This window comes from Pseudomaricurvus sp. ABR4_320 (genome assembly GCF_056159445.1).
In genome coordinates this window covers 1-230,686 of the sequence record NZ_JBSWVF010000003.1, presented here as the reverse complement: position 1 = coordinate 230,686, position 230,686 = coordinate 1, and the positions used below count along the sequence as shown (strand labels likewise).

The window sequence follows — 230,686 nt, the reverse complement described above, 5'->3', positions numbered from 1 at the left end:
TCGGTCGGGTTTGCCTCGTTGGTGTTCAGCGGTATTCGTCCTGTAAGCGCATTCGGCTGGATGATGGTTATCGCTATGGGGGTATCGGTTGTTACCACGTTGGTGCTTTTCCCCGCACTGCTACTCTTTTTCTCCCGTCCACGGCAAGTTGCGTCAAACTCGTGGATTACCCGACCTATCGCGTGGCTGAGGCGGTTATGTCTCAGCCACAGCGGCAGTGTACTGTTGGTTGGCGTGCTGTTGTTGGTGGCCAGTGTTGTCGGTGGTTTGCGGCTGAATGTGGAAAATAGCTTTATCAATTATTTTGCCGATGATACAGATGTTCATCGTGAATTGACGTTTATCGACCGGGATTTCGGCGGTTCCACTCCGCTGGATATCATTTATACACCGCCGACCAATAACGACAGCGATCTGGTCCTGCGGGCGAAGGATGTGCAAAACACCCACCGTATTCAGGATGCTCTGGATTCAATCCCGGCCATTGGTACGACACTGTCGGTGGTCAATTTTACGGAGTTGGCCAAACAGATAAACGACAATAAACCTCTCACAGAATATGAGTTGTCAGCGGTTTACCTGACTTTGGATGAAGGTATTCGCAAGAATCTCTTGGGCAGTTTTTTTGTTGATCCACCTGCGCAGTTGCGCATTAGCACGCGTGTGAAAGACAGTCTGGAAGGGCTTGATCGAAGTGCGCTTTTGGACGATATCCACAAAAAGATCGAAGCCCTCGGAATTCCTTCGGATCAAATCGAGCTGACCAACCTGTTTGTGATCTATCAGGCGATGCTGCAACAGTTATTCGAGTCCCAGATTCTGACCCTCGGCATTGTGTTTGTTGCCTTGGGGCTGACGTTTTTGCTGGTTTTTCGGTCGCTGCCCGTTGCATTGGTGGCGATGGCACCCAATATTCTATCTTCATTGGCCGTACTCGGACTGATGGGGTGGCTGGGAATCTCACTGGATTTCATGACCATTACCATTGCGGCGATTGCGATGGGGATAGCAGTTGATGACACCATTCACTATACCCATCGTTACCTTCGAGAGCTGCAGGATCACGATGCGGATACCGCATTGAAACGCGCACATCACAGCGTTGGCTTTGCATTGGTGTACACCTCTGTCATTATCGCCATCGGTTTTGGGCTGTTGGCTTTTTCAGACTTCGTCCCGAGCGTGTATTTTGGCCTGCTGACCGGTTTTGCCATTCTTATGGCGTTGTTGACAGATCTGACCTTACTGCCGGTTCTGTTGCGTAAATTTGTGCCAGGCAAGCATCCTGCCCGTGAGCTCGAGGCGGATGCGAGCCGTAAAGTGTAGTGATATTCGTTTGGCAGATATCCCGGTGAGATCGGGTCCTGCTGATGGTTTAGGTAAATTCATAGGAGTCTCCCGATGTACGAAAGTCCATCGCAGGCTGTCAGTTCGGCCATCCGTTTTGCGTCAAAAACCCGCGATCCGGCGCTAGTACCTTTCGCCAATGGTGCTCCCTGGTGGCGCAATGGCGTTCTGTATCGCATTTTCCCCCGGCATTTTTTCGATGGCGATGGGGACGGCGTTGGGGATTTCTCCGGTATCGATGCCAAGTTGGATTATCTCGAGCAGTTGGGTGTCTCCGTGGTGCGCATCAGCGGTCTCTATCCTCTGCAGGTGTCCGGTTTAGGGTTCGATATTGAAGATCACCAGTCCAATGATCCGCAGTTGGGAGACCGCGAGTCCTTTCGGCTACTCGTGGACAGCGCTCATCGGCGCGGTATACGAGTTTTAGTCGATCAAACCTGGGGTTACGTTTCACGCCAGCATCCATGGTTTCAGGCTCTTAAAGAGCCAGGCAGTCGCACTAGGGACTGTTTTATCTGGAGTGACGGCGACATTGTTACTGCTAGGGGTGGACAACCGCTACTGAACTGGCGTCACCCAATGGTAAAGATGTCGTTGCTGGCAGCGTCTCGGCATTGGTTGCAGTTGGGCGCTGACGGGATTTGCCTGGATCGCAATGGTTTCGATGTTCTGTATCCCAGCGGTGAAGAAGCGTTGGCGGAGGTTTTCGATGGCCTCGTTACATTGTTACAAGAGTTTCCTGCGGCGCTAGCGCTGGTTGAAAGCCAGCGTCTGCCCGTTTTTTTGTCTCGATCTATGCTCAGCGAAGCCCTAGGTAGAGCCTGCGGACGACTGCAGTGGTTGGTGTGCGAAGCACTTGGGGTTGACGAGGGGAAAGGCTGGCAGGATCTGATACTGCACACACACGGCCAGTTTCCTCACACGTGCAGCTGGTCTGGACTCAGTCGTTTATTGGCGTCAGCGGTTGATCGAGATTCCGAATGCGCCAGCGAGAACAATACCCAGCTCGCCAACCTACTTGCTCTGTTGAAAATAGCACTGCCTGGTTTTGCCGTCATCGATCAGGGGGATGAGCTTGGATTGGACGTGTTGGCCGCTGATTCTGGTGTAGCCTTACACAGAGATACTGATACCGTGGCGAGAGTTCGACGCCTGCCTTGGAAGCACGATGTTAATTTGCTGGGGTTCAGTGCGACAGGGCAAAATCAGCTGGCAAGTCCGCAGCAACCTTCCTATTTGTCGGCGGATTTGCAGGCATTAAACGAATTCTCTGTGTTGCGCCGTTTTCAGCAGTTGTTGCGGTGGCGCAAAGGTGAGCCTGTGTTGGCGGAAGGTCATGGGTTTTCTCTTTTGCCCAGTGGCGCTGGTGTTTTGGCGTTCCGACGCGATCACGAGGGCTATAAGTCTCTCGTTTTCGTGTTTAACCTGACGCCCAATTCGATTGTGCAATCGTTGCCAGAAAAGCTGTCTCTACAAGAGGTCGATGATTTGCCGTGGCAGGGCGTCAGACAGTTGCAAAATGCTCTGGAGTTGAAACCCTATGGTACGCTCGTCGCCAGAGCCAATTGATGGCTAGTCGAGGCGTTGAAATAGGGTATATTCAACGTCGATAGTGACTGCCAGGTCTTGTAATTCGGCCAAAATAGCTTTGCCTTGTTGGGTAGCCCGAAAATAGTGAGGTGTCATCAGGAGCAGATCGGCAATGGCTTCTTTCCCCTGAATGAGGGTGTGATCGGTGAGGCGGGCTTGTTCGATGAGTGTGAAGCCGGCTGGGCATTGTCGTTCTGTTGGTTCCGATGACATCATCTTGTCATAGATGATGTTGCGCATTTCCTGCAAGTGCAGGGGGCCAGCGTCCACTTGCACATAGAGTCCCTTTGGTTTCATCGTCCGATGAAATTCGCCATAAACGGGAAAACCAAACAGACACAACACAATGTCCAGGTTCGACGATGGCAGAGGAAGATCTGCATTGCTCGCCACCAGCCAGCCGCAAGACGAATCGCGCTTGGCGGCTGCCTGAATAGCCCATTTTGATATGTCCGTTCCAACTGCGCTTATATCGTGATGGGTTAGGGCTTGCCCCAATTGCCTCAAATAGTAACCTTCACCACATCCTGCATCCAGGCAGTTTATTCTTTGGGAATCTGGCGTTAAGTGTGCCTGGATAAGCTCTGCCATTTTGACAGCAATGGCCTGGTAATAACCGGCTTCCAGAAAGCGGCGACGAGCCGCTACCATGGCCTTACTGTCACCGGGATCTTTAGATCGCTTTGATTGAACAGGCAATAGGTTTAGGTAACCCCCTTTACCTATATCAAAACTATGACCGTTTTCGCAGCGCCAGCTGTTGCCATGTTGCTCCAAGGCATGTCGATCCAGAGGGCAAAGCCATTGGGAAAAAGGTGTTACAGACATAATCAAGAGGGGGCAGTGAGTTGGCTCGCAGAATAACACGACTGATCCGCATTTGCTGGGCTCGGGAGAAACCTACCGGGTCGACCGTGCGTAAAAGCCATAGATTAGATCGTTCAGCGAGACGCTATGTTTAAAAATTTCGGCATTTCATTGGTGTTATTTCTGGTTCTGGACTGGATCTGGTTTCAGGCGTTTATGCAGAACTTTGCCAGAGAGCAACTCGGCGGATTGCTACGCTTCAGTGGCAACGAGCTCGATGTGCGTCTGTGGAGTGCGGCCCTGGCATATCTTTTTATGACGCTGATGGCGACGGTTTTTCTGGCGCCAAGATTAAGCGGGGTAAACCTGCCCTCAGCCATTGCACTGTCAGCCCTGATGGGATTACTTGTCTTCGGTGTTTTTGATTTTACCAGCTATGCATTATTTCAGGGATACCCAATAAAATTTGCATTGGTCGATACACTTTGGGGCGTATTTTTGTTTGGAGTTGTGGGCGCTTGTCTGGCACTCTTTGGAGAATAATTCTTAGATTGATCGGGCAGCGGAGGCTCAATGACATTTTTCGCCTTAAGGCGTTCACGCCAAGTTCTTAATAACGTTTACCGTTTTACCCTTTGGATGATCTTGCCCACACTTTCTCTACCGGTGTTGGCGACGGAGTATCAGGTGTATTACCTGGGTGGTCAGTCAAATATGGCGGGCTATGGCGAAAACTCGGAACTTCCCGAAAGCTACCTGTCTCCCTTGTCGGATGTGCGGATTTTTCAGGGCAATCCTCAGGGGGATTTTAAAGCCGGTGGCGGGCTGGGCACTTGGGATAGTTTGCAGCCTGGCATGGGCAGGAAATTCCACTCAGACGGCGAGAGCAATCAGCTGTCGACCCAATTTGGACCCGAATTAGGTTTTGGGCATCGCCTTCATCAGATCTTTCCTGATCGCCATATTGCCATCATCAAATATTCACTGAGTGGATCTGCCCTCGGCTACGGGGTTCGCGACAACTGGTTTCCAGACTACCGGCGCGGCAATGGTATTAATCAATACGATAATATGCTGTCGACCTTCTCTAACGCTTTTTCTGAAGTCGACATTGATGGTGATGGCGAGAGAGACACCTTAACGCCAGCCGGTATAATTTGGATGCAGGGTGAGTCTGATGCTTACGACAGTCAGGCAGTTGCGCAGCAATATTTGGGCAATCTACAGCGCCTGATGGGATTGATCAGAGCCTCGTTACGTCAGCCTGATCTTCCGATTGTTCTGGGACGGATCACCGATTCTGGAATGGACCCCGACGATGGTCGGCGCATGGATTTCGGCGAATGGGTACAGCAGGCGCAACTTGATTTTGTTGAGCAGGATGTCTGTGCCGATCTTGTAAAAATTACGGAGACTTTCCAGCATTTACCCGATGGTTGGCATTATCGGTCTCAAGATTATATCGAGCTGGGGATAGCATTTGCTGACAGTATTGCTCTGTTGCAAGAGCAGTGTCAGCCGTCTGCGTAATGCATATAGGCATTTCTGCAGTATTTTCGCGCTACCTGGGTAGAAAATACCTCACACCGTGACTCGAATTAGGGGTAAATTCTCAACCTCTAATATTGGCATACTAATTGTTAATACCCCAATGGCGCTTGCGAAGAGCCACTAAACTGACACAGCCCTAGGGCTTGGATCTTAGTGTGTTTTCGCGAGTAAAAGTTCGATACATATCCTTGGGGAATAAACACATGAATGCTCAGAACATGAGTGAAGGCGATCAAAAGGTCAGTTGTGTTAAAGACCCTGTTGAAATCGAAAATCCAGCCAAAGTGCGGCAAATCGCGATACGTAAATTGAATAAACACCGACGTATCAAAGAATATGTGCCGATGAGATTTCTGTCTGACGGCCAAGTCGACAGTGTCGAGCTGGAGTGTCAATCCTGGCGGGATTTATACATCCATGCCCGGCAACTGGATATTGACGGTCGTGGCGACATGACCAAAGAAGAACTGGTCTGGGCCATTCGCCAGCACCAGATCGGCCAACAGCAATAGTATTTTCATGAGAGGGGCCATGACGCCGTTTGGCCAATGTCTTGGATGTCATAGCTAGCTGAACGCTGCTCAGCCTCTCTAATTATCGCTAATGGTTTCTGCGATATTTTCGCCGGCACTTTCTGCCATATCGCGGATATCGTCTTTATTTTCCTCGGCGTAGCGGCCGATCGCGCTTGCTGCGTCCACAGCTTTCTCCGCTGCATCCCCCGCCAGTTCCCGACTTTTAGCAATGATGTCATCTTCATTTTCGACGACATAGTTGTGCAGGGCGGTGGCCGCTCGGTTCCAGCCCGTAGCGGCCAGGCGTAAGCCGTCGTTTTCAATCTTTTTTTCATCGAATTGCACGCCCGTTGCGGCGATGCCAGTAACAATAATGGCAACGATACCGGTCTTGAACATAAATTTAATCATTGGTGCTCTCCTTGCGTGGGCAACTCTCTGATTAGACGGACAGAACGCGGGAAAAAGTTCCCAGGTGTTAAATTGACGCAGATCTAAGCCAGAAAAAGCAAGGTATATTGATTCAGGAAAAAAGCCCTACGGTACAGCAGCAGGGCAGTCCTTCTGGAGGCAGGAAAAAGACAATGTTAGACATTGCTAATGTGCACAGTAAAGCTCTTTGACAGGTAGCTGTCAATAAAGTCAACGGCAATACGAAGTATTGCCGTTCGTTAGATTTAGCTGGCAGCGGACAGATCGGCCTCAGCTTCAGCCAACATATTGAATTCTTCCTCTGGTGTCTTCGCGACCAGTTTGTTTTTACTGTAGAGGAAGTAATATGCAGCACCGATGACAAACAGAATGATAGTGTAGTTAAACGCCCGCGGGTCAAAGGCATAGACGCCGGTGAGCGCAACGATCGACAGGACCAGGGCGATACCTGAGGTCACGATGCCGCCAGGCGTTTTGTAAGGACGAGGCATTTCTGGATGATTTAAGCGCAGCAAAATATGACTGAGAGCCATCAGCGCGTAAGAGACTGTAGCTCCAACTACCGCCATGCCCAGCATTAAATCTCCCTCTCCCGTGAGGGACGCCAAGAAACCCAAAATACCTGGAACAATCAGTGCGCGCGAAGGTACTTTGCGGCTGCTGGTAACCGAAAGGCTTTGTGGCAGGTATCCCGCTCGAGACAATGCGAAGACCAGGCGGCTGTAGCCGTAAATGATTGAAAAGAATGAGGCGATCAGTCCGGCGAGCGCGAGGACATTGACCAGCGTTGCCAAGGTAGGATTACCGGTAACTTTCAAGGCATCAACCAGTGGAACGGCGCTTTGGCCAATCGCATCTGCACCGGCTGCGCCTGCCAGCAAGAACACGACAACCGTGGCGGTAAACAGTAAAAAGATCATTGCACCAATGATACCCTTGGGGACGTCGCGGGCAGGGTCTTTGGCTTCTTCGGCAGCCAGTGGAACGCCTTCCACAGCCAGGAATAACCACATGGCGAATGGCAGTGCGGCCCACACACCGTACCAACCAAAGGGCATGAATTCAGTGGCGCCGGCGGCGTCCGTCGGTGCGATATCAAACAGCAGGCTGGTGTCGAAATCGCCGATGAGTGCGACACCGGTGGCGATAATGGCGATAACCGCCAGGGCGCTGATAACCATCATCACCTTTAGTGCTTCACCGACGCCTGCGAGATGAATGCCGATAAAGACCGCGTAAAAAATGGCGTAGACCAGAGGACCGTTGAACCCCAGTAATTCTTCGACCGCCGCGCCGATGAAAATGACGATGGCGGCAGGAGCCAGAGCATATTCGATCAATACCGCGAGCCCCGTCAAATAGCCACCCGTCGGGCCCATAGCCTGGCGCGCAAAGCTATAGCCACCACCGGCGGCGGGAATAGCGGCAGACATCTCCGCCAGCGATAACACCAGAGTCAGATACATCAGTCCCATAAGAATGGCCGCGACAAGAAAGCCGCCCCAGCCAGCTTCGGCAATACCGAAGTTCCAGCCTGCGAAATCTCCGGAAATCACATAGGAAACTCCCAGACCGGCAAGCAGAATCCAGCCGGCGGTCCCCCTTTTTAGCTGGCGTTTTGCCAGGTATTCCTGATCAATGTGTGTCGACATATGAGTTTTCCCCTTTACTCAAGATGCTATTTACCCGTTTACAATGGTTTGCTTGTGGGCGTTTATGAAGTTCCGATTACTGTGGCCTCAGGAACCGGATACCAAAAAGTTGCGATTGATGTTGTCTCCGTCCAGCTGCTCATCGCTGGATCGGTCTTTCAAGTTCACCCCGGACAAGCGCCGTTGACGAGCTTCATTCAGCAGGTAGCAGGTGCGGCGGCTGGCCTCCCGGTAGTCGAGGCCGGCCGCGCGGACGTTCGATATGCAGTTACGCTGGGCGTCATGGCATCCCTTGCGAGGATTCCAGGTTAAATACACACCGAGGCTGTCGGGTGAGCTCAAGCCTGGGCGTTCGCCGATCAAAACCAGAACACAACTGGCATTCAACCCTTCGCCGATAGGGTCGCCGATGGCAACCCGTCCCTGAGCTACAAAGCTGATGGGGGCTAGTCGCCAGGGATTTTGTCCCCCGCGCAGAGACGGCAGCAGATGTTGGAGAAACGGAATCAGATTCTCCTCAATTGCGAAGGCGGACAAGCCATCGACCACCGCGATGGCCAGGTCATAATCTGCGGTCATTTGGGTTTGTTGTTCGCGCAGCGTTTCTGTGGAGACATCGCTCAATTCACGACCCAGGTCTGGACGCTGCAGATACTGCGCTCGGTCTTCAGCGCGGCTCTGTAACGCAAGTGTTGGCAGATCCGCAGCCCAGTCATGTTTTTGCAGATTTGCGATCAGGCCGTCGATGTCCAGCGGTGAGTGCACCGCATCTTGAGCGCGTGCGTGGGCGAGCTGAAATTCTAAGAGGTGTTTGGTCGGTACACTGATACCGGCGCGGCCGAGTCCAATACGGGCATCGGTAAATGTGCGCAGTCGCTCCCAGGGATTGGCTGTAACGGCGGTTGCTGTTTGATTTTTGTTGTCGCTCACTGGCCACCTCCCAAACGTTGTAGGCTTTGCTGAAAGACTGATGGCAATTGATGATTGAGCCGGTAGCTGCTCTCTTCGTGGAAAATCTGAGTTTCTCGTAACCAGCGATCGAACTCCGGAGCGGGTTTCAGGTTGAGTACCTGGCGGACGTAGAGCGCATCGTGAAACGACGTGGTTTGGTAGTTGAGCATAATGTCGTCTGAGCCGGGTATGCCCATGACGTAGGTGCAACCTGCAACGGAGAGCAGCGTTAGCAGGTTGTCCATGTCGTTTTGATCCGCTTCGGCATGGTTGGTGTAGCAGACATCGCACCCCATGGGTAACCCCAAGAGCTTGCCGCAGAAGTGGTCTTCCAAGCCTGCGCGGGTAATTTCTTTCCCGTCGTAGAGGTATTCTGGGCCGATAAATCCAACCACGGTGTTCACCAGGAGTGGCTCGAACTTACGGGCAACGGCGTAGGCTCTGGCCTCACAGGTTTGTTGGTCGACGCCATGGTGGGCGTTGGCTGACAGGGAGCTGCCCTGGCCGGTCTCAAAATACATGACGTTGTTACCGACGCTGCCGCGATTGAGCGAGAGGGCGGCTTCGCGTGCCTCCTGCAGATTGGCGAGATTAAAGCCAAAGCTGTCGTTGGTGGCTTGCGTGCCGCCGATGGACTGAAAGACCAGATCAACAGGGGCGCCGGCATTGATCGCTTCGATGGTATTGGTAACATGGGTGAGAACGCAGGATTGAGTCGGAATCTGATAGTGCTCGATCACGTCGCTCATCATTTGAATCAGGCGGCATGCTTGGCTGACGTTGTCGGTCGCAGGGTTGATGCCGATAACGGCGTCGCCATTGGCGTAGAGCAGGCCATCGAGAATGCTGGCCGCAATGCCTGTGAGATCATCGGTAGGGTGGTTGGGTTGTAAGCGCGTGGACAAATGACCTGGAAGGCCAATGGTGTTGCGAAAGCGGGTCACCACCTCACATTTTTTGGCCACCAGAATCAGATCCTGGTTGCGCATAAGCTTGCTGACCGCCGCAGCCATCTCCGGGGTTATGCCTGCCCGAATGTTTTGCAAAAGCTGTGGGGTGGCCAGGTCACTCAACAGCCAGTCGCGAAAATCCCCGACAGTCAAATGAGCGATAGGGGCAAAGGCGGCTTTGTCGTGTTCGTCGATAATCAGGCGTGTGACTTCATCGCTCTCGTAAGGCACGACAACTTCTTCCAGAAATTCCTGCAGTGGGATTTCGGCGAGCGTAATTTGGGCGATGGCTCTTTCTTCCGCGCTGTCTGCTGCAACGCCGGCAAGTCGATCACCGGAGCGAGCCGGTGTTGCTTTGGCCATGAGTTCGGCGAGATCGCGAAAGTGAAACGTTCGGTCACCGGCGACATGTCGATAACGATAATCTGGCTTGGTCGATGTCATGGATTTCCCCGGGGTGAAGATCAGTACAATATTTGCACGTTTAAATTATTCGCTGGATAACCTTGAAAGGGTTATCGAATATTGGCAAAACTAAAAAAACTAATACAATCAATGATTTATTATTATTTTTTGCTTTTGAGAGGAAAGCTTAGGGCTCGGAGGGGTGCATCGTGATGGGGGAAAATCAGCGGTCTGCACCAACGAGTGGCATTACTTTGTGTAAAAACGAAGCACATGACGCACACTTGCAAGCGGATAATCTGACCAATTGGAGTCAGGACTACGCGCAAATCAGTGGGGGAGAATTCTACGGCTCCATCACCGAGCTGCCTTTTGACGATCTGCAAGTATTCCGTGAGCGAACCAGTCAGGCGTTACAGCAGCGCTGTGTTGTTTGGCCGGATTCCGTATGGTTGGGGATTCCTCTGGCCGCACAGGAAGATTGCCGTATCAACGGCTTGTCGGTGGGAGGGGCTACCATCATGAGTCGTCCCGGAGACTGTGAGTTTGGTTTGACGACCCCGGAAAATTTCGACCTCTACGGCCTTGTGGTAAAACGCGGCACACTCACAGAAATGGCCGAGCGCCAGGGTGTCGTGTTGGATTGGGAAGAGATTGGCAATCACGGTCGTCTGCATCTGTCCGAAGAGCTGCTGGGACAGGCCCGCTTTGTGCTCGGTCGTTTGCTCGATGAGTCTGCGGATCACATTCGAGCCAACCGTCTATCCCGAGATCTGGCGTTGACCGTGGCGATTGAGCTGCTACAAAAAAATCGCCCGGAACCGGTGCGTATGCCAAGTTATCATCAGCGTAAAAAGGTCGTGGACATTACCTGCCACTACATCCGTAATCATGCGGATCAGGCGCTGACCGTGGCAGATCTCTGTACTGTAGCCCATGTCAGTCGTCGCACCTTACAATACAGTTTTGCTGAAATTCTCAACATGTCTCCGGTTCAGTATCTGCGTGTGACACGACTCAATGGCGTGCATCGTGCGTTGCTTGCACGTCGGGCTGATCAAGGCGTGGGTGAAATTGCCGCGCGTTGGGGGTTTTGGCATCTGAGTCAGTTTGCCAGGGATTACCGTGAGCTGTTTGGGGAGCTGCCGTCGGAAACCTTGGAGAAAGCGGGGCGGGCCAAAAACGATGCGGTTCGTGTTTAGGACTGGCGATCCACCAGTCGCAGGTATTTTTCTTCAAGAGCCTGCAGCTCTTTGCGAAGCGACAGTATTTCCTCATCCTTGGCAATGAGCTGGGTGCTCTGGCCTTTTAGGCGAGCGACTTCGTTGCGCAATGACAGGTTTTCATTTTTCAATTCATCGACCGATGTTTGCAGCTTGCCTTTTTCCTGCATGAGAATTTTAGTTTGCTCTCGAATCTGCTGGGATTCATCCCGTCCAGAGGAGAGCTCGTTTTGTTTGGCCCGTAGAGATTCCTTGAGTTTTCCCGCCTGCTCCGTTTCGTCTCCACCGGCGATTTCCATGGCCTTGTCGGCGGCTTCGAAGAAAGTGCTTTCCAGTTCCGCCTTTTCCGCGAGGCTGTTGAGAAAGAGCTGCTCTTCTTCGGCGGAAACGTTGGTGCCGAGTTTGTTGATTCGTTTTTCCAGCTGTTCGATTTCTTTGTTCTTTTCCGCGAGTGCTTTTGCACTCTGATCGAGAATGGCCTGAAGCTGTTCTAAGTTAACCTGTTCCTCCCGAGAGGTGCGCTCCATTTCTTCGATTTTCTTTAGACTGCTGGCGGCGAGATCTTCATATTGCTGAGCGATGGTTTCACACTCAGTGCGCAGTTGGTTAATTTCTCTTTCTTTTTTACTGAGGTTGGTTTCCAGCTCTTGAATTTCTGCAATTTTGACGGTGCCATGGGGTGAGCTGCCGTGAATTTTATTGCGAATCTCGTCGAGCTCTTTGCGATAGATATTGGCTTCATTCTTGAGTGCGATTTCTGATTTCTCCATTTGATCAACGCGCTCTTTGTAGTGCTCCAATTCTTTTTCCAGAACGGCGGTTTTGGTCGCCTGTCGGTTGGCGGCTTCGAGTTCAAGCTTTAGGGATTCTGTCGTACCTTCAAGGAAATGGACAGAGGCTTCGAGTTGCGAGCGGACATCCTGTTCGAGCGAATATTTCTCAGTAATTTCAGAAATCGTGTCTTTGAGTGTTGTGATGGCTTCCGTTTGCTTGTCGAGCAGCTGTTGTAATTCGGCGAGGCGTTTTTCCTGTTCTTTCGCGTTATCCAGCTCTTGATTGAGACGGTCATCCAGTTCGAAATACAGCTTGCGGAAACGCTCTAGGTTTTTAATTCTTTGGTCGCTGACGTCTGCGCCTTCATCGACCACTTTGCCTGCTTCACTGGCATCGGCTTTGGTCTGCGCCAATTGTGCCTGTAATTGCTTGATGAGGCTTTCCTGCTCTTCGTTCGTTTCGGTTAGAACCTGAACTTGACGTCTTAGAACGCCAACCCAGGCGACGAACACCACCAGCCCGACGAACAGTATTTCGGCGGTGATCAACAGTGGTAGAGGCAGGTTGTCCAGCAGGCCGTTCATTAGACGCGGCCCCTGAATTGCGACCGACTCGCTGGGGGGGGATCCTGTTGTCTGCGGTGCTCCATAGACCTCTTCCGGCGATTCAACGCGTATTTATTGTGAAAATGAGTTGACTTGACGAAAGTATAGTCTAAATAGCGGCTTACGCCGGAAAGCTCAGGGGCTAAAAACCGTGGCAGTTGCGTTGGTTAAGCGCTCAGTGAGGAGGGGCAGGGTGGCGCCGCAGTCTTCTACGGCGCATGGGAGGGGGAAGCAATACTCGGTCGATTAGGGAACCGTTGCGGCCACATCTTCATCCGAAGTGGTTGTCACACCGGAAGGCTCCTGGGCGCCAGGGTCTGTGGCGCGAATATACTCCTCCATTTTGGCTTCGGCCTCGTCGCCAAACAGAATCTCGCAGGCTTCGCGCAGCCCCGCGGTATTTATGATGTCTTCACGTCTGACCACCAGAGAGATTTTGGAGCGACGACGCATAAAATCTTCAAGTTTGGTCACCATTTCACGGCTCGCGGCTTCCTCGATCTCACAGCGAAGGTATTCCGCATTCCCGAAGGCCAGAGTGCTGCGGACGGGGTCCTCGCGGATTTCCTCTAGCAGGTCGATTGCACGGGCACCGTAGCGACGCCACAATCGCTGTGTGAGGGGTTCTGAAGAGGTGGGTGCGGTCATATCATCCAGGTTCATCAGGCGTGCCTGGTGCAGGAATTCCTCCCTGACGCTGGCATCTGGCTCGCCGTACCAGACTTTATCGGCGTAGGGCAATTCGATGCCCAGCTTTTTAACTTCGCGCGCGATTTCATCGCCGACGTTAATACAGTCTGTCAGTTTGCCGCCAAAGATACTCAGATGCTTTGCTGTGGGATTGATATCTACGGCATGTTTGCGAGACAACTTCACCCAGTCTGCGTTGCCGCCTCTGCCTTTTTGTGCAAGAGGCCGCACGCCACAGCGCTCAGAAATAATATCCTTGGTTGTGAGTGGCGGGTCCATGTCGAGCAGGCGATTGACATTGTCGAGGACAAATTGTCGGTCCTCTTCGGTGACGCCCACCTCCGGTGAGGCAACTTGGTTATCGGTGGTGCCAATACAGGTTTTAGGGCCCATAGGAATCACAAAGAACAATCGGCCATCGCTGGCAAAAAACGCCAACACTTTGTTGCTTTTGGTCAGTCGGTCGACAATCAGGTGGATACCTTTTGAGAACAGGTGGTGATGTTCTGTCTCTTGCCCAGTCATCTCATTGTGCTGATCCACATAGGGGCCACAGGCATTGATGAGAACCCGGGATTTGATGGTAAAAGTCTCCCCGCTGATGTTGTCCCGCGCTGAAATCCACCAGAAACCATCTTTACGAACGGCCTGAGTGGATTCTACATAGTTGGCGGCAATGCACCCGTAGTTCATGCTGGCGCGAATAAAGTTAAATACGAAGCGGGCATCATTGTCGTGTAAGTAACAGTCTGAGTACTCGAAACCTCCAGCTGCGCCACTCGTGTTGATGACCGGCTCGATGGATTCAATCTTACTGGTTTTCAAGTAGACAGGCGGCTTGGTGAAAAAGCGTCCAAAGAGCCAATAGACAATGGTGCCGAGATAGACGAACAGGGGAGAGAAACGAAATCCTTTTTGAATCGTTGTCAAAAAACGGATTTCTTTTACCGTCGATGGGTATTTGCGCATGAGCTGATTTCGGCTCTTGCACAGCTTGTTGACCAACAGGTACTCGTGGCTCTCCAGGTATTTTATCCCTCCCCAAGCCAGGTTGGAGGAATTTGAGCTGGTCAGGCCGCCGAAGTCCCCTTTGTCGATCAGGGCGACGCGCGCGCCTTTGGCTGCGAGAGAGGCGGCTGAGACGGCCCCATTGATACCTCCCCCGAGAATTAACACGTCAAAAGGGGTTTCTCGAAGTTTTTTGAGATTGCTTTGTCTTAATTTCATCGGGCTAAGAAAAGTCCTGTCGCTGTATGAATGGCAGACGGTATTGGTTGCTCGAGGCAGATCGCGAAATGTGCCTGCTGCAAGCGAAAAAATGGGCCTATAAATCAGTCATATTACCGATGAGAAGGGCGGCATGGCTAAGCGATCCTTTACGATCAAAACGCTAGGCCACAGGTTTGCTTTTATGCACTTTATTCCCTTTAAAGGCTTAAATCTGATACGTCTTTGCTTGACAGCTTGTTCACCCTCATCCTCTCGAATTCGAACCATGGATGCAACTCGCGTCACGACAATCATTTTATAGATTGTTTCCCTTCTGTTAAAAATAAATGAACGGGACAAACGCGCTTTCTATGAGTACACTGCCGCAGCCCATGTCAACAGGAGGTATCGTGAGCAAGGTGTCAGATTCCATTTCTAATGAGCCCACAGGTTCATCTCTGTTCAATTTCAAAACGATTGTTTTGATTTGCGACATTGTTTTGTTTTTTCTTCTTTATAACTTGCTGCCATTCGACCCGGATGTTGTTGTCGGCTTGTCGATCCTCGTGTTTGTGGCGGTCTTGTGGCTGACCGAGGCTCTGCACGTCAGTATTACCGCGATTTTGGTGCCTGTACTGGCCGTAGCCTGTGGGGTATTTGAAACAAAGGCCGCGCTGACTAACTTTGCCCATCCGATCGTTTTTCTGTTTTTGGGCGGTTTTGCTCTGGCAGCGGCGCTGCATGCGCAGCAGTTGGATTTGGCGTTGGCCAGAAAAGTGATTGCGCTGGCGAAAGGGCGCCTGGATCTGGCGGCTTTGATGCTATTTGGTGTGTCTGCCGGCCTTTCCATGTGGATCAGTAACACGGCCACAACGGCGATGATGTTGCCTCTGATTCTCGGCTTATTAGAAGAAGTTAGAGGTGGTGATCGTCACCGAACTCGAGTGTTCTTCCTCTTAGGGACTGCCTATTGCGCAAGTATTGGCGGCATTGCGACTCTGGTGGGCAGTCCTCCGAATGCGATCGCAGCGGCGCAGACCCACGTCGACTTTTTGCAGTGGATGCGCATGGCATTACCCGTGACTGTCATCTTACTGCCTTTGGCTGTTGTCGTTCTGTATCTTATCTTGAGGCCTAACCTCAGTCAGCGATTTGAAGTCGAAAACGAACCCTTTGTTTGGACGACGCCCAGACTTCTGACGCTAGTGATTTTTGTCATCACGGCCCTGGCGTGGATTTCCAGCAGTTTCCTTAAGGGGCTGTTACCCAACATTTCCGATATGGATACCGTCATTGCGCTTTGCGCCATTCTGTTGCTGGGTGTTGCCCGAGTGGTTGATTGGAAAGCAATTGAGCGTGCAACAGACTGGGGTGCCCTGATTTTGTTCGGTGGCGGGCTTTGTCTGAGCGCCATTCTAAAGACGACGGGCACCACGGTATTCCTGGCCGACGTACTCAGTCATTGGCTGGGGCATGCAGGGCCACTTACCGTACTGTTGGTTATTGTCGCATTCGTTGTCTTTTTAACAGAGCTTGCCAGCAATACCGCGAGTGCGGCGCTCCTGGTACCGGTTTTTGCCGGGATCGCAGAAAGCTTTGGCCTGCCTCCCGTTGTATTGGCGACAGCAATTGCGGTAGCGGCATCTTGCGCCTTTATGCTACCTGTTGCGACACCGCCTAATGCTATCGTATTTGGCTCAGGTATGATTCGTCAGCGGGAAATGATGTGGGTCGGTTTCTGGTTAAACCTAGTCTGCATTACCGTTGTCACTGCGTTTGCCCGTTGGGTTTGGTAACCCGCGACATCAATCATAATATTTAACTTTGATTGTGATTGATTTAATATGCGTGTGTTTGCCCGTCGCTGTGACGGGCATCATTGCATGAGGCGAATCTGTGCTGGAAAAGCAAAGACATCAGTTGATTCTCGATTTACTCGACGAACACACCTACGTTAGCGTTGCTGAGATGTCCGAGCAATTAAAAGCGTCAGAAGCAACCATCCGGCGAGACATCATTAAGCTCGCCGAACAAAAACTCATCAAAAAAATTCGCGGCGGTGCCGAAGTGATGGGGACGAGGGACAACCGACCTCGTCGTCAGCACTTAAAAGGCTCGGCTTTTCTTGTTGATCGGGAAAAGCAAACCGATGTCAAAAAGCTGATTGCCATGAAGGCCGTCGAAATGTGCGAAGACGGTGAATCAATCATTATTAACGGTGGTAGCTCCACCTATATGATGGGTGAGTTTCTCTACGAACGGCAGCTGCGAATCCTCACCAATTCTTTTTATCTGGCGCAAGAGCTGGCGATAAACAGTGATAACCAGATAACCTTGCCTGGTGGTGAACTCTACCGTAAGCAGGGCATTATTCTCAGTTCTTTTGAAAAAGATACGATTCAGTATTACCACGCCACCAAGATGTTTATGGGCACGCCCGGAATTGGTATCTATGGCGTGATGGAGTCTGATCCGCTGTTGATTCGTGCAGAACAAAAGCTTCGGAAACAGTCTGATACGCTGGTTATTTTGGCGGACTCGTCAAAAATCGGTGCACGATCAAACTTCATCTTTAGCCCTCTACAAGACGTCAATGTGTTGATTACCGATAAAAACGCGGACGATAAAGCGGTCGCATTATTTGAAAGTGAAGGCATTGAAGTCGTTATTGCCGATGAGCATGTTGAGTAGATAACGGTAACTCAACGTCTTTTAGGTAATCAAAATAACCGCCTGAGCCCTTGCGGCTCAGGCGGTTGTCCCATCACATACTGTAGGTAAATCCCAGTGCAAATTCCCGCCCAGACCACTGAAGGTCAGATAGGCGGTGTGGGCCGGCAGTAACCAATTTTTCTTGCTCGGTTAGATTTCGGGCATCCATATAAACTTTCAGATTCGAGTTTGGCACTGTAAACGAAATTTTTGCATCAAGATAACCTGAGTCATCCACAAATACCGGGTTGCCGGAGCGATCGCTGGGCGAGACTAGGTATTCATCCCGGTAATTATAGGCGAGTCGAGCACTAAACAGATCTGCCTCGTAGTAGACGCTGAGGTTGTAACTGTTTTCTGATTGGGATGGAAATGGCAGTTCTTCGCCGTTGAGTTCGTTAAATAAGCCAACATTGTCTGCGGTCATATGTGTGTAGTTGACGCTGCCGCCGAAGCGGTCGAATGGCGCTGGTAGCATGCTGAAAAAAGTCGACGCCTGAAATTCGATGCCTGTGGTGGTGACGCCCTCGCCGTTGATGGGTTGGGTGACATCGTAAAGGTCGCCGTCGCCAAAATAGTCAATTTCAAACTGCTCAATGTCATCGAGGATGTAGCTATCGATTTTCTTTTCAAAATACGCAATAGAGAGCAGTGAGTCGGCGTTCGGATACCAACTTAGGGCGACATCAAACTGATCGGCGCGATAGGGATCAAGGTTCGGGTTGCCGCCTTTACAGGTATTTTCGGTCTCATCAATGATGGCTTGGGTATTTTGATAGATGGTACAGGTCGCTGCCAGGTTTAGGTCGGTTACTTTGGGTCTCGCCATCACTTTTGCGGCGCCGGCGTAAAGAATCAGTTGATCGGGAATTAAGCCTACACTGACGTTGACGCTGGGTAGAAAGTCACTGTAGTCAGTCGAGACAGTTCTGCGACCAACAAACGCCAGCGGGTTGTCGGGATCATCGACGCCGGAGCCGGGGATCACATCACCGTTTTCATCCAGTGCATCGACAATCACATTAACGACGGCATCGCCAGTGGTTTCCGTTTCTGTTCGCACGTAGCGGGCGCCAAAGTTCCCCCATACTGGAAAGCCGGCGATTTCGGTTTCGAAATCTGCCTGCAGATAAATTCCCTGGGTTTCCATACCTACGTTGTAAAATATAGGGTATGTAATATCGGTATCGCTTTCCGTCAGGTTATCACCAACCATCGCGAGAAAGTCATCGATAAAGCCTTGCGTACTGATAGCTTCGTATTGTCCTATGGTATCGACGCCGAGATCAAAACCGTCAAAAAGCTCGTCAGTCAGTGTGGTATTGCCTGTGATCAACGCGATCTGGTCTTCGAGGGTCCACTCGACGCCGTTGTATAAACTACCGACCTGACGTGTAATTCTCTGACGGCTGCGAAGTGCCTCTGCGGTTTGATCGGTCGCGCGTAGACCGGCGTGTAGTTTGGTGATCAGACCGTCATCAAAGGTGTAGGTGACATCCAGCTGTACCATGTCTTCATCGGCGGAGTCATTCGTAGGTTGATGCAGATAATCTGACAACTGCCAGTAGCTGGCGGGATCATTGACATCGAAGCTGGTGGGCACTGCGTCGTCTCTGGTCTCCCAGTCAAAGCCTTGGTTGAAATCCCAGCTGGGGGCGCCATCGCTATTGAGTGTGACGGGGACGCCACCCACTCGATCAGCGCGAACATTGGTATCCCGTGAATCGATAAATTGTTTTTGGCGCGAGATGCCGACCAGGCCGGTGACATCCCAGTTGCCGTTGGTGTAATCAAAGCCGGCGTCAAAAATACTTGTTTTCTGTTCCCAGTCGAAGTTGAGTGTACGGTTGTTCACGGTCGCTTCGGCGGTCGTAAAAGAGGTGACATTGTGGTCGGCGTCAACGGTCACGGAATCAGCTTGAACTCGAGCCTCTGAGGGGACTTCGAGATGCAGGTTTTGATCGTTGGCAACTTTATCTCTCTCGTTATAGGTATAGCTCACATGGCCTGATAGATTGTCAGTAAAGTTGTAATCAAACACTACGTTGGCACTGATTCTTTCTTCATCTCTTTCCCATATGCCGTAGCGTGGTACCCGCGGTGAAAAGTCATACCACTGGGATTCACAGTCTGTATCTGGACAGTCTGCTGCCGTCTCAATGCCAGCGTAATCGGGATCTGAAAAGGTTTTTTCTGGAGAGTTATCCCAGTCAGATAGAGCGACCCACTCGGTATTGCGCAGCGCGTGAATCATGGTCTTTTTTTCGGATGCCGTGACATTGAGTAGGGCGCCGAAATCTTCACTGAATTTGTAGACCCCAGTAAAGTTGGCTTTAGGATCGTTGTTGTCCGACAGGTCGTTGTACTGATTTTCGAGATTAAATTGCAGATAGTTGTTGTCGAAATCGTTCGGCTTACGCGTGATAACTCTTACGGTACCGCCGACGCCGCCTTCAGCGATACGCGCTTCCGATCCCTTGATAACATCCAGCGCTTTGACCAGTTCTGATGCCATGTCTCTAAAGTCGACGGCGCGTGTTCCTCCGTCGGGATCAGACATACCCAAGGCGCTTACGCCATTCACTTCTACACGAACCAAATCTGGCTCCACGCCACGGATACTGATTTTTGAACCCTCTCCGAAGTCGCGATCGATTTGCACGCCGGTGACTCGTTGCAGAGCTTCGCCGACGTTTTTATCTGGAAATTCACCGATGTCTTCAGCCACGATGGAATCCGCCATGGTTGCGGCCATCTTCTTGCGTTCAATGGCGCTGCGCTGGCTTGCACGGATGCCTTCGACGGTTAACTCTTCCATCAGGAATTCGTTACTGTCTTCCTGTTCTGCTTCCGGGGTTGTTGTTTCTTGGGCAAAGCTACCGGTGGCATAAATAAGGCTGGCTGAAACGCTTGAGTAGAGCAATGCCTTTATGCTGGCGGTGAGCGGTTGGGTTTTAAAGTGTCGTGACGCCGGTGGCGCCTTTGAGGTAGAGCTGTTAACTGGTGTCTTTATCATTATAAGTCTCCCACATTCAATTTACTGTTGTTTTCATGGGTAGCCAGACGGCGAGTCACTTCGCCTTTGTTACATCCTTGGCTGGCGAAAACTGTAATTCGGTATTTCAGTGATTGCAACCAATAAACATCATTAGTGATTAAAATAGATCAAATGTGGTCAGGTTAATCTCGCTTTGTTATGGAGACTGATCGTTTTTATTCTCTCTTTTCTGGCGGTAACAGGTTCTGCCGCACCTATGGCATCAAATTCTTCTTTAATATCTCATGGCGGCATTGCTACGGTCGTTTTATTTCCAGAAATTTCTTTCACCGCCCTATTTTCAGTTGATATACATGATGCTTACTTGATAAGACAGCATGCTGTCTTATTGCTGGCGCCGCATAAATGACAGCGCTGGACAGGATGGTGTAGGTGTCGATGCTGATGTTGTCGTGGCGGGGGAGCCGATAGTTTGCTCGTGGAGGTTTCCAGAAAATTCGTTTCATACAAAACAAATCAAATGGAATCATAAATTGTCATTTGTGATTGTCTGTGATAGCTTCTTCGCTACCTGAAATTACAAGCATAATGTTAACGGGTAGAGAACCGATCATGGATAGACGCGAATTCCTGCGGCGGGGTGCGATGACAGCAGCCCTGCCGATGTCCCTGCAGTCAACCGTAACCGCTGCAGCAGTGCCATCTGACAAAGGTGGCCACCTTCCTTCGACGAATGCGCCTTTACGATGGCTCGATGGGGTAGAACCCAGCATTAATTCTGGTCATGTCTGGGGTTATCCCTGGGCGCAAGGGGCCCTGACCTCCGTCGATGTACTCGACTTAATTTCGGAAAATGGTCAGTCGCTCCCAGTGCAAAGCTGGGTTACGGCCTGGTGGCCGGATGGCAGTATCAAGTGGACGGCGCATGCGTTGTCGGCCAAAGTTGCCACCGGTGGCGGATTTCGCTTTGAGCAAACACGGACAACGCCAACGTCGCTGAAGCAGCAGGTGTCTCTGCAGAGTGATGCCGACAGTATTTTGGTTGATACTGGCGTCGTTCAATGTCGAATCCCCACCTCCGGTCAATACCTGTTAACTGATATGTCGCGTGGCGGACGAGTCATCGCTCGCCACGCGCGTTTGATCGGCCAGGTGCAAAACGCGCCTGTCGCGCCCGCTGACATCGAGACGTTTGTTTCAGAATTGGGGTCTGTTGAGGTGGAGCAGAGTGGCCCCGTTCGCGCCGTCGTTCATCTCCAAGGAAAGCAGCGGCGAGAAGGCGGTCAGGACTGGCTACCTTTTAGTCTTCGATTGATTTTCACTGCGGGCAGCGACGCGATAAAGGTTTCCCACAGTTTCATTTTCGACGGTGACGATCAGCAAGATTTCATCTGTGGTATGGGGTTGCGTTTTGAGGTGCTGCAAGTGGATGCGCCCTATGACCGCCACATTCGATTTTCCGGTGAAGGCGATGGTCTCTGGGCAGAATCCCCTCAAGGTCTTACCGGTCTGCGGCGCGATCCGGGGCAGTCTGTTCGGCAAGCCCAAATTGACGGTAAAAAAACACCTCCGCTGTCGGAGTGGAGTCCCAAAGTCAGTGAGCGTTTGCATTGGGTTCCCGTTTGGAATGACTACACACTGTCGCAACTGTCGGCTAACGGTTTTCAGATTCGCAAGCGTACTGCTGAGGGCCAAAGTTGGATTGATGCTGCCCAGGGGCACAGATCCAGTGGAGTCGCTTATGTCGGCGGTGTTTCCGGCGGTGTATTAGTCGGTATGCGAGATTTCTGGCAACTGCATCCCACCCAGATTGATGTTCGTAACGCCGGTGCAGAAGAATCTGAAGTGACGCTATGGTTTTGGTCTCCGCAGGCGCCGGCAATGGATGTGCGTTTCTACCACGACGGCTTAGGGCAGGAAACCTATGAAGATCAGTTGGATGCACTGAACATTACCTATGAAGATTACGAAGAGGGATTCGCCACGGCCGTGGGGGTCGCTCGCACCTCCGACATCACACTGGTTATCAAGGCGGCGACGCCAAGCCGACAGGAAACCGCTGAGTGGGCGAGGGTGATTCAGCAGCCGGGCCAAATTGTCGCGGCGCCGGAAATCTATTTGCAAGCGGGGGTCTTCGGCGGTCTGTGGAGTTTACCGGATACCAAGAGTGAAGCATCGCGCCGAATTGAAAAGCGTCTCGCCTGGCAGGTCGATTTTTATCGTCGGCAGGTCGATCAGCATCATTGGTACGGGTTCTGGAATTATGGTGACGTCATGCATACCTATGATGTCGATCGTCATGAGTGGCGTTACGACGTCGGCGGTTACGCTTGGGATAATTCGGAATTATCTCCGGACTTGTGGCTGTGGTATTCCTTTTTACGCTCGGGTGATGCTGCAACCTTTCGGCTGGCGGAAGCCATGACCCGCCATAACCGCGATGTGGATATTTATCACTTGGGGCGTTTTAAAGGCTTGGGTTCCCGGCATAACGTTCAGCACTGGGGGTGTAGTGCAAAACAATTGCGGATTAGTACGGCAATTTACAAGCGCTTTCATTACTTTCTCACAGCGGATCCACGCACTGGTGACATTTTGCAGGAAGTTACTGAGGCTGATGTTGCCCTGGCAGCTGTGGATCCTACCCGTAAGCTGAGTGATCGTTTACCCATGCCCGGGCCTGAACGCATTCAGGTCGGAACAGACTGGGGATCCGTTGCTGCCAATTGGCTCGCGGCCTGGGAAAGAACCGGTGATCCCCAATACAGAGATTGGTTAGTTGCCGCAATGCAGGTCATTGGTCGACATCCTCAAGGTTTTTTTGCCGGTAACTTTGGCTACGACCCGGAGACCAAGCGGTTTATTGCTCCGCCGGATCAAGGGCCCCAGGTCTCCCATCTTAGCGCTGTGTTCGGACTTGTCGAAGTGAATGCAGAATTATTAAAGCTTATTGATGTGCCCGAATATCGCGACGCTTGGTTGAAGTATTGCCGTCTCTATAACGCCAGTAAAAAAGAACAGAAAGCGGTGCTTGGCGAGGCCTTTGGAAATAATCTTGCAATGCCGCATTCTCGCCTAACGGCCTTCGCCGCCGCACAAGATGGTGACAGTGAACTGGCTAAGCGCGCCTGGCAGGAATTTGGTTTGCCACAGGAATTTTCACTGCAATGGGATGGGCGTAAAGAAGCCGTATTACAGGTGGACGGTCCCGACGTTCTCAATCCGGTAACGGAAGCGCCATGGCTTTCAACCAATGATGCATCTCAATGGGGGTTGGCAGCAATTCAAAACCTCGCTTTGATTTCCGACAGTATTGATAACAGCTAATGATGATCGGCAATCGGTGCCGAGTGTAGAAAGGATAAATTTATGCCGAATTTAGTTTATGACATTCCCTTGGATACGGTTACGGGAAGTATTGATAGGCTGATTGATAACCTGGTTAACATTCAGGATGAAACGGGAGAGTTTCTGCTCAAGCTTGAAGACGGCCGCGTCATTGATACCAAAGGTTGGGCAGGCTGGGAATGGACTCACGGAATTGGTCTCTACGGTCTTTTGAAATACTGGGATATCTGCGGCAAAGAAAAACCTCGGGAGATTATTGAGCAATGGTTTGCTGATCGCTTTGCTGAAGGCACTCCCACTAAGAATGTCAATACCGTATCTCCATTTTTGACTCTGGCCTATCTGCAGGAGCGCACTGGTGAGCGCAGTTATCTCAGCTATCTGGATGTTTGGGCGGAATGGATTATGCGCGACATGCCGCGAACCCGAGAAATGGGACTGCAGCACATTGTGTACAACTCTGAAAACTATCAGCAGCTTTGGGATGACACCTTAATGATGAGCGTGTTGCCTCTCGCCAAGATCGGGTTACTGCTCAATCGGCCTCACTACGTTGAAGAAGCCAAGCGCCAATTTATGCTGCACGTTAAATATCTGGCAGATCGAAAAACCGGGCTCTGGTTTCACGGTTGGACCTTCGACGGTAATCACAATTTTGCTGATGCGCTTTGGGCGCGAGGCAATAGTTGGGTAACCATCTCAATTCCAGAGTTTATTGAGTTGTTGGATTTGCCAGAAACCGATGGTTTACGCATGTTCTTACAGGAAACTCTGGCGGCGCAAGTGGATGCACTACAAAAAACCCAACATGAAAATGGGCTGTGGCACACACTGTTAGATGATTCTGGATCCTACCTTGAAGCTTCGGCGGCAGCTGGATTCGCCTATGGAATTTTAAAGGGTGTGCGTAAAGGCTATCTGGATGAATCCTATCTTGAGACCGGATTAAAAGCCGTGAAGGCCGTCTTGGAAAACATCAGTTCTGACGGAGAGCTGCAGCAAGTGTCGTTTGGAACCCCGGTGTTTGACGATCTTCAGGGGTATCGAGATATCCCGTTGACGTCCATGCCTTACGGCCAGTCGATGGCCATTTTGCTGCTGGTTGAGTTTATGAATTTCTATATCTAGTTATCGACTGCCGGTACCTCTCTCAGAATTAACTCGCCGTTAAACGTAAATCTGGTGTGGTATGAGATCCGGCAGCGTTTGCTAAGCAATACCTTTTTGGGATTGTTGCATTAGTCTATCTGGTTCAGGGAAATATAATGAAAAAGCGCGAACTGAAACCTGTAAATTACGTTGCCTACGGCCTCAACGATGTGTTGGGTGCTGGCTCCATGGCTGTTATTAGTGGTTGGATTTTATTTTTCTATACCACCTTCTGTGGTCTAACCACTGTCCAGGCGGCGTCTATCTTCGCCATAGCACGGATCCTCGATGCGGTTGCCAGTCCGTTGATTGGCCATATCACGGACGGATTAGGTTCTACCCGTATCGGTAAACGTTTCGGACGTCGTCGTATATTCCTCATTTCTGCGATTCCTTTGTTGCCGAGCTTTGCATTGATGTGGGTGTCTGGTCAGGAATATTTGTATTACCTGATGACTTACGTCTTTTTCGAGCTTCTCTATGCCGCAGTGATTATTCCATACGAAACCCTGGCTGCAGAGATGACCGATGATTTTGCCCAGCGTGCAAAATTGGCGGGAGCTCGCATATTAACGGGCCAGATCTCGGCAATTTTTGCTGGCATTTTGCCCGCTTGGATTGTCAGTGTGGTCGGGGGTAAGGATTCCGCGACCACGTTTCTCATCATGGGTATCATCTTTTCGGTTGCCTTTATGTTGGTGGTTTTTGCGGTTTGGGCATTCACCTGGGAACGCTCTCCCGAAGATATTGCGGCATTGGAGCCAGATAAACCTGAGTCATCGTGGAGCCTAGTGGGGACGTTAAAAACCCTGTTTAACAATTTGGCATCGACCTTAAAGATTCGGGCATTCCGCCTGCATCTCGGTATGTATCTTGGCGGTTATATCAGTCAGGATATTTTCAATGCTGCATTCACCTACTTTGTGGTCTTTGCTATTGGCGGATCAGTTGCAGCCGCATCGCAGATGATGGGTTTTACCTACTGCGCGCAATTGGTGGCTGTCGCGGTGGCGATACCGCTTGTCGTGCGTATGGGACCTGCACTGGGTTATCGCATCGCTGTGGTTTTCTATATCCTCGGAATTGTGTCGCTGTTTGCACTGTATCTGTTTGAGGATTCTTATAGCAGTGTGCTGTTGGGTGGAGCTTTGTTATTGGCAGGGTTGGGACGCGGAGCGTTAAATTACATTCCCTGGAACACCTACAACTACATGGCGGACGTGGATCAAATCGTCACCGGTCAACGCAGAGAGGGTAGCTTTGCCGGTGTTATGACGTTTATTCGCAAAGCAACTCAGGCAGTCGCCGTTATGTCGGTGGGGATCGTGCTCGAAGCTGGGGGATTTATCTCGGGGGCCGAGGTGCAATCGAGCGGTGCGATATCCACCATTGTCGTGACACTGGTGGTCGGACCGGTTTTGGTTTTATTGCTGGGCTTCTGGATTTCCACGCGTTTCAGAATCAATCGCCATACACATCAGGTGCTAATGGCGGAGATTGAGCGATTTAAGCATGGAGAGCGCACGCCAAGTTCGCCGAGCGCTCAAGCCATCGTAGAAGATCTTTCCGGTTGGGACTATGAGTACCTATGGGGGAATAATGACCTAACACGGCGTCACGATGCATCGAACATGACACCAACTACGCGTGGAGAGTCCTATGGCATGGCCGACAAATAGCGAAGCACTATTTTCTCTGCGTAACAAAACTGCGTTGGTCACCGGGGCCAGCCGAGGTTTGGGGCAGGCGCTGGCGATTGGATTGGCGCAGCATGGCGCGCGAGTCGTTTGCTCCAGCTCGGCAGCTGGGGGCACAGAGGCTACTCGTAAAATAATTATCGACAACGGTGGTGACGCCGAAGAGATTGCGGCAAATCTCTCCGAGTCTGCTGATGTCCTGGCTCTTGCCGATGCAGCGCTTGAGTCGTACCAATCCATCGACATTCTCGTTAATGCCGGTGGCACCATCGCGCGAGCACCTGCGGTTGACTTTCCCCTGTCTGATTGGCAGACAGTGATTGACGTAAATTTGAACGCGACCTTTTTATTGTGTCAACGACTGGGCGCCGCAATGCTTGAGCAGGGCAAAGGCAAAATTATCAATATCGCTTCTATGTTGTCCTATACCGGAGGAATTACTGTGCCGGCGTACACAGCCAGCAAGCACGGAGTTGTGGGTATTACCAAAGCTCTGGCCAATGAATGGGCGAGTGGAGGTGTTCAAGTCAATGCGATTGCGCCCGGATATTTTCGAACGGATAACACGCAGGCTTTACAGCAGGATTCTGTGCGTAATGCAGAAATCGAAAAGCGAATTCCTGCTGGCTGCTGGGGTGAGCCTGAACAATTAATCGGCGCGGCCGTTTATCTCGCGTCGGCAGCGAGTGATTATGTCAATGGCCATGTGTTAGCCGTGGACGGTGGTTGGTTGTCGAGATGAGATGGTGAGATGGAAAAAATCGCATTTGTTTTGCAGTTAAAAGCAGGTTTTGAAGAGGAATACCAGCGGCGCCACGATGAGATCTGGCCGGAACTGGTGGACGCACTTCACGATGCGGGAGTTTCTGACTATTCCATATTTCTTCATGAGCAGACGGGGCAGCTTTTTGGTGTCTTACAGCGCAGTGAAGGTCATAACATGGATGCGCTGCCAGACCTGCCGGTCATGCAACGCTGGTGGGCTTATATGGCAGATATAATGGAAACCAACTCAGACCAGAGTCCGGTTTCCATTGATCTGCAGCGCGTTTTCCATATGGCTTAACGGTCACCTAATACAGGATTGCACGTCTCAGATGGATGATTCTCTGTCTGTAGTGATCCGGTGATTTGAAACTCGCTGTCTATGGGGAGCGAAGTTTCATTCCCCAGGAAAAAGCTGGTATGGGGTGGCTGGTTATACCCCGCGTTTTGCCAGGCGATGGCAGCCCGATATTGGGGATCCTGCATCAAGGTGGGAAGGCGAATATCTGTAGGGATGGTACTGGCATAAATCAACAGTTCGCTGCTATCTGAATTGCGCCAGATGACTTCTTCACGCCAATCACCGAACAGATCAGCGCTCAAAACCGGTGTCGCTTTTGTACCATTATTGGAAAGCGCACCATCGGAAGACGCATCAAGCAGCCATTCTGATGTGTTTTTATCCGGTTGCCATTTTGCAATATGAGTATCATCGAGCAGTTCCCTTAACAGGTCTCCATCCCAATAGATGGCGAAGTTCTTTTCTTTGGGGACGATATTACTGATGATTTTTCCTGAGGCGGAGACAAGCTCTCCAGAGCTCGCGAAATTTTCATTACCTGGATAGCGGGGATCGATATCGATACTCAGCCCTCGACCAATATCTTCGCCTTTACCGGGCAGGCTCCAGAGAATTTCACCGTCACTCGCCCCGTGCAATTCAATACCGTGGGGGCTGTATTGACTGGGGGATTCGTGGACCATAAAAATTTCCTGGCCCGGGTGTGACGGGTCAATATCACTCATATGCAGTGCATCCCCATGGCCCAGCCCGGTTGAATAGAGAGGTGTTCCATCATCGTCAACGGTCGCGGCACCATAGATAATTTCATCGCGACCATCCTCGTCAACATCGCCAATGGTAAGACTGTGAGCGCCTTGTCCAGCAATGGTTGCATCGGATGCGTCGCCCGACGCACTGTCGAATACCCAACGTTGTTGAAAGTGATTTTCCGTCCAGTCCCAGGCGGCGATGACCGCCCTGGTATAATAGCCGCGGGTCATAAGTAAGCTGGGGTGGTCTTCATCGAGCCAGGCTAATCCCGCAAGAAAACGATCTGAGCGGTTGCCCTCGTCGTCGCCCCATAAGATTAACTCACCTCGCTCGGGCAGGTAGGTGACGGTATCCAGAACTTTTCCTGTTTTGCCGTCGAACATGCTTAAGTATTCCGGGCCTTTTAAAACACGGCCGCGCTCATCGCGATAATCCGCGCCTGGATCGCCGATGACCTTGCCCTGTGAGTCGCTGCTGCCGTCGGCCGTACGAACCGCCAATTCCGCTTTACCATCGCCGTCAAAGTCATACACGATAAAAGGCGAGTAGTGCGCCCCAGCCCGAATATTTTTTCCAAGATTTATTCGCCAAAGACGTTCGCCGGTTAGTGTATAGGCGTCGATAAAGACAGGGCCTGTGACGCCGTCGTGTGAGTTATCTTTGGAGTTGTCCGGATCCCATTTTACGATAATCTCATAGTTGCCATCGCCATCCAGATCTGCGGCGCTTCCGTCGTTTGCCCGGTAGTTGTAAGACGTTGCTGTCTCGCCATCAGCGTCGGGCCGCTGTAATGGAATGCTCAAATAGCGATTTCGCCAGACGCTTGTTTGCTCTAAGGGGGCAGAGCAATTCTCCGCAGCGACAGCGTACTGGTCACTGATGCTGCCTTCTGTGTCCAGGTAAAAACTGGCACCCGTTAACGGCGTTGAATTTATGCGCTCGCCATTGCGATAAAGATTAAACGCTTGATTCTGTGGTTCTGTTGCGAGCAGACGCCAACTTACCGCGATACCTGTATCGGCGGGAACCGCAATTGTGCCTCTGGAAAGATCTTCCATGCGACGTTGAAAAGGGGCGTTCTGTGTTGGCGCCGTTAGAGATTTGTCTGAAGGTGGCGCGGTACATCCACAGGTGGCGATGACAGGCAGAAGACTGAGACAGAAATGTGTTCGATGTGCCATAAGTTCGCTTCCAATGCGCTTAGTTTAGATTTATTCTGATAATAAATGATTGTACATGAATAGAATTGAAAGCCCAGTCCGTTGGTGCTTTTGGGGGCGTAAGAAAATGCAAAGATCACTCGTGTTTGCAAACTCTATTATGGCGAAAGGCATTGCGCTTTTGGGGATTGCCGTTGCTCTGATGTCGTTCGGTCAGAGAGTCGTTGCAACAGCTTCTGACCTGCCCGTGGGGCGATTGCTCTACCACTCAGCGATGGACTCTGCGGCTTCTGTCGACGGTTGGCGAATGGAGGGACCTGGAGAGTTAGCGTTTCGTGATGGCTGGATGGAAGTTTTTTCACCTGAGCAGGCGATGCACCACGTGTTTTGGTGTCCTGAGGATTTTCCGGCATCGTTTATCGCTCAGTGGCAAGTTCAGAATCGTGATACCAAAGCGGGCCTGGTCATCGTTTTTTTTGCGGCTCAGGGAATACACGGTGAGGATATTTTCGACCTCAGTTTAGCCCCTAGGGACGGAACCTTCACTCATTACACGGAAGGGGATATTCGCAGCTACCATATTTCCTATTACGCGAATGCGGCTCACAATCCTGGCAGAGGTTATGCGAATTTGCGCAAGAACAATACGTTTACACTTTTGCAGCAGGGAAAAGAAGGCATTGCGACCAAGTCCGAAGCCATCCACGATATTGTTTTGATAAAAAAGGGTGCGCGGATTCAAATGAGAGTCGACAATCGTGTAGTGATTGATTATGTGGATAATCAACCGATTGTCGAAGGCGTCGACACTGGAGCGTCCTTATCGGGGGGAAAAATCGGCTTTCGCCAGATGCAGTGGACGCGATTTCGTTACCGTGATTTTCGCGTCAACGCCTTGCCGGATATTCCCGACGCCGAGTTATTTAGTGCTGGCGGCTAAGGAAAACCTTATTGTCGTTTTCTCTCTGCACGGTTATGGCAAAGTTTTCCTTCAATACAGCAAGGAGGCTGTCGACATCTCCCGCCTTAAAGAAACCCGCTACTCGAACTTTGCGCAGTGCATCATCGAGAATGATGAATTCGACTTCGGTATACCGACCAATTTCCTGGATAGCGTCTTCCAGTGGTTCTCCGCGAAAAATTAAGTTTCCATTTTGCCACGAGAGCTTAACGGCCAGATCCTCGGGCGTAATTTCAGTGATCCGTGTGGAGACCTCCTCGATTTTCGTAGTATTGTCTACGATTAACTGTTGACCCGCGCTAACCGCAGGTGCTGTTGTGAGTCGCGGAGGGGGAGCATTGTCGGAGTCGCTCTCTGTTATGGGCTGTACTGTGACACGGACTTTTCCTTCCGTAACCAGTAATTCGATCTGCTGTTGCTGAGTGATTTCGACATTAAACTCAGTGCCAACCGCTTGCACGACATTATTGTTCGCTTTAACACTCAGGGGGCGTGATGCGTCTTTGGCCACCTTGATGTGCATTTCACCTTTCAGCAGCGTAAGAAGGCGATAGTCCTTGGTGTATTTTAATCGTACCTGGGATTGAGTATTCAAGGTCAACAGACTGCCATCAGTAAGTGTTAAGGTTGATCGCTCACCGGGTGCAGTTTGGTAAACCTGCTCTTGAGCTCGGGCGAAGAAAGGCAGGTTTGCTATGGGATATTGCCAGAAAAGCCCTCCGGCCATCACAAGTATGAAGACTGTCGCGGCAATGCCGTAATTCAACGAGCGCCGAGGATTAGGTTTGGGTGGCGCTGTCATGGTGCGGGGGAAGAGGCTGCTTAATCGCTTGAGCGCTTCCATATTGTCCCACAGCTCAGCCATCTCAAGCAGGCGCTGCTCGTTTTTGTCATCCGCAGCCAGCCAGCGTTCAAGCTGGCGTTCCTCTGTTGATGACAGGGTGCGGTCAATGCGTGCCAGCCAGCGGCTGGCCTCGTCGCTGCGTCGCTGCTCGGAATCAAATGAGAGGATGTTACTCATCGCTCGGGAGTCTCCACCGAATTATACGATCGAACATGGGAGGGTTTACGGCTTGGTTTCGCGGTTGGCGGTGAGCGGCGGCCATAGTGTTCATCATGCTTTTGCATAAACTCGGCGCAGCGTTTTATCCCTGTCGCTATATGATTTTCCACCGTGTTCATACTGATGCCCATTTCCACTGCAATTTCCTGCTGTGAAAGCCCATATACTTTACGCAAGACAAACGCTCTGCGGCATTGGGGTGGGAGCAATCGAACAGCCTCGCAGAATCGCTCAAAGGATTTCCCTGATGCTACAGAATCAAATGTTTGATCATTTAGGTCGCGGCCACATAGGCTTTCCAGTTCTTCAACATCATCCATCGAATCCGTCAGGCGGACGGCAGCTCTCTTACGGTAGTCCAATGCTAAGTTTTTTACCGTTCTGTACAAGAACGCATGGGGGGACTCAATCGGCTCCGGCTTGTTGATTTGGCAGATGCGAACATAGGTTTCCTGAACAATATCTTCGACGTCTGCCGGGGCAACGAGAGAAGCAATGCTGCCCGCCAGTTTCCTGCGTAACGACAGATAGATCCCCAATAGCTGTTTTTGCTGCGCCATTCTTATTTTGCTCTTGATTATTCCGGCAATCCCGCCGTTTATCAGCTACAACGAATCAAAAGTCGTTTTCCACCAGTCTTAAAAGTTATAACTCGCTTTAATGCCTGCGTAGCGATTGAAGTCTCTGGGTACATAGCCTTGAATCGCAGTGCCACCATAGCGAGAAGATGCATCATTAAGTAGATATCGGTAGTGCTCATCAAACAGGTTGTTTACAAAGCCTGTGACGTTCCACTGACCATCAATGTCAGCTAGACCAAGCGATAGATTGACGATGGCATAGCCACTTTGCTCGGTTGTTGGGTTATGGTCCAGTTGATAATTGACCTCGCTCTGGTAACTTAGTGCTCCCCGGGCGAAGACTTCCAGCGGCAATGAGCCAAGGGGGTGTCGGTAATCAAAGTTAGTATTAAACTTCCAGCGCGGTGCTTGCTGAGGCCGGGTACCACTGAGATCCTGACGAGTTGGCGAGCCAACACAACCCTGGGCTTCTGTCTGACCATAGTAGCAAGGTGCGCCGTCGAAACGGGTAATCTCCGCATCCAGGTAGGTTAGGGATGTGGAGATAGAAAGGTTGTATGTTGGCCTTAGCAAGGTTTCCAACTCGACACCTCGGGATTCCAACTCCCCGACGTTAGTTAGGCGAAAGTTTTGAGTTCCATCATCTAAGGTTTCAATTCCCTGCGCCTGAAAATCTTCGAAGTTTGAGTCAAAGAGCGTTAGGTTAAAGGTAAGTTTGCGATCAAACAGCTCTGAGCGAAACCCCAACTGCAAATCATCAGACGTCTCTGGATCAATCGGGCCAGCATCCGCACGCGCCTGATCGAAGCCTGATGAAATATCATAGGCTTCACCTTTATGGCCCGTCGCATAGGTGGCGAAAATCATAACATTTTCATTGATTCGCTGTTGAATGCCTAGCTTGTAGGTACCAAATTGGTCGTCGCTGTCACCTGAAAAACGGTTATCTGTCTCACTCAGTAAATTGATATAGGAATAATCGATGGTTTCCCGGCTGTATCTGGCTCCGGCAATGAGCGTGGTATTCTCGAAAAGGTCGTATTCCAATTGACCAAATGCCGCGATTTGCTCACTGCCTGTAGATGCCGACCAGTTTGAATTGGCAAACACTGGCCCTCGATAAAAATCTCGATCAATATCGACATCGTTATAGTAGGCGCCAAGGGTGTAGCGAAATGCGTCGGAACCCGGAGATATCAGCCGCAGTTCCTGGCTGTACTGTTCTGTTGAAAAGTTACCATACTGGCGATTGTGAAAGTCTGCAATGGCTGAGTCGTCGCTGTCAAAGACATCGTGAGAGTTGTAGCGATCGTGCGCAGTAATTGATATCAGGCTGGGGCCGTCGTCAAAATCATAGGTGACTTTAATAGACTGAGCGAAATCGTCGTAGGTATTGCCGGTAACGAAATCGTAGGCAACCGAGGTGTTTTCATCGTCTGCTGTAATGCCTGGGGCAAAAACATCTGCAGTATACTCGGGGTTTCCTCGCAAAATTGTACCTTCGTCGAGTTCGATCAATGGTCTTGCAGAGGTGGTTTTTCCGTCTGCATAGTCGATACCGACATCAACTTGCCATTGGTCATTGGGATTCCATCGCAGCTTGTTTCGTGTTGAAAAGTAGCGTTTCCCATTGATTTTATCGTTCGTTGCGACGTTCCTCGCATTGCCATCAAATTCATCGTAATTGATGCTGGTGCGAAATCCGAGGGTGTCACTCATCGGGCCTGAAGCTGTCAGTCCAACTTGCTGCTCGTCATCGTTTGTCAGTGTTGTTCGAATGCCTGCTGTAAAGGTGTCGCTGGGGCCTTTGGTGACGATATTGATTAAGCCAGCGGATGCGGATTTTCCATACAGCGTGCTCTGTGGGCCTCGTAGGACTTCAATCCTTTCGATGTCGGCCAGGTCGGTGAACGCCCGTGACTGAAAGGCTAGGGCGACATCATCCAGGACGACGGCAACACTGGGCTCTACGCTGGGGCTGAACGCCAGCGTGCCCACGCCGCGTATCGAAATATTCGCGTTGGCGGGGGTTTCAGAAGGTCTGACCAAAAGCGATGGCGATACTCTGGACAAATCAGAGAAGTCCGTCACCGAGTTGGCTTCCAGTTGGTTTTCACCAATGACTTGCACTGAGACAGGAATGTCCTGAACATTCTGCTCACGCTTTTGAGCGGTGACAATAATCTCTTCGATTGGTGACGAGTTTTCGTTTTGGGCATGGGCCGTATGAGCTCCGCTGCCACCGATCAATGCGCCGACAAGTGTTGCCAAAAGTCCTTTATTATTTTGCATAGGATTCGTCTCAGTCATTTCAATTCTTAGGGTATTCTGACTGCTGAAAATCCCGGTTAGACCTGTGTCGAGCAAAAGCTGGTTAATAGCAGGTTGAGGCTTTAGAAAGCCTTTTACCGCATTTGCCTTACGTTTACTCACTGTTTCAAATGGAAATACCAACGTCAATCCGGCCTGTTCAGCAAACAGAATAAGCGCCTTGTCCGCACGTTGGGTTGGAATGTCGAAATGAATTCTCGAATTCTTATAAGATGCATTTTCCGCATGCGTGAGTTGTGACGCACTGCTGGTTAGCATCAACACCAGAATCAGAACGAGATTTATTGTGTTATTCCGCAACTGTTTGGGCAAGGTGTAAGATAGAAACGACTCTCTCATGAATTTCCACCAGTGCCGTGTAGGCTATTTTTAATTATTTTCATACCGACGCTTTTGCTTGTTGCGTTAGCTAACCAATCTGCAATATTTTTAAGAAGCTAGCGGGAGCGATCGAGTTTTTCTATAAGTCCACAAAGATCGACATCATAGATTGATATTGCTGTTTGATGAATGTGTTTCTCGCGTTATTGCTACACAGTGTATAGGTTACAACTGACGCAATATATACCCATAGCAGCGTTATAATCGTTAGCTGTTTGGCTTTGATGGCGTTCAAAACAGACTTAACTCGGTCGTTTATCGCGTATAAACGCTCTTATTCTGCCTGCTTTTGCCTTACAAAATCTCTCTCAAAAACGACACTCACCCGTCTATTAGTTAGGGTCAGGCGGGTGAGTTTGGATTGATTATCTCACGATTTACCGAGTAAACGAGTGAGAGATTTTCAGCTGAATTGTATGCACTGCCATTGATATGGCTCAAGTTTAATTTCTGAACCGGGCAAGCGTTTGCCGGTTAAACTGTCGCTACCGGTTTTATCAAGGTAAAGACTGCCCGTGGTATCACCCATATTAACGACCAGGTAAAGCTCTCTACCATCGGAGTAGGTCCTGGGGCACACGACAACGCCTTCCGTCGCCTTGGGTAGCGATTGAATATTGGCGTCGGTGGCGTAGTGTCGGATCAGTTGCTGTAGAAATGAGTTGGCTTGTGGGCCATGAGGAGATGAACTCAGCAAAACAACCTTACCTTTTCCGACGGATTTTTCTGTGATAAAGGCGTAGCCCTGAAGGCGACCCGAGTTGATAGTACCAACAGTCCTGGTGCCTTTCAGCGGGGTGAGCGCTGCGGTCCATCCGCTTAGTTCTACCTCCATGTCTAGTGCCTGCCCTTTGGCGCCTGTGTCTGTCAGGGGGGCGATAAAGTCAGTTTTTACGCCAGCGTAGTTTTCGAGTAGCCCGAGACCCGCATTCGTAGGCACGCTGTGTTCGGCACCGCGCATACCGGTCAGTGGACCGGCGATCCAAATGCCTCCCCCTTGCACAAAAGCATCGATACGTTTTAAAAAGTCTTCAGACACATATGGCAGGCAGGGTGTAAACAGCAGCTTTAAGTCATGAATGTCTGCGCCCTCAAAGCGGATATCCCGATGATAGCCAGCATTGAGAATTTGATGGTGCCAATGCTCGATAATTTGACGATAGCGGCTTGGAAAACCTTCTCGGGCGTCGGGCGGCTCGCTCTCCAGCATGGCGCGAGCCTGGTCGGAATAGGTCACGGCAATGGTCGCGTGAGAGGGCTGGCTTTGGGATAGTACTGGACGCAGGCTCTGTCGGTATAGATTGAGCGTCTCCAGTTCTTTCCAGCCGAGGGTGGGCTCATTCCAGGCGCTGATCACCGCGCTGTGAGAGATCTCTACGCCAGTTCGCTGTTGTCTCCACAGCCAGAAACAGAAAGCGTCTGCTCCCAAACCATAGGTCAGTACGGCTTCGGCAGGCACAAACCCCTCCGGATGAAGTGTGTGGTGTTTGCCGAGCCAGCCGTTATGGGCGACGCTGGTTTCCATCACCCAGTGTTGGGCATCGGGAATTGCCGCTCGGTATAAATCTGACCTGAACACCAGTGATGACCATTGTTCTGAGCTAGGGTAGGCATCGTAGGAAGCAAAATCCTGTGCTGTCATTGAACGTTCGTGGTGTAGGTTGAACGCAGGATTGTCATTGTGGGTGATGGGGGCTTGGGAGTGCCTTTTTAAAATGTCACTTTGGGCAATCAAGAAGTCGGCGGCGGCTTCCCGGCAGAATAAGCGATAGGCCGTTGTCAGTGCCGGACTGTGCATGAAAGGTGTTGCGACCGGGGCGGGAATTTGATCAAACGCCTGATAGGTTTGACTCCAGATACGTGTACCCCAGGCGTCATTGAGTTCTTCTATTGTGCTAAATTTGTCTGCGAGCCATTGGTGCCATGCTGATATCGCCGCAGGGCTAAAATCTTCCGCGACATGGGCTTTAAGTTCGTTGTCCAATTGCCAGCCGATAAGGGAGGGATGCTCACCCAGAGTAGCCGCCAGTTGCTCAATAACATCAAAACAGGCAGACCGAACTGCCGGATGGAAATAGCTCGCGTGCTGTCGAGAACCGTGAGACATAACCTCGCCAGCTTGGTTGTGATGGCAGCGTTCCGGGTGACCGTCGATCAGCCAGATTGGCGGTGTTGCTGTCGGAGTGCACATGACTACCTGGATGCCGGCTTGGTGCATTCGATCCATGACATTTTTCAGTAGACTGAAATCGTAGTGACCTGGCCGCGCTTCTACGACAGACCAGATAAATTCACCCATTCTGACAACATTGATGTCGAGTTGCTGCATCCGCTCTATATCGCCAGCGATATCGGTTTCCGGCCACAGCTCTGGATAGTAGCAAACCCCCATCAACAGTCGCTGCGCGGGTCGCGTTAGAGTCTTGGGCTGTGCAAATGTCCGCGTATGCCCGGTGGCACCATAGCCAGCAATCGCAAGCGTAGACCAGCGGATTACTTCTCGGCGTGATAGCGTTGGCGATGAGTCATCTTGTGTATCTTTGTCGTTCATTGTTCTTCCTGCGGTGCGTTATTATTTTGCGGATTGCACAATGGCTGGGTGAGGCTCAATGACGATCTGAGCCCACGACTGATTCAGTGCGGAGGCGATTAATTCCGCATTGAAAATAGCGCCGTCTTTATTTGTATGGGTGTGTTCGTCCGCAAACATCTGTTCCACGTTTGCGGGGCCAAGGCGGTCGTATTGACGCGCGATAATTTCGTGGAAATCGATAAAACTGATGTGTGCTGTCGTGGCGACGTCTTCGGCCCATTGCGGATAGCTATCTGTAGGGCGTTGAATACTTGTTTGCGCCTCGTTCCAGCGTTTTCTGGGAACTGGGCTGGCCAGTATTGGGGTCACACCTCTGGAAAGGGCGTCGCCCACCATTTCTCTAAGATACCAGCCGTAGGTGTGGACGGTTTCCGGTTTTCCCGTTAGCAGGTTGATTATGTCCTCTTGTCGATTGCCGGTACCTTTAAATGTGCCTCTCGCTCGTTCTTTATCATTGATTGGTGCCGCATCATTGTGCCCGAACTGCAGGAGGACTAAGTCGCCCGGATGCATTTGATTCAGAGTTTGTTGCCATTGTTGGCGGCTGACATAGGTTCTGCTGCTGAAGCCGCCTATGGCGCGATTGACGACCTGGACCTGTTCTGGAAGCGCTAGATAGTTGCCGAGAAAGCTACCCCAGCCCCACTGGCCATCGGCGCCAATGCCTGTGCCATTGCGGACAGTTGAGTCGCCAACTAAAAACAAGGCCCGTTCTGCTTGGTTGCTGCGAGAGGGTAGGCGCACAAAGCTCCAATCGTTGGCAGGGACGGCTTTGCCTTGTTGGCTGAGCGACTCGTTGACCAGCGCTGGTCGCATACCTTTCAAGCCGGCTACGACGGCTTCTGCATGTAATTTTGCTCCCGCGTCGTTGAAGTGAGTGTGATCTTTTGGGTATAGGCTGGCGGTACTTTCTTGACCTAGTCGTTCCAGTTCATCGGCGACCTGTTGGGTAACATCAATGAACTCCGTATTTTTTTCCAGAGCGATTTGATAAGCCCAGTAACCGTAATCTGAAGAACCTCGCTCAATTCTGCCCTGGTCCCAGATGTTTCTTACCGTTAACGACAAGACCACTGGGGTTGCTTTCAGTGCCCGAACGTCATCGATCATTTGGCGTAGGTAGTGGCCATAACTGAAGACTTCCTCTGTCTCGCCCGTCAGTTGGTTGTCGATCACTTGGCTGTTGGCGCCGATACCTTTTAAGCTTCCCCGGGCGCGACTGTCATCATTGATGGCACTGGCGTCATTGTGGCCGAACTGTATTAAGACAAGATCACCAGGTTGAACGTCGCTAATGAGTTTTTGCCAGTGTCCTTCCGTAATGAACGTACGACTGCTGCGGCCGCCGCGGGCACGATTGTCGACCCGCAATTGCGTGACGTCAAAATAATCCTGGAGGCGGGCTCCCCAACCTTGTTGTGGGGCATCTGTGTATTGTGCTGCGGTGGAGTCGCCGGCAATAAACAGCGTAGGGCCTGTTCCAGCAAAACTGAGAAAGGGCCATAGAAGGATTATCGCGACAGCGGCGTTGATCTTAGGGTGACGAAAATTTACCCGTGGCATGGTGGAATCATTCCCTCGAATCGTTATTGTCTTTGTGTGCTATTGATTCTATATAATCTTTATTGATCTTTTGTGATTAAAAATGATTGGTGTGAGTGTGTCAATGGCGTCGTGACTGAGAGCGGTGTTGGCGATGGGTCGCTGGGCTCTCGGTGAATTCAAAACAATAAATGAGGATCACAATGAGCGTTCGATGTTGGCTATTAGGGGTGTGGTTGTGCGCAAGCGGGGCTTTGGCGTATGCCGAGACGGAGCCATCAATAGACCTCTTACAGAATATCGAGGCCCGACAGTCTCAGAGCTTGGATGGGCAGTGGAGTGTGATTGTTGACGCTATCGATGTCGGAGATAAGCGCGAATTTAATCGCGATGTCACCCCAGAAGAGCCGTCTGACTTGGTTGAATACAACTTCGATAGCAGCCGAAAGTTGCACGTTCCTGGCGACTGGAATACTCAGGCAGAGGACCTTTTTTGGTATGAAGGCAGCGTTTGGTATCAAAGGGATTTTAACGTCGATAAAAAGCGCAAGAAGACCTATTTGCTTTATTTCGGTGCCGTAAATTATCTCGCGAAAGTTTATCTTAACGGTGAATTGATGGGTGAGCATGAAGGCGGTTTTACCCCCTTTCAGTTCGATGTGACAAGTCACCTTCGAAACGGAGAGAACTCGCTGGTTGTTAAAGTTAACAACCGTCGTGAGCCGGATTACATTCCGACGATGAGTACCGACTGGTGGAATTATGGCGGTATAACGCGCAGTGTGCACCTGGTGGCATTGGATCCGGTCTACGTATCCGATTACACACTGACATATCTACCGGGGGACGCGCCTAAAATTCGTGCGGAAATTTCAATGGCTGGAAACGTCGATGCGGGTGATCGCGTCGAGCTGTTAATTCCTGAGCTTGAGGTGACAGAACCCATAATTGTGTCTGCCGATGGAAAAGGCTCAGTGACGATTGACGCCGAGCCGACACTTTGGTCTCCCGATTCCCCAAAACTCTACGATGTCCAATTCGCGGTCAATAATGAAGTCATTCACGACCGTATCGGGTTTCGGTATGTCGAAGTCAAGGGCACGAAAATTCTTCTGAACGGGAAGCCAATTTTCTTGAGAGGTATCGCCATTCATGAAGAAAATCCGCGAGGTGCTGGTCGCGCTTGGAGCGAAACCGACGATCGCACTCTGTTGACTTGGGCCAAGGAGCTAAACAGTAACTATGTACGCTTAGCCCATTACCCACACAATGAAACCATGTTGCGGCTCGCTGACGAAATGGGGCTGCTTGTCTGGTCGGAAATTCCTGTGTACTGGGATATTCAATTTGATAATGAGGCCGTGTACAAGAAAGCAGAAGCTCAATACACCGAGATGCTCTCGCGGGATAAAAACCGGGCCTCAATTATTCTTTGGTCAATTGCAAATGAAACGCCTCTGGAAGAGGCCCGCACGCATTTTCTCAGCCGTCTTGTCGATCGCGTGCATGAGCTAGACCCGACACGTTTGGTGACTGCCGCGATTAATACTCAGAGTACAACAGAGTATGGGCGCTTGATCGATGATCCCTTTGCAGAAAAAGTCGATGTTATCGGTATTAACACTTACTGTGGCTGGTACGAAGATGCGCCGGAAGAGTGTGGTAAGTGGCGTTGGGAATCTCATCACGACAAGCCTTTAATCGTGAGTGAGTTTGGTGCTGGGGCATTGCAGGGCATGCATGGCGACAAGGAAAAAAGATTTACCGAAGAAAACCAGTTATTGGTCTATCAACACAACCTGATGATGCTGGAAAACATGGAGGCGCTGAGTGGTGTCTCACCATGGGTACTCAAAGACTTCCTTTCAGCTCGTCGGCCACTGGCAAATATTCAGGACTATTGGAACCGCAAAGGATTGCTCTCCGAGCGCGGCGTTAAAAAGAAAGTTTGGTATTTGATGCAGGACTGGTACGGCAAAATTGCCGATGAGGAAAGTGAGCAGGGCGGCAAACTTGACTAGGGTTTATTCAAAGGGTGTCTGCAAGCGAGGCTCCGGCCTCGTATTCTGGGTAAGGTTTGTCTCCGTACTTTTGTTATTGGTAATAGGGCAGTGTGCTGCTGCCAGCAATCCCGTTGATATCTATTTGCTGATGGGCCAATCAAACATGGCGGGGCGGGATCTTCGCGGCATCGATACGGCAATCGATGACCCCGAAATATTAGTTTTTACCGCTGATGACCAATGGCAGATCGCTCGCGATCCCTTGCATCCGCAAACGAATGCCATGTTGCCGGGTGTGGGGCCCGGCATGGCGTTTGCCCGAGTGATGAAAACGATAAAACCATCAACGACGGTTGGATTGGTGCCTCTTGCCGTGGGAGGCTCTCCGTTGCATCGGTGGCAGCCGGGGGGAGATCTTTACCAAAATGCTGTCAAGGTGGCACGACATGCCATGAGCCATGGCACTCTGAGAGGGATTCTTTGGCATCAAGGCGAGACAGATAGTCGCGATCTCGAAAACGCGAAGACCTACCCTCTCCGTCTTGCCGAGGTGATCCGCCAGTTACGAACAGACTTGGGGGCCGAGCAGCTTCCTGTCGTCCTCGGCGAGCTTGGTTTCTTTATCAGTACAGAGAAATATCCTTATGTGGATCAGGTTCGCAAAGGGCTGCATGACGTGGCTGAACAGGATTCAGAAATAGCAATTGCCAGTGCAGAAGGACTGGGGCATATGGGTGATGATCTGCACTTTTTCTCTGCGGCGGCGCATCAGTTGGGAGAGAGATACGCGAAAGCAATGATTCAGTTGCAGCATCCTCGTTGGCCAAGCATCGCTCGCTTTCCTGATAATCGTCGTGCGGCCATTTCACTAACGTTTGATGACGGTTTGCGACAGCAATTTTCTGTGGCTGCTCCAATGCTGGATTCCTTGGGATTCAAAGGAACCTTTTTTGTTATTCCAGGGCTGACGCCTGAGACTCAGTCCGCCGCTATCAAGAATGATCAAACCGGGGGCGGCTGGGCTGGGATCAGATCAGTTGGCCAGAGTTAGCGTCGCTACAATCACGAGGCCATGAGATTGCTAGCCATTCTGACCGGCACAGAAAATTGACTGAGTTGGCTCCTCACGATCTGGAAAATGATGTGATCGCGTCAAAGCGTATGCTTCAACATCATCTACAGGACAGTCCGGTTGCTTTCGCATTTCCCTACAATGCGATGGATACTCAAAGCCTGACCATTGCCGAAAAGCATTTTCAAAGTGTTCGCTATTATGAGACGGGCACTGGCCCTGAAACTGATGCCAAATGGCTGAAGGATTGGATTCGTGTTCAACAAACGATGGGGCAGTGGGGAATATTAATGGTTCATGGATTGGAAACCCATTTTGCACCTCTGCCTTCTGTAGAAACCTTTCGTCAATTTCTAACAGAGTTAGATCAATTCAAACACCACATTTGGATTGCACCCTTTGGAACCCTCGATCGTTATTTACAACAAAGAGACAAGGCCATTTTACAGAAAGTCGCCGACGAGGGGCAGCGTCAAAAATGGCGACTGATCCTTCAAGATGACCATGCCGTTAATCACCCGTCATCAGAATTAACGGTCATTGTGCCGCGTATTGAGGAAACGTGTTTGGGCGTTGTCCAGGGAGAAGACGTTCGAAACACCGAAATGGTGGGTGATGATTATCTCGTTGACTTAATGCCGGGTCCCGATGTTATTACTTTTACGTGGTCGTCTTGTCAGACGTCGAGAATGTCACGAATGGAACGGCGCAGCCAGACGTACAAAGGATCACCGTGAGTGCGGGGATGCCACACTTGATCAATGTGTATTGGGTCAAGTTCCAGCGGGGGGGATTGTCGATCCAGGTCAGGGCAGTAGGTCATTGCATAGTCGCTGATGGGGCTGAGGCAGGTCAACAACCAGGGGCTCTGCTGCATGAGATGAGGAAGCGCGATAAAACTGGAGGCTCCGGCGACCACCGTGCGTGTTTTGCCCAGCGCCTCCAGTCGGCGATCAACGATGCCAAAAAGATCGCCATCCAATGTGGTGACCAAATGAGGACATTTCAAATAGACATCCAAGGTCATCGGTTGCTGGCAGTATGGATTCCCTTTGCTGTAGAGAACAGTGAATTCCAAGGTTGTGGCGGTTGCTCTGTGTAGCCCGCCAGGAAGATCTCGGTAAAAACCAGCGATGGCGATATCACAGGTGCCGTTGGCCAGTTCTGTGGCGGGAAGTTTTCCGCTGGTATTGTGGGTAACAATCCTTATGGCGGGTGCTCGCTCATGTGCCAGGCGGAGCAGTTTGGGCAAGAGTAAATACTCCACCATGTCGGTGGTATAAATGTGGATGTGGTCCGTGCGCCCCTGAAAGTCTGTGTCATCAACTTCCGCATAAAAGCGTTCCAGTCCCGAGATTAGAAACTCAATTTGACTGGCGAGCTGATCGGCCTTTGGTGTTGGCATCAGCCCGCGCCCGGTGCGCACGAACAGCGGATCGCTAAAATCATGACGCAGCTTATTTAACTTGTGGCTGAGTGCGGGTTGGCTGAGATTCATCAAGTTTGCCGCACGACTCAAATTTCGTTCTCGGTAAAGTATGGCGAATAGATACAGGAGGTTGAGGTCGCGGTTTCTGATGCTCATTTGGCGGTCTGATGGTCGATGGAACTACCCTCATTGTATGCCATAGTCTGGGGGCTTTCAGCTTGGGCGCCTCAATCCTGGTTTCACGACCGAAAACCAACGATAAAATTCAGCGATTTCTGCGCGCTTGCGTCTCCCATGCGAGCGGTAACTGTAATAGGGATCGATTGGTGAATGGGGCCGGTGGTGCAAATACGAACTTTCTGAGCGTTAGATTCCCGCTCGTTTAAATTGATTGGATTTGTTCCGCGCAGGGTAAATGGCAAAGGTACCTGTCTATGTTTGGGATCTGCCTCGATGCTAAGGTGAACGGGACCGCTTGCTGCTTCAACGCTTTCCAGTTTGACTTGAACGTCATTACAGAAAGATTCATCGGGCAGTTGCACATAGAGCCTGCCGCGTTCCCGCTCCACTTCCAACAGCAACTGTGGGCGCTGGGTATAGCCATATGCCAGTGCGCTGGTGGTCAGTGTCACGGCGGTCAGATAGCCCAGTAGTCGGGGGCGCCATTTGGGCGAAGGTTGTTTCGACAGTTCGTTCTCTGACGCGAAGCGAATCAGTCCTCTGGGGCGCGCGAGTTGATCCATAACCTGATCACAGGCATCGATGCAGGCGCCGCAATCAATACAGGCATGTTGTAATCCGTCGCGGATATCGATGCCGACCGGACACACCTGAACACACAGGGTGCAGTCGACACAATCACCGGCGGTTTTCTCGTGGCGATGGCCTCGGGGCTCGCCTCTATGGAGATCATAGGACACGGTTCGGGTGTTCTCATCGAACATGGCACTCTGGAAGCGGGAATAGGGGCAGGCAAAGTTACAGATGTTGTCCCGAATCAGGCCCGCATTTAAATAGGTCAGAGAGGCCATAATCAGTACCCAGACCCAGGCGGCAGACAGATTCAGTGTCAGTACTTGCTGAAGCAGTTCGCGAATGGGCACAAAGTAACCGGTGAAAGTGATGGCTGTGATCAGGGCAACGAGGCCCCAAAGCAGATGTTTGCTGACGCGGCGCAGGCGTTGGTTCGATGTCATGCCCAGAGTATCCATGCGTTGCCGCTGGCGATCGTTACCTTCCAGCAGATGTTCAATCCGGATAAACAGCCAGGTCCAGATGCTCTGAGGACAGGCAAAACCACACCAGATTCTTCCCCAGACCACCGCCACAACGAACAGCAGGAGTGCGGCCAGAATCAATACCGCGGCCAACAGCGGCAGGTCCTGCCAGCTGAGTGTCAGCCCAAAGATAAAAATGCGATGTTCCGCCAGAGAAAACAACAGCGCTGGCCTGTCCCCCCAGGGCAGCCAGACGGCGACCATAAACAGCAGAATCAATGGCAGACTGACCCATCGTCGCAGGCGCTGAAAGCGTCCCTGAACCAGACGGGTATAGAGTTTTCCGTGGTCTTTCAGGGCGGCGGAATAATAAGTTGGGGTGACATCTGTCAGTGGAATGGTGTCGGCTCTCTCTGGGCTGCTCATGGGGCAATCTCACGGTAGGCAGGTTTTACCCGCCAGAATAGGGTATCGGCTCTATTCGGGGCAGGCATAAAAAAGGTAAAATCGATAGGTACAGATGCTGTCCTATGACGGCAGGGAGAGGCATGTCAGACGAAGATTTTCGCTATCGACAACTTGAGCAGCAGCTGCTGGATGGCATAGAGGCGGGGCGTTTTGCGGTCGGTCATAAGCTGCCCTCCATAAGAAGCCTCTGCACAGAGCACGGCTTGTCGAAAGCGACCGTGCAGCACGCATTGCAGCGTCTGGAAGCTCGAGGGCTTATCGAGGCGCGCCCGAAAAGTGGCTACTTTGTTCTGCGTTTGCTGCAGTCTCAGGCGCCACGACGAGTGAATTTTGCTATTGGTGAGCCGCAACCAGCGACAGTCAGTGACCTGCTGCTGGACATCATGCGCCGTGGCGCTGCGTTCGATATTCTGCCGTCGCCGGGCGGCTCTGAGCTGCCGGTGGGTATTCAGCAATTACATCGCAGTATCAGCCGTGCGCTGCGACGTCAGAAGGCCAATGAACACCTGTATTACGATGACCCAGCTGGGCTGCCCTTGTTGCGGGAGGTGCTGACTCAGCATCTGAATCAGCGGGGGTGTCAGTTAATGCCGGAGCGATTGCTGATCACTTCCGGTTGCCAGCATGCGCTCTTTCTGGCGCTGATGGCTTGTTGTAAAACCGGTGATACCGTCGCGGTGGAGTCTCCGGGGTTCTATGGCACTCTACAGCTGCTGGAACAGTTGGGGCTAAACGTGTTGGAAATTCCCGCATCCCCTCAGTCAGGTTTGGATCTGGATGCCATGGAAGCTGCCGTTGCAAAATGGTCCATACGGGCCTGCGTGCTGTCACCTTCCTTCAGCGCGCCCGCCGGAGCGCTATTGCCGGTCGACGCGGGCAGGCGGCTGTTGACGCTGGCGCAGCGCTATGACTTTGCCGTAATCGAAGATGATATCTACGCAGATACCGCTTTCCGACAAACGCCAGATCCGCTCCTGTCTGAGGATACTGATGGACGGGTCATTCTCTGTGGTTCCCTGTCAAAAAGCCTATCCCGGGACTTGCGTCTGGGCTGGATGAGTGGAGGTCGTTGGCACTCACAGATCGAGCGCCTAAAGCTGGTTACCCAGCTGGCATCCAGTCGGGCGACACAGCAGGGTGCTGCCGATTTTATTCAGGACGGTGGCTACGCAGCCCATCTTAAGCGACGGCGTTATCAGCTGCGTGAACAAAGGGATCAGTTGCTGGCCGCTCTGGGAAGCTGGTCGGGTGATCTGAGAGTGAGTCTGCCCGAAGGGGGACTGACGCTCTGGCTGGAGCTGGATGACAGTATTGATACCTTAGAGATTTACCCCAGAGCACTACAGCAGGGTGTCATCATTACGCCCGGGCCTTTATTTTCTGCCTCCGGTCGCTATCGAAATTGCCTGCGACTGAGCTTTGCTCACGACTGGAACAGGGAGCGGTTGGGTGCGTTGAAAACACTGGAGAGGTGTCTGCACAAGATGTTTTCCTCGGGGAGGTAACATCGTCGACCGCTTGGGAAGCCTCTGATTAACGCAGCGATGGCAACGCAGGCAGTGAATCAGAGGTCCCTTAGCTCCTTGCTTCTGATATTCACTATTTTTATATCGCAGATATAAAACATTCATTTTTAATGCCCTCGCTCCTGCCATAGAGTTCTTCTAACGATAACGGGAGGCATCGGCCTGCCTTTGCAAAACGGATGGGTTGAGATGGCCATTGCAGTTCGAATTCTGATGATCTGGAGCATGTTTATGAGTGCAACTGCCTTTGCAGGAGACAAAATTTTATTGGTGGCGACCAGCCACAGCATGATGGGGAATACACATGAGCGCACCGGTTTGTGGCTCAGTGAGCTGACCCATCCCTATGACGTTTTTAAAGACGCGGGCTTTGACGTGGACATTGTCAGTATCGAGGGTGGCCCTGTGCCGATTGACCCGCGCAGTCTGGCGGAAGACAACGAAGATCGGCGGGCGTTTTTAGCGGATTCTGCGCTAATGGCTGCGTTGTATACCACCCCGGCTCTTGCCGACGTCAATCCCGATGATTACCGCGCGGTTTTTTTCAGCGGCGGGCACGGCACCATGTGGGATTTTCCGGGTAACACCGATGTGAATCGGGTTGCTGGAAGTCTCTATGATCAGGGCGGTGTTGTTGCGGCAGTCTGTCATGGACCTGCGGCACTGACGGATATTCGCCTTGCCGATGGCAGCCTGCTGTTAGCTGGACGAAAGGTAACGGGCTTCACCAATGAGGAGGAATCTATTATGGAACTGACCGCCGTTGTTCCTTTCGCTCTGCAGACAAAACTGGAAGCGCAGGGTGCCGATTTTGCTGCTGCCACGCCCTGGTCTGATCATGTGGTCACAGATGAGCGGCTGGTTACCGGCCAGAATCCGCAATCTGCCGCCCACACAGCACAGACTGTGGTTGAGTTATTACGTCGCTGATGATTTGTTCGCACCCAGACTTAATGATGTTTAGCAGGAAACCCCGTAGATATGACTGATTTATTTTCTTCGTTTCACCTCAAAGAGGTGACGTTACGTAACCGTATCGCTGTGCCGCCCATGTGCCAGTACAGTGCCGTTGATGGGTATGTTAATGACTGGCACAAAGCACACTACGCCAATCTGGCGAGAGGTGGTGCGGGTCTTGTTATTGTGGAGGCAACGGGTGTTGCACCGGAAGGGAGAATCACACCCGGTTGTCTGGGGTTGTGGGAGGATGAACAGACACGCGGATTTGCCGAGGTGGCAAACCTGATTCGTCAGGCGGGAGCCGTGCCTGGTATTCAGATCGGCCACGCGGGCAGAAAAGCCAGTGCCAACCTACCTTGGGAAGGCGACGACCTTATCGCTGAAAGTGATCCTAATGCCTGGGAAACCATAGCACCTTCCGCTATTGCCTATGGGGAGAATCTCCCGCGTGTTCCCCGGGCAATGACACTCGAAGACATTCAGCGAGTCGGCCAGAACTTTGTAGATACCGCAAAGCGTGCCCTGGAGGCCGGGTTTGAGTGGCTTGAATTGCATTTCGCTCACGGCTATCTCGCTCAGAATTTTTATTCTCCGCACAGCAACCAACGTACTGACCAATACGGTGGCAGTCTGGAAAATCGCAGTCGGTTTATGGTGGAAACACTCGCTGCGGTGCGAGACGTCTGGCCGCAACATCTGCCGCTGACCATTCGTTTCGGCGTTATCGAGTTTGATGGCAATGATGAAGTGATGGTGCCCGAGTCTCTGGAGGTCTGCCAGACGTTTAAAGACCTTGGTGCAGATTTCGTGAATGTGAGTATGGGGTTTAATACGCCGACCGCGAAAATACCTTGGGGGCCGGCATTTTTAGCGCCTGTCTCGCGTCAGGTTGCCAATGCAACGGGGCTGCCTGTCGCAACCGCATGGGGTGTCGATATTCCCGAGCTCGCCAATGGCCTGATTGAGGAGGGCGCGCTGGATCTTGTTATGGTGGGAAGGGCGCATCTGGCCAACAGTAACTGGACCTATGACGCGGCGAAAGCACTGGGGCGTGAGCGTCCTGCCTGGGTTTTACCTGCTCCTTATGCTCACTGGTTAAATCGCTACGTACCTGCTGGCGCGCAATAATAGAAAGTTAAAAAGAGGGCGGCTTATAGCCGCCCATTGCATAATCATATGCAAGCGGGATTTATCGTTGCGATGTTACGTCTTGGCAGAGTTTGTCACTGTCGTCGGATTCGAAAGGCAGGCTTCCCTTAAGATCAGTAACACAAAATTTTAACGTATCTTTTTTTGAGATTTTCTTCTTGGCAGTCAAAACCGCTATGCCTTGATCATTCGTGCGAGCACGTACGGTTTCTTCTCGATGATTTTTCTTTCGTTCCCAAACGCCTTTAACGTCGACATCAGACTCAGGCTTGCCAGTATTGTCTTGGATGCTGACGGTTGCTTCTGCATAAATCTTTTTGCCGTGCTGCTTAATTGTTGTTGCAATACTGTGTACTCGCAAGTGCGTCGCAGCTTCTTCTGACTCAAAGGCTCCGAGGTCCGGGGCACTTCCTTCGAAGTCTTCGCCAAAGTCTGCACCAGAATCAACCAGGTCGCTGTCGGGTGATAGGTGCGCAAATGTAATATCAGGGAGATCTCCGTTGGGTTTTCTAGGCCTCATCAATTGAGATTCATCCAGTGAGAGAAAATCCGTCGAGTCTATTGTTACAGGAAGGTTGAAATAATTACTATAGAGGTCGTTTTCTGAATCCAAACCTAAATTTATAATTTCAGAATTGCTACCAAACCCCAAATTGTTGCGCATAACGTGGTTGTATCCGGGAACGTCGGTATCGTTGTCTTCTAACGTAGACAGCATGTTGAAGTTGGAGGAGCGGTTGTTCAGCGCCGAATTGTGAATCCACAGTTGACCTCCGACATGGTGGTTCGCATAGAAGCCGGCGGCTTTATTCCCAACGGCCAGTGATCGACGTACCTCGTGAACGGGGACAGGGATTGGATATTCGTCGCCATCACTACCATAACCTCCAGCTTTAAATCCGTTTCCGTCGGCAAGAGGCGTGAAGTCGGTGTCGTATCCGTTGTAAAACGCCCAGCTATTTTCGACGACGACAACAGCGCTCGCACTGATAAAGTCAAAACCGTCATCACTGTTAAACCAAGCTCGGCTGCCGCGAATGATATTTCCGGTTCCCGAGGTCAAATTTGGGTGGACGCCAAAGCCATCGATGTTGCCGTGGGAATTACTGTTCAAGCCTTTGTTGTTGTAGGCATCAACGTTGATCACCTGGTTGTTGCTACCTGATGCCAGGTACCAGCCAATGCCCATTCCGTCGTGAATCGCAAGACGTTCAAATCGGTTTCCATTGCCTTTGTCAACGCGAATGGCGGTTGATTGGGTGCGAGTGTCGGATATTGTGATTTGTATGCCGACAATATCAAATCCTTCGGACACCCAGTCGTCGGCTGATACCAAAAAACCGACCACTCGATAGTTTTCGGGACGTACCTGAGAGAAATCAAAAATGGGATGTTCTCCTGGCCAAGCGATATAGCTGATACCGTCTTTTGAGATATCGTTGACGATAGCTCTCACTGAGGTATAGCTGGAGATATTGTCATCGGTAAGTGGGTAGGTTCCGCCGCGAATATAGACGGTGTCGCCGGCTTCTGCTGCAGCCTGTGCTGCCATTAATGTGGCGAAAGGTTCTGCAATCGTCCCGGCATTGTCGTCCGACCCGTCGGTTGCAACAAAATAATCCAATCCGAATGCTGGCAACGAAAATACGGGTAGAGCTGCCGAAAGGCAGTTGGTGCTGAATATTCTCATTGGATGATCTCTTATAGTTAACGTTATTCGATGTAGTCCTGATTGTTTGTGAGCGTTTTTGAAGGTTTGATGATGCTAAGACCAATCTAATAATTGGTAAAGCCAATATTCAGGTTGATTGCTGTTAAGTTTAGATTTGGTCCAAAAAGAAGGGTGGTTACTTCTGGTTTTACAGCTTAGAGTGTTTTTTGAAGATTTAAGGCGCCAATTACAGGATGGACTGCTTGCCTTGTTTGTAATTGGCTAGACCAAACCGCGTATTATCGTGTGATCGGGTCCGAGGCGGAGTCGTTGAGGTTATGCGCCTTATGGCTCAGGTGTTGATCCAGTAGTCGTGAAAGTTGATGAAGTTTTTCTTTTTGCACCATGGTCATATGTGCGCCATCAACATCAAACGTGGCCAAATTCGTAATTAATTCACGCCATCCCATACTGGGAGCTGTATTTTCAAAAGCCTGGACTTCTTTTGCGCGAAATAGAACCGCTGGGCCTGAATAGTGGTGAGGGGTATAGCTACTGCAAGCGAGGCGGCGGGCGGCTTCACGGATATCCACCCGCTTTTCTTCAATTGGGGTAACAACGTTAGGACGGGCTCTACCAAAGATGGAAGAAACCCGCTTTACGAGATAGCTGGGACCGTGAAGTCGCAGTTGAGTCCAGTGCCGGCTAAGACGCTCGCGAGTGGTTAATTGAAAACGATAACCTGGCCGCCAGGTATCCAACATACCTACAAGGGTTACTGTTTCGCCTTTGTGTTCCAGTAAGCGTGCAGTCTCCAGGGCGAGAATGCCACCGAACGAATGCCCGCAAAGCGTGTAGGGCCCTTGGGGCTGTACGTTTTGAATTGCCTCGAGATAGCGCTGCGCCATTAACGGGATGCTGGAAAAGAGCTTGAACTCGTCCCCTTTCATGCCGTTTTTCAGTAGAGAGACTTCTTCTTCCAAATGGACCGCGTAAATAGAGCGGTCAACGAATAAGCTATCTACTAGCTCTTTGTAAAAGAGTGTTCCATAGAGAAAAAAGACGGGGGTGCCAGAACCCTTCCGCAGAAGAATGCATTCTGTCTCGGATTGACTGGCACCCTTGCGGATCAATTCGGCTAAGCCTGCAATGGTTGGGGCATTAAGCAATTGCGATATCGTCAGTTCTAAATCAAAGCGTTTTTGAATCTCGGTGAGCAATGCAACTGCGCTGAGGGAGTCGCCTCCAATTTCATAAAAGTTGTAATGAATGCCAATACTTTCAAGTTTAAAGAGAGATCGCCAAATCTCCGTAAGGATGTTCTCTATGTCGTCTCGCGGTGCTGTGTAATCGCAAGAGACCAGCATGTTGTCATCGGTTGGTTGCGGTAGGCTATGCCGATCCAGCTTGCCATTGAAGTTAGTTGGCAGTCGATTTAGGCGTACGAATAACGAGGGAATTGCATAATCTGGCAGTTGTTTTTGTAGGTGCGAAATAACACTGCTCAAGTCGATAGGCGCATGTTCAGAAGCAACCAGATAGCCGATCAGGGTTTTATCTTCGTGCCCGATTTTTCTGGCGGCAACAACTGCATCGGTGATGTTCGGGCATTGGCGTAGCTCATTTTCAATTTCCAGGGCTTCAATACGATTGCCGCGGATTTGGATTTGAAAATCTTTTCTGCCCAAGAGGCGAAGTTGGCCGCTGTCGTCGCGAACGCCCAGATCGCCAATCGCAAAATATCGAATACCGTTAAGCCCCACAAATTTCTGGGCATTGAGCTCTGGTTGGTTGAGGTAACCCAAGGCCAATCCTGGGCCGGAAAAATAAACTTCGCCGACACTTCCGTCTGTTACCGGATTGCCATCGTCGTCCACAATGATAAGGCCAACGTCTGGGAAGGGAGCGCCGACCGTGTATGTGTCACCTGACAGGGTGCTGTCTGGTTCGAAGTAAGTGCCCATACAGCTGATTTCGCTAGATCCATAAAGCACGAACACATCGGCATTGCGAAAGGTGGACTTCAGCTCCATCAGCAGGTGAGGGGCCACCATATCGCCGCCACTGGATGCGTGCCGTAGGTTTTCAAAGACTGACAGGTCGGGATAATTTTCATGCACATAGGGTAAGAGCTTTTTCAATAAGCTGGGGCCCATGTGTATAACGGTGGCATCGGTTAGCGCGTGACACAGTTTTCTTGGGTCCAGGATATCGGGTCTAGAAAGAATATGTACGGAGGCCCCACAAGTCAGCGGCAACAGCAGCTCAAACAGACTGATACTAAAGCCAATTCTGGCCACTGCCAGAAACCGGTCTTGAGGACCAAAACCAAATGTGGTTTTGGCTGAGTCTACATAGTGATGGAGATTGCGATGCGTGAAGACAATACCTTTAGGGGTGCCGGTGGTGCCGGAGGTAAAAAAAACATGCGAAATGTCATCGGCGCGAATTTGAGGCAGTTCTTTTCCCGACCAGACGGGTTTGGACAGTAATTTGCCAATGTCAAAACACTGATGTTGCCATTCACCCAGGGCGTCAGGGATGTCGCCGCTGGTCAGGATGAGCTGTGGTTTGGTTTCCGACAGTATACGTTTTATGCGTTCTGTGGGCAGTTCCGGGTCTACTGGCACATAGGTAGCGCCAGCCATATGAATGGCGAGTAAGGCGATGCAGATATCTGCTGATGGCGGCAAAAAAGCAACGACGGGTTGGCTTTTATGGACACCGTGTTCAGCAATTTGAAAGGCTAGGCGTGTGGCTTTGTCTTCCAGCTCCCCGTAGCTGATCTGCAGTGAGTCTTGATAGATCGCGGGGGCGAAAGGATTTTGCTTAACTTGGTCGCGAAAACTTTCCAGCGCTGTAAGCTCCAACTCCAGTGACAGGGGTAGTGTGGGCAATTGGCTCTCGTCACGGATGTCGTCAAGGTGATTAAGCGAAGTTGGCGTTGCCATAAAAGTCCAGTTTTACAAACCTAGTGGTATTTATACGGAGCGGATTGTGTGGTCGGCTGCTTTCCGGCCAATCACCGATCCGTTTGTGGTTGATCGATGCTCAGGTGTACAACCGAGTCAGTTGCAATAAACGCACGAAGTAACAAACACGCCTTAGTTATTTCCAGCTAGGCTCGAAACAGCACCCCAGCTGCATGCGGTGCGACATCGGGTATGCGTTTATTTCAACGGGTAAGTTGGTACTCAGAGATTCCCAAGTAAGTATAGATCACGGTGGTGATAACAAAGGTAGATCTCAGTGTTTTCGGGGATAAGAAGTGCGAAGATGTGACTTTCGGTAGTAAAAAAAATCAGGTTAGCTGGGTATTTTAGAATATAATTTACGCCATTTGTCGTTTAATGCAAGGTCCTGCCTAGAGTAAGGTTGCTCTATAGGGCGCGTTATTTGATGTCTGACAGGAGTAGGGCTGAATAAAACCAACCCTAATGTCGCTTTTTGTCATTTAAAAGGCTGTGAGAAAAGAGACTCCTACGACGCCGACGGCGAGTCCATTTTTCATCTGACGGCGAAAATCTATCCCCTCTTCATTGATTCCTTGTAACCGCAATAGACGAAATTTATGGTAACTGCGCAGTTGTTCGGACAGCGGAATCACTTGTTGACAGTCTGCGCCCAGTTGCTGTGAGTGATATTCAGGCAATTGATACCAAGGCATCATGGGGCGTATGTGGTGCGCATTGTGGTAGCAAAAGTTTAGAACCAGCAGGTTTAGCCACGGGAAACGACGAGAAATCAGATTGGAAAACGTATGTTGCAACTCATAGTCGGCATCACCACGATGAGGGGCCACATAGGTTTTATCTTGCAAGTTAAGAAGGCTGTCATAATTATGCTGAAACGCATCCATAAAACGCAGGACTTGCATCAATATCAGTTGTGCCAGGCCGTAGCCCACAACGGCCAGTGGGGCGATACAACCGGCAGCGAATAACAGACCACCACGTACGACGATTAGCCTCAGAGCACGCGTGCGCTGAGCTTCCATATCAGGGAATAGCCAGGGCCCCAGCATTAACATCACATGCATCAGGATCTCGACAGCGGGGATATGAAAATACTCCAGACAGGATATCAGACGGGTTAATTTAGGGTGTCTAGCAAGAAAAGCCTGTAAGTCGAAACTCAATAAGTCGGCATTATCGCCGTGATGCCTAACGTGCTTTATACGCAACGCAGAGAAAGTGCCATAGCAGCTACCCGTGATCCAGCCAAGGCATTTGCCCAGCCACTCGTTTTGGCTTGGTGTGCGTAAGAGTGAGCGATGGGCACATTCATGAATCAGATAGGCGGCGATGATCATGCTGTGGGCGACGAACATGGTTCCACTGAAAAACGCAAGAATGCCCGTTGCGGTCGCCAGGCTGCTGGTGAGTAGCAGTAGCCAGCCGCAACTGTAGGTTAACAGCACATAGGCGATCGCAGAGCTGTTCCAGCGAGCGTCGCGGCTGTTGCGAAAGAACTTCAAAGAGGGGGGTTGGTGTCTACTCGTCTTCATTCGCGATTCTCCACTGATTGAACGTATCACGTAGATACTTGGCCATCCAGAGGTTGATCATCTTGAGTTCCGCGACAGGGGCATTGGTAAAGGGCAAGGTGTGCAGGTAGCCGTCGGGACCGAATTCTGGTGTCATAGTGACAAACGCTTGCTGTCGCATCATCGCGTTTTCCCAAATTTGCTGCCACCACTGTGTATGGCTCGCCAAGGCCTGTGCGTGCTCTGGGGCGCCGGGGTGTGTTACTTGCGGTCCCTGGTCGTAGCCAACTCGGCCATGAATGTGGTGGGTACGTGGAAATATCTGCTCAAAGACGTCTTGTTCTTCCAACAGGCGTTCACAGACCACGCACCAATGACTCAAGTCGCAGGTAAATCTCAGTTCCGGCAGTTTGAGAGAGATATCTCTGGTTGCCCAAGGATTATAGAGCGAACGGCTGCGGTGGGTTTCAAAACTTGCGCTGACGCCCAATGAGTCCAACAATTGTTGTGCCTCAGAAAAGAACGCAAGCTGTTGCTCAAACGGCCAGGCATCACAGCCGGTGATGCAGTTGGCGTGTAGTGCTCCTAAGGATTTGCCGGTTGCAAAGGCTGAGGCGAGTTCATCCAGATGTTGTGACGGGGAAGCTGCGCGATTGGGCACATAGCCACCTCCGGTGGCGATTTCCTGGATCCATAACAGGCCCTCCGACTCAAGCGTTTGTTGCAGCTGGCTCTGCTCGCGGTCTGAGTGTGGGGCTGGGGCTTCAATTCCGTCAAACCCGGATGACTTCGCGAAAGTCGCCGCGTCGCTTAGTGAGGCGGATTCTCCCCAAAGGGAGTAAAACAATTTGAGTTCCAACGCGGGTCAACCTCGACGTTTCGGCGTTAATCGGCTTCCCATACCTGTTGTGCAGGAAGTATGTGTGTATAATATACATGTAAAATTGCATGTATCAAGGGGTGTTTGTTGCTGGCTTTGTCGTTGTGACACAATGAGCCTCCCATTTTTAAGGCATTCCAGACGTGTCCAGTGATGAAAAATCCCTGCGCCAGGAGCGATTTATTACCGCGTTGATGAGCGTTGATGAGTTGTGGTCCGAGGTGTTCAGCAGCAGCCTGTTTTATGATCTGAATTATTACGATCTTTTCACACGCATGTGGTTACAGAGGGATAGGGCGCTGCGCAAAACAGAGCTGTATGTGTTTATGCCTCATTCCAGTCATCGCACCGCTGTTAAATATGTGCAGCAGGCGATCGATCATGGTTTTCTGGTCGAAGAGGTTGATCCCTCCGATGCCCGTGCCAAGCTGATACGCATTGCCGATGAAACTCGCCGACGCATGGAGACGTTTATCGAGCGATCTATCGAATTGTTTGAGTCAGAAAATTCTGACTGAACCTACGTCGCTTTTTTCATTTAATAATTTCCTTGGAGCTGTCATGTTGGATCTAAATCGATATTTGCAGCGCATAGGCTTTTCCGGAGAGTTAAATGCTGACGTTGCCAGTTTAAAGGCATTGCATCAGGCTCACGTGACATCTATCCCTTTCGAGAATATCGACGTACTGCTGGGACGAGGCATCGATACCTCTCTGGACTCGATACAAAAGAAATTGGTCGATAATCGGCGTGGTGGTTATTGCTTTGAACAAAATACATTGTTCCGCGCTGTTTTGGTGAATCTGGGACTGCCGGTGGAATCTCTACTGGCGCGTGTTCTCTGGCAGCGTCCTGCCGATACACCTGTGCCGCCGGCAAACCACATGGTTCTACGTGTTGTTATCGCTGGGGAGCCATGGCTGGTCGATGTTGGTTTTGGAGGTCAGACGCTGAGGTGGCCGGTGCGATTTACCGAGAATATTGAGCAGGACCAATTTGGTGAATGTTACCGTTTGCTGTCCGCAGTTGATGATGTTTGGACGTTGCAAACTAAGCTGGATGGCGAGTGGGCATCGATGTACGAGGTCGACTTGCGGGCGCGACCTGAGATCGACTTCGAGGTAGCCAACTGGTACACCTCGACCCATCCGGATTCCAAATTTACATTGATGTTAACTGCAGCAAGGGCGACATTGGGCTGTCGCTATGGATTGCGAAATAGTCGCCTTTCGGTTCGTCAACCTGGGCGATCGGCAGAACAAAAGAATCTAACGATTGATGAGCTGTGCGAAGTTCTGGCTAGTTCTTTTGGGTTGCCGGTGGAGCTTGAGTGGCGTTCTGTACTCGAAAAATTTTTGGTTGCAGATAACTAGCAGGCATAAAAAAGGCGCCGTATGGCGCCTTTCCAATCATTCAGCGTTTGCCGATTAAATTTCTTTCAGCATACGCTCAACAGCGCCTTCGCCACTGGTGAAGGACTGATCACTCCAGATGTAGGCCCAGTCGCCGTAACGTCCACAGTATTCGATATTGTGGGCGCGCAGGAAGCTGTGGATGGCTTCGACCGCTTTGGGACGGTCATGATCAAAAATGACCTGGGCGTAAGGGGCTACCCAAGAGCGTTCAAAGCAGACATCTTCTTCTTTTTCCAGCAGACCAATTTTAATTAAGTCGCGGATGGTCTGTTTGGCACCTTCTTCCGGTGTAATATCCATCGGGCGGTACTTGTCTGAGAAATAGAGCTCCGCTTGAACGGCACAGCAGCCCTCTGGGACGGTTTTCGGTGAAAATTTGTGAGGGAAGCTCAGACGGGTAAAGCAGATATCCTGGTCGTAAATGTAGGTCCAGTAGGACTTTGTGATTTCGGGTTTTTTAATGCCTAGGTTCACAACAATACATTTTGTACAGGATAAGCCCGCAGCCGCTTTCACCAGATCCTCAGGTGCACCTTTAATGCGTGGCACTAGCATATCCAGCGGCATGGAACTGATCAGGTGGTTGTAGGGGATTTCTTCTTTCCCGTTGATGGTAAAGGTTTTCTTTAACACATCAATTTCTGTCACTTCGGAGTCGAAGCGGAGTGGAGCAACCGTGGTGGTTTCGCTGAGGAAGTTGGCAAATCCCTTTTTGTTCGGGTAGCGAGACGTTGGAATATAGTGGCGGTTTGGTGATTCCGACGATAGCATGCCGTAGATAACTTCTTCCAGCTCTGGCTGATAGAGGCGCGGCCCCAGCCAGTCGGTGGTCATGTCTTTCGCCTGACAGGTGTGGTATTTGATGGTGTATTCCATTGGGAATTCACGGGCGTAAGTTTCACCGTAGGCGCAGATCAACCATTCCTCATAGTTTTTGAAGGTGCGGCTATCGTCGCGCTTGTAAATAGCGTCGGTGATTTCCATCAAAATCTTAGTGTTTAAGTCGGCGGGCAGGCCGTGCATGCTTGTAATTGCAGGGTGCTGAATCCAGTGGCCGTGCCAGTAGTTATCAACGTAGGGGTAAAAGTCGTTGATGTCGTTGCCGGCATTCTCTCCAAAAATCTTTTTTACGCGCTCATCTTTGGTAAAAGAGATGTGCGGACCGTCATCGAAAATGAAGCCTTCCTCGAATTCAAAGGTGGCACAGTGACCACCAAAGTAGCTGTTTTTTTCGAGGATTGTCGTGTCGACGCCGTGTTCTTTTAGCTTGCGAGCGGCGCCGTATCCGGCGGGGCCCGACCCGATGACATAGACGTCTTTAAGATTTGACATGTTGTTTGCTCCATTCAATCGTTTGCTGCAGACCATCTTGTAAACTGAAAGAAGGCTGCCAATCAGTAACCTGTGCGACCTTGTCCATTTTGGCAAAGACGTAGCGATTGCCGGAAACTTCGGGGTAACGCACGGTCAGTAAATCTTCGCGGTCCAGGCTGGTCGCGATGGTGTGTCCTATTTCGCCAAGGCTTGAGAGTTGGCCGGAGCCAATGTTAAACACACCGGATTGACCTTTTGTGAAAAGGTCCAGCATCAAGCCGCCGACGTCTCTCGCATGGAGGAAATCCCGGTAAATACCACCGTTATTAACGACGGCTTCTTTGCCTTGAATCAAATTGTAAACAATCGACGCGACCAGACGCCTTTCATCTTCAAAGGGGCCGTACATAAAAAATGGTCTGGCCCAAAGGCACTGCATATCGTTGCTTTCGCAGAATGTGAGGGCAAATTCCTGCAGAATATTCTTGCAGCCGCCGTAGAGGTTGGAGCGAGTGGTCGGTGTTAGCTGCTCGTCGCAGCCGCCGGTTTCCCAGGCGTACTGCACGCATGAGCCTGCCACGCATATCGCGTTGCCGCCGTGATGATGGAAATCCCGAATCAACTGCATGCTGGCCGCCAGCCAGTCAAAGTTGGCGGGCAAGTTATAGTTGCTGGGTTCCATCCCCCACGCCAAGTGGAACAGCTTGTCAGCTTTGACTTTGGCGACAGCGGCGCGAGTGGCGTCTGGGTCGAGTAGGTTGCAGGTGATGACTTCGACCCCTTCCAGGGTGACATCATCGCGAGACGTCAGCAGGCTGACATCATAGTGCTGGCGCAGCAGCGGTAGCGTATTCCGCCCTATAAATCCGGTGCCTCCGGTCAGCAGTAATTTTTCCATGGCCGATTCTCTCTGGCGTACGTCGATGAGTTATTGGTTAAAGGTCGCTTCGTCAAAATCCGCGTGGGCGATGTCTTTGTCGGAAAATACATCGACACTGACCGGCCAGTCGATAGCAAACGCGGGATCGTTGAATCTTAAGCCGCGTTCGGCGTTCGGCGTGTAGAACTGAGTCACTGGGTAGTAGACCTCACAGTGGTCCTCTAGGGTGACAAAACCGTGGGCGAAATTTTCCGGCACATAAACCATTTTGTAATTGTCGGCGGTCAACTCTGTGCCAACCCATTCTTTAAAGGTCGGTGAGTCGGGTCGCAGGTCGATAATCACGTCAAAAATTCGTCCGCGAGTGCAGCGAATAAACTTGGTTTCTTGGTAGGGATCAACCTGATAATGCATGCCACGGATCGTTCCCTTTTTTTCTGTGAAAGAGGTGTTGATCTGGCAGATATTGGGGTTGAGGCCGTGTTCGCGAAATTCTTCGGCGCACCAGGAGCGTCCGAAAAAGCCACGATGATCGCCGATCTGTTTAATTTCTACGATGAAAGCGCCTTTCAAGCGGGTTTCGGTAAATTTCACGGTGCTGATGTCTCGTCTGTATCTGAGTGTCTGCCGGAAACGGTGGAAAAACTTATGTTGGGGGTGTGTCTGGCAGGCGGAAGTGAAAAAGGTTGGGTCGTGATGATATTTGAAGCAATCCGCTGATGGGGGCGCCCCATCAGCGTGAGCGTGTCGGTCTTACGACCAGACTTTCCAAGGCGCTTCATTGGATTCCCAAAGGCCTTCCAGCACTTGTTTGTCGCGCAGAGTATCCATGGGTTGCCAGAAACCACTGTGTTTGTAAGCAGAGAGTTTGCCGTCGCGGGCCAGCTGCTGAAGAGGCTCTGCTTCCCAGGTGGTCAGGTCGCCTTCGATATAGTCAATGGCTTTGGGGTCGACAACGAAGTAGCCGCCGTTGATCCAGGCGCCATCACCTGTCGGTTTTTCATGGAAACTGTTGATTTTGGTTTGACTACCAGCGAGGGAAATCGCGCCAAAGCGACCGGGAGGTTGCACAGCCGTCAACGTCACCAGACTGTCCTGTGATTTGTGGAAATTCAGGAGTTCTGTAACATTAATGTCGCTGACGCCATCACCGTAGGTGAAACAGAAGGGCTCATCTTTAACGAACTCCCGTACCCGCCGTAGGCGCCCGCCGGTCAGGGATTTTTCTCCCGTATCGACCAGGGTAACCTTCCAGGGTTCAGCTTTCTGGTTGTGGACTTCCATGCTGTTATTTTCCATGTCAAACGTAATGTCTGAGCGGCGCAGGAAGTAGTTGCTGAAAAATTCTTTAATGATAAAACCTTTGTAACCACAGCAGATCACAAATTCGTTGATCCCGTGGTGTGAGTAGGTTTTCATGATGTGCCAGAGTATTGGCATGCCGCCAATTTCAACCATTGGCTTGGGCTTGACGGTGGTTTCTTCGCTGAGGCGCGTTCCCAGCCCACCGGCCAGAATAACTGCTTTCATGGGGGTCCCTGTCTAGTCTATTGAAGGTCACATTCAATAAATTTGAGTGTAATACACTTCCGTCAAAATGACAGAAGCTCGGCCAGCCGTGGCCGGGGTAAAATGTCACATGGAGAGAGTTGGGTGAGGCAACGCAACACGAGAGCAGAATATCTGCAGTGTCCATCCATGGTGAGAGACGTGTATCCTACCTGCTTTGGAACCGGGAGTTAAGTTCAGCTAACCGAATTGGCCGAATTGATGGCTAAACCGAAGGTTTTTTGCGGTGCATGCTTCCCTCTGAACCCCCCAAACCGGAACCCCGTATTCTTCTGACAGTCTGGAGAGTCTTTACTGATGCGTATTCTTGCTCTTACCTTGGTTATTCTGCTCAGCGGTTGTGCCACCGCAATTGATGGTTCTCGTTATTGGGAGTCGGAGCCCGAGTTTTCCCTGTCGGACTTCTTCTCTGGACCGGTTAAAGGATGGGGGATTGTTCAGAATCGATCCGGAAACGTTATTCAGCGCTTCACCGTAGACATTGTGCCCCGAGGCGACAGCAAGGCGTTGATTCTCGACGAAACCTTTCACTATGAGTACGGCAGTGGTGTGCGTCAGCGTACTTGGCGCATCACGTCAGATGGCCAGTTCAGGCTGCAAGGTGTCGCCGGTGATGTTGTTGATGTGGCGTCTGGGACAATCCACGGCAGTGCCTTGCAGTGGGAATATCAAATGGAAGTTCCCACGGCCAACGGCAAAACCTACGTGATTTCCTTTAATGACTGGATGTGGCAGTTCGCCGATGGCAAAACTTTGGTCAATCGCTCCTACCTGAAAAAGTTTGGCTTCCCCGTTGGTGAAGTGACCCTCTTTATGCAGAGACAGAGTTCGGTAAAAAGTTCTCCCGCGGGTTGAGGGCCTTTGGGTAACCCTGGCCAACTCACCCCGGAAGTCACCATTGAATGTCAGAAAAACAGGGCATATATCAGTGCCGCGTAGAGGGCGTACTGCACGGTGTAATAGAGCGGGCGATTAAACGCTTTTAGTCGTTTACCCGCTTTGCGGATCTGGTAGATGCCGCCGAAGGCTTTGTTCAGCACGCCAACTCGGTCACCATCGGTATTCCGGGTTGCGGTTGCCGCCATCACCGTGCGGGAGAACAGGTTGTTAAACGCATCGACCAGGCTTAGCTTTACTGGGCGTTTTATGTCCAAAAATAGAATGATTCGATCTTTGTCTGTCTGGTTTTCTGCATAGTGAATGTAGGTCTCGTCAAACATCACGGCTTCGCCGTCCCGCCAACTGTATTTTTCTCCGTCCACATCGATAAAGCAGCGGTCATCTTGCGGCGTTGATAAGCCCAGGTAGTAACGCAAAGACCCGGCAAAAGGATCTCTGTGTTTCACCAGACGCGCTCCGGGAGGCAGCATGGCAAACATGGCGCCTTTGATCGAAGGAATGCTTTTGATCAACGCTAATGTTTGGGGGCAATGCTGGCGCGCAGAACCCAGGTCACTTCCATACCATTTTAAATAAAAGCGTTTCCAGCCGGTTTTAAAAAAAGAATTAAAGCCAAGGTCGTCCAGTTTTTCTGATGCCCGTATGGCAGACGCGCCATGTAGGGCCAGAGCTTCGTCACGAATTATCTGCCAGTTATCTTGTAGCGTCTGCAATTCAGGGAACTGTGTCAGGCTAAGATACGGGGTGTTCGGAACTTTTGATGTGCTGTAAAAAAGACAGTTGATTGGTGCCAGTACATTGGCGTGGTCCGTAATTCTGCGGGTCAGTTTTTTGTGTTTTAGACGTCCTCTTGATTGGGTGTAAACCGCGCAGGCCATATAAGCGGAGAGGATCCAGGCTCCCATAACTATTCACCATAAGAAAAAAGGGCGTATGGTCACTTAAAGCTTGTCGAAATAACAAACCCGTTAACAAAGACTGATAAATGCTTACAGAGATTTGTGTTCGCGTGGAATTTTTGCTCAATTTGCCCACTTACCCAGAGCGACTCGATCATTCTTCGGCACTAAAAGTGATTTCATCACAGAAGTGACCGGCATTTTTCAACTTTTCTTTCACGCAAATAAGATTACGATCTACACTGAAGGCAAGAAGCCAGGGTATTGCTTAGTGCCAATGTGATTGGTAACACATCCCTGAGTTTTCTGGCGTACAGGACGTTTTGGGTGAGTGCCTGTACGTATCCATCTCTAACGAGGGGGGTGATCATGCAACTGTGGCCTGATACAAAAGTCTTAGGTGTTGGCGGTTCGAATCTTGGAAGTTTGCGGCGGCTCTCTTGTGAAGATCCGCAATTGCTGGATTTTTTCAGTGGTGTTTCTTCTCAAGGTGCGACAGACCGCGAGAGGCTTTGGGTAGCAGATTCGCAAGAGTGTCGGCAATTTGCCGTGTTGCACTCGTCCTCAAATTACTTTTTGCATCGTATTCATTTTCCAACGTTTCCTCGTTCGGGTGACGGCACGATTCGTTTGCTGCCTGATTCCTCGGCGGCCATGGATTGTTGGCTTGATGGTGTGAATTTCTTAGCTGAGGATTGGGCTGTTATTTGGCAGCAGGCTCGCAGAGAATCTCTGGCCTCTGGTGATGGCTGGATGTTCGATCTCACACGGTTCGTCCAATACGCTGAACAAAAAAACCTCGATCCGTTTTTATTATTGGAAAATATTGACCCTGATATTATTCGGGGGGTTGCGCTATCGGCCTGCAGCAATCATCGTCGTCAGCACGGTGAACTGATTCCGGAAACCGTCTGGAGTTTGCTCGACTGTTTGGTCGCCAGGGCCGATGGCATTTTGGGAATGTGCTTCGAACTGCAAAGTGACGCTCAATATTCCGAAGAAGATATCTACTATCAGTTGCGACGCCTAAGAAAGGTTTGGCACCGTTATTGTTTTAACCTGATATCTCGGCGCAGGCGTCTGGCTGCTTGAGCGATCGGCGTATTGTCTGGCGGCTATAGCAAGACAGAAACGGGGCGGCAATGGAGTGAACTCTGTTGCCAACTGCGAAGAAAATCGGGCAATACGGTTGCCGTTACTTCAGGGTGATTTGCCGTTCTTGGGCTGTCGTGCATCAGGATGATGTCTCCTGGGGTGACTTTTTCAAGACGTCTTTTTACCAAATGCGCCTGTCCCCACCTTCCCCAATCAATGGCGCTGCGATTCCACAGTACCGTGCGCATGCCCAGCTGCCGAGCTTCTTTGATCATCACCGGGTTTATACGTCCAAAGGGTGGCCGGAAGAGGCGGGGGCAGGCGCCGGTTATATTCGCAATGGCAAAAAATCCGCGCCTTACTTCCTGCCTGGCTAGCTTCCCATCCAGATTCCAAGGGTGCTTATGGGAATAGGTGTGGCAACCAAGGTCATGACCTTCAGCAAGAATTCGACGCGCCAGTTCTGGGTGTTGTTCGCAGGCACTTCCCAGTACAAAAAAGGTTGCGTGCACACCTTCTGCTCCAAGCGCATCGAGAATTCGTGGCGTAAAATCCGCGCTCGGGCCATCGTCGAAAGTTAGAAAAATACTATCCAACGCACCGGTCGCGCGTCGGATAATTGGGCAGGGACGAATTTGCCACACGGGTTTTACTCCAAAAGGCCTGTGCACGAATGGTGGGTTTGTTAGAGGGAAGTCTCTCCCTCGCTCGCGATTTCCCGCAGGCGGTAGTTAACAACGGAGCTTTTTGCCGTCCGTCTGTCGGGCGCCTCTCTCGCCAGTTTAGCAACAAGAGAGGCAACATGGTTTGCGCTGTCTGGGTTGCCTAACGCGCAGGCGCGTTGTTGCAGTTCATGTAAGATTTCTGGGGAGCGGAAAAGCTTGTCGAGCGTCAAGGGTATCTCGTGAGGCTTTAACAGACGGCCAATTTCATTGGCTTCCAGGAAGTCGAGATTGTGCTTTTCTTGCCCGCCCAGGCAGCAGGTCGCAAAGAAGGGACGTCCACAGGCGAGCGCTTCGCTCACGCTTAAGCCTCCGGGTTTACCAACCACCAGGTCCGCTGCGGCGAGGAGATTCGACATGTTGGTCACCCATTTAAAGACCAGCAGACGATCACTGTGTTGCCGCTGTAAGTCCTCGAGCTCTGCACGGTTTTCACTGTCACCTGCGGTTACCATGACTTGGTAGCTGGCGTCCATCGTGAGCAAGCTGCGGACAGCGTCGACGATTCCTATGCCGTACTGACCGCCGGTGACCAAAAGTGTCGGACGATCAACGGCCAGACCAAGTTGCTTTCTGGCTTGTACTTGAGTGGGGGGATGTTGAAATTCAGGTTCCAGGGGGATTCCCGTTACATGAATTTGGTCACGTTCCACCCCTTGGGCTCGTAGGTGCTGCACCATTTGTTCGGTGGCGACACAATAAATATCGGTTGTTCCTCTCACCCAGACATTTTGCAATCCGAAATCTGTGACGATCGCCAATGTGGGAATTTCTCGAAAATTGTTGCGTTTCTTTAACGCTGACAAGAGGGCTGCCGGATACATTTGCGTTGCGACAATCACATCAGGTTTGATGGCATTGATTTTTTCGCGCATACGCTTCAGCAGTACCGTTCGAATTAATACCAGTAGGCTGACGAGTTGGATCTTCTGCGAAAAGCGATCCTCGGGTAGGCATAGTAGGCGAATTAAACTGTTGATCATGGCTTTATCGAGATCGCCAGATTTCCTCGGTAGCCAACTTTTTTCTTCCGGATACCAGCGGTTTTGATGTTCGCGCAGAAAGTTCTTGATGCCTTCTGCGAGAGGGCTGCGGCCGCTGAGTTGTTGATAGAAATCCGCGTCCATGTCGTAGAGTTTTTGATACCAGTCCGGGTGCTCCCGGGTCATGCGTAGGTAGCCATCACGAACGGCGTCAGCGACTTTCGTGTCCATCAGCGACCAGAGGTCGAGGTAGTGGCACTCTGCCTTTGGCATTTTTTGCTTTAATTCTTCCTCAACGGCTTTGGCCGCTTTGATATGCCCATATCCTAATTGGGATGTCAGGAACAGAATGCGTTCCGGTTTGGCAGTTGAATATTTATGCATGGTAACTTCCTGAATGCATGGGACTCACGGGCAAGCCCCAGTAGGTCTTGGTGGGAATCAACGAGGATTCCCATTTGTAGTTGGGTAATGGTTGGGTGCGACGGCGAGCGCTTTTTTTCTGCGCTGTCGCATCCACCAAAATGGCAGTAGGCTGGCAATAGCGGTGACAGCAATAAGTGCCGTGAAAGGGGTGGATTTCTCTCCAGAGGCGATCAGAAAACGCCCTGCAAATCCCAGGTAAACCAGTAATAAAGTCATGGGGGCACTACCGATCAACGTGCCGAGAACATAGCGCCAATAGCTAATGTGATGTCGGGCGCAGCCGTAGACGTAGTTGTGTAAGTTAAAGGGCACAAGCGGGTTAAGTCTGAGTAGTGCGATAGAGCTCACTCGGTTCTCACTGATTTGATGGAGAAAGCCGTGGCGTGCGTCAGTATGCTTTTGGTTGTTACTCGGCGTTGAGTGATTTCGCCAGGCCTGACAAGTCCTGGAGATTGCAAAGGCTGCCAGAGCGCCCAGGTTTAATCCAAGGAGTGCCAGCAGAGCTCCTTTCCAAAAGCCGAAAAATACTCCAGCCATAATGGCGAAAGGGGACAAGGGGGCCAGGCAAATTACTGCGACACTGTAAAGGAGTACCAGATTGATTTCGCCGTAACTGCCGGAGCTTGATATCGCAGCTTTAATCCACTGTTGCCATTGTTCTGCGGGCACGCCAATCGCCAGAAATAAAAAGACGACAACCCCCAAGGTTATGATCAACCATTTCAGGGATTGGCGATGTACTCGTGCTAAGCGCATGGCTTGTTCTCAAAACGTAAAAAATGTCGATTGTGATCGACGTAATATCGGTCTTCTTCTGCTGACACATGACGACGTAACGTCAAAGTAACGGCCAGAGAAGTCCATTCACATCTCTGACATCCTTCACCGGTTAGCGTCATTTATTGGCTACATTGGCAAGTTGTATTCCAGTCAGTCATCTGAGCGTCAATTTGCGAATGAGTGCTCTATAAAACATCGTTATGTCGAAATAACGAGCGGAAGTTTCTGTTTAGTGACAACAAATGCTTTCGCTAATTCGATTTCAGTTTTCCGATGAGTCCACACTCTCGCCGTTTAAGTCGTTCTTTTCGACGGACAGAAAGGGTGCCTCGTAAAAGCTACAAGGCTGCCTGTAATTGCTGCAAGTTAGCAGCGACTTAGACACATTTGGCCTCATATCGCGGCTATTTCGTGAAGCTTCTTCAGTGCGGCGGATTTAGACACTCAGGTGCGACAAAGTTCCAAGCGGTGATTCTGCGGGCGGTGACCTAAGCGGATCGCCGTCGACTTGAGTGGGGGGAAGGTCAACATCAGACATCAATCTCAGTCGGTGGTTCCCCGGGTTGCTGAGCAAGAGCCGCGGGTGTCGTCCGTTACCCGTTGTATAAAGTAGACGATCGGTCTAATATTGTTTCATGATTCGAGATGCCGATAACCAAAACCCCGCCCCAACTGAGCCTAAGTCCGTCAAAAAGCGGCGTGGGCGTCCCCCTAAAGTCAACGGGCGCAACGCAGATACCCGTGAGCAGTTGCTTCGCTCGGGTCTTGAGATGCTGACTGAAAAGGGCTATGCGGCGACGGGGATTGACGAAATCTTGCGCAGGGTTGGCGTTCCGAAAGGATCTTTTTACCATTATTTTAAGAGTAAAGAAGCCTACGGCCTGGAGCTGCTCGCAAGTTATGAGCGTTTCTTTAATCGCAAGCTGGATTCCTTTTTATTGAACGCCGATGTTGAGCCTCTGCAGCGTTTGGAGAATTTTGGCCACGATGCCTGTACCGGTATTCTTCGCTATGAATTTCGTCGGGGTTGTCTTGTGGGAAACCTTGGTCAAGAACTGGAAGCTTTACCCATTTCAATGAGAGAGCCTCTGCGACAGGTTTTTTCGGCGTGGGAAATACGTGTGCAGCGCTGCTTGGATGACGCTCAAAGACAGGGGCAGTTGAGTGCTAATCTCGATACCGCAGAGGCTGCGTATGTATTCTGGCTGGGCTGGGAAGGTGCGATCATCCGAGCTCGATTGGAGCGCAGTTTGGCGCCAATGCAAACCTTTATGGCGTTTTTTTTACGCAGTCTCAAACGTTAAAAAATTTATCGAAAAATAGACGATCGGTCTAAAAATGGAGGAGATATGTTCAAAGGTGTACTTATTGAAAAACCAGAGTCCGGCTATCAAGCCACATTGACAGATATTGATGAAGCGGGTTTGCCTGAGGGTGATGTTACCGTGGCGGTCGAGTATTCATCACTCAATTACAAAGACGCACTGGCGATTACCGGAAAATCACCGGTAGTTCGTAAATTTCCGATGGTGCCTGGTATTGATCTGGCAGGTACAGTGAGCGACTCCAGTCATCCTGATTTTCCCGTCGGTACGTCAGTGGTGTTGAATGGTTGGGGTGTTGGTGAAACTCATTGGGGTGGATTGGCGCAGAAAGCGAGACTGAAGGGAGAATGGTTGGTGCCTCTGCCTTCTTCGTTCACAAGTCGACAAGCTATGGCCATAGGTACGGCGGGTTATACCGCCATGTTGTGTGTGATGGCACTTGAGGATCACGGCATAAAACCCGGAGATGGCGAGATATTGGTGACGGGGGCTGCGGGCGGTGTCGGCAGCGTTGCATTATCTTTACTCGCTAAACTGGGTTATTCGCCGGTGGCGCTTTCTGGCAGGGCTCAGGAGTCTGACTATTTGAAAGAGCTGGGTGCGACGGACGTTATTGCCAGACAGGAGATGTCGGAGCCTGGCCGTCCTCTTGCCAAAGAGCGATGGGCTGGTGCTATTGATGTCGTTGGTTCTCACGTACTGGCCAACACCTTGGCGTCAACCCGCTACGGCGGAGCGGTAGCCGCGTGTGGATTAGCTGGCGGTATGGATTTGCCTGCGAGTGTTGCGCCTTTCATTTTGCGAGGTGTATCACTGCTCGGTGTAGACAGTGTAATGTGCCCTCAAGAACAGCGCCGACGCGCGTGGCAGCGACTCGAGCAGGATCTGGATATCAACCTTCTGGAGAAATTGACGGAAGAGTTGCCTCTGTCCACAGCCATAGAGCAGGCGGGTGCTTTTCTGGAAGGGCGGGTGCGCGGTCGTTTGGTGGTAGATGTTAATCGCTAAGCAGGAATGAAAGCAGGCTGTCTATTGATTGTTGGCGGCGTTTGACGTCGCTTTTATTGATACAGGTCAGGCGTCAAACACATAGGTACTTTGGGAGGATTGTGGCTTGTTGGTGCCGTTACTAACCTCGACTCAGTGATTAAACAGCCGTCATGTAGGCGGTTTTACTGTTGAGGAAACGAGATGAAACGCAAAACCATCCTTCCCGTGACTATGGGTGCTTTAAGTATGTTTTCAGCAGCGGTACTCGCCGCTGAAAATGAGTCGCAAGATGTAAAAATGATCAACCTGGCTCAACAAAGTGGCTGCGTGACCTGCCATTCAATTGCTGCGGGTGGTGAGGGACCGAATGGATTAAAGCCCATCGGACCTCCCTGGCAACGGGTGGCGGAAAAGTATAAAGGACAAGAGGGCGCATTAGAGTCGCTAACCACGACGGTATTAAATGGTTCCAGCCCTTATAACAGTCACTGGAAAGGTGAAGTGAGTGGATTTGCAATGCCACCCAATTCGGTTGTTCTGGATAAAGCCCAAGCAAAAGAACTGGTTGAGTGGATCCTGCAGCTCGCTGATTCTTGATTGTTCTTTAGATGGCCGCTGATAAACCTTTGGTTTGCGGCGGCATCCTTCTCACTGTTAGCATTCCATCCGCTTTAATTGTTTAGACGAGATGGGAATGACTGAGTCTGTTGCTATTGCCCCTATCACCAGTCAACAGGATGCCGCTATAGCCAATATTATTCGTTCCGTTGGTGCGGAGTTCGGAGCGATTGGAGAAGGGTTTGGCCCTGGTGATGAAGAAGTTGGTGAAATGAGCCAGTATTACCGGTTGGAAAATGGCAGCTGCTATTTTGTGGCACAGCAGGGGTCGGTAATACTGGGTGGCGGCGGTGTCGCCAATTTTGATACAACTGCAAATGTCTGTGAGCTTCGCAAGCTTTTTCTGCTTCCTCAATATCGCGGAAAAGGCGTTGGCTTGTCTTTGCTAAATGCCTGTCTCGACTTCGCCTGCGAATGGGGATATCACGCCTGCTACCTGGATACGTTATCAACGATGGTCGATGCTATTGTGCTCTATGAAAGAGCTGGATTTCGGCGATTGCCAGAGCCTTTTGTGGCGAGTGAACACAACGGATGTGATGTGTGGATGATACTGGATTTTCAGCGGGGAAAGCGATGACCGATCAAATGCTTCTTGCTGAGCCAGACGATCCACAATTGCTGGAATTATTTGCCGAACTTAGCGATCGCCTGCAACTGTTGACCGGAGATGACGGTCAAAGCTCCTTTGCCATTGATGAACTCAAGGATAGCGGCGCTATGGCGGTGTTGTGTCGAAACTCGGAAGGTCGAGCGATAGGTTGTTGTGTCTTGCGACCTTTTGCTGCTGGCGTTGGCGAAGTAAAACGCATGTATGTTAGGGCAGCGGGTTCAGGAGTCGCTACTGATCTGTTGCGTTTTGTCGAAGACCTGGGGGCGGCTCGTGACTATACGCAATTGGTGCTGTCCACGCGCAGAGTCAACAAGCGAGCCGTCGCTTTTTATTGCAAACATGGATATTGCCCCATCGAGCCCTGGGGTAAGTACATGAATAATCCTCTCTCGATTTGTCTCGGTAAATACGTGACAATGCCTGCCTCTTTTTAACGCCACAAAGGCCTCTTAAAAAGAAATCATCAGCCTTCTAGAGGCTTTTTCTTTTTTCAGGATTGGTTTATGGCCTGGGTGTATCTTGCAGTTGCAATTGTGGCAGAAGTGATAGCCACCTCGGCAATGAAATACAGTGACGGTTTCAGTCGCGTTCTTCCAACAATGGTTGTCTTTCTCGGTTATGGCATTGCTTTTTACTGTATGTCGATCACCATAAAAGAAGTGCCTTTGGCTGTGGTCTATGCGATCTGGTCCGGCACAGGAATCGCGTTAATTACGATCGTGGCTTGGGTATTGTTCGGGCAAAAGCTCAATGTAGCTGGCTTGATCGGAATCGCCTTAATCGCCAGCGGGGTTGTGTTGCTGAATCTCAGTGTGAAAGCCCATTAGCAAATGTCTTTAACCTCTCCTCAAACCTTTCGGTTTGAGGAGAGTGATTGATTCACTGTAATTGCTCCAGCTCGAACATTTTTTCTTCAAATCCAGAGAGATCATAGGCGTTTTGCAGTTCGCCGAGGTCTTTCAGATAGCTTTCAATCTGAAATTCATTCACGAGTTCTTCCACTTGTTTGTGAACTTCCGGAAACAGGAGTTGGCGTAGATCCTCAATGACCAGAGGGCAACTCAAACACACGGGTGGAAAGGGCCATTTAATTGGAATATCTGACGCATATTTTTTTGGCTTGGGGAGATTGGCGATAATCGGCAGGCAGGGGCCGCTGTTGGTGATTTCCCAGCCTCCACTCTCCAGTAAAGCGATTGCTGAGCGTTTTGCGGCTTCGCAAGCTTCCAGGCTGCCTGTTCGTATCACTTGGCTTTGTTGAGTTCCTGACATTTGCGCTGTTATCAGTGCGGAATAGCCAAAGAATTCCGCCCTGGCGAAAGGTGCTAATAACGTTAAAGCGATAACCAAGACTGTGCATTGTAGAAACGGTTTCATGATGTTCTCCCCGTTGTGTTTATTGATTTCAGGTACAGGTTGATCGTCAAAGAAAACAACGTTTGACAGAGAAACTCTGGTCTGTTTGAGGCGGGAGAGCAGTTAAAAACGCACAGGAAAATTGAGCAAATTTGCGCAATTAATTTGGCAATAGATCACAGGCGCGTCTGTCTGGAGAATGCTAATTTGAGTCGTTACAATGTCGAATTCTCTGGCGAGAGAGAGTCGGTTTCTGCGTCGATGTTTGTTACAAGTCTTCCCGAGCACGGCCGCGCTGAATGCGCAAAATATCAGCAACAATCGCGAGTCCGATTTCGGCGGGCGTTTTGCTGCCTAGGGCAAGCCCTATCGGCATATGAATTCGATCCAGTTCAGCATCCGTCAGTCCTCCGATTCGCTGCAGACGTTCACGGCGATTGGCGGATGTTTTTTGCGACCCCATGACGCCAATATAAAATGCAGGGGTTTGAATGGCTTCCATAACGGCGAGGTCGTCATTGCGCGGATCGTGGGTTAGCGCCACCACCGCAGTGTGATTGTGAACATTGGCAGATTGGGCGAGATATTCAGCGGGAAAAACCATTTCTGTCTGAATGCCCTGGAATGCCAGCTTCGCACAGGCTTCTGCGTCCGGGTCACAGGCAATCACCTGATAACCGATGAGTTTCGCAAACTGGGCGCAAAATTCTGCAACCGGTGAGATTCCCGCCAGAATCAGTCGGGCAACCGGGCCGACTCGTATGAGTATGTGTTCAGCATCGGCGTTTTCAACGACTTTGGGTCCCTGCTCGGGGGCTGATACAAACCGGCTCTCTCCGCTGGAAAGACAAATGCGGCGGCAGGCGTTGTCTGGGCCTTTCAGATATTCTTCAAACCGATTCAAGTGTTCCAAGATGTCGGGGGATGGCTCCAGGCGTTCCACCAGAATGCGCAGGGAGCCGTCGCAGGGCAGTTTAACTTTAGCGCTATCCTGAATGCCGCCATTCCCATAGTGGACCAGGGTGGTGGGCTGTTGATATTGACCTGATTGCACATTTTCCAGGAAATGTTCTTCGATACAGCCGCCTGACAGAGAACCGCAATGTTTGCCCTTGGCGTTTGCGGCCAGCATGGACCCGGGTTCTCTGGGCGCTGAACCGAAGGTTGAAAGTACTGTACAAAGCCATACACAGGAATCCTGCTCCAGCCACAGTTTGGCTTGTTGCAGTACTTGAATATCCAGAGGTTGCATGAGGATTCCTTCGGTTTGTGGAACTGGGGAGACAGGGACCTAATGATCTGCCAACACTCAATACTACCGAAACATGCTTGCTGGACTAAACAAATCGTTTCATCGCTGTCATGAGAATCATTCATCCATCGGCTGATATACGTCCCTTCGAGGGAATCTTTACATCTTTTAAGTAGGAGACTGCTGAGGAAAGGGCTATAGTTTGTGTATTCCCATTGTTGGTTTGATCTTCCCGGTGATCCATCTGGGGTCTGATTTTCGAATACCTTTCTTCTCGGCGGGATCCCCCGCAACATAATAATTCACTTATTTTTTTTTATGTTCTCTGTTACTGGCGTGATGCCGGTTGCGGGGGCGTCGTGATTTTTGCTGTTGGAGCGTTTATGTCTGTACCTGCATCTTCCTTGCAGTCGGTGAATGAGTCCCGGCCGGAACTCAGTGGCTGGCCGCTGTTTTTTGTCAAAGTTGCTCTTGCTATGGGCGGCTTTGGTATTGGTACTGGTGAATTTGCCATTATGGGGCTGATGCCGACGGTGGCATCGGATCTGAATATCAGTGAACCTCAGGTTGGGCATTTGATCAGTGCCTATGCCTTAGGCGTTGTGATAGGCGCTCCTTTGTTGGCGATTTTGGGAGCCCATTTGCAGCGGCGCTTTTTACTGTTGCTACTCATGGGATTCTTCGCGTTGGGTAATTTTGCCAGCGCTGTCGCGCCGAGCTATCACAGTTTGATGTGGTGGCGGTTTGTGGCGGGGTTGCCCCACGGCGCCTATTTTGGTGTGGCTGCTCTGGTAGCTGCGTCGCTGGTTCCTGAGCGGCAACGCGCACAGGCGGTTAGCCATGTGTTGGCGGGATTAACGCTTGCGATTTTGATCGGCAATCCGTTGGCGACCTGGCTTGGTCAATTGTTCGACTGGCGTATCGCGTTTGCGCTGGTGGGATCCATTGCCATTTTGACGGTCATTCTCACTCTGGCGTTTCTTCCCGATAATCGGCACGAAGTCCGCAGTGATCCAATGACCGAGCTGCGAGACTTCAATAATACCCATGTTTGGTTCAGTTTGTTGATCAGCGCCATTGGTTTTGCCGGGATGTTCTGTGTTTTCAGTTACGTTGCGCCAACCCTGAAAGAGGTCACGCAGGTGGGGGCAGGCTGGGTGCCGGTTGCCATGGCGGTTTTTGGTGCCGGGACCATCTTGGGCAATATCATCGGCGGATGGATGTTTGATCGGTTTAAATTTGCCGCTGTCGGCTGGCTGTTGCTGTGGAGTGCGGCAATCCTGTTTCTCTACCCGTTTGCGACTGGCTCGATCGTCTCTCTGTTACTCGCCTGTTTTGCCGTTGGTAGTATGGTGTCTTTGTCGCCCGCGCTGCAAACACACCTGATGGATGTTGCGCGTCGAGCGCAAACGTTGGCTGCGGCTTCCAACCATGCGGCATTCAATGTGGCCAACGCCATTGGTCCTTGGATCGGTGGTATGGCCATTTCCGCTGGGCTTGGTTGGCAATCCACAGGTTTTTTAGGTTCTTTGACAGCGTTGACAGGGCTGCTGGTCTTCCTCCTAGCGCAGCGCCGTATCTCTATGGAGCGCCGCTCAGAAGCAGCTGCGCTTGCGGTCAGTGCGGACTGACATTAGAGTGCTCCCCGAGTCTATTTTGAGCGAGGGGAGGTTGCTTGAACTGGTCAGATATTGCGTCCATTGCCGGGACCTTGTTTCTAATTATGGATCCCCTGGGGAACGCGCCAGTCTTTAATGCGGTTCTTTCCCGGGTGGATGCTCATCGCCGCATGCGCATATTGTTGCGGGAATTGCTGATTGCTCTGGGAATTCTGATCGGTGTGTTGCTGGTGGGCAATACCCTCATGGCGTTTCTTGGGCTGTCGCAGCCCTCTTTGAGTATTGCCGGTGGTATTCTGCTGTTTATCATTTCCCTGCGGATGATCTTTCCCAATCATGCCGATACCGGCGATACCCGAGGGGAGGAAGATCCTCTGATTGTGCCCATGGCTGTCCCGCTGATTGCTGGCCCTTCGACCATTGCGGTGCTGTTGTTGCTGTCGAGCAATTCTCCTGAGCGGCGCCTTGAGTGGGGTGTTTCCCTGCTAATCGCCTGGCTGGCGACCTCGGCCATTTTGCTGGCCGCACCAAAAGTACTCGAAAAAATTGGTCGCAGTGGAACCTTGGCATTGGAGCGATTGATGGGGATGATCCTGGTGATTCTGTCCACGCAGATGCTGCTTAATGGTATCCGAGATTTTGTGCACAGTTTGTAGTTCGGCTGGCCTTTAGGGCGCATCGGAATGAATGTCGTTGGGGAAGGGGGCCTCGGTAGTTTCGCCGCAGGTTCCTGTACTGCAATCGGTGCTGCGGGCGGTTTATGATCAGTGATGAGATCATCCCGGAAACCAGCAGCCGTGGTCACCAGGTCTTAGCGAGCTTCAGTCTGATGATTGGGTTTGCCGGAATGATGTATCTGGATGCGACGCTGGGGTAGATCTCAATCCGGTTATGCAACCGTCGAGTTTTTTTGAAAAAAGCTCTGAATCATCGTCCGTGCTGCAATCGCTAACCATGTTCAGAGCTTTCCCGCCTCAATTATCCCGATAGTTTAACGCCGGTTCACGGTCTCCTAATAAAGGTTGGTACTTAAACGCTTTGCCTTGAGCGTTTTCCAATTCACTGTGCGCGGTTTTTAACAGCGAAGGATCTTGATAGAGATCGATTGCTGTGAGAGCCATCACTCGTGTGGCATTAAGCATGGCTCGGCCAGCAGCATCTGTTCCACCTGCAGCAACGGCTTGCCATGAATGTGCTGGGGTTCCTGGCGGCCATGTCGCCGTGGACAGGAAGCCACTGGTGGGCACCGCCCAACTGACATCGCCGACATCTGTTGATGCACTGCTGACCCCAGAGTAAAGCGGAAATACCTTTTTAGTATCTTCGATGGGTTCTGGTGCGCCAGTGTGCAGGGATGCTTGTAATTTTTCTGCGAAGTTTACCTCTTGCTTATTCAAGGTAATGCCACCCACTTTTTCGAGATTTTTCTCATACAGGTGAGTAATGGTTGGATTGGCAAGAGTCGGGTAAACACCACCGGTAATCTCATAGGAAAATTCTGTTCCTGTGCCCAGGGCTGCACCTTCCGCTGCTTTAATGACCCGCTCAAAAATGGATCTGACAACCTCGGGTTCGGGATGCCTAACGTAGTAGTAACTCTCAGCGAATTGCGGGACGACATTGGGGGCGGTGCCGCCTTTGGTGATGATGTAATGGATGCGAGTTTCCTGGGGAACATGTTCGCGCATCATGTTGACCATGTAATCCATGGCTTCCACCGCATCCAGGGCTGAGCGACCTTTTTCGGGACTGCCGGCAGCGTGAGCCGCGACGCCGTTAAAGCGGAACTTGGCCGAGATATTGGCCAGTGATGTTGCCGCGCCAATTTGGTTTCGGTCTCCGGGGTGCCAGTGTAAAACGGCGTCGGCATCTTTGAAGAGGCCCGCGCGCACCATGTAGACTTTTCCGCTGCCGCCTTCCTCGGCGGGAGTACCATAGTAGCGAATCCGTCCTTTGGTACCCGTTTCTTCCAGCCAGTTTTTAATGGTAATTGCTGCGGCCAGGCTGCCGACGCCTAAAAGGTGATGTCCGCAGGCATGGCCGGGAGCATCTTCGTGCAGCGGGTGGCGTTCTGGCACGGCATCCTGAGAGAGACCGGGCAGCGCATCGTATTCTCCGAGTAGGCCGATCACTGGTCCGCTGTCGCCCCACTCGGCGGTAAAGGCGGTGGGAATTCCAGCAACGCCGGCACTGACGGTAAAGCCGTTTTCGCGCAGCAGATCCATCAGTTGCTGGCTGCTGTTAGTTTCTTTAAAACCCAGCTCAGGTTCACGCCAGAATTTCTTTTCCAAAGTGACGTAATTGTCCCCCTGCTCGGCGAGGGATTCATTGATAAAAGAAAGCGGGCTAGCTTCTGAGGGCGCCGCCTGAGACAGAGATGGCAGCAAGCTGATGATGGCACTGGTGAAGATGGTTAAGCCGTAACGCATGGTTACCTCATCGTAGTTTGGAGGGATACTGCGATTCATCATTGAATCGCAGCGGTTGCATAGCGATTATGAGTAGCGATTAAAAGTTACGTTTCAGATTCAGTCCAAAGGTGCGCGGCGCAATACTGAACGTCGATTGCGTTCCGTATTGGCTGCTCGTGCTGACTCGTGTCGCGGAGACTTCATCAAACAGATTATTGACGTACAAGTAAACACCCCACTCAGAATCCGGTGCTTCAATGCCTGCACGTAGATTGGTGTTGGTATAGGATGGTGTTTCCTCGTAATAGTACGCGTTGACATTGAAGTCTGAATAGCTGTTGCCTGTGTAACTGGTATCGAGGAATACCATACCATTCATGGCATCAGAAAGCGGCCAGCTATAACGTGCTGATAACGACGTACTGAACTGCGGAATATTGGGAATGCGGTCACCGTCTTGCCCTTCGGCAGAGACATTGTCGTTAACCTGGTCTTCCGTGAGGCGCGCATCAACATAGTTGCCCGTCCAGCGTAATTCCAAACCTTCCACTGGCGATGTCGCAATTTCGAATTCAATGCCCTCACTTTGCGCTTTACCGGCGTTGCTGATAAACCAGAACAAGCCGTCTGCGGTGCTGCCATTGACCTGCATATTGTCCCAGTCGATCCGATAGATTGCGACGTTGGCCAGGAGCAATCCATCGAGCCATGAGCCTTTCATGCCAATTTCATAGCTCCACAGACTGTCCGCTTCATAGGCCGTTAAAAAGTCGGGCAAGCCGATAATCTGATTCGCACCGCCGGGTCGGAAACCCTCCGCAGCTTGGGCATAGAGCAGAATGTCGTCGGTAAGATCGTAGGCCAGATGAAATTTGTAAATGAATCCATCTTCGCTGCTGGTGACAGAGTTGTAGGGTACCGGCGTGGTGCCGTTCAATACCGTGCCGATATCCACCTGGCCTGCAACCGTGCGTTCAAAGTCATAGTAACGTGCACCGACGGTCAGTGTGGTTTTATCGCTCAGATCATAAGAGACTTCACCGAACATAGCCTGTTGCTCCAACGCATCCCAGACGGTACGGGAATAGCGAATGTCCATGGGGGATGTCAGATAGCCGTTTGCCGTGGTGACAACACGCTGGCTATCGACCGTTGATTCGCGATCTTCACTGTAAATGCCCGTTGTCCAGGCGATGGGTCCGTCGGACAGTGACGTTAGGCGAACTTCGAAGGTATCGTTTTCGACGGTCATTGGTTGGTAGATGATCATGGGCGTCTGGCCCATAACAAAGTCGTTATAGGTGGAAAAATCCTCGCTGTCGCACGCGTTGCCGATATAGGCTTCACAGCGACTGGCACTGTCCAGTGTATTGAGCACGACTTGGGTGTTGTCCCAGGTGCGTAGGGTGTCGCGGCTGTAGTGGGAGCCGGTTGCGGTTAAGTTGGCAAAGCCCAGGTCCCAGTCCAGCGTCAGGTTATAGATGTTGGTATCGTCTTCAAACGGGGCGACCGTGTAGCGGTTGTTTTTATAGGTTCCCGCTTCGGGCAACCAGTAGGCAGAATCCGCGGTATCAGCGCGTTGCAAATGGGCTGAAGCCTGGATCGTCAAATTGTCTGTCGGATAATAGCCAAGCATAAAACGACCGCCCCAGGCAGAGTAGTCATTAATATCTTCCTGATTGGTACGAATGTTATCGATGTAACCTTCCTGGTCTTTCTTGTAGAGAACTGCCCGAGCTGCGAGGACATCTTCCACCAGAGGAACATTGACCATACCCGCTGTCTTGTAGCCGTTGCCACCTTGCTTGGTGCTGCTATAGGACATATCGATCGCACCCTCGTAGAGTGTCGGGTCGGGCTTGTTAAAGATAACTCTTACGGTTCCACCCATTGAGCCAGAGCCATAAAGCGTTCCCTGGGGGCCGCGCAACACCTCCAGTCGTTCAACGTCGAAAAGGTCTAAATCCGGCATGCTGGAGCCAGCATCACTGGTCGTACCCGGTGAGCCGGTGACCGGCGTTTCGTCATAGTAAAGGCCGACCTGAGCTTCACCGGTGCCCTGAATGCCGCGCAGTGCCAGTCTCTGTTGACCGGGGCCGTTATCGACCATTTGCAGGGCGGGCACTGAGTGGATGTAATCGGCGATGTTGGCTGCGCCCATATCTTTGAGCAAATCTTCACTCAAGGCAGAAATACTGATAGGCGTATCCAGCAGAGAGGTTTCCCGCTTCATGGCGGTAACCACAATTTCTTCCAGTCCTGCGCGGGTTGATTCTGAGCTTTCCTGTGCGTTGACGGTTGTACAGCAGGCGAGGGTTATCGCGGCCACAAGAGGACGCGGGTAGGTGAGGGCGCGCATGTCATCATTCTCCAATTCATTACAAGCCATATCGACATAGACGCAGCGCCTGGCAAAACCGGAAACATTTTTTTAAAAAACTTTGCGAGCGATTCTGGTGCTTTTTAGACTTTGCGTGTCTAAGACTGGTGCATCAATGAAGATGGTTGTGTTCATATTGCGAATAAGTGTGCGCAATGCGACTGGTGGTGTGAAATTTGCGTGTAGGCTGATGCATTGCGGCGGGCGCTCGTGCCCATAACCTTCATCTGCCAACCCAGAGTTTCGCCTTGGAGAGACATAAGCAGCCTCCCAACTATGTTGGGGGAACCACGACGATTGATCCAACTCGCTATCAACCCCTACTAAGGCGACTGACGCGTGAGCTACCCAACCGGGAGGATGCCCACGATCTGCACCAGGACGCCTATGCGCGACTTTTGCATTACCAGCGGGAGCATCGGGTAGAGTCCATACCTGCGTTTCTGACGCGAACCGTTGCCAATTTGATGACAGATCGTTATCGTCGGCGCCAAACTCGTGGTGAAGACCGGCATGAATCGATCGACAGTGAGCCACTGTTACCCAGTGACGGCCTAAATCCGGAGCAGATTCTGAATCGCCAACAGTATTTGCAGTTGCTGCACAGGCAGTTGCAGCAATTGGATGTGAATCATCGTAACGCGTTGATCTTGCATCGCTTCCACGAGCAGACTTACGAGCAGATTGCCGAGACGATGGGTGTCAGTGTCAGGACCATTCAAAATTATATCAGCCGCGCGATGGCGGAACTCGCGGCGACCATGAGACCCTATTTGTGACATCACATTCCAAGCCGGCAGACGCCGCGACCTCCGAGGCCGCTGAGTGGTTTGCCTTATTTCAGGCGGGTTCCGTTTCCCCGGCGGAGCGTGAACGCTTCGAGGCATGGTTGAACGACCCAGAGCACCGGCGGGCCTATCAGCGAATGCAGGTACTGTGGCAGGACATGGGGGATATCCCTCAGCCTGGAAAACAGGGCGCTACGCCTGCAAGAACTATCGGACGCAGGCGCTGGGCAAGTGCATTGGCCATCGCTGCCTGCCTAGTGGTTGCGCTGCTTGTGGTTGTCTATCCAAAAACGGCTCCGGAAACCTTCTCCCAGCGCTATTTTACAGGTGTTGGTGAGCGTCATGACTGGCGATTGGACGATGGTACTCGCCTGTCGATGAACCAACGCAGCGAAGTTTTGGCCCGTTTCGATGGTGAGAGCCGGTCGTTAAAGTTGTTGCGAGGGGAGATTTATCTCGATGTGGCTCATGACACCTCGAAGCCCTTTATCATCGATACCGGATTGGTCCAGGTAAGGGTCGTCGGAACCGCCTTTAATGTTCGTAAAGATCCGGATATGACGGTCGAGGTCGCGGTAGATCGCGGCGCAGTCGCTGTCAGTGGCAACGCCCCTGAAGCGCCTCCGGAAGTCAGTCTGCAGCCCGGTGAAAAAGCCAGTGTGGCCACGTCGGGGATTATTGAAGTCAGCGAGTTTCAGCCAGGGCATTCTTCGGATTGGCGTTCCGGTCGACTGTCCTTTGATGATGAACTTTTATCCGATGTTATCGAGGAGGCCAATCGCTATTTGGACATTCCTCTGGTTATAGAATCTCCCGAGTTGGCTGACCTCCGCTTCAGCGGTGATTTCCTGATTGAAGACTTGCCCATGCTGGCGGTAGCGATAGAACGGTCTCTGTCCATTGAAGCCAGACCATCACCCGATGGCCGCGAGATTGAGTTGATAAGCCGCGAGTAAACCGTGCGCAGACCCAGGTATCTATGCACGTGCGCGCTGGCGGGGTTAATGTTGAATATGGCTGCCGGCGCCGCAACGGTAACCGATCCTGATCGAATAGAATTCCTCATACCGTCATCCAGTCTGGCGGAGTCTCTACGGCGGTTTTCCCGTCAGGCTCATATGAGTCTCGTATACAGCAAGCAGGCCAGAGGGGCGATAAAGACTCAGTCATCCTCGGGTTTGAAGGGAATGTGGACGGTCGAAGACGGCCTGCGTCGCTTGTTGCGTAACAGTGGTTATCATTTTGAACGTCTCGGGCGGCGGGTGTTGCTGATTTCCGCTGATGAGACCGTACTGCCAGAAATACCAGAAACACCCCAGGACGCATCGCCTTATGCCGAGATCGTGGTTACGGCGTTAAAGCGTGAGACAACCTTGCTGTCGACGCCCATGGCGATCAGCGTCATCGACGATCGCACCTTGGCGTCAACAGCGGGAGATGCGGCGCAGGAAATCAGCCGTCGGGTGCCGGGCTTATCGGTTATTGATCTTGCTTTGGGGCAACGTCGCCTCGCTGTTCGAGGCATTCAAGCCAATGGAGAGAATCAGGTAGGTTTGTATTACGGCAGTGCACCTGTGCCCATGTTGCCGGGAACCGCGAATGACGCCAGTTCGTCGGTGCCTCCGCTGACGCTGGACGATGTTGATCGTGTCGAAGTTTTAAAAGGTCCACAAGGCAGTCTTTTTGGGGCGGGATCCATGGCGGGGACGGTAAGGGTTATACCTGCCGCGCCGCTGTTGGATCAGTGGCAGTTGAGCGTGGGGGGTGGCTACCAAAATACCGCCGGAGGAGACTCGGGGTATCGGGCAAATATCGGTTTGAACCTGCCTCTTCTTGAGGATCGTTTGAGTTTGAGGCTCGCCGCTTCTGATACGGAAACCGGCGGTTATATCGACAATGTGCGATTGGGTGAGCAAAACATCAATCGCTCTCGCTTTTATTCCAACCGCATTGGCTTGCGCTACGAGCCGGACCATCGTATGCGCATGGATGTGACTTATTGGCAACAATCCTACCGCCAGGATGATGCCAGTTATTGGTTGCAAGACCTGGGTGCTTATCACAGTGATCTTTACGTCGCGACGCCTCAGGAAGACGACTTGTGGCTCGCCAGTTTCGACATGGAGTTGGCGTTTGAACAAGCGCTGCTGACCATCGGTGCGGCTCGTTCGGGCCGGGATGTTTTGCGAACCTACGATAACACTGCTGCGGTACTGGAGGCGCTCAATGATGAAACACGTTGTGAGGCTTATTTTGCGACGAGTTGCAGCCCTGTGCAGATGGCAACCTACAATGATTTCGTCAATGGCCAGGTGCCCACGCTGCAGTACCAACCTATGTCGGTGGACAGTCACACTCTGGAAGTCAGATTGGCAGACAGCTGGGCGCGCCAGTGGCACTGGACGGTGGGCGTCTTTGCCGAGCGTCGCGACAGCCACATTCTCAGTCAGCGGCGCTTAGCCGATGCGTATGGCCAGTTGTTGGAACCAGAACAGGTCACCTTTTCTCGCTACGCGGATGATCGGCTCACTCAGAAGGCGCTCTTTGGCGAGCTGAATTGGCCCTTGTCTGAATCGCTGACATTCTCCTTTGGTGGCCGGTATTTTTCCTATCGAAAACGTATTTCCGGCGGCGTAGAAAAAGGTTCCGTGTTGAATGGCACCGAGGCAAACAGTTGGCTGGATGTATCCCACCATGAGTCCGGGTGGGTATTCCGTTATCAACTGGGCTGGGAGTGGCGTGAAGACAGCTTAATTTACGGACAAGTTGCCGAAGGCTTAAGGCCCGGTGGCGCGAATGCGATTGCCAAGCTTAACGCGGAGGACGTGACTTACGGTGCGGATTGGCTGAGAAGTTATGAGCTTGGGTTAAAGTTTCAACGCAACGGTGTGCTGTTCAATGGCGCGCTCTATCGTATTGACTGGCAAGATATGCAGAGCGTTGAACGTACCGCTGATGGCCTGTTCAGCTATACCGGTAATGCCGGAGATGCCGTGATCCACGGGGCTGAGATATCGTTGCAGGCTGCGCTGACGGAGTCGTTATCAGCGACGCTTCTTCTCAACGGTAATTCCGGTACCTTGGTCGAACATCAATACAATGGTGTCGGCCGCAAGGGCGATGACATCCCTTATATTCCTCACCTGACATCGATGGTCGCGTTGCGGTGGATTCAATCGGTAGCGCCAGGCCGTATCGAGTTGGAAGTCAGTGGCAACTACAGTGGCGATTTCTATTCTGACTTCAACGACTCGAGTGATTATTACGAGCACACGCCGTCGCAAATTCGCTGGGATCTACGTTCAACACTGGCAGCTCGCCCTTGGACACTGACGGCCGGTGTCACCAATCTTTTCAATCGTCCGCTACCTTCACAGATCAACAGCGCTCCACAGCTGGGGGAGCGGGCTGTCTTTTCCGGAATGCCGAGAACGCTCTATCTGCGCCTTTCCTACGATTTTCGCTAGCCCCTCACCAAGCATTTATCTGTCAGCTTAGTCTTCATGTTGAAGTCTTTTTTATGATGACAAATTAACTTTGTGCACGCGAGGCTGCTGAATTCTGTGAAATATTCACATTTTCTTTGCGCAAAATATCACAGTGGAAAAGTCGCCTATGATGGTCTAATGAACTTGCTTTCAGGGAAAACGACACGCCAATTTATGTCGAAAGCACGTTTCAAGCTCGCTGTCGCGGTGTGTTTTGGAGCATGAAACGCCAAAGGATGGTGTACCCAGACCTGGGGGAGGATCAGAATAGCCGCATGGTTGTTCAGAACTCCGACAGGGTGATGAAGGTGATGCGAGGGGCTGGAACCTGCATGGACGCCAATCAAATCCGATGGATCGGGACCTGGGTTTAATTCAACAGCGGGATTTGTGGTGGATGTGTTCACCACTGCACAAGGATGTGCAATTCAAAACCTCTTTCCGATCTTGGCCGGAAAGGGGTTTTTGTGTTTCTGGACCTTGTCAAACTTCTAGAAATTGGCAAATGGCTGAGACTGAGTCCGCCTCATTCAGTAGGGGCGCATGGCCTCGATTGGGGATTTCCCGATAATTCAGTGTCGGCATCATTTCCTTCATTCTCGAAACACAGCTCTCGGTAATAATGTCGGAAAATCCACCCCTGATCAGTAATGTGCGGATGTCTTGAATCATTGCAAACTGTGCCCACAAATCTGGAATGGGGGCGTCGCTGTTGGCGGGCGGCTTTCCTGCAATGGCGGGATCGTAATCCAATTGTGGCAGCCCATTGTCATCTTCACGATACAGGTTACGAGCCATGGCTAACCATTCTGAATCCGACATGCCGGGTAGCTCGCGTTCATTGATGGCTCGAGTCTGTAAAATGGCCGCATCCCAACAGTCCACTGGTTCGCATTTACCGACGTAGGACTGAATGCGCTTTAGTCCCTCCGGATGTATTTCGGGGCCTATGTCATTGAGAACAATTGCGGCGATGTGGGCAGGGTGCAAGGCGGCGTATATCATAGAGACCAGGCCGCCCAAAGAAGTCCCCACCAAAATGACCTGTGAGAGCTGCTGGTCGGCAATTAAGGTGGCCAGATCCATGACGTAGCAGCCGGGTTGATAGTTTTCCGGGTTGGGGTCATAGTCGGATCGGCCGCGGCCGCGTAAATCCATGCACAGCACTCGGTAGCGTGTTGCCAGTATTGGTGCCAATTCACTGTAGTCGGCGGAATTGCGGGTTAATCCAGGAATACAAATCACGGTAGTATCGCTGGCGTTTGGCGACTCCGGCCGGGGATAATCGCGCGCATAGAGATTCAAGCCATCGGTGCTGGCGTAATTAAGGTGCTGGTAATCGGTCGTATTAGCAGTCATTAAGTCACATCCGAAAACGTGGAATTATCGGCACGACAGGACTCTGCCGGTCTCTTTCGAAACCGGAAGAGGCGATGTCGGCGATTGGGGTGATTACATCCGCTCTATAGTTAGAACTGATACTTCACGTTTAGCATTGCCGTGCGTGGATTACCGTAATACCCAATGACGGAATTTTCCAATCCGAGGCCATAGAAATTATAGCCACCCACGCGATACTCCTCATCGGTGAGATTTTTGCCGTGCAGGCCCACCGTCCAATGTTCGTCGGCGGAATACCAGACGACACTGGCGTCGAACAAATTAAAGCTCTTCTCATCCACCAGAGATTCCACCTGTGGGAAGATGCGAACCGCGCCTCTGTGAGACGTCGAAAGGCTCCATGCCAGGCTGCCATAATCGCTGAGTGATTGCTCGTAATTGAAACTCAAAAAGGTGGTCCAGTCCGGCGTAAAGGTGAAGCCCCAGTCATCAGAGACATCTTGTGGGCCAGTGGGGGTATCAGTAATCACTTCGGTAAAATCGGCGTCGGTATAGCCGACCGTGCCGACCAGGCTGAAGTTGTCAGTGAGTTGCGCCATGGCTTCCAATTCGAATCCCTGCACTTCAGCTTCACCGGCATTCATCACCGCACTGACAAAGTTGTCTCCGCTTGAGCTGGCGGATTGTACGGTAACCTGTACATCATCGTAGGCCGTGTAATAGGCTGCCATATTCAATCGCAAGCGGTTATCAAACAGCTCCGATTTCACGCCGACTTCAAAGGTATCAACGGTTTCGGGATCGTAGCCTTCGGTCGTTTCCGGATTGACTGTGGCATCGCCTCGCATATCAAAACCGCCGCTCTTGAAGCCGTGACTGTACGAGGCGTAGCTCATAATGGCATCGGTAAACCGGTAGTCGACGCTGACTCTTGGCGAAAATTCGCTCCAACTGTCGTCGTTGGTGTAATCCGTATTGACCCCGACAACAAAGAGATCCGTTCCACCGAGAATGGACGATGTCCCATCGACAAACAGCGAAGACTTAAAGACGTCGGCTTCTTTGTCATCGACGGTGTAGCGGGCACCTAGAGTTGCCGATAACCGTTCGTTGAAGTCGTAGGTGGCGTGAGCATAAATGGCGTAACTGGTGGTATCTACGTTGCCTGCGGTGACCGCATCAAAATTGCCATAAACACCGGAACCGTCGCCGAGTAAATCGGGATTGTCGAAGGCGCCTAAAAGAACATCAAACGCGCCTTCAGCGGTGCCCTCATAATAGTAGAGTCCGCTGACCAGATGAAAGTCCGTGGCCTCGTAATTGAATTGAAATTCTTGCGTGAACTGGTCGTCTTTGTAGTAGGCGGGTACGTGTAACGAGGCGAATGAGGTGTTATCGAAATCGATATTGGTGTCGGTTTCACCTTCGCGGTACGCGGTGATCGACTTTAGCGTCACCTTATCGTTGACGTCCCAGCTGACGGTCAAAGAAGCCCCAGAGCTTTCGACACTGTTGTCGGTATCCATATCGGCCCAGGAATCAAAGACATCGCTGGGCGCGGCTTCGTCAGGTACCAGCAGGCTGGGGGTGAGTCGATGACCGCCTTTTGCGTTGGAATCGTCTTCGGTCATGTCGGCACTAAAACGGACCAGCAGTGTGTCTGTGGGGGTGAACTCGAGGCTGACTCGTGCCGCCATAATGTCTTTGTTGTAGTTTTCGTCCCCGTTCAGTAAAAATTCGCCATAGCCGTCTCGTTGCAGGTAGGCGACTGTTGCTCCTATGGCCAGGGTGTCCTCGATAATTGGCGCCTGACCGGCGACGATCAGATCGTGTTGATTGTAGGCGCCGACTGTCCCGTTAATGCTGAGTTCGTAATCGCCGGTGAGGCGCTTGGTGACATATTTAACGGCACCGCCAATGGTGTTTTTGCCATAGAGAGTGCCCTGTGGTCCGCGCAGCACCTCAATTCGTTCTACATCGTAAACGTCAAGTACGCCGGCCTGTGGTCGGGCGAAATAAACATCGTCAACGTAGAGTCCCACACCGGGTTCAAACCCCCATAAGGGGTCTTCCTGACCGACGCCGCGAATAAAGGCCGTTAACGTGGAGTTGGTGCCGCGGCTGACGGTCAGTGTGGTGTTGGGTGAAACTCTCTGTAATTCGGTGATATCGACCACACCATTCTTTTCGAGGGCGTCGGTATTGAAGGCAGTGACGGCGACAGGGATATCCTGCAGAGACTGTTCACGGCGCTGAGCGGTAACAACCACCTCCTCAAGAGTCGCGTCGGCGGCGTAGGTCGCTGAAACCGGAGGCAGAATCAAGGTGGTGGCCAGAGCTAAAGGGTGGATACGAAGCGGCGATTGCATAGCTAATCCTTCTTATAAGACTTATAGGGACGGACGGGCCGAAGAGCTACTACATCTAAGGTCTTTTTTATTCATGGCAGGCGTCGATTTCTTTCGCAGAGTGTTGGCTAAAAAGTTGAATTCAACGCCTGTTGAATCTTTCATCAGGTTATTCAACGGCTGTTGAATAGTCAAGCCTCTGTTTGGACATTTTGTCGTCCAAGATTGGTTTTCTCCCGGTGACGATGCCACCATAAGCTTCCCAATCCCAGTCCCAGAGAACTGAAGATGGCGTAGGTGGCAGAGACCGCTGGATTGGTGACACCCATGGCCAGGTTTAACCAAAGGTGTAATAACAAACCCAATAGGGCGGGACCGGCAACCACCCAGGCGGGCACTGAATCTTTTAGCAACACGCCGAAGAGAAGGGGGGTGGCTGAGGCAGCAGCCAGACCGTACACCCCTTTTTGAGCGAAGAGACCAATCAGCTCAGGTGGTTGCCAGGCGAGCATGCCACCGATCAATCCGATCGCCACTAATACAATACGCGACCAAAGGAGCCCATGCCGATCCTGGCCGCTGAGTGGGCGTACGATGTCGTTCACTACCATTGCCGACAAAGAAACGAGGATGCCATCCAGTGTGCTCATCCCTGCAGCTAAAAGCGTGATAAAGATAAACGTCAGCAGATACTGGCCGCCCGCGGATTGGCTGAATTCGTGGATAAGGTAATCTCTGACGACCAGATCTTGTTGGGGAATGTCCAGTCCGGCGAGTCGAGCATAAAATCCGACCGCCAGAATCAGTGAAAATCCGAAACCGACGATCACGGTCGTCGCGATAAAGCGGCCGATGTCTCGATCACTTTTCAGGTAGAGAATTTTCGTAAGTATGTGCGGTTGCAGCATCAGTGCAAAGGTCACCACAAAGCCGCTGACAAAGACAGAAAAAACACTGGAGTAAAGTTTACTGTCGGGGTTGATCGCTGCACTGTAGGCGTCTCCGATGCCGCGTAGAGAGCCACTGATATCGCCACCAAAATAATGAAATCCCTGCACAAACAACAGCACAGCGATGCACAGCATCATCAAGCCTTGTAGCGTGTTTGTGTAGGCGTGGGCGTAGGTGCCTCCCATCAGTACATAGGAAAATACAAATACCAATATCACGACTAGCGCCGCTTTTTCACTGATCGGAAAGAGGCCGCTCATCAGTAGAGCACAGCCCACAAGGATCAAGACGACGAAGGTGATCGACAGTAGATTGATAATGGCAAAGAAAAGGCTTAACGCGCGATTGTTGTAGCGGTGCCATATCCAGTCGGGAATGGTGAGGGCGCTGTGTTGATTGCCGAGTCGCAGAAAGCCTTTGCTGAGGGTTAAGAACGCCGTCAAAATTCCGAGTGATGCAGCGACACCGTAGTGGAAAAATGCGGCTACGCCGTGAACATAAACAAAGCCGGGGTTGATGACAAACGTCGCTGTCGACGCGATTGATGCCGCCAGGGTAATACCAATTAAAACCGGGCTCATGTCCTTATTGCCAATAGAAAACCCTTTGATATCGCGGGTTCGACGCATGCCGATCCAAGATAGCCAGTAGATCAGCACCACGTAAAACGCGCACAGCAAATATTTGAAGACTTCCGGTGAAAAGAAAGACATGGAGCGGCAGCCTGTTTTATCGTTGTTATGATGAGTTGTCGCAGCTTTGCCGTCGGGCAGTTGCACGACACCGAATAGATCTACTATATTCAACGCTTGTTGAAATGGCAATGCCGCCGTATACCCAAAAGAAAACCTACCCCATGGCTAGAAGAAAATCTAAGTCTACAAGCGCTGCTGTTTCAGAAGCGACTGGTGTGGAAATCAACAAAAAAGACCGTATTCTTGATGCGGCAGAGGAGTTATTTGCCCTGCATGGATACGATGCGGTCACGATGCGCCAAATAGCCACCAAAGCCCAGGTGGACGTTGCCCTGGCGAGCTACCACTTTGGTAAAAAACTGGACCTGTTTCACGCTGTATTCGATCGTCGAGCAGAAACGTTGAATGAAACCCGGCGCTCTGTACTTTTGAGTAACCAGGGTAAACAGCAAACGCTGGATCTGATCATTGAGGCGTTTTTGTTGCCTTTGAAGATGGCACAAAAAACCGGCGATCCCGGCTGGCGGAATTATCTAGCGTTGGTTGCCTACGTCATGGCATCGCCAGTTTGGAATCGCGAAATGATGGCGAAGGTCTATGACAAGCGGGTTGGTGAGTTCATCGATGCGTTAAAGCAGGTGCTGCCAAATGCCGATGAAACCCGTTTGCACTGGTGTTACCACTACACCTCCGGTGCGATGGCCTTGACCTTGGCGCAGACCGGGAGGATTGATCGCCTCTCCGGGGGCCTCTGCCATTCGACGGATTTCGATGCCGCCTATGAATTGATGGTGCCTTTTGTCGCGGCAGGTTTTCGAGAGGTTTGCGGTTAACGGTCAGGAGGACGGCAGCGCCAAGCTCGCTGGGGCTGTTTCCTCTGTCGTGGATTCGTCCCGATACTCAGATTGCAGCACCGCGCTGCGGTTATAAGGTAGCGGTGCAAGAAATTTATCAATCTCCATGGCGACCTCTGTGGTTCGGGTATGGTGAAAAGCGTGTCCTGCGCCAGGAAAGTTAACGCGTTGGCTGTGGGGTATCTGCCGTTCCAGACGATCAGCATGATTCCAATTAGGCACCAGGTGATCGGCGAGTCCGGTGAGCATTAATACCGGCGTTTTGATGTTCGAATAGGCGTGGCGCTGCTGTTCCAAAAAGGGGCTGAGCTCGCGCATGTCTTCGGCATTATTTAGAAAGCACTTCGGCCGCAAAGCCAAGGGCGCAGCGGTTCTCTCTGTGTAATTGTCAGGTACAGCTTCGGGGGCAAAAACCTCTCTTACAGCATCGGGTAACAGTCGCTTGCCAACAGGTCCAACCAATGCGGCGGCGAAGGCTTTGCCCAAAAAAGGAATGCCTGCTAGGGCGTTGTACCAGGATACACCTGTCGTCCACGGTTGACTGGCCGCGGCCAACAGAATGGCCGCTCGAGTGTGTTGTGGGTAAGCCAGGGCGAAGGCTAATACCACAGAGCCGGCCCAGGAGTGCCCGAGAATGGTTGCTTCAGAGATGTTCAGTGATTGCAGGAGCTGCAAGATAAGTGTTGCCTGACGATCCGGCCCGGCCCACGGGCCGGGTAGACGATCACTGTAGCCGTGGCCGTGGCGATCTATCGCTATCACTCGGTAGCGATCGCGAAGCGCCGGCATCAGGCTCTGCTGAAAATCCTGCAGGTTTCCGCTGGCGCCGTGAATCATCACCAGGGCAGGAGCATCGTGTGGACCTTCGTCCAGATAGTGGATGCGGCTGCCTTGCAGGGACATAAAATGGCCGACCGGAGGAAAACGATTTTCTAAATCGCGGGTGAGTCTAGGTCGGTATGCCATGGTTAAACCTGCACAAATGGGAGCCTAACGGCGTTGCGTGATCGCTTGCTGCAAATCCCCATCTATGGTTTTCGCCAAATCTTGTAGGGCCGTGCGCAATTGTTCAAGGTTTGCGCGTTGGGACGGCTGGCCGACGCCACTGAAAAGCTCTGGAGCTGTTTCAGCCAAGAGTAAGACTTGTTCAAATTGTTCGGAGATGTTGTCGGCAAGCTTTCGCTGTTTACGATCTTCTTTAAGATAGTCGACGACACCATATTTGCCGTGTCCTGTGTAAAGTCGCTGGGCAGCTTGCAACCTGGCTTTTAGCAGCGTGGTCGATGAGCGGCTGCGCCAGGCTTCAGCCAGGTAAGGGTTGGCCTGTGATTTCCCCAGCGGTGCCTCGAGTTGTTGGGTCAAACTTGTGTTGACAGCCCACTGCAGGCTCTCGTAGAGGGCTTGAACTCCGTCTGAGCGGTGTTTGAAGCCAGTGTGATCGGGATTGGCGTTGGCAAAGGCTACGGCATAATTGCCGCCACTGGCTGACCAGGCTCGAAATAAATTGCCCGCATTGAGGCGGATTTGTGCGGCAATGGTTTGCAGCAGTTGACACTGTCTGCCCGCGTTGTTGGCCTGCGCCTGATAGTTTTCTAGGCGACCGCCCTGAGGATCAAATAACAGATATTCCACTGCCGAAAGCCCCTGTACCGGTGGCCCCGCCTGTTTGAGTCGTGCTGGTGTTAACGCGACGGAACTGGTAAGCAAGGTGGCCAGCTGGCCAGCCAGCTGATCGTTAACATCTGGCCAGAACTGGAGCTTTTGTGCAGTTTCACCCTGGGTGACTGGACCAAATTGGACAATGGACACGGCTTCCCAGGCTTGCATGGTGGCCTGCCATTGTTTGCGGATCTGTCCCATGGATTCGCCATCAGCAGCACGGCAAAAGTTGTCGGCTTCCATCGACAATCCTTCTGCAGCCGTAGCGAACTGTTGCAAATCCGGAAGGATGATTTCGTTCGCCACGCTCGTGAGTAATTTGGTCTCGGGCGACGGGCCAGAGTGGCAGGCTGTTAGAAAAACGGATAACAACAGCCAGAAGCTGATGCGGTGTAGACGGGGAATGGTTTTCAACGACAACTACTCTCTACTTCAAAAACACAGGTTTTATGGTTACGGCGGTGGTACTAGAGCTTTTTGGGGAAGGTGGCGACGATCCCGACCATTCGCAGCAAAGCGATATCCTCTCAGGTGACTGAGAACAAGACAAGTTCCCAGCACATGAGCGTTATTGTCGAACCTTCGGCAGAGGTCACTCCAAGATGTCGATCAGCCGTGAAAGGCCGCCAGCCTGCCAGTAGCGAGATCCCTGGAAGGAAGTCTGTAGGCTGAGGCCGCTGTCCGTGAACTGATAGATACTAATGCCATCTCTGGCAGAGACTGCGCTGCTGCGTGCCTCGCCAAAATCGGATACCTTGGCGGCAATGTCTGCCTGTCCGGAGATATCCCAGGTGCCTTCGATAAAGCGACGGAACGCCTGATCATTGTGGAAGATGAGAATGGTGCGATAGTGCTTGAAGCCGAGGCCCAGTCCGACACCGGCGGCCAGCATGTTCATCTGGCGCTCTCGACCGTTGGAGATATTGTGAATGATTCCCTGGCCACCGTTGGCCGATAGAAAGGCCAAGTTGACGCCAACATTGGTAAAAACGCCATAGGCGACGGCGGTTTCGAGAGATTTACGGGCATAGGGAACTTCGAGGTATAGCTCTTCCAATGCCCCCCGGCGCATATCATCCAGCTCTTCAAACGACATATCTTCCGCAGCAGCTGGCGCCGCATTACTGCAGAGCAGCAGCGCAGCCATGACTATCAGTACTGCACTGCCTCTACTACTGAGAGCAGAAAGTGTTTTCTTCATGATCGGATTTTTGTCAGTTGTTCCCATGGCCTAAAACTAAAATCATTGCAGACAGTAAGCTGACGTACTCTGAAGTCCCGCATTCTCTGATGTTTGGAGACGTGAAATGGCTGTGAAAGTTCCCGACTTGCGTCAGTCCGCGTCGCCTGGATTGACATAAGTATAGCTCGCCTCTAGAGTGCAAAAATCACTCGTTTTACTGTATTGCCCTGACAGAGTGCGCAGGGTAATCGCCATGTCACCTCTGTCAGACACTTATAAAATTGGTCCAGCAGGAAAACTAAGACGTATACAGCTGGCTGTTAGGTCATTGCGTTGTTTTCCTGTCGAAACCACTTCACCAGACTCCAATTGTACCGCAAGGTTGTGCCTAGAAATGGAAGAAACTGATAAGAAAGCTCAAAAACACAAACGAGCAATGGAAAAGCAAAAATCCAAGGTGGACGCGAGAATTGCTGAAGCATCGACCGAGCGAGGCGTTGCGCTATTGCTGACGGGCAATGGCAAAGGTAAGTCAAGTTCAGCCTTTGGTATGGTCATGAGAGCCCTTGGGTATGGCCACAAGGTAGGCGTAGTGCAGTTTATTAAAGGCCAACAGCTATCCGGTGAAGAGATCTACTTGCGTGACCATTGCCCACAGGTGGAGTTTTACCAAATGGGTACGGGTTTTACCTGGAACACTCAAGACAGAAGCGGCGATATCGCAGCAGCGGAAAAAACTTGGCAGCATGCTGCCGCGATGCTGAAGAACAGTGACTTGAATCTGGTTGTATTAGATGAATTGACGTATATGTTGGCGTACAAATACCTCGATGAATCTATGGTGATTGAGGCGCTAGAGCAGCGGCCTGTCGAACAGAGTATTGTCGTCACCGGGCGCGGCGGTGGCTCGGCGCTGCAGGAGGTGATGGACACCGTATCTGAGGTTAAAGAGATAAAACACGCGTTTAAGTCGGGTATCAAAGCGCGTCAAGGTGTTGATTACTAAGCTTTGCATAGAAGATCGGTATTACTCAGTGGCAAATCTGAGATAACCGGTCATGCTGTCTTTAATAATTTCAATTTCGTTAACACTTTCTTCCTGTTCCAGGGATGGTATTTAGAGAGTCGGGCATGCAGTTACCACGTCAGCGTTCGGTGTGGGTCAGTCAGTTGTTTTGTATACCAATCGTCTTTGTGGCGATATTGGTTCTGTGGGGGTGGTTGGTTAAAAACCCTTACATCATTACGGTGTTTCCCGGCTCCGCGCCAATGCAGGATACGACCGCCGGCAATTTTCTTCTGCTGACAGCAGCGGTTTTTCTTATTGCGAATAATCGCAATAAACTGGCATTAATTCCCATTGTTGTGTCGCTGATGATTAGCGGCGCCACACTGCTCGAATACGCTGCCGATGTTGACCTCGGTGTGGATCGCCTGTTTTTTCAAGACTTTGTGTTGGCCTCGCTGCGTGAACATCCCGGTCGGATGGCTCCCAACACGTCGCTATCGTTTTTTGTCGGGGGCTTGTGTCTCCTTATCGCGGGCTCCCATCACACCCGCGCCAGTATCTGGATGCTTCTGTCTGCTTCATTTTTGACAGGTATCGCCGGGGTTGCGTTGCTCGGCTATCTGCTGGATTTAGGTACAGCCTATGGCTGGGGTAATTTTAACCGTATGGCTGTGCACACAGCGACGTGTTTTACGCTGCTGGGTTTATCTCTGCTGACGTTGACTTATCGGAAGATGCCCAAAGAAGGCAGCGCGCTTAGAAACTGGTACATCGCCAGTGTCCTGCTACCTTGGGTGGTGTTAACCCTGGCTTTTTGGGGGGCGATGACCGCTTGGCAAAATCGGTCCATTCATCAGGCTGTCTCACAACATTCTTCGGCGTTGAGTAGCGCCATCGTGCGTGCTGTAAACGAGCAACGAGATGTTCTGAAAAACAAGGCGGAGCGGTGGGCACAGCAACAGGGGCTCAATCGGCAGGTCTGGGAGTTTGACGCAAAAGGGCATATCGAGGCGGCTCCATACATTGCGGCAAAAGAACATTATTTGCCGATGACCCGTGAACGTTGGCAGGTGTTTAATCAGAGTATGGCCCGAGAACACTGGCGCCTGGCTCCGCTTTGGTGGCAAGTTGACGCATTGGGAAGTGACGGCACGAGAGATATTTTCTTTGAGGCAGATGGTGCGGAGCAGGATTTGCTGTTGGATATCCTCGCACCGGCCGTTGATGGCGATCATCTAAAAGGGGTGTTTGTCTCTCGAATTGATTTCAGAAGTCTGCTGGAACGCGTGACCAATCAATTTCAGGATGCAGAAAATTTTACGGTACAGATTGATATTCGTGGTCGCGACCTTGATGTCACTATGAAAAACAAGCCAACGGCACCGATGGCGATGAAATTTGGTGTGGCGGAGGAGCTGGAACTCTACGATTACCTCTGGCACATCGAAAGCTTCCCGACGGAAAAATTGCTGACTATGCGGCAAAGTAATATTCCGCGCGGCATATTAGTAGGGGGATTGGGGTTCGGAAGCGTCCTGGTCATCCTGGTGTTGCTGTATTGGCAAAATCGTGAAAGAAATCATCAGCTCAGAGAAGAAATTACCCATCGCAAAGAGGCTGAGGCTCAGTTGGCTCGAAGTAAACAGCGCCTAGAGTCGACGTTGCAGACGATGGCGGACGGTGTGGTTCTGGCCGATCAAGAGTTAATGATTTTGGGGTTTAACCGTGCTGCTGAATCAATGTTTGGCTATTGTGCGGATGAAGTCTTGGGCAAAAGCGTTGAAACATTGATGCCGCCATCAATGCGTCCAGATCATCACTCGTATTTGCAGCGTTATCTCGGCGGCGGGGATCCCGTCATTGTAGGGAGCTCGAGGGAGGTCGACGCCATGCGTAAAGATGGCATGGTATTCCCTATTGACCTCTCCATTGCCGACATGGAAATTGACGGGAAACACTATTTCTCTGCGTTGATCAAAGACATCAGCGAGCGGCGACAGTATGAGTTGCAGTTGCAACGCTACAATCGTGAGCTCGAGCGTAGTAATGAGGATCTAAACAGCTTCGCCTATGTGGCCTCTCATGATTTAAAAGCGCCCCTCCGGGGTATCGCGCAACTGGCCGGCTGGATCCGGGAGGACTTGGAAGAGCATTTGGACGAAGACAGCCGCAAGAATTTTGACTTGTTGGAAGGTCGAACCCATCGTCTCGAGGCGTTGTTGGACGATTTATTGGAATATTCACGTGCTGGCCGTAAGCATGGGGATTTTGAACGCCTGGAGCTCGAAAGCTGGATTCAGGGCTTGTTTGCCATTTTGTCGCCGCCACCATCCGCTCAGTTAACGATAAATTTAGCGGTTAAAGAGCTGCGGACACTCGGTGTGCCTCTGGAGATGATTCTCCGTAATTTGTTGAGCAATGCGATTAAGCATCGAGGTGATCACGATGATCTGGTTGTGAATGTCAGTGTCCAAACCATCGGATCGCGACTTCAGTTCGTGGTCTCGGACAATGGTCCGGGCATTCCGGAGCAATATCAACAACGAATTTTTGGACTGTTTCAAACCCTCAAACCGCGGGACGTGGTCGAGGGGAGCGGCATGGGCCTCGCAATCATTCGCAAGCTACTCGACTTTTATGGCTGCAGCATTGCTGTCGCCTCCGATGGCGAGCATGGCAGTCGTTTTACCTTTGATTGGCCGTTGGAGAACGAATTAGCGATGGCGATCGAGGGGCAGCAAGACTCGCCTCTCACCGAGAATTAAGCGCCCAGTTGTTGAGAATGATGCTCAAGGCGCCGTTTTAACGAAATTGCCGCCAGAATAATGAAAGGTTTTGTTGAGATGTGAAAGAAACGCAAAATTTTAAGGACAAATGCGGCGATTTCGCAGTAGCCATTTCGTATTCTGCTAGACTTTTCGAGAGTTGCAGTATTTCTATGTGATCTGGCCGGTCGGTTGTTCGATGACTCAAAATAAGCACTTTAATGACACTGATAGGGTGCGTGATGCCGAGCCAGAGGGCGACGGTGAATCGCCGTTATTTCCAGGATTGCCGCCGGATAGACGAAAGAACGCCCTGCTGAGAGAAGCGGTTGACCAGCTGCGGGCGAATCTTTTTGAGGTGCATCAGGCCGCAGAGATCTATCAGCGCGTTTTAGCGTGTTCTGCCGGTTTTACGGATTCCCAATTTGGTTTGGTGTTAGAGCGGGACGAAACCGTTGATCGATCTCGGTTTCTGATCAGCGCAGTTCATTATCCCGAAACGGGTGATAACGGCTGGGTTGATGAGCAGGGGCCGGTCTTTTTTGACGTGGTGGAAGAAGTCTTTCGGACTCGTATACCCAAATTGCCCTCGGTTGATGACCGAGTTGAAATCAATCGTGCGTTTCCTCGTCTGCCCTTAATCAAGCACCTTATTGCCATTCCATTGTTAGACGCCAACCGAGTGCATGCCGTTATTTTACTGGCAAATGCACCCAATCCTTTTTATATCGGACTCGCTCGACAACTTAATCCTTTGTTTTCAGTTGCCGTCTGTATGTTGCGCCTGATCAACGGCAACAAGCCTTTGACACGTGAGGGGATTGCCTCTGAGAGAGTTGAAAACGACTGGCAGGACGTATTGGCAGCCCTGGAAAAGGACTGCCCGATAGGTATTGTTCGTCTCGATGACAAACTCAATATTGTACGGATTAATTCGGAGGCGGAGAAAATTTTTGGCATTGAAGCTCGCCGTGCGCGAGGCCTTGGGGTCGGCGAGCTGGTGCCAGAGCGATTTACCAACGAGCATCGCACCCAACTTTTTGTTACGGCATTAATGCAGTCGGGTCCTACAAATAAATTGCAAACGCAAGGCCGCAATTTTGCCAGCGGTGCCGTGATTAACCTGAACATCTCAACAGTGTCTATCTCTATTCAGCAAGAGCGCTTTTATCTGCTGTTCGTGAATGACATTACTGAGGTGGGTCAAATTCGCGCTGAAATGGAAGAGTATGCGCAACGCTTTAAAGCCGTCTCCGATTTGGCGCCCATTGGCATTATGCATGCCAACGACGGTTGGGAAGCGGTATATTTTAATGGCAGTTGGTGCGATATCTGTGATTTGCCCGGTCAGGATATGCTGGGGTTGGGCTGGATGTCCATTCTCTTCGGGGAAAATGCTGAAGAGGTTATACGCGATATGCATGATACGTTGCAGAACGGCGAAACCTTTTCCCACCTGTGTCACTTTGCCAACTCCAAAGGTGATCTGGTATGGGCAGAGTTTTTAGCCCGGCCGATGTTCGAGCGCAACGGCGGCGCCTCTGGTTTTATCGCCACGCTTACCGATCGAACCTATTGGCATATGACCGAAACCCGCTTGCGGGAAATTGCAGAGAGCGATGCTTTAACCGGTTTGGCAAACCGTCTGCGACTGGCGGATCGCTTGGAACACGCACTCGAGCGGGTAGAGCGGCACAGCTCCCTGGCGCTGTTATGTCTTGATCTGGATGGTTTTAAGAACGTTAACGATACTCTCGGTCATGATATCGGTGACAAGCTCCTGATTGAGATTTCCCATCGCCTTCTCAATTGTGTTCGAAAAGAAGACACGGTTGCTCGGGTTGGCGGCGATGAATTTCTCATTTTGATTGAGGACCTTGGCGACGCATCTGTTGTGGCGGATATTGCCAACAAAATCCTCGAGACGCTAAGGCGCCCGACAATACTTCAAAGTCAGGAAGTTTTTATCAGTACCAGTATTGGTATTGCATTTGCCACCCGTGGCAGCAGAGTCGACGCCCAGAGCCTGATCAAACAAGCAGATATCGCCATGTATCGGGCTAAGAACAGTGGTCGCAACAATTACCAGTATTATTCCCCGGATTTAGAGGAGGAGTCTCGCGACCGATTGGAGTTGGGAAACAGCCTTCACAAGGCTTTGATTCATGGGGAGTTCCGCCTCCACTATCAAGCTCAGTCGGATGTTCAGTCGGGAGCAATTACCGGAATAGAAGCGTTGCTCCGCTGGCAACATCCCGAGCGGGGACTTCTGCAGCCGGATGTCTTTATTGAGTTGCTGGAAGAAACCGGAATCATTGTTTCCGTCACTCGCTGGGTAATGGGGCAGGCGCTCAGAGATTTGGCGGCGCTTCGGCAGCAGGGCAAAATCTCACCGGATTGTACTGTGTCATTAAATTTTTCGCCGCGCGTATTGCGAGATAATTTTATCGTTGAAAATTTGAAGAAGTGTCTTGCTGAGACAGGCACGTCCGGTGAAAGTTTAATCGTCGAAATTACCGAATCCTCTTTGTTAGAGGATTCTCCAGCCATCCACAAGGTCTTAGATGCCATTAAGGGCATGAACGTTCGGATTTCTCTGGATGATTTTGGCACTGGGTTTTCATCTCTAACGTATATCAAACGTTTTCCCATTGATGAGATTAAAATCGATCGCAGTTTTATTCGTGATTTGGCAACGGATTCAGAGGATCAGTCCATCGCTCAGGCAGTTCTGGCACTGGCGCGTTCACTCAAGCTATCATCCGTGGCAGAGGGGGTAGAATCACCTGAGTGTTTAACCCTACTAAAAGACTGGCAATGCACCAGTTTTCAGGGCTATTGTCTTAATCGGCCTCTGCCCCTGGCTGATCTTAAAAATTTTCTGGAAGGCTATCAGGGACTGCAACAAATTACGTTATGAGGTATCTTAGCGGCTGCTGCAAACTCGGCCTGGAAACGCTATGGACCAACCTGATAATACTCAAGACACGGATGACTCCCAAGAGAATCCTGACACTGCCAACAAACTGCCAAAATTCTATATTGCGGTAGGTGCTTCAGCGGGCGGGCTCGAATCCATACAAGAGTTTGTTTCACGAATTCCTCCTGACAGTGATGTCGCCATTATTGTTATTCAGCATCTGTCGCCAGATTTTAAGTCTGTGATGGCCGAGTTGATCAGCCGCCACACGGTTATGCCCGTGACGGCCGCAACACAAGATATGCTAATGTTGGCAAACAACATCTATGTGATACCGCCTAAGGTCAATATGACGGTGGTTGACGGTCACCTGCGTCTCGAGGAGCAGCGTAGAGAGCAGGGCTTCAGTTTTCCAATTGATATCTTCTTTATTTCGCTGGCTGAAGACCAGGGCGCGAAAGCCATCGGTGTGATTCTCTCGGGAACAGGAACGGATGGCTCTCGTGGTATCAAAGCGATCAAAGAGCATGAAGGCTTGGTGGTTGCGGAAAACCCGGATACTGCCAAATTTAATGGTATGCCATTAAGTGCGGTCAATACCGGACTGGTGGATTTCATCGAAGAACACTCGTATATCCCGGGGCGAATACTGCGCTACATTAATCATCCCATCGTCTCGGAAGTGGCAGGCTCTCTCACAGAGGTCACAGAGATCGACTACTCGTTGATGGAGATTTTTAAACTGCTGCGAGATGAGGTAGACATCGATTTCAGCAGTTATAAAAGTACCACGGTCGTTCGACGAATTCAGCGACGAATCGGTGTCCGTGGTTTAAACCGGGTGCAGGATTATCATTCGCTCTTGCAGCAAGATAGCGCTGAACTGACCATCCTCGCGAAAGACCTTCTGATCGGTGTGACTCGTTTTTTTCGGGACGAAGGCGCCTGGAAAATTCTGGAAAACAAAGTCGTTCCCGAGATCTTACGGCAAGCGCCTGAAAATGAACCCATTCGGGTTTGGGTTGCCGGTTGCTCCAGTGGTGAAGAAGCCTACTCTATCGCGATACTCATCGATGAGTGTATGCGGCGCATCGGTCAGAGTCGTGAGGTCAAAATTTTTGCCACCGATGTTGACGGTGATGCAATCGCTGAGGCAAGCGCAGGGCGATTTAACTTAAACAGTCGCGCCGACTTGTCTCCTGAAAGGTTGAACAACTATTTTCAGCAGACCGATAAAGACATAACGGTTACGCCGTATTTGCGTAAGATGGTGGTCTTTGCTACACATAATCTACTGATTGACCCCCCATTTTCCAACACGCATTTGACACTGTGTCGTAACGTTCTGATCTATTTTCAGAAGGCCGCTCAGCAGCGGATACTGTCCATGCTGCATTTTTCGTTACAGAAAAATGGCTTTTTGTTTATGGGGTCGTCGGAAGCGTTGGGAGACTTACAGTCTCATTTTGAAATTATCGATAAAACCCATCGAATCTACAAAAAATTTATCAGCACACGCCTATTGCATGAGCGCCCAGAGCTCACTGGTCTTGCTTACGATGTGCCCAACGTTGACGCTAATACAGGCGTGAAAGCTATGCCCACGAAAAGTCGGATATCCGCCGATCAATTGATTTCCAAATACCATCGATCCCAGCGTCCAGCTCAGGTAAATAAACTTTACGAGCGTTTGATTAATGATTATGCGCCTCCAGCAATCATTATTTCAGGCAGTCTCGAGGTGCAACATGTCTTTGGTGATGTTTCGGTTTACACCCAAAAGCTGAAAGCAGGGCGTTTTTCGCAGTCGATTTCAGATTATCTTGTACCGGAACTGAACCTGGCGGTTTCAACTGCGGTTAGCAGTGCCAACAAGAAAGAAGAAGACGTCGTCTACCAAAACGTACAATTTACGGGAGAAGACGGCAATCGTCACTCTGTCGATTTGCGTGTCTGTTACGCGGGCCCGAAAGGATCTATTTCTCCCGAGATGGTGATTATCTTTGATAGCGGGAAAGCGGTTGAGACGTCATCGGAAGATCGGCAGGCGGTGATCTACGATGCGGGTGATCAGGTCCACCAACGCATTCAAGATCTCGAGTCTGAATTACAGAAAAACCAGGAACACTTGCAGGTCACAATTGAAGAGCTGGAAACGACAAACGAGGAACTTCAGTCGTCCAACGAAGAGCTTTTGGCTGCAAATGAAGAACTGCAAAGTACCAACGAAGAGCTGCAATCGGTAAACGAAGAGCTGTACACGGTTAATAGCGAGTACCAATTAAAAATTGATGAATTGACCCGGCTCAACATGGATCTGGACAATATTCTCAAGTCCACGGAATCCGGCTTGGTGTTTGTCGACAGTACCATGTTGATTCGCAAGTTCTCACCAGCGGCGACCAAAACCATCAATTTCTTACCGACCGATATCGGCAGGCCTTTTCATCACATATCCCACAATTTGGTGTATGACAATTTGCTGAACGACCTGTCTCAGGTCATCAGCAATAATAAGACCATCGAAAAAGAGATCTCAACCACCAGCGATGAAATTGTGCTGGTCAGCATCAGTCCTTATTTTGACGAGCGTGATACCAGTGACGGTGCGGTGATGACGATCACCGATATCACGGAGATTCGACGCTTGGAAACCAAGCTGATGGATTCTTACAATCAGTTAAGAGAGACGGTCAATACGGCGTTTTGGAGTCGAGCCAAAAACATTAAATTACTTCTGGTTGATGATGACGAAGTCGATGTGCTGGCGATTACCCGAGCGTTAAAAACTCGCCCCATGTACGGAACGGTATACGACATCGTCACCGTTAAAGATGCTGACGAAGCCGCCTCTGTTCTTACGAAAGAGAGCTTTGACGTGTGTCTGATGGATTTTGCACTTGGTCCGAAAGACGGCTTTGAGGTAATTCGAGGGCTTGAAGGGGCCAGTCGTCTGCCCGCGTTTATATTGCTCTCTGGAGTGATTCGCGAAGATATGTTTGACGAGGCGATTGCCTTAGGTATCTACGATATCATTGATAAGCGCGATATGACGCCGCAACTGTTGCATCGCAGTATTCGGTATACCTTGCGCCACAAAGAAACCGAAGTCTATCTGGCCAATGCGCCAGTCACTTTGGATGGTTAAAGGTTGTTGCCGCTAGAGGGCCTGAGTAGGCTCTCTTTCCCCATACGAGACACAGCTTGAGACTTGGAAGTAGAGAAAATTTCGGAGATCAGAAGGTTTCGATAGAGGTGCTGATGTTTGATCTGAAGTTTTCATCCCAGCTTGGAATCAGACATTTCTAAGCTGGGATGAAGAGAGATGGTAGCTAGGGGCGGACTTGAACCGCCGACCCCAGCATTATGAGTGCTGTGCTCTAACCGGCTGAGCTACCTAGCCATCTTTTCGAGGGTCGCTATTCTGCTCACTTGCTCCGGTGCTGTCAAGGGCGATTTCGTGCTTAAACGTTAAAGCGGAAGTGAACGACGTCGCCATCTTTAACGATGTAGTCTTTACCTTCCAGGCGCCATTTGCCGGCTTCTTTAGCGCCCTGTTCGCCATTGCAGGCAACGAAATCATCAAAGCTGATGACTTCTGCACGAATAAAGCCTTTCTCAAAGTCAGTATGGATTTTCCCAGCCGCTTGCGGAGCTGTTGCCCCCACTGGAATAGTCCAGGCGCGAACTTCTTTGACTCCGGCGGTAAAGTAGGTGTGGAGGCCTAGGAGCTCGTAGCCGGCGCGAATGACGCGATTCAGTCCGGGTTCGTCCATGCCGAGTTCCTGTAAGAATTCGACTTTTTCTTCGTCTTCAAGCTCGGCAATTTCTGCTTCCAGTTTGTTGCAGATAACCACCAGGCTGGCATTTTCATCATCGGCGATGGCCTTAACCGCATCGAGTAGAGGATTATCGGTAAAGCCGTCCTCGTCAACATTGGCAATGTACATCGTTGGCTTGACTGTCAGCAATGTGAGTGGCGCTAACTGAGCCAGCTCGTCATCACTGAGGCCGAAGCTGCGCAAAGGGCGGGCTTCATTCAGGTGTGGAAGAATTTTCTCTAATAGAGTTTTCATCACCTGAGCGACTTTGTCTTGGCCTTTCGCCGCTTTGGTGTAACGCAAGAGAGCTTTTTCGCAGGTTTCCAGGTCTGCCAGCGCGAGCTCGGTATTGATGACTTCAATATCGGCGCGGGGGTCGACTTGGCCTTCAACGTGAATGATGTTGTCGTCGTTAAAGCACCTTACGACATGAGCAATGGCATCCGTCTCACGAATATTGGCGAGAAACTGGTTTCCCAAGCCCTCTCCCTTTGAGGCTCCTGCGACTAAGCCGGCGATGTCGACAAATTCGATCGTGGTGGGCACGACTCGCTCGGGCTTAACGATGGTGACAAGCTGATCCTGACGGGGGTCTGGAACGGGGACAATGCCAGAATTGGGCTCGATGGTACAAAATGGAAAGTTTTCCGCGCCAATTCCCGCTTTGGTTAGTGCATTGAAAAGGGTGGATTTGCCAACGTTGGGAAGCCCAACAATGCCGCAATTGAAGCCCATGACGATAACTGCTCTGATTCTGGTGACTGGAGGTCGACAAGGTCGACGAGAGCGGCATTGTACTACAGAATCGACGCTGTGCCTTTGTGAGACCCGCCGATGTTAGTACACCCACCTTTGCAGGTGGGTGGTTTGAGGTTAGGTGTGGCTTAAAGCCCTTTGCACCAGGCTTCCAGATCGTCTGCGCCGCCAATGCAGGCGCCGTCAACGAACACTTGCGGAGTTGTCCCTTTACCACTGATCGCAGCCAGGCTGCTGTAGGTGATACCTCGGGTGCCAAGCACAATTTCCTCGTAAGAGAGATGCTTATCTTTCAGGAGGTCTTTTGCGCGAGCGCAGTGGGGGCAACCGGGCTTCGTCAAAATTGAAATGCGTTTGGGCAGAACCGCCTGCGCATTCATGTAGTTAAGCATGGTGTCGGCGTCGGAAACTTTGAAAGGGTCGCCTGGCACGTCTGGCTCGATAAATTGCTTTTCGACGGTGCCGTTTACCACGAGCATCGAATAACGCCAGGAGCGTGGACCAAAACCAAGATCGGTTTTTTCCACCAGCATGCCCATTCCCCGAGTAAAGTCACCGTTGCCGTCGGGAAGAAAATGAATGTTTTTAGCGCCTTGATCTTCTTTCCAGGCATCCATTACAAATGCATCATTGACCGATAAGCAGATGATGTCATCGACGCCTTCTTTCTTGAATACCTCTGCCAGTTCGTTGTAACGCGGCAGGTGCGTAGAGGAGCAGGTAGGCGTGAAGGCGCCAGGAAGAGCAAAAACGATCACTTTTTTGTTGGCAAAGAGTTCGTCGCTTGTGACATCCACCCAGGCATTATTGACGCGGGTTTTGAACACGACGTTCGGGACTTTCTGGCCTTCGCGGCTCTCCAGCATGGTGGTTTCTCCTGTAACCTGTTTGATTGAACTGCAGGTTATCTCAGAAGCCGATGTAAATACACTGGATTGCTTTGATCGCGAGATTCGAAAAAATCAATCGACGGTGTGGAGACGTTTCATCGCGTCATTCCAGGCGCCTTTGGTCAGCTCGGGAAGAATATTAATCCCTCTCTGAATGGCGTCTTCGATATCTTCAAATTCGGCTTTGGGCGCTTTTTTCAGAACATATCCAGTAACTTGTTTGGCATCACCTGGATGACCGATGCCCAGTCGCAAACGGGCGAAGTTGCGATTGTTTCCAAGGCATTGAATGGTGTCGCGTAAGCCGTTGTGACCACCGTGACCACCGCCAAGTTTCAGTTTTGCAACTCCAGGTGGCAGATCCAGTTCGTCGTGAACGACCAAAATGGCTTCTGGTGGAATCTTATAAAATTGAGCGACGGCGGCAACCGCTTTACCGCTGCGATTCATAAAGGTTTGAGGGTTTAGCAGGTGAATTGATTTTGTGCCGATCAGGGCTTTGCCATAGAGTCCAAAGAATTTTTTGTCGAGGGCAAGATTCCCGTTGAATTGGTTAGCTACAGATTCAACAAAATCAAAGCCGGCATTGTGCCGAGTCTGCTCGTATTCTTGACCGGGGTTTCCCAGGCCGACAATCAATTGTATTGGCGTATCCATTCGTGTTAACAGACCTTATAGATTCTGGAGACCAAAAAAAACGGCCGTAGCATAAGCTGCGGCCGTTTCGACAGGGGATAAGTACGCGGGGTGATTACTCCGCGGAATCCTCTCCTGCCGCTTCTTCGCCGTCTTCGTCTTCTGCTGCGCCTTTCGGCTTGTGAACAGAAACAACGGCGCCATCGTGGTCGTCACCCAGAGCCAGCTCTGTTGAGGTTACGCCAGAAGGCAATTTTAGATCGGAAATATGAATGATCTGGTCGATTTCAACGTTAGCCAGATCTACCTCGATGTACTCGGGTAAGTCCTTGGCCATACAGCTGATTTCCAATTCCGTCATAATGTGGGAGACTTTTCCGCCACCCATTTTGACGCCAACGCAGCTCTCTTCGTTGATAAAGTGCAGTGGCACTTTAACGGTAACTTGCTGAGTCTTGGATACGCGGAAAAAATCAGCGTGCAACAGTATCGCCTTGGAAGGGTGACGTTGCAGATCTTTCAGCAGGACGCTTTCACTGTCACTACCGATGTTGATGGTAATAACGTGAGAGTAGAAGGCTTCGTTCTCGAGCTGCTTCACCAGGTCTTTTTGCTGCACCTGGATGTTCAGCGGCTCTTTGTCGCCTCCGTAAATGATACCCGGAACGGCACCTTGCAGGCGGCGCAGGCGGCGGCTCGCACCTTTCCCTGCATCGTTCCGGAGCTCGGCATTCAGTACAAAATCTTCTGCCATGTTGAGTTCCTCGTTGGTTAAAGGCTGTCATGTTCCGCGACCAGAAACGCGACAGGGTTAAAAAGCTGAAGCCTGCAGGCACGAGGCTTTGCAGGCTTCAGCGAAAAAATCACTTAATGAGAGGTCTGGCGGTGAAGTCTGTCTCGCCAGCCCTGATTATTTGCCGTTCCAGCGGAACATGGCGCTCAGGGATTCCTCGTTACTCAAGCGCCGTACAGCTTCTGCAAGCATGTTGGACAGCGTGAGCTGGCGGATTCTACCACAATTTTTGGCGCTGTCACTCAATGGGATGGAATCGGTGACAACAAGTTCGTCCAGCACGGAATTACTGACGTTTTCAATGGCTTTGCCTGACAGGACGGCATGGGTACAGTAGGCAATAACAGATTTCGCGCCAAATTCTTTCAGGGCTTTTGCTGCGCCACAGAGGGTGCCGGCGGTGTCGACCATATCGTCGACAAGAAGACAGGTGCGGTCTTTGACATCCCCAATGAGGTTCATGACTTCTGCAACATTCGCTTTCGGGCGGCGCTTGTCGATGATGGCCAGCTCAATGTCCAATTGCTTGGCGAGTGCTCTTGCCCGAACAACACCGCCGATGTCGGGGGATACAACAATCAAGTTTTCGTAATTCTGCTTTTGAATGTCGTCGAGAAGAACCGGGGAGCCATAGACGTTGTCGACAGGTACATCGAAGAACCCCTGGATTTGTTCGGCGTGCAAGTCAACCGTCAGTACTCGGTCGATACCCACGCTAACCATCATATCGGCGACGACTTTGCAGGTAATGGGTACCCGAGCAGAGCGAACGCGGCGATCTTGGCGGGCGTAGCCAAAGTAGGGGACCACCGCGGTAATGCGGCCGGCAGATGCGCGACGTAATGCATCTACCATTACAATGAGTTCCATAAGGTTGTCATTGGTTGGGGCGCAGGTTGATTGCACGACAAAGACATCTCTGCCGCGAACATTTTCGTTCAGTTCAATGAATATTTCGCCATCGGAGAACTTGCTGACTGTGGCATCGCCCATGGGTATTCCCAGTCGATCCGTAATCAAGTGGCCCAGGTCCGGGTTGGCATTGCCGGTAAAAACCATCAAATCAGCCATGCGAGTTTCCTATAGTGAAGACAAGTTAATCGTGTTGGCGAAGTTCTGCTTCGAGCTGCTGAGCGGAGCAAAACGTGTATATATCTTAGTGCATACCAGTCGGCTTTGAGCTGGTTTTGACTGCAGATTGGACGTGTCAGTCGGCTTTGTGACAAGGTCGACACCGTCGGCAAAATTCGCTGCTGCAGCTTTTACTAAAAGGAGGATGGGGGTGACGTTTAATCGATTATCGATTGAATCAATCAGAACGTGATAGGCGAGTTCGTGAACGCGGTTCATCATGTGCAGTTAAAGCGTGTGTTCCCAGATCGCTGAGGATTGAGAATTCTGACCGTTGTGTGTTCACTGGAAAATGGCTGGGGTGGAAGGATTCGAACCTTCGCATGACGGGATCAAAACCCGCTGCCTTACCGCTTGGCTACACCCCAGTGTCAGAGTCTCAAAAAAGCTGTTTGTGAGCGGGTGAAACGTTGACACCTCGAGCGACAAAACCGCTAACAGACTCGGGCATTTCTGCCAGAACTTCACGAGCTTTTTGCTGGGAATCAAAGGCGGCAAACACGGAAGCTCCGGTGCCGGTCATCTTTGCTTCGCCATGCTGATTTAACCAATTTAGCAGATCGGCGACCTGTGGATAAAGACTACAAACCAGCGGCTGACAGTCGTTTCGACCACCCTGCTCGAGAAAGGCCGCTACTGTAATGTTCGGAGTGTCTCTTGTCAAATCTTTATGACCAAAGATTTTGGCTGTGGAAACTTCACAGTCTGGTGTTAGGACAACGTAGTATTTTTCAGGCAATTCAATCGGTTGAAGCTGTTCGCCGATGCCTTCCGCCCAAGCACTTACGCCGTTCACAAAGACCGGCACATCTGCGCCAAGTTGGCGCCCAAGTTCAGCCAATTGGTGTATCGACTGCTGACAGTCCCAGAGAGAATTGAGTGCCAGCAGAGTCGTTGCTGCGTCGCTACTGCCGCCGCCGATGCCTCCGCCCATAGGAAGCTTCTTTAAAAGGTGGATATCGACACCCAGTGCCGAGCCGGTTTCGCTCTGCAGGAGACGTGCGGCTTTGTAGATCAGATTGTCTTCTAGCGCGACGCCGGAAATTTCCGGCGTTATCTTTATTTGCTTGTCGGCACGTCGTGTAAAGGTTAATTCATCACCGAAATCCAGGATTTGAAACAGCGTCTGGAGGTTGTGGTAGCCATCATCCCTACGACCGGTGATGTGTAAAAACAGGTTGAGTTTGGCCGGAGCTGGGAGGGTTAGTTGCTCAACGTTGGAAATTGCCATTGTTTGATAATCACTGTCAGTGTGGCGTCCTGGTTGGAAGCCTTGAGTTTTTCGGGGAGGTAGGTGAGATCTGTACTCTGGTAGCTGCTATAGGTAATGTCCCAGCTGTTCTGGCTTATGCTTTCCAATAGTCCTCGGTCGTCATATTGATAGTTTTCCTGGTCACTGTCAGGGGCAGCGATGCCGCGAATCCAGTAGCGCAATTGCGATACTGGGAGTGACCAGCCGAGAGTTTCGTACAAGAGATCTTCAGCACTTGCGGCCGTGTAGGGCTCTTGACCGGGAGTCGTCAAGGTTGCCTTAGAGTCATCGCCGCTGATGGAGAGGTTGCCTTGTCCAAATGGACCTTGCAGGCGAATGGTGTAGTTCTCGCCGGATTGGCGCCAGTTCAGATAAGCGCTACCGGAATCCGCTGGCGTACGGAAGCCGAGTTTGCCGTTAAATTCCCAGGTGTCGATAGCCGCAATCTGTTGGCGATGGATGTCTGGATCTATTTCGGTATTTTCCGGAGGTTGCTTTTGCCCCAGAGACGTACAGGCGCTCAGGAACAGTACGGATATAAGAAGCCAAAGTCGTCCAGCCCTTGGGAACCAAGTGCGGGCTGCTGAACTGGCCACGCCTTGCAATGAAATGGCTGCTTGCTGACTAATGGTGGATATCATGGAGTTCGGTATTTCGAGGAATCGTCGTTGCGTAAACTGAGAGCCCTAGGGCTTCTCAGTTGTCAGCTCCCAGCCGAGAGCGAGTTTCTTTGATGATGGCGCTATTGGGATTGAGCTCTAAACCTCTTTTCCATACGGATTCGGCTTCTTGCTGGTTTCCACTGACCCAAAGAACTTCGCCCAAGTGGGCGGCAATTTCATGGTCGGGAAAAGCCTTCATTGCTTCGCGCAGTCTCAATAACGACTCTTCGTAATTACCGAGACGGTATTGTACCCACCCCATGCTGTCGATAATCGCAGGATCGTCAGGTTTAATACTGAGCGCGCGGGAAATCAGATCGAGCGCTTCTTCATAACGAGTGGTGCGATCGGCCAAGGTGTAGCCAAGAGCGTTGAGCGCTGTCGCATTGTTGGGATCAAATTTGATGATTTGGCGCAGGTCGGCTTCCAGCTGAGCGTTGTTGCCGAGTTGCTCGCTGATCATAGCGCGGCTGTATAAGAGCTGTGTGCTCTCGGGGAACTTAGCAATGGCTTGTTCCAAGACAGAAACCGCATTTTCATAATGTTCGTGCGCGCTGAGTACTTCCGCCTCTAATAGGAAAAAGCGCTCTTCCTTAGCGGGGTAGGCGACTCGCGCTGCGTCCAGACGTTCGTGTGCGGTTTCCAGTTCGCCAGCTTTGACAAGAATTTGCGTCGTTTGCAGCAGGGCAGGTAGGTAATCCGGGCCGGGTTCAACTCGGACATAATTTTCCAGTGCGGTTTGCCAGTCCTCTTCTTGCTCTGCGAGGCGGCCGAGATAAAAATGCGCGGATGAGCGGTGCTGATCAAATTTCAGCAGTTCCGTAAAATATTGCTTCGCCTCATCGTGCTGTCCGCGTTCGTTGCTGATCAACGCCAGAGAAAACAGCAGATCGCCGTCGCCCGGAGATTCTTCCACCAGCTGTTCGAACTGCTGCTGGGCTTTTTCCAGATCGATACCTGCGAGCAGTCGCGCATACTGAAGCCGCAGAGATTGGTCGTCGGGGTGTTCACTCAGGAGAGAGGAGAGCTTTTGTATTGCTTCATCAGGCTTGCCCTGGTCATCCAGAAGTCGAGCCTCCATGACCGCTGCTGGGATTTCCTGAGGATCCTTTTCGAGGATGGTGCGAACCAGGCTGAGCGCTTTATCGTAATCTTCTTGTTGCTGGTACAGCATGGCGAGACCGACAATCAACTCTGCATCATCTGGGTGTGCGGGAACTTGTTTTTCAAATTCCGCGATCAGAGTTTCCCGCTGTGTATCCGTTGCTCTCAGTGCCCTGGCGGCAATACTGCGATAAATGGGGGAGCTGTTGAGCTCAAGCAGATGATTTGACTGCTGCGTCGCTTCGAGCAGCCGATCGTTATAGGTCAGTTCGGATGCGGCGATAAACCGCGCTTCGGGGTTTTCCGGCTCGATTTCAATCCACAGCATGGCGGTGGAAAGTGCGGCTTTACGAGCGTTCAGAAAACGTGCGATTCGGGTCGCGCGGGCGACAACACCAGGATCCCGTGTCTTGTAGGCTTGTTGGATATAGTTGCCAAGGGCGATGTCGTACTGCTCGCGACTGCCTGCGAATTCAGCGACCAGCAGGGCGTAGAGTGTTTCAGCCTTGAATGGGGTTGCTGGAGGTTCGGGAATTTCAGCCGGCGGTGCTTTGGCTTCCTCCGTGGTTTCGCTTGGTAGAGGTGCTGCAGCTTCCTCTTCGGTCGTTTTAGGGAGCGAGCTACAGCCATTCAATACCAGGGCTGCACAAAGCAGCGCGAGTGGTAGAGGGCGATTGTTCGTTTTTCCGTCATTAATCATGTATAGGTTCATTCGTATTCAGGCCTCGATACCAGGCTCTCAGACCCGAATTTTCTTAAAAGGTTGACGGGAGAATAGGGTTGGAGAGGAAAACTCAACGCGATTCCTTAGACCAAAGGACATTTAACACGTCCGGAAATAGTCAATTCCGTACACAATTTCAGGGTATAATGAGTCATTAAATGCTTCGCTTTATATAGCGAGTATAACAGCTCGAATAGTCTCAGGTAGGGTGGCAGTCGGTAATATTGCTCCTTTTGACAGTGGTTTCTGCGATAATGGGACGTTATCGTCGGGACTCTGCCCCTGGAAATCCGGGCGAACGACACACTGCAACTCCGGTATTTTCGCTTCATGCCTTTCGTTGTCTACGGCATAAATCACAAAACAGCACCCCTCGATGTTCGCGAGAGGGTCGCCTTTGCGCCGGAGCAAATACCCGATGCCTTATTGCAATTGAGCGGAATTCCCACGGTTAGTGAGTCTGTGCTCTTGTCGACTTGCAATCGCACCGAAGTCTACTTGGAGATCAGCGTCCCGGATTCCGGACAGGAAGCGCTGCAGCAGTGGATGGAAACCTACCACAACTTGCAGCATGGCGTTCTGGCTGACTGCAGCTATGTGCATGAGGGCAATGAAGCCGTTGCTCATATTATGACCGTTGCTAGTGGACTCGACTCATTGATTCTCGGTGAACCACAGATTTTCGGGCAAGTGAAATCCGCCTATGCGGTTGCCAATGAGGCAGGGACTGTTGGGCGTTGTTTACACGGAGCCTTTCACAAGGTCTTCGCTATTGCCAAGCGTGTTCGTACCGAGACAGCAATCGGCGAGAACCCGGTATCGGTTGCCTACGCGGCTGTCAGTCTGGCGCAACAGATTTTTTCCGATCTTAAGCAAGACACGGCGCTGTTGATTGGCGCTGGTGACACCATTGACCTGGTGGCTCAGCATTTAAGTCAGCAGGGGGTTGGTAAACTATTGGTGGCGAATCGCACCCTTGAGAGGGCCAGTGAACTGGCAGATCGATATGGCGCCGAGCCGCTACTGCTTGCCGATATTCCGGCTCATTTGCATCGGGCTGATATTGTAATTTCATCAACTGCCAGTCAATTGCCGTTGCTGGGCAAGGGGGCCGTTGAATCGGCTTTGAAAAAGCGCCGACATCGCCCTATGTTCATGGTAGATATCGCGGTTCCGAGAGATATCGAGCCAGAAGTAGGTTCCTTGGATGACGTCTATTTGTACAGTGTGGATGATTTGCGTGAAGTGATTGACGAAAACCGTCGCGCTCGCGAAGATGCTGCCGAAAAGGCGCGTGCGATCGTTGCAGCTGGCGTGAGCGAATTTGCCAGTGACCTGCGTGCCCTGGAGTCGGTGGCGACCATCAAAGCCTATCGCCGTAAGGCGGAAGACATTCGTGATCAAGAATTGGATAAAGCGCTTCGAGCCCTCCAAAGTGGGGCTGATCCTCAGTTGGTGGTTTCGCAATTAGCCCGTGGATTGACCAATAAACTGTTACATAGCCCGACTACCCAGCTGAAAAAGGCTGGCGCCAAGGGTGACAGTCAGCTCATCGATCTAACTCATCAGCTATTCGACTTGACCGGACACCGTAAGGATATATAGACAGGCGCTGGTTGCGTCAGCCTGTGTGTCCATGGTCAGCGTAACCTTCGAACGATAACCCTAAGTACCTATCAGATAGAGTTGATCGCGCTGGCGGTGGTGACTCTCGAGTAAATTATGAAAGACTCAATTCTTCAAAAACTGGATAACCTGCAGGACAGATATCAGGAAGTCTCTGCTTTGCTGAGTGATGCAGACATCATCAGTGATCAAAACCGTTTTCGGGAGCTTTCTAAAGAGTACGCTGAGCTTGAGCCAGTGGTAAATTGCTTCAATGATTTTCGGCAAGTGGGTGAAAATCTGGAAGAGGCGCGCCTGCTGCTGCAAGATGCTGACCCAGACATGCGTTCGATGGCGCAAGAGGAAATTCGCGACGGTGAAGAGCAGCTGGATAATCTGGAAACAGAGTTGCAAAAGTTGCTTCTGCCCAAAGACCCAAATGATGACAAAAACGTCTTTCTGGAAATCCGTGCAGGTACTGGCGGGGACGAAGCGGCTATTTTTTCCGGTGATCTCTTTCGAATGTATTCCCGTTATGCGGAGTCCCGCCGCTGGAAGATCGAAATTCTCAGCGAGAGCGAAGGTGAACACGGTGGCTATAAAGAAATAATCACGCGTGTCGTCGGTCAAGGTGTCTATTCAAGTTTGAAATTTGAGTCTGGAGCCCATCGCGTGCAGCGGGTACCAGAAACGGAATCCCAGGGCCGAATCCACACGTCGGCGTGTACTGTCGCTGTAATGCCAGAAGCGGATGAAGTGGAAGAGGTAGAGATCAACAAGGCCGACCTGCGGGTGGATACGTTCCGAGCGTCGGGAGCGGGTGGACAGCACGTCAATAAAACCGACTCTGCAATTCGAATCACACACCTGCCTACAGGCATTGTTGTTGAGTGTCAGGACGAGCGTTCACAGCACAAGAACCGAGCCCGAGCCATGTCATTGTTGGCGGCGCGCTTGAAAAATGTGCGCGAGGAGTCAGCGGCAAAAGAAGTGGCGGACGAGCGTCGCAACTTGGTGGGCAGTGGTGATCGTTCCGAACGCATTCGCACCTACAACTTTCCCCAGGGACGAGTTACCGATCATCGAATCAATCTTACCTTGTACAAACTCAATGAAATTATGGCGGGTAGCCTCGATGAAGTGATTCAACCCCTGATTAACGAACATCAAGCGGATCAGCTGGCAGCCTTGGCGGAATAACATGGCGGAGGCTTTGACCATCGCGGACGCTCTCAAGCTGGCGGCATCTCTGCCGGGCGATACACCTCGCCTGGACGCCGAAGTACTTCTGTCCGATGTGCTTCAAAGAGACCGCGCCTATCTCTATACCTGGCCGGATAAGTGTCTCAATCACGATGATGCGAGCCGCTATCTCGCCTTGATAGATCGTCGTAAACAGGGTGAGCCAGTTGCCTATCTGACGGGCAAGCGCGAGTTTTGGGGGCTGGAATTCATGGTCACCGACGCCGTATTAATTCCCAGAGCAGACACTGAGACACTCGTCGAGGCTGCTTTGACATTTTATCCGGCTGACGATCCCATAAGGGTGTTGGATTGGGGAACGGGTAGTGGTGCCATTGCTCTGGCGTTGGCAAGCGAGCGACCTGAGTGGAAAATCACCGGAATCGATCAGTCCCGTGCTGCTGTTGAAGTGGCGCGCTCCAACGGTCAGGAACTGGGGTTTCCGGGCGTGTCATTTGACGTGGGATCCTGGTTTGTGGGTGTTGGATCTGGGACGTTTGAATTGATTGTTGCCAACCCTCCTTATATTGATTGTGATGACCCTCATTTGACGTGTGGAGATCTGCCCTATGAGCCAATCACTGCCCTGGTCGCTGGAGAATCGGGATTCAGTGATTTAAACGCGATTGCGGAAGACGCATTAACACGTTTAACCCCTAATGGCTGGCTGATGATGGAACACGGTTACCAACAAGGGCCGAGAGTAAGGAATCTCCTTCAGGACTTGGGATTTGCCTCTGTCCAATCATTGAATGATTTGGCGGGACAGGAACGAGTGACCTGCGGGCAATTACCAATAAGTAAAAGAGACGCGTGATGAGCGGTGGTGAGTTTCCTAACCTGAACGATACTGAACTGCTGCGGTACAGTCGTCACATATTATTGAATGCGGTGGATGCGGACGGACAAGCTCGTATCATCGCCGGTCACGTGCTTCTCATCGGATTAGGCGGCTTAGGCAGTCCTGTTGCTATGTATTTGGCAGCTGCAGGAGTGGGGCGGTTGACGCTGGTTGATGATGATAAAGTGGAGTTGACCAATCTGCAGCGACAGATTGTGCATCGCGAGTCCAGGCTCGGCACTGATAAAGTCGCTTCGGCGGCGGGTTTATTGTCGGAGTTAAATTCCACGGTTCAGTTACAGCTCATTACCTATCGTTTGCAGGGAGACGCTTTGCGTCAGGCTGTTGAGGAAGCCGATGTGGTCGTAGATTGCACGGATAATTTTGCCACCCGCTGCGCGATCAATACGGCCTGCTTGGAAACCCAAACGCCTTTGGTATCAGCGGCGGCGATTCGGTTTGAGGGGCAGATGTCAGTGTTTGATTCCCGTCGTGAAGACAGCCCCTGTTATCAATGTCTGTATCCGGCGCTCGATGATCGAGCGCTCAGCTGTTCCGAAAGCGGTGTATTTTCTCCGTTGGTGGGGGTGATTGGCTCGATGCAGGCCATGGAAACGTTAAAACTGCTCAGTGGTGCCGGTGAGCCAGCCGTTGGCAAGTTGCTTTTGTTTGATGGCTTGACGACATCCTGGACGGAATTGAAATTACCCAAAAACCCCCATTGCCCTGCCTGTGGTGGCGCCTGAACTCTCTATCCGCCTTGGCTAGCTAGGTAAAACCATTCCTCATATCTCTCGTGGTGTAACGCGCGCCTTTTCCTTAACCCTAATTTACTGATAGCGATCGGTTATATACCGGTTTGCCCAACTCTGCGCCAAGCATTCTCTATTAGAGGTGCTATCTTTAAAGTCAGGCTTCTGATTTTGTGCCGTCTCAGTGGTTGATCTGCCGATGTAACTCCTGGGCAGTTTCAGGTTGCTGAGACCTTTGAAATAGACGGTAAATCAGGTGTGGCCAAGATTCTGGTGAACGAGGAGATACCGCCAGCGGTGCAGCCATCGACAGAAAAGTTGTGCCCCCGTAGCCAGGACAGCAGATACCGGGAATATGAAGTGAAGTCGTGACTTTATGAAATTCGAGCTCTTAGGTGCTGATTCGGAAAACGTCTCAGAGTCTGATTTAGACCAGAATATTCACCCAGTACATCGGGTGCTGGCTGACTTGTTTCTGAGCTGGGGTGGTATTGCCCGGGTGGTGTTATTAACTCGGCGGGACAGTGAATCAGATTGCCAAGTTGTTTTCGACGCATCTCGCCAGGGGTTTACTACCGTATCTCGCCCTCTGTTTGATTGTCCTCAGCTACCTGTGGATGTTATCGCGAGTTTGTTTCGCCAGCCAGAGGGGCTGGTATTGCCGATCGGCGCTAAATCATCGGAAGGTGAGATAAAGCACGCCCTGATTCAACCCATCGGGCTGCCGGTTGAGTTGATGTGGTATTGTGAAGTCGTTGCCGATACGGATCGATGCCAGGCTCTGGTCGACGAGCTTTTACCTCTCTGGACGTTATCCGGTATTTTGTTCTCTCGCTTCAATTCCAACTCCGGGCTTGCGGGGAATGCGGGATTGCTGACCAGCGCCTTGTACCTTGATACCATCCTCAAACACTCCTCAGCCTTGATTTCCTTTAAAGATCTGGAGGGAAATCTGGTGCTTGCCAGTCATGGTTATTGTCAGCAGTTGCTACACGAGTCGGGTGGAGAATATCTCGGAAAGTCGGTTTTCGACCTCTTTCCATTAAAGATTTCCAAGCATTTGTGGGATGCTGATCTCGCCGCGTTGGAAGCCGATGAGATTACTCATTGTGAGCTGGATATGCAGCACAGTGATGGTACGCCTCACAGTTATAGAATAGTTAAAATTCCTTTGCGCGATCACAGCGGTGATCTCTTCAGGGTTTGCTCTCTATGCTTCGACATTACAGAAAGCAAGCGCGTAGAAAGCGTCATCAAAGAGAAAGATTCCCGGCTGAATTATCTCGCCTTTCACGATTCGCTGACAGGGCTACCCAACCGGGCGCTGTTCTACGATCGAATTGAACACAGTTTGAGTCGCGCCAAGCGAAGTGGTAGCTGTGTTGGTTTAATGGTGTTGGATCTGGATCGATTTAAAAAAATAAATGATAGCCTCAGCCATGATGCTGGCGATTTGCTGCTCAAGGCGATCGCGCGACGATTGCAGGATGCTGTCCGTGAAACGGATACTGTTGCGCGACTGGGAGGGGATGAATTCGTCGTTGTGCTGGATGACCTCAACACCAGTGACGACATCAGTAAGGTCGCTTTAAAAATTCTCAGTAGTATCTCTCATCCCGTCACCATACAGAACCACGAAATATCAACGTCTGTAAGCATTGGCATTAGCCTCTGTCCCGACGACGGTGCGGTTGCCGATGAGCTGCTGAAAAATGCCGAAGTGGCAATGTATAAAGCGAAAGAGAGCGGCAAAAACAATTATAAATTCTATACCGATGGTATGAATTCCAGTGCCGCGCGTTTTCTTATGTTGGAAAACGATTTGCGGAAAGCCATAGAAACCGACCAGTTGACACTGCACTATCAGCCTCAATTTGATCTTATTCAGGGCGAAATGGTCGGCATGGAAGCCTTGGTACGCTGGAAACATCCTGAATCTGGCATTATCTCGCCCGCACATTTTGTACCACTGGCAGAAGAGTCCGGCTTAATCATCGCGCTGGGCGAATGGGTTTTGCGGCGCGCCTGCCGCGATGTAAAGCGCTGGTTGGATGCCGGGCTCTATTGCCGAAAAGTGGCGGTGAATTTGTCGCCACGACAATTTCGCAAAACAGATTTCACCAAAACACTCGCAGAAATTTTGCGAGAAACTGAGTTTCCCGCAGCCCATTTGGAGTTGGAAATTACAGAGTCTACTGCCATGGAAGATGCTGGCAGAGCCAGCAAAATGATGGGAGAAATTAGCGAGATGGGTGTTTCGCTGGCCATTGATGATTTTGGCACTGGCTACTCTTCATTGGCGTATTTAAAGCAGTTTCCGATTCATAAATTAAAAATTGATCGCGGTTTTATTAAAGATATCACCACTGATGATAACGATGCTGCCATCGCCAAATCGATTATCAGCCTGGCCCACAACATGTCTTTGCAGGTCATAGCTGAAGGTGTGGAGTTGGAAGAGCAAGCGCTTTGGTTGCGCGAGCGGGGTTGCGATATCGCCCAGGGATATTTGTATTCAATGCCGTTGCCGGAAGATCGCTTGTTAGAGCGATTGCAAGAGAATCCCAAGGCGAAAATGCCGATTACCAATGTCAGTCATTGAGGTCGGTTAATGTCAATTAGCCGTGGTTCATACGGTTGCTTACATGAGTCCCGCACCCGGCCAAAATAAGGTCGCTCAGTTCATCCCAGATATTGCCCGGAATCAGGCCTTTGGTCATGCGGTCGATATCAGCAAGTTGATGTAGCAGCTCTTGTAACTGAGACAGAGGAAGCCTTTTTAACGCTTTTTGCACCAGCATTTCACGGCTTTTCCAAAGCCGGTGTTCCTGTGCCAGCCGCCGCCAGGGGGCGCCCTGCTCTAGAGCCGATTGGAGAGTGGCCAATTGGCGCAACTCTCGGCTCAGAGCCCAGACAATTAACGTGGGTTCCAAGCCTTCCAGTCGCAGACCTTGAAGCGTTTTAATGGCAGACAGGGTGTCGCCGCTAAGCAGCCGGTCGGTCAGTAAAAAAACATTGTGTCTGGAGCTGTCGGCAACGCTTTCGAGAACGATATCCCGGGTAATCTCCTGGCCACGGTAAAAGAGCTGTAGTTTCTCGACTTCTTGGCTAGCCGCCAGCAGATTATTTTCAACGCGCTCGGTCAGCAGCATTAAAGCCTCACGGTCGATGGTCATTTCGTAGCCGAGCAAGCGTTGTTCAATCCAGGCTGGAATTTGCTGAGGGGTGAGCGCGCGATATTGTACAACGGTCGCGTGCTCCTCGAGGGTTTTGTACCATTTGCCTCGCTGGCTGTCTTTGCCCAGTTTGCCGGCTGTGATTAAGAGTAAGTTATCCGGTGACGGGGACTGGCAATATTCGACAATGGCTTTGCTTCCTGCATCGCCAGGCTTGCCTGAATCCATCCGTAATTCCAACAGCTTACGTTCAGTAAACAAAGACAAACTGGATGCGGCTTCATAGAGCTGTCCCCAGTCGAACCCAGCTTCAGCGTGAAACACTTCACGGCTATCAAAGCCTTTTTTGCGAGCCTCCGCACGGATGGCATCGGCAGCCTCCTGGAGTAGCAGAGGCTCGTCACCGTAAAGAAGATAGATGGTGTCGAGCTTCCGGTTAAGCGTGCTCAGCAGTCGCTCAGGGGGTAGCTTCGCCATTGTCTTCACTTATCGCTGCGTTTTCATCCGCAGACATGTTCGTGCTCAAGAAGCGCAATTGCCGGAGAATTTGATCCGCTGCTGCTTTGCGCATCTCACGCAAGATGAGCGTCTGCTCCTGCCCCTGAGACGCCAGAGCATTGCGATCATATTGATAGGTTCTCACGACCTCTGCACTGGTGGCAGGAATTAACAGCTTGCCTTCTCCGTCACTGATTTGATATTTCACTTCAAGGGTTAGCTCGTACTCGCTGGCTAAAGCGTCAGAGCTTACAGAGGCGACGCGCCGGGACTGATTTTCTGATAGGAGCATAACCTGATAGTCAGCGGCAGACGCTGTGTCCACCAAGTCGCTTTGGCTCTGTTCCAATACCTGGCGAAACTCCATGTAAAAATCACTGTAACGGTCATTGGAGAAGAGGTAGATGTTACCAACATCCAGGGGTGTGGTTCCCATGCCGCGCAAGTGCCATCCGCAAGCTCCTACCTGTAAGCACAGCAGGGCTACTAACAAAGTTCTCAACATCATGTCGCTACCTATTTAACGGCAAAGGTGACCAGTCGGCCGGGAATGACCTTGCACATTTTAATCTCTTTGCCATCCAAGAATTTTTGTACATTGGGGTCAGCTTTTGCTGTAGCAAGGATATCGTCCTGGCTCGCATCAGCAGGTACTTCAATCTGCGCACGAATCTTTCCATTGACCTGCACTGGGTACTGTAGCGAGGATTTTTCCAGAGCTGCGTCGTCGACACTTGGCCAACTCGCATCGACGACGTTGTCGCCGTGACCCAGAGCCTGCCAGAGAGATGTACAGATATGGGGGACCACCGGGCTGAGCAACAAGACGATCGTTTCTAGCGCTTCGCGCTCTACGGCCAGGTGTTCTGGTGTTGAACGATCCGCCAGCTTGCTGACATCGTTGAAGAGTTCCATGACGGCGGCGATTGCGGTGTTAAAGGTTTGGCGTCGACCATAATCATCGCTGACTTTAGCAATGGTTTCGTGTGTCTTGCGTCGTAGGTCCTTTTGCTCACTGGACAGTGAATCAGGGGCGAGCTGAGAAGGGGTTCCCGCCGCAAGATGTGCATTTGCAGCCTTCCAGAGTCTGCGTAGAAACCGGCTGGCACCTTCAACGCCGGATTCACTCCATTCGAGCGTTTGTTCCGGTGGTGCAGCGAACATGGTAAAGAGTCGCACGGTATCAGCGCCGTATTGATCGATAATGGTTTGCGGATCAATGCCGTTGTTTTTCGACTTCGACATTTTTGTGACGCCGCCGAATTCCAGTTCCCCGGCGTCGGGATGGGTTGCTCCGGTGATCTGTCCCTTGCTGTCTCGTGTCAGCTCGACATCTGCGGGACTGTACCAGGTCTTACTACCATCTTCGTTGGCGCGGAAGAAAGATTCTGCCAGTACCATGCCCTGGCAGAGCAAGCGCTTGAAGGGCTCGTCGCTGCTGACCAGTCCTTCATCACGCATGAGCTTATGAAAGAAGCGGGCGTACAACAGGTGCAGAATTGCGTGTTCAATTCCCCCCACATACTGATCGACGGGCAGCCAGTAGTTGGCTCGGTCCGCATCCAGCATCCCTTCAGCAAAATCAGGACAGGTGTAACGAGCGTAGTACCAAGACGACTCCATAAATGTGTCGAAGGTATCTGTTTCGTGCTCTGTGCCTGCGCCGTGCCACTCCGCGCGTCGCCATTCAGGATCCGTTTTCAAGGGCGAGCCGACGCCTTCCATCTGCTCAACTTCCGGCAGAAGAACAGGCAGCCTGTCGGCAGGTACTGGAATTTCTCCACCATCGGGCAGATTCAGCATAGGAATAGGCGTACCCCAGTAACGTTGACGTGAGACCCCCCAATCCCGGAGGCGGAAATTCGTACGCACTTCACCCTTGCCGATTTCAGACAGTTTTGCGGCGATCTGTGTAAATGCCTGATCAAAGCTCAACCCGGAATAATCTTCGGAGTCTATCAGCTCAATATCCGTTTTGCGGCCATACCAGTCCTGCCAAACTGTGGCATCGAAGTCCGCGTCACTGTCATCTGTACTGCGGATAACCTGGTGGATGGGCAGTTGATATTTATTGGCGAAGGCGAAGTCGCGTTCGTCATGTGCAGGAACTGCCATGACAGCCCCGGAACCGTAGTCCATCAAGACATAGTTCGCGACCCAGACAGGCACCGTGGCGCCGGTAAGTGGGTGAATGGCCGTCAGCCCGGTGTCCATGCCGAGCTTTTCCATCGTTGCCATATCGGCTTCAGCGACCGACTGGCGTTTGCATTCTGCAACAAAGTCGGCCAGTTTCGGATTGTTATCCGCCAGCGCCTGCGTAATGGGATGTTCAGGGGCTACGCTGATATAGGTGACACCGAATAGCGTATCGGGTCGTGTGGTGTAAACCTCTAATGAGGAAAGTCCGGCTTGCGGCGCAGCAAGATCAAACTGCAGATTGACTCCTTGAGAGCGGCCAATCCAGTTGCGCTGCATGGTTTTAACCTGCTCTGGCCAATCGGGCAGTTGATCCAGTGAGTCCAGCAGCTCTTCGGCGTAGTCCGTAATTTTGATAAACCACTGGGGAATTTCTTTGCGCTCAACTTTGGCGCCAGAGCGCCAGCCGCGCCCATCAATGACCTGCTCATTCGCCAGTACAGTCTGGTCGACCGGGTCCCAGTTGACGGTGGCCATCTTTTTGTACACGAGGCCTTTTTCGTAGAGTCGAGTAAAAAACCACTGCTCCCAGCGATAGTAATCCGGTTGGCAGGTGGCCAGTTCACGCTGCCAGTCAAAGCCAAAGCCCAGGCGCTTAAGCTGTGACTTCATGTAGTCGATATTTTCCAGAGTCCACTTGGCGGGTGCCGTCTTGTTTTGGATAGCGGCATTTTCTGCCGGCAACCCAAACGCATCCCAACCCATTGGATGCAGCACAGATTTTCCAAGCATACGTTGATGCCTGGCGATAACGTCGGTAATCGTGTAGTTGCGGACGTGTCCCATGTGCAATTTACCGCTCGGGTAGGGAAACATGGCCAGGCAGTAGAATTTTTCTTTATCGGCGGATTCTGTGGCGGCAAAAGCGTTTTGCTGATCCCACTCATCCTGGATCTGCGGTTCAATCTGGGACGGGTTGTATTGTGATTCCATTGGTTCTCTGGCTGGCTGTTTTCGAAACGGTTGGATGGGTGTGTGGCTGATTGTAAGCGGCGACATTATAGGCGGGGTGCCGACATAAATCGATGTGGCAGGGAGTCTAACCTTTGTTTTTCCTGACTTTTATTCTGCGATGACGGCTGAATATGGCTTTTGGTGATTCGGTGGGTCCAAAAAGCCTCCCATTGAATGCCTTATCTCGGAGCAGACTTGTGATTTTAAACAGTAGTTTTGCACTGCCGATTTGCGAGTAAATCTTATTTAGCGAATAGATTCCGTGTGGTTACGCGATAGGCTTTCCATAAATGTTATTTCGGAGTGCAGAATTTACATTGAATGCTGTGTGATGGTGCAGGAATATCTCCTTGCTATGCCGGATATTGCCTATGTTTTGGTGGAACGAACTTTGCTCAAGACCTGTGATCAGATCTAGTGAGTTCCTTCGTTAGAACGATTTTTGCTCTGTCGGCCAAGTGTACTGCTCGGGAAGCGCTCAGTCGTAGCCGTCGAGAATTGACGTGTTTGGAGCAAATTGTTGCGGCTTAGATAATGCCCATTCCTTCGTCCAGACTGTCACATTGAACTGTTAAGGGAGCGCCGTAAGGTGAGCCAGGGTATACCAAAGATTACTTTAAACGGGCTGGACATCCGCCCCCGCCCCGCAAACCAGCCAGACCGTATGAAAGAGTTATCCGCTGTTACAGAGACTTACCGTGAGCGCCACTCGATGGTCGTTATTGTGCGGCTATTGAATCGGTTGATTAGTGCGGTTCAGCGTCATCGTGGGGTCAGCCTTGCTCACTTAGCGGGAAGTGGACTGTTTATGGAAGACGTTAACTTGATCCAGTCCCAGGTTAATCGTCGTATTTGGGTGCTGAACCATTGCTGCGAAAATTTTGACCAGCTGGTGCCGCAGCACTTGCAGGACAACTTGCAACATAGCTGGAATACGGTTTGTCACGATTGGGAAGGCGATTCCGTTCTCGAAAATTTCGAGTATCACTCTTTTCTCATCGATCAGATGATACAGCTAAATGCCGACTTGGTTCAGCGCTTGTCGGAACCGTTTGCTGTCACTTGCGAGCTGCCGGAAACAGAGACGTCCTCTCCTCAGCCAGACCTCCTCTCAGAGTGGGTTATTCAGTTGGTCAGCAAAGAGCTGCCTCGTTTGGTTGAGCACCTGGCGAAGATTCGTGGTTTGTCGACTCACGCTGCGGTCATAGGCAAGTGTGATGAGGAGCACGACAAAAAACTGCGCTTCTGGATACAGTGTGTGGAGGATGCAAATCGCACATTATTACGTCAGATTGATGTTGTTGATCCGGCGGTGAAAAGTCAGTGGCGTTCACTGACAGAACTCAAGAATTACGAGCTGAAGTTGGCGTTTTTTTTGAATTCTATAACTCGAGACATCCTTCACGGTGATTGTGAGCAGGCGGATGCACGTAATTTGTTTACGTTGGGCAGCGAGATAATAGAGGCTTTTTTTGAAGCGGTTGACGGAGGAATCTACCTCCTTGAATCCGCTATGGAAACCGACATGGAATCTTGGCTGTCAAGTCGATGACAGAGGTCATTGGCGGTGTGGCGGCGAAATCCTGATTTCGTGTCTATACTTAGTTGGCTGTATTTGGTGCCAATCAGTTTTTAACCGCGCCAGATGAATTTTACACCCTGAAAAATATTGGAGAATCTGACAAAATCGGCGTTCGGCATTGAGCTGGAACAAGGCGCGACCTGACTCTGAGGCTATGCTTGCGAAGCATTTTCAAAGAGTAAAAAAATTTTCATTAAGGTCGTAGATAATAAATTCGTATAAACCTGGTCTGATATCACTGTTATGTCCATATCATTACATTTTCCCGCAGAAATTATTCGCCTGAAAAATCGGCTTGGGCGTCTTATCACCTTGCAGGTGGGTTGTTTATTTCACAACTGCCGGTATTCCGTCATCTTAATTGAAGCGCCGGATAGCCCGCCGCGTCAGCTCGGCAAAAATGCCGAGTCGATTGCGCACCAGGTCGTTGAGCGCCTCAATGTCGATCCCTCGACAATTGACTTTTTTCAGTTGAGTCCTGGGGGAAACCCAGACTGGCTGCGCTGGCGGTTTCGTTGGGTTGGCAAGTCTCCAATGCACATGCAAAGCTATAAGGTCAGTGAGTCCTCCCGCCGGACGTTACTTGAACCTGCATTGGAAATGGGGCGTCCGGTTTCTTTAATGACGCGACAGAGTAATAAGCCGGAATTCGGCGAGTCGCTACTCGCCTGACGCCATATTCTTCTTGTTTTTGCCGGTTCTTCCCAGAATCAGAATCAGCAACACAAGAATCGAGCTGATACCAAGTACGGGGGCGCTACCGACGACCATAAACGGGGTAGCGCCTTGCTTCGGCTCAAACTCACCTAAAAGAAAGGCTTCAACGAATTGGTCTGTGCGAGCGGTGATTTCGCCCTTGGGGGAAATAATTGCACTGACACCATTGTTGGTTGCCCGAATCACATAGCGTCCAGTCTCAAGAGCCCTCATTTGTGCCATCTGTAGGTGTTGTAAGGGACCCCAAGAATGGCCAAACCAGCCGTCGTTGCTGACCGTGAGCAGAACAGAGCTTTGCGATGCCAATCGAGCCACAAGGTCCGGATAGACGATTTCGTAACAGATTGCTGTGCCGAGTAGGTGCGAGCCAATCTGTATGCCATGCTGATCGGTCGAGCCGGGTGAAATGATCGACATCGGCAATTGGAAAAAATCGAAGAGGTTGGCGAAAACCGACGCTAGCGGAACATACTCGCCAAAAGGCACAAGTCGCGTTTTTCGATAGACTCCAGATGCCACTCCCAGCCCGATGACGCTGTTATAGTATTTTCCTTGGATTGGATCGTCGTAAAGAATGCCCGTCAGAAAAGCGGTATTACTTTCCAGGGCTTGTTGTCGCAGGCTTGCCAAGTAAGGCTCTGCCTCTCGATAGAGCAGTGGTATTGCGGCTTCCGGCCATACCATCCAGTCTGCTTTCCAGCCGGGTTCGCTCAGCCGGTTGAGCCTCTCCAGTGTGGGCATCAGAAAGTCCGGTTGCCATTTCTTTTCTTGGGGAATATTGGGCTGTACCAAGGCGACGGTCAGAGATTTACCTTCGTCTTGCGTCCAATTCTGCCCCTTCAGGTGATAACCGCTTCCCCAGATACTAACCAATAATAGGCTCCACAGCAGCTTTTTAGCCCACTGTACTGGTGTAAATAGAACCAGTAAACCGCCGGCGCTCAGTAAAACCCAAAAGCTGATGAGAAAGACACCGCCAATAGGAGCCCATCCTTGTAAGGGAGATATGATTTGGCTGTAGCCTACGTATAACCAGGGAAACCCTGTGAATAACCAGCTGCGCAGCCACTCTCCAAGCACCCAGAGGCTGGCAAACAACAGCACATAACCGGATGTCCCAAAGGGCTGACGGATGAAACGCAGCAACATGAAGGGGAGAGTAAATATGGCGGCAAGCAAGACGATGAACAAGGCAGTAAAGATAACGGCCATCGCCAGGGGGGTATTACTGTAATCGTGAATGCTGACGAAGACCCAGCTGGCCCCAACGCCGAAATAACCTAATCCATAACAAAAGGTGTAATTACGCTGTCGTCGATAGGTTTTGCCCGCGGTCAGCCAAATTAACAGTAGGGGGCTGAGAATGGCCAGCGGCCACCAGTCGAGTGGTGCAAGACTTAGTGGCAGCATTGCGCCCGCCAGGATGACCACCAGCCAGTTGCGGTAGTGGTGTTTGGGGTATGTCGTGAGGCTCAAGGGAAATCTTTCTGGCGGTTTTACAGGGAGTGTGGCGCCGGCGGGTTATTGCCCTGCCGGCGGCGTAAGTCTGACCAAATGAATTTGGCGATTGTCTGAATAGAGGACCTTGAATTGGTATCCGTCAATTTCGGTAGCTTCGTTGCGCTGGGGCAAATGGCCAAAACTTCGCATTAATATGCCGCCGATCGTAACCGATTCATCTTCACTGAAGTTGGCTTCAAAGAACTCATTAAATTCTTCAATTGGCGTCAAAGCTTTAACGATGTAGTCTGTATCGGACACTTTGCGGATAAACGCGTCTTGCTCTTCGTCGTCAGTTTCATCTTCGATTTCACCGACAATTTCTTCGAGGATGTCTTCGATGGTTACCAAGCCGGAGATGCCACCATATTCATCGATCACCATCGCCATGTGGTAGCGATTTTCTCGAAACTCCCGAAGTAAAACGTTCAGACGCTTGCTCTCAGGAATGACTTGGGCGGGGCGAATGATGTCTTTGAGTTCAAAGTTCTCGCAACCTTGTAAAATCAGTGGGAGTAAGTCTTTCGCCAATAATATGCCGCGAACATCCTCTGTCGATTCGCCGACGACGGGGAATCGCGAGTGTGCTGACTCAATGATTTTGGGCAAAAAGCTGTCCGGAGATTCGTCGATGCGGATCACCACCATCTGGGAGCGGGGAATCTGTATTTCCCGCACTTGCATGTCGGCCACATCCAGTGCGCCCTGAATAATCTCTAGCTCTTCGGTTTCAATAACGCCGCTGTCGGCGGCGTATTTGATGATGTCGAGCAGCTCGAGGCGCGATTTTGGCTCCGTAGAAAAGGTGTTAAGTAGTTTCTCCAGCCAGCTTTTATCCGAGTTTTTTTCACTCGTTCGGTTGGAGGCGGAGGGACTACTCGACGGGTCCTCTGACATGATGTGTTATAACTCCTGTAGTGGTGGTTATCGTTAATTCAGGCGATAAGTTCGTAAGGGGGAGGGTATCCCAGACTTGTGACAATCTGCGATTCCAGTGACTCCATGATTTCTGCGTCGCTATCCTCAATATGGTCGTAGCCCAACAGATGCAAGGTGCCGTGTACTAAAATGTGGGCCCAGTGCGCGTCGCGACTTTTATTCTGTTCAAGGGCTTCACGGTTGACCTGATCTGCACAGACAACCAGGTCTCCAAGAAAAGGAATGTTGAGTTCTTCTGGAATATCCGCACAAAAAGAAAGGACGTTGGTGGGCTTGTTTTTATCTCGGTAACGCTGATTTAAATCCTGGCTTTCTGCAGGAGCTACCAGGCGTAGTGATATCTCAGCATGATCGCGATGATCTACCAGTGCCTGTTCAATCCAGGCTGTCATGGCTTGTTCCGAGGGCACCCAGCAATCGTCCGCTGCATTCTGAATGTCCACAGTCAGCTTCACGGCAGCGGTGCTCGAAAAAATGTCGCTGACCGCAGTCGGCCCTGATGTTGACGCGACAGGGCAGCGGCGCTGTGATCGTTTCTTTTCGTGACGTTCATGGAGTCGTTTGCCAGCTTAGGAGGCGTCATCAGTATTCGTGGCGGCTTCCGCCTTTTCATACGCTTCGACGATTCGCTGTACAAGTGGGTGGCGAACCACATCTTTAGCGTCGAAATGGGTGAAGCTGATCCCGTTGATGTCTTTGAGCACGTCGATGATATGCCTCAGTCCCGAAGCCTGTCCCCGTGGCAGATCGATTTGAGATGGGTCGCCAGTAATGACTGCCGTTGAGCCAAATCCGATGCGGGTCAAAAACATTTTCATCTGTTCTCGTGTCGTATTCTGACTTTCGTCGAGAATGACAAAGGAGTTATTCAGTGTCCGTCCGCGCATATATGCGAGGGGGGCGACTTCGATAACGCTGCGCTCGATCAGTTTTCCGACTGTCTCAAAGCCAAGCATTTCATAAAGTGCATCATAAAGCGGGCGGAGATAGGGGTCGACCTTCTGGGCAAGATCTCCGGGCAAAAAGCCGAGCTTTTCACCGGCTTCAACCGCGGGACGCACCAGCAGAATGCGCTCCACTTCATCTTTTAGAAAGGCTTCTACCGCACAGGCGACAGCCAGGTAAGTCTTGCCTGTTCCCGCCGGACCAATGCCAAAATTAATGTCATTTGTTTGAATGGCGCGGACATAGTCTTTTTGATGCTGACCTCTGGGCTTAACCGTGCACTTTTTGGTGCGGATTAAAGTGATGCCGCCGTACTCGTCCTTGGCGTTCTTTTGGCCCGCTGATTGGTTAGAGGTTTGCAGCGACTCTCGGCTCGATTGCTGTAACGCTAAATGTACTTCGTCGGGGCTCAGTTCTGCACCATTGGCAGTGGTCTGGTAGAGGTCTTTCAAAAGATCTCCGGCAGTAGCGACAGTTGCAGAGTCACCAAGCAGCGCAAATTGATTTCCGCGATTGCGAATCTCAATATTCAGGCGCCGCTCGATCTGGCGCAGGTTTTCATCAAACTTACCGCAGAGTGACGCGAGTCTACGGGTGTCGTTTGGCTCTAGAGTGAGCTGTTGACTGAACAGTTTGTCGGGAGTGGTGGTCGTATCCAAATTGATCAAAAATCCGCCTATGGTAAAACAAGGTTAGACTACTCTATTACGGCCTGAGCTGAAAAGCCTGTTTTTCAGATAATCGATTCTTAAATTCTCTTTCTTTATATCTTTAAATTATGAACGTGCCGCGAAGGGAGTTCGGCAGCGCTTCTTCGATTTTGACCGTAGCAAATTGGCCGATCAGCGATGTGTCTTCGTGGCGGAAATTGACCACGCGATTGTTTTCCGTGCGTCCGCTGAGTTGACCCGGATCTTTCTTCGAAAAACCGCTGACCAGTATCCGCTGTTCGCTGCCAACCATCTGACGTGAAATTTGCTGCGCCTGCTGGTTAATGGTGTGTTGCAACTCTTTCAGGCGTTCTTTTTTGACATCCATCGGGGTGCTGTCTGGAAGGCTGGCAGCAGGTGTGCCAGGGCGCGGGCTGTAGATAAAGCTGAAGGAGGTATCGAATTCCATGTCCCTTATCAGTTTCATGGTCGCCTGGAAGTCCGCGTCAGATTCTCCGGGGAAGCCGATGATAAAATCTGAGGAAAAGCTGATGTCGGGCCGAATTTTCCGCAAGCGACGCAGTTTTGATTTGTATTCTAAGATCGTATGCCCACGCTTCATCGCTGCGAGAATGCGATCTGAACCACTTTGTACGGGGAGATGAAGGTGGCTGACCAGCTCAGGAACATCCTCATAGACGGCAATCAGATTGTCAGAAAACTCCACAGGATGGGAGGTGGTGAAACGGATGCGATCAATACCGTCAATTTCCGCGACGCAGGTAATGAGATCGGCGAGATCCATCAAGCTGCCGCTGCGGCTGGTGGCCCGATAGGCATTCACATTTTGCCCCAGTAGATTAATTTCCCGTACGCCTTGTTCGGCCAAGCTGACAATTTCTTCCAGTACGGCTTCTGGGGGGCGAGAGACTTCTTCGCCGCGGGTGTAGGGGACTACACAGAAGGTACAGTACTTGGAGCAGCCTTCCATGATAGAGACGAACGCACTGACGCCGTCGGCCTGGGGGGCAGGCAGGTGGTCAAATTTTTCAATTTCAGGAAAGCTGATGTCGACAACAACCGCACCATTGCCTTTTGGGGTTTCAATCATTTCCGGGAGGCGGTGTAGAGTCTGCGGGCCGAATATCAGGTCAACAAACGGCGCCCTGTCGGCGATGGCGTCACCTTCCTGGCTCGCCACACAACCCCCAACACCAATGATGAGATCCGGGTTCTTTTGTTTTAGCTTTTTCCAGCGACCCAATTGATGAAACAGCTTTTCTTGGGCTTTTTCACGAATTGAGCAGGTATTTACCAATAAAATGTCGGCATCTTCGGGATTATCCGTGGCCACAACTTGGTGGGATTCACCCAGCAAGTCGCGCATGCGATCGGAATCGTACTCGTTCATTTGACAGCCGTAGGTCTGTATAAACAGCTTTTTCAGTTGCCGATCAGTCATGGCGCAGCCTGGATAAAAATTAGTCGAAATTGGGGCGCTGAATTATAGCCCTGCGCAGATCCTTTTCAACACATACTCTGCAGATCGTCGATCAAATTGAAAAAGCCCTCGCGGGCGCCCAGCATGCCTAAAGATTCGGTCAAGTATCTTAGGAGTAAGTTTACGTACAGGTTAGCCACTACTTGTGCTAGTCTTCGACCCCCGTGATGCAAAGCTACCATTTCGCCGTAATCAGCGGATAACCGCTTATTTGAGAATTCCTTACGAACGATGTCTGAGAAGCCAATTTATAAAGTCATTTTCTACAATCAGAACCAGGTGTATGAGCTCTACGCTCGTGCGATCTACCAAAGTGATATGTACGGCTTTATTGAGGTCGAAGAGTTTCTGTTTGGTGAGCGTACTCAGGTCATCGTTGATCCGGGTGAAGAGCGATTGAAAAATGAGTTCAGCAAAGTCGCCAGGTCCTACATACCCATGCATGCAATTATCCGCATTGATGAGGTTGAAAAAGAAGGGGTGGTCAAGATCACTGAGGTGAAAGGCGGGGAGAAGGTGACACCGATTCCTTTTCCCGGTGGCGCCAAGCCTCCAACAGGGCCTGGTCGCGATTAAGGGGTGATCACTCGCCCCCGGTCAACTTGAAGTTGATCGGTACCGAAAAGACAAACTCCTGTCCTGATAGCGCTTGAGGGATGGGAGGATAGGGCTCAGAGTCTTTCAGCGCACGCATCGCAGCTTTGTTCAATACGTTGTATCTGGATGTTTCCACTTCGGAGACACTTACGATCTTACCTTCCCTGTCGAGCACTAAAGCGAACATGATGCTGCCTTCAATGCCTTTGCGAATGGCGCTCTTTGGGTAGTGAATGTTCTGATAGAGGTGGCGTAGTAGGTTGGTAAAATAACGCTGTCGGCTGACCAGGGATTCCACATTGGGAATTTCAATCTCTTCGATCAAATCCTCGTGCTCTTCCAATAATTCCTCTTCTGCTACCAATAACTCCAGAGCTTCTTCTGTATTTCCAGGCTCGGCTTCTGCAGGCGTTTTGGCTTCGCTCCGAACCAGTTCAGCCGAGCTGGTCAGATAGATGGTTTCCGAAGCGTCTGTCTGGCTTCTGCTGTCAGTTTGAGCGGTCTGGGGCTCTGTTTTAGGTTCTGTAGGCGCTGGGGCTGGTTGAGGCGGGCTTTGATTCGCCGTAGTTGTAGGTGCGGCGGCTTTGGCAATTTGTTTTACCGGTTCATCGGGTGGGGCTGGAACGGCCTTTGGAGCGGGCTTCGGTGCTGGTTTAGGCGCCGGAGCCAACCACTTGGCGATGGTTTGCTTGCGCTCTGCGGTCGGTTGCAAGCTGTCAAATCTTGCTTTTACCTCTGGCTCGATGCGGCCTTGCTGTAAAATTGCTTCACGGAATCCGGTTGAGAGAGGCACTTCCCCAATCCAGGTTCTCAGTAGCATAGGGAAAAGTTCAGGCGATTTTAATGTCCCCAAGGTCACACCATTTAATCGGACGATGGTGCTTTCAGCGACTTCTGCCAATACCAATTGGTCTCCGGCTTTCAGTGATCGTGTGATCATTTGGCTGAGTTTTCCAATAGCGTCAGCGCTCTCGGTTAAATGTTCTTCAGAGTTGTTAATCGCGAGCCCTTCAATCCACAAAGCATTCAGTTTACGAGCAGATAGGCGCTTTGCCGCAATATGCAGCGTCATTTTGCGTTCTTTCGCACTATTCAGCTGAGTGTTTGCATTTTGCGAGAGGGAATTACTGGAATAGGCCGCAAGGAAAAGGTCGTTGTTAAATTCCTGATGTACTGCAATGCCGTTGAGGAACGAATCTGCACGGGAAGTCGTCGAGCAGATAACCAACAACGGGAAAAGTAGAAAAGCAACAGCATGTTTCATAGCAGATGTCCGTTTTCGCTATCGTATGATTTGCAGACCATTACAGCCTAGTTGAATAAGTGGCGCGGGCCTGTGAGCCTATTCACAACTCTTAACATTTCAGCCCTTAGTACCCTGAGCCATAAAGGTTAGCTATGCTTGAAGAAGTGTCACGACGCACATCGGAGCCGGGACATCCAGGCGTCCTGGCGCGAGAAATTATTATTGCAAAGTAAACATCTGTAAAGGCATGATTTTCAAAAATGTTCAATTGCGCCATATTTTTGCGCCATTCATCCAGTGCTTGCTGATATCCCTTTCTTTAATGCCGGCGGTGGACGTGCACGGTGTTGAAGACTCAGCGCTTTGGTTGCCAGCTAAGTATCAGAGCTTTATTGGTGACTTGAAGCAGGCGGCAGAGAAGCTCGAATCGCAGGATGGTTGTGTGAAGGTGATGCGTGGCACGATGCAGAAAGCTATTTCTGAAGAACAGGCGATTTTTAAGTTTGTTTGCCGCAATACGGAAGGCTCCACTTACAGTATTTTATTTGATCAAACGACTCAGGCATTTACATACCCCGCTGTGCAGACTAACGCCAACAATGGCTTTGATGCCGCGCAAAGAGCGGTGGTTAGTGCGCGACTGATGAGTGAGTGTCAGTCACTATTTAAGACCGAGACAGCAATGTTGATCAACGCTATCCGTCCGGAGGATGACCGCGCCAGGCCAGTTCTTGAAGATTCTGGCGCACTGACATTGAAAATACCATTTTCGGCGGAAGACATGTTGGGGAATCCGCTTCAGTACCTGGGTGTGTGTAGCCTGGCGCCAGGGCAGAAGAAGCCAACCTTCGAAATCAAGGTCAACAGACCCTAGACCGTTAGCCTGAGTCTGGCATTTATAAGGCGCCGTTGGGGATGAAGCGGTTACTGGAGTTGGCTTTTATCCATAGAAGCAGCTCTTTATCTGGTGGGGATTTTCGTTTGCGAAGCGCCTTAACCAGACCTATCACGGGAGAGTCTGCCCCCGCTTGCCAATTGTCCAAAACCTCTTCGGCAATCGTAAAAAAGCGGACAAGGTCCAAGATCTCCTCATTTGAAAGCCCTTCAACGGCCTCAATCCACTTCTGCATAGGCAGTTTCATCAAGGGGTATTGTGTCTTCTGGTAATGTTCCGGAAGTTGTTTGCGAAGGTCTGCCAAGCCGCCATTTCGAACAACGCGAACAAATTGTGTGAGGACGTCGTGATCGATGTCGAAAGGTGTCTCAGAGAGATTTGCCGGTGGATGCCAATTTTCTATGCTCATGGTCTAGCCTGTTTGCTTATATTGCATAAATAGCTGTATTAATATACAGTTGTGTCGTTGGTGTAAAGAGCGCGTGGATAAAAAGATGGGGTCGATGCTCGAGGAATTCCAGTAGGCGGCGTTGAGCATTTTATCTGATTCCACCCATAGGCTGTTGTCCGGCTCTCTGCACATTCCTTCCGGCTACGGGCTGGTCGAAGTTCGCGACGCAAAATGGACTGGTTTATGAATCCAGTACGAAAAATTCTTCATGTCGATGCAGATTGTTTTTATGCGGCCGTGGAAACTCTGGACGACCCGTCGCTTCGGGGCATTCCGATTGCCGTGGGTGGGAGCAGTGATCGCAGAGGTGTGATTTCTACGGCTAATTACGAAGCTCGGCGGTTTGGCGTCAAATCTGCAATGGCTTCGGCATACGCGAGGCGCTTGTGCCCAGAACTCTTGATTCTTCCCGGCCGAATGGAGCGTTATCGAGAGGTCTCCCTGGGGATGCGGCAGATATTTTCTGACTACACCGATCTTATCGAGCCTTTATCACTTGATGAAGCTTATTTGGACGTCTCGATGTGTCGCCGCTGTAACGGCAGTGCGACGCGTATTGCTCAGGAGATTCGTCAGCGGGTGCTGGCGGAGCTCGGCATTACCGTATCCGTCGGCGTTGCCTCCAATAAATTCATTGCCAAGGTCGCCAGTGATTGGGATAAGCCAGATGGTTTGACGGTAGTATCGCCTGCAAATCTTGAGTCCTTTGTCGAAGCCTTGCCGGTCGCGAAGATTCATGGTGTTGGCAAAGTGACTGCCGAGCGGCTGCACAAGTCTGGCATTCGTACCTGTGGAGATTTACGACGCTTCAGTCAATCTGAATTGGTCGAGCGCCACGGCCGCTTTGGCTTGCGGTTGTTTCAAATGGCTCGTGGTATTGACGACCGCCCCGTAAAAACGGATCGCATTCGTAAATCTTTGAGCGTGGAGCGGACTTATCCGGAGGATTTGCACGGCGCGGCAGCGTGTGAGGCGCAATTGCCGGATCTCTTTGCGCGCTTTCAGATTCGTCTTGCCAGCAGTGGTGATGAGCATCGTATTGCTGCGGCGTTTGTTAAAGTGAAATTTTCCAATTTTGCGACTACGACGCTCGAGCGATCTTTTGCAGGCCCGAACGTGCAACAGTTTCGTGATCTGTTGGTTGAAGCCATCGAGCGCTACCAGCAGGGAATCCGCTTGCTCGGCATCGGTGTTCGATTTCGGGACAGTCAGTCCGATGGTGAGGGTGAGCAGTTGTCGCTGTTCTAGGGTTTGTAAAAGGGTTCTGGCAAATTAATACCCATTTATCCGGGTTTAAATTGTTCTCCAGCACGGGCTTCAGTACACTCCCGCACCTGATTTTCTGTGCATGGCCGCCCATATCCTATGTCTTCCGAGGCTTCTCCCGAAAACCCGCCCCCGCCGTCCGTGACCACAAGTGAAAAAGCCGAAGTGGGGTTGCTGCGATCCAGTGCCGTCGTGGGAGCGCTCACGATGTGCTCCCGTGTTCTGGGATTGGCCAGAGATATTGTATTTGCCCGTTTCATAGGTGCAGCGGCAGGCGCTGACGCTTTTTTTGTCGCCTTTAAAATTCCAAACTTTTTGCGACGCTTATTTGCCGAAGGGGCGTTTTCCCAGGCGTTTGTACCTGTGTTGTCGGAATACCGGGAGAAAGGTAGCCACGCCGCAGTACGGCAACTTATCGACCACGTTTCCGGGTGTCTCGGGCTGACATTGATGCTGTTGACGGGGTTGGCCATTCTCGGGGCGCCTCTGCTGACGTTTCTGTTTGCACCGGGCTTTCACGGTGACGATGTCCGTTTTGATCTCACCAGCGACATGATCAAAATCACCTTCCCGTATTTGCTATTGATTTCGATGACCGGGCTTGCAGGTGCAATTCTCAACAGCTACGACCGATTTGCCATTCCGGCGTTTACGCCCGTCTTGTTGAATGTCGTATTGATTGCGGCGGCTGTGGGGGCGGCTCCTTGGTTTGATCCTCCGGTGATGGCTCTGGCTTGGGGGGTGCTGGTGGCGGGTGTCGTCCAGTTTGTTTTTCAGTTGCCGTTTTTAGCTCGACTACAGTTATTGCCTCGGCCCAGACCAGCCTGGCGCGACCCGGGCGTCAAGCGCATTTTGGCTCTGATGGGGCCCGCCATCTTTGGCGTATCGGTTAGCCAGATTAACCTTCTCCTCGATACGATTCTGGCGTCATTTCTTCCCACGGGCAGTGTGTCCTGGCTCTATTATTCCGATCGGCTGTCCGAATTGCCATTAGGGGTTTTTGCGATTGCTATTGCGACAGTTATTTTGCCGCGCCTGTCTCGCCAGCACGCCGGTGCGTCGGCTGAGCAGTTTGCTGGCACATTAACCTGGGCGCTGCGAATGGTCTTGCTCATTGCTGTACCCGCAGCCGTGGCGCTGATACTGATGGCGTCGCCCATTCTTATGACGTTGTTTCAGTATGGGGAAACAACACTGGCAGACATTCGGATGTCGAGCCTCAGTTTACAGGCCTATGCGCTGGGACTGATCGCGTTTATGTTAATCAAAGTGTTAGCGCCGGCGTTCTATGCCCGTCAGGACATGCGCACGCCGGTCAAGGTTGGCATCATCGCTATGGCGAGCAACATGGTACTCAATGTCATTTGTGTGCTGCCTCTTCATCATTATTGGCAAGTGGGTCACGTCGGATTGGCGTTGGCAACATCTCTTTCTGCCATGTTGAATGCGGGTTTGCTGGCGCATGGTCTCGCCAAGGCAGATGTCTGGAGGGTAGCAAGCAAGCCCGAAGTCAGCTGGGCGAGCTTCCTGGGGCAGCTGGTGTGCGCCAACATGGTCTTAGTGGTCGTCCTGGTTGGTTTGATGATGATTTTCGATGGTTGGGGTGATTGGGCTTGGTATCAACGCTGCGCCTATTTGGCGCTCACCTGTTGTGCGGGCGGTGGTGCCTACGTGCTGGCTTTGTTGACCTTTGGTTTGCGTCCACGACATCTGAGAATCTGATCTCCTGTCCGGATTCGGCGAAGATTACGCCACCCTGCTGAGTGGGGTATACTTTGCGTTTTTACTGCTGGGATACTGCTCTTTTAAAATTGCGGCGTCCACAAGCACTTTATTTAAGTAAATTGTTGAGAGGTCCCGAACCCTATTCGGGCGGATATAATCACCAGTGCATAAGCATTTTATCGGGAAACAGGACGCGGTCGAGGCTTTGGCGGCGGGCAGTGTGGTGACCATCGGCGCCTATGATGGCGTACATTTGGGGCATCAGGCGATATTGCAGCAGGTGGTGGCTGACGCACACGGAAAGAACCTGACAGCTGTTGCTGTTGTGTTTGAGCCTCATCCTCGAGAGTATTTTTCCAGCGAGCAGGCGCCAGCTCGTCTGATGACGTTTCGTGAAAAGGTGCTTGCTTTACTCGCGACGGGTATCGATGTTATTTGCTGTCTGCAATTTGACGAGGCCCTGTGTCAGTTAACTCCTGCGGAATTTGTGCAAGACGTGCTGGTGGATACTCTGTCTGTACGAGAGCTCGTGATCGGCGACGACTTTCGATTTGGCCGCGATCGAGCAGGGGATTTTGACTTTTTGGTCGCGTCTGGCGCGTCTCACCAGTTTAGTGTCACCGATACAGCTACTCTCGTGGTTGAAGGTGAGAGGATTAGCAGTACGCGAATACGGGAAGCGTTGCAGGCAGCAGATTTTGCCTTGGCTGAGAGATTACTGGGTAAGCCCTACAGCATATCTGGTCGTATCATGCACGGTAAAAAGCTTGGGCGACAGTGGCAAATTCCCACCGCGAACGTTAATTTGCATCGTTTTCGCTCACCTCTGACGGGGGTCTATGCCGTGCGAGCGGACGTCGCGGGAGCAACTTCTCTGCATGGCGTGGCCAATGTAGGGGTGAGGCCGACCTTGGCGGAAAAAGTGCGCCCCATTTTGGAGGTCCATTTGCTGGATTATCCCTTTGCCGATGAGATCTACGGCGAACGTATGGAGGTGGAATTCGTTCACCGCATACGTGATGAACGCAAATTCGATTCCCTGGATAAGTTGCGCGAACAGATTGGCCGTGATGTTATCTCGGCTGCGGACTACTTTGCCGAAACTGGCGAGCGTTAAACCTTCTGATACGAGATCGGGCTCCTGGCCGACGGAGCCCGCATATTACCTTTGTCACTTTGCCGTGGACCTAAGGCGCGGCAGTGACCTGTCGGCACTGATGACAGCCACCTGAAAGCAGGATTATGACGGACTACAAACAGACTTTGAATCTTCCCAAGACCGGGTTTGCCATGAAGGCAAATTTGGCGCAGAGAGAGCCAGCCACGCTAAAGCGTTGGCAGAGTGAGGATCTCTATGCTGCCATTCGTGAAGCCAGGGCCGGTCGACCCCAGTGGATTCTCCACGATGGACCTCCTTACGCCAATGGCGACATACATATTGGTCATTCGGTCAACAAGATTCTCAAAGATATTATCGTCAAATCCAAGACGCTCAGTGGTTATGACTCTCCCTATGTTCCTGGATGGGACTGTCATGGACTGCCGATTGAGCACAATGTTGAGAAAAAAGTCGGCCGTGCAGGCGTAAAAGTGGATTATTCCACCTTCCGCAAAAAGTGCCGCGAGTATGCTCGCAAGCAGGTAGATGGCCAAAAGCGCGACTTCGTACGCCTTGGCGTCTTGGGGGACTGGGACAACCCCTATCTTACGATGAATTTTTCGACCGAGGCCGACATCATCCGGGCCCTCGGCAAGATCATTGAGCGCGGACATCTGCAGCGCGGTTTTAAACCCGTGTTATGGAGTGTGGTTGGCGGATCAGCCCTTGCTGAAGCGGAAGTTGAATATCAAGACAAAACATCCTATTCCATTGATGTTCGCTATCGGCTCGTTGATCAGAGCGAGGCCGCTCAGCGCTTTGATGGCCTTGACGGTACGGGCACAATTTCTGTCGTTATTTGGACCACGACACCTTGGACCTTACCGTCAAGTCAGGCGGTTAGTCTGAACCCAGAGCTGGACTATATTGTGGTTCAAAGTGGTGAGGAGCGCTTGATTATCACCGAAGCGCTTCAAGAGACCTTTTTCTCCCGAACTGGAATGGACTCAGGCGCCGTTGTCGGTAGGGCGAAAGGGCAACAATTGGAAGGTATGTTGTTACAGCATCCGTTCTATGAGCGAACCGTTCCTGTCATTCTCGGTGAACACGTGACCACCGATGCAGGTACCGGTTGTGTTCATACCGCACCAGATCATGGCGTTGACGACTTTAATGTCGGCAAGCGTTACGGGCTCGAAACGCTAAACTATATCGATGATTACGGCGTTTACCGGGATTCGGTGGAAGGCTTTGCCGGTGAGCATGTCTACAAAGTAGACGAAAAAATCATTGCCTGTCTGGAAGAACATGGTGCGCTGGTATGCAAAGCTCAGTTCTCTCACAGTTATCCACATTGCTGGAGAACCAAGACACCATTGATCTATCGGGCGACGCCTCAGTGGTTTATCAGTATGACCAAAGGTGGTTTGCTGGCAGACACCATGGAGGCGGTGGAGAATGTTAAGTGGATTCCCGATTGGGGCAGAGCCAGAATCGATAGTATGCTGCAGTCGAGCCCAGATTGGTGTATCTCGCGGCAGAGAACCTGGGGCGTTCCCATTGCACTGTTTATCCATAAGGAGACACAGGAGCTGCATCCACGCACGGCCGAGCTGATCGAAGCTGTTGCAAAAGAAGTGGAGAAGACTGGGATAGACGCCTGGTACGACCTCGATGCCGAGGCGTTGCTGGGTGATGACGCCAATGCTTACAGTAAAGTGACGGATACATTGGATGTCTGGTTTGATTCCGGGGTTACCCATTATTCGGTTCTTTCCCGTCGGGAAGATTTACGCTATCCCGCCAATCTCTATTTGGAAGGGTCTGATCAACATCGGGGGTGGTTTCAATCGTCTTTGAAAACCTCCATGGCGATGCACGGCCACCCTCCCTACGATGAGGTGTTGACTCACGGTTTTACCGTGGACGAGAAGGGACGCAAGATGTCCAAGTCCATTGGCAATGTGATTCCACCGCAAAAAGTGGTGAATGACCTCGGTGCTGATGTTCTGCGGCTGTGGGTTGCGGCGACGGATTTCAGTGGCGAAATGCGCGTATCCGATGAAATTCTCAAGCGTACCGCAGACTCCTATCGCCGCATACGCAATACCGTTCGCTTTCTTTTGTCGAATCTCAGTGGCTTCGACCCCGCCCGTGATGGGCTGCCCATGGCAGAGTTGATTGCACTGGATCAGTATGCGATTCAGAGAGCGGCGAGCCTGCAAAAGGAGATACAGTCAGCCTACGATAACTACCAGTTCCACACGATCTACCAGAAACTGCACAATTATTGTGTTGTTGATCTGGGTGGCTTTTACCTGGATATTATCAAGGATCGGCAATACACCACAGGTGAGGAGAGCCGCGCTCGCCGATCAGCGCAGACTGCGCTGTATCATATCGTGGAAGCACTGGTTCGCTGGATTGCGCCGATTTTGAGCTTTACCGCTGATGAGATCTGGGCGGCAATACCTGGTGAGCGTTCTGGCAGTATTTTCACTGCAGAGTGGTATGCACTGCCTGACTTACCGATCGCGGAACAGGTGATCGCTGATGACAGCTTCTGGCCTTTCATCGCTGAGGTAAAAACAGCGGTCAATCGTGTATTGGAAAGCCAGCGCAATGAGGGCGTGATCGGAGGCTCTCTGGAGGCGTCGGTAACTCTATGTGCGACACCAGACATGGCTGAGCGTCTAACATCCTTGGGCGATGAGTTGCGCTTTGTGCTGATTACCTCTGAGGTTCGCGTGACTACCGATAGTGTTGACGGCGCCGTCGCAACGGATATCGAGGGGTTAAAGGTCGCAATCGATAAAGCCGCTGGCACTAAATGTGTCCGCTGCTGGCACTACCGTGAGGATGTTGGCTCGGATCCTGAACATCCGGAGATCTGTCAGCGATGTGTCGATAATATTGTCGGTGAAGGTGAGAGTCGTCATTTTGCCTAATTCAATTGCCCGCAACTGGCCCTGGTTTGGCGTTACTTTCGTAGTAATTCTGCTGGATCTGGCGACGAAAAACTGGATGAGTACCCATTTAACCTATGGTGAGCCCTGGGTTATCACATCCTTTTTCAACTTCACACTGCTGCATAACACGGGTGCGGCCTTCAGCTTTCTGAGTGACGCTGGCGGCTGGCAGCGTTGGTTCTTCGGAATTGTCGCAGTGCTGGTCAGTGCCTTTATTGCGATTTGGATGTTGCGTTTAGGCCCTGGCCGACGCCTCGAGGCTCTGGCTCTGGCGCTTATTCTCGGTGGAGCACTGGGTAACCTTTATGATCGGGTTATACTGGGCTACGTGGTGGATTTTCTCGTTGTACACTACAAAGAATACTACTGGCCGGCTTTTAATTTGGCGGATAGCGCCATTTGTGTCGGTGCCGGACTTCTAATCTTTGAATCACTGCGTTCGTCGAAGCAGGCGCCGCAGCAAGCAGAATAAGGTCGTTGCTATGACTCAACTCTCCATTGGCGAGGGCACTCGGGTGACCTTGCATTTCGCCGTTAAGTTGGAAAATGGTGACGTGGTTGACTCCAATTTTGGTGGCGAACCCGCTGAGTTTACCGTGGGCGATGGCAATCTGCCGGACGGGTTCGAGCGTAAGCTTTACGGATTGGTGGCGGGGACCACAGAAACGTTTACCGTTCCGCCAGAAGAGGGGTTCGGGGCAAATAACCCCAATAATCTGCAAAAAATCCCTCGCCAGCAGTTCGCCGCGGATATCGAGTTGGAGCAGGGATTGGTACTGTCTTTTGCCGATGCTCAAAACACGGAGCTTCCCGGTGTTGTGGCGGAGTTTAATGACGATTTTGTCACGATCGATTTCAATCACCCTCTTGCTGGCCGCACTCTGTTATTCGACGTTCAAATTATTGACGTCGTGCCGGCAGCGACCCATTGATCCCGCCTGAATAGATTTTGAGGAACACCCATGTCGGAGCTTTCCATAAACCTCGCTAATCCCAGGGGTTTTTGTGCCGGTGTTGATCGAGCGATTGATATTGTCAATCGAGCCCTAGAAGTCTTTGGGGCACCCATATATGTGCGTCACGAAGTCGTTCACAACAAATTTGTCGTTGATGATCTCCGTGCGCGAGGGGCTGTATTTGTTGAAGAGCTACACGAGGTGCCTGACGACGTCATTGTCATTTTCAGTGCTCACGGGGTGTCTAGAGAAGTCCGTCTGGAAGCCGAGCGACGCAGCTTAAAGGTCTTTGATGCCACCTGTCCGTTGGTCACGAAGGTCCATATGGAAGTGACCCGGTATTCAACAACAGGTACTGAGTGCGTTTTGATTGGTCATGCGGGTCACCCCGAGGTTGAGGGGACTATGGGCCAATACGATGCATCGGCAGGAGGCGCAATTTATCTGGTTGAAAATGAGTCCGACGTTGCCACCTTGAACGTCAAAGACCCAACTCGACTGAGCTATGTTACCCAAACAACCCTTTCGATGGATGATACCGCTAGGGTCATTGATGCGCTGCGGGCTCGCTTTCCTCACATTGTCGGACCGCGACGTGATGATATCTGTTACGCCACTCAAAACCGTCAAGATGCAGTGCGCCAGTTGGCTCTGGAAACCGATTTAGTTCTCGTGGTTGGTTCACCCAACAGCTCCAACTCCAACCGTCTGAGGGAGCTGGCAGAGCGCTGTGGTGTTGGCGCTCATCTGATCGACGGACCAGAAGATATCTCCGCTGAGTGGCTTCAGGGCGTTACTCGTGTAGGTATCACCGCCGGGGCATCTGCGCCGGAGGTACTCGTCCAGGCCGTGATCGATAAGCTTGTCGACTGTGGCGCTCTGCACGTCACCGAATTGGGTGGTATCGAAGAAAATGTTCGCTTTTCTTTACCCAAAGAGCTACGCGAGTCTGTTGCTGGCAAGGTGTGATCCAGTTCACGCGTTAACCCCTACAATTCCCTTCCTTTCGTTATAAGAAAACCGTTTGTCCGGCGAGTGTGACACTCGTCGGACCCATTCCGCACTTCCCCTTTTCGTCTGCTATACCTATGACTGAGCGAATATTCTTTAGCGAAAGTCATGCAGCGGTTTTACGGATTTACCTTAATTGAATTGATGGTCGTAATCGCCATTGCCTCTATTCTGATGCTGGTTGCAGTACCGTCTTTTCAGTCAACAACAGAACGAAGTCGTGTTGAAGCAGTACAAAAAGATCTGATCAGAGATATTGCTCTTGCACGTCAAGAGGCTGCATCGCGCAATCGTGCGGTGAGTTTGTGCAAAAGTGATGACGGTGCGACCTGTAGTTCAGCGGGAGACTGGAATCAAGGATGGATCATGTTTCTCGACACGGCTGGCGGTACGAACGGCGTTGTTGAAAGCGGAGAAGAAATTCTTCGAGTTCACGATGCCATTGCCGCTATGGATGATTTGGAAGCGTCAAACGATTTTTTGAGGTTTTCCGGGCGCGGAGGCTTAGACACACCAGAGACCGGAACACCAGTATTTGCTATTTGTACGCCTGACAATAATGAAGTAAGGGGGGTTCTCGTCACTCGCTCAGGCCGAGCAATAGGCTCTCGACGTTCAGGATCGACGGACTATGTTCAGGTCGATTCCAGTAATAATCCCATAGCACTGTCGTGCTCTTGAGCTGGTGTTAGAGCAATGATGATGAAATTTCAACAGATGGGCGTTGGGCTGATCGAAGTCATGATCGGCCTTTTTGTCTTGGCTATCGGCTTATTGGGGATGGCTAGTCTACAAAACAATGCAATTCAACTTTCAAATACATCCTACTTATATTCTCAAGCAACCTATTTGGCGGAAGACATTTTCGAAAGAATGCGCAGCAATCGAGATGCATTGACATCTTACGCTGTGAATTTTACCGATACGCCCAGTGGTGCAAAAGACTGTACGAGCCAGAGCTGTACCAGTGCGCAATTGGCAAAATGGGATCTCGAAGCTTGGCGTGACGATGTCGCAAATTTCCTACCTTCTGGTAAAGGCGAAGTGACGATTGATTCACTAAGCGGAGAGGCCAGTGTAGCGGTGCGGTTTGAAGACGCTCGTGGAAATGCTGATGCAGCAGACAATGCTGAAAAAGCCGGATCAATGCAATATGTGCGTTTGGCAGGGAAAATTTGATGACGCCAAATGCTAACCCCAATTCTTCAGATCATTTTGATAGGCTGCCGATAAGTCGACAGTTGGGCGTCACCCTTGTCGAGCTTCTGGTATCCATGTTTATCGCATCGCTGGTTCTGGCCGGTGTTTTACAGATGATGGTCGATAACAAAAGCAAATTTCGATTGGCCGACGAGCTGAGTTTTATTCAAGAGAATGTGCGTTTTGCGATGGATGAGCTAGGTAACGACCTGCGAATGGTAGGGTACAGTGGTTGTGGAGCGGCCACAAATGTTGCGAATGTTGTTGATAGCACTGACGTATTTTTTAGTGGTTTTGGTTTAGAAGGGTGGGATGGAAGTGAAGCGATCTCACAATTCCCAACAGAATTTCGATCTGATATGTGGGATGCCGGAAGTTGGTCTTCGGGCGATGAAAAACAGCCAGATTCTTTTGTGGCTCGTTTTGCTCAAACTGACGAATCTATGGTGATTGATGAATCTTCTACGAACACCAATTCCTCTGCAGTTATTAAAATTCTCGGGACTCATAGCGTGTCGAAAGGAGAAATAATGATTGCTACGAGCAATGATTGTTCTCAAGTCAGTATTTTTCAAAATACGCAACAGAATAATAATGGTAACGCGGCGCAATTTGGTCACAACAAAGGGAATAGTGTCTCTCCTGGTAACTGTGTAAAAGATCTTTTTGGGGTAGGGAGTTGCAGCGCAACAACTGGCTTAACGTCAAAGAATTTTGGTAACGGCGGTGTTATTTATCGTATGACGGCGAATGCCTATTATTTAGGGCCGTCAAGTATTGATGCTTCCATACCTGCGCTATATAGAGAAAAACTTCAAGCTCAATCCAACAGCGCTGCAACTATCTCGGAAGAACTGCTGATTGGCGTGGAAAATATGCAAATTAGCTATGGTTTGGATACTGACACGACGTTTGATGCTCAGGCAAATCAGTATGTGACAGCGGATGAAATAAACGGAACGGGTGTGATGACCTGGGATAGAGTGGTATCCGCACGAGTCGAATTGTTGATGCGCTCGATTGATCCTGTATGGCCGGAAGATACTGCCTTTACCTTTAAAGGGACAACCTATTCAGATCGTTTCTTACGCCAGCGATTGGCTTCGACAGTTTTACTGAGAAATCAGGCGTTGGTGAAATGAATCAGTCTCTACGTCGTTTTGGGCCAAGTCAGAGTGTTGCATCGCCTCGCGGGGAGCAGGGCGTTGTGCTTATTATTTGTTTGGTTCTGCTTGCGGTGGTCACCATATTGGGGTTGTCCACGATGGGAGGAACCAGTCTTGAATTAAAAATGGCTTCTTCCTTTCGAGACAGAGGCGTAGCCTTCGAAGCCGCTGAAGAGAGTTTGAGAGTCGCGGAAACCTGGATCGAAGAAACGAATTTAAATCAAGATGATTTTGTTGACGGATGTACGGGCGCTAATTGCTTTAATGTGAATTGTGATAATGGACTGTGTGCATTTTATGATCCCGCCGATCCCTTTACCAGTAGTCTTAAGCCCTCGCAATGCGGCGAGAAGTTGAATGTTCAAGAGGTCTCTGCATGGCAGTGGAGTACGGAAACTGGATACGCCAATGTGTGGAACTCAAAAAAATCTGGCACCAAAAGCGTCGAGGTTTCTCTGAGTAATTCAGAAGCCACTGAAGGTCGCTATATTATCGAATTTCAGTGTTATGCCAATAAGAGTACTTTTGATATTTGTGCCACTTCAGAAGACTTCTGTATGCCGCAATTCAGAATAACCGCGTTGGGTCGTGGTGCGACGGCGGATGCTATCGTAATGTTGCAATCTACCTATAAAAAAACGAACTGATGATCGGAGGGTGTAAAGCAATGACTAAGATCATCGGCTCAACTGTTGCACTAATCGCCTCTTTGGTTTCTACATCTGCCGTGGGAGCGACCAATGAGGACTTTTTTTCTGAGCCTCCCATTTTGTCGGAATCGACAGAGCCGTTGATCCTGCTTGGTCTCTCAGTTGATCATGAGTTATTTAAAAAAGCCTACAACGACTACTCTAATTTGGAAGGGGGAATTTTAACAGAAGAAGATACAACTTATCGCAACGATTTTGATTACTACGGGTACTTTGACTCGAGTTATTGCTACACCTTTAACAGCGGCAGTAATCGCTTCGAACCTGGCATTCATTCGGGAGACTCCCACAAGTGTCCGGCGATGGGAACTGCAAATACCGCTAACGCGTGGAGTGGCAATTTTTTAAATTGGGCTACGATGACCCGAATGGATATTGTTCGCCGCGTATTGTACGGCGGTAAGCGATCCACAGATTCAGAAACAGAGACCGTACTCGAGCGCGCACACTTAAATCGCGATGTACATGCATTTGTCAAAGTATACAGTGGCAGTGATGTCGGCTCCTTTACACCTTATACGTATGACCTAAGTATTTGTAATGTCACCTCGGGTAATGGTACTTGGGCGGCTCCCATAATACGTATCGCTCGAGGGCAGTGGCCCCAGTGGTCGGCAGGGGAACGCGAGCAATGCCAATGGGACAATCAGTCCACGTCTCCCGCTCAGAGTGTTTATCAATTAGTTCAGGCAATGACCGTTAGGGTGCTGGCGTGTGTCAATGCAGACGAAGACAGTTGTGCAGCCTATCCGGGATCAGATATAGACGATGCTTCAGATGATATTTTGAAGCCTGTTGGGTTACTGCAGGAAAATGGTGAGGATGGTGAGCGCCGATTTGGATTAATTACAGGCAGCTATATAAAGAATCACCAGGGCGGCATACTTCGCAAACAGATCTCAAAAATTGCGAGTAACGATGATCCTTCCAAAGATGAAATCAATCTGAGCACAGGCGTTATAAATACCGGTGTGCAGGGTATTATTTATAACCTGGATCTTTTAAAGGTCGCTGGTAATAATTTTACCTCGGGTAATGTGTACGCAGATTGCAATTCTGCAGGTATTACCGTTAATACATTTTTAACCAGTACCGCTTCGAATCGTAAGTGCGCTGATTGGGGTAATCCGCTGGCGGAGATTTATCTTGAAGGTCTTCGCTATTTGGCGGGAAATAAAAATCCGACTGCGGCGTTTGATGGCAGTGATTCTGGTTATCTGCCTCTTTCCAGGATTAGCAGTTGGGAAGATCCTTACGATATCGACGAAGCCTGCTCGCAATGTGCGTTCATCATGCTTTCCAGCGGCATGAACTCTTTTGATGGTGACGATCTTAGCTCCGCTGCCGACTTGCCGGGGTTAAGTGGCGCCTCATCCATTGACATCTATACCAATTCGATTGGCTTGCAGGAGTTTGGGGGCAGTTTCGCTGGCAGTTATTTATCCGGAGGTACGGATGAAAATTGTGCGCCTCGCGTTCTAACGAATCTTTCTGACGCGACAGGCATTTGTCCAGAGCGACCTGCATTGCGTGGCACCTATGACATTGCTGGCTTAGCCTATTACGCCAAGACGGAGGATTTGCGTACACAGACTGGCTTTGATGACAGTCAGCAAGTCGACAATTACATGGTGGAACTGGCAGAGAGTTTACCCAGTTTCACGGTCAACGTTGCTGGGAGTCCCATTCGTTTTTTGCCTGCTTGCCAATCAAATTCCAATGGTAACGCGAATGCGTCGAGCAGTGGTTGGCAAGGCTGTAGTTTGGTGGATGTTCAGATCGAAAGCATGACGGAAGCGAATGGGGACGTCGTCGCCGCAAGTTATTTGGTGTATTGGGAGGATTCCCACTGGGGGCTCGACTACGACACAGATGTTGTACAACGGCTCCAGTTCTGCGTTGGCTCTGCTTGCGGTGGTGGCGTAAATAGTAATGAAATTAAATTTACGTCCACGCCAGTCTATGCTGCGGCGGGCTTTGCTTTGCGTCTTAGCTATACGATTACGGGGACCGCCAGTTCCGATGGAATTGTTTCACCCTGGGCGATGCGCCCGGGTAACAAGAACTTCGATAGCCTAAATGCAGGGCAGTCTCGGCCATCAGGCGTTACCAGTGAGAGCCATACGTTTACGCCGGGTACATCGGTCGCGTCGCTCTTGCCTCGCCCTCTTTATCTGGCTGCGAAATACGGTGGCTTTAATGACATTAATAATAACGGCGAGCCGGATAGTCGCCTGGAATGGGATATTAAAGACAGCCAAGGCAACGCAGTAAAAGGCGCCGATGGAAATTACATTGGTGACGGTGTTCCGGACAACTATTATCAGCTCTCCAATCCGGCCCTGTTAAAAACCGCACTAAATGCGATTTTAACCTCGATTAAAAGTTCCACGACCAGCAGTGCAGCTGCGGCCGTGGTATCCAATAGTGCATCTGGTGACGGCGCTATTTTTCAGGGCACCTATTATCCCGTATTTGAGGCGTCTTCAACCGGCCAGATTAAGTGGGCGGGTCAGCTTCATGGCATTTTCTACGACAGTAACAATTACTTTCGGGAAGATAACCCAAATGCAGGTACTCAGGGAAAACTGGATGGATATGACGTCGATTACAGAGCGGTCTTCGAGTACGACACAGCCAGTAAGCAAACGCGAGTCCATCGTTATTCTTCGTCGGACGATGGTGAAACCTGGTCAGAGGAACCGACAATTGATCACAATGAGTTCGGTTTTATCTGGAATGCCCGCAATGAACTGGGCAAGTTGACCAACGCTCAAGTCAAAGTGCAACGTGCATCTTATGGGAGCAACGCATCGACGGGACGCTACATTCTGTCCGGTGTTGATGTCGATAACGATGGTATGGTCGGCAACTCTGAGCAGTTAGATTTCGATGCAGACACTTTTGATCCATCCAAAAATGATCTATTTCGTTATTTTGGTCTTGATAGCACCAACAAAGAATCCGTTACAGACATCATAAATTTCATCCGTGGTGAGGAGGGAATCGCAACCTATAGAACCCGTGCCGTTGATTATGATGATGATGGTGCCGAAGAAGTCTGGCGGCTGGGAGATGTTGTAAATTCCGCTCCGACGTCGGTTAGTGTGCCTCGAGCGGGGTACGACTCTCTATATGGGGACGACAGTTACACGGCATTTCGACAGCATTACGAGAAAAGAAGGCAGGTCATCTACGTTGGCGGAAACGATGGTATGTTGCACGCCTTCAATGCGGGTTTTTACGATTCCTCGACCAAATCCTACCGCTTGCAATCGGAAGGGGGCTCCGAGGTTGCTCACCCTCTAGGGGCTGAGCTGTGGGCCTATGTTCCTATGTCTGTTCTTCCCCATTTACAGTGGCTCACCTCGCCGGATTACAAACATACCTATTACGTTGACGGGTCACCCAGAGTCTATGAGGTGAATATCTTTGACCACGACGAAGACCATATCAACGGTTGGGGAACGATTTTGGTGGTTGGTATGCGTTTTGGCGGCGGCGACTACAGCTTGGACCCAAACAGCGATGAAGGTGAGATTGATCTCGACGGCGACAACGTGACCATGCGTTCGTCCTATCTGATCCTTGATGTAACCAATCCAGAAAAGCCGCCGCAACTGCTCGCTGAAGTTCGTCGACCACCCGCTGAACTTGCCAACATCCTGATGAATAGCGGGGGCAGTGGCTATATATCACCGCCGCTCGTAACGGTATCTGGTGCAGGTTCAGGTCTCACCGCAGAAGCGGTATTGGCCGAACGGGGAGAATTGGTCGATCTTGTTATCAACAATGGCGGTAGCGGCTACTCCGTGGGGGATTCGCTTTCGGTGGAAGGCGATGGTTCCGGTGCGGTGGTGGTTGTTACATCTGTCGATGGTAACGGAGCCGTCACTGGAGCATCTGTTTCGGCCAATGGTACCGGTTACTCCACTATTTCTGTAACGGCGTCACGTGGATATACCGACGCTGTGTTGGAAACCAGTATAACCGATGGAAAACTGGTCTCCGTTGGGGTTACTTCTGGCGGCAGTGGCTACTCGGTCGGCGATGCAATTGCCTTTGTTGGCAACGGTACGGGTGCTGTCGCAACCGTAGGGAGTGTCGACGGAAGCGGCGCAATTACTTCGGTAAATGTTGCCGTGTCGGGAAGCGATTATACGGCCATCTCGGTCGATAGCGTTGTTCGCTCTGGTGCCGAGACGGCAGATATTACTGGGGTATTGGGGTTTGCGGTAGAGTCGATTGGTGTGGCCAGCCAGGGTGAAAACTACAACGGATCTGCAAGCGTCACGGTTGCGCCCCCCGGTGGCACAGGTGCAACGGCAACCGCCAGCGTTCACTTTGGCTTTCCGACATGGGGTTACACGACATCTCGAGCGGTAGTCGTGAAGCGGCGAGAAGACAGTGATTCGAGTTCATCGTCTTCGGGTGGGGGTAACAACACGGTTGATAAGAATGACTGGTACTTAATCTTTGGGTCTGGTCCAAGTGGTTCTGATGCTTTATCGAATGCCGAGAGTAATGACAGCGCAAAATTATTCTACTTTGATCTTAAGTCTAAATCCTTCGTCGGCTTTCAGGAGTTTGACAGCAATGCATTTGTCGGCAATTTGATTGCGGAAGACTGGGATGGTGACTACACAGATGACGCTGTGTATTTCGGTACGGTAGCGACCAGTTCCGGCGTTCAAGACGGAGAGTTGAAGCGTCTTAAATTAACCTTTGGTGCCATTGAGCAATCGGTTCTGGATACCTTGCTTGATACCAATAATCCAGTCTACGAAACGCCTCGGTTGAGAATAGATGGTTCGGGTAATCGCTGGATCTATTCCGGTAGCGGTAGATTCATTGTTGAAGAGGACAATTCGACAACAGAATTACAGCACTATTACGGCATTATTGAGCCGCAGCCATTCAGTACAGTCTCAACGAACGATATGGTAAATACGACGGACATACAGGTCTTTTCCGTAAACCCAAATACCTATTCAACGGACAACTATATCCGAGACTGTGAGTCGCCCTGTGCGGATGGCGGAGCAGATGTCTATGTTGATGGTAACAAGCTTGAAAGTTGGCAAGAATTACGGGATGCCATTTCGCAGAAGAGCGGTTGGTATCGTGAATTGACGTTGACGGGTAATACCAACAGTGGTTCAAGAACTTTGGGTTCTACAAACTTTCAAGGTTCGAGTGTGATTTTTTCTGAATATTCGCCATCCACTCAGCAGTGCGAAAAAATTGGACTCTCCCGTATTACTGGCGTGCATTATTTAACGGGCACGGCATCCCCTTACGCGGCGATAGGAACAAATACAGATTCAACCTACAACGATGGCGCACTGGTGGAGACAGACTTTGGAACGACAAATTCTCTCACTATGTTGCCCGTTGGTAAGGAAGATAATTCCGATGCGGTGGACGGTGCTGTGACGCCAAATGACGATAAAGGGGTTCCTTCAAACCTGCAGATCAATTCCGAACCCTCGCCCTTTGGCCGTCAGTCCTGGCGGGAAATTCGAATCGACTGGGATGCCGGACTTTAAGTTCTGTCGCCCTTATGTATCGATCTTTAAAGGTGATTTATGACACACAGAGATGAATCTGGTTTTACACTCGTGGAAATTATGATCGTCGTCGCGATTATTGCAATTTTAGCCGCTGTTGCTATCCCTTCCTATCAAGACAGCGCCACTAAATCGCGACGTTCCGATGCCAAAGCCGCGCTGAGTGCCGCCGCTGCCGCTCAGGAAAGATATTTTTTTCAGAACAATGGATACACAACGGATGTGGACAATATTGGCGGTGATTCCGGGACTCTGTTGTCGCCAGAAGAGTACTACACCATCACCATCGGGGATAATGATGGGGAGGGCAGCTGCACGACCTCGCCAAAGAACAATTGCTTCACCTTGACGGCGTTACCCGTGAGCGGCGGTCCCCAAGCCGGGGATGGTGACTGTGCCAGATTTACCCTCAATCATCGCGGCGTTAAAACAGCTGTTACATCTGGTGGCTCTGAGAATAAAGAGCAGTGTTGGTAATTGAAAAGAGATCTCTGTCGCGGCAAGAATGGTGTGACAGCTCTACGAACATTTCATCGACGACTTCTTTTCAACGGCGCTTTGGCTCTCCAGCAAATAGGGGCGGCCAACGCCATTCCAGGTGATTTTCCGGCTGGGTGTCGCTTCCGCGCCGAGAGATTTTTCACAGACAAGGATGCTGCCGGTAATCGGCGCGCGACCCAAATTATCAAATTGGGCCGTGGTCAGTCCAAACCCCAGTCGGGTTTGCAATCTCACTTTGTTGCTTGAAACGGATTGAGTAAATATTTTCTCTTCGGGTTCGATCAGATCATTGCCGTTCGCGTCATCAAAGACAATCAGCTCGCTTTCCCAATCGCGACTGCAGGTCATTCCGTCGTTGGATCCACACAGTGAATAGGTTTGATTATGGTGTTGCGCTTTACTGCGAGCATACTGCAGTGTTTTATAAACATCGGCTGCGATAGCGTCCGCTTCATTGCGTGTCGTGAGCGAGCTAAATCCAGGCGCTGCCGTCAGCAGCAAAATGGAAATGATGGTGATGCAGATGAGGAGTTCTAGTAGGGTAAATCCGTGGCTTTTCATGGTTCTCTACCTTCCGTGGTAAATGAGAAAGCCAGTTTACGTCAGTTGCCGTGAAATTCGATCCGTCAAAAGAACCAAGTTTTATTTTTCACGCTAGGACGCTGCGTCGCTGTCCAATCCCAGCTTTTTTAAACGATAGCGAAACGAGCGAAAGCTGACTCCCAAGGCTTTGGCTGCAGCGGTTCGGTTCCAGCGGTGTTTTTCCAATGCATTGATGATGACTTCTCGCTCGATCTCCTCCAGGTAGTCGTCCAGGGAACCCGCTTCTTCAAGATTGCCGGGATTGTAAGAAGCGCCTTTGGTGTCTTGAGTGGATGGTGTTGGCGAGGCCAGCTGTAAGTCATCGCCGTCAATCTGATCGTCTTCACAGAGGGTAAAGGCACGCTCGAGAATGTTTTCCAATTCTCGTACATTGCCTGGAAACGGATATTCTCTAAGTGTGGCCAGAGCGGCTTCTGTCAGCGTGGGCGGAGCCATGCATATTTCGTGGGCAAATTTGTCGAGGAAAAAGTTCGCCAGGGATTCTATATCTTCTTTGCGCTCTCTGAGCGGTGGAATTTCAATGCGAATCACATTGATACGATAAAATAAGTCGCTGCGAAATTTCTCGCGCTCGACTTCTTTGGCAAGGTCTTTGTGGGTGGCGCTGAGGATCCGCACATCGATGGGAATCTCTTTATCAGAGCCAATGGGACGCACGGCTTTTTCCTGTAGGGCGCGGAGCAGTTTAACCTGCATTTCCAAGGGTAAGTCGGCAACTTCATCCAGAAACAGAGTGCCTCCATTTGCGGCTTGGAACAGCCCTTGTTTATCGCCACTGGCGCCAGTAAAGCTGCCTTTTTTATGGCCGAAGAATTCACTTTCCATCAGTTCTTTGGGGATGGCGCCACAGTTTACGGGCACGAAGGGGCCGTCGGCTCTCACCCCCTGGAAGTGAATTGCGCGGGCGACCAGTTCTTTTCCGGTGCCTGATTCTCCGCTGATATAGACCGGGGCCTGACTGCGGCAAACTTTCGCAATTTGCCTTTGTAGACGTTGCATCCCCGCAGACTCACCCAACAATTCGCTTGTTTTGCGCTGTGCAACGTTGTCGCCAAGCCTCAGTGCGGTTTGTATAAGCGCTCGTAAGTGGTTGAGTCCGACAGGCTTCGAAATAAAGTCGAAGGCGCCGGCTTTCATCGCGGTGATTGCGCTGTCCATATTGCCATGGGCGGTAAAAACGGCGACGGGAAGTTGCGGCATGCGGCTTTGAATCCAGCTGACCAGCTCGATACCGTCGCCGTCTGGCAGGCGCAGATCGGTCAGACATACGTCGTAGCTGTTGCGCCCCAGTTGGGCCTTGGCATCGGCGATGGTCGCCGCAGCGTCATGTGCGATACCCATGCGCTGTAGAGTGATTCCCAGAAGCTCTCGAATATCCGGTTCGTCGTCGATGATCAGTGCCTTGGTTTCCGCCATGGTGTCCTCGTTTAAAACACGCGTTCCGGATGAGCGAAGTCAATACGAAAACAGCTCTTTCCGTCCGTGCGTTGATAGCTGATGACCGCGTTGTTGGATTCGCAGAGTTCTTTGCAAAGATAGAGGCCCAGACCTGAACCGCTGACTTCTGTTGTGAAGAAGGGTTCGAAGATCAGAGCAATATTGTCCTCACTGATGCCTTCGCCCTGGTCAATAACCTGTAACCAAGCGAGGTCAGTCTGCGTGTTTGTTCCTGCGGCCAGTGTGGCTTTGGCTTCTCCTATTGATTTTAGACTGTGCCTGAGTCCGTTATCGAGTAAGTTGGTCAATATCTGCTGCAAGTGGCTGATGTCGATCCGGGTTCGTATCGGGCTGTCGTCCAGTTCAACATTGATCTCGGGTCGGTTACCGTCGAGTTCACGGTATTCTCGGACGAACTCAGGCAGCCAAGCTGCGAGGTCAGTAATTTCTGGTTTGGCGGCTTGGCGTCGCGATAACTGCAGAACATTTTCGATGATCTGATTGACCCGCTCACAGTTGTTTTCCACGATGTCAGCCAGGCGGCGGTCCCCGTCGATGAGCTGGTCGGATTCTGCCAGCAACTGGGCCGCATGACTGATCGCGCCGAGAGGGTTGCGGATTTCGTGGGCGATACTGGCGGTCAGGCGGCCGAGAGATGCCAGTTTCAGGTTTTGGGCTTCGCGGGTTAGGGCTCGTGCGTCTTCGACGTAAATCAAAATGTTGGACGAGGTGGAAGGAGGAGAGGCTTCCTGTAGTAAATTCGAAAATCGAATGCGTGCTTCGGCGCCGGTCGCGGGCACTTTCAGATTTGGTGTACGAGATTCGGGATAGTTTTGCCAGAGAGACAGGTATTCTTCCAGTTCCGGTAGATGGCTGAGTCGCCTCTGGGATTTGGGGGCCTCCCAGCCCAGTAGATCGACGGCAGATTGGTTGATCAGCTGGACATCTCCCTTCGGATTACAAACCACGACGCCAGTCTGCATCCGTTCGATAATCAACTGGGCGAGATCCTGTAAGTGTCTGATGTTTGCCTGTTGTTCGGCGACACTGATCGAGGTAGCCCGCAGTCGGCTGCTGAGATAGCTGAAAGCGACTGCTAGTGTAAACAGCATAAATCCTAATATGCCGGTGGAAAAAAGCGCGCGGGAATCGGCTTGTGCGCTGGCTTCGCCGGCAAGTGTCTCGATCAGCAGCAGTATGGTTGCTGTCGCTGCAAGAGCGGAACTGGCGCGAAGATTGAGCAAGATGCCACTGATCGCTGTCGTCGCCATGAGCAGGGGATTGATGCCGCTGCCAACACCTCCAGAGGCGTGGCTAACCAGCACCAAGACCACGATATCAATCAGCAGGAGAAAGAAGAGTTGCTCAGATGACGAATGGAATTTTTGCTTCCAGAGTATGGCCAGTACGGCCAAATTCAGGCAGGTGTAGGCGCCTGTCGTAAAAAGGAAAAGATCCGGTTGTAAGGTGCCCAGGATTTTGGGGGCAACACCCAACAGATACATGCTTGCCAGCAGGGCGCCCAGCGCTATGCGGTAGAACGCATAGATTTTCAGCAGGGCAACATTTCTCTGATTGGCATCTTTGGGCATGAAACTTTGCTTAATAGGCGGGTTTATTCGAAAATAGCCCACCTCTGGCAGTCTGGCCACCGTAGAGGCGGGGATTCGCTCTGATGGTTGGCCGTCGAAGGATGATGTCTGATCTAGGCCAGCCCCTTTTCGTCAGGGGGCATGAAACCTCTCTGGGCAACATTAAACGGACTGCGGAATATTGTGGTCAGGAGAGCGTTCATGCTTACTCTCAGGGTCGTTATGGCCCAGATTAACCCCATGGTTGGGGACATACATAGAAATGCCGAGCTCGTGATCGATACCGCTCGGCATGCGGAATCTGAATTTGGTGCCGATATCGTCGTCTTTCCGGAACTGACGCTAACGGGTTACCCACCGGAGGATCTTCTGCTGAGAAAAAGCCTTGCCGATCGCATCGAGGAAGGCCTTGCTGCTATCTGCAATGCATCCCTGCAAGCGACAGTGATTTTGGGTTTTCCCAGAATCGAAGATGGCAGCTTGTACAATCGCGCGGGAGTCATCGAATCCAGCGACATTCAGGTTGAATACTCCAAACAGCACTTGCCTAATTACCGAGTATTTGATGAGAAGCGCTACTTTACGCCGGGCGACAGCGATTGCATTGTGCGGGTCAAGGGCATTCGCACTGCGATTACCATCTGTGAGGACATCTGGCAGGAGGCGCCAATCCTCCAGGCGCGGGAGGCCGGTGCCCAGCTTCTGATCAATATTAATGCTTCGCCATACCATGCAGGCAAGCTGGAAGAACGGCGCACGCTTTTGCGAGAACGCGCTCGGCAGGGCGGTATGCCCATTATCTACGTCAATCAGATTGGCGGTCAGGATGACCTTATTTTTGATGGGGCATCTCTGGCGCTGGATGAAAAAGGCGATGTGCAGGTGCAGGCGCCAGCGTTTCGGGAAGCCCTGACGCCAGTCGACATTTCTGTCGGTGGTAGTAGCTGCACCGTGATGGGCGGCTCGATTGCCACCATTCCCGATCGTCTTGCCAGCATTTATCAGGCTCTGGTGTTAGGGGTTCGGGATTACGTCAATAAAAACGGCTTTAAGGGCGTGATCCTCGGGCTGTCCGGAGGTATCGATTCTGCTCTGACGTTGGCCATTGCCGTGGATGCTTTGGGCAAAGATCGTGTCGACGCTGTCATGCTGCCTTTCCGCTTTACCTCCGAAATGAGCAAAGATGATGCCGCTGATGAAGCTCAGCGTCTCGGTGTGCATTTCGCCTCGATTCCGATTGATTCTGTGTTTGATACCTTTATGACGTCGCTCAGCGAGGAGTATGTCGGTAAAGGGATGGATCGTACGGAAGAGAACCTGCAGGCGCGTTGCCGCGGCGTCATCCTGATGTTCCTGTCCAATAAAAAAGGATATTTGGTCCTGACCACGGGCAATAAAAGCGAGCTTGCGGTGGGATATGCCACCTTGTACGGCGATATGGCCGGTGGCTTTGACGTACTCAAGGATGTGCCTAAAACACTGGTCTACGAATTAGCACGCTATCGTAATCGGTTGGAAGAGGTCATTCCCGCGAGGGTTTTAGAGCGTCCGCCATCGGCAGAGTTGGCGCCAGCCCAATTGGACGAACACGACATTCCCAAGTACGAGGTTCTGGATCAGATTCTGGAATTGTACGTGGGCGAAGATCTCAGTGCAGATGATATCGTTGCTATGGGCTATGAGGAGGAAATGGTGTATCGCGTGTTGCGCCAAGTGGATCGTAACGAATATAAGCGTCGCCAGAGCCCGGTCGGGCCAAGAATTTCCCAGCGGGGTTTCGGCAGGGATCGCCGATACCCCATTACCAACGGCTGGCGCTTAGGGCACTGACGGAGCCGAGGAACCATTTTCCCGGTACTCCGGGTTGTAGATTTCGCGACTGTCGAAGCCCAGCGGGTCTTTTTTATCGAAAAGGCCCAGCGTTAGCGTGGAAAGCCAGGTTTTATCGCCAGAGCGGCGGCTGTGCTGGAAGTTAAAATCACCGTTGTCCGCTAGAGCTGGGTGATCCGGATAGTTAATTTTCAGCGTTTCCAGCGCGTCAGCGCCGAGATCATCCATCCCTAAAAAATGGTAACTCTGAATCATCACCGCCAGCGCATCCGGCACTGCGGGCGTCTGCTGAAAGTTCTCAACGACATAGCGGCCACGATTTGCTGCAGCGATATAGGCGCCGCGCTTCATATAATAATTGGCGACGTGAATTTCGTAGCGAGCTAATAGATTTCTTAGATAAATCATGCGCTTACGGGCATCAGGCGCATATTCACTATTGGGAAACAAGGCCAATAGCTGGGAAAAATAGGCGAAGGATTCACGTGCAGCACCCGGGTCGCGACTGGTCAGGTCTGTCTCGACAAAACGCTCGAACATGCCTCGACCTTCTGTGAAGGAAGCCAGGCCCTTCATGTAGTAGGCATAGTCTACGTGCCTATGTTGGGGGTGCAGGCGAATAAAACGATCGGCGGCTGCAGTGGCGGCGTCGTGCTCGTAATTGCGATAATAGGCGTAGATCAGCTCGAGTTGTGCCTGCTCGGCGTAGGTGCCGAACGGGAAGTTCGCCTCCAGCGCCTGGAGGTTTTCGATGGCCAGATCCCAGCGGTTGGCGTCGAGCTGGCGCTCAGCTGCTTCGTAAAATTCTTTTTCGGTAGCCATCTTAGGCTCACGTTTTTCATCGTTGGATGAGCAGGCAAATAGGAAAAGCAGGCTGCAGCCAATTATAATCGTGCGAATGTACATGTCTGACAGAAATCTAGTTATGAATCGTTTCAAGCCCTCCGCAGAGGAAGGCCATTTGCAGTGCGTACCGCCAATGGGTTTCAGCACGCGTCGCAGCGCGCTATTAAAGCACAGTGGGGGTTTTGGCCCAAACGTTTCCCGCGTTGATCGCAGAATAACCACCCGAGATGAATTGCATCTACGGGGGTATTGGACCTCATTATGGCATACGGGTTCGCAAAGGACGTCTTTTGCCGAGAACGCGAGAGGGGTCAATCATGTCTGATGAGGTGGTATTAGCGGCAGAGGTCCCCCTTGCTATGGGAGGAATGCGTCTGGATCAGGTGGCTGCGGAATTATTTCCCGACTTTTCCCGCTCGCGCCTACAGGCCTGGATTCGTGCCGGGGCATTGCTGGCTGACGGACAGGCACGTAAGCCGAAAGACAAGTTGGTCGGTGGTGAGCAGCTGGAATTGGCGGCAGAGCTGGAAGAGCAGGGCGATTGGATCGCCGAGGATGTGGCGTTTGAGTTAGTTTATGAAGACAATGAGATTCTCGTCGTCAACAAGCCAGCGGGCTTGGTGGTGCATCCTGCGGCCGGGAATCCCAACGGTACTTTATTGAATGGCCTGCTGTTTCGCTGGCCAGCTCTCAGTCAAATTCCCCGCGCGGGGATTGTTCATCGTCTCGATAAAGACACCACCGGCTTGATGGTGGTTGCTAAAACTCTAAAAGCTCAGCTATCGCTGGTTGATCAGTTGCAACGTCGTGACGTCAGCCGTCACTACCAGGCGGTAGTGCAGGGCGATGCTTTGAGCTCTGGCCGGGTGGAGGGGAATATCGGTCGTCACCCACGCCAGCGTCAAAAAATGGCGGTGTTAGAGTTTGGTGGCAAGGAGGCGATTACCCATTATCAGGCCATACGACGTTTCTCCGGATTCATCCATATGGCAGTCAAGCTGGAAACCGGCCGTACTCATCAGATCCGTGTTCATATGGCTCATAAAGGTTTGCCCTTGGTGGGAGACCCCCTCTATGGTCGCAAAGCGCGCTTTCCTTCGGTTGCCAGTACGGATCTCAAGCGAGCGATAAATGACTTTCCCCGGCAGGCGTTACACGCTGGGCGTCTGGCGTTGGTACACCCTGAGTCGGGAGAAACAATGGAGTGGCAGGCGCCTTTGCCGGATGACATGGCGGAATTGTTAGCTGTGTTGAAAAGTGACTCTGAACACTGGGATGAATGAGCATGGTTGAATCCTGCTTGAAGCCAGACTGGCCTGCGCCTGCAGCGGTGAAAGCGGTAATTTCAACGCGCCAATGTCCCGCGGGTCAAATGGGTAGCAGCCATCCCTATGAAGGTCAGAATCTTGCGCTGCACGTCGGGGATGAGTCCGAGCAGGTGACAGAAAATCGCAACGTCTGGCTCGAGCAAGTTGGTGCCCCAAGCCGGATTCAATGGTTGCAGCAAGTGCACAGCACTCGGGTGGTTGAGGCGGGTGTGGAGCCAGCTCCAGAAGCGGATGGCGTATTGGCCCGCGAGGCTGGGCATGGGTGTGTGGTGATGACCGCCGATTGTCTTCCGATATTGCTTTGCGATCAGGATGCCACATGTGTTGCTGCGGTACATGCAGGCTGGCGTGGTTTGGCTGACGGTATACTTGCTGAAGCATTCAAGCAAATGTCCTTGCCTCCAGAGCGCTTGATGGCCTATTTGGGGCCCGCGATTGGTCCGGAGTATTTTGAAGTGGGTGGTGACGTACTTGATGCATTTGAGCAAGCGGCAGGTCGTCTTTACCCCGTCAGTGAAGCGCCGTCGAAGGCGTTTAATGCAAAGCGTGACAAGGTCGGTAAGTTCACCGCCGATCTCTACCGTTTGGCTCGTGCGCAGCTGCAGGGGTTGGGTGTGTCTCAACTCTACGGCGGCCAGTTATGTACCTACGCGGACTCCACCCGTTTTTATTCCTATCGACGTGACGGGGTGACCGGTCGCATGGCTGCGTTGATCTGGCTGGATGGGAATTTGCTCTAGATCAACTCGTTAGAAATTTTCAAGTCTGTGATTTTTCAGAAGCTTGATTTTGTTATCACTGCCCCCATTTTTCTATCATTAAGAGAGAATTTGCTCGGGGACGACAATGCGAATAGACCGTTTTACCAATCAACTGCAAATGGCCCTGGCCGACGCACAGTCGTTGGCCGTCGGGCGTGACCATTCACAACTGGAACCTGTACATCTGTTACTCGCCATGCTGGATCAGCAGGGCGGTGCCGTCCGCCCTTTGCTGGCTCAGGCGGGCTTCGATGTGACGGGGCTGCGCAACGGGGTCGCTAAGACCCTGGATGAACTGCCGAAAGTCAATAATCCCAACGGCGAAATCAGAATGTCGCCGGATATGGGACGTTTGCTAAATTTGGCTGACAAAAAAGCCCAGCAAAATGGTGATGCTTACATTTCCTGTGAGTGTTTTCTTCAGGCTGCTGTCAGTGACAGTGGCGCTCTAGGAAAGCTATTAAAGCAATATGGTGATGCCAAACGTTTGGATCAAGCCATCGAGAAGGTTCGTGGTGGTGAATCCGTTCAGGATCCTGATGCTGAGGGCAATCGCCAGGCCTTAGACAAATACACCATCGATCTAACAGCTCGTGCGGAGGCCGGTAAGTTAGATCCTGTGATCGGACGTGACGATGAGATTCGTCGCACAATTCAGGTGCTTCAGCGTCGTACCAAAAATAATCCGGTGCTCATTGGTGAGCCAGGTGTCGGTAAAACGGCAATTGTCGAAGGGCTGGCACAGCGAATCATCAATGGCGAAGTGCCTGAAGGTTTAAAAGATAAACGTCTGCTGTCGTTGGATCTTGGCTCTCTTTTGGCAGGTGCAAAATTTCGTGGTGAATTTGAAGAGCGACTTAAATCCGTGCTCAATGAATTGGCCAAGCAAGAAGGGCGAATCATCCTTTTCGTTGATGAGCTGCACACCATGGTTGGCGCGGGAAAAGCCGAGGGCGCAATGGATGCGGGCAATATGTTGAAGCCGGCGTTGGCTCGCGGTGAGCTCCACTGTGTGGGGGCGACTACGCTGGATGAGTATCGCCAGTTTATTGAAAAAGATGCGGCGTTAGAGCGACGTTTTCAAAAAGTTATCGTTGATGAGCCTTCAGAAGAAGACACCATTGCCATCTTGCGAGGCCTTAAAGAGCGGTATGAAGTTCACCATGGAGTGGATATCACCGACTCCGCTATCATTGCTTCGGCCAAGTTGTCGCAGCGCTATATCACCGATCGGCAGCTGCCCGATAAGGCGATTGACTTGATCGACGAGGCGGCGAGCCGGATTCGGATGGAAATTGATTCCAAGCCTGAAGAAATGGATCGCCTGGAGCGTCGCTTGATTCAATTGAAAATTGAGCGTGAGGCTGTCAAAAAGGACGATTCGGAAGGCGCTCGCAAGCAATTGGATCTACTCGATAGCGAGATCCAGAAACGCGAGCGTGAGTTTGCGAACCTGGAAGAAGTTTGGCGGGCAGAAAAAGCCGCGTTACACGGTTCTGCGGAAATTAAAGCGAGTCTCGAACAGGCGCGTCTCGATTTGGAAGCCGCTCGTCGCGCCGGGGATTTGGGGCGCATGTCAGAGCTGCAATACGGCATTATCCCTGAGTTGGAAAAGCAACTGGATATGGCCGGGCAGGCGGAAATGACCGAGATGACGCTGCTGCGCAATAACGTCACCGAGGAAGAAATTGCCGAAGTGGTTTCCAAGTGGACAGGGATCCCCGTGAGTAAAATGCTGGAAGGCGAGCGGGAAAAACTGTTGCGGATGGAGGAGGCGCTGCACAATCGCGTTATCGGCCAGGACGAGGCGGTCGTTGCGGTTGCGAACGCGGTGCGGCGTTCACGGGCGGGATTATCTGACCCCAATCGACCCAATGGCAGCTTCCTGTTCCTTGGTCCGACCGGGGTCGGTAAAACCGAGCTGTGTAAGTCGCTGGCAGAGTTTCTGTTCGACAGTCAGGATGCAATGGTACGCATCGATATGTCTGAGTTCATGGAAAAGCACTCCGTGGCGCGTTTAATCGGTGCGCCTCCCGGTTATGTCGGTTACGAAGAGGGGGGTTACCTTACTGAAGCGGTAAGACGTAAACCATATTCCGTACTTTTATTGGATGAGGTGGAGAAAGCGCATCCGGACGTGTTCAATATCCTACTGCAGGTATTGGAAGACGGTCGTTTGACGGACGGACAAGGCCGTACGGTGGATTTTCGAAATACCGTCGTGGTGATGACCTCAAATTTAGGTTCGGAAGCCATTCAGGATATCGCCCGTAACAAGGCGTTCGATACTATCGATTTCGGCCAGACGGATCAGGATTCCAGTGGCTCTGGTATCAGTGAGAGTCGTTATGAAGCGATGAAAGCGGCGGTGATGGAAGTGGTTGGCGGTCATTTTCGCCCAGAATTCATCAACCGTATCGACGAAGTGGTGGTCTTCCATCCTTTGGCTCAGGAGCAGATTCGTGGTATTGCCAACATACAACTGGATTTGTTGCGCAAGCGACTGGCTGATCGAGAGATGTCGCTGGAGGTGGAAGACAGTGCATTGGATAAACTGTCTGCGGTAGGCTTTGATCCTGTCTATGGCGCCCGCCCACTGAAAAGGGCGATTCAACAGTTGATTGAAAATCCGTTGGCGCAGGATGTGTTGTCCGGTAAGTTTACCGCTGGTGATACCATTCACGCTCGAGATGACGGCGACAAGATACTGTTGGTTAAAGATTGATGGTTTAAAAAAATCATCAACACAGTCCTATTGTTGTGATTCAGGCCGGGGTTCTCTCCGGCCTTTTACTTTCCAAATCCTGCCCACTTGTGGCACATTGGCGGTCCTTTCGCTCCGTTTCGGGAAGGCTTTGTCTTGAACAGCCAGCTGCTACTGTTTCTCGTTTGTCTCTATGCCGTGCTTTTATTTGCGGTTGCCTGGTGGTCTGAGCGCCAGGGTGGACGTATCCGCCAGCGTTGGTGGCGACCACTGGTTTACGCACTCTCTATCGGTGTTTATTGCAGTTCCTGGACGTTTCTCGGTGCCGTTGGACAGGCGGTAGATAACGGTTGGGTATTTCTGCCGATTTATTTGGGACCGATTTTATTGCTCCTGCTGGGGTGGCGTTTTGTGCGGCGTCTGCTGATGGTGAGTCAACGGAATAAAGTGACCTCCATTGCTGATTTTATTGGTTCTCGGTACGGCAAGAGTCAACGACTCGCTGCGGTGGTGACGCTGGTATTGGTGATCGGCACCTTGCCATACATTGCTCTGCAATTGCGCGCGGTCGGGATTGCCTGGCACACAATCAATTGGTCCGATACCGTCAGCGGCGGCTACGATGCGTTTTCCAGTTTAATTGCGGCCATGGCCATGGCGTGGTTCGCGATTTTGTTTGGCACTCGTATTATCGATGGTCCCGATCGCTATCGCGGCATGATCACTGCTGTCGCCGTCGAGTCCGTGGTCAAATTGGTAGCCTTTGTGGTAGTGGCTTGGTTGGCCATTCAATTAATTGGTGAATTTGCTACAGAAAAAAACTGGCTGGGTCCCATGTTTCACACCAGTCAGATCTTCAGCCCGTTGTTTTTTACAGAATTGTTGTTGGGCGCTGCGGCAATCGTCTGCTTGCCACGTCAGTTTCACGTCATGGTGGTGGAATATCAAAAACCATCGGACCTGCGTTATACCCGGTTTTTAGTGCCGCTTTATCTCGCCACGTTTTCCGTGCTGGTGTTACCACTGGCGACGGCTGGGACGACGGCGTTTGCCGGGTTGGATCTTGATACCGACAGCTATGTGTTAATCCTCCCTCGTTGGGTGGGTGATGAGTTTGTGCTGGCGTTGACCTTCCTCGGCACTTTGTCGGCGGCGACGGGCATGGTTGTTGTCGCGACCATCGCGCTATCGATCATGATCTCTAACGAGCTGATCGTCCCAGTTTGGCTGCGTTCCAGTAAAGAGAGAGCCAAGCAGGGCTCCAATTTGGGGGGGCAACTGCGCTTCATCCGTCGCTCCTCAATTTTGTTGATTCTGCTTATGGCCTGGGGCCTAGAGCGGGTGATGAGCGCTTCTGAGGGGCTGGCGGCAATGGGATTCATCTCCTTTGCGGCGGCGGCTCAGTTGTTGCCCGCAGTCGTGGCGGGGCTCTACTGGAAATCCGGCCATTCCAAGGGGGTGCTGAATGGTTTGCTGACCGGAATGCTGCTGTGGTTTTACTGCTTGTTGTTACCGGCATTGTTACCGGAGGATGCCGCGATATTGCAACATGGTCCGCTCGGACTTGAATGGTTTAATCCTCGCAGTCTGTTTGGCATGGGTTGGCTTGACCCCCTCAGCCACGGTGTCGCCTGGAGTTTGCTGGGGAACTGTTTGGTCTTTTACCTCCAGTCAAGGCGAGCGAATTTCAGTGTGTTGGATCAGCGTCAGGCTGACAGCTTCCTACAGCCTGCTGCCGATTTTGAAGATCAGCGCTTGGATTTGGAGCCTTCCGGTATCGAGGTTCAACAGTTGCAAGCCTTGATGGAGCCATTGATGGGCAGTGTTCGCACGCGTCGTATCTGGTCCGATTTTGAGCAGCGTGTGGGGCACAGGCTGTTACCGCATGATCAGTCCCCAAGTTTTGTGGTGGAGGCGATTGAGCGGGATTTGGCAGCGATTGTAGGTGCGGTGTCAGCTCATCGAGCGATGGAATTATTAGTGCGGCAGCAGCCGCTCCAATTGCGGGATTTCGCCTCCCTAGTGGGGGGCAGCACACGACAGCTCGAGTTCAGTCAGTCGTTGCTGCAAACCACGCTCGAAACCATTCCTCAGGGAATCAGCGTGGTCAATCGCGATTTGCGTCTCGTTGCCTGGAATGTGCAGTATCAAAAACTGTTCGACTTTCCAAGTCGCCTGCTCTACATCGGCTGCGATATCGGCAAGATTTACCGCTACAACGCGCAGCGCGGATACATGGGTCATCTGGAAGACATTGATGCGGTCATCGAGCGACGTTTACAACAGTTACGTTCGGGCAGTAGTCATCGGCTGGAACGAAAGTTACCTAATGGTCGCGTGATTCAAATTCGGGGAGCTCCTCTAGAAAGTGGTGGTTATGTCACTACTTATACGGATGTGTCGGACTACTATCAGATGTTGGAGCAGCTGGAGAACTCGCGGGATACGCTCGAAAGCCGTGTAGAACGGCGCACGGCAGAATTGCAGGATGCTAACCGGTCATTGCAGCGGGAAAATCAACTTCGGGGGCGAATCGAGCAGGAGCTGCAAGAGGTTCATGGGAGTAAAAGTCGGTTTTTGGCTGCAGCCAGTCACGACCTGCTGCAACCGATCAACGCGGCTCGACTGTTTGTCTCTGCACTTCAATCAAAGTTTGAAAAGTCTGAAACGGAATCCGTCGATCGTGACTTGGAGTACCTGAGTGATTCGCTCGGTCAGGCGGAACAGTTGATCAGCTCAATGCGTGAATTATCTCGGCTGGATTCGGGTAAAGAGCGTCCGAAAAAGCAGCACTTTGCCCTGGAATCGATACTGCAACCTCTGGCAATGGAAGCTCAGACCTTGGCCCGTCGTGCGGGATTGGAGTTTCGATGGCGGTCTAGCCGGCAGTGGGTTTATAGCGATCCACACTTATTGAGGCGGGTCGTGCAGAATTTCATCAGTAATGCATTGAAATATACGGGCAGTGGCAGAGTGCTGCTGGGCTGTCGGCGTCATTCGGCCAAGGTCATCATCGAGGTTTGGGATACTGGGCCAGGGATCGCCCCGGATGATCGCGCGCGTATTTTTCAGGAGTTTCAACGGTTGCCCGCAACCGCAAGAGGGAGTCAGGGGTTGGGGTTGGGCCTATCGATAGTCGATCGAATTGGTAAGTTGTTGGGGCACAAAATCAGCCTTCATTCCGAGCAGGGCAAAGGATCTGTGTTTCGCATTGATGTTCCCCTTGGCGTAGAACAGCCAGCTCAGCGAGTCAGAGCCATGCCAGACCCCAGGCTGCAGGGGGTTCGTATTTTATGTATCGACAACGAGCCGGCGATTCTCGCAGGAATGGAATCTCTGCTAACTCAGTGGGGGTGCTTGGTCGTTACGGCGGCAGATCTAGGGCAGGTGCTGCAGCGCTGGCAGTTTGAGACGGGGCCTGACATTGTGCTGGCGGACTTTCATTTGGACCAGGAAACCGGTTTGGATCTCCTGGAGGCGCTTGGTTATCACTGGGAAACCAAGATGAAGGCCGTCGTCATTAGTGCTGACAACAGTGATGATGTAACTCGCGCCGTTGCGGATGCAGGCTATCGATTTCTTGCCAAACCTGCGCAGCCTAACGCCTTACGGTTAACCCTGAGGCAGGCTCTGGCATCGGCAAACTAAGAAACTTCTCGCAGCGAGAAGTGGTTTAGCTGTTCGACACACTGCCTTCGAAATCGCTGAGGGTATTACCGGGTGAAACGGCCAGTTGACCCAATGCAACCGCAGCCTGGGTACGTGAATGTACGCCCAGCTTGCGAAAAATTTCCGTCATATGGGCCTTTACGGTCGCCTCGGTAACGTTAAGCTCAAAGGCGATCTGCTTGTTCAATAGGCCCTGGCTGAGCATGCTGGCGACGCGAAACTGTTGAGGGGTAAGGCTACCGAGAGCTTCAGCGATGGTGCGTTCCGGTTCGCTGGTACCGCATTGGGTATCCATGCCTTCTGGTGCCCATATATTACCTTCCAGTACCGTGCTCAAAGCTTCTGTGATGGCTTCTGTCGGGGCGCTTTTGGGTAGAAAGCCACTGGCTCCGTGCTCCAGGGCGCGGGCAATGATCTGCGGGTGATCCATTGCGCTAACAACCATAACCGGCGTTTGCGGCTGCTGGGAAATCAGATAAACCAGAGCGCCGAATCCCTCTGCACCTGGCATATTCAAGTCGAGTAGGATCAGGCTGACATCCGGGTGCTCTTTTACGCGGTCTTGCAAGGTGGCGAGATCTTCGGCCTCCAATAGCTGGGCGTCGGGGTAGTTTTGCAAGACTGTGGCAGCCAGTGCTTTGCGAAACAGTGGGTGATCATCTGCGATCAGAATCTGTGTCTGCATTGTTTTACGTCACCGTTTGTTATTATGGGCGAATCTTTATCGCGCCTGAGTTTCCGGCATTCCGGATTGCGTGCCCAAGTATTGATTTAAACATGCAGGCGAATTTGGCATTTAATACTTCATCATAGACCTAATTTCATTATTTTACTCCTCCTGCCAGCAATCATAAAGCCAAGGTTGTCATCCCGATTTATGAGGGTTTTTTAGACTTTAGTCGTATATCGACCAATGGTTAATAGGCACTTTTGACGGCTTGATCCGATACTCGTTATCTCCCAAAGACCTATCTGATATAAGAAAAAATGGAGAAGGCAACATGAAAATAATGAAGAAGTATCCTTCGCTGGGCTATGTGGCAGCCAGCTGTCTGGCGTCGGCAATGGCCAGCAGTGCCTTTGCTCAGGACAGTCTGCAGGACCGTGTTCGCTCGCTGGAAGAAGAACTACAAAAACTCAATAAAGAGATTGAAGACAGCAAGCCAGCCGCAGATGCCAAAGGTGTGACCATCGCGCCAGGTACCAACTTCCAGTACGGTGGCTTTATCAAAGTTGACGCTATGTGGAGCGACTACTCTGATGGACAGCGTGCTTCCTCGTCTGTTGGTGACGACTTTCTGGTTCCGTCTACGATTCCTGTGGATGGCGAAGGAGGTGACCCGGTGTTCGATATGCACGCCAAACACAGCCGCTTCTGGCTGAAAACCACCACAAATACTGACGCTGGCGACGTGATTGCTTACCTGGAGATGGATTTTAACTCCGGTGGCACGGATGAGCGTTTGACACACCAAGCCCCTAATGGGCTCCGCCACGCCTTCCTTCAGTGGAATTACGCACCGGGTGCGTCTCTTTTGGCTGGCCAGACCTGGAGTACTTTCTTCAACGTTGCCGCTCTACCTGAAACTCTCGACTTTGTGGGTCCCACCTCCGGTACTCTCTTCATTCGCCAAACCCAAGTTCGCTGGACTCTACCGATGGGAGAAGGCGGCAGTTTAAGTATGGCGTTGGAAAATCCATCGACCAGTCTCTATGACGGTGGTGCTGGATTTGAAGAAAACGACTATGACAACAATTCCATTCCTGATATTGCCTTCCGCTTCGATAATAAATCCGGCGCAATTAGCTACAGTGCTGCAGCCGTTTTGCGGGAGATCACTTATGACACAGGCGCCAGTGATTCGGAAGAATTTGGCTATGGTATCAGCCTGAGCGGTAAGTATGACTTCAGCAATGGTGATGATTTAAAAGTCATGTTCAGTGCCGGCAACCTCGGACGTTATATCGCTCTGAATGCATTCCGTGACGGCGTCATTGAAGCCGATGGTGATATTGATCTTAATGATGTCATGGGCGGGTATGTTGCCTATCGCCATATGTGGAGTGACAAGCTGCGCAGTACGTTCAGTTATGCGATGTCGACGGCGGATAATTCCGATTCCGCCGTTGCTGATCTGACAGAAACCGTGAGCAATGCCAACGTCAACCTAATCTATTCGCCGACGCCGAAACTGTCATTCGGCGCAGAGTATATTTTTGCTGATCGAGAAACTGAAAGTGGCGCGAGTGGTGATCTAGATCGCTTGCAGTTCACTGGTAAGTGGGTTTTCTAAAAGCTGAGGTACTGTGCGCCGTGAGGCGCCAGAGTTCAGACAACAATAAATGATGGGAGGAAAACAAATGGCATTTCGTTCACAAGAAGATGCTGAGGCTTATTGGAAAGAAAACCTGAGCTTGATGGTCAAGTTAATGGTCATCTGGTTTGTGGTGTCCTTTGGGTGTGGAATTTTGCTGGTTGATGTCTTAAATCAGATTCAGATTGGTGGTTATAAGTTGGGCTTCTGGTTCGCACAACAAGGCTCTATCTACGTCTTCGTAGCGCTGATCTTCTACTACACAAAAAAAATGGGTCAGCTCGACCGTAAATACGGCGTCGATGACGTATAACAATAATAGGGGATAGGATCATGGATCTAAAAGTAATGACCTATATTGTGGTCGGACTCACGTTCGCCCTCTATATGGGGATCGCAATCTGGGCTCGTGCCGGGTCGACGAAAGAGTTTTATGTGGCAGGTGGGGGTGTTCACCCCGTTGCGAACGGAATGGCAACCGCTGCTGACTGGATGTCCGCTGCATCGTTTATCTCGATGGCGGGTCTGATCGCCTTTATGGGATACGGTGGTTCGGTGTTCCTGATGGGGTGGACCGGCGGTTATGTCATTCTCGCCATGTTGCTGGCGCCTTACCTGCGCAAGTACGGTAAGTTTACAGTGCCGGAGTTTATCGGTGATCGCTTTTATTCGAAGGGCGCGCGGATTGTTGCCGTTGTTTGTCTGATTGTTTGTTCAGTAACTTATGTTATTGGCCAGATGAAAGGCGTCGGTGTGGCTTTCTCTCGCTTTCTCGAAGTTAAGTATGAAGTCGGTCTGTTGATTGGTATGGTGATCGTATTCTTCTATGCCGTGCTCGGTGGTATGAAAGGGATTACCTATACCCAGATCGCCCAGTACTGTGTGTTGATTTTTGCCTATACCATTCCCGCGATTTTCATCTCCTTGAATTTGACGGGGAATCCGATTCCTCAGTTGGGTTTGGGGAGCACCTTAAGCGGTACGGATACCTATCTGCTCGATCGACTTGATCAAGTGGTGACGGAGTTAGGTTTTGCCGAATATACGACTCAGAGTCGTGGTAGTACATTGAATATGTTTATGTACACCTTGTCTCTTATGGTCGGCACCGCCGGTCTTCCGCACGTGATCATTCGTTTCTTTACCGTGCCAAAAGTAAAAGATGCGCGTTCATCTGCCGGTTGGGCTCTGGTGTTTATCGCAATTCTTTATACCACTGCTCCAGCGGTTGCAGGTATGGCTCGCTTGAACCTTATGGATACATTTTCTCCACAAGGCGAAGATCTTGTTTATGAAGATCGTCCTCAATGGTTCAAAAATTGGGAGAAAACGGGTCTTCTCGCTTTTGAAGATAAAAATGGCGATGGCCGTGTGCAGTACACTTCCAGTGAAGAAACCAGCGAAATGGTTACCGTTGACCGCGATATCATTGTGCTGGCGAATCCGGAAATTGCGAAGTTGCCTAACTGGGTGATTGCGCTGGTTGCAGCAGGCGGCTTGGCCGCAGCGTTATCGACCGCAGCGGGGCTTCTGTTGGCCATTTCTTCTGCGATATCTCACGATTTGTTAAAAGGTGTCATCACACCAGATATTAGTGAGAAAGGGGAGTTGATGGCCTCCAGGGTGTCTATGGCTGTTGCGATTGTGGGGGCAGGGTATCTTGGATATAACCCACCTGACTTTGCAGCAGGTACGGTGGCTCTCGCCTTTGGTCTTGCTGCATCATCGATCTTCCCGGCTCTGATGATGGGGATCTTTTCGAAATCAATTTCGAAAGAGGGTGCTATCGCAGGCATGGTCGCAGGCATTGTTGTTACGCTGCTGTATATCTTCCAGCATCAAGGCATCATGTTTGTAGCGAGTACTGCATTCCTTGGCGATATGTCTCCTAACTGGTTCTTCGGAATCGAGCCCAATGCCTTTGGTGCGGTTGGAGCCATTATCAACTTTGCGGTAGCGATTGCCGTCTCCAAAGTGACACAGGCGCCACCACAGGACGTACAGGATTTGGTGGAATCCATTCGCGTACCAACAGGTGTCGCAGAAGCACAAGACCATTAATGGTCTAGGTTGAAGGGAAATTCGGGCCGTTAGGCCCGAGCACAAGGATGTGCTCATGTACCCATTAAGATACGCCCATTTTCAGGTCGTACGATAAAACAATAATTACAGTAAAATTGTTCTAGTAACGTCAGAATTTTTCATAAAACAAGATTTTAAAGTGGCTGTCCCTTTCGACGGATGGCCAAGGCTCAAGGTGGGATAATTATGAGTGTGTTGAAAAATAAGCACGTAGTCGTTGCGTTGATAGTGGCTCCCATCCTCGCCATTATCAGTTACTTTGCGGTAGACCACATGGTTTCTGAGACTCCTAAGCCCGCTGAACCTGGCGCCAGTTATCCAATGGTTGAGAAATCTAATTGCCGCTATAACAGTGGTGTGTGCGCTTTAGAAAACGGTGAATTTGAAATTCGCTTAAGCACAACGCCTGTCGACGATGATCATATTCGATTGATATTAAATTCTCGCTTTCCACTTGAAGGCGCGCTGGTCTCATTGCGGACCGAAGAGCAGGAAGGAGCGCCGTTGCCTCTTGCGGCGGATGATGAAACTGGCCAGCGGTGGGTAATGGAACTGCCTCGGCCCGAAGTTGGTGAAGATCGGATTTTGATCGCGGTTTCCGCTAACGAGAGTGTTTATTACGGTGATGTAGCGACGGACTTTACCTTATATAAAACCAGTTTTGGGGAGGACTTTCGTAAGCCTCTTTGAGTGCCTTGAAATGAGTCGAAAGTCATGACGGTCATTACTGGAATTCAATAGCGATGCCCAATTCAGATCTCAGTCCGGAACTTGCCAACATACTGCAATTTGTTCGTGAGGTGGTGCCTTTTGATCAATTGTCGGAAGAGGAATTGGTCGATATCCTGCCGACGCTAAAGATCAGTTACCATCGCAAAGGCGAAATCTTTAAAGCCGATGACGCGTCTGCGGGCTTGCGTATCATTCGCAGTGGTGCGGCGGAATTGCGAACTTCTGATGGCCAGCTGTTGGATCGTTTTGGCGAGGGCGTCAGCTTTAATATCGCTGGATTGGACTCTGAACAGAAGGGCATCCGCGCTATTCTAATCGAAGATGCTCTTATCTATCGCTTGCCTGAGGTTGACTATCAGGCAGTGCGCAGTCGCTATCGCGAATTCGATCGTTTTTTTCATGGTCAACGTCGGCGCCGATTGAGGCGCGCAGGGTTGCAGGAAACGGCGACGACAGAAATGCTGCGTCAGGTCGCCGATATCATGAGTACCGAACTGCTTACGACAACCGCCGCAACGCGAATTCAACAAGCGGCTATCGCCATGAGCGAGCGGCGGGTTTCCTCGATACTGATTGTCGATGGAGATCAGTTGGTTGGTATTGTCACTGATCGGGATATTCGCAGTCGTGCCGTTGCGAAAGGGGTTGATTTAAATGAAAGTTTGACCGCGATTATGTCTTCCGACATTCAAACCCTCAGTCGTGATTCCACTCTGTTCGATGCCACTCTGTTAATGACTCAAACCGGCTATCACCATTTTCCTGTGGTTCAGAACGGTCGCCTGTTGGGGATGGTCACCGCGTCAGATTTGATGCTGGCGCGACGTCAGGACCCTGTGTATTTGGTACAGCACATTGGCCGTCAGAAGACTGTCGAGGGTATTCGTGGACTGCTGCAGCAGTTGCCCGACCTGCTGATTCAATGGGTCAATAGTGGGGTTGGCGCGGCGCGGGTTAGTCGCTTGTTGACGGCAGTCAGCGATGCGGTGACGCAGAAATTGATTCGGCTCTACTGTCAGGATCACGGCGAGTCTCCTGTGCCATTTTGTTGGTTGGGGTTTGGCTCTCAGGGGCGCGGGGAACAACTGTTGGGTGGTGATCAGGACAACGCGCTGCTTATTGATAATCAGTGTAAACCTGAGCACGAAGCCTGGTTTTCTGGGCTTGCGACGTGGGTTTGTGATGGGCTCAATGCGTGCGGTTATGTTTACTGTCCCGGTGGCATCATGGCCACAACGGACAGTTGGCGGACAACCTTGGCTCAATGGCAGGCGACGGTCAGCGGCTGGACTGCGACGCCAACACCCGATGCCGTTATGCGAGTGAGTATTTTTTTTGATGTTCGAGCGGTTTATGGGGAGCCCTCTCTGGTGGAGCAGTTGCAGCGACATATGCTGCGCTCGGCGAGCCAAAACACCATTTTCCTGGCTGCGCTGGCAGAAAATCTGCTTGCAACAACGCCCCCACTGGGTATCTTTCGCAAGTTCGTCGTGGAACGGGATGGTGAGCACCGCCATGAGCTTGACCTTAAAAAGCGCGGTGTGATTCCCATTGTTGATCTGGTACGAATTCACGCTCTCGCCCACGAAATAACTGCGGTCAATACCGTTGATCGACTGAAGCAACTGGCGTCAGCAAAGTATATGACGATCGGCGATAGCCGTAACTTGCAGGACGCGTTGCAGGTGATCCTACAGATTCGGGTGGAAAGTCAGGTGCGGCACTTGGCTAATGGCTCACAACCTGATAATTATGTTAATCCGGATGACCTTTCCAAATTATCTCGGAGGTTATTGCGCGACGCCTTTAGCGCGGTAGCCGACGCCCAACAGACAATAAAATTACGTTATAGACCGGGGTTGTGAGCATGGGAAGTTTAGGACTTAAATGGCAGCGAATGCGCTCGACCAGGGGGCGCGACGACGAGGCGATGGCGTTATTAAAAGCCTGTTGGCAAGACGCCGATAATGCCGTCCAGCTGGCAGCGAGCGATGCGTCTTATCTCGTCGTTGATTGTGAAATGTCTTCTCTCGATCCCGCAGATGGTGAGCTGCTGAGTATCGGCTGGGTTGAAGTCAATCAGAATTCGGTCTCTTTGGCGTCGGCTCAACACCTACTGTTTCGTCCGGAAAATTCGGTTGGACAAAGTGCAACCATTCATCAGCTGCGCGACTGTGAACTGAGTGACGGACTGGTATCCACGGATGTTCTTGAACAGTTTTTATCTGCCGCACGTGGAAGGGTGCTAGTTTTTCATTTCGCGCCCTTGGATATGGCGTTCTTGGATAAGCTGTGTCAGCAGTCGCTGGGGTCCCGGCTTCTGTTGCCCCTAATAGATACCATGGTGCTCGAAAAGAGAGTTTTGGATCGGTCTGAGACGCCGCTGACCAAAGACAGTTTGCGATTGTCTACTTGCCGCAAGCGCCACGGTTTGCCGGATTATCCGGCGCACAATGCTCTAATGGATGCTTTGGCCACAGCGGAGCTCTTTTTGGCGCAATTGGCTGCTCGAGGTAATGGCAAGGTTCGGGAGCTGCTGAGCTAGCCTGTCTCAGCAATTTTCTGCGGCGGTTTTTCTGGCTGACCGAAGACGTTTCTGCAAGGTATCGCTGTCCATGTAGCGATACTCTCCGTTGACCATTTCCTTAAGGCGGCCGCCAGCCTGGATTTTCTTAATGTTTTCTTGCGCTTGGCGGCAAGCTTGTGGATCTTTAATGGGCTTTGGCGTCTCTTCTGCAGAGGCGATCGGCGTTTTTTCTTTAGGTTTAACCGAATTGCTGTCGACAGCGGTGGTCGTGGCGCTGCTCTCTTTGGATGGGGCTTGGCGGCGCTGCTTTACTCGGTCGGAGTCTTGGTCTTCCGGTGGGTGTTCGGAAAAGTGGGTGACGCCGTCGGCGTCTGTCCAGCGATAGTAATCAGCCATACTGTGTGGCGCTGCCATCCCGACTGCGAGACCGAAAATGACAAGCAGTTGCAGACGGGGTTTGGTTGCATGAAACATGATTGCTGACTCCTTGCGAGGTATTACATGACGACCGGCAGGAGATAGTCACCGAGGCTTGGTGTTTCCTGCGCTTATAGTTGACATTGTAGTTTAAGCTGCGAAAATTGCGGGTTCGCTAGATGGCGCGCAGATAACACCGCAATCCGGTCCATCTCCCGTGAAGTGTCAATTCCGGGGATCTTTCTAGGTAAGCCACCCGCTTCACCTTGCATCCCTCTGGCGAAGGCTTGTCCACCGACGAGGCCTGACTGGTACGCAGGTTAAAAAGGTCACAGTACCGGTATAGCTCAGCCTATCTGAAACTTTGAACTCAGGTGTCATCCGTTATGCATTGGACGCGTGCGGGAGTACGGTTTTCGTGACTCCAGCGTCGCTATGGCTGTATATGTGTGGACTCTTCGGAGTCTGGCGGGTGATCGCTCATCAAATATTAAGAGGTTTACTACGTGGAAATGCTCTCCGGAGGCGATATGTTAATTCGCTCCCTGCAAGAGGAAGGTGTCGATCTGATGTTCGGCTATCCCGGTGGGGCTGCGTTACACATTTACGACGCGATCTTTAAGCAAGACAAAATCAAACACGTTCTGGTTCGCCACGAACAGGCCGCTACTCATGCGGCTGACGGTTATACGCGTGCGACAGGAAAGATTGGCACCGTGCTGGTGACATCTGGCCCAGGTGCAACCAATGCGATTACCGGGATTGCTACGGCCTATATGGACTCGATTCCAATGGTGGTTATTTCCGGGCAGGTACCCAGCGATAAAATTGGAGAGGACGCCTTTCAAGAAACCGATATGATCGGCGTGTCCAGACCAATTGTTAAGCACAGTTTTTTGGTTAAGCATGCTTCTGAGATTCCCGAAATCGTCAAAAAAGCGTATTACATTGCTGGTTCTGGACGCCCTGGACCTGTGGTCATTGATATTCCTAAGAATACGGTCGACCCGAGCCAGACGTTCCCTTTCGAGTATCCGCGCAAGCTGAAAATCCGCTCGTACAATCCCACCACTAAAGGTCACAGCGGCCAGATTAAGAAAGCCGTCGCGATGTTGATGAAAGCCAAGCGGCCGGTAATTTATTCCGGTGGTGGTGCCATTCAGGGGGACGGTGCCCAGCTACTGACCAGTTTGGCGCGTACCTTGGACTTTCCGGTAACGAACACGTTGATGGGGCTTGGCGCCTTTCCGGGCAATGACCGTCAGTTTTTGGGTATGCTGGGCATGCACGGCACTTTCGAAGCCAATACCGCAATGCATCACAGCGATCTCATTCTTGCTGTCGGCGCGCGTTTTGATGATCGAGTAACCAATACGCCAAATAAGTTCTGCCCTAACGCCAAAATCATACACATTGATATTGATCCCGCCTCGATCTCCAAAACCATCGGTGCAGACGTTCCAATTGTTGGTTCCGTTGAAAGTGTGCTGCAGGAAATGATCGAGTTGATTCAATCATCGGGTGACGAGCCGGATCGGAAGGCTCTGGCAGACTGGTGGACTCAGATTAATGATTGGCGTGAGCGTCATGGGCTCTACACCAAACCCAGATACAAAACCGACGGCGACATGATCATGCCGCAAGACGTGATCAAGACACTGTATGAAGTGACGGACGGCGATGCCGTGGTTGCGTCTGATGTTGGCCAACACCAGATGTTTGCGGCTCAATATTATCCTTTTCAGCGCCCTCGCCAGTGGTTGAATTCCGGCGGTTTGGGCACGATGGGCTTCGGCCTGCCGGCGGCCATGGGGGCGGCGTTTGCTGTTCGCGATAAAGATATCGTCTGTGTAACAGGCGAGGGTTCGATCCAGATGTGTATTCAGGAGATGTCGACCCTCAAACAATTTGGTCTGCCTGTAAAAATCATCTGTCTGAATAACCAAGCGTTGGGCATGGTGAAGCAGTGGCAGGACATGGTTTACGACAGTCGTTATTCCGAGATTCACTATGAAGATTCTCTACCGGACTTCATCAAGCTTGCTGACGCCTTTGGGCACGTCGGTATGCGGGTTACTGAGAAGTCGGAATTGCGGGCGAAACTGGAAGAGTGTTTTGCGATGAAGGATCGCACGGTATTTATGGATATTTATGTCGATCCGACAGAGCATGTTTATCCAATGCTGGTCGCTCCGGAAGGATCTATGCGGGATATGTGGTTAAGTAAATCGGAGCGGACCTGATCATGAGAAGAATTATTTCTGTATTGATGGAAAACGCTCCGGGTGCACTTTCCCGAGTTGTAGGTCTCTTTTCCCAGCGCGGTTATAACATCGAGAGTTTGACGGTAGCTCCGACAGAAGACCAGACTCTGTCACGATTGACCCTGACAACCATGGGTGATGACCATAAAATCGAGCAAATTACCAAGCACCTCAATAAGTTGATCGACGTGGTGAAATTGGTCGATTTAACCGAGGGGACTCACATCGAGCGAGAGTTGATGCTGGTTAAGTTGCGAGCGACTGGAAGCCAACGCTCTGAAATCAAACGTTGTGTTGATATCTTCCGCGGTCAGATTATTGATGTAACCAGTACGGTATACACCGTCCAGATTACCGGTACGAGTGAAAAGCTGGACGCATTTGTACAGGCGGTTGGTGATACTGCGGTTCTGGAAGTGGTCCGTAGTGGTGTTTCTGGTATCGCGCGTGGTGAAAAGGTGCTGAGTCTTTAGTATCCTTCGCGACGGTTTCTGCGTGCCCCTTCCGGCGCGCAGAAATCTCCCGGAAAACAGCCAATCTGGTTTGCCCCTTGAAGTCGACAATCCCCACATTTGAAGTTCGTGCCATCGCCGGCCTTTCTAGCCTTTACGCCTTTAGAATGCTCGGCTTATTTATGGTGCTGCCGGTGCTGGTACTTTACGGTGAGGATTACACCGCCAGCACGCCATTGCTACTCGGCATAGCCATGGGGGCCTACGGTCTATCCCAGGCGATTTTCCAGGTTCCATTTGGGTTATTATCCGATCGCTTGGGGCGCAGGCCTGTTATCGCGGTTGGATTTCTTATCTTCGTTATCGGCTCTGTGGTCGCGGCTGTGTCAGACTCAGTTTACGGGCTGATTCTCGGCCGGTTTCTACAGGGATGTGGCGCAATTGCCAGCGCGATTATGGCAATGGTGGCTGATCTCACCAGCGACGAAAACCGCAGTAAGGCGATGGCGGCGATAGGTGGCACCATCGGCTTGTCATTTTCTGTGGCTTTGGTTGCGGGCCCCTGGCTGGCGGGCGTTGCTGGGTTAGCTGGTGTCTTTTGGTTTACTGCGATACTGGCTCTGATAGGGTTGGCGGTTCTCTTTACATTGATTCCTGCGCCGAGTGAGCAGATCGCTCGACGTCGCGACGCCAGTCCCGTGCCTCAGTTGCTCGGTGAGACTCTGCGCAATGCCGATCTGGCCCGTTTGAACTTTGGTATTTTTGTTCTGCACTTTGTCTTGATGTCTTCGTTTCTTGTTTTACCACAAGTCATAGAGACGCAGATGGGCATTGATCGCCAGCATCATTGGTACATCTATCTGCCCGTACTTTTGTGTGCTTTTGTGGCCATGGTTCCCTTTATGGTGATTGCTGAAAAGCGGCGCCAGATCAAGCCGGTTTTTCTGTTTGCTATAAGCTTATTGGGCGTAACCCTGGCGTTGATGATATTGGCCGCCCCTTATCGAACGTTTTTTATTCTCTGCCTGTTTCTTTTTTTTGTGGCTTTCAATCTTTTGGAAGCTACACTACCTTCTTTGATGAGTAAGTTTGCACCGGCAGGTGCGAAGGGAACGGCGTCGGGAATCTATTCAACGTGTCAGTTCCTCGGAGCCAGTGCTGGAGGTGCATCAGGCGGTGTTCTATATTCCGCCTTTGGACCTCAAGGGGTTTTTGTTCTCAGTATGTCCATGGTAGCTCTGTGGGTTTTGGTGGCCTGTTTTATGCGTCCGCCGAGATTCTTATCTGGCGTGCAGGTCTCTGTCGATGGTGCGAATGAGTTGGAGGTATACGAGAAGCTCATTAAACTACCTGGAGTCGTAGAGGTCGTTCTGGTTAAAGAAGAGGCGACAGCCTACCTCAAGGTAGACCCTCAATTGTTTAGTCGAGACAGTTTGCCGCAGCAGCTTTGATAGAGTCCCTGTGGTTATGGAATATGTCATATTTATGGTGGTTGCGGGCGGGCAACCTACAAGTATCGTTTAGGAGAATTGTGTATGGCGCGCGGTATCAATAAAGTCATTCTGGTGGGCAATTGCGGCCAGGATCCTGAGACCCGTTATATGCCAAGTGGTGGGGCTGTAACCAACGTCAGTCTTGCTACCAGTGAAACCTGGAAAGATAAACAAACCGGACAGCCGCAAGAGCGTACCGAATGGCATCGGGTTGTTTTCTTTAATCGTCTCGCCGAAATTGCCGGTGAATACCTTCGCAAGGGATCACAGGTCTATGTGGAAGGGGCATTACGTACCCGTAAATGGCAGGATCAAAGCGGTCAGGATAAATACACGACAGAAATCGTCGCGAGCGAAATGCAAATGTTGGGCGGGCGAGGTGACAGCGCTGGAGGCCCGCCGTCTGGCGGTTACAGCGATAATTATGGGGCTCCGCGCAACAATGCTTCTCAGTCGCGCCAAGACTCGAAATCCTCGAATGCTTCTAATCCTCCACAGTCTACTGATTTCGACAATTTTGACGACGATATTCCGTTCTAATCCTGGCCCTCCAAAGGGGCTTGGGCTTTACCAAGTGGAATACGGTATTCGTTTTGAAGGGCTGGCAGCACTTTGGCTGCCTTATTCCTTTTCGAAAATATAACTAATTAAAGAGTTAATAGTTTTTTGTGGCCTCGAAAGTACTGATATTAGACGCAGCATCCCCCTTGGGGCAGGCCATCTACCATTCTTTTGAGACCAGTGCTTATGCTGTGTTAGCGCCCTCGCAGTCTCTTCTCGATTGGACCAATGCTGGTGAGATTGAGGCATTTATTGCCAAAAATGATATCAGTATTGTTATCAATGTGGCCGGCTGGGGAGACCCTCCATCTTCCGATGATATGCAAACTCTAGTGGCGACAGCCACGGCGTTAGCCTCAGCCGCGGCTAACACCAATGCCGTTGTCATTCATTTATCCAGTTATCGGGTTTTTGGTGAATGCCGGCGTGATGCCTATCGAGAAGAAGACGAAACTGGTCCAGTGTCTCCCGCTGGTGAGGCATTTTTGGCTGCTGAACAGGTCATCGCGTCTCGGTTAGAGCACTATCTTGTGGTTCGTGTTGGTTGGTTGATGGACATTATCGGTAATTCCATCTTTCGACGTTTGCTGGAAGATTTGTCCCGAGAAGATTCGCCCCTGGAAATTTTGCCGGAGTATTGTGGCTCACCCGTAAGTCCCTATGAGCTAGGTAGATTAATTGTTGGAATCGTTAATCAAGTTTTCTGTGGCGCAGAAAACTGGGGGATTTTTCATCTCGGATCCTCTGATCGATGTACCACAGAGGAGTTTGTAGAGTTTGTTGCCGAGCTTCTTGATAAGAAGGGCGCTTTGCATCGACGTTGGGCTTTGATGCCAACAAAGGGAGTTGTCGTTGAAAGTGATGTAGATGGTGATAGTGACGCTCCAGCCGATGTAAACACACCGTTTGATCGGCGGAGTAGCGTGTTGATCGTAAGGCGTTGTCGAGACAACTTTGGATATCAGGTCAAAAGCTGGCGCCAAGGCCTTCCAAATTTAGTCAATCTTTGGCTAGATCAGCGCAGCAAGCAGTGGACTTAAAAGCTCTCGGTGAGAAATGATCCGACAGCAAGCCTTCTCTGGCTTGCCGCAGTCTCCAAGGTGCTCATTATTGAATCAAGTCGAGGTTGTCACGAATCCAGGTGCTGGCTTCAAGTCGGGATTTCACGCCAACTTTCTTGTACAGGTTGTACAAGTGAGTTTTGATTGTGTGAACACTGAGGTGGAGTTTTTCCGCCATTTCTTTGTTGCTTTGGCCCCCGTCGAGAGCTCGTAGGATTTGCTTTTCTCGGCGGGTTAGAACGACTTCCCCAGATCGGAACGCGTCAACCTTGGGCGCACGACGGCGACGCATGATGAAGTCCTGATAGAGGTTTATCGGAAAATCAAGAGCGCCATTGCGAACCTGCTCAAGACATTCCAAGATTCGATTTTCTCCCGCTCCTGTATAGGTCAATCCGCGTACTAATGGCCAGTCGATGAATTTCTCATAAGAGGATTCTCGGTCGACATTGATCAGGACGCACATCTTCCCTGGTTGCTTTTCCTGATATTGGCAGAATAGTCGTGTGAGAGCTGATTCAGAAATCTCTTTGCAATCAAATATGATGATTTCGGATTCTGGAGACTTCTCCGGCTGGGTGCAGAAGTCGCAATCCAGATTTGGAGCTCGTTTTATACTGCCTACGAGAAAAATATTTTCAATACTGCGGGAAGGCGAGTAGATAAAACAGTGGGTTGCGGCCGCCGTAGACGCCTGAGTGTTTCTGTAAATCTGCATAATACTTCCTTTGTAAAGTTACATCCGTTGTATGGCTGGTTAATTTACAGACGGGATAATAGCGGATTGGCGCGAAATTCAACAATAAGATATTGATAATTTTTTGTACTAAAAACTTTTCATTATTCAAAGTGTTCGAAATATGAGCACCAATCTAGTTCAGATTGTTCTAAAAAGGGGCATAAAAGTCAGTTGAAAACCTACAGCTCCGTGCTACGCGTCTTCAGCCCCTAATTGTGATAAAAATTCTTGTCTAAGTCTCCAAATTTCTTGGGCGCTGAGGCTTTGTTCAACCTCTTTTGGGGTCAGGCTGATATCGTTATCGATGAGGTATTGCAAAAACTGATTGATGATCAGCCTGATTTCGTCTTGTCTCATGGGTGTTCCTGTCAAGGCAAGGTTTCTAATCTATATCGGCTGGACGGCTGCGATGCTTGAACGTTGCCGTGTCTTTTCGGTTAATTCACAAGCCTTAGGCTAGGTTCACTCTTAAGCCTCTGTGTTCGTATTATGCACACTTGTACGACAAAAAGGGAGGATATGCGAATAAGATGAGTTATCAGTTGTTGAGATTCTCTCAACCGAACTAGAAGGGGGGAATGACTCAGACTTAAACCTACAAAATCGCAACCGATGTGAGGCAAGTTTTGAGCCAGCTCTATTGGAGAGCAAGGCCTGCCTCAGATACGGGCAGGCCCAGGTAAAAACAGCTAGAAGAGTTTATGCGTCGAATTTTTGGAAAACGAGGCTCGCGTTCGTACCGCCAAAGCCGAAGCTATTGCTCATCGCGAGATTAATATCGTAATCATCTATGCGTTCTTGAACGATATTCATGCCAAAGGCATTCTCATCAAGACTACCGATGTTTGCCGAGGCGGCGATAAACTTTTCCTGCATCATGATGAGGCAATAGATTGCTTCCTGAACACCTGTTGCACCCAGAGAGTGGCCGGTTAAGCTCTTTGTAGAACTGATTGCCGGGCAGTCTTCACCGAAAACTTCTTTGATGGCTTTCAGTTCTGCTATGTCTCCGACGGGAGTGCTGGTTCCGTGTGCATTGATATAGTCTGGACGTTTTTCTATTCCTGAGAGGGCTTGGCGCATACAGCGGGCTGCACCTTCTCCTGAAGGAGCAACCATATCGTAGCCGTCCGATGTGGCGCCATAGCCAACCACCTCGGCGTAGATTTTTGCACCTCGGGCTTTTGCATGCTCCAACTCTTCCAGAACGACACAGCCTCCTCCGCCGGCGATTACAAAACCGTCACGATCGGCATCATAAGCCCTGGAGGCGCTTTCGGGAGTGTCATTATATTTGGTTGATAGAGCCCCCATCGCGTCAAATAAGCTGGTTAGCGTCCAGTGTTCTTCCTCTCCGCCTCCCGCGAAAACGACGTCCTGTTTGCCAAGTTGTATCAATTCCATTGCATTGCCAATGCAATGTGCGCTGGTGGCACAGGCTGACGAGATGGTGTAGTTAACGCCTTTAATTTTGAATGGCGTTGCCAGACACGCGGAGGTGGTACTACTCATGGTTTGCGTAACGCGATAAGGTCCAACACGTTTAATGCCTTTCTCGCGCAAGATATCGGCGGCCTCAACCAGATTTTTCGAGGACGCGCCACCTGATCCCATAATAATGCCCGTGCGCTCATTGGAAACTTGGCTTTCATCCAGATTGGCGTCGGCGATAGCTTGTTGCATTGAAATAAACGCATAGGCGGCTGCGTCCCCCATAAAGCGCAACGCTTTACGATCGAGATGGTCTTTAGGATCGAGCTTTACGGTTCCGGCGATATGGCTGCGGAAGCCTAATTCTTTATAATCTTCCTTGAATTGAATTCCGGAGCGGGAATGCTTAAGAGATTCGCAAACGGCAGCTACGTCGTTACCGATACAGGAGGTGATACCGATCCCGGTTACAACCACACGTTTCATAGGAAATCCTCTGCTTTAATAAGCGTTTGTCAGAGTGGTTAAACAGTAATAACTTATTGGAAGTTATCGGTGCTTTGAAATAGCCCGACCCTCAGGTCGGAGGCGTGATAAATGTCAGATCCATCGACACTTACTATGCCGTCGGCTATCCCCATGATCAGCCTTCTTTCTATAACTCGTTTTAAATTAATGGTATACGTCACTTTTTTAGACGTGGGCAAAATCTGGCCCGTGAATTTTACTTCACCGCAGCCAAGCGCCCGACCGCGCCCTTTGTTACCTTTCCATGCCAAAAAGAAGCCGACCAGTTGCCACATGGCATCCAATCCCAGGCAGCCTGGCATCACGGGATCTCCAGGAAAATGGCATTCAAAAAACCATAAATCCGGGGAAATATCCAATTCTGCGATAATTTGACCTTTGCCGTTAGCACCGCCATCTGCGGTAATGTTGGCGATACGGTCAATCATTAGCATGTTGGGAGTTGGCAACTGAGCGTTGCCGGGGCCGAACATTCGGCCAAAACCGCATTCTAGTAAATCATCGCGATCGTAGGTATTTTTTCTGTCTGCTGGAATCATCGAATTGGAAACTCTGGCAATCCTGATTGTTGAATGGACCGGGATATGGGCTGCTTTATCTGATCATCATTGTTGTAGTTTGAACGAAGTCGCAGACGTCCTGGTGAGGGGATGTAATTCTACCTGTTGCAGGTTTTGTGTCCAGTTGCTGGTATTTTTTGGATAATGTAAAGGATATTTCACCCCAATTCGTGGACTAACGATACGTCATCGAGGCAATAGGATTTGTCATCCGAGGCACCTGGAAAGCTTTTTGCAAAGTTTTTGTAGTATTCTTCGGCCAGACTAATAAACTTCTGGATAGAATGCACCAAATTGTAACAAGGAAATTAACTGTATGATTAAAAAATGTCTGTTCCCCGTAGCAGGATATGGAACCCGCTTTTTGCCGGCAACTAAGTCTATGCCCAAAGAGATGTTGCCGGTTGTAAATAAGCCGCTGGTGCAATACGGGGTTGAGGAGGCAATTGAAGCTGGCCTCAATGTCATCGGGATGGTGACGGGACGCGGCAAGCGCGCAATTGCCGATCACTTTGATGTCAACTACGAGCTTGAGCACCAGATTTCCGGTAGCAGCAAAGAAGAGTATCTGGTTTCCATCCGTAATGTGATGGAAAAGGCTGCATTTTCATTCACCCGTCAGGTCGCGATGAAAGGCCTGGGAGACGCGATTCTGAACGGACGCCGTCTGATCGGTGATGAAGCCTTTGGTGTTGTACTTTCCGACGATCTCTGTCTGGCTGAAGAAGAAGGTGTTCTGGCGCAGATGGTCCGTCTTTACAACCAGTTCCGCTGCAGCATCGTCGCTATTCAAGAAGTTCCTGACGACTTGATTCACAAGTTTGGTGTGATTAAAGGCGAGCAGATTAAAGACGGTCTGTTCCAGGTTAGCGACATGGTTGAGAAGCCAAAACTTGAAGATGCACCCAGTAATCTGGCGATCATCGGTCGTTATATTCTGACTCCAGACATTTTTGACATCATCGAAGACACGCCTCCTGGCAAAAACGGTGAAGTTCAATTGACCGATGCTCTGCTGACCCAAGCCCGTAACGGCTGTGTTTTGGCGTACAAATTTAAAGGTCGTCGTTTCGACTGTGGTAGCGTCGAAGGTTTTGTTGAAGCAACCAATTACGTCTACGAAAACATCTACAACGCTAAGTGAGCAAACTGCTTTCATGGATGATCTGACTTGCTTTAAGGCCTATGACATTCGAGGCCGTCTACCAGACGAACTCAATGAAGATGTCGCTTACCGCATTGGTCGTGCCTATGCAGAGTCTATTAAGCCGAAGCGGGTGGTTGTCGGGCACGACATCCGCCTGACTAGTGCTGAGCTTACCCAAGCGCTAGCCCGCGGCCTGAACGACTCTGGCGTCGATGTTATTCACATTGGACAGGTAGGCACCGAAGAGGTTTATTTCGCGACGTTTCATCTCGGCGTTGATGGAGGAATTTGCGTCACGGCGAGCCATAACCCGAAGGATTACAACGGAATGAAGTTGGTCCGGGCGGGGTCTAGACCGATCAGTGGTGATACTGGGTTAAACGACATCAAGAAATTGGCTGAACTTAACCAATTTGGCGATCCCGTTGATCAGCCGGGAACGATAGAAAAGCGCTGTACAAGGGAAGAATATGTTCAGCACTTGCTTGGATACATCAATCTTGACTCGTTGAAACCCTTACAAATCGTCTGTAATCCTGGCAATGGTGGTGCTGGATTAGCCGTCGATGCTCTTGAGCCACATTTACCCTTTAGCTTTGTAAAAGTGCACTACGAACCGGATGGTAATTTTCCTCATGGTGTGCCAAATCCATTACTAGTGGAAAACCGAGCGGCGACGGCCGAAGCTGTTGTTACCTCGGGAGCTGATATGGGAATTGCTTGGGATGGTGATTTTGATCGCTGTTTCTTTTTTGACCAAAATGGCCGGTTTATTGAAGGTTATTATCTGGTTGGGCTATTGGCTGAAGCGTTTCTGGCTAAGAATCCTGGGTCAAAGATTGTTCATGACCCTAGATTAAGTTGGAACACAATTCAAATCGTCAAAGATAGCGGTGGCATACCAGTATTAAGTAAAACCGGGCACGCTTTTATTAAAGAGCGTATGCGGGCTGAAGATGCCGTGTATGGTGGTGAGATGAGTGCCCATCACTACTTTCGAGATTTTGCCTACTGTGACAGTGGTATGATTCCGTGGCTTCTGGTTGCTGAACTTGTGTCTCTATCCGGAAAAACTCTGGCGCAATTGGTTGATGATTGTATCGAAGCATTTCCCTGCAGTGGCGAAATCAACAGTCGTATTGATGATCCGGCTGCTGCTTTAAAGCGAGTTGAAGACCATTATCTGGCAAATGCGGGTATCGTTGATCGCACTGATGGCTTGAGTATGGAGTTCGATGATTGGCGCTTTAATCTGCGGATGTCTAACACTGAGCCGGTGATTCGGCTTAACGTCGAGACTCGCAGGAATACGGCGTTAATGGAAGCCAAGCGAGATGAGTTGCTGTCGATGATTCGGCTCTAAGGGTAGTTTCCTTCGCCAGAAGAAATTCGCTGATAGCGTTTTGTGTGGGGAGATTACTGAAAAGTAGTCTCCCCATTTTTATTTCCACTCAGAGGTCATCGCACCATTGTTATATGGCGGTGGTCTATACCGTCGTTTTATCCGATTGATAAAATTATCCGGCATCCCTGGCAGTATCGTCTCGCCGCGACCAAGCGGTTGCACAAGTGTTTGCTGTTGGATACTGCTCTTATTGTTTCATTACGCTTTTAAGGGGATCGAGGACGAGTCGCTGGGATTCCGGTGTCACCAAAATATAAACAGGTGGCTGACCTGGCGTGGGGCGTACTTTTAGTTCGGTGCCTTCTCCTGGAGCTTGCAAGGGCTCCCCGGTCCAAAGATCAATCCAATGACCCTTGGGTAAATAGATTGAGCGATACATTTTTTTATTTTTGGGCTGCAAAATTGGTGCGACCATTATGTAGGGGCCTAACATAAACTGCAGTTGATCCTCAGGCAGGTCGAAGAATCGTTCATCATTGGGGAAGCTCAACGTCGGAGATCGCAGCATCGGCCAGCCGTTGTTACGCATTTCTTCGACGAGACTAAGTCTGTAGTCTCTTAACCGCTGGTATATGTAGCTTGATTTTTTGAGTTGCAGAAACAGATTTTCATCTGCCGGCTTTTCTGAGTTGCCCTCATCAAGAAGAATCATTTGTGTCATCAGATCGTTTGTCCGATAAATTGGAAAAAACGAGCTGAGCGCTAGCCACTGTTGGACCAGGCTGTGATGAGGGAGTGAGCCAGTTGTAGCATTGTCGTTCTCCAAAAGGTTATGCTGTTCTGAGGTGCTGGCAAAGTCTGAATAAAAGCGAGGCAAGACGCCGGGTTGTAAACTTGCAAGTCCGCTGGCGCCGCCATTGATTGTGGCGATAAGAGCTTTTTGTAGGCTGCGATAACTCAGTCCATGATTCGGGTGGGTGATTTTGCGAGTTTTCCTAGGGTAAAAATCCTGATACTCGATGAGGGCTACGGGCGCTGGTGTGTTCGGCAGCTTTTCGGTTAGCTTGCGATGTAGGTGGATCCAATCGGCAAAAAAACCGGTAAATCCGGTTTCGGCGTTAGTCTTGTCGTGCAGTTGAGCTCCGGTAGGTAGTGGCGGTTGAATACTCGCAGTCCAACCATTAATCGGGCTTTGTGATAGCTGCTCTAAAAGGTGAGATTCCGCCCAAGCTCGGGCGGAGGGATTGCTAAAATCGATAATGGCGCTGGTGGTTTTAGGTGTTTTCGAGTTTTCTTGAGTAGGTTTGTTGTTTTCGACCAAAAAACCCTGTCGCTGAGCGTCGCTGAAAAAGTCTTGAGTTGCATAGGGCTTTTGTGACGTATCTTCCAATGCACCAGTAATATTGCCTATGACGTGCAGTTTTTCTTTGGACAGCTGTTCAACCAAGCTGTTCCAGTCATTATAGAGTACAGGGTCTGCTTCCCAATTTTGCCAATATGAATCTTGGCGAGGGCTGGGAAGTGCGTGTTGGCCACTCCAATCTTGAATCCAAACGGAACTCAACGGTAGTTTTGCTTCCTGTACTTGTTCTATGGCGCGAAGAACCTTTTCTGATCCGCCGCTGATGCCAAGTGTGATGCCAGAATGAATCCAATCAGGTATGTCTGGATTAAAGTCATAGGATTGGCGCCGGTAGCTAATGCAGCTCAGTGTAGGTCGGCAGCTGACCAAATCCAGCTGTAGCGACGAATCGAAGCTATGGATGAATGAACGTCCAGGTTCTCGAAAGTCGAAAATTGATTTTCCGTGGTTTGATAAGGTTATCGTGTGATTCAGATTGCTGACATAGCCAGGGAAGAATTCTTCTTTTGGCGGTGTTGGGGGAGTGTTGACGCTATGGGTGATTACTGCTGTCGTCGAAAACTCTTCGCTACTGTTTTCTGCAAGCTGACCAAAGGGTTCGACTTGTCGATCTGCAAAATCCTGTTTTGTGCCGTTAGCTCCAAAGCCAAAAATATGTTCGTTGACTGGTCGTAGATATCCAAGGCGGAGCTGATTGTAGGTCTCATCCGACGTGGCGGCGGCGATACGTACTGATTCGTTGCCGGCGAAAAGTCGCAAGTAGAAGCTGAGGTTGCAGTCATCGGTTGTGAAGTGACCGGTGATCAGCATGTAATTGCTGTAAGGCTCTGCGCGGTCTATAACAGCATCCCGACAACTTCCTGCAGTTTGATACCAATTTAATGAGTGGGGCGATTTGCTGGTATTACCCCGTCTTGAACTCAGCAGAAACTCTGCGTCGCTGCCAAAAACAGTTTGCTGGTATTCACGATCAAAAATTTCCAGGGACTGTCCGCTAACAGAAATGCGATAGCGCTCAGTATCGTAGACGGCCTCCAGTCCCGCTGGGGACTGTTCGTCTCGGCTTGCGTAATAAATACCCACAATAATTCCAATGCTTAAAAAATACCGCAGTGTTTTTACTCGTCGCATTGGATTCCTGAGGGTGTGCGTTCAGAAGCTTCACGTTATGATAGCACCAGATATGATGACAGTTTTAACGACAGAAAGGTTTCCGAATGATTAAACGCAGTAGATGGTTAGTATTTTTAGTCTGTTGTTGGAACGCGTGCCCCGGCGTTGCTGACCAAGCGGCGCAAGCGCCCATTGTCCGGCATGAGAGCATTTTTCATCCTGTCTACAATACGTCCGGTATGGTTGTTAGTCAGCACAAGCTGGCCACCAAAGTAGGGGCACAGATTCTAGAAGATGGGGGCAATGCTGTCGATGCTGCAGTTGCAGTCGGGTTTGCTCTTGCTGTTGTTTTGCCTCGTGCGGGTAACCTAGGTGGTGGCGGGTTTATGCTCGTTCATATGAAAAAAGACGATGAAACTATAGCTCTGGACTATCGCGAGACGGCGCCAAAGTCCGCCACAGAAACCATGTATTTGGATGGTTCAGGAGAAGTGGATCGCAGTAAGGCGTTATTCAGCTATCAATCGTCGGGCGTTCCTGGAACGGTTGCGGGATTGATAAAAGCTCAGGATAAGTACGGGGTTTTACCGTTGAAAGATGTCATTGCGCCAGCCTATAAGCTAGCGACGGCGGGCTTTCCTGTTACCTATGATTTGTCCGTTGTGCTTTCTCAAGCAAGCCACTTGCAGAAAGATCCCGAATCGAGAAAAGTCTTTTTCCATGAGGATGGCCGCCCTTTGCAGCCGGGGGAAATTCTACGGCAGCCGGATCTTGCTTGGTCACTGCAGCAGATCATGCGTAAAGGCGCTGATGCATTTTACGAAGGTAAGATTGCAGAGAAAATCGTGGATGCGATGGCACAGAACGAAGGTTTGATTGGTGCGGAAGATCTGCAAAATTACCAGGCGATCGAGCGGCAGCCTGTACAAGGAACCTATCGTGGCTATGAGATTGTCAGCATGCCTCCACCGAGTTCTGGTGGTGTGCACATTGTCCAGATGCTCAATATTTTGGAGTATTTCCCCCTCGACAAAATGGGGTTCGGCAGCGCTGACGCGATTCATATTATGACGGAGGCGATGCGCCGAGCCTACGCTGACCGCAGCGTTTATCTCGGTGATCCGGACTTTGTAGATGTGCCCGTCGCTCGACTTACCGATAAAGCGTATGCAAAAGCGCTTGCTGAAGGTATTGATGATTCTAAAGCCACGCCATCGAGTGCTGTGAAGCCTGGATCAGAGCTTCCGGGCGAAGGGCCAAATACCACGCACTTTTCGGTCGCGGATAGTGACGGTAATGTGGTGAGCAATACCTACACGCTCAATTTTTCTTTTGGGTCTGGCATCATGATTCCTGGAACTGGAATATTGATGAATAACGAAATGGACGATTTTTCTGCGAAACCAGGGGCGCCAAATGCCTACGGGCTTATTGGCGGGGATGCGAATAAAATTGAACCTGGTAAGCGCCCGTTAAGTTCGATGACACCGACATTGGTTTTTCGTGACGACGAGCCTTATCTCGTGACAGGCAGTCCGGGCGGTAGTCGCATTATTACGACGGTTTTGCAGAGCATCGTGAATAATTTGGACTTCGGAATGAACATTGATGCTGCTGTCAGTATGCCGAGGTTCCACCATCAGTGGCAACCAGATGTTCTTTTTATGGAAAAAGGGTTTTCTCCAGATACGAAAGAGCGTTTGAAATCTATGGGGCACCAGGTCGAAACAGTTTCATCAATGGGGAGTGCAAACAGTATTGCGATTGATCAGGGCGTCTTTCAAGGGGCTGCAGACCCTCGCAAGCCTGATGCGCGAGCCGCTGGTCCTGCTCAGTACTAATGGTGGCAGAGGTGCTCACTGCACCTCTTTCAATTGATTTTCAGAGGTAGTATTCAGTGGGAAAGCAAAAATTCCATGAGTGCTTTTTGGGCGTGCAGTCGATTTTCCGCTTCGTCCCAAACGACCGATATGCTGTCATCCTCAAGTAACTCTGCGCTCACTTCCTCGCCCCTGTGGGCGGGTAGACAATGCATAAAAACCGCCCCAGGATTGCAGAGGCTCATCAGTTCATGGTTCACCTGAAAACCGGTAAACTTTTCCTCGCGAAGTTTTTGTTCGGCTTCCTGCCCCATGGATGCCCAAACGTCGGTGACGACCCAGTCTGCATTTGCGACGGCTTCCCTCGGGTTGCGGTAGACGGTCACTCTGTCCTCGTGCTCTGAGATTAGCTCGGGTTTTGGGTCAAAACCTTCAGGGCACGCGATTGCTAATTCAAAGTCACACAGTTCTGCAGCATTTATGTAGGAGTGGCACATGTTGTTGCCGTCGCCGATCCATACAACTTTTTTACCTGCCGGGCTGCCACGTAATTCGACGTATGTTTGAATGTCTGCCAGCAATTGACAGGGATGGTAATCGTCGGTCAGCGCATTGATAACAGGAACCGAAGAGTATTCTGCAAAACGCTCAACTTTGTCGTGACCAAAGGTGCGAATCATGATGATATCAAGCATGCGCGAGAGGACTCGAGCGGAATCTTCGATGGGTTCGCCTCGTCCCAGTTGCGTGTCTCGAGGGGATAAAAAAAGTGCAGAGCCGCCCAGTTGTGCCATGCCAGCTTCAAAAGAGACGCGCGTACGTGTTGACGATTTTTCGAAAATCATGCCAAGCACTTTGTTCTTGAAGGGCTCGCTGATCTTTCCCGTTTTCATCTCTGCCTTCATCGCAATGGCCCGGTCAATAATGGCTTTGAGTTCTGCAGCAGAGAGATCTTTTAATGTCAGAAAATGTCTTGTCATAGTGGCTTTATCCTTTTCTCGCCCCTGAAGAGTGAAACTCCTCAACCAGGTTTGTCACGGTGGCGACGATTTCATCGGTATGTTGCCGCTCAATAATAAGAGGGGGCAGCAGCCGAATCACATTGCCTGCGGTGACGTTGAGAATAAGTCCCGCGGCTAGAGCTTTGCTTACTAGTTGCGGGCAGTCGGTGGTAAGTTCGATGCCAATCATCAAGCCTTCGCCACGAATGTCCGCAACAGCTGGGTGATCTTGCAGGTTTTTCTTTAGCGCCTCGATCAGGTAGGCACCTTGCTCGGCTGCGTTGGCAATGAGTTTGTCTTTGAGTAGGGTTGAAATTACTGTGTGGCCGACAGTGCAAGCCAGCAGATTGCCTCCGAAAGTGGAGCCGTGGCTTCCCGGCTGAAAGATCTCTGCGGCATCTCCTCTGGCAAGGCAGGCGCCTATCGGCAGGCCATTGCCTAGGCCTTTTGCTGTGGTCACCACGTCGGGGGTTACATTGAGGCCTTGAAACGCAAAGAGGTTTCCTGTCCGGCCATTTCCGGTCTGAATTTCATCCAGCATAAGCAACCATTGGTTTTGGTCGCATAGCTCTCTCAGGTTTCGTAGGTAATCCCGTTGGGGTACCCGTATACCGCCTTCTCCCTGAATGGGCTCGACAAGAATTGCAACGATATTGGGGTTGTCGCTCAGTGCGTGGACCGCTGCGACATCATCGTATGGAACTTGTAGGAAGCCCTGCGGTAATGGCGCAAATCCTTGAGTAACCTTGGGGCTTCCCGTCGCCGTTAATGTCGCTAGGGTTCTGCCATGAAAGCTACCCTGCATGGTAATAATGGTGGGCTCTTGAATGCCTTTTTGGGCGCCGTATTTGCGGGCGATTTTAATGGCGGCTTCGTTGGCTTCAGCTCCGGAATTGGAAAAGAATATGTTCTCCATTCCCGATTCATCGCACAGAAGACGTGCCAAATTTTGTTGAGGCTGGCTGTTGAATAAGTTTGAGACATGCAACAGCGTTTCAGATTGTTTCTGAATCGCTTCTGTAACCGCGGGATGGCAGTGACCAAGGCCGCATACGGCGATGCCTGAAAGCGCGTCCAGGTAGCGTCGTCCGCTGGCGTCCCACAGGTAAACCCCTTTGCCTTTTTCGAGGAGCAGGTTATTCCGATCGCCGTAGGTGTTCATTATGGGACTGTTGCTGGACATGACGTTTTTCCTTTGGATCCAACAGAAATGAAAACAGGCAGCCAATGGCTGCCTGCGGGAAAACCGGAAAGCATAAGTTTAATTTCCGAACATGGCAATGGAATTAGACGACATATATGCCCTGTGGCGTGAGGCTGGCCTTGGAAATCGTGTTTAGAAGCCCCATATTTCCACTATTATGTCGATATTTGTCGCCAAACCTTATGTTTTCTCGTCGAGAGGCATGAAATCAATTAGATGTTGGTAGGGTTGTCAGGTAGTATTCTGGTTTTGAGTTCGCTCTGTGCAGCTGGCTGCTTGCGCCGATTGTCGTCGTCGACGCTAGTCGGCTGCAAATATGCCTTTGAATTGTCAGCTCTCGAGCGGTTGGCTTGCCAGAAGCAGCGAAAGTTATACATTGATAGCGAGGTGCGCTGAACCATGGAAATCATGGATACGATCAAACAGCAGATTACTGAAAATCCGATCATTCTGTATATGAAGGGGTCGCCTAACGCGCCTCAATGTGGATTTTCTATGCGTACATCTCAGGCCGTGATGGCATGTGGACATCGTTTTGCTTACGTCGATGTGCTGTCTAACCCAGAGATTCGAGCGAATCTACCCGGCTTTGCCAATTGGCCGACATTTCCTCAGCTTTGGGTAAGCGGTGAGCTGGTTGGAGGGTGTGATATCGTTACCGAAATGCACGAGTCGGGAGAGTTGCAGAAACTTTTGGATTCCGTGGCCGCTGAAAGCCAAGATGAGAGCTAAGTCGCTTTCGTGATTGTGTTTGTCCGCTATGCTCTGATGGCGAGGATAGCGGGTTGTGCATGTTCATAGAAGTTGCGGGGGATGCCCCGTTCAACGTTGTTGGTCTGGCGTGATAGGGGCTTTTTCTTGGTGGGCTCGCTAGCTGGGCTAACAGTATTTAGGAATTTACAGTACTGATTGATATTTTCACGCAATTTGCTGTCCGTCTATTCCGACAAGTGTGGTTAGAGGTGTTACCCGTCGGCCTTTTGCCTTCCTAGTTTAAATTCGTTTTGTTGTTTGATTCATGGTAGATATTCCAGGCTACATTATCCTGCGCCCGCTTAAGGATGGCGCCGTTATCGAAACCTACCTGGCTCAGTGGGAAGATGCTGACGACCCTGTCGTTCTCAATGTATTGAAAGAGGAGCTGGCTGTCGATGCCGATTTTCGAGATCGTTTTCTCGATGATGCCAGAACTCTAAGAGAGCTGTCTCACCCCAGCATTCCTGCCATCATTGAGGTGAATGCAGCGGCTGGCCGCTATTTTTACACAACGCAATTTCTGGACGGTGAGCCTCTAGAAACAGCCCGTCGGGGTTTATCTCTAGGGCGCCGACTGGCAATTGTCAAAGATGCTGCCAGAGCTCTTGCCCATGCTGCGAGTCAGGGGTTTATCCATGGCTCTGTAAGTACTGAAACTCTGATCGTCAGTGATAAAGGCGTTGGCGTCTTGATCGATTTTGGCCTGCCGAGGCCATTGAACTTAGATGTTCCTGAAGGTAAAACCAACCTCTATCACTTTATAAGTCCTGAGCAGGCGTCGGCTCATGGCGCAGAGCCTGCCTCTGATATTTACAGTCTGGGTGTGGTTCTATTTTACATGCTCACGGCGCATCTTCCTTTTGAAGATGTTTCTAATGCCGGGGTAGTCCGCAAACATTTGCACGCAGATATCCCGCAACTCCCGAATTACCTTCACGTTTTTCAGCCGATCATTGACAAGGTTTTGCAGAAGCATCCTCGAAATCGTTATGCGGACGCTCAAAGCTTGTTGCATGCTCTCGAAGAAATCACGCCCTCAACAGTATCTGCTCTGGAACATATCGCGACTGTGCAGGAGCGGTTTAGTTTTGGCAGTGCTTTAGGGGGGCTTGGCGGAGGCAAGAGCAGTAGTGGTGCGAGCGAGGAGCCTTTCGTACCTCCAAAATTTGATCGACCAAAGCCTGTCCCTAAAGAAGCGAGAAAGCCAAAAAAGCCTCTCAAGCCAAAGGTGGAAGAGCCGTCTCCGCCGCCAGAGCCTGAACCGCCTGCGGAACTGCCTCAGGATGAGTTGCAGGGCGAGGCATTGGTGGAGGAGTCCAAGGGGCCACGCAATGTAACGGAAGTCTTCAGCTTTATGAATGCCGGGGTGGAGCGTCCCAAGGCGACACCAAAGGCTGCTGAAGAAACGCCGATTCCATCGGAGCCCGTCGTTACTCAGCAAGACGCTCCTGCAGATGAGCGTCAACAAAACACGCAAGCACCTGAGTCTGCGCCTAAGGTGGCTGAAAAGGCTGCTCAAGTTCCAGAACCGAAAAAAGAGCCAGAACCGAAAAAAGAGCCAGAGCCAGAATCAGACCAACCGGCAGATGCGCGCAGCTTTCTCCGTAACCTGGCCGGCACGGATGACAGCGACGATAATTCCAGTGGCTTTGTGCTGCCGAGTCTGGATCGGCGTCCCAAACGAGGAGCAGAAGTAAAACCTGACAAAAAACGCGCTACTTCAAGCTCGACGAGGACATCTGAGGCGCGTCAACAGCCTCGTAACCCTGAGCCTCCAGCGCAAGAGCCCGAGGTTTCTCAAAACTGGGTGGATGACTCGCGTTACGATGAACTCGAGTATGAAAACTATCGGGATGATTCGGGTAGTGCTGGCAATCGCTCGAGTATGATTGGATGGATTGGCGCTGCGGGTGTCGTGCTCGGCCTGGTATTTTTCTTTGTGCAGCAATTGGGTTTGCCAGAAGATGAGCGTGCAGGCTGGGTGGCTGGTTTAGCGGGGGTGTTTGCTGGCCAAAGGGCGGAAGATTCGTCGGCTGATCCATCGTTATCGGAAGAGTCTCCGGTGACTTCCGTAGAGACCACGACGCCCGAGACTGCTGATACCGAGTCATTGGAGGAGGTCGATCTTCCGACTCAGCAGCCGCAACCTATGCCGGCAACATCGATTTCCGACGCGACAACAGCGACAGATGCTGTTGGTGGGGACGATTCTGAGCGCAATGAATTTCTGGCCGTCGCTGACTTTTTGCGTGAGAAAGCCGGAGAAGATCCGGAATTGGCCCTGCAAAGTGCTGAAATCTATCGCAAGCTCTTGGAAAAAAACGCTTCTGACGAGCAGGCAAAAAGCGGTCTGGCTGACATTGAATTGCGTCTGCGAAATTCAGTGAAAGACAGTATGGATTCCGGCGATATTGACCACGCGCGCGAGTCGCTCGCCGCGTTAAAAACACTGGGATCTGCTGATTTAGCTGAGTTAGATGTCCTGGTGTCTGGGTTTGAGAGTACCGATGAGCTGGTTGCAGAGGGGCAGAAATTTCTGGATCAGGGAGCGTTGATGTTGCCTGCTGGCGCAAATGCCATGGAGAAGTTTCAAGAGGCGTTGACTCAAGATCCGGACAATGGCGCTGCGAAGCAAGGCGTCGCGGAAATTTTTAATCGCTATTTGGTGTTGTCCCGTCGCCACATTCAGGAAGGCAACCTCGGTGAGGCCGAAAAAACAGTTAATCGAGCGTTGGGAATATCTGCTGGCGACTCCGATTTTCAAGAACAGAAAACTGAATTGGTTAAAGATCTGAAGCTGGCCCATCTCGAAGCTCGAGCCAATTACCAGTTGGAGCGCGGTCAGGTTTTTGCCCCTCCCGGTGATAATACCCTAGAAACTCTGCGTCAGATGTTGGCTTTGAATCCTGAGCACCCCCAAGCACTGAATCAGTTGCGAGTGATAGAGGGCGGTATGATCAGCCAGATTGAGCAGTTGATCAAAGACGAGCAATGGGACAAGGCTAGAGAAGAGATTGCTCTTGGTTTGGCGTATTTTCCTGAAAGTCAAAGTCTTCAGGATCTGAAGCAAATCAATGAGCAGGGTGTTACGGGTGGTGGTATCCCGACCGTTGCTGATCTGGTGGTCTCAGATGAAACCATTTCCGGTTTGCCCTTGGGGCAAAAAACATCTTTGGATCAGTCGTCAAGGTTGTTCGGAGCGTTTCGCTTTGAAAACTTCGGAGGTGGAGAAACCTCGTTGGGCCTGCGACTGTATCAAGGCAGCAGTCCCAGAGAGATTTTGCGCCTTTCTATGGTGGTTTCTGGTGCAAACGGTGAAAAATTCTTTGAACTGACTCGTCCCGGCCGCTTTTTTGCCCGTGGTAGCTACCGGTTGGATCTCTACTACGGTACGCAGCGACTCCAGTCGATCAATTTTGAAATCGGTTCCGAAGGCGCGGAATAAAGACCGCGCTGGGGATTGTCGCTCGAAACCCGCAATTCTCAGGTATACTATGCTCTTTTCAATGGTCCACTGAGAGAAGAGTAATGGGTGCGCCCGACGACATTCGCGAGTATATGTCCCGGTTAGGACAAGCCGCGCGCAGTGCGGCTGATGCCATGGCTATCGCCACCACTGAAGTGAAAAACAATGCCTTGGAAGCAATCGCTGTTTCGTTAGAAAAGCAGCGTAAAGAGATCCTGGCTGCCAATAGCGAAGACCTCAATGCAGGGCGTTCTGCTGGGTTGGATGCCGCTCTATTAGATCGGTTGGAGCTGACCGGCAGTCGTTTTGCCGCCATGATCGATGGTTTACGCCAGATTGCGTCTCTGCCGGACCCCTGCGGTCAGGTCAACGACATGAGCTATCGTCCGAGTGGTATTCAGGTCGGAAAAATGCGAGTGCCGCTGGGCGTTGTAGGCATCATTTACGAGTCGCGGCCCAATGTCACTGTTGAAGCGGCGAGTTTGTGCCTGAAATCTGGCAATGCTGTTATTCTGCGCGGCGGCAGTGAAGCCATTCGATCCAACCAGGCGATTGCCAGTTGTATCAAACAGGCTTTAACGGAAATCGGTCTGCCTAAAGAAAGTGTTCAGGTGGTTGAAACGACTGACCGTGCAGCGGTCGGTGAATTGATTACGATGCCGGCCTATGTTGATGTGATTGTGCCGCGAGGGGGACGGGGACTGATCGAGCGTATCAGCAACGAGGCGCGAGTCCCTGTGATCAAGCACCTCGATGGAATTTGTCACGTGTTTGTCGATGATCGAGCGGATCTTGATAAAGCCCGCGCGATTGCCCTCAATGCGAAGACGCATCGCTATGGTGTCTGCAATGCGATGGAGACACTCTTGGTGCACCGCGCAGTTGCAGGGAAAATTCTTCCGTTGTTGGCTGCAGACTATCAAGCAAAAGGTGTTGAGCTGCGCGGCTGTGACATTACTCGTAGCATTATTGCCGCAAATCCGGCTTCGGACGCGGATTGGAGTACCGAATATCTCGCCCCTGTACTCTCCATTCGAGTTGTCGAAGACATGGAGGCGGCGATTCAACATATCGCGGATTTCAGTTCTCATCATACCGATGCTATCGTGACGGAAGATTATTCCCGGGCACGGGAATTTCTGCGCCGCGTGGATTCCAGTTCTGTCATCGTCAATGCGTCAACGCGCTTTGCGGATGGCTACGAGTATGGGCTCGGCGCTGAGATAGGCATTTCTACTGATAAGATTCATGCCCGTGGCCCTGTAGGGTTGGAAGGGCTGACGTCTGAAAAATATATTGTTCTGGGAGAGGGACAAATTCGTGTTTAACGTATTGAGAAATCCGGTACTGCATGGCTGAAGAACTGACTAACGTCATCATTAATGCCCTTGAAGACCTCAAGGGAAGAAATATTGTGTCTTTGGACGTCACTGAACTGTCTGACGTAATGGATACCCTCATTATCGCCAGCGGTACCTCCAATCGACATGTTAAATCCTTAGCTAATAATGCAGTGCAGGAGGCCAAGCAGCTCGGCTTTACGACCATTGGCATCGAAGGGATGGCCGGCGGCGAGTGGGTGCTGGCCGATTTCGGCGATACCGTACTTCACGTTATGATGCCAGCGACCCGTGATTTCTACGATCTGGAGAAGCTCTGGAGCTTGCAGCCATTGTCTCGAAATGGTGAAAGCGACCAGCAATGAAGTTGACGCTCATCGCTGTCGGCAATCGGATGCCAGATTGGGTGATCAAAGGATACAACGAGTACCAGAAACGCCTGCCTCCAGAGTTCGCTTGGTCATTGATTGAAATTCCTCTTGCAAGTCGCTCTAAATCCAGCAACGCGAACATTGCCACCTCCAAAGAGGGAGACAAGATGCTGTCGGCGATTCCGAAAGGGGATCGCGTTGTCGCGCTGGATGTTCTCGGTAAACCTTGGGATACGCATGCGCTCGCGGGCAATTTAGAAAAGTGGTCCCTCGAAGGTGGCAACACCTCTCTGCTGGTTGGGGGGCCGGACGGCTTGGCTGCCCCATGTCTGGAGCGGGCGGATATGAAATGGTCGCTATCGCCGTTGACTCTGCCTCATCCTTTGGTTCGTGTGCTGTTGGTTGAGCAAATCTATCGAGCTTGGAGCATTAACGCGGGACATCCTTATCATCGCTAGTCTTGTATCAACGGGTGCCAAAAGGATTGTCATTCGTTGACGCAGACAGCATCATGCCGGCTTTTCAGGAAAAACTGACGATCAAGTCAATGTCGATGTTCCCGCAATAGCGTCCTAAACTTTCCGTATGCCTGCACAGCCTCAGCTAAAAGATCACCACAACGAAGCAAGAGTATTCTATCGGCGTTTGCTGGTATTTGCTGTGTTGATGATTGTGTTGATCGCTATTGTGATCGCACAACTTTACAACCTTCAAGTCGTTAAGCATGACGACTATGTCACTCTTTCAGACAACAATCGTGTACAGGTGCAGGCTCTGCCTCCCACAAGGGGCTTGGTTTTTGATCGAGATGGTCGGCTAATTGCGGACAATCGTCCGAGTTTTACGTTAACGATTACGGCTGAGCAGGTTGACGACTTAGAATCGACATTGGAGCAGCTGAAGCCGCTGGTCGAATTCGATGAAGAGGATATCGAAGATTTTCGCAAACGCCTGCGCCAGAGAAGACGCCCATTTGAGCCTGTGCCTCTGGTTTACCGTTTGACCGAAGATGAAATCGCTCGATTGGCGGTACAAGAATATCGACTGCCAGGTGTCAACGTTGCGGCTGAATTGGTCAGAGATTATCCCTTCTCAGAGCTCTTCGCGCACACCTTGGGGTATGTTGGCCGAATTAATAACCGTGAATTGGCCGGTTTCAGCGAAGAACAGTATCCTCGCTATAGCGGTACTCACACGATTGGAAAGATTGGTATCGAGCGCCAGTACGAAGACATTTTGCTTGGTCAGGTGGGTTCTCAATATGTCGAGGCGAATGCACAGGGACGGGTATTAAGGGTGCTTGAACAGGTGCCTCCGGAACCGGGAAAAAACCTGCAGTTGTTTCTCGATGCCGATGTTCAGCGCGCCGCCTATGAAGGGATGGGGTCGCAGCGAGGTGCTGTCGTCGCTCTCGACGTGCGCACGGGCGGCGTTCTGGCGATGGTGAGTACACCCAGTTACAACCCCAATCTATTCGTCACAGGAATCAGTTTTGCGGACTATCGGCGCCTCAACGAATCTTTAGATCTCCCGCTGTTTAACCGTACCATTCAAGGACAATATCCGCCTGGCTCTACTGTCAAGCCAATGCTGGGGCTTGCGGGCTTGAGCCTAAAGGCAGTAACGCCACAAACGACAGTCTACGATCCCGGCTTCTTCCGATTGCCGGGTGAGAAGCGCCTCTATCGCGATTGGAAACGAATTGGGCATGGTAAACGTGTCGATATCATTCAAGCCATCGTCGAATCCTGCGACACTTATTTTTACGATATGGCGTATAAGCTTGGCATTGACGCCATGCACGATTTCGGCCTGCAGTTTTCGCTGGGGGAGCGTACCGGAATTGATATACCCAGTGAGCGGCCCGGTATCTGGCCATCACGGGCTTGGAAGCGGGGGATGCAGGGGCTTGCTTGGTATCCAGGTGATACCGTTAACGTTGGAATCGGTCAGGGATTTGTCCTGTCCACGCCGTTACAGCTTGCTGTCATGACCGCGACTCTGGCGAATCGTGGCGATCATATTCAACCAAGGTTGGTTGAACGTATCGGAGATGTCGAAACGCCGATGCACGAGCATCAAATAGAAGATATCTCTGACGAAGACTGGGATTTGGTCTTTTTGGCGATGGAAAAGGTGGTTCACAGCGTTAAAGGCACGGCCAGCAGTCTGCGGAAATCATTGAGCTACCACATGGCGGGAAAAACGGGCACGGCGCAGGTGGTTGGCATCGCTCAAGGGGAAAAATATGATTCTGAATCTCTGCGTGAGCGACAGCGCGACCATGCACTGTTTGTCGCCTTCGCGCCAGTTGAGGAGCCACGAATTGCCGTGGCAGTGATTGTCGAAAATGGCGAGAAGAGTTCTAGGGCGGCAAAAGTGGCAAAAAAAGTGATCGATGAATACCTCATTGGTGAAAAAATTATTGCTGCGCCGGCTACAGAGGATGTCAGTCAGTCATGAGAGCCGGAGGGGATTTCCAACGCCGAATGCCGGAGGCCAGCAGCGATCTGCGCCGTCCCATCGGATTCTTTCGGCGCTGGCATATCGATTTGCCACTACTGTTCGGGTTGATGGCGATAACGGCGTTTGGCTTGTTTGTTCTATACAGCGCGAGCGGTCAGGACGTGCATTATATCAAGCGGCAGGGCGTCTTTTTTGTTCTCGCCTATTGCGTCATGCTGACTGTCGCCCAGGTGCGTGTTTATGCTCTGGAGTATTGGGCGCCGTGGATGTATGGCGGCGGCGTTGTGCTGCTGGTTTTGGTACTGGTTTTGGGTGTCGGGGCAAAAGGTGCACAGCGCTGGTTGAGTTTGGGCGGCTTTCGCTTTCAGCCGTCGGAAATTTTAAAGCTGGCAGTGCCGTTGATGGTGGCAGCTTATCTCTCAAGGCAAGTGATCCCACCTAAATTCACACAAATCCTTGTCGCGTTGGGTATCATCATTCTGCCAGCGTTTCTGATTATGCGGCAGCCTGATTTGGGCACGGCGATTCTCATCGCGGCATCGGGATTGCTGGTGTTATTTTTCGCTGGCCTACCCTGGTTGTATATTGGCTCGGCACTGGCGGCGGTTTGCGCCAGTGCATGGCCTATGTGGGCATTTGTCTTACACGATTATCAGAAGCGTCGTATTCTGACTTTGCTGAATCCAGAAGAAGATAAGTTGGGTGCGGGCTGGAACATTATCCAGTCGAAGACAGCTATCGGGTCAGGTGGGCTTTCCGGCAAAGGTTGGATGAACGGCACTCAGTCACATCTTAATTTTCTGCCGGAAAGTCATACGGACTTTATCATCGCGGTGCTTGCGGAAGAGTTTGGCTTGATAGGGGTTTTATTTTTATTGCTGCTCTATCTATGGGTATTGATGAGGGGAATGATGCTCGCTGCTTCGGCGCAAAGCTCTTTTGGCCGACTTTTGGCCGGCAGTATCATCTGTACATTCTTTGTTTATATCTTCGTCAACATCGGTATGGTGTCTGGATTGTTGCCGGTGGTGGGAGTTCCCTTACCGTTGGTGAGTCATGGTGGAACTTCTGTGGTCACACTAATGCTTGGATTTGGGTTGTTGATGGCCATCGGAACAGAAAGCAAACGCTTGAGCGTCAACTGACCTCGTGAAAAAGCACTCACATTTTCCATTGATGAAGAATTGTGACTGCAAAAAAACGAAAAATTAAGTCAAAACTTGCCAATCTGCTGCTATCTTTGAAATAAACTTGCGTGCTCTTCCGGTCAGGATTGTGTTATCGCATCAAGGATCGCCAAGTCATGAGGATGTAGTTTGTTACACAAGATTTCCACGTTGTCTGTCGCTGCAGTGTTGTTCTCCGCCGCGACGGCATATGGCTATGAGGCTTCTGAGCAGACAGAGGCTTTTGTTGAGCAACTGGTCACCCAGGACGGCTTTCAGCGTGCCGACGTCGAGGCGTGGCTGCAAGCCGCGCAGAAACAGCCGCGGATACTCGAAGCGATCGCACGGCCCGCAGAAAAAGTCCTTACTTGGAAAGACTATCAAGATATTTTTCTGACGAAAAAGCGCGTCGACGAAGGGCGGGAGTTCTGGGAGAGAAACCACCAGGCCCTGGCCGATAGCGAACGTAAATTCGGAGTGCCTGCAGAAATTATCACCGCCATCATCGGTGTTGAAACCAGCTACGGTGCGATCAAAGGCAAATATCGGGTGATTGATGCGCTATCGACTCTGGCTTTTGATTACCCTCCGAGAAGCCCATTTTTTACCCGTGAACTGCGCGAATTTTTCTTGCTTGCCCGCGAACAAAAGGTCGATCCGACAAGCCTAACGGGATCTTACGCCGGAGCGATGGGTTATGGTCAATTTATGCCCTCCAGTTATCGCCAATACGCTGCTGATTACGACGGAGATGGTCATATTGATATTTGGAATGATGCCGGCGATGCCATTGCCAGTGTGGCCAGTTATTTAAATATGCACGGTTGGCAAGCTGGAAAGCCAATCGTCATTCCAGTAGACAACGTTAATGCGCTTGATCGTTCTCTGTTGCTGAAAGACCTTAAGCCACAACAACACATCGGAGAATTACGCTCTCAAGGTGTGACTCTTGACTTGCCTGACGTCGATCTTTCCCCTGATGCGCCTGTGTCCTTGTTCGAGCTGCAAGGTAAGCAGGGGGCTGAGTTGTGGCTGGGACTGACAAATTTTTATGCGATTACTCGTTACAACCATAGCCGACTCTATGCAATGGCCGTGTTTCAGCTTGGTCAACAGATCAAACAATCTCCGGGGCGGGAAAATCATGAGGGTTAGGGTTTTTAGCCTTTTGTTTCGCTGTTTTCCTATCTGGGGCCTGGCCATATTGAGCGCCTGTTCGTCCTATTCCCCCCAAACGACAACAGACGTCAGCGATGGCGCTCCGCTTGATCCAGTAGATGTCTCCGGTGTCCCGGACGCGATACCTCGCCATGAAATCCGAACCATTGCCGGGAACAAAAGCCCGTATACGGTACTCGGTAAGACCTACCAGGTTCTGCCGGACAGTCTGGATTACCATGAGGACGGTATCGCGTCCTGGTACGGCACGAAGTTTCATGGTCGGGCAACGTCTAACGGTGAAACCTACGATATGTATGGCATGACTGCAGCCCATAAAACGCTGCCCATTCCGAGCTATGTACGGGTAACGAATCTAGAGAATGGACGTCAGGTGGTGGTTAGAATCAACGACCGAGGTCCGTTTCATGACGATCGTCTCATTGATCTCAGCTATGCTGCGGCAGGGCGATTGGGGTATTTGGATCAGGGCACGGCGCGGGTGAGTATTGAAGCTCTGGATACGGCAAGCCTGCAGGTTGCCAAAGCTACCCAATCATCGGAGTTGCCCAAAGTTAATAACGCACCCACGTTTTTACAGGTAGGCGCTTTTTCGGACATGAATGCTGCGGAAGCGTTACAAGTCCAGTTGAGAGAGTTGACGCCGCTTCCGGTTAATGTCGTCAGCCCTGAAATGGATAGACTTTACCGGGTGAGAATTGGGCCAATCAGTGATGACAGGTTGCTGACGGATACTCGCTTGTTGTTACAGCAACACCGTTTCCCTTCGGCATTTGTCATTTATGATTGAGTTATCAGCGTGGCTGCTGCCTGTTTTCTTTGCGGGTTGCCGTCGATGGCTGGACAGCAACTGGGTGGCTGATACACTTAGCGGCCTTTCGACGCTACCCCTCGCGCCCAAAACCCGATGTATTTCTATTCGTAGAATTCATAACGCTTATCCGGCGCCATACTTTTTTAAGCTATCAGGTAAAGACCTTTAACGATTATGCCGATCTTCGAACACCGCAGAAAAATTCTAGTTCATCTCTTCGCCGTGCTGTTGGCTATGTTCTGCAGCTCTGTCACTTTTGCCAAGCCGGCGATCATTCCCAATCCTCCAGAACTGGCGGCAAAAGCGTATTTGTTAATGGACGCGGATACGCAGACGATTCTTGTCGAGAAAAATGTCGACGAGCAGTTGCCGCCGGCAAGTCTCACCAAAATGATGACCAGCTATATTGTTTCTGCCGAAATCGAAAACGGCGAGGTGGGTGGCGATGAAATGGTCAATATCTCGGTAAACGCCTGGAAAATGGGCGGCTCTAAAATGTTTATCCGCGAAGGCACTAAAGTGCCTGTAGAGGATCTGCTGCGCGGCGTCATCATTCAATCGGGTAACGATGCCAGCGTTGCTCTCGCTGAACATGTCGCGGGCAGCGAAGGGGCGTTTGTCGATGTCATGAATCAGCAGGCGCAATTGCTGGGAATGAATTCGACCCATTATGAAAATGCGACCGGCTGGCCGGCAGATGGCCATCTAACCACCGCTCGGGATCTGGCCACCTTGGCGCGGGCAGTGATTCATGATCATCCCGATCATTACAAAATCTATTCGGAAAAATACTTTAAATACAACGGTATCAATCAGCCCAATCGCAATCGTTTGTTGTTTCGTGATCCCTCTGTTGATGGACTCAAAACCGGCCATACCGAAGAGGCGGGATTCTGTCTGGTGTCTTCGGCTAAAAAAGACGATATGCGCTTGATCGCCGTCGTGATGGGGGCTAATTCTGATGAGGCTAGAGCGACAGAATCGCAAAAGCTATTAACCTATGGTTTCCGCTATTTTGAAACCCACAAACTCTACAGTGGCAATCAGGAATTAACAGAATCTCGGGTTTGGGAAGGTGCAGATAAGCAGGTCAGACTGGGTGTCGAGGACGATCTGTTTCTCACTATTCCACGGGGTGCAGCAGAATCTCTGCAGGCCGAAATGCACATCAATGAAACCATCAAAGCACCCATTGAGAAAGGTGCGGAGCTGGGTAATCTCACGGTAAAACTCGAGGATGACACCTTGGTCGACGTGCCGCTTGTGGCGATGGAGCCGGTTGAGCAAGCGGGCTTGTTTTCTCGTTTGTGGGACAAGATCAAACTGTTTTTTATTAACCTCGTTAAGTAATACATCGATTGGGGAGGGCGTTAATCAGGGCTTTCCTCGCGTCACCTTGGTGAGATCTGCTCCGGCAAGGTATACTAGACCTCTGGATTTGCAGATCGAGCGATTGGTGATTTCCGCGCGCAAAACAGGCTTACCCTCATAAGGCTCGACACCTTTCGGGTAATTGCCTGTCAGACCTAGCGTCAGAGCTCGTTCTGTAGAGATTACGTTGTGTCTCCTGCAGGTGTACTCATGGCTTCTGACAATGCCGGCCAACAGCCGCCCAAGATTGAATTTCCCTGCCCGGATTATCCCGTCAAAGTAATGGGGGATGCCGGTGATCGCTTTCATCAATTTGCGCATGACGTCATGGAGCGCCATGCCCCGGGGTTTGATCCGGCGCAGGTGACGATCAAGAACAGCCGCAACGGCCGCTTTCAATCGATAACTTTTGTTATCACAGCGACCGGGGTAAGTCAGTTAGAAGCCCTACACAAAGAGCTGGTCGCCAGTGCCATGACCAAAATGGTACTTTGAGCGCGGTTATGGATAACTCGCAAATCATTGTAAGGCCTTTAGGTCTGTCCGATTACGAGCCTGTTTGGCTGGCGATGAAGCGCTTTACCGATGAGCGCAAGCCGGAAACCCTAGATGAGCTGTGGATCGTACAACATCCACCGGTGTTTACTCAGGGACAGGCGGGCAAGGCGGAGCATTTGCTGAATACTGGCGACATCCCAGTAATTCAAGTGGATCGTGGTGGTCAGGTCACCTATCACGGGCCTGGCCAATTGGTTGCTTATCCGTTGATCGATTTACGTCGTCGCGGTATCGGTGTCCGTGAGCTGGTCTCCAAGACGGAAGAGGCCATTATTAATACGCTGTCCGATATTGGTATAGAAGCCTTCGCCAAGCCTGACGCGCCAGGTGTCTACGTAGGGCAGGGTAAAATAGCATCCCTGGGGTTTCGTATTCGTCGTGGGTGCAGTTATCACGGTTTAAGTCTGAATGTTTCCATGGATACTGGTGCGTTTTTCCGCATTAATCCATGTGGGTTCGCGGGTATGGAAATGCTTAGAACCCAGGATCTGAGCACGGATCCCAGTGCGGGGGATGTCAATGCCATGGCGGGCATTTTAGTTGCAGCCTTCACGAGAGCGCTCGGCTATCAAACTTATACATACAAAGAAGCAGACGTGACGCCTGCGGATGGTGGGGTATCAGCTCCCGTTCTGGCGTCTACGGATATGCAAGCAGGTTAATATTATGACATTGGAAACCAGCTCTCCCGATATGGAGCCCATAAAGCGGACTCGACGCATTAAGCAGGGCGAAAAGCTGCGGGATGCTGACAAGGTCGAGCGTATCCCGGTCAAGGTCATTGCCACTGACCAATTCCAGCCGAAGCCGGATTGGATACGTGTACGGGTGGGTAATTTTCCGGAAGTGGACCGAATTAAATCGATTTTGCGATCCAATTCCCTGTCTACCGTGTGTGAAGAAGCCAGTTGCCCAAATCTTGGCGAGTGCTTTAGTGGCGGAACTGCCACATTCATGATCATGGGCGATATTTGTACCCGCCGCTGTCCATTTTGTGACGTTGGCCACGGTAAACCCAATCCGCTGGACGCCAATGAGCCCGAGCATCTGGCGCGAGCGATTGCTGAGATGCGGCTGCGATATGTGGTTGTGACATCCGTCGATCGAGATGATCTTCGGGATGGAGGCGCTCAGCATTTTGCCGATTGTATTCGTGAGGCGAGACACTATTCTCCAAACCTGGAAATTGAAATCCTCACTCCAGACTTCCGCGGTCGAATGGACACCGCACTGGACATACTGGCAGCAGAGCCTCCTAATGTGTTCAACCACAATCTGGAAACGGTTCCTCGTCTCTATCGGCAGGCCCGCCCTGGAGCTAATTACAAATGGTCGTTGGACTTATTAAAGCAGTACAAGGCGAGGCGCCCAGATGTACTGACCAAGTCTGGCCTTATGGTTGGCTTGGGGGAAACCAAGGAAGAAATTATTGATGTTTTGCGCGACATGCGCGAACACGATATCGACATGCTGACCATCGGTCAGTACTTGCAACCTTCGCGTGAACATCTGCCGGTGGATCGTTACGTTCACCCAGAAGAATTTGACGAGTATGCCGCTGTCGCAGAGGAGATGGGTTTTACCCACGCAGCTTGCGGGCCGCTGGTGCGCTCTTCTTACCATGCAGACAAGCAGGCGCACGGCGAGAAAGTTCGCTAAACATCGCAATTATTGCCGATTTTCTGCCTATTAAGAGGGCGCCCCTCGCCAGCGCATCATGGCTTCGGGGCGATCCGTAAAAACGCCGGCGACGCCAAGTTGTCCTACCCAGTTCCAATCGTCGGCGTTGTTCGCGGTGTAGACCCGTACGGGGATTCCTGCAGACCTGCATTCGGTGACGGTCGTCTCGCGCAGAAAGCCTAAACCCAGATGCAGCGCTTGGGCTTTCATCCGTTCCACAAGCGCTCTAGGCTCGAGAGGTACGCCTTCCACCAGTACTGCGGTTTCGACGCCAGGTAAGTAGCGCTTAAACGCCAGCAGCTGAGGGTGATCGAAACTGGACACGATGATGTGGTCATGGTTTCTCAGAGACGTCTGCAGTTGTTTGGCGACCCGTTGGGCTGTGGCGATGCCCTTGATCTCAATGTTCAATCGTGCGTGATTGCCGACCAAATCCAGCACTTCTTCCAACGTCGGAACTTTGTCGCCGCAGGGAAGTTGATGACGGCGGAGCTCGGCAAGGGATAGATCGGTGATTAGCTCCGTTCCAGGCAGCAAACGACCACAGCGTCGATCATGGTAGACGACCAGAGCATCCTGAGCTGCCCATACATCAATCTCTATGCCTTCGGCACCTATAGCTAGCGCTTCAGCAATGGCTCCCAAGCTGTTTTCGGAGTGTTTTCCTGTCGCCCCTCGATGAGCAAAACATTGCAGAGCTGGTGGTTTAGCGGGAGCGGTTGGTGAGCTGTTGGAGCAGGGATTCACTTTGATATCGGTAACCTCCACCAAACAGGTTGGCGTGATTGAGTAGGTGATACAGTTGGTAGATGGGTCTTCGTGTCGTGTAACCGTTCGAAATGGTGTTGACACTGGCGTAGCCTAGGTAAAAATCTTCGGGAAAGCGTCCAAACAGCTCCGTCATCGCTAAATCTGTTTCAGCATCGCCATAGTAGGCCGCTGGGTCGAAAATCACCGGGTCGCCATCGGCAAAGCCGATGTTGCCGGACCAGAGATCTCCGTGCACGAGAGCGGGTTGAGGGTGGTGATCTTTCAGATGCTGAGCCAATCGGTCGATTATTTCACACAGTTGTGGGTCATCAGCGTCACACCGGTAAAACGTTTGTAATTGTGGAAGCAGCCGTTGTCGAGTAAAGAAAGTCGCCCAATGTGCGTTGCGTCGATTATTCTGAGAGCGGGTGCCACAATAGGTTGTTTCATCGAATCCGAAGGAATCACCTTGGGCGGCTAGGTGCAACTGCGCCAAATTTCGACCTGCCTGGACCCAGTCTCCCTGAGACTGTATCTCAAGCCAAGACATTAACAACCAACTGTACTCCTCGAATACGCCGGTGCCGATCACTTCTCCAGTGCGAATGGTCTGAGTCGCGGCAATGGCCTGTAACCCCGCTGCTTCAGCCTCAAACATAGCCAGCTGGCTGCAATGGTTAAGTTTGAGAAAATAGCGATCTTCGCCCTGTCGTATGCCGTAGGCAATATTGATGTCGCCGCCGCCCACTGGCGACAAGACGGCTTGGTTCAGCCCCAGAGCGAGAGCTGGTTCAATGCCAGAATGAACCAGGTGACTCAGAGTTTCGGGCGATGGTAAGGGAATTTGCATTGGCTGGTTTCTTCAGAAAATACATGCCTATAATACGTGTGTATGTCGATGCAGTCCCCCAAGCTGCATCATAAAGTCAGAGGTGACCTCTTGCCTACGGTATAATCGGCAAGCCTCAGGCTAGTAAGCTGATGAATTGCTCGCCCCAATCGATGAATTCTTTCGTCTCCGGTTACAAACCAGAGTGCAGAGAGCCGTTGTCGCCATATATTAGACGGTAACGGTAGTCCTGAATTGCTGCTAAGGATGGCGGACCGCCTCTTCGTTGCCCCTAACAGGCACAGTAATTATGTATCTAACTTATTTTTGAGGAGTCGCGATGAACAAACCGGAAGACCTGATCGACAACAATCGTCACTGGGCTGAGGGAATCAAAAGCCAAGATGAGACGTATTTTGCGCGTCTGGCGACCCAGCAGAGCCCGGAATATTTATGGATCGGCTGTTCTGACAGCCGCATAGCTGCCAACCAGATTGTCGATATGGAACCGGGCAGTATTTTTGTTCATCGCAACATCGCCAATGTGGTTGTGCACACGGATTTGAACTGTTTATCGGTGATTCAGTATGCCGTAGAAGTTCTAAAGGTGAAGCATATTCTGGTTGTTGGTCACTATGGTTGTGGAGGAATCAAGGCAGCCCTAGAAAAAGAAGCTCACGGTTTGATTGATAATTGGCTGGAGCATATCCGCGATATTTATCGTGAGCACAAAACGGCGGTGGATTCCGCCAGTTCTGAGAAGGAGCGGACCAACCGTTTGTGTGAACTCAACGTGATCGCTCAAGTCGGTCATGTCGCACAGACGACGATCGTACGCAATGCTTGGCGTGCGGGGCAGGATTTAACATTGCATGGTTGGGTATACAGTCTTGAAGATGGACTGGTGAGGGATCTAAAAGTCACTCGTACGGCAGCAGACATGAATTTTTCGTAGGTTTTTCAAGAATGAAGGCGCAGCAGGGGCGGGCGTCAGCGATAGCTCTCTTCCGCAGCAGGTATTCTCTGCGCCACTCATGTTATACTGCCGAGGTAATAAACTTCTGAAAGAGATAAAGTTTGATTGGTGAGTTCATCCGGAAGCTGACCGGACAGGAAAAAAGCAAGCCGACAACGGAGAAACCCGCGGCACCTGAAACCAAGCGTTCGTCGGGTAAGGCGCAGTCGTCCCGAAGGCCTTCGCAAGACGCAAAATCGAGTGAGGCAAAGTCCGCGGGCGGGAATCAAGGTTCCGGCAATCGCCGCAAGCGCAATTCTCGACGTTCATCAGCCCGAAAAAAATCACCGGCATCTACACAGCCTCCCTGGACCATTGATCAGTTTCCCGTTGCGCCTCAGGAAGGTAAAACCCGATTTCACGATTTGCAATTACCAGACGAGCTGATGCATGGCATTGCCGATCTGGGATTTGAATATTGCTCGCCGATTCAAGCTCAGTCGCTACCGTTTACTCTGGACGGCCAGGATCTTGTGGGTAAGGCCCAGACAGGAACCGGTAAAACCGCAGCTTTTCTCGTCTCTATCATAGATGATTTGATCAAGCATCCGCTCTCTCAGGAACGTTATGCCGGGGAGGCGAGGGCTCTGATCATCGCTCCCACCCGTGAATTGGTGATTCAGATCGCCGACGATGCCGTCAATCTTTGCAAGTATTCCAATCTTAAGGTTCATACACTTGTTGGCGGTATGGATTACGAGAAGCAGCGTCGCCGCCTCCAGCAGTCTTTTGTCGATATCCTGGTGGCAACCCCGGGTCGACTGCTGGATTTTTGTGGTAATAGCGATATCCATCTGGATCAAACGGAAATTTTGGTCATTGATGAAGCGGATCGTATGCTGGACATGGGGTTTATTCCTCAAGTTAAACGAATTATTCGCATGACGCCGCGAAAAACTCACCGCCAAACATTGTTGTTTTCGGCGACGTTTACCGAAGATGTGCTCAATTTGGCGGAGCAGTGGACCGATAACCCTAAGCGCGTCGAGATTGAGCCTGAAAGTGTTGCAACCGATACGGTTGAGCAGCATGTCTATTTGGCTGCGACTGAAGAGAAATTTACTCTGCTCTATAATATTCTTCAGCAGCCCGACGTCGAGAGCCTGATTGTCTTCGCCAATCGTCGTGATGAATGTCGCCGGTTGGCTGAACGCCTGGAGCAGCAGGGCTTGAATGTCGGGCTGCTGTCCGGTGAGATCGCCCAAAATAAACGTATTCGAACGCTCGATGGCTTTAAAAAAGGCGATCTGAAAGTACTGGTTGCGACCGATGTCGCCGGTCGGGGCATTCACATCGACGGTATCAGCCATGTTGTGAATTTCACCTTGCCGGAAGAGCCTGAAGACTATGTCCATCGAATTGGTCGTACGGGGCGTGCGGGTAAGTCGGGCACGTCGATCAGCTTTGCATGTGAGGATGATGCTTTCCGATTGATGCCTCTCGAGGAGCTGCTGGGAAAAGCCATACAGTGCGAGCAGCCACCAGAGGCGCTTTTGGCCCCAGTTCCCAAGGCGACGCGTAAAGCATCTTCCCAGTTCAGTGAGTCGTCTTCCAAACGACGAGATAGTTCTGGGGGCAACAACAGAAGGCCTCCACGGCGCCGCAGTTCACGGTCCTAAATCTCTCCCCTCTATGCGCTTGATGGTGCCCGAGTGGCACTCAAGCAGGCGCTACTGCTTATCCTTATAAGCCTAATGCCGGGAAAATCGCAGCACTCTTGTCTACACTGAAGCAAAAGATTGAGTGAAGCGCCGGTGGTCATGGCAGAGCCTGATGTTAAAAAAATACTTGTAGTCGAAGACAGTAGCCTGGTCGTTAAGATCATTCGGCACATGTTGAAGACAGAGAAGTATCTCGTCGCGGAATTTGCGGCCAGTTTTGAAGAGGCTCGACAGCTTTTAGATTCTCAAAGCGACTGGTTTGCTGCACTTGTCGATCTCAATTTGCCGGATGCACCTTCCGGTGAAGTGGTGGACTATACCCTGCAGAGGGGGCTGCCAACCATCGTATTAACCGGCAGTTTTGATGAGTCTGTGCGCGAGCACTGGTTTGGTCGAGGCATTGTCGACTACATCACCAAAGAGGGCCGTTACTCCTACGCATACGCGCTCAACCTAATTCATCGATTGGAAAAAAACCGCTTTCTAAAGGTCTTGGTTGTTGATGACTCAGAGATGAGTCGCAAGTTTATCGGGCGCTTGTTGGAGAACCACCGTTATCAGGTGTTGACTGCTTCTGATGGTATCGAAGCGATTAAAATGATATTGCAGCATCCGGATGTAAAAATTCTTATAACCGATTACCAAATGCCTCAGATGGACGGCTTCGAGCTGGTTAGGAATCTGCGTGGGAAATATGAAAAATCCGATCTCACCATTATTGGCTTATCCGCAGAAGGAGAGCGTAGTCTCAGTGCTAGATTTATTAAAATTGGCGCTAATGACTTCCTACAGAAGCCGTTCAATCACGAAGAGTTCTACTGTCGACTGATGCACAATGTGGATACTCTGGAGTTGATTGAAACCATTCGGGACAATGGCAATCGTGATCCACTGACCCGGTGTTATAATCGCCATTACTTCATGCAGGAGGCCCAGGAGCTCCGACTGAGTGCTCTGTCGGGTCAGGCGCCCTATGCGCTGGCTTGTCTGGAGGTTGATGGTGTCGCTGAAATCAACGATGAGTGGGGCTACGATGCAGGGGATAGCGCGATTCAAACGGTTGCGGCGCTCCTCTCTGACAAGTTGAGCCGGTTTCTTGTTGCCCGAGTCGATGGCGGCCAGTTTTTGGTGTTGCTGAACGGCCTAGATAATGCGAAAGCGTTTGCTGTGCTCAACGCGGTCCGAGCTCTCGTTGAGAGCCAGCCCTTGGCGCTCGAAGAACAGACTCTGCCGCTAAGCTTTAGCGGTGGCGTTACCAACATGGCCGGCGAATCTTTGGATGAGCAAATTGGGATGGCGCTTAGTTATTTGGCTAGGGCTCGCGATGCAGGGTCCAATCTCATCATCACTGACGATTGATCCTAACCTCCCTAGTTTCATTGTCGGATCATTTTGGCGTCTCTAGCCTTTTAAGGCGCACCTCGTTAGGTGATATAATAACCATCAACAAATAACTTCACTCTTTGCGTAATTCCTGTTGTTCCCGCTTCGAACTCAGGGTTTTCATCGCATTTCGCATACGCTGACAGTGAATAAAGCTGTGCCTGCTTCCTTCATTGGGTCACGTACATTGACTCTAATCCGTTACTGCTGCAAGTCGCGTACTGAATCGGGTAGCTGGCAGATCTCTCCCGTGGATTTTGTTTCCACGCCATTCATATTTACCGTGCGACGGGGCGTGGGCCTGGTCGGCGGATCTCAAAGTGACACAGGATTCTCATGTTGAATTTAACTTCAGAGGGCCAGAACTTGGTCCAACAACTCTCTCAGCGCTATAACCTCTCCCGCGAGGCTGTTGAGCACATGTTAGTTGCCGTCAACAATGGCGGCGGCACGATGGCCCAATTTAATTGTCCCGAGCTTGGCGGGTCAGGGCAGTGGATGCGCGGTGGTATGACGATGGTTGGCGATATGTTCAATCATGGCCTGAAAATGACCGTGGACAATTTATGTGAAGAGTTATCCGGTGGGCTGGGTTCCACACAGATTTTTCGCCAGCCGGCACCAGGCAGTGCTGCAGGGTATAGTAATCAGTGGTGGCCACAGGATTTAGGCGCACCGTTTAGCAGCGGCGCTCAAAACAATATTCGGTATGCGATTTTCCCGGGGCGACTGGCGGTTGAACTCAATGGCCAGATAACGATATACGATACTTTGGATCACAACATTGGTGGTATCAGTCAACAGCAGGGTGGTTCCACCTCACTGACATTTTCCAGTCAGTACGGGAATGTTTCGGTCGACAGTTTACCGATCGTTTCCGGTGGTGGCAGTGGCATGGCGCCGGTAAACAACAATTTTGCTGAGCCTGCAGCTCCGCCTGAGCCGATAGCGGCCTATAACGAGCCTGCTTACAGTCAATCACCCCCTATTGGCAATGACGTTACGCCCTCTGCCAATGTCAGTGGTTCCAGTGCACTGGATTTGATTGAAAAGCTGGCTCGATTGAGAGATGCAGGCGCTATTTCTGATGCAGAGTTCAGTGCTAAGAAATCAGAGTTGCTTTTGCGCGTCTAAGCCACTCTCGCGAGCAGGTGGTTTCTCTGGCAGATTGTCGCCGTACGTGATGATCTTCGCCATGGATTCCGCCACACGCTGCTTGGAGATGTCTGCGGTTTTCATAACCTCTTGCCAGCAACGGGCGTGGTCAGAGTCTTTTTCCAGGGTATAGTATTGAAGTTTATTGGCGGCGCTGACCACAGCATCAGCGTCATGTGCTTCCGCTGCGCCACTGAAACGATTAAGTAGTCCCATGAGTTGTTGTTCTATGGTGGCGTCACGGTAGGGATAGAAGCAGCTCGAGTTGGTTTCCAGTTGAATTCGTGGCTCTCCATCCAGGTGTGCTTTCTGAAATTCCTGATCCAATTCGCCGCTGATCGTTATAATCAGATCTGCAAAATTTTGTTCGATCGACTCGGACAGGGCCTCTCGACCATTATTATTGGAATCGTGCATCAAGGTATTGTCTTCGGGGCCTTTCAACAGAAATACAATTAGAAAGATCAGCAGGCAACTGCCGAGACCGGTTAAAAATATAAAGCGTAAGAGCCGAGTTGTGCGGGGGGTGAACATGGGGCGATTCTCAGTGGTTAGCTTTCGTGAGCCAATGGATACCGTTGCATTGCCCATTCCCTCGGAGCTGATATTTTTAGACCGATGATTATGTGTTTTACGCCCCGGTGGTTGTCAATCCCGGAAATCTTTAGCGGGTTGGGAATGATGAGTGATTGAGCTCTTTTTCCCAATAGAGTGTTCCGGCAATAACCGCGATTGGCAAGACGAAAATATTAGCCAACGGCAGCATGGTTCCGGCCATAATCAGCCCACCAAGTCCGTAGGATGTGTTTTTATTTTTCCTTAAACGGTAGCGTAACTCTTTAAAACCACAGCAATTGTTGTCTGCCGCGTAGTCAGTGTATTGGACCGACATACACCAGGCCCCCCAGATAAGGCCTATGATCGGCACCAGTAGATTAATGGGAGGAAAAAAACTGAGGGCGAAAGACAGCAGCAGAATCAGTAGTCCTCTTGATAGGAAATACCAGAGTTTGCCGAGTTCCCGAGCCAGAGTGCGTGGAATCATTTGGGCGAAAGATTCCTGTGAGCCTTCACCATAACCAGCCAGTCGACTTACTCGGGATGCGAGAAAGCCGTAGAACGGAGCCGCTATGATGTTGGTGAGCAGACTGAAACTGTAGCCATACACCAATAAAAACAAGCAGACGATCAGCGCTAGTATCAGCCAGTAAATAAAGGCTAACCAATCTGGAATATAGCCATGCAGCCATTGGATCAGGCTATCAAATTGTGAAAACAGCGCAGTGGTGATGACCGCGAACAGGCACAGATTGATCAGCACCGGTACCAGAATAAAGACTCTGAGTTCCCGGTGCAGCGCCCATCGCAACGCCTGTGCGGCATAGCTCGGGCCATTGGTTATGCGGTTGTGCTTGATGGTGCTGTCTCTCAGTGAGCGCCAGCTTTTTCCAGAATGTCCGCGTATTCGTCTCCCAGACGATGGGTGCGAACCAGCTGCAGAAGGGTCTTGCCGTCGCTGTTCGTCGCGTTTATGTCATGGCCAGCTTCACAGAAAAACTGCACAAAGGTGGCGAAATTGTCCGCTTTCATTCCCCGGTAGGCTTTTTCGAGGCGATGGAAATCCGCGTTCATGGCGCCATAGGGCTCGACATCAAGAAAGGTCCGGATGCGCTCGTCGGAAAAGGTTTCGCCGAGCACTTTTTGTTTGTCTTTTTTCATTGCGATGACTCTGTTTGTCTCTCTGTAGGCAAATTCGGTAGAAATATTATGGCAGCTTGGCTTCTAGTTTGGCTTTTAACAGCTGATTGGCCATTCCTGGGTTAGCTTGTCCTCCGGTTGCTTTCATGATTGGCCCCATGAAGCCACCCATTTTTTTCTTGCGTTTCTTTTCATCCGAGGAGAGCCAGTCTTCGACCATGGCGGGATTGTCCGCCAGTACCTGATCGATGATTTTTTCGAGTTCGCCGCTGTCGGAAACCTGCTTGAGGCCGCGAGCTTCGATGACTTCGTCTGCACTGCCTTCACCTTGCCACATGGCGTCGAACACCTGTTTGGCAATTTTGCTGGAAAGAGTGTTGTCGACCAGTCGGACGATTAATCCCCCCAGCTGCTCCGGGTTTACTGGCGCTGCGGACAGAGATAGGCCTTCACTGTTAAGGCGTGCTGCCAGCTCGCCGTTAATCCAGTTGCCAGCTAATTTAGGTTCTTTGCAAGCGGCGACTGTGGCTTCAAAGTAGGCGGAAGTCTCTGTGTCTGAGCTCAGCAGTTCTGCGTCGTAAGCGCCGAGTCCATAGGACTCCATAAAACGCTGCTGTCTCGCATCAGGCATTTCTGGAAGTTGATCCCGCAGTGTGGCAATAAACGCATCATCAAGCTCTACTGGCAATAGATCAGGGCAGGGAAAGTAACGATAGTCGTTGGCTTCTTCCTTGGTTCGCATCGTACGCGCCGTGCGGGTTTCACCGTTGTATAAACGCGTTTCCTGGACGACCTTACCGCCGTCTTCAATAAGCTCAATCTGGCGTTCAACTTCCAGCTTAATGGCGTCTTCCATAAATTTGAACGAGTTGAGGTTCTTGGTTTCAGTGCGGGTGCCCAGTAGGTCGCTACCTGCGGGACGTACAGAGACATTCACGTCAAAACGCATAGATCCCTGGGACATATCGCCATCACAGATGCCGAGGGAGGTGACGATAGTGTGCAGTTTACGGGCAAACGCCACGGCTTCTGCGGATGAGCGCATGTCCGGTTCCGAGACAATTTCAATCAGTGGGGTACCGGCGCGATTTAAATCAATACCAGACATACCGTGAAAATCTTCGTGCAGAGATTTTCCTGCATCCTCTTCAAGGTGGGCGTGGTGAATGCGAATGGGTTTGATGCTGCCGTCGCTGAGTGTGATGTTAACCACGCCGGGGCCAACTATCGGCTGATCAAGCTGGGTGGTCTGATAACCTTTCGGCAAATCCGGATAAAAGTAGTTTTTGCGTTCGAAGATAGAGCGCTGATTGATCTCGGCGTTAATTGCAAGGCCGAACATCGCTGCAAAGCGAAACGCCTCTTTATTCGGCACCGGTAAAGTTCCGGGCAGCGCCAGGTCAACCGCACAGGCGTTGGTGTTCGGGGCCGCACCGAAAGCGGTACTGGCGCCAGAGAAAAGTTTACTTTGTGTGGCTAGCTGCACGTGGACTTCAAGCCCAATGACAGTTTCCCATTCCATGCTGCGATCTCGCTTTTAATCTATCGCCGGAGGCGTTTGCTGATGGAAGTCTGAATGCTTTTGGTATTGATGGGCAACATTCAGCAGAGTCTCCTCAGCGAAAAAATTGCCAATCAACTGCAATCCTACGGGTTTAGCGTCAACCAATCCGCAGGGGATTGATAGACCTGGCAGACCCGCCAAATTGGTCGCGATGGTGTAAATATCCTCGAGATACATGGCGACTGGATCACTGGATTTGGCGCCAAATTGAAAGGCGGGGGATGTCGCCGTCGGTCCAACAATGACATCGACGTCGGCGAAGGCATCGAGAAAATCCTGCTTGATCAGGTGGCGAACCTGCTGTGCCTTGCGATAATAGGCGTCGTAATAGCCTGCAGAAAGCGCGTAGGTGCCGACCAATATGCGGCGTTGAACCTCATCACCAAAGCCTTCGCTGCGTGAGCGTTTGTAGAGATCCTGTAAGTCTTTGGGGGCTTCACAGCGGTGTCCAAATCTCACGCCATCAAAGCGGGAGAGATTGGCAGAGCACTCGGCTGGGGCGATAACATAGTAGGCCGGTACGGCTAGGTGCGTGTGTGGCAGGGTGATCTTCTTGATGCTGGCTCCCAAGCCTTCCAACAGCTTGATGGCATCTTCAACGCGAGCCGCAACTTCCGGATGCAGGCCCTCACTGAAATATTCTTCAGGGACACCGATGGTCAGGCCAGAGATGGACTGGCCAAGTCCGGCGGCATAGTCGGGCACGGGGCGATCGACACTGGTGGAATCTTTGGGATCAAAGCCGGATATGGCCTTGAGCATTATCGCGGCATCTTCCGCAGTGCGGGTCATTGGGCCAGCCTGATCGAGGCTGGATGCGAAGGCGATCATGCCCCATCGGGATACGCGCCCGTAGGTGGGTTTTAGGCCGGTCAGGCCGCAGTGGCTGGCCGGCTGGCGAATGGAGCCTCCGGTGTCTGTTGCAGTTGCGCCGGGGGCAAGGTGTGCGGCAACCGCAGCGGCGGAGCCGCCGGAAGAGCCGCCCGGAACACAGTCAGTTGCCCAGGGGTTCTTTACCGGACCGTAGAAACTGGTTTCGTTTGAAGACCCCATGGCAAACTCGTCCATGTTGACCTTGCCCAGCATCACTGCACCCGCGTTGCGTAAGTGGGTGACGACGGTAGCGTCGTACGGGGAGATAAAATTATCGAGCATCTTCGAACCGCAGCTGGTGCGAACACCCTCGGTACAAAAGATATCCTTATGGGCAATTGGAACACCGCACAGTAGGTTCTGATCACCCTGTGCCAAGCGAGCATCGGCCGCTTGCGCTTCGGCCAGGGCCTGCTGTTCGGTCACCGTGATAAAAGCGTTAAAGTTGCTGTCGAGGCGCTGGATTCGCTCTAAATAATAGCGGGTAAGTTCAACGCTCGATATCGCCTTGCTCTGCAGCTGTTGGCTGAGTTCGGCAATGGTCAGTTGATGCATGTTGTCTGATCCTGGGTGTGTCTATGCCGGAGTGGACCTTGGGCTCGCGCCGGGTCGGGATACTATTCAATAACCTTGGGTACCAGGTAGAGGCCGTCTTCTGCCTCTGGTGCGATGGCCTGGTAGCTTTCCCGGTCGACGGCCTCAGTCACTGTGTCGTCGCGCAGACGCTGCACGGCGTCGAGAGGGTGGGCCATGGCATCAATGTGAGAGGTGTCCACAGCCTGCAATTGATCGACCAGGGCGAGGACATCATTGATCCGCTCCACAACGTTATCCGCGCTATCTTCGGTGATTTCGATGCGCGCAAGATCCGCCAGTTTTTGGATGTCCGAACGATCCACGACAATGGTCTCCAATGTGAGTTGACGGGCCGAAACAGCCTGTCGTGAGGATAAAAATAGCAATTTTACACCGGATTGACGGTGTTGTTACTGCGGAAACGGGTAAAGGCGCTAAACTTACCATATTTGTTCCTTGCTCTGAATCCCTGCCGTTGGTAGAGTTCGCTCAATCGAAGGGTGCGTGGCGCATTTCTCCTCTAACTGATTGAGCGGCGGCGATTTTCCAGCATTTTGCTGTGAAAATTGGTTCTGAGCAGTCGGTTTTATTGTATGACGGTGTCTTCGTTCTTGAATAACAATTGTGTCTGCCAGTCCCCGATCCACATCCAGCCAAATATTTCAGGTCTAGCGAATTAAATGTTTAAACGCCTGCGCGGAGTTTTCTCCAACGATCTTTCTATTGACCTTGGAACCGCAAATACTCTGATTTATGTGCGTGACCGGGGTATTGTCCTGGACGAGCCGTCCGTGGTTGCTATCCGTCATCACAACGGGCAGAAAATCGTCGAAGCGGTCGGTGTCGAAGCCAAACGTATGTTGGGGCGCACACCGGGAAACATTACCGCGATTCGTCCGCTAAAAGACGGTGTTATTGCCGACTTCCAGGTAACCGAAAAAATGCTGCAGCACTTCATCAAGAAAGTGCATGAACACAGTTGGTTTCAGCCGAGTCCGCGGGTCTTGGTCTGCGTTCCCTGTCTGTCGACGGAAGTCGAAAAACGTGCGATTCGTGAATCGGCTCTGGGGGCTGGTGCTCGTGAAGTCAGACTGATCGAAGAGCCAATGGCTGCGGCAATTGGTGCCGGATTGAAAACCGAAGAAGCCAATGGCAGCATGGTGGTGGATATCGGTGGCGGTACCACCGAAATCGCGATTATTTCCTTGAACGGTGTGGTGTATTCGGATTCCGTCCGTGTCGGTGGCGATCGGTTTGACGAGGCTATCGTCAACTATGTGCGTCGTAACTACGGCAGTGTGATTGGGGATGCAACTGCGGAGCGGATCAAACAGGAAATTGGCTGCGCCTATGCGGGCAGTGAAATGCGAGAAATTGACGTGCGTGGACGCAACCTGGCTGAGGGGGTGCCGCGCAGCTTTACGCTAAACAGCGATGAAATTCTCGAGGCTCTGCAGGAGCCGCTGGCCGTTATTGTTCAGGCGGTAAAAGGTGCTCTGGAACAGTCTCCGCCGGAATTGGCGTCAGATATTGCTGAAAGCGGTATTGTTCTCACCGGTGGCGGGGCTCTGTTGCGAGATATTGATCGCCTGATCTCTGATGAAACTGGCCTGCCGGTGATTGTTGCGGAGGGGCCACTAACGTGTGTTGCTCGGGGCGGTGGTCGCGCCATGGAAATGATGGACAATCGCAGCGTGCATCTTTTCTTCAGCTAATCTTTCTTTAATTTTCACCAGCCGGAGGCCCAGCTATCAAGCCGCTGTTCACTCGGGGATCTTCCATCACCGCAAGGATAGTGGGGCTGGGCGTCATCGCGCTGGTGCTAATCCTGCTCAACAGTTTTACCTCTCTACTCGACCCGGTTCGGGCTAAAATTGGCACATTAGTAGCACCACTCTACTGGTTGGTGGATCTGCCAGCGCGAACACTTAACTGGGGTGAGGATACCATTACCAGTCGCGAGCAATTGCAGCAGGAAAATGAAAATCTGCGCGCTGAATTGCTGATTCACAAGCGCAAGCTCCATCAAATGGCTGTGTTGGCGGCAGAAAACGTCCGTTTGCGACAGCTGTTGAATTCAGCTCGGATGGTTAATGACAGGGTCCTGGTGACAGAAATGATCGGGGTGTCCCCGGATCCTCTGACTCACAGAGTCATTATCAATAAAGGTTCCAGTGACGGTGTCCATGTTGGGCAATCTGTGCTCGATGCCTACGGCTTGATGGGGCAGGTGGTTGAGGTCAGCGGTTTCTCGTCACAGGTCTTGCTCATTACTGACCCCACACATGCACTGCCGGTACAGGTCAATCGCAACGGTGTTAGGGCTGTGGCTGAGGGGGTTGGCGACCTCTACACGCTTAATATCCGACATCTGTCGAACACCGTTGACATCCGCGTGGGTGATCTACTGGTGAGTTCCGGGCTCGGTCAGCGCTTTCCCGTTGGGTATCCTGTCGCTGAAGTGACTGAAGTTGTACATGACCCTGGCCAGCCTTTTGCCAAAGTTATTGCGCGACCGATGGCGCAGATGAATCGCAGTCGTCATCTATTGGTCGTTTTTCGGGGCGAGCGCCCCAATCCAGAACTCATGGCGATAGAGCCGTCTTCGGAGGGGTAGCCGGCGCTATGTTGCCTCTGACGTCGACAAAAATCCTGCCGATGCTCTTTCTATACAGTTTTGCATTTGTCTTAACCGTCTTCCCCCTCGATCGGCAATTAGGTTGGTGGCGGCCTGAATTCATCACACTTCTGGTCATTTTTTGGAGTTTAACCCTGCCCACTCGTATCAGTATTCTAGCTGTGTGGGTTGTCGGCTGTCTGCAGGATGTTGTCGAAGGTTCAATGTTAGGGCAGCATGCTTTGTCTCTGATGGTCGTGGTGTACGTCTGCGTTCTCTCTTATCAGAGAGTGCGAAACTACACGCTCTGGCACCAAGCGATACTCGTGTTTGTCATCGTCGGTATGAGCCAGTTGGTGAATAATTGGGTGCATTTCCTTCATGGCAGTGGTACCAGTTCGCTGATATTTTTATTGCCAGCGCTCACCAGTGCCCTTATTTGGCCGCCGTTTTTTATCGCTCTGGAACGCCTGCGTTTTTACTATCGGATAAACTGAAGGATCGCCTGTAAGTCTCAGCCGGTTATAATAAATTGATACCAACCATATTTTTTGGAATCTGGCTATGACTCCTCTGTATCTCGCATCCCGTTCGCCTCGTCGCCGACAACTGTTGGAACAGATTGGTGTACGCTTCCAACCCCTGACCATTGATGTCCTTGAGCAGCCGCACGCGGAAGAAGATGCCGTTGGATATGTGCAGCGTCTTGCCAGGGAGAAAAGCCTCGCGGGACAGGCAGCCGCCGCTGCTTTGAGTCTACCTGACGGGGTCGTCTTAGGCGCAGATACATTGGGCGAGTGTGACGGGCAAATACTGGAAAAGCCCGCTGACAGAGATGAGGCAGTTGCCATGCTGATGGGCCTCGCCGATCGATCTCATCGGGTATTGTCTGCGGTCGCCGTTTGCAAGGGGGATGTGTTACATCAGCGCCTGTCCATATCTACGGTGAGCATGGGGCCAATCTCTGAGGAGACGGCGATCCGTTACTGGAAGACCGGTGAGCCGGCCGATAAGGCCGGGAGTTACGGTATCCAGGGATATGGCGCGGTCTTTGTGACATCGATAACTGGCAGCTACAGCGGCATCGTGGGGTTACCTCTAAAAGAAACGGCAGAGCTGCTGGAGTTGGTGCACGTGGAGACCTGGGGAGAGAAAAATTCGTGAGTGAGGAATTACTGGTCAATGCTTCGCCAACGGAGACGCGAACCGCATTGATCGAAAACGGACTTTTGCAAGAGGTGACCATTGAGCGTACCCAACGCAAAGGCCACGTTGGCAATATTTTTAAAGGGAAAGTCTTGAGAGTTCTGCCGGGGATGCAGGCGGCGTTTGTCGATATTGGTCTGGAGCGAGCAGGGTTTATTCACGCGAATGATATTGCCGCACTGGACGCCGATGGCATGGAGGATCGCCACGCCGAGGTGGGCGACATACGTACGCTGGTGCGCGAAGGGCAGTCTCTGATTGTGCAGGTGCTAAAAGATCCGATCAGTACCAAGGGCGCGCGCTTAACGACACACCTGTCAGTGTCCGGTCGCTATCTTGTCTACATGCCCCATACTCGCCATATTGGCGTATCAACTCGCATTGAAGATGAGAACGAGCGCAGCCGGTTAAAGTCGCTGGTCGAAGAAAAGGCTGAACTCTTTAACGAAGAATTAAGTCCCGAATCGGTTGCCGGTGGTTTTATTATTCGCACGGTGGCTGAGGGCGTGCAGGGTGACGAGTTGTATGCGGATATTCGATTTCTCTATCGACTTTGGTTAGAACTCGAAGAAAAAGCGACCAAACTGAATCCCGGCACTGTGGTCTATGAGGATCTGCCGCTGTACATGCGTACTCTGCGGGACAGCGTGAAACCCGTAACCGAAAAGGTGCGGATCGATTCCCGCGAGGTGTTCGGCAAAATGGTCACGTTTGCGCAAAAATATGCGCCGGAAATCAGTCATCGAATTGAGCACTATCCTGGGGAGCGCCCAATTTTCGAGCTCTATAATGTCGAGGACGAAATCCAGAAAGCGCTGGAGCGAAAGGTCGAACTCAAATCCGGTGGTTATTTGATTATTGAACAGACTGAAGCTATGACCACCATCGACGTAAATACCGGCGCTTTTGTCGGCCGCCGCAATCTTGAGGAGACGATCTTCAAAACCAATTTGGAGGCGGCCACCGCGATTGCTCGGCAGCTGCGATTACGCAATTTGGGTGGCATTATCATTGTCGATTTTATCGATATGAGCGACGAGGATCACCAGCGCCAGGTCTTACGCACGCTTGAAAAAATGATGGAGCGAGATCACGCGAAAAGTTCGATCACCGGGGTTTCTGAGCTGGGATTGGTCGAGATGACTCGCAAGCGTACCCGTGAATCTCTCGAGCAAGTTATGTGTGAGCCCTGCTCGGTTTGCAAGGGGCGAGGTACGCTTAAATCTGCAGAAACCATTTGCTATGAGATTTTTCGAGAAATTCTGCGGGAGGCGAGAGCGTACAACAATCGCGAATTTCTGGTGTTGGCGTCGCCGATTGTGATTGATCGCCTGCTGGATGAGGAGTCAACCAACGTTGCCGATCTGGAAGAATTTATCGGCTGCACGATCCAGTTTCAGGTTGAAAGTGTGTACAGCCAAGAGCAGTACGACATCATTTTGGTATAACCTGTGCTGAGTCAGCTGTTGTTTGGGGTATTGCGTTTAGCCTTTGGAACTGTGGCCCTAGTGGTCATTGGGCTTGCATTACTCATACAGCTGGGCCGCTTGGTTTTGCCGCAAATGTCGGGGCTCGAAGATCGCCTCGCGTTTTATCTCAGTGAAGAATTACAGTTGGATGCCAGCGTTGAACAGTTGGAGATTGCCTGGCGTGGATTACAGCCTACTGTCATGATTCACGGGTTACGTCTTTCCACCGAGGGCAGCACAGTCCTGGAAATGGGCGATGCTCTGGTGCGGATCAATCTTCTGACATCGGCAACCCGCTGGCGTCCACAGTTTAAAGACATCGAGCTGAGCCATCTGCACGCCGTTATGCAACAGGATGCCGATGGGCGCTGGAGCTTGCAGGGTATGCAGCCCCTGAAAGATTCGACGGCGTTTGATCTGGCGCCATTACAGCCAGTTTTGCAGACCAATCAGGTGTCCGTTGGCGATGTCTCCCTGGCGTTTCATCTTAATAATGGGCACGAGTCGCAATTATCTCTAACCTCGATGACGGTTCAGAATCGCGGCGACTTTCATCGTCTTAAGGCCAGTCTCGACTTACCCCAGCAGGTGCAGGCATTGCGCTTGGTTTACGAGCGTCGCTCAGGGGAAGCAGGCCAACCTTATCGCGGACAGGGTTTTTTGCAGCTGCAGAATTTCCCCGTCGATCAAACCACGGCGTTTGTTTCCAAAGCGGTCGCCGAACGACCCATCTTGGCTGGAAGTGAGCTTTCTTCACGGCTCTGGTTTGACAATCTTAGTGGAGAGGAGTGGCAATGGCAGGGAGAGTGGCGAGTCACTCGTCCGGAAGTGGAGGCAGGCGCCTATCCTCAGGAATTGTCGAGCTGGGTGACAGGTAGCTGGCGCCGAGAAGGGCACTGGTTTACCGATTTTCGCAATTTGGTGGGGCGCTGGCCTCAGCAGGATTACCAGCTTCCTGCCTTTCAGATCAGCGGAGATTATAGAGAGCAAACTCTCGATGCGTATTTCCCCGTTGCAGAGCTCGATATTTGGGGCCAGATTGCGGGTAAAATTCCGGAGATGCCCGAGCTGGCTGGTAAGATCATTGATGGTGTCAATCCGCGAGGTCGAGTTCGCGACTTACGCTTTCACTTGCCGATTCAGGCGCCGGAAAAACTCTCTCTGACGGCTCAGCTCGATGATGTTTCCGTCGACGGTTGGCGCGGCGCTCCGGCGGCTACCCACGTTAGTGGAAATGTCCAGGTGACTGGATTGCAGGGAGAGGTTCAGTTCGACAACGCGACCTCCAGTACACTGGCATTTAAGCAGCTGTTTGAGCGGCCTTTTCAGCTGGATAGTGCTGTCGGGCGGGTCCGTTGGGATATCCGCCCGGCCAGTAATCAGGTTATTGTGGAAGGTAACAAGCTCGCTGCCAGTGGCCCCCTTGGTAAAGTCGACGGCTATTTTTATCTGGATGCGCCCTTGAAACGACACAGTCGTTTGAACGAGCTGATGCTACTGCTGGGAGCACAGGACTTTAATGCGGTTAATGCATCCGATGTCATTCCGATCACATTGCCCGATAAGCTGGGGGCGTGGCTTCGAGGGTCCTTTAACGAGGGGCAGGTGAATCGAGGTGGTGTTGCCATTCAAGGCTATTTCGGACCTCCAGAAGCGGCATCAACCGCCTCTGCAATTTCACAACCCAAAGTTCGCTCCATCGAGCTGGCTCTCGACGTTGACGGCGCCAGTGTTGATTATGCCCCTGGCTGGCCTGCGATCACCGAGGGTAAAGGGTTTGTTCAGGTCAGTGCTCCGGCGGTAAATGTCAGTATCGATTCTGCCAATCTGGCAGGCATGAATATCTATGGCGCAGACCTTGAGATAGATGATAATCCCAGCGGCGATGGATCTCTTTTACGTCTAAAAGGGCGTGGGGATGGTCCGGCAGCATCGGCTTGGTCGCTACTCACGGACACCCCCCTGAAAGACTTAGTCGGAGACGGTTTTAGCCGCTGGCAGGCTGAAGGACAGGTTTCTGCTGCCGATGTTGAGCTGGCCATTCCCTTAAATAAAGGCGCGGGTGGCGACGCTCAACACTTGGAGTTCACCTTAAAGGATGCGCGCTTATCCCATGAGCCTACGAACTTGGTGATTGACGATATTGCCGGTGATTTCGTCTATGACAATGAAACCCAGCTCTCCGCAAAAGCGCCGACGGCCAGCCTGTGGGGAGAGCCGGTGGCGCTCAATATCAGCTCTGAACGTCTCTCCGATGTTGAGGGTGAGGGCGATCAGTTTGTGACGGTTACGAATTTCTCGACACGTGTGTCTGCGGACGCCCTGGCGAAATGGAGCGGGCGTTCAGAAGCGCATCTTATGCAGGGAAGTTCCCGCGTTGCCGGGCAACTGATTACAAAAGAAAAGCAGGTGGAACTGGTCCTGCGCAGCGCGATGGATGGTCTTTCGGTCGAGTTACCCGCACCTTTGGGAAAGCCTGCGGATGAAACCCGAGAGCTGGAGCTGCATATTCCTCTGGCCGAATCAGGTTACGAGATACATGGTAGCTACGGTGATCAGGTTTGGGCGGATATCCGAGTGCCGACTACCGGACCTGTACGCGGAACCCTGGCGTTGGGGACGCCTCAGGAAGTGACCTACGATGCGTTTCGTGTTGCAGGAGGCATGGAAAGTCTGGATGTTAGAGCGCTGTTTCAGGATTTACAGGCCTACAATGCAAGAACCCCAGTCGTAACGCCACCTCTGGAAAGTGCGGCAGCAGAGACGGCTAAAACGGCGGAGAGCGGCAACCGTTTACAGGGAATTTTAGAAGACCTTGAATTCGGTTTGATTTTTAACGAGCTGTATTGGGGCGAGCAGATACTCCCGGATGTTGAAGTCAGTGGTATGACGACTCGTGATGGCTGGAATCTGCGACTCGACAGCGATCGTATTGCCGGGGATATCGCATTGCACAACGATGGGCAAGCACAGCGCATCGACCTCGATTACATTCGCTGGCCTGGGGAGGCGGAAAGCGAACCTCAGATTGCAGAAAATGGACTCCCAGAAAGTCCGTTAAAAGGTATTCTCGACAGTATTTACCCTCGCCAGTTTGTGCCCGTCGATATTAACGTCGAGGAGCTGACGCTTGGTGGAAAGCCCTATGGACAGTGGACTGCCAAGTTGAGGCCGGAAAACGACTTGCTGGTTGTACAGGATATCCGCGGTCAGATTCGGGGCATTCGAGTTGAAGGGGGCGCCGATGCCGAGGGAGAATCCAGTGAAAACCGTGAACTGCTGGACAGCGGCGCATTGTTGCGTTGGTATAAGACGGATGACACCGAGCTTACGCGATTTAATGGGTCTTTATCTGGCCGCAATTTACGTTCAGTAAGTGACGCCTGGCAACTGCCGCAATTTATGGAAACCAAGTCTTTCCTTGGTGATGCGGATCTCCATTGGACTGGCTCGCCGCTCGGTTTTGACGTGACCAGCGTTATCGGTGATTTTACTGTTGATGTACGCAACGGCAGTTTCCTGACTGCGAGCAATCAAGCCAGCAGCACGCTGCTTCGTCTTATCGGATTGTTCAACTTTGATCAGTGGACAAGGCGTTTGAAATTCGATTTTTCAGATGTCTATAAGGATGGTTTGGCGTTTGATCGTATTGATGGCACGTTAAAGTTTGATCAGGGCATGGCTTACCTCAATGAGCCGATTGTGGTGAAGAGTACTTCTTCAACGCTGCAGATGGGGGGGCGCATCAATATTATTGATGAGACGTTGAATACGTCTTTGGTGGCGACCTTACCGGTTGCCGGCAATGCAACCTTGTTTACGGCGCTCGCGGCGGGTTTGCCCGCTGCCGTAGGGGTTTACCTGGTGGGTAAAATCTTTAAGGATCAGGTCGAAAAAGCCGCAAGCCTTTCCTACGATATTTCCGGGTCCTGGGCCGACCCGAAGATTGAGTTTGATAGCTTGTTTGACAACAAAGCTGCCGAAAAAGCCAGCGAGACGTCTCCCCACATTCCTCTGGATGACGCAGGTAATCCTATTCCTGATGGGCAGACTGAGGATAAAGCTCGGGATTCAGACGTTCCCGACCCATCTTTAGTGCCGAGATCTGAGGTCGTCCCTGAGCCTTCGATCCAAGCCGGAGATAGCGTTTCTACAGACAAGCCTGTCTCTGATGCGGAAGAGGGCGAGTCTGCAATAAATGCGACCTTACCTCTGACGGAATAGCGTCAGTTGTTCTGGATGGTTTCCCGTAACACCTGAAAGAGCTTTTTGCTGTGGCCACGATTCTTGCCGGTGGCCTGATCCTGTTGCGCACTGCGGATGATCTGGCGCAGTTGTTGGATTTCTGTGTGAGGATATTCGCTAACGAAGTTCTGCAGAGCCTGATTGGCGGTGTCAGGTTCCAGTAAATCAGCGCGCCAGCGTTCTGTTAAATGATGCAATTGCGTGGCTTCGCGCCCCTGTTGCTGAGTTGACTCATAGGCTTCGCGAATCTCATCGGCGTTGTCGACCTCTCTCATCAACCGGCCGATATACTGCAATTGACGGCGTCTAGCGCTGCGCTGCTTCATATTGCGCGCTTGGCGGATCGCTTCCTGCAATCTCTCATCGATAGGCATGCGGGCAAGATCGGCTTCTCCGAGTTCGACGAGATGTTCGCCCAGCTCTTGAAGTGCGGTCATCTCTTTTTTGACCGCTGTTTTTGAAGGCTTTTCTGGTAAATCGTCGTCGAAGTCGTCGTTGGTGTTCATGGTGTAATCGTCGATCAGTGTTATATCTTTAAGCGTAAAAATAGGTCGCAAGGCCCAAAAAGGCAACGTGCGCTTGTTCACTGGATACTGACATTAACGCGACGCGATTGGCTAATCCCAAATCCGTATTGAGGTTGCGCTACTGGGCAGCGGCGCCTCAGAATCGTTCGGGATAATCACATTGGCCATTTGGGGGCGCAATGATGACGTAAATTTCGGAATCTTGGAACCATAGATGGCTTGATTTGAACCTTTTCATGGCACTGTAGAAATCGATACGAGGTCCAACGTTGGTACTTCTCGAGATTAAGCTCGCTGGGATCAAATGCTAAGAAGCTGCGTTTGGTTCGGTAATTTGGTCGGTAACTTCCGCTCAAACGGCGCCTGAAGTGAAAATTTCTAAGACTTTTCTTATTTAAATGGCGTATTTATCTCTGCATTCGATACCGGGCGTGTTGTGGTTTTCTGCTATTCATTTGTGCTTGAGTGGATTATCGAGAAGCTTTCTGTTTTAGTTATGTGTATCCGTATTAGGCTCGGGTTGTTTAATGTAATTGTTTTAGATTTCTCTTAGAAGGAGCTCCCGGATTTGTCCATCAGTTCAACAGAAATTAGCAGCGAAAACTGGGAGAGGCTTCTAGCGTTTCGGCAGGACAAAAACACATCATGGGCGTCGGGTTCTGGTCTCGATCTTTACGGACCGATCGCAACCGCGAGAGATTCATTCGTTGTTGCCCAGGTGGGCCAGTCGCTCGATGGCCGCGTTGCGACTCCAACGGGTGATGCGCGAGATGTCTCCGGTCCTGATGGTCTAGCACACTTACATCGCTGTCGTGCTTTGGTAGATGCTGTTGTTGTGGGAGCCACTACAGTTAGTGTCGATAACCCTCGGCTCTCTGTTCGTTTGGTAAATGGACCGCATCCGGTTCGCGTCGTTATTGACTGCCACGGAACTTTGTCTGGCAACGAAGGGCTTTTTCACGATGGTGGTGCGCCAGTGATCGTGTTTCGAAGCGTTGATGCCCCGCAGAGATCATTAAACGCTGACGTTATACGATTGCGTCCTGGAGTTAAAGGTCTGGCACCGGATGATATCTTGCGGGAGCTAAGAGAGCGCGGATTAAACACAATTCTTATCGAGGGTGGAGCAAAAACCATTGCCCGATTTGTCGATGCGGGCTTAGTTGATCGACTGCATGTGGCTATTTCCACGGTGATCATCGGTTCCGGACCAAGTGGTATCCGCTTGTCACCGATAGACCGATTAACCAGTGCCTATCGGCCCAATGCTAAGATTTATAGCTTAGGCAGTGATATTTTATTCGATTGTGAATTAAAAGGCTGTAACTCGTCTGCATGCGAGGAAGCGGCTGCCCTGCAATGCAAGCATAA

Annotated in this window: 184 protein-coding genes and 2 tRNA genes (1 of these 186 cut by a window edge); 105 read left to right on the top strand and 81 right to left on the bottom strand. The window is 51.2% G+C overall.

The genetic code is table 11. From position 1 onward, the window contains the following. Both ACXAFR_RS07265 and ACXAFR_RS07260 read left to right on the top strand, forming a co-directional pair. Nucleotides 1-1,326: the 3' portion of an efflux RND transporter permease subunit gene (locus ACXAFR_RS07265; RefSeq protein ID WP_475174580.1), read on the top strand. Its footprint begins 1,092 nt before the window's first position; only the last 1,326 of its 2,418 coding nucleotides appear in the window; its start codon lies beyond the left edge, outside the window; its stop codon occupies nt 1,324-1,326. A 75-nt stretch (nt 1,327-1,401) separates the two neighbouring features. Next, nucleotides 1,402-2,916 (top strand): alpha-amylase family glycosyl hydrolase, encoded by a 1,515-nt coding sequence (locus ACXAFR_RS07260; RefSeq protein WP_475174577.1) that lies wholly within the window; start codon nt 1,402-1,404, stop codon nt 2,914-2,916. A 3-nt stretch (nt 2,917-2,919) separates the two neighbouring features. Here ACXAFR_RS07260 and ACXAFR_RS07255 read toward each other — a convergent pair whose 3' ends face one another. Then, entirely contained in the window at nt 2,920-3,765 is an 846-nt protein-coding gene (locus ACXAFR_RS07255) for a putative RNA methyltransferase (protein WP_475174574.1), read from the bottom strand. Between the two features lie 126 nt (nt 3,766-3,891). Between ACXAFR_RS07255 and ACXAFR_RS07250 the strand changes: the two genes are divergently transcribed. The 3 genes from ACXAFR_RS07250 to ACXAFR_RS07240 all read left to right on the top strand — a co-directional run bounded on the left by ACXAFR_RS07250 (nt 3,892) and on the right by ACXAFR_RS07240 (nt 5,807). Continuing rightward, a complete protein-coding gene (locus tag ACXAFR_RS07250; protein ID WP_475174572.1) occupies nt 3,892-4,287 on the top strand; it encodes a DUF2177 family protein in 396 nt (131 codons plus the stop codon). Between the two features lie 30 nt (nt 4,288-4,317). Beyond that, nucleotides 4,318-5,274, top strand: a complete 957-nt coding sequence (locus tag ACXAFR_RS07245; RefSeq protein ID WP_475174569.1) for a sialate O-acetylesterase — start codon at nt 4,318-4,320, stop codon at nt 5,272-5,274. Between the two features lie 224 nt (nt 5,275-5,498). Next, nucleotides 5,499-5,807 carry a hypothetical protein gene (locus tag ACXAFR_RS07240; protein ID WP_475174563.1) on the top strand — a complete coding sequence of 103 codons (309 nt, stop codon included), beginning with the start codon at nt 5,499-5,501 and terminating at the stop codon, nt 5,805-5,807. 78 nt (nt 5,808-5,885) lie between these two features. Here ACXAFR_RS07240 and ACXAFR_RS07235 read toward each other — a convergent pair whose 3' ends face one another. From ACXAFR_RS07235 to ACXAFR_RS07220, 4 genes are all read right to left on the bottom strand, one after another. Continuing rightward, a complete protein-coding gene (locus ACXAFR_RS07235) occupies nt 5,886-6,221 on the bottom strand; it encodes a hypothetical protein (RefSeq protein ID WP_475174556.1) in 336 nt (111 codons plus the stop codon). A 266-nt stretch (nt 6,222-6,487) separates the two neighbouring features. Next, nucleotides 6,488-7,894: an ethanolamine permease gene (eat, locus tag ACXAFR_RS07230; protein ID WP_475174552.1), complete on the bottom strand. Its 1,407-nt coding sequence runs from the start codon at nt 7,892-7,894 to the stop codon at nt 6,488-6,490. An 87-nt stretch (nt 7,895-7,981) separates the two neighbouring features. Next, complete coding sequence (eutC, locus tag ACXAFR_RS07225; protein ID WP_475174549.1) at nt 7,982-8,824, bottom strand: ethanolamine ammonia-lyase subunit EutC; 843 nt, start codon at nt 8,822-8,824, stop codon at nt 7,982-7,984. Then, nucleotides 8,821-10,239: an ethanolamine ammonia-lyase subunit EutB gene (locus ACXAFR_RS07220; RefSeq protein WP_475174543.1), complete on the bottom strand. Its 1,419-nt coding sequence runs from the start codon at nt 10,237-10,239 to the stop codon at nt 8,821-8,823. The genes eutC and ACXAFR_RS07220 overlap by 4 nt, the downstream gene beginning before the upstream one ends. A 173-nt stretch (nt 10,240-10,412) precedes the next feature. Here ACXAFR_RS07220 and ACXAFR_RS07215 point away from each other — a divergent pair, with 173 nt between their 5' ends. Next, the gene (locus ACXAFR_RS07215; protein ID WP_475175837.1) at nt 10,413-11,402 is read left to right on the top strand and encodes a helix-turn-helix domain-containing protein; all 990 of its coding nucleotides are present in this window, start codon (nt 10,413-10,415) and stop codon (nt 11,400-11,402) included. Here the strand turns inward: ACXAFR_RS07215 and ACXAFR_RS07210 are convergent. Together ACXAFR_RS07210 and ACXAFR_RS07205 are read right to left on the bottom strand one after the other, a co-directional pair. Beyond that, nucleotides 11,399-12,781 (bottom strand): hypothetical protein, encoded by a 1,383-nt coding sequence (locus ACXAFR_RS07210; RefSeq protein WP_475174541.1) that lies wholly within the window; start codon nt 12,779-12,781, stop codon nt 11,399-11,401. The genes ACXAFR_RS07215 and ACXAFR_RS07210 overlap by 4 nt on opposite strands. A gap of 267 nt (nt 12,782-13,048) precedes the next feature. Beyond that, nucleotides 13,049-14,719 carry a glycerol-3-phosphate dehydrogenase/oxidase gene (locus tag ACXAFR_RS07205; protein WP_475174537.1) on the bottom strand — a complete coding sequence of 557 codons (1,671 nt, stop codon included), beginning with the start codon at nt 14,717-14,719 and terminating at the stop codon, nt 13,049-13,051. A 392-nt stretch (nt 14,720-15,111) separates the two neighbouring features. On the opposite strand from ACXAFR_RS07205, the gene ACXAFR_RS07200 reads away from it, so the two are divergent. Next, nucleotides 15,112-16,497 (top strand): SLC13 family permease, encoded by a 1,386-nt coding sequence (locus ACXAFR_RS07200; RefSeq protein WP_475174534.1) that lies wholly within the window; start codon nt 15,112-15,114, stop codon nt 16,495-16,497. 100 nt (nt 16,498-16,597) lie between these two features. After that, the gene (locus ACXAFR_RS07195) at nt 16,598-17,392 is read left to right on the top strand and encodes a DeoR/GlpR family DNA-binding transcription regulator (RefSeq protein ID WP_475174531.1); all 795 of its coding nucleotides are present in this window, start codon (nt 16,598-16,600) and stop codon (nt 17,390-17,392) included. A 73-nt stretch (nt 17,393-17,465) separates the two neighbouring features. Here the strand turns inward: ACXAFR_RS07195 and ACXAFR_RS07190 are convergent, their stop codons facing one another. Continuing rightward, entirely contained in the window at nt 17,466-20,429 is a 2,964-nt protein-coding gene (locus tag ACXAFR_RS07190) for a TonB-dependent receptor (protein WP_475174528.1), read from the bottom strand. Between the two features lie 594 nt (nt 20,430-21,023). Here ACXAFR_RS07190 and ACXAFR_RS07185 point away from each other — a divergent pair. From ACXAFR_RS07185 to rhaM, 5 genes are all read left to right on the top strand, one after another. Further along, nucleotides 21,024-23,738 carry an exo-rhamnogalacturonan lyase family protein gene (locus ACXAFR_RS07185; RefSeq protein WP_475174526.1) on the top strand — a complete coding sequence of 905 codons (2,715 nt, stop codon included), beginning with the start codon at nt 21,024-21,026 and terminating at the stop codon, nt 23,736-23,738. Between the two features lie 42 nt (nt 23,739-23,780). Then, nucleotides 23,781-24,887: a beta-galactosidase BglB gene (gene bglB, locus ACXAFR_RS07180; protein ID WP_475174524.1), complete on the top strand. Its 1,107-nt coding sequence runs from the start codon at nt 23,781-23,783 to the stop codon at nt 24,885-24,887. A 137-nt stretch (nt 24,888-25,024) separates the two neighbouring features. Next, nucleotides 25,025-26,587, top strand: a complete 1,563-nt coding sequence (locus ACXAFR_RS07175) for an MFS transporter (RefSeq protein WP_475174518.1) — start codon at nt 25,025-25,027, stop codon at nt 26,585-26,587. After that, on the top strand, nt 26,568-27,347 hold the full coding sequence (locus ACXAFR_RS07170; RefSeq protein WP_475174512.1) for an SDR family oxidoreductase: 780 nt from the start codon (nt 26,568-26,570) through the stop codon (nt 27,345-27,347). Before ACXAFR_RS07175 ends, ACXAFR_RS07170 begins: the two co-directional genes overlap by 20 nt. A gap of 9 nt (nt 27,348-27,356) precedes the next feature. Beyond that, nucleotides 27,357-27,671 (top strand): L-rhamnose mutarotase, encoded by a 315-nt coding sequence (gene rhaM, locus ACXAFR_RS07165; RefSeq protein ID WP_475174508.1) that lies wholly within the window; start codon nt 27,357-27,359, stop codon nt 27,669-27,671. Here rhaM and ACXAFR_RS07160 read toward each other — a convergent pair. Further along, complete coding sequence (locus tag ACXAFR_RS07160; RefSeq protein WP_475174505.1) at nt 27,668-29,605, bottom strand: rhamnogalacturonan lyase; 1,938 nt, start codon at nt 29,603-29,605, stop codon at nt 27,668-27,670. The genes rhaM and ACXAFR_RS07160 overlap by 4 nt on opposite strands. A 106-nt stretch (nt 29,606-29,711) precedes the next feature. Between ACXAFR_RS07160 and ACXAFR_RS07155 the strand changes: the two genes are divergently transcribed. Continuing rightward, nucleotides 29,712-30,524 carry a DUF1961 family protein gene (locus tag ACXAFR_RS07155; RefSeq protein WP_475174500.1) on the top strand — a complete coding sequence of 271 codons (813 nt, stop codon included), beginning with the start codon at nt 29,712-29,714 and terminating at the stop codon, nt 30,522-30,524. On the opposite strand, the gene ACXAFR_RS07150 is transcribed toward ACXAFR_RS07155, so the two are convergent. The 5 genes from ACXAFR_RS07150 to ACXAFR_RS07130 form a co-directional block, all read right to left on the bottom strand. Continuing rightward, nucleotides 30,508-31,566, bottom strand: coding sequence for a FecR family protein (locus ACXAFR_RS07150; RefSeq protein ID WP_475174495.1), 1,059 nt, complete (start codon nt 31,564-31,566; stop codon nt 30,508-30,510). The genes ACXAFR_RS07155 and ACXAFR_RS07150 overlap by 17 nt on opposite strands. Next, nucleotides 31,563-32,168: an RNA polymerase sigma factor gene (locus ACXAFR_RS07145; protein ID WP_475174492.1), complete on the bottom strand. Its 606-nt coding sequence runs from the start codon at nt 32,166-32,168 to the stop codon at nt 31,563-31,565. Before ACXAFR_RS07145 ends, ACXAFR_RS07150 begins: the two co-directional genes overlap by 4 nt. A 78-nt stretch (nt 32,169-32,246) precedes the next feature. Then, nucleotides 32,247-34,859: a TonB-dependent receptor gene (locus ACXAFR_RS07140; protein WP_475174490.1), complete on the bottom strand. Its 2,613-nt coding sequence runs from the start codon at nt 34,857-34,859 to the stop codon at nt 32,247-32,249. Nucleotides 34,860-35,304: 445 nt separating this feature from the next. Then, nucleotides 35,305-37,452, bottom strand: a complete 2,148-nt coding sequence (locus ACXAFR_RS07135; protein ID WP_475174488.1) for a beta-galactosidase — start codon at nt 37,450-37,452, stop codon at nt 35,305-35,307. 21 nt (nt 37,453-37,473) lie between these two features. Next, nucleotides 37,474-39,057 carry a rhamnogalacturonan acetylesterase gene (locus tag ACXAFR_RS07130; RefSeq protein WP_475174480.1) on the bottom strand — a complete coding sequence of 528 codons (1,584 nt, stop codon included), beginning with the start codon at nt 39,055-39,057 and terminating at the stop codon, nt 37,474-37,476. 182 nt (nt 39,058-39,239) lie between these two features. Here ACXAFR_RS07130 and ACXAFR_RS07125 point away from each other — a divergent pair, with 182 nt between their 5' ends. The 3 genes from ACXAFR_RS07125 to ACXAFR_RS07115 all read left to right on the top strand — a co-directional run bounded on the left by ACXAFR_RS07125 (nt 39,240) and on the right by ACXAFR_RS07115 (nt 42,848). Then, nucleotides 39,240-41,057 carry a glycoside hydrolase family 2 protein gene (locus ACXAFR_RS07125; RefSeq protein ID WP_475174473.1) on the top strand — a complete coding sequence of 606 codons (1,818 nt, stop codon included), beginning with the start codon at nt 39,240-39,242 and terminating at the stop codon, nt 41,055-41,057. A 70-nt stretch (nt 41,058-41,127) separates the two neighbouring features. After that, nucleotides 41,128-42,090, top strand: coding sequence for a sialate O-acetylesterase (locus ACXAFR_RS07120; protein ID WP_475174471.1), 963 nt, complete (start codon nt 41,128-41,130; stop codon nt 42,088-42,090). Further along, entirely contained in the window at nt 42,057-42,848 is a 792-nt protein-coding gene (locus tag ACXAFR_RS07115) for a polysaccharide deacetylase family protein (RefSeq protein WP_475175834.1), read from the top strand. The genes ACXAFR_RS07120 and ACXAFR_RS07115 overlap by 34 nt, the downstream gene beginning before the upstream one ends. On the opposite strand, the gene ACXAFR_RS07110 is transcribed toward ACXAFR_RS07115, so the two are convergent. Both ACXAFR_RS07110 and ccoG read right to left on the bottom strand, forming a co-directional pair. Then, complete coding sequence (locus ACXAFR_RS07110; protein WP_475174466.1) at nt 42,788-43,696, bottom strand: LysR family transcriptional regulator; 909 nt, start codon at nt 43,694-43,696, stop codon at nt 42,788-42,790. The two genes, ACXAFR_RS07115 and ACXAFR_RS07110, sit on opposite strands and share 61 nt — an antisense overlap. A gap of 83 nt (nt 43,697-43,779) precedes the next feature. Next, nucleotides 43,780-45,183 (bottom strand): cytochrome c oxidase accessory protein CcoG, encoded by a 1,404-nt coding sequence (gene ccoG, locus ACXAFR_RS07105; RefSeq protein ID WP_475174461.1) that lies wholly within the window; start codon nt 45,181-45,183, stop codon nt 43,780-43,782. Nucleotides 45,184-45,305: 122 nt separating this feature from the next. Here ccoG and ACXAFR_RS07100 point away from each other — a divergent pair, with 122 nt between their 5' ends. From ACXAFR_RS07100 to ACXAFR_RS07090, 3 genes are all read left to right on the top strand, one after another. Next, the gene (locus ACXAFR_RS07100; protein WP_475174456.1) at nt 45,306-46,730 is read left to right on the top strand and encodes an aminotransferase-like domain-containing protein; all 1,425 of its coding nucleotides are present in this window, start codon (nt 45,306-45,308) and stop codon (nt 46,728-46,730) included. Nucleotides 46,731-46,982: 252 nt separating this feature from the next. After that, entirely contained in the window at nt 46,983-47,681 is a 699-nt protein-coding gene (locus ACXAFR_RS07095; protein ID WP_475174451.1) for a type 1 glutamine amidotransferase domain-containing protein, read from the top strand. A 51-nt stretch (nt 47,682-47,732) separates the two neighbouring features. Continuing rightward, the gene (locus tag ACXAFR_RS07090; protein WP_475174449.1) at nt 47,733-48,839 is read left to right on the top strand and encodes an NADH:flavin oxidoreductase/NADH oxidase; all 1,107 of its coding nucleotides are present in this window, start codon (nt 47,733-47,735) and stop codon (nt 48,837-48,839) included. A 61-nt stretch (nt 48,840-48,900) separates the two neighbouring features. Here ACXAFR_RS07090 and ACXAFR_RS07085 read toward each other — a convergent pair whose 3' ends face one another. The 4 genes from ACXAFR_RS07085 to ACXAFR_RS07070 form a co-directional block, all read right to left on the bottom strand. Further along, the gene (locus ACXAFR_RS07085) at nt 48,901-50,550 is read right to left on the bottom strand and encodes a right-handed parallel beta-helix repeat-containing protein (protein WP_475174446.1); all 1,650 of its coding nucleotides are present in this window, start codon (nt 50,548-50,550) and stop codon (nt 48,901-48,903) included. A 260-nt stretch (nt 50,551-50,810) separates the two neighbouring features. Next, entirely contained in the window at nt 50,811-53,462 is a 2,652-nt protein-coding gene (locus ACXAFR_RS07080; RefSeq protein WP_475174441.1) for a non-ribosomal peptide synthetase, read from the bottom strand. 503 nt (nt 53,463-53,965) lie between these two features. Then, nucleotides 53,966-55,018 carry a fatty acid desaturase family protein gene (locus ACXAFR_RS07075; RefSeq protein ID WP_475174439.1) on the bottom strand — a complete coding sequence of 351 codons (1,053 nt, stop codon included), beginning with the start codon at nt 55,016-55,018 and terminating at the stop codon, nt 53,966-53,968. After that, nucleotides 55,005-55,844: a sugar phosphate isomerase/epimerase family protein gene (locus tag ACXAFR_RS07070; protein WP_475174436.1), complete on the bottom strand. Its 840-nt coding sequence runs from the start codon at nt 55,842-55,844 to the stop codon at nt 55,005-55,007. The genes ACXAFR_RS07075 and ACXAFR_RS07070 overlap by 14 nt, the downstream gene beginning before the upstream one ends. Before the next feature lie 176 nt (nt 55,845-56,020). On the opposite strand from ACXAFR_RS07070, the gene ACXAFR_RS07065 reads away from it, so the two are divergent. Both ACXAFR_RS07065 and ACXAFR_RS07060 read left to right on the top strand, forming a co-directional pair. Next, on the top strand, nt 56,021-56,395 hold the full coding sequence (locus tag ACXAFR_RS07065) for a hypothetical protein (RefSeq protein ID WP_475174434.1): 375 nt from the start codon (nt 56,021-56,023) through the stop codon (nt 56,393-56,395). A gap of 43 nt (nt 56,396-56,438) precedes the next feature. Then, on the top strand, nt 56,439-57,251 hold the full coding sequence (locus tag ACXAFR_RS07060; protein ID WP_475174432.1) for an arylamine N-acetyltransferase family protein: 813 nt from the start codon (nt 56,439-56,441) through the stop codon (nt 57,249-57,251). 54 nt (nt 57,252-57,305) lie between these two features. Here ACXAFR_RS07060 and ACXAFR_RS07055 read toward each other — a convergent pair whose 3' ends face one another. From ACXAFR_RS07055 to rfbF, 4 genes are all read right to left on the bottom strand, one after another. After that, nucleotides 57,306-58,625 (bottom strand): protoporphyrinogen/coproporphyrinogen oxidase, encoded by a 1,320-nt coding sequence (locus tag ACXAFR_RS07055; protein WP_475174429.1) that lies wholly within the window; start codon nt 58,623-58,625, stop codon nt 57,306-57,308. Continuing rightward, on the bottom strand, nt 58,612-59,505 hold the full coding sequence (locus ACXAFR_RS07050; RefSeq protein ID WP_475174426.1) for an NAD-dependent epimerase/dehydratase family protein: 894 nt from the start codon (nt 59,503-59,505) through the stop codon (nt 58,612-58,614). The genes ACXAFR_RS07055 and ACXAFR_RS07050 overlap by 14 nt, the downstream gene beginning before the upstream one ends. A 30-nt stretch (nt 59,506-59,535) precedes the next feature. Next, entirely contained in the window at nt 59,536-60,081 is a 546-nt protein-coding gene (gene rfbC / locus ACXAFR_RS07045; protein ID WP_475174423.1) for a dTDP-4-dehydrorhamnose 3,5-epimerase, read from the bottom strand. A gap of 159 nt (nt 60,082-60,240) precedes the next feature. Continuing rightward, a complete protein-coding gene (rfbF, locus tag ACXAFR_RS07040) occupies nt 60,241-61,017 on the bottom strand; it encodes a glucose-1-phosphate cytidylyltransferase (protein ID WP_475174421.1) in 777 nt (258 codons plus the stop codon). A 336-nt stretch (nt 61,018-61,353) separates the two neighbouring features. On the opposite strand from rfbF, the gene ACXAFR_RS07035 reads away from it, so the two are divergent. After that, nucleotides 61,354-61,911, top strand: coding sequence for a DUF3833 family protein (locus ACXAFR_RS07035; RefSeq protein WP_475174417.1), 558 nt, complete (start codon nt 61,354-61,356; stop codon nt 61,909-61,911). Between the two features lie 50 nt (nt 61,912-61,961). Here the strand turns inward: ACXAFR_RS07035 and ACXAFR_RS07030 are convergent, their stop codons facing one another. Further along, a complete protein-coding gene (locus tag ACXAFR_RS07030; protein ID WP_475174414.1) occupies nt 61,962-62,861 on the bottom strand; it encodes an aspartyl/asparaginyl beta-hydroxylase domain-containing protein in 900 nt (299 codons plus the stop codon). A 363-nt stretch (nt 62,862-63,224) separates the two neighbouring features. Here ACXAFR_RS07030 and ACXAFR_RS07025 point away from each other — a divergent pair, with 363 nt between their 5' ends. Next, entirely contained in the window at nt 63,225-63,947 is a 723-nt protein-coding gene (locus ACXAFR_RS07025) for a hypothetical protein (RefSeq protein WP_475174412.1), read from the top strand. Between the two features lie 23 nt (nt 63,948-63,970). Here the strand turns inward: ACXAFR_RS07025 and ACXAFR_RS07020 are convergent, their stop codons facing one another. The 3 genes from ACXAFR_RS07020 to ACXAFR_RS07010 are packed head-to-tail and all read right to left on the bottom strand — an operon-like array spanning nt 63,971 to nt 66,837. Further along, entirely contained in the window at nt 63,971-64,594 is a 624-nt protein-coding gene (locus ACXAFR_RS07020; protein WP_475174410.1) for a polysaccharide deacetylase family protein, read from the bottom strand. 41 nt (nt 64,595-64,635) lie between these two features. Beyond that, nucleotides 64,636-66,039 (bottom strand): MGDG synthase family glycosyltransferase, encoded by a 1,404-nt coding sequence (locus tag ACXAFR_RS07015; protein WP_475174408.1) that lies wholly within the window; start codon nt 66,037-66,039, stop codon nt 64,636-64,638. A gap of 57 nt (nt 66,040-66,096) precedes the next feature. Next, nucleotides 66,097-66,837: a TVP38/TMEM64 family protein gene (locus tag ACXAFR_RS07010; protein ID WP_475174406.1), complete on the bottom strand. Its 741-nt coding sequence runs from the start codon at nt 66,835-66,837 to the stop codon at nt 66,097-66,099. 659 nt (nt 66,838-67,496) lie between these two features. On the opposite strand from ACXAFR_RS07010, the gene acuR reads away from it, so the two are divergent. The 6 genes from acuR to ACXAFR_RS06980 all read left to right on the top strand — a co-directional run bounded on the left by acuR (nt 67,497) and on the right by ACXAFR_RS06980 (nt 71,234). Next, nucleotides 67,497-68,165, top strand: a complete 669-nt coding sequence (acuR, locus tag ACXAFR_RS07005) for an acrylate utilization transcriptional regulator AcuR (protein WP_475174404.1) — start codon at nt 67,497-67,499, stop codon at nt 68,163-68,165. Nucleotides 68,166-68,210: 45 nt separating this feature from the next. Further along, nucleotides 68,211-69,194 carry an acrylyl-CoA reductase (NADPH) gene (gene acuI / locus ACXAFR_RS07000; protein ID WP_475174400.1) on the top strand — a complete coding sequence of 328 codons (984 nt, stop codon included), beginning with the start codon at nt 68,211-68,213 and terminating at the stop codon, nt 69,192-69,194. Nucleotides 69,195-69,377: 183 nt separating this feature from the next. After that, entirely contained in the window at nt 69,378-69,773 is a 396-nt protein-coding gene (locus ACXAFR_RS06995) for a c-type cytochrome (protein ID WP_475174398.1), read from the top strand. Nucleotides 69,774-69,870: 97 nt separating this feature from the next. Beyond that, entirely contained in the window at nt 69,871-70,374 is a 504-nt protein-coding gene (locus ACXAFR_RS06990) for a GNAT family N-acetyltransferase (protein ID WP_475174395.1), read from the top strand. Then, nucleotides 70,338-70,841 (top strand): GNAT family N-acetyltransferase, encoded by a 504-nt coding sequence (locus ACXAFR_RS06985; RefSeq protein WP_475174392.1) that lies wholly within the window; start codon nt 70,338-70,340, stop codon nt 70,839-70,841. The genes ACXAFR_RS06990 and ACXAFR_RS06985 overlap by 37 nt, the downstream gene beginning before the upstream one ends. A gap of 69 nt (nt 70,842-70,910) precedes the next feature. After that, complete coding sequence (locus ACXAFR_RS06980) at nt 70,911-71,234, top strand: DMT family transporter (RefSeq protein WP_475174389.1); 324 nt, start codon at nt 70,911-70,913, stop codon at nt 71,232-71,234. 52 nt (nt 71,235-71,286) lie between these two features. Here the strand turns inward: ACXAFR_RS06980 and ACXAFR_RS06975 are convergent, their stop codons facing one another. Then, the gene (locus tag ACXAFR_RS06975) at nt 71,287-71,784 is read right to left on the bottom strand and encodes a hypothetical protein (protein WP_475174387.1); all 498 of its coding nucleotides are present in this window, start codon (nt 71,782-71,784) and stop codon (nt 71,287-71,289) included. 247 nt (nt 71,785-72,031) lie between these two features. Next, on the bottom strand, nt 72,032-73,015 hold the full coding sequence (locus tag ACXAFR_RS06970; RefSeq protein WP_475174385.1) for an XdhC family protein: 984 nt from the start codon (nt 73,013-73,015) through the stop codon (nt 72,032-72,034). A gap of 383 nt (nt 73,016-73,398) precedes the next feature. On the opposite strand from ACXAFR_RS06970, the gene ACXAFR_RS06965 reads away from it, so the two are divergent. Both ACXAFR_RS06965 and ACXAFR_RS06960 read left to right on the top strand, forming a co-directional pair. Continuing rightward, nucleotides 73,399-74,646, top strand: coding sequence for an MFS transporter (locus tag ACXAFR_RS06965; protein ID WP_475174379.1), 1,248 nt, complete (start codon nt 73,399-73,401; stop codon nt 74,644-74,646). 44 nt (nt 74,647-74,690) lie between these two features. After that, nucleotides 74,691-75,290, top strand: a complete 600-nt coding sequence (locus ACXAFR_RS06960; RefSeq protein ID WP_475174376.1) for a MarC family protein — start codon at nt 74,691-74,693, stop codon at nt 75,288-75,290. Between the two features lie 318 nt (nt 75,291-75,608). On the opposite strand, the gene ACXAFR_RS06955 is transcribed toward ACXAFR_RS06960, so the two are convergent. Together ACXAFR_RS06955 and ACXAFR_RS06950 are read right to left on the bottom strand one after the other, a co-directional pair. Further along, complete coding sequence (locus ACXAFR_RS06955; protein ID WP_475174373.1) at nt 75,609-77,105, bottom strand: amidohydrolase; 1,497 nt, start codon at nt 77,103-77,105, stop codon at nt 75,609-75,611. Nucleotides 77,106-77,142: 37 nt separating this feature from the next. Continuing rightward, complete coding sequence (locus ACXAFR_RS06950) at nt 77,143-79,404, bottom strand: TonB-dependent receptor (RefSeq protein WP_475174370.1); 2,262 nt, start codon at nt 79,402-79,404, stop codon at nt 77,143-77,145. A 269-nt stretch (nt 79,405-79,673) separates the two neighbouring features. On the opposite strand from ACXAFR_RS06950, the gene ACXAFR_RS06945 reads away from it, so the two are divergent. Genes ACXAFR_RS06945 through ACXAFR_RS06935 form a run of 3 tightly spaced genes read left to right on the top strand, consistent with a single transcriptional unit; the run spans nt 79,674 to nt 83,680 of the window. After that, nucleotides 79,674-80,204: an RNA polymerase sigma factor gene (locus tag ACXAFR_RS06945; RefSeq protein ID WP_475174367.1), complete on the top strand. Its 531-nt coding sequence runs from the start codon at nt 79,674-79,676 to the stop codon at nt 80,202-80,204. Next, entirely contained in the window at nt 80,201-81,169 is a 969-nt protein-coding gene (locus ACXAFR_RS06940; protein ID WP_475174364.1) for a FecR family protein, read from the top strand. The genes ACXAFR_RS06945 and ACXAFR_RS06940 overlap by 4 nt, the downstream gene beginning before the upstream one ends. Nucleotides 81,170-81,217: 48 nt before the next feature. After that, nucleotides 81,218-83,680, top strand: a complete 2,463-nt coding sequence (locus ACXAFR_RS06935; protein WP_475174361.1) for a TonB-dependent receptor — start codon at nt 81,218-81,220, stop codon at nt 83,678-83,680. Between the two features lie 504 nt (nt 83,681-84,184). Here ACXAFR_RS06935 and ACXAFR_RS06930 read toward each other — a convergent pair. The 3 genes from ACXAFR_RS06930 to ACXAFR_RS06920 form a co-directional block, all read right to left on the bottom strand. Further along, nucleotides 84,185-85,060: an alpha/beta fold hydrolase gene (locus ACXAFR_RS06930; protein ID WP_475174359.1), complete on the bottom strand. Its 876-nt coding sequence runs from the start codon at nt 85,058-85,060 to the stop codon at nt 84,185-84,187. Nucleotides 85,061-85,170: 110 nt separating this feature from the next. Further along, nucleotides 85,171-87,411 (bottom strand): TonB-dependent receptor, encoded by a 2,241-nt coding sequence (locus tag ACXAFR_RS06925; protein WP_475174353.1) that lies wholly within the window; start codon nt 87,409-87,411, stop codon nt 85,171-85,173. A 170-nt stretch (nt 87,412-87,581) separates the two neighbouring features. Further along, nucleotides 87,582-89,165, bottom strand: a complete 1,584-nt coding sequence (locus ACXAFR_RS06920; protein ID WP_475174349.1) for a sodium:solute symporter family transporter — start codon at nt 89,163-89,165, stop codon at nt 87,582-87,584. Between the two features lie 32 nt (nt 89,166-89,197). Here ACXAFR_RS06920 and ACXAFR_RS06915 point away from each other — a divergent pair, with 32 nt between their 5' ends. Beyond that, nucleotides 89,198-89,869: a TetR/AcrR family transcriptional regulator gene (locus ACXAFR_RS06915; RefSeq protein ID WP_475174347.1), complete on the top strand. Its 672-nt coding sequence runs from the start codon at nt 89,198-89,200 to the stop codon at nt 89,867-89,869. A 3-nt stretch (nt 89,870-89,872) separates the two neighbouring features. Here ACXAFR_RS06915 and ACXAFR_RS06910 read toward each other — a convergent pair whose 3' ends face one another. The 3 genes from ACXAFR_RS06910 to ACXAFR_RS06900 form a co-directional block, all read right to left on the bottom strand. Then, nucleotides 89,873-90,856: an alpha/beta fold hydrolase gene (locus tag ACXAFR_RS06910; protein ID WP_475174343.1), complete on the bottom strand. Its 984-nt coding sequence runs from the start codon at nt 90,854-90,856 to the stop codon at nt 89,873-89,875. A gap of 24 nt (nt 90,857-90,880) precedes the next feature. Further along, a complete protein-coding gene (locus ACXAFR_RS06905) occupies nt 90,881-91,969 on the bottom strand; it encodes an imelysin family protein (RefSeq protein ID WP_475174340.1) in 1,089 nt (362 codons plus the stop codon). Nucleotides 91,970-92,141: 172 nt separating this feature from the next. After that, the gene (locus ACXAFR_RS06900; protein ID WP_475174337.1) at nt 92,142-92,750 is read right to left on the bottom strand and encodes a lipid-binding SYLF domain-containing protein; all 609 of its coding nucleotides are present in this window, start codon (nt 92,748-92,750) and stop codon (nt 92,142-92,144) included. Between the two features lie 376 nt (nt 92,751-93,126). Between ACXAFR_RS06900 and cobO the strand changes: the two genes are divergently transcribed. The 4 genes from cobO (at nt 93,127) to ACXAFR_RS06880 (ending at nt 102,574) form a co-directional block, all read left to right on the top strand. Continuing rightward, entirely contained in the window at nt 93,127-93,738 is a 612-nt protein-coding gene (gene cobO / locus ACXAFR_RS06895; RefSeq protein WP_475174335.1) for a cob(I)yrinic acid a,c-diamide adenosyltransferase, read from the top strand. A gap of 125 nt (nt 93,739-93,863) precedes the next feature. Further along, nucleotides 93,864-96,506, top strand: a complete 2,643-nt coding sequence (locus ACXAFR_RS06890) for a sensor histidine kinase (RefSeq protein WP_475174333.1) — start codon at nt 93,864-93,866, stop codon at nt 96,504-96,506. 199 nt (nt 96,507-96,705) lie between these two features. Beyond that, on the top strand, nt 96,706-99,426 hold the full coding sequence (locus ACXAFR_RS06885) for a putative bifunctional diguanylate cyclase/phosphodiesterase (RefSeq protein WP_475174330.1): 2,721 nt from the start codon (nt 96,706-96,708) through the stop codon (nt 99,424-99,426). Nucleotides 99,427-99,466: 40 nt separating this feature from the next. Further along, nucleotides 99,467-102,574, top strand: a complete 3,108-nt coding sequence (locus tag ACXAFR_RS06880) for a chemotaxis protein CheB (protein ID WP_475174328.1) — start codon at nt 99,467-99,469, stop codon at nt 102,572-102,574. Nucleotides 102,575-102,752: 178 nt separating this feature from the next. Here the strand turns inward: ACXAFR_RS06880 and ACXAFR_RS06875 are convergent. From ACXAFR_RS06875 to ACXAFR_RS06830, 10 genes are all read right to left on the bottom strand, one after another. Continuing rightward, nucleotides 102,753-102,829, bottom strand: a tRNA-Met gene (locus tag ACXAFR_RS06875). Between the two features lie 61 nt (nt 102,830-102,890). Beyond that, nucleotides 102,891-103,982 carry a redox-regulated ATPase YchF gene (gene ychF / locus ACXAFR_RS06870; RefSeq protein ID WP_475174325.1) on the bottom strand — a complete coding sequence of 364 codons (1,092 nt, stop codon included), beginning with the start codon at nt 103,980-103,982 and terminating at the stop codon, nt 102,891-102,893. A gap of 149 nt (nt 103,983-104,131) precedes the next feature. Next, complete coding sequence (locus ACXAFR_RS06865; RefSeq protein ID WP_475174323.1) at nt 104,132-104,869, bottom strand: glutathione peroxidase; 738 nt, start codon at nt 104,867-104,869, stop codon at nt 104,132-104,134. A 96-nt stretch (nt 104,870-104,965) separates the two neighbouring features. Next, complete coding sequence (pth, locus tag ACXAFR_RS06860) at nt 104,966-105,550, bottom strand: aminoacyl-tRNA hydrolase (RefSeq protein WP_475174317.1); 585 nt, start codon at nt 105,548-105,550, stop codon at nt 104,966-104,968. Between the two features lie 94 nt (nt 105,551-105,644). Continuing rightward, nucleotides 105,645-106,283, bottom strand: coding sequence for a 50S ribosomal protein L25/general stress protein Ctc (locus tag ACXAFR_RS06855; RefSeq protein ID WP_475174315.1), 639 nt, complete (start codon nt 106,281-106,283; stop codon nt 105,645-105,647). Nucleotides 106,284-106,439: 156 nt separating this feature from the next. After that, nucleotides 106,440-107,393, bottom strand: coding sequence for a ribose-phosphate pyrophosphokinase (locus ACXAFR_RS06850; protein WP_475174312.1), 954 nt, complete (start codon nt 107,391-107,393; stop codon nt 106,440-106,442). Between the two features lie 353 nt (nt 107,394-107,746). Continuing rightward, nucleotides 107,747-107,821 (bottom strand) — tRNA-Gln (locus ACXAFR_RS06845). Between the two features lie 11 nt (nt 107,822-107,832). Beyond that, nucleotides 107,833-108,684 carry a 4-(cytidine 5'-diphospho)-2-C-methyl-D-erythritol kinase gene (ispE, locus tag ACXAFR_RS06840; RefSeq protein WP_475174306.1) on the bottom strand — a complete coding sequence of 284 codons (852 nt, stop codon included), beginning with the start codon at nt 108,682-108,684 and terminating at the stop codon, nt 107,833-107,835. Continuing rightward, nucleotides 108,657-109,346 carry a lipoprotein insertase outer membrane protein LolB gene (gene lolB, locus ACXAFR_RS06835; RefSeq protein ID WP_475174302.1) on the bottom strand — a complete coding sequence of 230 codons (690 nt, stop codon included), beginning with the start codon at nt 109,344-109,346 and terminating at the stop codon, nt 108,657-108,659. Before lolB ends, ispE begins: the two co-directional genes overlap by 28 nt. 55 nt (nt 109,347-109,401) lie before the next feature. Beyond that, nucleotides 109,402-111,171 carry a tetratricopeptide repeat protein gene (locus tag ACXAFR_RS06830; RefSeq protein ID WP_475174299.1) on the bottom strand — a complete coding sequence of 590 codons (1,770 nt, stop codon included), beginning with the start codon at nt 111,169-111,171 and terminating at the stop codon, nt 109,402-109,404. A 354-nt stretch (nt 111,172-111,525) separates the two neighbouring features. Here ACXAFR_RS06830 and hemA point away from each other — a divergent pair, with 354 nt between their 5' ends. The 5 genes from hemA to ACXAFR_RS06805 all read left to right on the top strand — a co-directional run bounded on the left by hemA (nt 111,526) and on the right by ACXAFR_RS06805 (nt 118,237). Continuing rightward, nucleotides 111,526-112,800, top strand: coding sequence for a glutamyl-tRNA reductase (gene hemA, locus ACXAFR_RS06825; protein WP_475174294.1), 1,275 nt, complete (start codon nt 111,526-111,528; stop codon nt 112,798-112,800). A 117-nt stretch (nt 112,801-112,917) separates the two neighbouring features. Continuing rightward, nucleotides 112,918-114,000 (top strand): peptide chain release factor 1, encoded by a 1,083-nt coding sequence (prfA, locus tag ACXAFR_RS06820; RefSeq protein ID WP_475174288.1) that lies wholly within the window; start codon nt 112,918-112,920, stop codon nt 113,998-114,000. A gap of 1 nt (nt 114,001) precedes the next feature. Next, nucleotides 114,002-114,859, top strand: a complete 858-nt coding sequence (gene prmC / locus ACXAFR_RS06815) for a peptide chain release factor N(5)-glutamine methyltransferase (RefSeq protein ID WP_475174286.1) — start codon at nt 114,002-114,004, stop codon at nt 114,857-114,859. Nucleotides 114,860-114,882: 23 nt separating this feature from the next. After that, a complete protein-coding gene (locus ACXAFR_RS06810; RefSeq protein WP_475175830.1) occupies nt 114,883-115,629 on the top strand; it encodes a HesA/MoeB/ThiF family protein in 747 nt (248 codons plus the stop codon). Nucleotides 115,630-116,011: 382 nt separating this feature from the next. Next, nucleotides 116,012-118,237: a putative bifunctional diguanylate cyclase/phosphodiesterase gene (locus ACXAFR_RS06805; protein WP_475174283.1), complete on the top strand. Its 2,226-nt coding sequence runs from the start codon at nt 116,012-116,014 to the stop codon at nt 118,235-118,237. Nucleotides 118,238-118,253: 16 nt separating this feature from the next. Here the strand turns inward: ACXAFR_RS06805 and holA are convergent, their stop codons facing one another. Genes holA through leuS form a run of 3 tightly spaced genes read right to left on the bottom strand, consistent with a single transcriptional unit; the run spans nt 118,254 to nt 122,438 of the window. Further along, nucleotides 118,254-119,288 (bottom strand): DNA polymerase III subunit delta, encoded by a 1,035-nt coding sequence (holA, locus tag ACXAFR_RS06800; RefSeq protein WP_475174279.1) that lies wholly within the window; start codon nt 119,286-119,288, stop codon nt 118,254-118,256. Beyond that, complete coding sequence (locus ACXAFR_RS06795; RefSeq protein WP_475174276.1) at nt 119,269-119,817, bottom strand: LPS-assembly lipoprotein LptE; 549 nt, start codon at nt 119,815-119,817, stop codon at nt 119,269-119,271. The genes holA and ACXAFR_RS06795 overlap by 20 nt, the downstream gene beginning before the upstream one ends. Before the next feature lie 8 nt (nt 119,818-119,825). Beyond that, nucleotides 119,826-122,438: a leucine--tRNA ligase gene (leuS, locus tag ACXAFR_RS06790; protein WP_475174271.1), complete on the bottom strand. Its 2,613-nt coding sequence runs from the start codon at nt 122,436-122,438 to the stop codon at nt 119,826-119,828. Between the two features lie 610 nt (nt 122,439-123,048). On the opposite strand from leuS, the gene ACXAFR_RS06785 reads away from it, so the two are divergent. After that, nucleotides 123,049-124,011, top strand: coding sequence for a hypothetical protein (locus ACXAFR_RS06785; protein ID WP_475174268.1), 963 nt, complete (start codon nt 123,049-123,051; stop codon nt 124,009-124,011). Nucleotides 124,012-124,284: 273 nt separating this feature from the next. After that, nucleotides 124,285-124,713, top strand: coding sequence for a hypothetical protein (locus ACXAFR_RS06780; protein ID WP_475174265.1), 429 nt, complete (start codon nt 124,285-124,287; stop codon nt 124,711-124,713). Here the strand turns inward: ACXAFR_RS06780 and lnt are convergent. The 5 genes from lnt to miaB form a co-directional block, all read right to left on the bottom strand. Beyond that, the gene (gene lnt / locus ACXAFR_RS06775) at nt 124,702-126,234 is read right to left on the bottom strand and encodes an apolipoprotein N-acyltransferase (protein WP_475174263.1); all 1,533 of its coding nucleotides are present in this window, start codon (nt 126,232-126,234) and stop codon (nt 124,702-124,704) included. The two genes, ACXAFR_RS06780 and lnt, sit on opposite strands and share 12 nt — an antisense overlap. A 45-nt stretch (nt 126,235-126,279) precedes the next feature. Then, entirely contained in the window at nt 126,280-127,155 is an 876-nt protein-coding gene (locus ACXAFR_RS06770; RefSeq protein WP_475174261.1) for an HlyC/CorC family transporter, read from the bottom strand. A gap of 38 nt (nt 127,156-127,193) precedes the next feature. Further along, complete coding sequence (gene ybeY, locus ACXAFR_RS06765) at nt 127,194-127,652, bottom strand: rRNA maturation RNase YbeY (protein WP_475174258.1); 459 nt, start codon at nt 127,650-127,652, stop codon at nt 127,194-127,196. 114 nt (nt 127,653-127,766) lie between these two features. After that, on the bottom strand, nt 127,767-128,810 hold the full coding sequence (locus ACXAFR_RS06760; protein WP_475174255.1) for a PhoH family protein: 1,044 nt from the start codon (nt 128,808-128,810) through the stop codon (nt 127,767-127,769). 103 nt (nt 128,811-128,913) lie between these two features. Then, complete coding sequence (gene miaB / locus ACXAFR_RS06755; protein ID WP_475174249.1) at nt 128,914-130,254, bottom strand: tRNA (N6-isopentenyl adenosine(37)-C2)-methylthiotransferase MiaB; 1,341 nt, start codon at nt 130,252-130,254, stop codon at nt 128,914-128,916. Between the two features lie 270 nt (nt 130,255-130,524). Between miaB and ACXAFR_RS06750 the strand changes: the two genes are divergently transcribed. Further along, nucleotides 130,525-130,869: a DUF1820 family protein gene (locus ACXAFR_RS06750; RefSeq protein WP_475174246.1), complete on the top strand. Its 345-nt coding sequence runs from the start codon at nt 130,525-130,527 to the stop codon at nt 130,867-130,869. 7 nt (nt 130,870-130,876) lie between these two features. Here the strand turns inward: ACXAFR_RS06750 and ACXAFR_RS06745 are convergent, their stop codons facing one another. After that, the gene (locus ACXAFR_RS06745; protein ID WP_475174243.1) at nt 130,877-132,154 is read right to left on the bottom strand and encodes a TonB family protein; all 1,278 of its coding nucleotides are present in this window, start codon (nt 132,152-132,154) and stop codon (nt 130,877-130,879) included. 229 nt (nt 132,155-132,383) lie between these two features. On the opposite strand from ACXAFR_RS06745, the gene ACXAFR_RS06740 reads away from it, so the two are divergent. After that, nucleotides 132,384-133,010 (top strand): hypothetical protein, encoded by a 627-nt coding sequence (locus tag ACXAFR_RS06740; protein WP_475174240.1) that lies wholly within the window; start codon nt 132,384-132,386, stop codon nt 133,008-133,010. Between the two features lie 22 nt (nt 133,011-133,032). Here the strand turns inward: ACXAFR_RS06740 and ACXAFR_RS06735 are convergent, their stop codons facing one another. Beyond that, nucleotides 133,033-133,440: a hypothetical protein gene (locus ACXAFR_RS06735; RefSeq protein WP_475174234.1), complete on the bottom strand. Its 408-nt coding sequence runs from the start codon at nt 133,438-133,440 to the stop codon at nt 133,033-133,035. Nucleotides 133,441-133,665: 225 nt separating this feature from the next. On the opposite strand from ACXAFR_RS06735, the gene dinB reads away from it, so the two are divergent. After that, on the top strand, nt 133,666-134,730 hold the full coding sequence (gene dinB / locus ACXAFR_RS06730; protein ID WP_475174228.1) for a DNA polymerase IV: 1,065 nt from the start codon (nt 133,666-133,668) through the stop codon (nt 134,728-134,730). A gap of 35 nt (nt 134,731-134,765) precedes the next feature. Here the strand turns inward: dinB and ACXAFR_RS06725 are convergent, their stop codons facing one another. Beyond that, nucleotides 134,766-134,954 (bottom strand): hypothetical protein, encoded by a 189-nt coding sequence (locus ACXAFR_RS06725; protein WP_475174226.1) that lies wholly within the window; start codon nt 134,952-134,954, stop codon nt 134,766-134,768. 1 nt (nt 134,955) lies between these two features. Here ACXAFR_RS06725 and murJ point away from each other — a divergent pair, with 1 nt between their 5' ends. From murJ to ACXAFR_RS06665, 12 genes are all read left to right on the top strand, one after another. After that, the gene (murJ, locus tag ACXAFR_RS06720; RefSeq protein ID WP_475174223.1) at nt 134,956-136,470 is read left to right on the top strand and encodes a murein biosynthesis integral membrane protein MurJ; all 1,515 of its coding nucleotides are present in this window, start codon (nt 134,956-134,958) and stop codon (nt 136,468-136,470) included. Nucleotides 136,471-136,636: 166 nt separating this feature from the next. Further along, entirely contained in the window at nt 136,637-137,590 is a 954-nt protein-coding gene (ribF, locus tag ACXAFR_RS06715) for a bifunctional riboflavin kinase/FAD synthetase (RefSeq protein WP_475174217.1), read from the top strand. A 125-nt stretch (nt 137,591-137,715) separates the two neighbouring features. Continuing rightward, complete coding sequence (gene ileS / locus ACXAFR_RS06710; protein WP_475174212.1) at nt 137,716-140,520, top strand: isoleucine--tRNA ligase; 2,805 nt, start codon at nt 137,716-137,718, stop codon at nt 140,518-140,520. Then, on the top strand, nt 140,513-141,013 hold the full coding sequence (gene lspA, locus ACXAFR_RS06705; RefSeq protein WP_475174206.1) for a signal peptidase II: 501 nt from the start codon (nt 140,513-140,515) through the stop codon (nt 141,011-141,013). Before ileS ends, lspA begins: the two co-directional genes overlap by 8 nt. A 10-nt stretch (nt 141,014-141,023) precedes the next feature. Beyond that, the gene (locus tag ACXAFR_RS06700; RefSeq protein ID WP_475174200.1) at nt 141,024-141,473 is read left to right on the top strand and encodes an FKBP-type peptidyl-prolyl cis-trans isomerase; all 450 of its coding nucleotides are present in this window, start codon (nt 141,024-141,026) and stop codon (nt 141,471-141,473) included. Between the two features lie 30 nt (nt 141,474-141,503). After that, the gene (gene ispH / locus ACXAFR_RS06695; protein WP_475174194.1) at nt 141,504-142,466 is read left to right on the top strand and encodes a 4-hydroxy-3-methylbut-2-enyl diphosphate reductase; all 963 of its coding nucleotides are present in this window, start codon (nt 141,504-141,506) and stop codon (nt 142,464-142,466) included. A gap of 150 nt (nt 142,467-142,616) precedes the next feature. Further along, on the top strand, nt 142,617-143,189 hold the full coding sequence (locus ACXAFR_RS06690; protein ID WP_475174192.1) for a GspH/FimT family pseudopilin: 573 nt from the start codon (nt 142,617-142,619) through the stop codon (nt 143,187-143,189). A gap of 15 nt (nt 143,190-143,204) precedes the next feature. After that, on the top strand, nt 143,205-143,687 hold the full coding sequence (pilV, locus tag ACXAFR_RS06685) for a type IV pilus modification protein PilV (protein ID WP_475174188.1): 483 nt from the start codon (nt 143,205-143,207) through the stop codon (nt 143,685-143,687). Next, on the top strand, nt 143,687-144,850 hold the full coding sequence (locus ACXAFR_RS06680; RefSeq protein ID WP_475174183.1) for a PilW family protein: 1,164 nt from the start codon (nt 143,687-143,689) through the stop codon (nt 144,848-144,850). Before pilV ends, ACXAFR_RS06680 begins: the two co-directional genes overlap by 1 nt. Then, nucleotides 144,847-145,521 (top strand): pilus assembly PilX family protein, encoded by a 675-nt coding sequence (locus ACXAFR_RS06675; protein ID WP_475174180.1) that lies wholly within the window; start codon nt 144,847-144,849, stop codon nt 145,519-145,521. Before ACXAFR_RS06680 ends, ACXAFR_RS06675 begins: the two co-directional genes overlap by 4 nt. A 20-nt stretch (nt 145,522-145,541) precedes the next feature. Further along, entirely contained in the window at nt 145,542-151,133 is a 5,592-nt protein-coding gene (locus ACXAFR_RS06670; protein WP_475174177.1) for a pilus assembly protein, read from the top strand. 39 nt (nt 151,134-151,172) lie between these two features. Next, complete coding sequence (locus ACXAFR_RS06665) at nt 151,173-151,631, top strand: type IV pilin protein (RefSeq protein ID WP_475174174.1); 459 nt, start codon at nt 151,173-151,175, stop codon at nt 151,629-151,631. A gap of 42 nt (nt 151,632-151,673) precedes the next feature. On the opposite strand, the gene ACXAFR_RS06660 is transcribed toward ACXAFR_RS06665, so the two are convergent. From ACXAFR_RS06660 to ACXAFR_RS06650, 3 genes are all read right to left on the bottom strand, one after another. Further along, nucleotides 151,674-152,216: a GspH/FimT family pseudopilin gene (locus ACXAFR_RS06660; RefSeq protein WP_475174171.1), complete on the bottom strand. Its 543-nt coding sequence runs from the start codon at nt 152,214-152,216 to the stop codon at nt 151,674-151,676. Nucleotides 152,217-152,309: 93 nt separating this feature from the next. After that, nucleotides 152,310-153,674 carry a sigma-54-dependent transcriptional regulator gene (locus ACXAFR_RS06655; protein ID WP_475174168.1) on the bottom strand — a complete coding sequence of 455 codons (1,365 nt, stop codon included), beginning with the start codon at nt 153,672-153,674 and terminating at the stop codon, nt 152,310-152,312. An 11-nt stretch (nt 153,675-153,685) separates the two neighbouring features. Further along, nucleotides 153,686-155,287 carry a sensor histidine kinase gene (locus tag ACXAFR_RS06650; RefSeq protein WP_475174161.1) on the bottom strand — a complete coding sequence of 534 codons (1,602 nt, stop codon included), beginning with the start codon at nt 155,285-155,287 and terminating at the stop codon, nt 153,686-153,688. Nucleotides 155,288-155,488: 201 nt separating this feature from the next. Between ACXAFR_RS06650 and ACXAFR_RS06645 the strand changes: the two genes are divergently transcribed. Then, nucleotides 155,489-157,117, top strand: a complete 1,629-nt coding sequence (locus tag ACXAFR_RS06645; RefSeq protein ID WP_475174158.1) for an NAD+ synthase — start codon at nt 155,489-155,491, stop codon at nt 157,115-157,117. Here the strand turns inward: ACXAFR_RS06645 and ACXAFR_RS06640 are convergent. Next, nucleotides 157,106-158,023, bottom strand: coding sequence for an outer membrane protein assembly factor BamD (locus tag ACXAFR_RS06640; RefSeq protein WP_475174153.1), 918 nt, complete (start codon nt 158,021-158,023; stop codon nt 157,106-157,108). The two genes, ACXAFR_RS06645 and ACXAFR_RS06640, sit on opposite strands and share 12 nt — an antisense overlap. Nucleotides 158,024-158,280: 257 nt before the next feature. On the opposite strand from ACXAFR_RS06640, the gene rluD reads away from it, so the two are divergent. From rluD to ACXAFR_RS06620, 4 genes are all read left to right on the top strand, one after another. Then, nucleotides 158,281-159,246 carry a 23S rRNA pseudouridine(1911/1915/1917) synthase RluD gene (gene rluD / locus ACXAFR_RS06635; RefSeq protein ID WP_475174148.1) on the top strand — a complete coding sequence of 322 codons (966 nt, stop codon included), beginning with the start codon at nt 158,281-158,283 and terminating at the stop codon, nt 159,244-159,246. Nucleotides 159,247-159,248: 2 nt separating this feature from the next. Then, complete coding sequence (gene pgeF, locus ACXAFR_RS06630; protein WP_475174143.1) at nt 159,249-160,031, top strand: peptidoglycan editing factor PgeF; 783 nt, start codon at nt 159,249-159,251, stop codon at nt 160,029-160,031. 106 nt (nt 160,032-160,137) lie between these two features. Further along, the gene (gene clpB / locus ACXAFR_RS06625) at nt 160,138-162,777 is read left to right on the top strand and encodes an ATP-dependent chaperone ClpB (protein WP_475174140.1); all 2,640 of its coding nucleotides are present in this window, start codon (nt 160,138-160,140) and stop codon (nt 162,775-162,777) included. A gap of 135 nt (nt 162,778-162,912) precedes the next feature. Further along, nucleotides 162,913-166,404 (top strand): PAS domain-containing hybrid sensor histidine kinase/response regulator, encoded by a 3,492-nt coding sequence (locus ACXAFR_RS06620; RefSeq protein ID WP_475174137.1) that lies wholly within the window; start codon nt 162,913-162,915, stop codon nt 166,402-166,404. Nucleotides 166,405-166,429: 25 nt separating this feature from the next. Here ACXAFR_RS06620 and ACXAFR_RS06615 read toward each other — a convergent pair whose 3' ends face one another. After that, complete coding sequence (locus tag ACXAFR_RS06615; protein ID WP_475174134.1) at nt 166,430-167,110, bottom strand: response regulator; 681 nt, start codon at nt 167,108-167,110, stop codon at nt 166,430-166,432. Nucleotides 167,111-167,426: 316 nt separating this feature from the next. Between ACXAFR_RS06615 and ACXAFR_RS06610 the strand changes: the two genes are divergently transcribed. From ACXAFR_RS06610 to ACXAFR_RS06585, 6 genes are all read left to right on the top strand, one after another. After that, entirely contained in the window at nt 167,427-168,719 is a 1,293-nt protein-coding gene (locus ACXAFR_RS06610) for a DcaP family trimeric outer membrane transporter (protein WP_475174131.1), read from the top strand. 67 nt (nt 168,720-168,786) lie between these two features. Continuing rightward, nucleotides 168,787-169,053 (top strand): DUF4212 domain-containing protein, encoded by a 267-nt coding sequence (locus ACXAFR_RS06605; RefSeq protein ID WP_475174128.1) that lies wholly within the window; start codon nt 168,787-168,789, stop codon nt 169,051-169,053. 20 nt (nt 169,054-169,073) lie between these two features. Further along, complete coding sequence (locus tag ACXAFR_RS06600) at nt 169,074-170,801, top strand: sodium:solute symporter family protein (RefSeq protein ID WP_475174123.1); 1,728 nt, start codon at nt 169,074-169,076, stop codon at nt 170,799-170,801. Nucleotides 170,802-171,008: 207 nt separating this feature from the next. Continuing rightward, the gene (locus ACXAFR_RS06595; RefSeq protein ID WP_475174119.1) at nt 171,009-171,512 is read left to right on the top strand and encodes a hypothetical protein; all 504 of its coding nucleotides are present in this window, start codon (nt 171,009-171,011) and stop codon (nt 171,510-171,512) included. Nucleotides 171,513-171,565: 53 nt separating this feature from the next. Continuing rightward, nucleotides 171,566-173,419 carry a putative nucleotidyltransferase substrate binding domain-containing protein gene (locus ACXAFR_RS06590; RefSeq protein WP_475174116.1) on the top strand — a complete coding sequence of 618 codons (1,854 nt, stop codon included), beginning with the start codon at nt 171,566-171,568 and terminating at the stop codon, nt 173,417-173,419. A 2-nt stretch (nt 173,420-173,421) separates the two neighbouring features. After that, a complete protein-coding gene (locus ACXAFR_RS06585; protein ID WP_475174112.1) occupies nt 173,422-174,099 on the top strand; it encodes a 3'-5' exonuclease in 678 nt (225 codons plus the stop codon). Nucleotides 174,100-174,105: 6 nt separating this feature from the next. Here the strand turns inward: ACXAFR_RS06585 and ACXAFR_RS06580 are convergent, their stop codons facing one another. After that, on the bottom strand, nt 174,106-174,555 hold the full coding sequence (locus ACXAFR_RS06580) for a DUF4124 domain-containing protein (protein ID WP_475174108.1): 450 nt from the start codon (nt 174,553-174,555) through the stop codon (nt 174,106-174,108). Nucleotides 174,556-175,004: 449 nt separating this feature from the next. On the opposite strand from ACXAFR_RS06580, the gene ACXAFR_RS06575 reads away from it, so the two are divergent. The 5 genes from ACXAFR_RS06575 to ACXAFR_RS06555 all read left to right on the top strand — a co-directional run bounded on the left by ACXAFR_RS06575 (nt 175,005) and on the right by ACXAFR_RS06555 (nt 180,308). Continuing rightward, nucleotides 175,005-176,741, top strand: coding sequence for an acetolactate synthase 3 large subunit (locus tag ACXAFR_RS06575; RefSeq protein ID WP_475174103.1), 1,737 nt, complete (start codon nt 175,005-175,007; stop codon nt 176,739-176,741). Between the two features lie 2 nt (nt 176,742-176,743). Further along, nucleotides 176,744-177,235 (top strand): acetolactate synthase small subunit, encoded by a 492-nt coding sequence (gene ilvN / locus ACXAFR_RS06570; RefSeq protein WP_475174101.1) that lies wholly within the window; start codon nt 176,744-176,746, stop codon nt 177,233-177,235. Nucleotides 177,236-177,312: 77 nt separating this feature from the next. After that, nucleotides 177,313-178,665 (top strand): MFS transporter, encoded by a 1,353-nt coding sequence (locus tag ACXAFR_RS06565; RefSeq protein ID WP_475174096.1) that lies wholly within the window; start codon nt 177,313-177,315, stop codon nt 178,663-178,665. 84 nt (nt 178,666-178,749) lie between these two features. Then, nucleotides 178,750-179,247, top strand: a complete 498-nt coding sequence (ssb, locus tag ACXAFR_RS06560; protein WP_475174093.1) for a single-stranded DNA-binding protein — start codon at nt 178,750-178,752, stop codon at nt 179,245-179,247. Nucleotides 179,248-179,375: 128 nt separating this feature from the next. Next, nucleotides 179,376-180,308: a sugar nucleotide-binding protein gene (locus ACXAFR_RS06555; protein WP_475174091.1), complete on the top strand. Its 933-nt coding sequence runs from the start codon at nt 179,376-179,378 to the stop codon at nt 180,306-180,308. Nucleotides 180,309-180,375: 67 nt separating this feature from the next. On the opposite strand, the gene ACXAFR_RS06550 is transcribed toward ACXAFR_RS06555, so the two are convergent. The 4 genes from ACXAFR_RS06550 to fabA all read right to left on the bottom strand — a co-directional run bounded on the left by ACXAFR_RS06550 (nt 180,376) and on the right by fabA (nt 183,566). Then, nucleotides 180,376-181,047 (bottom strand): LuxR C-terminal-related transcriptional regulator, encoded by a 672-nt coding sequence (locus tag ACXAFR_RS06550; protein WP_475174086.1) that lies wholly within the window; start codon nt 181,045-181,047, stop codon nt 180,376-180,378. A gap of 213 nt (nt 181,048-181,260) precedes the next feature. Next, nucleotides 181,261-181,425 carry a hypothetical protein gene (locus ACXAFR_RS06545; protein WP_475174082.1) on the bottom strand — a complete coding sequence of 55 codons (165 nt, stop codon included), beginning with the start codon at nt 181,423-181,425 and terminating at the stop codon, nt 181,261-181,263. 342 nt (nt 181,426-181,767) lie between these two features. Continuing rightward, the gene (fabB, locus tag ACXAFR_RS06540) at nt 181,768-182,985 is read right to left on the bottom strand and encodes a beta-ketoacyl-ACP synthase I (protein ID WP_475174076.1); all 1,218 of its coding nucleotides are present in this window, start codon (nt 182,983-182,985) and stop codon (nt 181,768-181,770) included. A 53-nt stretch (nt 182,986-183,038) separates the two neighbouring features. Next, a complete protein-coding gene (fabA, locus tag ACXAFR_RS06535; RefSeq protein ID WP_475174072.1) occupies nt 183,039-183,566 on the bottom strand; it encodes a 3-hydroxyacyl-[acyl-carrier-protein] dehydratase FabA in 528 nt (175 codons plus the stop codon). A 337-nt stretch (nt 183,567-183,903) separates the two neighbouring features. Between fabA and galU the strand changes: the two genes are divergently transcribed. Together galU and ACXAFR_RS06525 are read left to right on the top strand one after the other, a co-directional pair. Continuing rightward, nucleotides 183,904-184,731: a UTP--glucose-1-phosphate uridylyltransferase GalU gene (gene galU / locus ACXAFR_RS06530; RefSeq protein WP_475174066.1), complete on the top strand. Its 828-nt coding sequence runs from the start codon at nt 183,904-183,906 to the stop codon at nt 184,729-184,731. Nucleotides 184,732-184,744: 13 nt separating this feature from the next. After that, the gene (locus ACXAFR_RS06525; protein WP_475174064.1) at nt 184,745-186,097 is read left to right on the top strand and encodes a phosphohexomutase domain-containing protein; all 1,353 of its coding nucleotides are present in this window, start codon (nt 184,745-184,747) and stop codon (nt 186,095-186,097) included. 229 nt (nt 186,098-186,326) lie between these two features. Here the strand turns inward: ACXAFR_RS06525 and ACXAFR_RS06520 are convergent, their stop codons facing one another. After that, nucleotides 186,327-188,573, bottom strand: a complete 2,247-nt coding sequence (locus tag ACXAFR_RS06520; protein WP_475174061.1) for a TIM-barrel domain-containing protein — start codon at nt 188,571-188,573, stop codon at nt 186,327-186,329. Between the two features lie 86 nt (nt 188,574-188,659). Here ACXAFR_RS06520 and ggt point away from each other — a divergent pair, with 86 nt between their 5' ends. Further along, complete coding sequence (gene ggt / locus ACXAFR_RS06515) at nt 188,660-190,396, top strand: gamma-glutamyltransferase (RefSeq protein WP_475174059.1); 1,737 nt, start codon at nt 188,660-188,662, stop codon at nt 190,394-190,396. A 53-nt stretch (nt 190,397-190,449) separates the two neighbouring features. On the opposite strand, the gene argF is transcribed toward ggt, so the two are convergent. Together argF and ACXAFR_RS06505 are read right to left on the bottom strand one after the other, a co-directional pair. Beyond that, entirely contained in the window at nt 190,450-191,355 is a 906-nt protein-coding gene (argF, locus tag ACXAFR_RS06510) for an ornithine carbamoyltransferase (RefSeq protein WP_475174056.1), read from the bottom strand. 7 nt (nt 191,356-191,362) lie between these two features. Then, the gene (locus tag ACXAFR_RS06505) at nt 191,363-192,559 is read right to left on the bottom strand and encodes an acetylornithine/succinylornithine family transaminase (protein WP_475174054.1); all 1,197 of its coding nucleotides are present in this window, start codon (nt 192,557-192,559) and stop codon (nt 191,363-191,365) included. Nucleotides 192,560-192,979: 420 nt separating this feature from the next. On the opposite strand from ACXAFR_RS06505, the gene grxD reads away from it, so the two are divergent. The 13 genes from grxD to lipA all read left to right on the top strand — a co-directional run bounded on the left by grxD (nt 192,980) and on the right by lipA (nt 207,726). Further along, nucleotides 192,980-193,312: a Grx4 family monothiol glutaredoxin gene (gene grxD, locus ACXAFR_RS06500; RefSeq protein ID WP_475174051.1), complete on the top strand. Its 333-nt coding sequence runs from the start codon at nt 192,980-192,982 to the stop codon at nt 193,310-193,312. A 286-nt stretch (nt 193,313-193,598) separates the two neighbouring features. Further along, entirely contained in the window at nt 193,599-196,781 is a 3,183-nt protein-coding gene (locus ACXAFR_RS06495; protein ID WP_475174048.1) for a protein kinase, read from the top strand. 83 nt (nt 196,782-196,864) lie between these two features. Next, nucleotides 196,865-198,130 (top strand): glutamate-5-semialdehyde dehydrogenase, encoded by a 1,266-nt coding sequence (locus ACXAFR_RS06490; protein ID WP_475174044.1) that lies wholly within the window; start codon nt 196,865-196,867, stop codon nt 198,128-198,130. Between the two features lie 23 nt (nt 198,131-198,153). Continuing rightward, nucleotides 198,154-198,507: a ribosome silencing factor gene (rsfS, locus tag ACXAFR_RS06485; protein WP_475174041.1), complete on the top strand. Its 354-nt coding sequence runs from the start codon at nt 198,154-198,156 to the stop codon at nt 198,505-198,507. Then, nucleotides 198,504-198,971, top strand: coding sequence for a 23S rRNA (pseudouridine(1915)-N(3))-methyltransferase RlmH (gene rlmH, locus ACXAFR_RS06480; RefSeq protein ID WP_475174038.1), 468 nt, complete (start codon nt 198,504-198,506; stop codon nt 198,969-198,971). The genes rsfS and rlmH overlap by 4 nt, the downstream gene beginning before the upstream one ends. Nucleotides 198,972-199,098: 127 nt before the next feature. Further along, nucleotides 199,099-200,976, top strand: coding sequence for a penicillin-binding protein 2 (gene mrdA, locus ACXAFR_RS06475; RefSeq protein WP_475174035.1), 1,878 nt, complete (start codon nt 199,099-199,101; stop codon nt 200,974-200,976). Then, nucleotides 200,973-202,124, top strand: a complete 1,152-nt coding sequence (gene rodA / locus ACXAFR_RS06470; RefSeq protein WP_475174032.1) for a rod shape-determining protein RodA — start codon at nt 200,973-200,975, stop codon at nt 202,122-202,124. The genes mrdA and rodA overlap by 4 nt, the downstream gene beginning before the upstream one ends. 171 nt (nt 202,125-202,295) lie before the next feature. After that, nucleotides 202,296-203,300 (top strand): lytic murein transglycosylase B, encoded by a 1,005-nt coding sequence (mltB, locus tag ACXAFR_RS06465; protein ID WP_475174025.1) that lies wholly within the window; start codon nt 202,296-202,298, stop codon nt 203,298-203,300. Nucleotides 203,301-203,349: 49 nt separating this feature from the next. Next, a complete protein-coding gene (locus tag ACXAFR_RS06460) occupies nt 203,350-204,114 on the top strand; it encodes a septal ring lytic transglycosylase RlpA family protein (RefSeq protein ID WP_475174020.1) in 765 nt (254 codons plus the stop codon). A 198-nt stretch (nt 204,115-204,312) separates the two neighbouring features. Further along, nucleotides 204,313-205,488, top strand: a complete 1,176-nt coding sequence (locus ACXAFR_RS06455) for a D-alanyl-D-alanine carboxypeptidase family protein (RefSeq protein ID WP_475174017.1) — start codon at nt 204,313-204,315, stop codon at nt 205,486-205,488. A 231-nt stretch (nt 205,489-205,719) separates the two neighbouring features. Further along, nucleotides 205,720-206,004: a YbeD family protein gene (locus tag ACXAFR_RS06450; protein ID WP_475174013.1), complete on the top strand. Its 285-nt coding sequence runs from the start codon at nt 205,720-205,722 to the stop codon at nt 206,002-206,004. 8 nt (nt 206,005-206,012) lie between these two features. Next, nucleotides 206,013-206,729: a lipoyl(octanoyl) transferase LipB gene (gene lipB, locus ACXAFR_RS06445; RefSeq protein WP_475174009.1), complete on the top strand. Its 717-nt coding sequence runs from the start codon at nt 206,013-206,015 to the stop codon at nt 206,727-206,729. 4 nt (nt 206,730-206,733) lie between these two features. Continuing rightward, the gene (gene lipA, locus ACXAFR_RS06440; RefSeq protein ID WP_475174007.1) at nt 206,734-207,726 is read left to right on the top strand and encodes a lipoyl synthase; all 993 of its coding nucleotides are present in this window, start codon (nt 206,734-206,736) and stop codon (nt 207,724-207,726) included. 30 nt (nt 207,727-207,756) lie between these two features. Here the strand turns inward: lipA and ACXAFR_RS06435 are convergent, their stop codons facing one another. Further along, the gene (locus tag ACXAFR_RS06435) at nt 207,757-208,494 is read right to left on the bottom strand and encodes a glycerophosphodiester phosphodiesterase (RefSeq protein WP_475174003.1); all 738 of its coding nucleotides are present in this window, start codon (nt 208,492-208,494) and stop codon (nt 207,757-207,759) included. Beyond that, nucleotides 208,454-209,347 carry a fructosamine kinase family protein gene (locus ACXAFR_RS06430; RefSeq protein ID WP_475173997.1) on the bottom strand — a complete coding sequence of 298 codons (894 nt, stop codon included), beginning with the start codon at nt 209,345-209,347 and terminating at the stop codon, nt 208,454-208,456. Before ACXAFR_RS06430 ends, ACXAFR_RS06435 begins: the two co-directional genes overlap by 41 nt. 319 nt (nt 209,348-209,666) lie before the next feature. On the opposite strand from ACXAFR_RS06430, the gene can reads away from it, so the two are divergent. The 4 genes from can (at nt 209,667) to ACXAFR_RS06410 (ending at nt 214,519) form a co-directional block, all read left to right on the top strand. Continuing rightward, entirely contained in the window at nt 209,667-210,281 is a 615-nt protein-coding gene (can, locus tag ACXAFR_RS06425; RefSeq protein ID WP_475173993.1) for a carbonate dehydratase, read from the top strand. Between the two features lie 122 nt (nt 210,282-210,403). Then, nucleotides 210,404-211,960, top strand: a complete 1,557-nt coding sequence (rhlB, locus tag ACXAFR_RS06420) for an ATP-dependent RNA helicase RhlB (protein ID WP_475173987.1) — start codon at nt 210,404-210,406, stop codon at nt 211,958-211,960. Nucleotides 211,961-212,080: 120 nt separating this feature from the next. After that, nucleotides 212,081-213,361, top strand: a complete 1,281-nt coding sequence (locus tag ACXAFR_RS06415; protein WP_475173982.1) for a response regulator — start codon at nt 212,081-212,083, stop codon at nt 213,359-213,361. A 360-nt stretch (nt 213,362-213,721) separates the two neighbouring features. Further along, the gene (locus ACXAFR_RS06410) at nt 213,722-214,519 is read left to right on the top strand and encodes an SHOCT domain-containing protein (RefSeq protein WP_475173980.1); all 798 of its coding nucleotides are present in this window, start codon (nt 213,722-213,724) and stop codon (nt 214,517-214,519) included. Here ACXAFR_RS06410 and ACXAFR_RS06405 read toward each other — a convergent pair. The 6 genes from ACXAFR_RS06405 to gatC form a co-directional block, all read right to left on the bottom strand. Then, the gene (locus tag ACXAFR_RS06405; RefSeq protein ID WP_475173976.1) at nt 214,496-215,074 is read right to left on the bottom strand and encodes a hypothetical protein; all 579 of its coding nucleotides are present in this window, start codon (nt 215,072-215,074) and stop codon (nt 214,496-214,498) included. The genes ACXAFR_RS06410 and ACXAFR_RS06405 overlap by 24 nt on opposite strands. A 130-nt stretch (nt 215,075-215,204) precedes the next feature. After that, entirely contained in the window at nt 215,205-215,942 is a 738-nt protein-coding gene (cysZ, locus tag ACXAFR_RS06400) for a sulfate transporter CysZ (RefSeq protein WP_475175827.1), read from the bottom strand. 26 nt (nt 215,943-215,968) lie between these two features. After that, entirely contained in the window at nt 215,969-216,265 is a 297-nt protein-coding gene (locus tag ACXAFR_RS06395; protein ID WP_475175824.1) for a PA4642 family protein, read from the bottom strand. 40 nt (nt 216,266-216,305) lie between these two features. Continuing rightward, nucleotides 216,306-217,760 (bottom strand): Asp-tRNA(Asn)/Glu-tRNA(Gln) amidotransferase subunit GatB, encoded by a 1,455-nt coding sequence (gene gatB / locus ACXAFR_RS06390; RefSeq protein WP_475173970.1) that lies wholly within the window; start codon nt 217,758-217,760, stop codon nt 216,306-216,308. A gap of 15 nt (nt 217,761-217,775) precedes the next feature. Next, entirely contained in the window at nt 217,776-219,230 is a 1,455-nt protein-coding gene (gatA, locus tag ACXAFR_RS06385; RefSeq protein ID WP_475173967.1) for an Asp-tRNA(Asn)/Glu-tRNA(Gln) amidotransferase subunit GatA, read from the bottom strand. 62 nt (nt 219,231-219,292) lie between these two features. Beyond that, nucleotides 219,293-219,574 carry an Asp-tRNA(Asn)/Glu-tRNA(Gln) amidotransferase subunit GatC gene (gene gatC, locus ACXAFR_RS06380; protein WP_475173963.1) on the bottom strand — a complete coding sequence of 94 codons (282 nt, stop codon included), beginning with the start codon at nt 219,572-219,574 and terminating at the stop codon, nt 219,293-219,295. 357 nt (nt 219,575-219,931) lie between these two features. Between gatC and ACXAFR_RS06375 the strand changes: the two genes are divergently transcribed. From ACXAFR_RS06375 to ACXAFR_RS06350, 6 genes are all read left to right on the top strand, one after another. Next, entirely contained in the window at nt 219,932-220,966 is a 1,035-nt protein-coding gene (locus tag ACXAFR_RS06375) for a rod shape-determining protein (protein WP_475173956.1), read from the top strand. A 44-nt stretch (nt 220,967-221,010) separates the two neighbouring features. Beyond that, a complete protein-coding gene (mreC, locus tag ACXAFR_RS06370; RefSeq protein WP_475175821.1) occupies nt 221,011-221,868 on the top strand; it encodes a rod shape-determining protein MreC in 858 nt (285 codons plus the stop codon). 8 nt (nt 221,869-221,876) lie between these two features. Continuing rightward, the gene (gene mreD, locus ACXAFR_RS06365; protein ID WP_475173953.1) at nt 221,877-222,365 is read left to right on the top strand and encodes a rod shape-determining protein MreD; all 489 of its coding nucleotides are present in this window, start codon (nt 221,877-221,879) and stop codon (nt 222,363-222,365) included. Nucleotides 222,366-222,432: 67 nt separating this feature from the next. Then, nucleotides 222,433-223,032: a Maf family protein gene (locus ACXAFR_RS06360; protein ID WP_475173949.1), complete on the top strand. Its 600-nt coding sequence runs from the start codon at nt 222,433-222,435 to the stop codon at nt 223,030-223,032. After that, nucleotides 223,029-224,522, top strand: coding sequence for a ribonuclease G (gene rng / locus ACXAFR_RS06355; protein WP_475173946.1), 1,494 nt, complete (start codon nt 223,029-223,031; stop codon nt 224,520-224,522). Before ACXAFR_RS06360 ends, rng begins: the two co-directional genes overlap by 4 nt. A gap of 3 nt (nt 224,523-224,525) precedes the next feature. Next, nucleotides 224,526-228,767, top strand: a complete 4,242-nt coding sequence (locus ACXAFR_RS06350) for a YhdP family phospholipid transporter (protein WP_475173942.1) — start codon at nt 224,526-224,528, stop codon at nt 228,765-228,767. A 2-nt stretch (nt 228,768-228,769) separates the two neighbouring features. Here ACXAFR_RS06350 and yjgA read toward each other — a convergent pair whose 3' ends face one another. Continuing rightward, a complete protein-coding gene (gene yjgA / locus ACXAFR_RS06345; RefSeq protein ID WP_475173937.1) occupies nt 228,770-229,375 on the bottom strand; it encodes a ribosome biogenesis factor YjgA in 606 nt (201 codons plus the stop codon). A 508-nt stretch (nt 229,376-229,883) separates the two neighbouring features. On the opposite strand from yjgA, the gene ACXAFR_RS06340 reads away from it, so the two are divergent. Then, nucleotides 229,884-230,686 (top strand): RibD family protein (locus ACXAFR_RS06340; protein WP_475173932.1); only part of this gene is annotated, 803 nt, incomplete at its 3' end.

Bases quoted from the DNA above. Each gene is read 5' to 3' on its own strand.
- ilvN (WP_475174101.1), top strand. From the start codon at position 176,744: ATGAGAAGAATTATTTCTGTATTGATGGAAAACGCTCCGGGTGCACTT.
- ACXAFR_RS06375 (WP_475173956.1), top strand. From the start codon at position 219,932: ATGTTTAAACGCCTGCGCGGAGTTTTCTCCAACGATCTTTCTATTGAC.
- rlmH (WP_475174038.1), top strand. From the start codon at position 198,504: ATGAAGTTGACGCTCATCGCTGTCGGCAATCGGATGCCAGATTGGGTG.
- ACXAFR_RS06590 (WP_475174116.1), top strand. From the start codon at position 171,566: ATGCCCAATTCAGATCTCAGTCCGGAACTTGCCAACATACTGCAATTT.
- rfbF (WP_475174421.1), bottom strand. From the start codon at position 61,017: ATGAAAGCAGTTATTCTGGCCGGTGGGCTGGGAACGCGCCTCAGCGAA.
- ACXAFR_RS06970 (WP_475174385.1), bottom strand. From the start codon at position 73,015: ATGCAACCTCTGGATATTCAAGTACTGCAACAAGCCAAACTGTGGCTG.
- ACXAFR_RS07255 (WP_475174574.1), bottom strand. From the start codon at position 3,765: ATGTCTGTAACACCTTTTTCCCAATGGCTTTGCCCTCTGGATCGACAT.
- ACXAFR_RS07085 (WP_475174446.1), bottom strand. From the start codon at position 50,550: ATGAGAATATTCAGCACCAACTGCCTTTCGGCAGCTCTACCCGTATTT.
- bglB (WP_475174524.1), top strand. From the start codon at position 23,781: ATGCCGAATTTAGTTTATGACATTCCCTTGGATACGGTTACGGGAAGT.
- ACXAFR_RS06655 (WP_475174168.1), bottom strand. From the start codon at position 153,674: ATGGCGGAAACCAAGGCACTGATCATCGACGACGAACCGGATATTCGA.
- ACXAFR_RS06745 (WP_475174243.1), bottom strand. From the start codon at position 132,154: ATGAAACATGCTGTTGCTTTTCTACTTTTCCCGTTGTTGGTTATCTGC.
- ACXAFR_RS07060 (WP_475174432.1), top strand. From the start codon at position 56,439: ATGTTGGATCTAAATCGATATTTGCAGCGCATAGGCTTTTCCGGAGAG.
- ACXAFR_RS06735 (WP_475174234.1), bottom strand. From the start codon at position 133,440: ATGAGCATAGAAAATTGGCATCCACCGGCAAATCTCTCTGAGACACCT.
- ACXAFR_RS06700 (WP_475174200.1), top strand. From the start codon at position 141,024: ATGACTCAACTCTCCATTGGCGAGGGCACTCGGGTGACCTTGCATTTC.
- ACXAFR_RS07185 (WP_475174526.1), top strand. From the start codon at position 21,024: ATGGATAGACGCGAATTCCTGCGGCGGGGTGCGATGACAGCAGCCCTG.
- ACXAFR_RS06950 (WP_475174370.1), bottom strand. From the start codon at position 79,404: ATGCGCGCCCTCACCTACCCGCGTCCTCTTGTGGCCGCGATAACCCTC.
- ACXAFR_RS07260 (WP_475174577.1), top strand. From the start codon at position 1,402: ATGTACGAAAGTCCATCGCAGGCTGTCAGTTCGGCCATCCGTTTTGCG.
- ACXAFR_RS06670 (WP_475174177.1), top strand. From the start codon at position 145,542: ATGACTAAGATCATCGGCTCAACTGTTGCACTAATCGCCTCTTTGGTT.
- ACXAFR_RS07160 (WP_475174505.1), bottom strand. From the start codon at position 29,605: ATGGCACATCGAACACATTTCTGTCTCAGTCTTCTGCCTGTCATCGCC.
- miaB (WP_475174249.1), bottom strand. From the start codon at position 130,254: ATGACTGATCGGCAACTGAAAAAGCTGTTTATACAGACCTACGGCTGT.
- ACXAFR_RS07010 (WP_475174406.1), bottom strand. From the start codon at position 66,837: ATGCGCTTAGCACGAGTACATCGCCAATCCCTGAAATGGTTGATCATA.
- ACXAFR_RS06885 (WP_475174330.1), top strand. From the start codon at position 96,706: ATGACTCAAAATAAGCACTTTAATGACACTGATAGGGTGCGTGATGCC.
- ACXAFR_RS07155 (WP_475174500.1), top strand. From the start codon at position 29,712: ATGCAAAGATCACTCGTGTTTGCAAACTCTATTATGGCGAAAGGCATT.
- ACXAFR_RS06505 (WP_475174054.1), bottom strand. From the start codon at position 192,559: ATGTCCAGCAACAGTCCCATAATGAACACCTACGGCGATCGGAATAAC.
- pgeF (WP_475174143.1), top strand. From the start codon at position 159,249: ATGGTTGAATCCTGCTTGAAGCCAGACTGGCCTGCGCCTGCAGCGGTG.
- ACXAFR_RS07150 (WP_475174495.1), bottom strand. From the start codon at position 31,566: ATGAGTAACATCCTCTCATTTGATTCCGAGCAGCGACGCAGCGACGAG.
- mreD (WP_475173953.1), top strand. From the start codon at position 221,877: ATGTTGCCTCTGACGTCGACAAAAATCCTGCCGATGCTCTTTCTATAC.
- ACXAFR_RS07075 (WP_475174439.1), bottom strand. From the start codon at position 55,018: ATGAAGACGAGTAGACACCAACCCCCCTCTTTGAAGTTCTTTCGCAAC.
- ACXAFR_RS06980 (WP_475174389.1), top strand. From the start codon at position 70,911: ATGGCCTGGGTGTATCTTGCAGTTGCAATTGTGGCAGAAGTGATAGCC.
- ACXAFR_RS06855 (WP_475174315.1), bottom strand. From the start codon at position 106,283: ATGGCAGAAGATTTTGTACTGAATGCCGAGCTCCGGAACGATGCAGGG.
- ACXAFR_RS07235 (WP_475174556.1), bottom strand. From the start codon at position 6,221: ATGATTAAATTTATGTTCAAGACCGGTATCGTTGCCATTATTGTTACT.
- lipB (WP_475174009.1), top strand. From the start codon at position 206,013: ATGGATAACTCGCAAATCATTGTAAGGCCTTTAGGTCTGTCCGATTAC.
- gatA (WP_475173967.1), bottom strand. From the start codon at position 219,230: ATGCATCAACTGACCATTGCCGAACTCAGCCAACAGCTGCAGAGCAAG.
- ACXAFR_RS06490 (WP_475174044.1), top strand. From the start codon at position 196,865: ATGGGTGCGCCCGACGACATTCGCGAGTATATGTCCCGGTTAGGACAA.
- ychF (WP_475174325.1), bottom strand. From the start codon at position 103,982: ATGGGCTTCAATTGCGGCATTGTTGGGCTTCCCAACGTTGGCAAATCC.
- ACXAFR_RS06550 (WP_475174086.1), bottom strand. From the start codon at position 181,047: ATGCAGATTTACAGAAACACTCAGGCGTCTACGGCGGCCGCAACCCAC.
- ACXAFR_RS07055 (WP_475174429.1), bottom strand. From the start codon at position 58,625: ATGTCAAATCTTAAAGACGTCTATGTCATCGGGTCGGGCCCCGCCGGA.
- ACXAFR_RS06600 (WP_475174123.1), top strand. From the start codon at position 169,074: ATGGATCTAAAAGTAATGACCTATATTGTGGTCGGACTCACGTTCGCC.
- ACXAFR_RS06995 (WP_475174398.1), top strand. From the start codon at position 69,378: ATGAAACGCAAAACCATCCTTCCCGTGACTATGGGTGCTTTAAGTATG.
- ACXAFR_RS06900 (WP_475174337.1), bottom strand. From the start codon at position 92,750: ATGAAGAAAACACTTTCTGCTCTCAGTAGTAGAGGCAGTGCAGTACTG.
- rodA (WP_475174032.1), top strand. From the start codon at position 200,973: ATGAGAGCCGGAGGGGATTTCCAACGCCGAATGCCGGAGGCCAGCAGC.
- rhaM (WP_475174508.1), top strand. From the start codon at position 27,357: ATGGAAAAAATCGCATTTGTTTTGCAGTTAAAAGCAGGTTTTGAAGAG.
- ACXAFR_RS06520 (WP_475174061.1), bottom strand. From the start codon at position 188,573: ATGCGACGAGTAAAAACACTGCGGTATTTTTTAAGCATTGGAATTATT.
- ACXAFR_RS06740 (WP_475174240.1), top strand. From the start codon at position 132,384: ATGATTTTCAAAAATGTTCAATTGCGCCATATTTTTGCGCCATTCATC.
- ACXAFR_RS06615 (WP_475174134.1), bottom strand. From the start codon at position 167,110: ATGCAGACACAGATTCTGATCGCAGATGATCACCCACTGTTTCGCAAA.
- eat (WP_475174552.1), bottom strand. From the start codon at position 7,894: ATGTCGACACACATTGATCAGGAATACCTGGCAAAACGCCAGCTAAAA.
- ACXAFR_RS07025 (WP_475174412.1), top strand. From the start codon at position 63,225: ATGCAACTGTGGCCTGATACAAAAGTCTTAGGTGTTGGCGGTTCGAAT.
- fabA (WP_475174072.1), bottom strand. From the start codon at position 183,566: ATGATTCCAGCAGACAGAAAAAATACCTACGATCGCGATGATTTACTA.
- rsfS (WP_475174041.1), top strand. From the start codon at position 198,154: ATGGCTGAAGAACTGACTAACGTCATCATTAATGCCCTTGAAGACCTC.
- prfA (WP_475174288.1), top strand. From the start codon at position 112,918: ATGAAAGACTCAATTCTTCAAAAACTGGATAACCTGCAGGACAGATAT.
- ACXAFR_RS07100 (WP_475174456.1), top strand. From the start codon at position 45,306: ATGTCAGACGAAGATTTTCGCTATCGACAACTTGAGCAGCAGCTGCTG.
- ACXAFR_RS06640 (WP_475174153.1), bottom strand. From the start codon at position 158,023: ATGTACATTCGCACGATTATAATTGGCTGCAGCCTGCTTTTCCTATTT.
- ACXAFR_RS06680 (WP_475174183.1), top strand. From the start codon at position 143,687: ATGACGCCAAATGCTAACCCCAATTCTTCAGATCATTTTGATAGGCTG.
- ACXAFR_RS06910 (WP_475174343.1), bottom strand. From the start codon at position 90,856: ATGGCATACCGACCTAGACTCACCCGCGATTTAGAAAATCGTTTTCCT.
- ACXAFR_RS07170 (WP_475174512.1), top strand. From the start codon at position 26,568: ATGGCATGGCCGACAAATAGCGAAGCACTATTTTCTCTGCGTAACAAA.
- ccoG (WP_475174461.1), bottom strand. From the start codon at position 45,183: ATGAGCAGCCCAGAGAGAGCCGACACCATTCCACTGACAGATGTCACC.
- ACXAFR_RS06890 (WP_475174333.1), top strand. From the start codon at position 93,864: ATGCAGTTACCACGTCAGCGTTCGGTGTGGGTCAGTCAGTTGTTTTGT.
- prmC (WP_475174286.1), top strand. From the start codon at position 114,002: ATGGCGGAGGCTTTGACCATCGCGGACGCTCTCAAGCTGGCGGCATCT.
- ACXAFR_RS07210 (WP_475174541.1), bottom strand. From the start codon at position 12,781: ATGAACGGCCTGCTGGACAACCTGCCTCTACCACTGTTGATCACCGCC.
- ACXAFR_RS07015 (WP_475174408.1), bottom strand. From the start codon at position 66,039: ATGCATAAATATTCAACTGCCAAACCGGAACGCATTCTGTTCCTGACA.
- ssb (WP_475174093.1), top strand. From the start codon at position 178,750: ATGGCGCGCGGTATCAATAAAGTCATTCTGGTGGGCAATTGCGGCCAG.
- grxD (WP_475174051.1), top strand. From the start codon at position 192,980: ATGGAAATCATGGATACGATCAAACAGCAGATTACTGAAAATCCGATC.
- ACXAFR_RS06645 (WP_475174158.1), top strand. From the start codon at position 155,489: ATGCTTACTCTCAGGGTCGTTATGGCCCAGATTAACCCCATGGTTGGG.
- ACXAFR_RS06605 (WP_475174128.1), top strand. From the start codon at position 168,787: ATGGCATTTCGTTCACAAGAAGATGCTGAGGCTTATTGGAAAGAAAAC.
- leuS (WP_475174271.1), bottom strand. From the start codon at position 122,438: ATGGAATCACAATACAACCCGTCCCAGATTGAACCGCAGATCCAGGAT.
- ACXAFR_RS06610 (WP_475174131.1), top strand. From the start codon at position 167,427: ATGAAAATAATGAAGAAGTATCCTTCGCTGGGCTATGTGGCAGCCAGC.
- ACXAFR_RS06955 (WP_475174373.1), bottom strand. From the start codon at position 77,105: ATGATGAATCGCAGTATCCCTCCAAACTACGATGAGGTAACCATGCGT.
- ACXAFR_RS06850 (WP_475174312.1), bottom strand. From the start codon at position 107,393: ATGGCTGATTTGATGGTTTTTACCGGCAATGCCAACCCGGACCTGGGC.
- murJ (WP_475174223.1), top strand. From the start codon at position 134,956: ATGTGCTCCCGTGTTCTGGGATTGGCCAGAGATATTGTATTTGCCCGT.
- ACXAFR_RS07135 (WP_475174488.1), bottom strand. From the start codon at position 37,452: ATGAACGACAAAGATACACAAGATGACTCATCGCCAACGCTATCACGC.
- cobO (WP_475174335.1), top strand. From the start codon at position 93,127: ATGGAAGAAACTGATAAGAAAGCTCAAAAACACAAACGAGCAATGGAA.
- ACXAFR_RS06690 (WP_475174192.1), top strand. From the start codon at position 142,617: ATGCAGCGGTTTTACGGATTTACCTTAATTGAATTGATGGTCGTAATC.
- ACXAFR_RS06545 (WP_475174082.1), bottom strand. From the start codon at position 181,425: ATGAGACAAGACGAAATCAGGCTGATCATCAATCAGTTTTTGCAATAC.
- acuI (WP_475174400.1), top strand. From the start codon at position 68,211: ATGTTCAAAGGTGTACTTATTGAAAAACCAGAGTCCGGCTATCAAGCC.
- ACXAFR_RS06750 (WP_475174246.1), top strand. From the start codon at position 130,525: ATGTCTGAGAAGCCAATTTATAAAGTCATTTTCTACAATCAGAACCAG.
- ACXAFR_RS06915 (WP_475174347.1), top strand. From the start codon at position 89,198: ATGGCTAGAAGAAAATCTAAGTCTACAAGCGCTGCTGTTTCAGAAGCG.
- ACXAFR_RS07125 (WP_475174473.1), top strand. From the start codon at position 39,240: ATGAGCGTTCGATGTTGGCTATTAGGGGTGTGGTTGTGCGCAAGCGGG.
- lolB (WP_475174302.1), bottom strand. From the start codon at position 109,346: ATGATATCCACCATTAGTCAGCAAGCAGCCATTTCATTGCAAGGCGTG.
- pth (WP_475174317.1), bottom strand. From the start codon at position 105,550: ATGGATACGCCAATACAATTGATTGTCGGCCTGGGAAACCCCGGTCAA.
- ACXAFR_RS07245 (WP_475174569.1), top strand. From the start codon at position 4,318: ATGACATTTTTCGCCTTAAGGCGTTCACGCCAAGTTCTTAATAACGTT.
- ACXAFR_RS06880 (WP_475174328.1), top strand. From the start codon at position 99,467: ATGGACCAACCTGATAATACTCAAGACACGGATGACTCCCAAGAGAAT.
- ACXAFR_RS06780 (WP_475174265.1), top strand. From the start codon at position 124,285: ATGTCCATATCATTACATTTTCCCGCAGAAATTATTCGCCTGAAAAAT.
- ACXAFR_RS06455 (WP_475174017.1), top strand. From the start codon at position 204,313: ATGCCGATCTTCGAACACCGCAGAAAAATTCTAGTTCATCTCTTCGCC.
- ACXAFR_RS06930 (WP_475174359.1), bottom strand. From the start codon at position 85,060: ATGACTGCTAATACGACCGATTACCAGCACCTTAATTACGCCAGCACC.
- pilV (WP_475174188.1), top strand. From the start codon at position 143,205: ATGATGATGAAATTTCAACAGATGGGCGTTGGGCTGATCGAAGTCATG.
- ACXAFR_RS06865 (WP_475174323.1), bottom strand. From the start codon at position 104,869: ATGCTGGAGAGCCGCGAAGGCCAGAAAGTCCCGAACGTCGTGTTCAAA.
- galU (WP_475174066.1), top strand. From the start codon at position 183,904: ATGATTAAAAAATGTCTGTTCCCCGTAGCAGGATATGGAACCCGCTTT.
- ACXAFR_RS06795 (WP_475174276.1), bottom strand. From the start codon at position 119,817: ATGATGTTGAGAACTTTGTTAGTAGCCCTGCTGTGCTTACAGGTAGGA.
- gatB (WP_475173970.1), bottom strand. From the start codon at position 217,760: ATGGAATGGGAAACTGTCATTGGGCTTGAAGTCCACGTGCAGCTAGCC.
- ACXAFR_RS07145 (WP_475174492.1), bottom strand. From the start codon at position 32,168: ATGGCGCAGCAAAAACAGCTATTGGGGATCTATCTGTCGTTACGCAGG.
- ACXAFR_RS06665 (WP_475174174.1), top strand. From the start codon at position 151,173: ATGACACACAGAGATGAATCTGGTTTTACACTCGTGGAAATTATGATC.
- ACXAFR_RS06965 (WP_475174379.1), top strand. From the start codon at position 73,399: ATGTCTGTACCTGCATCTTCCTTGCAGTCGGTGAATGAGTCCCGGCCG.
- ACXAFR_RS06675 (WP_475174180.1), top strand. From the start codon at position 144,847: ATGAATCAGTCTCTACGTCGTTTTGGGCCAAGTCAGAGTGTTGCATCG.
- ACXAFR_RS06975 (WP_475174387.1), bottom strand. From the start codon at position 71,784: ATGAAACCGTTTCTACAATGCACAGTCTTGGTTATCGCTTTAACGTTA.
- ACXAFR_RS06830 (WP_475174299.1), bottom strand. From the start codon at position 111,171: ATGATTAATGACGGAAAAACGAACAATCGCCCTCTACCACTCGCGCTG.
- hemA (WP_475174294.1), top strand. From the start codon at position 111,526: ATGCCTTTCGTTGTCTACGGCATAAATCACAAAACAGCACCCCTCGAT.
- ACXAFR_RS06430 (WP_475173997.1), bottom strand. From the start codon at position 209,347: ATGCAAATTCCCTTACCATCGCCCGAAACTCTGAGTCACCTGGTTCAT.
- lipA (WP_475174007.1), top strand. From the start codon at position 206,734: ATGACATTGGAAACCAGCTCTCCCGATATGGAGCCCATAAAGCGGACT.
- ACXAFR_RS07220 (WP_475174543.1), bottom strand. From the start codon at position 10,239: ATGACATCGACCAAGCCAGATTATCGTTATCGACATGTCGCCGGTGAC.
- ACXAFR_RS06660 (WP_475174171.1), bottom strand. From the start codon at position 152,216: ATGAAAAGCCACGGATTTACCCTACTAGAACTCCTCATCTGCATCACC.
- dinB (WP_475174228.1), top strand. From the start codon at position 133,666: ATGAATCCAGTACGAAAAATTCTTCATGTCGATGCAGATTGTTTTTAT.
- ACXAFR_RS07030 (WP_475174414.1), bottom strand. From the start codon at position 62,861: ATGGGAGCCTGGATCCTCTCCGCTTATATGGCCTGCGCGGTTTACACC.
- fabB (WP_475174076.1), bottom strand. From the start codon at position 182,985: ATGAAACGTGTGGTTGTAACCGGGATCGGTATCACCTCCTGTATCGGT.
- ACXAFR_RS06770 (WP_475174261.1), bottom strand. From the start codon at position 127,155: ATGTCAGAGGACCCGTCGAGTAGTCCCTCCGCCTCCAACCGAACGAGT.
- ACXAFR_RS06360 (WP_475173949.1), top strand. From the start codon at position 222,433: ATGACTCCTCTGTATCTCGCATCCCGTTCGCCTCGTCGCCGACAACTG.
- ileS (WP_475174212.1), top strand. From the start codon at position 137,716: ATGACGGACTACAAACAGACTTTGAATCTTCCCAAGACCGGGTTTGCC.
- ACXAFR_RS07250 (WP_475174572.1), top strand. From the start codon at position 3,892: ATGTTTAAAAATTTCGGCATTTCATTGGTGTTATTTCTGGTTCTGGAC.
- ACXAFR_RS07080 (WP_475174441.1), bottom strand. From the start codon at position 53,462: ATGGCAACGCCAACTTCGCTTAATCACCTTGACGACATCCGTGACGAG.
- ACXAFR_RS06525 (WP_475174064.1), top strand. From the start codon at position 184,745: ATGGATGATCTGACTTGCTTTAAGGCCTATGACATTCGAGGCCGTCTA.
- ACXAFR_RS07090 (WP_475174449.1), top strand. From the start codon at position 47,733: ATGACTGATTTATTTTCTTCGTTTCACCTCAAAGAGGTGACGTTACGT.
- ACXAFR_RS06990 (WP_475174395.1), top strand. From the start codon at position 69,871: ATGACTGAGTCTGTTGCTATTGCCCCTATCACCAGTCAACAGGATGCC.
- ACXAFR_RS06450 (WP_475174013.1), top strand. From the start codon at position 205,720: ATGGCTTCTGACAATGCCGGCCAACAGCCGCCCAAGATTGAATTTCCC.
- ACXAFR_RS07175 (WP_475174518.1), top strand. From the start codon at position 25,025: ATGAAAAAGCGCGAACTGAAACCTGTAAATTACGTTGCCTACGGCCTC.
- argF (WP_475174056.1), bottom strand. From the start codon at position 191,355: ATGACAAGACATTTTCTGACATTAAAAGATCTCTCTGCTGCAGAACTC.
- ACXAFR_RS06585 (WP_475174112.1), top strand. From the start codon at position 173,422: ATGGGAAGTTTAGGACTTAAATGGCAGCGAATGCGCTCGACCAGGGGG.
- ACXAFR_RS06925 (WP_475174353.1), bottom strand. From the start codon at position 87,411: ATGCAATCGCCGCTTCGTATCCACCCTTTAGCTCTGGCCACCACCTTG.
- ACXAFR_RS07110 (WP_475174466.1), bottom strand. From the start codon at position 43,696: ATGAGCATCAGAAACCGCGACCTCAACCTCCTGTATCTATTCGCCATA.
- acuR (WP_475174404.1), top strand. From the start codon at position 67,497: ATGATTCGAGATGCCGATAACCAAAACCCCGCCCCAACTGAGCCTAAG.
- ACXAFR_RS07140 (WP_475174490.1), bottom strand. From the start codon at position 34,859: ATGAGAGAGTCGTTTCTATCTTACACCTTGCCCAAACAGTTGCGGAAT.
- ACXAFR_RS06650 (WP_475174161.1), bottom strand. From the start codon at position 155,287: ATGCCCAAAGATGCCAATCAGAGAAATGTTGCCCTGCTGAAAATCTAT.
- ispE (WP_475174306.1), bottom strand. From the start codon at position 108,684: ATGGCAATTTCCAACGTTGAGCAACTAACCCTCCCAGCTCCGGCCAAA.
- ACXAFR_RS06935 (WP_475174361.1), top strand. From the start codon at position 81,218: ATGTTGAATATGGCTGCCGGCGCCGCAACGGTAACCGATCCTGATCGA.
- ACXAFR_RS07050 (WP_475174426.1), bottom strand. From the start codon at position 59,505: ATGGAAAAATTACTGCTGACCGGAGGCACCGGATTTATAGGGCGGAAT.
- ACXAFR_RS06805 (WP_475174283.1), top strand. From the start codon at position 116,012: ATGAAATTCGAGCTCTTAGGTGCTGATTCGGAAAACGTCTCAGAGTCT.
- ACXAFR_RS07095 (WP_475174451.1), top strand. From the start codon at position 46,983: ATGAGTGCAACTGCCTTTGCAGGAGACAAAATTTTATTGGTGGCGACC.
- can (WP_475173993.1), top strand. From the start codon at position 209,667: ATGAACAAACCGGAAGACCTGATCGACAACAATCGTCACTGGGCTGAG.
- ispH (WP_475174194.1), top strand. From the start codon at position 141,504: ATGTCGGAGCTTTCCATAAACCTCGCTAATCCCAGGGGTTTTTGTGCC.
- ACXAFR_RS06410 (WP_475173980.1), top strand. From the start codon at position 213,722: ATGTTGAATTTAACTTCAGAGGGCCAGAACTTGGTCCAACAACTCTCT.
- mrdA (WP_475174035.1), top strand. From the start codon at position 199,099: ATGCCTGCACAGCCTCAGCTAAAAGATCACCACAACGAAGCAAGAGTA.
- ACXAFR_RS07190 (WP_475174528.1), bottom strand. From the start codon at position 20,429: ATGATAAAGACACCAGTTAACAGCTCTACCTCAAAGGCGCCACCGGCG.
- ACXAFR_RS06595 (WP_475174119.1), top strand. From the start codon at position 171,009: ATGAGTGTGTTGAAAAATAAGCACGTAGTCGTTGCGTTGATAGTGGCT.
- ACXAFR_RS07215 (WP_475175837.1), top strand. From the start codon at position 10,413: ATGGGGGAAAATCAGCGGTCTGCACCAACGAGTGGCATTACTTTGTGT.
- ggt (WP_475174059.1), top strand. From the start codon at position 188,660: ATGATTAAACGCAGTAGATGGTTAGTATTTTTAGTCTGTTGTTGGAAC.
- ACXAFR_RS07240 (WP_475174563.1), top strand. From the start codon at position 5,499: ATGAATGCTCAGAACATGAGTGAAGGCGATCAAAAGGTCAGTTGTGTT.
- ACXAFR_RS07130 (WP_475174480.1), bottom strand. From the start codon at position 39,057: ATGCCACGGGTAAATTTTCGTCACCCTAAGATCAACGCCGCTGTCGCG.
- rluD (WP_475174148.1), top strand. From the start codon at position 158,281: ATGTCTGATGAGGTGGTATTAGCGGCAGAGGTCCCCCTTGCTATGGGA.
- ACXAFR_RS06405 (WP_475173976.1), bottom strand. From the start codon at position 215,074: ATGTTCACCCCCCGCACAACTCGGCTCTTACGCTTTATATTTTTAACC.
- clpB (WP_475174140.1), top strand. From the start codon at position 160,138: ATGCGAATAGACCGTTTTACCAATCAACTGCAAATGGCCCTGGCCGAC.
- holA (WP_475174279.1), bottom strand. From the start codon at position 119,288: ATGGCGAAGCTACCCCCTGAGCGACTGCTGAGCACGCTTAACCGGAAG.
- ACXAFR_RS06495 (WP_475174048.1), top strand. From the start codon at position 193,599: ATGGTAGATATTCCAGGCTACATTATCCTGCGCCCGCTTAAGGATGGC.
- ACXAFR_RS07035 (WP_475174417.1), top strand. From the start codon at position 61,354: ATGCGTATTCTTGCTCTTACCTTGGTTATTCTGCTCAGCGGTTGTGCC.
- ACXAFR_RS07205 (WP_475174537.1), bottom strand. From the start codon at position 14,719: ATGAAATTAAGACAAAGCAATCTCAAAAAACTTCGAGAAACCCCTTTT.
- ACXAFR_RS06580 (WP_475174108.1), bottom strand. From the start codon at position 174,555: ATGTTTCATGCAACCAAACCCCGTCTGCAACTGCTTGTCATTTTCGGT.